This is a genomic window from Burkholderia sp. AU28863 (assembly GCF_002223195.1).
Taxonomy (GTDB): domain Bacteria; phylum Pseudomonadota; class Gammaproteobacteria; order Burkholderiales; family Burkholderiaceae; genus Burkholderia; species Burkholderia sola.
Genome location: NZ_NKFE01000005.1, coordinates 627,143 through 857,828, shown reverse-complemented (window position 1 = coordinate 857,828; position 230,686 = coordinate 627,143). Strand labels below are relative to the sequence as shown.

Annotated in this window: 203 protein-coding genes, 1 tRNA gene and 2 pseudogenes (2 of these 206 cut by a window edge); 82 read left to right on the top strand and 124 right to left on the bottom strand. The window is 67.6% G+C overall.

From position 1 onward, the window contains the following. Positions 1-535, bottom strand: partial view of an acyltransferase gene (locus tag CFB81_RS20370; protein ID WP_089436310.1) — the 5' end (the start) only. The gene continues 617 nt to the left of window position 1, outside the view; only the first 535 of its 1,152 coding nucleotides appear in the window; the start codon lies at positions 533-535; its stop codon lies off the left edge, out of view. Positions 536-866: 331 nt separating this feature from the next. Here CFB81_RS20370 and pip point away from each other — a divergent pair, with 331 nt between their 5' ends. Continuing rightward, the gene (pip, locus tag CFB81_RS20365) at positions 867-1,799 is read left to right on the top strand and encodes a prolyl aminopeptidase (RefSeq protein WP_089436309.1); all 933 of its coding nucleotides are present in this window, start codon (positions 867-869) and stop codon (positions 1,797-1,799) included. Between the two features lie 61 nt (positions 1,800-1,860). On the opposite strand, the gene CFB81_RS20360 is transcribed toward pip, so the two are convergent. The 7 genes from CFB81_RS20360 to CFB81_RS20330 all read right to left on the bottom strand — a co-directional run bounded on the left by CFB81_RS20360 (position 1,861) and on the right by CFB81_RS20330 (position 13,123). Further along, positions 1,861-2,133, bottom strand: a complete 273-nt coding sequence (locus tag CFB81_RS20360; RefSeq protein ID WP_089437079.1) for a hypothetical protein — start codon at positions 2,131-2,133, stop codon at positions 1,861-1,863. 181 nt (positions 2,134-2,314) lie between these two features. Next, on the bottom strand, positions 2,315-3,364 hold the full coding sequence (locus CFB81_RS20355; RefSeq protein WP_069618303.1) for a transglutaminase family protein: 1,050 nt from the start codon (positions 3,362-3,364) through the stop codon (positions 2,315-2,317). Then, positions 3,358-5,964, bottom strand: a complete 2,607-nt coding sequence (locus tag CFB81_RS20350; protein WP_069618647.1) for a circularly permuted type 2 ATP-grasp protein — start codon at positions 5,962-5,964, stop codon at positions 3,358-3,360. Before CFB81_RS20350 ends, CFB81_RS20355 begins: the two co-directional genes overlap by 7 nt. A gap of 214 nt (positions 5,965-6,178) precedes the next feature. Continuing rightward, positions 6,179-9,592 carry a DUF2126 domain-containing protein gene (locus tag CFB81_RS20345; RefSeq protein WP_089436308.1) on the bottom strand — a complete coding sequence of 1,138 codons (3,414 nt, stop codon included), beginning with the start codon at positions 9,590-9,592 and terminating at the stop codon, positions 6,179-6,181. Between the two features lie 93 nt (positions 9,593-9,685). Then, positions 9,686-10,693, bottom strand: a complete 1,008-nt coding sequence (locus CFB81_RS20340) for a transglutaminase family protein (RefSeq protein WP_069618305.1) — start codon at positions 10,691-10,693, stop codon at positions 9,686-9,688. Between the two features lie 8 nt (positions 10,694-10,701). Next, positions 10,702-11,643 carry an alpha-E domain-containing protein gene (locus CFB81_RS20335; protein WP_069618306.1) on the bottom strand — a complete coding sequence of 314 codons (942 nt, stop codon included), beginning with the start codon at positions 11,641-11,643 and terminating at the stop codon, positions 10,702-10,704. A gap of 64 nt (positions 11,644-11,707) precedes the next feature. After that, positions 11,708-13,123, bottom strand: a complete 1,416-nt coding sequence (locus CFB81_RS20330) for a circularly permuted type 2 ATP-grasp protein (protein ID WP_069618307.1) — start codon at positions 13,121-13,123, stop codon at positions 11,708-11,710. 582 nt (positions 13,124-13,705) lie between these two features. Between CFB81_RS20330 and CFB81_RS20320 the strand changes: the two genes are divergently transcribed. From CFB81_RS20320 to CFB81_RS20270, 10 genes are all read left to right on the top strand, one after another. Further along, positions 13,706-14,701 (top strand): LysR substrate-binding domain-containing protein, encoded by a 996-nt coding sequence (locus CFB81_RS20320; RefSeq protein WP_069618308.1) that lies wholly within the window; start codon positions 13,706-13,708, stop codon positions 14,699-14,701. Positions 14,702-15,332: 631 nt separating this feature from the next. Next, positions 15,333-15,758: a hypothetical protein gene (locus CFB81_RS20310; protein WP_069618309.1), complete on the top strand. Its 426-nt coding sequence runs from the start codon at positions 15,333-15,335 to the stop codon at positions 15,756-15,758. 52 nt (positions 15,759-15,810) lie between these two features. Continuing rightward, on the top strand, positions 15,811-16,569 hold the full coding sequence (locus CFB81_RS20305) for a hypothetical protein (protein ID WP_089436306.1): 759 nt from the start codon (positions 15,811-15,813) through the stop codon (positions 16,567-16,569). Between the two features lie 89 nt (positions 16,570-16,658). Next, positions 16,659-19,187 (top strand): poly-beta-1,6 N-acetyl-D-glucosamine export porin PgaA, encoded by a 2,529-nt coding sequence (gene pgaA, locus CFB81_RS20300; RefSeq protein WP_089436305.1) that lies wholly within the window; start codon positions 16,659-16,661, stop codon positions 19,185-19,187. 18 nt (positions 19,188-19,205) lie between these two features. After that, positions 19,206-21,299 carry a poly-beta-1,6-N-acetyl-D-glucosamine N-deacetylase PgaB gene (gene pgaB / locus CFB81_RS20295; RefSeq protein ID WP_089437078.1) on the top strand — a complete coding sequence of 698 codons (2,094 nt, stop codon included), beginning with the start codon at positions 19,206-19,208 and terminating at the stop codon, positions 21,297-21,299. Then, positions 21,296-22,567, top strand: a complete 1,272-nt coding sequence (gene pgaC, locus CFB81_RS20290) for a poly-beta-1,6-N-acetyl-D-glucosamine synthase (RefSeq protein ID WP_069618312.1) — start codon at positions 21,296-21,298, stop codon at positions 22,565-22,567. The genes pgaB and pgaC overlap by 4 nt, the downstream gene beginning before the upstream one ends. Further along, positions 22,545-23,033 (top strand): Biofilm PGA synthesis auxiliary protein PgaD, encoded by a 489-nt coding sequence (locus CFB81_RS20285; RefSeq protein WP_069618313.1) that lies wholly within the window; start codon positions 22,545-22,547, stop codon positions 23,031-23,033. Before pgaC ends, CFB81_RS20285 begins: the two co-directional genes overlap by 23 nt. A gap of 119 nt (positions 23,034-23,152) precedes the next feature. After that, complete coding sequence (gene glmS / locus CFB81_RS20280; protein WP_089436304.1) at positions 23,153-24,976, top strand: glutamine--fructose-6-phosphate transaminase (isomerizing); 1,824 nt, start codon at positions 23,153-23,155, stop codon at positions 24,974-24,976. After that, positions 24,973-26,238, top strand: a complete 1,266-nt coding sequence (locus tag CFB81_RS20275; RefSeq protein ID WP_089436303.1) for a hypothetical protein — start codon at positions 24,973-24,975, stop codon at positions 26,236-26,238. The genes glmS and CFB81_RS20275 overlap by 4 nt, the downstream gene beginning before the upstream one ends. 275 nt (positions 26,239-26,513) lie before the next feature. Then, the gene (locus tag CFB81_RS20270; RefSeq protein WP_089436302.1) at positions 26,514-27,350 is read left to right on the top strand and encodes a cytochrome c; all 837 of its coding nucleotides are present in this window, start codon (positions 26,514-26,516) and stop codon (positions 27,348-27,350) included. Between the two features lie 36 nt (positions 27,351-27,386). Here CFB81_RS20270 and CFB81_RS20265 read toward each other — a convergent pair whose 3' ends face one another. Genes CFB81_RS20265 through CFB81_RS20255 form a run of 3 tightly spaced genes read right to left on the bottom strand, consistent with a single transcriptional unit; the run spans position 27,387 to position 30,354 of the window. Continuing rightward, on the bottom strand, positions 27,387-28,643 hold the full coding sequence (locus tag CFB81_RS20265; RefSeq protein ID WP_089436301.1) for a Zn-dependent hydrolase: 1,257 nt from the start codon (positions 28,641-28,643) through the stop codon (positions 27,387-27,389). Further along, complete coding sequence (locus CFB81_RS20260; protein ID WP_069618318.1) at positions 28,636-29,157, bottom strand: L-2-amino-thiazoline-4-carboxylic acid hydrolase; 522 nt, start codon at positions 29,155-29,157, stop codon at positions 28,636-28,638. Before CFB81_RS20260 ends, CFB81_RS20265 begins: the two co-directional genes overlap by 8 nt. Before the next feature lie 30 nt (positions 29,158-29,187). Next, on the bottom strand, positions 29,188-30,354 hold the full coding sequence (locus CFB81_RS20255) for a branched-chain amino acid ABC transporter substrate-binding protein (RefSeq protein WP_069618319.1): 1,167 nt from the start codon (positions 30,352-30,354) through the stop codon (positions 29,188-29,190). A 177-nt stretch (positions 30,355-30,531) separates the two neighbouring features. On the opposite strand from CFB81_RS20255, the gene CFB81_RS20250 reads away from it, so the two are divergent. From CFB81_RS20250 to ahpF, 5 genes are all read left to right on the top strand, one after another. Then, positions 30,532-31,428, top strand: a complete 897-nt coding sequence (locus CFB81_RS20250) for a LysR substrate-binding domain-containing protein (RefSeq protein WP_069618320.1) — start codon at positions 30,532-30,534, stop codon at positions 31,426-31,428. A gap of 90 nt (positions 31,429-31,518) precedes the next feature. Next, complete coding sequence (locus CFB81_RS20245; protein ID WP_069618321.1) at positions 31,519-31,737, top strand: CopG family transcriptional regulator; 219 nt, start codon at positions 31,519-31,521, stop codon at positions 31,735-31,737. Continuing rightward, the gene (locus tag CFB81_RS20240) at positions 31,731-32,096 is read left to right on the top strand and encodes a type II toxin-antitoxin system VapC family toxin (RefSeq protein ID WP_089436300.1); all 366 of its coding nucleotides are present in this window, start codon (positions 31,731-31,733) and stop codon (positions 32,094-32,096) included. Before CFB81_RS20245 ends, CFB81_RS20240 begins: the two co-directional genes overlap by 7 nt. 230 nt (positions 32,097-32,326) lie before the next feature. Continuing rightward, on the top strand, positions 32,327-32,890 hold the full coding sequence (ahpC, locus tag CFB81_RS20235; protein ID WP_034179823.1) for an alkyl hydroperoxide reductase subunit C: 564 nt from the start codon (positions 32,327-32,329) through the stop codon (positions 32,888-32,890). A gap of 123 nt (positions 32,891-33,013) precedes the next feature. Continuing rightward, the gene (gene ahpF, locus CFB81_RS20230; protein WP_089436299.1) at positions 33,014-34,612 is read left to right on the top strand and encodes an alkyl hydroperoxide reductase subunit F; all 1,599 of its coding nucleotides are present in this window, start codon (positions 33,014-33,016) and stop codon (positions 34,610-34,612) included. Positions 34,613-34,707: 95 nt separating this feature from the next. On the opposite strand, the gene CFB81_RS20225 is transcribed toward ahpF, so the two are convergent. From CFB81_RS20225 to CFB81_RS20195, 7 genes and pseudogenes are all read right to left on the bottom strand, one after another. Continuing rightward, positions 34,708-35,505, bottom strand: a complete 798-nt coding sequence (locus tag CFB81_RS20225; protein WP_089436298.1) for an extensin — start codon at positions 35,503-35,505, stop codon at positions 34,708-34,710. Between the two features lie 159 nt (positions 35,506-35,664). Next, complete coding sequence (gene lpxO, locus CFB81_RS20220; protein WP_069618325.1) at positions 35,665-36,564, bottom strand: lipid A hydroxylase LpxO; 900 nt, start codon at positions 36,562-36,564, stop codon at positions 35,665-35,667. 208 nt (positions 36,565-36,772) lie between these two features. Continuing rightward, positions 36,773-37,327, bottom strand: a complete 555-nt coding sequence (locus tag CFB81_RS20215; protein ID WP_089436297.1) for a carboxymuconolactone decarboxylase family protein — start codon at positions 37,325-37,327, stop codon at positions 36,773-36,775. Between the two features lie 24 nt (positions 37,328-37,351). Beyond that, the gene (locus CFB81_RS20210; protein ID WP_089436296.1) at positions 37,352-38,686 is read right to left on the bottom strand and encodes an aspartate aminotransferase family protein; all 1,335 of its coding nucleotides are present in this window, start codon (positions 38,684-38,686) and stop codon (positions 37,352-37,354) included. 15 nt (positions 38,687-38,701) lie between these two features. Further along, the gene (locus CFB81_RS20205) at positions 38,702-39,751 is read right to left on the bottom strand and encodes a C45 family peptidase (RefSeq protein ID WP_089436295.1); all 1,050 of its coding nucleotides are present in this window, start codon (positions 39,749-39,751) and stop codon (positions 38,702-38,704) included. A 68-nt stretch (positions 39,752-39,819) separates the two neighbouring features. Next, positions 39,820-40,128 (bottom strand): annotated as a pseudogene (locus CFB81_RS20200) (transporter substrate-binding domain-containing protein); the annotation flags it as partial. Positions 40,129-40,531: 403 nt separating this feature from the next. Next, entirely contained in the window at positions 40,532-44,071 is a 3,540-nt protein-coding gene (locus tag CFB81_RS20195; protein WP_089437077.1) for an ABC transporter ATP-binding protein, read from the bottom strand. A 119-nt stretch (positions 44,072-44,190) separates the two neighbouring features. Between CFB81_RS20195 and CFB81_RS20190 the strand changes: the two genes are divergently transcribed. Beyond that, on the top strand, positions 44,191-45,138 hold the full coding sequence (locus tag CFB81_RS20190) for a LysR family transcriptional regulator (RefSeq protein WP_089436294.1): 948 nt from the start codon (positions 44,191-44,193) through the stop codon (positions 45,136-45,138). Positions 45,139-45,183: 45 nt separating this feature from the next. Here CFB81_RS20190 and CFB81_RS20185 read toward each other — a convergent pair whose 3' ends face one another. Beyond that, positions 45,184-45,555: an MAPEG family protein gene (locus tag CFB81_RS20185; RefSeq protein WP_069618331.1), complete on the bottom strand. Its 372-nt coding sequence runs from the start codon at positions 45,553-45,555 to the stop codon at positions 45,184-45,186. Between the two features lie 303 nt (positions 45,556-45,858). On the opposite strand from CFB81_RS20185, the gene alr reads away from it, so the two are divergent. Continuing rightward, positions 45,859-46,980 carry an alanine racemase gene (alr, locus tag CFB81_RS20180; protein WP_069618332.1) on the top strand — a complete coding sequence of 374 codons (1,122 nt, stop codon included), beginning with the start codon at positions 45,859-45,861 and terminating at the stop codon, positions 46,978-46,980. Between the two features lie 210 nt (positions 46,981-47,190). Here alr and CFB81_RS20175 read toward each other — a convergent pair whose 3' ends face one another. Further along, complete coding sequence (locus CFB81_RS20175; RefSeq protein ID WP_069618333.1) at positions 47,191-47,985, bottom strand: enoyl-CoA hydratase; 795 nt, start codon at positions 47,983-47,985, stop codon at positions 47,191-47,193. Positions 47,986-48,168: 183 nt separating this feature from the next. Further along, a complete protein-coding gene (locus CFB81_RS20170; protein WP_089436293.1) occupies positions 48,169-49,599 on the bottom strand; it encodes an MFS transporter in 1,431 nt (476 codons plus the stop codon). Between the two features lie 137 nt (positions 49,600-49,736). Between CFB81_RS20170 and CFB81_RS20165 the strand changes: the two genes are divergently transcribed. Continuing rightward, positions 49,737-50,615: a LysR family transcriptional regulator gene (locus tag CFB81_RS20165; RefSeq protein ID WP_249190217.1), complete on the top strand. Its 879-nt coding sequence runs from the start codon at positions 49,737-49,739 to the stop codon at positions 50,613-50,615. Positions 50,616-50,637: 22 nt separating this feature from the next. Here CFB81_RS20165 and CFB81_RS20160 read toward each other — a convergent pair whose 3' ends face one another. The 6 genes from CFB81_RS20160 to CFB81_RS20135 all read right to left on the bottom strand — a co-directional run bounded on the left by CFB81_RS20160 (position 50,638) and on the right by CFB81_RS20135 (position 56,341). Beyond that, positions 50,638-51,096 (bottom strand): DUF3592 domain-containing protein, encoded by a 459-nt coding sequence (locus tag CFB81_RS20160; RefSeq protein WP_089436292.1) that lies wholly within the window; start codon positions 51,094-51,096, stop codon positions 50,638-50,640. A 145-nt stretch (positions 51,097-51,241) separates the two neighbouring features. Continuing rightward, on the bottom strand, positions 51,242-51,607 hold the full coding sequence (locus tag CFB81_RS20155) for a response regulator (protein ID WP_006486240.1): 366 nt from the start codon (positions 51,605-51,607) through the stop codon (positions 51,242-51,244). Between the two features lie 36 nt (positions 51,608-51,643). After that, positions 51,644-52,603 (bottom strand): chemotaxis protein CheX, encoded by a 960-nt coding sequence (locus CFB81_RS20150; RefSeq protein WP_089436291.1) that lies wholly within the window; start codon positions 52,601-52,603, stop codon positions 51,644-51,646. Between the two features lie 21 nt (positions 52,604-52,624). After that, on the bottom strand, positions 52,625-53,206 hold the full coding sequence (locus CFB81_RS20145) for a hypothetical protein (RefSeq protein ID WP_089436290.1): 582 nt from the start codon (positions 53,204-53,206) through the stop codon (positions 52,625-52,627). After that, positions 53,203-53,931, bottom strand: a complete 729-nt coding sequence (locus CFB81_RS20140; protein WP_089437076.1) for a methyl-accepting chemotaxis protein — start codon at positions 53,929-53,931, stop codon at positions 53,203-53,205. Before CFB81_RS20140 ends, CFB81_RS20145 begins: the two co-directional genes overlap by 4 nt. 22 nt (positions 53,932-53,953) lie before the next feature. Continuing rightward, positions 53,954-56,341, bottom strand: a complete 2,388-nt coding sequence (locus CFB81_RS20135; protein ID WP_089436289.1) for an MCP four helix bundle domain-containing protein — start codon at positions 56,339-56,341, stop codon at positions 53,954-53,956. A 724-nt stretch (positions 56,342-57,065) separates the two neighbouring features. Between CFB81_RS20135 and CFB81_RS20125 the strand changes: the two genes are divergently transcribed. Continuing rightward, positions 57,066-57,749: an alpha/beta hydrolase gene (locus tag CFB81_RS20125; RefSeq protein ID WP_089436288.1), complete on the top strand. Its 684-nt coding sequence runs from the start codon at positions 57,066-57,068 to the stop codon at positions 57,747-57,749. A 76-nt stretch (positions 57,750-57,825) separates the two neighbouring features. Here CFB81_RS20125 and CFB81_RS20120 read toward each other — a convergent pair whose 3' ends face one another. Continuing rightward, positions 57,826-59,331: an amino acid permease gene (locus tag CFB81_RS20120; protein ID WP_069618341.1), complete on the bottom strand. Its 1,506-nt coding sequence runs from the start codon at positions 59,329-59,331 to the stop codon at positions 57,826-57,828. Between the two features lie 76 nt (positions 59,332-59,407). Beyond that, the gene (aspA, locus tag CFB81_RS20115; protein WP_089436287.1) at positions 59,408-60,814 is read right to left on the bottom strand and encodes an aspartate ammonia-lyase; all 1,407 of its coding nucleotides are present in this window, start codon (positions 60,812-60,814) and stop codon (positions 59,408-59,410) included. Positions 60,815-60,956: 142 nt separating this feature from the next. Between aspA and CFB81_RS20110 the strand changes: the two genes are divergently transcribed. Then, positions 60,957-61,931, top strand: a complete 975-nt coding sequence (locus CFB81_RS20110) for a LysR family transcriptional regulator (RefSeq protein ID WP_089436286.1) — start codon at positions 60,957-60,959, stop codon at positions 61,929-61,931. Between the two features lie 95 nt (positions 61,932-62,026). Here the strand turns inward: CFB81_RS20110 and CFB81_RS20105 are convergent, their stop codons facing one another. The 4 genes from CFB81_RS20105 to CFB81_RS20090 form a co-directional block, all read right to left on the bottom strand. Continuing rightward, entirely contained in the window at positions 62,027-63,088 is a 1,062-nt protein-coding gene (locus tag CFB81_RS20105) for an asparaginase (RefSeq protein ID WP_089436285.1), read from the bottom strand. A 158-nt stretch (positions 63,089-63,246) separates the two neighbouring features. Then, on the bottom strand, positions 63,247-64,269 hold the full coding sequence (locus tag CFB81_RS20100; RefSeq protein WP_069618650.1) for a DUF2891 domain-containing protein: 1,023 nt from the start codon (positions 64,267-64,269) through the stop codon (positions 63,247-63,249). A gap of 19 nt (positions 64,270-64,288) precedes the next feature. After that, positions 64,289-65,239, bottom strand: coding sequence for a DUF979 domain-containing protein (locus tag CFB81_RS20095; RefSeq protein WP_069618345.1), 951 nt, complete (start codon positions 65,237-65,239; stop codon positions 64,289-64,291). Continuing rightward, on the bottom strand, positions 65,236-65,925 hold the full coding sequence (locus CFB81_RS20090; protein ID WP_089436284.1) for a DUF969 domain-containing protein: 690 nt from the start codon (positions 65,923-65,925) through the stop codon (positions 65,236-65,238). Before CFB81_RS20090 ends, CFB81_RS20095 begins: the two co-directional genes overlap by 4 nt. Before the next feature lie 279 nt (positions 65,926-66,204). Here CFB81_RS20090 and CFB81_RS20085 point away from each other — a divergent pair, with 279 nt between their 5' ends. Further along, entirely contained in the window at positions 66,205-66,429 is a 225-nt protein-coding gene (locus tag CFB81_RS20085; RefSeq protein WP_050013757.1) for a hypothetical protein, read from the top strand. A gap of 50 nt (positions 66,430-66,479) precedes the next feature. Here the strand turns inward: CFB81_RS20085 and CFB81_RS20080 are convergent, their stop codons facing one another. Next, a complete protein-coding gene (locus CFB81_RS20080) occupies positions 66,480-66,908 on the bottom strand; it encodes a hypothetical protein (protein WP_089436283.1) in 429 nt (142 codons plus the stop codon). 314 nt (positions 66,909-67,222) lie between these two features. Here CFB81_RS20080 and CFB81_RS20075 point away from each other — a divergent pair, with 314 nt between their 5' ends. Then, positions 67,223-68,227: a chemotaxis response regulator protein-glutamate methylesterase gene (locus tag CFB81_RS20075; RefSeq protein WP_069618348.1), complete on the top strand. Its 1,005-nt coding sequence runs from the start codon at positions 67,223-67,225 to the stop codon at positions 68,225-68,227. A gap of 68 nt (positions 68,228-68,295) precedes the next feature. Next, positions 68,296-69,357, top strand: a complete 1,062-nt coding sequence (locus tag CFB81_RS20070) for a diguanylate cyclase (RefSeq protein WP_089436282.1) — start codon at positions 68,296-68,298, stop codon at positions 69,355-69,357. A gap of 28 nt (positions 69,358-69,385) precedes the next feature. Here CFB81_RS20070 and CFB81_RS20065 read toward each other — a convergent pair whose 3' ends face one another. Together CFB81_RS20065 and CFB81_RS20060 are read right to left on the bottom strand one after the other, a co-directional pair. Further along, complete coding sequence (locus CFB81_RS20065; RefSeq protein ID WP_089436281.1) at positions 69,386-71,635, bottom strand: bifunctional diguanylate cyclase/phosphodiesterase; 2,250 nt, start codon at positions 71,633-71,635, stop codon at positions 69,386-69,388. A gap of 271 nt (positions 71,636-71,906) precedes the next feature. Beyond that, the gene (locus CFB81_RS20060; protein WP_069618351.1) at positions 71,907-72,800 is read right to left on the bottom strand and encodes a LysR substrate-binding domain-containing protein; all 894 of its coding nucleotides are present in this window, start codon (positions 72,798-72,800) and stop codon (positions 71,907-71,909) included. Positions 72,801-72,920: 120 nt separating this feature from the next. On the opposite strand from CFB81_RS20060, the gene CFB81_RS20055 reads away from it, so the two are divergent. Continuing rightward, positions 72,921-73,559 carry a hydrolase gene (locus CFB81_RS20055; protein WP_089436280.1) on the top strand — a complete coding sequence of 213 codons (639 nt, stop codon included), beginning with the start codon at positions 72,921-72,923 and terminating at the stop codon, positions 73,557-73,559. 210 nt (positions 73,560-73,769) lie between these two features. Next, positions 73,770-74,492, top strand: a complete 723-nt coding sequence (locus tag CFB81_RS20050) for a haloacid dehalogenase type II (protein ID WP_089436279.1) — start codon at positions 73,770-73,772, stop codon at positions 74,490-74,492. 67 nt (positions 74,493-74,559) lie between these two features. Here the strand turns inward: CFB81_RS20050 and CFB81_RS20045 are convergent, their stop codons facing one another. Both CFB81_RS20045 and CFB81_RS20040 read right to left on the bottom strand, forming a co-directional pair. Continuing rightward, on the bottom strand, positions 74,560-75,351 hold the full coding sequence (locus CFB81_RS20045; RefSeq protein WP_069618354.1) for a uracil permease: 792 nt from the start codon (positions 75,349-75,351) through the stop codon (positions 74,560-74,562). A 93-nt stretch (positions 75,352-75,444) separates the two neighbouring features. Next, positions 75,445-76,404: a LysR family transcriptional regulator gene (locus CFB81_RS20040; RefSeq protein ID WP_089436278.1), complete on the bottom strand. Its 960-nt coding sequence runs from the start codon at positions 76,402-76,404 to the stop codon at positions 75,445-75,447. A 157-nt stretch (positions 76,405-76,561) separates the two neighbouring features. Between CFB81_RS20040 and CFB81_RS20035 the strand changes: the two genes are divergently transcribed. The 3 genes from CFB81_RS20035 (at position 76,562) to mmsB (ending at position 80,433) form a co-directional block, all read left to right on the top strand. After that, positions 76,562-77,881 (top strand): MFS transporter, encoded by a 1,320-nt coding sequence (locus tag CFB81_RS20035; RefSeq protein WP_089436277.1) that lies wholly within the window; start codon positions 76,562-76,564, stop codon positions 77,879-77,881. A gap of 117 nt (positions 77,882-77,998) precedes the next feature. Continuing rightward, positions 77,999-79,525: a CoA-acylating methylmalonate-semialdehyde dehydrogenase gene (locus CFB81_RS20030; RefSeq protein WP_089436276.1), complete on the top strand. Its 1,527-nt coding sequence runs from the start codon at positions 77,999-78,001 to the stop codon at positions 79,523-79,525. A 17-nt stretch (positions 79,526-79,542) separates the two neighbouring features. Beyond that, positions 79,543-80,433, top strand: a complete 891-nt coding sequence (gene mmsB / locus CFB81_RS20025) for a 3-hydroxyisobutyrate dehydrogenase (protein WP_089436275.1) — start codon at positions 79,543-79,545, stop codon at positions 80,431-80,433. A 115-nt stretch (positions 80,434-80,548) separates the two neighbouring features. Here the strand turns inward: mmsB and CFB81_RS20020 are convergent, their stop codons facing one another. Beyond that, positions 80,549-80,881 (bottom strand): hypothetical protein, encoded by a 333-nt coding sequence (locus CFB81_RS20020; RefSeq protein WP_089436274.1) that lies wholly within the window; start codon positions 80,879-80,881, stop codon positions 80,549-80,551. A gap of 507 nt (positions 80,882-81,388) precedes the next feature. Between CFB81_RS20020 and CFB81_RS20010 the strand changes: the two genes are divergently transcribed. Beyond that, entirely contained in the window at positions 81,389-82,150 is a 762-nt protein-coding gene (locus CFB81_RS20010) for a DUF4397 domain-containing protein (RefSeq protein ID WP_069618360.1), read from the top strand. 98 nt (positions 82,151-82,248) lie between these two features. On the opposite strand, the gene CFB81_RS20005 is transcribed toward CFB81_RS20010, so the two are convergent. Continuing rightward, positions 82,249-82,800: a DUF3005 domain-containing protein gene (locus CFB81_RS20005; protein WP_089436273.1), complete on the bottom strand. Its 552-nt coding sequence runs from the start codon at positions 82,798-82,800 to the stop codon at positions 82,249-82,251. A 193-nt stretch (positions 82,801-82,993) separates the two neighbouring features. Further along, positions 82,994-83,242: a hypothetical protein gene (locus CFB81_RS36410; protein WP_175974961.1), complete on the bottom strand. Its 249-nt coding sequence runs from the start codon at positions 83,240-83,242 to the stop codon at positions 82,994-82,996. 233 nt (positions 83,243-83,475) lie between these two features. On the opposite strand from CFB81_RS36410, the gene CFB81_RS19990 reads away from it, so the two are divergent. The 4 genes from CFB81_RS19990 to CFB81_RS19975 all read left to right on the top strand — a co-directional run bounded on the left by CFB81_RS19990 (position 83,476) and on the right by CFB81_RS19975 (position 87,623). After that, positions 83,476-85,026 carry an NCS1 family nucleobase:cation symporter-1 gene (locus CFB81_RS19990; protein ID WP_089436272.1) on the top strand — a complete coding sequence of 517 codons (1,551 nt, stop codon included), beginning with the start codon at positions 83,476-83,478 and terminating at the stop codon, positions 85,024-85,026. Between the two features lie 23 nt (positions 85,027-85,049). Next, positions 85,050-85,778, top strand: a complete 729-nt coding sequence (locus CFB81_RS19985; protein ID WP_069618364.1) for an aspartate/glutamate racemase family protein — start codon at positions 85,050-85,052, stop codon at positions 85,776-85,778. 61 nt (positions 85,779-85,839) lie between these two features. Next, positions 85,840-87,015 carry a LysR family transcriptional regulator gene (locus tag CFB81_RS19980; protein WP_089436271.1) on the top strand — a complete coding sequence of 392 codons (1,176 nt, stop codon included), beginning with the start codon at positions 85,840-85,842 and terminating at the stop codon, positions 87,013-87,015. A 167-nt stretch (positions 87,016-87,182) separates the two neighbouring features. Continuing rightward, a complete protein-coding gene (locus CFB81_RS19975) occupies positions 87,183-87,623 on the top strand; it encodes a DUF1090 family protein (RefSeq protein ID WP_089436270.1) in 441 nt (146 codons plus the stop codon). Between the two features lie 116 nt (positions 87,624-87,739). Here CFB81_RS19975 and CFB81_RS19970 read toward each other — a convergent pair whose 3' ends face one another. Then, a complete protein-coding gene (locus CFB81_RS19970) occupies positions 87,740-89,311 on the bottom strand; it encodes an MFS transporter (RefSeq protein ID WP_089436269.1) in 1,572 nt (523 codons plus the stop codon). Between the two features lie 100 nt (positions 89,312-89,411). On the opposite strand from CFB81_RS19970, the gene CFB81_RS19965 reads away from it, so the two are divergent. Both CFB81_RS19965 and CFB81_RS19960 read left to right on the top strand, forming a co-directional pair. Then, positions 89,412-90,290: a LysR family transcriptional regulator gene (locus CFB81_RS19965; protein WP_069618368.1), complete on the top strand. Its 879-nt coding sequence runs from the start codon at positions 89,412-89,414 to the stop codon at positions 90,288-90,290. Positions 90,291-90,453: 163 nt separating this feature from the next. Then, positions 90,454-91,440: an ABC transporter substrate-binding protein gene (locus CFB81_RS19960; protein WP_089437075.1), complete on the top strand. Its 987-nt coding sequence runs from the start codon at positions 90,454-90,456 to the stop codon at positions 91,438-91,440. A gap of 22 nt (positions 91,441-91,462) precedes the next feature. Here CFB81_RS19960 and CFB81_RS19955 read toward each other — a convergent pair whose 3' ends face one another. Beyond that, a complete protein-coding gene (locus CFB81_RS19955; protein WP_089437074.1) occupies positions 91,463-91,837 on the bottom strand; it encodes a phage protein NinX family protein in 375 nt (124 codons plus the stop codon). Positions 91,838-92,055: 218 nt separating this feature from the next. On the opposite strand from CFB81_RS19955, the gene CFB81_RS19950 reads away from it, so the two are divergent. From CFB81_RS19950 to CFB81_RS19925, 6 genes are all read left to right on the top strand, one after another. Further along, the gene (locus CFB81_RS19950; RefSeq protein WP_089436268.1) at positions 92,056-93,123 is read left to right on the top strand and encodes an ABC transporter substrate-binding protein; all 1,068 of its coding nucleotides are present in this window, start codon (positions 92,056-92,058) and stop codon (positions 93,121-93,123) included. Positions 93,124-93,136: 13 nt separating this feature from the next. Then, a complete protein-coding gene (locus CFB81_RS19945; protein ID WP_089436267.1) occupies positions 93,137-93,979 on the top strand; it encodes an ABC transporter permease in 843 nt (280 codons plus the stop codon). Between the two features lie 24 nt (positions 93,980-94,003). Further along, complete coding sequence (locus CFB81_RS19940; RefSeq protein ID WP_089436266.1) at positions 94,004-94,819, top strand: ABC transporter permease; 816 nt, start codon at positions 94,004-94,006, stop codon at positions 94,817-94,819. 39 nt (positions 94,820-94,858) lie between these two features. Further along, the gene (locus CFB81_RS19935; protein ID WP_069618374.1) at positions 94,859-95,704 is read left to right on the top strand and encodes an ABC transporter ATP-binding protein; all 846 of its coding nucleotides are present in this window, start codon (positions 94,859-94,861) and stop codon (positions 95,702-95,704) included. Between the two features lie 148 nt (positions 95,705-95,852). Continuing rightward, on the top strand, positions 95,853-96,806 hold the full coding sequence (locus tag CFB81_RS19930; RefSeq protein WP_089436265.1) for a TauD/TfdA family dioxygenase: 954 nt from the start codon (positions 95,853-95,855) through the stop codon (positions 96,804-96,806). A 155-nt stretch (positions 96,807-96,961) separates the two neighbouring features. Next, positions 96,962-97,909 (top strand): TauD/TfdA family dioxygenase, encoded by a 948-nt coding sequence (locus tag CFB81_RS19925; RefSeq protein WP_089436264.1) that lies wholly within the window; start codon positions 96,962-96,964, stop codon positions 97,907-97,909. Positions 97,910-97,954: 45 nt separating this feature from the next. On the opposite strand, the gene CFB81_RS19920 is transcribed toward CFB81_RS19925, so the two are convergent. Further along, positions 97,955-99,616, bottom strand: a complete 1,662-nt coding sequence (locus tag CFB81_RS19920) for an ABC transporter substrate-binding protein (protein WP_089436263.1) — start codon at positions 99,614-99,616, stop codon at positions 97,955-97,957. 370 nt (positions 99,617-99,986) lie between these two features. Here CFB81_RS19920 and CFB81_RS19915 point away from each other — a divergent pair, with 370 nt between their 5' ends. Both CFB81_RS19915 and CFB81_RS19910 read left to right on the top strand, forming a co-directional pair. Continuing rightward, the gene (locus tag CFB81_RS19915; protein ID WP_069618378.1) at positions 99,987-100,394 is read left to right on the top strand and encodes a DUF427 domain-containing protein; all 408 of its coding nucleotides are present in this window, start codon (positions 99,987-99,989) and stop codon (positions 100,392-100,394) included. A 503-nt stretch (positions 100,395-100,897) separates the two neighbouring features. Further along, on the top strand, positions 100,898-101,890 hold the full coding sequence (locus tag CFB81_RS19910) for a sulfonate ABC transporter substrate-binding protein (RefSeq protein WP_089436262.1): 993 nt from the start codon (positions 100,898-100,900) through the stop codon (positions 101,888-101,890). Positions 101,891-101,894: 4 nt separating this feature from the next. On the opposite strand, the gene CFB81_RS19905 is transcribed toward CFB81_RS19910, so the two are convergent. Then, a complete protein-coding gene (locus CFB81_RS19905; RefSeq protein ID WP_089436261.1) occupies positions 101,895-102,479 on the bottom strand; it encodes a putative glycolipid-binding domain-containing protein in 585 nt (194 codons plus the stop codon). Between the two features lie 197 nt (positions 102,480-102,676). On the opposite strand from CFB81_RS19905, the gene CFB81_RS19900 reads away from it, so the two are divergent. Continuing rightward, on the top strand, positions 102,677-103,585 hold the full coding sequence (locus tag CFB81_RS19900; RefSeq protein ID WP_089436260.1) for a LysR family transcriptional regulator: 909 nt from the start codon (positions 102,677-102,679) through the stop codon (positions 103,583-103,585). Between the two features lie 4 nt (positions 103,586-103,589). Here the strand turns inward: CFB81_RS19900 and potE are convergent, their stop codons facing one another. Both potE and CFB81_RS19890 read right to left on the bottom strand, forming a co-directional pair. Then, positions 103,590-104,975, bottom strand: coding sequence for a putrescine-ornithine antiporter (gene potE, locus CFB81_RS19895; protein WP_089436259.1), 1,386 nt, complete (start codon positions 104,973-104,975; stop codon positions 103,590-103,592). Positions 104,976-105,045: 70 nt separating this feature from the next. After that, positions 105,046-107,346, bottom strand: a complete 2,301-nt coding sequence (locus CFB81_RS19890) for an Orn/Lys/Arg decarboxylase N-terminal domain-containing protein (RefSeq protein WP_069618383.1) — start codon at positions 107,344-107,346, stop codon at positions 105,046-105,048. A gap of 507 nt (positions 107,347-107,853) precedes the next feature. Here CFB81_RS19890 and CFB81_RS19880 point away from each other — a divergent pair. Further along, complete coding sequence (locus tag CFB81_RS19880; RefSeq protein WP_179236014.1) at positions 107,854-110,034, top strand: ornithine decarboxylase; 2,181 nt, start codon at positions 107,854-107,856, stop codon at positions 110,032-110,034. Positions 110,035-110,096: 62 nt separating this feature from the next. Continuing rightward, complete coding sequence (locus CFB81_RS19875; protein ID WP_089436257.1) at positions 110,097-110,618, top strand: hypothetical protein; 522 nt, start codon at positions 110,097-110,099, stop codon at positions 110,616-110,618. 37 nt (positions 110,619-110,655) lie between these two features. On the opposite strand, the gene CFB81_RS19870 is transcribed toward CFB81_RS19875, so the two are convergent. From CFB81_RS19870 to CFB81_RS19860, 3 genes are all read right to left on the bottom strand, one after another. After that, positions 110,656-111,813, bottom strand: a complete 1,158-nt coding sequence (locus CFB81_RS19870) for an iron-containing alcohol dehydrogenase (protein ID WP_089436256.1) — start codon at positions 111,811-111,813, stop codon at positions 110,656-110,658. Further along, on the bottom strand, positions 111,810-112,145 hold the full coding sequence (locus tag CFB81_RS19865) for a putative quinol monooxygenase (RefSeq protein WP_059582584.1): 336 nt from the start codon (positions 112,143-112,145) through the stop codon (positions 111,810-111,812). Before CFB81_RS19865 ends, CFB81_RS19870 begins: the two co-directional genes overlap by 4 nt. Positions 112,146-112,385: 240 nt before the next feature. After that, positions 112,386-113,105 carry an SDR family oxidoreductase gene (locus CFB81_RS19860; protein ID WP_089436255.1) on the bottom strand — a complete coding sequence of 240 codons (720 nt, stop codon included), beginning with the start codon at positions 113,103-113,105 and terminating at the stop codon, positions 112,386-112,388. 133 nt (positions 113,106-113,238) lie between these two features. Between CFB81_RS19860 and CFB81_RS19855 the strand changes: the two genes are divergently transcribed. The 3 genes from CFB81_RS19855 (at position 113,239) to CFB81_RS19845 (ending at position 116,392) form a co-directional block, all read left to right on the top strand. Then, positions 113,239-114,216, top strand: a complete 978-nt coding sequence (locus CFB81_RS19855) for a LysR substrate-binding domain-containing protein (RefSeq protein ID WP_089436254.1) — start codon at positions 113,239-113,241, stop codon at positions 114,214-114,216. 143 nt (positions 114,217-114,359) lie between these two features. Beyond that, positions 114,360-115,748, top strand: a complete 1,389-nt coding sequence (locus tag CFB81_RS19850; RefSeq protein WP_089436253.1) for a nucleobase:cation symporter-2 family protein — start codon at positions 114,360-114,362, stop codon at positions 115,746-115,748. A 218-nt stretch (positions 115,749-115,966) separates the two neighbouring features. Further along, on the top strand, positions 115,967-116,392 hold the full coding sequence (locus CFB81_RS19845) for an NUDIX hydrolase (protein ID WP_089436252.1): 426 nt from the start codon (positions 115,967-115,969) through the stop codon (positions 116,390-116,392). 61 nt (positions 116,393-116,453) lie between these two features. On the opposite strand, the gene CFB81_RS19840 is transcribed toward CFB81_RS19845, so the two are convergent. The 3 genes from CFB81_RS19840 to CFB81_RS19830 form a co-directional block, all read right to left on the bottom strand. Next, on the bottom strand, positions 116,454-116,666 hold the full coding sequence (locus tag CFB81_RS19840) for a hypothetical protein (RefSeq protein ID WP_069618391.1): 213 nt from the start codon (positions 116,664-116,666) through the stop codon (positions 116,454-116,456). 264 nt (positions 116,667-116,930) lie between these two features. Beyond that, positions 116,931-118,271, bottom strand: a complete 1,341-nt coding sequence (locus CFB81_RS19835) for an APC family permease (protein ID WP_069618392.1) — start codon at positions 118,269-118,271, stop codon at positions 116,931-116,933. Positions 118,272-118,410: 139 nt separating this feature from the next. Further along, positions 118,411-119,256: a carbon-nitrogen hydrolase family protein gene (locus CFB81_RS19830; protein ID WP_069618393.1), complete on the bottom strand. Its 846-nt coding sequence runs from the start codon at positions 119,254-119,256 to the stop codon at positions 118,411-118,413. A gap of 176 nt (positions 119,257-119,432) precedes the next feature. Here CFB81_RS19830 and CFB81_RS19825 point away from each other — a divergent pair, with 176 nt between their 5' ends. Next, positions 119,433-120,251: a response regulator transcription factor gene (locus CFB81_RS19825; protein ID WP_069618394.1), complete on the top strand. Its 819-nt coding sequence runs from the start codon at positions 119,433-119,435 to the stop codon at positions 120,249-120,251. 145 nt (positions 120,252-120,396) lie between these two features. Here CFB81_RS19825 and scpA read toward each other — a convergent pair whose 3' ends face one another. Genes scpA through CFB81_RS19775 form a run of 10 tightly spaced genes read right to left on the bottom strand, consistent with a single transcriptional unit; the run spans position 120,397 to position 130,337 of the window. Then, positions 120,397-122,538 (bottom strand): methylmalonyl-CoA mutase, encoded by a 2,142-nt coding sequence (gene scpA, locus CFB81_RS19820; protein ID WP_089436251.1) that lies wholly within the window; start codon positions 122,536-122,538, stop codon positions 120,397-120,399. After that, a complete protein-coding gene (locus tag CFB81_RS19815; RefSeq protein WP_089437073.1) occupies positions 122,535-123,368 on the bottom strand; it encodes a Pnap_2097 family protein in 834 nt (277 codons plus the stop codon). The genes scpA and CFB81_RS19815 overlap by 4 nt, the downstream gene beginning before the upstream one ends. Positions 123,369-123,373: 5 nt before the next feature. Further along, complete coding sequence (locus CFB81_RS19810) at positions 123,374-124,675, bottom strand: MSMEG_0569 family flavin-dependent oxidoreductase (RefSeq protein ID WP_089436250.1); 1,302 nt, start codon at positions 124,673-124,675, stop codon at positions 123,374-123,376. A gap of 56 nt (positions 124,676-124,731) precedes the next feature. Beyond that, positions 124,732-125,016: an MSMEG_0570 family nitrogen starvation response protein gene (locus tag CFB81_RS19805; protein ID WP_069618397.1), complete on the bottom strand. Its 285-nt coding sequence runs from the start codon at positions 125,014-125,016 to the stop codon at positions 124,732-124,734. Between the two features lie 9 nt (positions 125,017-125,025). Then, positions 125,026-126,210 carry an MSMEG_0565 family glycosyltransferase gene (locus CFB81_RS19800; protein ID WP_089436249.1) on the bottom strand — a complete coding sequence of 395 codons (1,185 nt, stop codon included), beginning with the start codon at positions 126,208-126,210 and terminating at the stop codon, positions 125,026-125,028. Beyond that, positions 126,207-127,190, bottom strand: a complete 984-nt coding sequence (locus tag CFB81_RS19795; RefSeq protein WP_089436248.1) for a sll0787 family AIR synthase-like protein — start codon at positions 127,188-127,190, stop codon at positions 126,207-126,209. The genes CFB81_RS19800 and CFB81_RS19795 overlap by 4 nt, the downstream gene beginning before the upstream one ends. Continuing rightward, on the bottom strand, positions 127,187-127,732 hold the full coding sequence (locus CFB81_RS19790; RefSeq protein ID WP_249190522.1) for an MSMEG_0567/Sll0786 family nitrogen starvation N-acetyltransferase: 546 nt from the start codon (positions 127,730-127,732) through the stop codon (positions 127,187-127,189). The genes CFB81_RS19795 and CFB81_RS19790 overlap by 4 nt, the downstream gene beginning before the upstream one ends. Before the next feature lie 17 nt (positions 127,733-127,749). Then, a complete protein-coding gene (locus tag CFB81_RS19785) occupies positions 127,750-128,820 on the bottom strand; it encodes an MSMEG_0568 family radical SAM protein (RefSeq protein ID WP_069618653.1) in 1,071 nt (356 codons plus the stop codon). Next, a complete protein-coding gene (locus tag CFB81_RS19780; RefSeq protein WP_089436247.1) occupies positions 128,813-129,835 on the bottom strand; it encodes a Nit6803 family nitrilase in 1,023 nt (340 codons plus the stop codon). The genes CFB81_RS19785 and CFB81_RS19780 overlap by 8 nt, the downstream gene beginning before the upstream one ends. A gap of 19 nt (positions 129,836-129,854) precedes the next feature. Beyond that, positions 129,855-130,337, bottom strand: a complete 483-nt coding sequence (locus CFB81_RS19775) for an MSMEG_0572/Sll0783 family nitrogen starvation response protein (RefSeq protein ID WP_046424759.1) — start codon at positions 130,335-130,337, stop codon at positions 129,855-129,857. 30 nt (positions 130,338-130,367) lie between these two features. On the opposite strand from CFB81_RS19775, the gene CFB81_RS36190 reads away from it, so the two are divergent. Both CFB81_RS36190 and CFB81_RS19770 read left to right on the top strand, forming a co-directional pair. Next, positions 130,368-130,670, top strand: coding sequence for a hypothetical protein (locus CFB81_RS36190; protein ID WP_179236012.1), 303 nt, complete (start codon positions 130,368-130,370; stop codon positions 130,668-130,670). 48 nt (positions 130,671-130,718) lie between these two features. Then, positions 130,719-132,110: a PLP-dependent aminotransferase family protein gene (locus CFB81_RS19770; protein WP_069618402.1), complete on the top strand. Its 1,392-nt coding sequence runs from the start codon at positions 130,719-130,721 to the stop codon at positions 132,108-132,110. A 317-nt stretch (positions 132,111-132,427) separates the two neighbouring features. Here CFB81_RS19770 and CFB81_RS19765 read toward each other — a convergent pair whose 3' ends face one another. After that, entirely contained in the window at positions 132,428-133,474 is a 1,047-nt protein-coding gene (locus CFB81_RS19765; protein ID WP_089436246.1) for an AraC family transcriptional regulator, read from the bottom strand. A 58-nt stretch (positions 133,475-133,532) separates the two neighbouring features. Here CFB81_RS19765 and CFB81_RS19760 point away from each other — a divergent pair, with 58 nt between their 5' ends. Both CFB81_RS19760 and CFB81_RS19755 read left to right on the top strand, forming a co-directional pair. Then, the gene (locus CFB81_RS19760; RefSeq protein ID WP_089436245.1) at positions 133,533-134,588 is read left to right on the top strand and encodes an aldehyde reductase; all 1,056 of its coding nucleotides are present in this window, start codon (positions 133,533-133,535) and stop codon (positions 134,586-134,588) included. A 122-nt stretch (positions 134,589-134,710) separates the two neighbouring features. Continuing rightward, positions 134,711-135,187, top strand: coding sequence for a RidA family protein (locus tag CFB81_RS19755; RefSeq protein WP_089436244.1), 477 nt, complete (start codon positions 134,711-134,713; stop codon positions 135,185-135,187). Between the two features lie 68 nt (positions 135,188-135,255). Here the strand turns inward: CFB81_RS19755 and CFB81_RS19750 are convergent, their stop codons facing one another. The 9 genes from CFB81_RS19750 to CFB81_RS19710 all read right to left on the bottom strand — a co-directional run bounded on the left by CFB81_RS19750 (position 135,256) and on the right by CFB81_RS19710 (position 142,217). Next, positions 135,256-135,645 carry an HrpB1 family type III secretion system apparatus protein gene (locus tag CFB81_RS19750; protein WP_069618654.1) on the bottom strand — a complete coding sequence of 130 codons (390 nt, stop codon included), beginning with the start codon at positions 135,643-135,645 and terminating at the stop codon, positions 135,256-135,258. A gap of 75 nt (positions 135,646-135,720) precedes the next feature. Next, positions 135,721-136,527, bottom strand: a complete 807-nt coding sequence (gene sctT, locus CFB81_RS19745) for a type III secretion system export apparatus subunit SctT (protein ID WP_089436243.1) — start codon at positions 136,525-136,527, stop codon at positions 135,721-135,723. A gap of 52 nt (positions 136,528-136,579) precedes the next feature. Continuing rightward, on the bottom strand, positions 136,580-137,065 hold the full coding sequence (locus tag CFB81_RS19740; RefSeq protein ID WP_069618407.1) for a type III secretion system protein: 486 nt from the start codon (positions 137,063-137,065) through the stop codon (positions 136,580-136,582). Between the two features lie 15 nt (positions 137,066-137,080). Further along, positions 137,081-138,472 (bottom strand): type III secretion system ATPase SctN, encoded by a 1,392-nt coding sequence (gene sctN / locus CFB81_RS19735; protein WP_089436242.1) that lies wholly within the window; start codon positions 138,470-138,472, stop codon positions 137,081-137,083. A 51-nt stretch (positions 138,473-138,523) separates the two neighbouring features. Next, positions 138,524-139,525, bottom strand: coding sequence for a type III secretion system stator protein SctL (gene sctL / locus CFB81_RS19730; protein WP_089436241.1), 1,002 nt, complete (start codon positions 139,523-139,525; stop codon positions 138,524-138,526). Then, a complete protein-coding gene (locus CFB81_RS19725; protein ID WP_256976278.1) occupies positions 139,519-140,331 on the bottom strand; it encodes a type III secretion protein HrpB4 in 813 nt (270 codons plus the stop codon). Before CFB81_RS19725 ends, sctL begins: the two co-directional genes overlap by 7 nt. Beyond that, positions 140,328-141,122, bottom strand: a complete 795-nt coding sequence (sctJ, locus tag CFB81_RS19720) for a type III secretion system inner membrane ring lipoprotein SctJ (RefSeq protein ID WP_069618409.1) — start codon at positions 141,120-141,122, stop codon at positions 140,328-140,330. The genes CFB81_RS19725 and sctJ overlap by 4 nt, the downstream gene beginning before the upstream one ends. Positions 141,123-141,178: 56 nt before the next feature. Then, positions 141,179-141,577: a serine kinase gene (locus CFB81_RS19715; RefSeq protein WP_069618410.1), complete on the bottom strand. Its 399-nt coding sequence runs from the start codon at positions 141,575-141,577 to the stop codon at positions 141,179-141,181. A gap of 28 nt (positions 141,578-141,605) precedes the next feature. Beyond that, positions 141,606-142,217: an HrpB1 family type III secretion system apparatus protein gene (locus CFB81_RS19710; RefSeq protein ID WP_256121970.1), complete on the bottom strand. Its 612-nt coding sequence runs from the start codon at positions 142,215-142,217 to the stop codon at positions 141,606-141,608. 334 nt (positions 142,218-142,551) lie between these two features. Here CFB81_RS19710 and sctU point away from each other — a divergent pair, with 334 nt between their 5' ends. From sctU to sctS, 6 genes are all read left to right on the top strand, one after another. After that, the gene (sctU, locus tag CFB81_RS19705) at positions 142,552-143,610 is read left to right on the top strand and encodes a type III secretion system export apparatus subunit SctU (RefSeq protein WP_089436240.1); all 1,059 of its coding nucleotides are present in this window, start codon (positions 142,552-142,554) and stop codon (positions 143,608-143,610) included. A 5-nt stretch (positions 143,611-143,615) separates the two neighbouring features. After that, on the top strand, positions 143,616-145,592 hold the full coding sequence (locus CFB81_RS19700; protein ID WP_089437071.1) for an FHIPEP family type III secretion protein: 1,977 nt from the start codon (positions 143,616-143,618) through the stop codon (positions 145,590-145,592). A gap of 16 nt (positions 145,593-145,608) precedes the next feature. Continuing rightward, positions 145,609-146,553: a type III secretion system protein SctP gene (gene sctP, locus CFB81_RS19695; protein WP_089436239.1), complete on the top strand. Its 945-nt coding sequence runs from the start codon at positions 145,609-145,611 to the stop codon at positions 146,551-146,553. A 76-nt stretch (positions 146,554-146,629) separates the two neighbouring features. Further along, positions 146,630-147,685, top strand: a complete 1,056-nt coding sequence (sctQ, locus tag CFB81_RS19690; RefSeq protein WP_256976277.1) for a type III secretion system cytoplasmic ring protein SctQ — start codon at positions 146,630-146,632, stop codon at positions 147,683-147,685. Then, positions 147,672-148,328, top strand: coding sequence for a type III secretion system export apparatus subunit SctR (sctR, locus tag CFB81_RS19685; protein ID WP_069618416.1), 657 nt, complete (start codon positions 147,672-147,674; stop codon positions 148,326-148,328). Before sctQ ends, sctR begins: the two co-directional genes overlap by 14 nt. A 10-nt stretch (positions 148,329-148,338) precedes the next feature. Beyond that, entirely contained in the window at positions 148,339-148,602 is a 264-nt protein-coding gene (gene sctS, locus CFB81_RS19680; protein WP_027782683.1) for a type III secretion system export apparatus subunit SctS, read from the top strand. Here sctS and CFB81_RS36630 read toward each other — a convergent pair. Continuing rightward, positions 148,572-149,300, bottom strand: a complete 729-nt coding sequence (locus CFB81_RS36630; protein WP_256976275.1) for a hypothetical protein — start codon at positions 149,298-149,300, stop codon at positions 148,572-148,574. The genes sctS and CFB81_RS36630 overlap by 31 nt on opposite strands. Between CFB81_RS36630 and CFB81_RS36625 the strand changes: the two genes are divergently transcribed. The 5 genes from CFB81_RS36625 (at position 149,280) to CFB81_RS19655 (ending at position 152,208) form a co-directional block, all read left to right on the top strand. Beyond that, complete coding sequence (locus CFB81_RS36625; RefSeq protein WP_256976274.1) at positions 149,280-149,807, top strand: hypothetical protein; 528 nt, start codon at positions 149,280-149,282, stop codon at positions 149,805-149,807. The genes CFB81_RS36630 and CFB81_RS36625 overlap by 21 nt on opposite strands. Positions 149,808-149,888: 81 nt before the next feature. Further along, positions 149,889-150,962: an HrpD5 family protein gene (gene hrpD5, locus CFB81_RS19670; protein WP_089436236.1), complete on the top strand. Its 1,074-nt coding sequence runs from the start codon at positions 149,889-149,891 to the stop codon at positions 150,960-150,962. A gap of 23 nt (positions 150,963-150,985) precedes the next feature. Then, on the top strand, positions 150,986-151,246 hold the full coding sequence (locus CFB81_RS19665) for a hypothetical protein (protein WP_011660757.1): 261 nt from the start codon (positions 150,986-150,988) through the stop codon (positions 151,244-151,246). Between the two features lie 173 nt (positions 151,247-151,419). After that, positions 151,420-151,629 (top strand): hypothetical protein, encoded by a 210-nt coding sequence (locus CFB81_RS19660; protein ID WP_006765597.1) that lies wholly within the window; start codon positions 151,420-151,422, stop codon positions 151,627-151,629. 123 nt (positions 151,630-151,752) lie between these two features. Beyond that, positions 151,753-152,208 (top strand): molecular chaperone Tir, encoded by a 456-nt coding sequence (locus tag CFB81_RS19655; RefSeq protein WP_040139485.1) that lies wholly within the window; start codon positions 151,753-151,755, stop codon positions 152,206-152,208. A 135-nt stretch (positions 152,209-152,343) separates the two neighbouring features. Here CFB81_RS19655 and CFB81_RS19650 read toward each other — a convergent pair whose 3' ends face one another. The 4 genes from CFB81_RS19650 to sctC all read right to left on the bottom strand — a co-directional run bounded on the left by CFB81_RS19650 (position 152,344) and on the right by sctC (position 157,654). Next, entirely contained in the window at positions 152,344-153,756 is a 1,413-nt protein-coding gene (locus CFB81_RS19650) for a secretin N-terminal domain-containing protein (RefSeq protein WP_256976272.1), read from the bottom strand. Positions 153,757-153,767: 11 nt separating this feature from the next. After that, positions 153,768-154,553, bottom strand: coding sequence for a response regulator transcription factor (locus CFB81_RS19645; RefSeq protein WP_089436234.1), 786 nt, complete (start codon positions 154,551-154,553; stop codon positions 153,768-153,770). Between the two features lie 88 nt (positions 154,554-154,641). After that, positions 154,642-155,850 (bottom strand): PAS domain-containing sensor histidine kinase, encoded by a 1,209-nt coding sequence (locus CFB81_RS19640; RefSeq protein ID WP_089436233.1) that lies wholly within the window; start codon positions 155,848-155,850, stop codon positions 154,642-154,644. Between the two features lie 40 nt (positions 155,851-155,890). Next, a complete protein-coding gene (gene sctC / locus CFB81_RS19635; protein WP_089436232.1) occupies positions 155,891-157,654 on the bottom strand; it encodes a type III secretion system outer membrane ring subunit SctC in 1,764 nt (587 codons plus the stop codon). A gap of 103 nt (positions 157,655-157,757) precedes the next feature. Here sctC and CFB81_RS19630 point away from each other — a divergent pair, with 103 nt between their 5' ends. Further along, positions 157,758-158,864 carry a type IV pilus twitching motility protein PilT gene (locus CFB81_RS19630; protein WP_371090891.1) on the top strand — a complete coding sequence of 369 codons (1,107 nt, stop codon included), beginning with the start codon at positions 157,758-157,760 and terminating at the stop codon, positions 158,862-158,864. Between the two features lie 106 nt (positions 158,865-158,970). Here CFB81_RS19630 and pilV read toward each other — a convergent pair whose 3' ends face one another. The 10 genes and pseudogenes from pilV to CFB81_RS35620 form a co-directional block, all read right to left on the bottom strand. Then, positions 158,971-160,668, bottom strand: coding sequence for a shufflon system plasmid conjugative transfer pilus tip adhesin PilV (gene pilV, locus CFB81_RS19625; protein ID WP_089436231.1), 1,698 nt, complete (start codon positions 160,666-160,668; stop codon positions 158,971-158,973). Beyond that, a complete protein-coding gene (gene pilM / locus CFB81_RS19620; protein WP_089436230.1) occupies positions 160,661-161,146 on the bottom strand; it encodes a type IV pilus biogenesis protein PilM in 486 nt (161 codons plus the stop codon). Before pilM ends, pilV begins: the two co-directional genes overlap by 8 nt. Before the next feature lie 52 nt (positions 161,147-161,198). After that, positions 161,199-161,753, bottom strand: a complete 555-nt coding sequence (locus CFB81_RS19615) for a type 4 pilus major pilin (protein ID WP_089437070.1) — start codon at positions 161,751-161,753, stop codon at positions 161,199-161,201. Positions 161,754-161,856: 103 nt separating this feature from the next. Continuing rightward, positions 161,857-162,933, bottom strand: a complete 1,077-nt coding sequence (locus tag CFB81_RS19610) for a type II secretion system F family protein (protein WP_069618424.1) — start codon at positions 162,931-162,933, stop codon at positions 161,857-161,859. After that, complete coding sequence (locus CFB81_RS19605) at positions 162,923-164,707, bottom strand: GspE/PulE family protein (protein WP_089436229.1); 1,785 nt, start codon at positions 164,705-164,707, stop codon at positions 162,923-162,925. Before CFB81_RS19605 ends, CFB81_RS19610 begins: the two co-directional genes overlap by 11 nt. 4 nt (positions 164,708-164,711) lie before the next feature. Beyond that, on the bottom strand, positions 164,712-165,275 hold the full coding sequence (pilP, locus tag CFB81_RS19600; RefSeq protein WP_256976271.1) for a type IV pilus biogenesis protein PilP: 564 nt from the start codon (positions 165,273-165,275) through the stop codon (positions 164,712-164,714). A gap of 13 nt (positions 165,276-165,288) precedes the next feature. Continuing rightward, positions 165,289-166,605, bottom strand: coding sequence for a type 4b pilus protein PilO2 (gene pilO2 / locus CFB81_RS19595; RefSeq protein ID WP_089436227.1), 1,317 nt, complete (start codon positions 166,603-166,605; stop codon positions 165,289-165,291). Between the two features lie 25 nt (positions 166,606-166,630). After that, a complete protein-coding gene (locus CFB81_RS19590; protein WP_069618428.1) occupies positions 166,631-168,364 on the bottom strand; it encodes a PilN family type IVB pilus formation outer membrane protein in 1,734 nt (577 codons plus the stop codon). Continuing rightward, complete coding sequence (locus CFB81_RS19585) at positions 168,364-169,572, bottom strand: toxin co-regulated pilus biosynthesis Q family protein (protein ID WP_256976270.1); 1,209 nt, start codon at positions 169,570-169,572, stop codon at positions 168,364-168,366. The genes CFB81_RS19590 and CFB81_RS19585 overlap by 1 nt, the downstream gene beginning before the upstream one ends. 476 nt (positions 169,573-170,048) lie before the next feature. After that, a pseudogene (locus tag CFB81_RS35620) lies at positions 170,049-170,202 on the bottom strand (IS256 family transposase); the annotation flags it as partial. Between the two features lie 403 nt (positions 170,203-170,605). Here CFB81_RS35620 and CFB81_RS19580 point away from each other — a divergent pair. After that, positions 170,606-172,042, top strand: coding sequence for a helix-turn-helix transcriptional regulator (locus CFB81_RS19580; RefSeq protein WP_089436225.1), 1,437 nt, complete (start codon positions 170,606-170,608; stop codon positions 172,040-172,042). Between the two features lie 173 nt (positions 172,043-172,215). After that, positions 172,216-172,683, top strand: a complete 468-nt coding sequence (locus CFB81_RS19575) for a lytic transglycosylase domain-containing protein (RefSeq protein ID WP_069618431.1) — start codon at positions 172,216-172,218, stop codon at positions 172,681-172,683. 203 nt (positions 172,684-172,886) lie between these two features. On the opposite strand, the gene CFB81_RS19570 is transcribed toward CFB81_RS19575, so the two are convergent. Then, positions 172,887-173,441: a hypothetical protein gene (locus tag CFB81_RS19570; RefSeq protein WP_256976269.1), complete on the bottom strand. Its 555-nt coding sequence runs from the start codon at positions 173,439-173,441 to the stop codon at positions 172,887-172,889. Between the two features lie 443 nt (positions 173,442-173,884). On the opposite strand from CFB81_RS19570, the gene CFB81_RS19565 reads away from it, so the two are divergent. Together CFB81_RS19565 and CFB81_RS19560 are read left to right on the top strand one after the other, a co-directional pair. Continuing rightward, positions 173,885-176,185, top strand: coding sequence for a hypothetical protein (locus CFB81_RS19565; RefSeq protein WP_256976268.1), 2,301 nt, complete (start codon positions 173,885-173,887; stop codon positions 176,183-176,185). Between the two features lie 260 nt (positions 176,186-176,445). Beyond that, positions 176,446-177,195: a phage tail tip lysozyme gene (locus CFB81_RS19560; protein WP_089436224.1), complete on the top strand. Its 750-nt coding sequence runs from the start codon at positions 176,446-176,448 to the stop codon at positions 177,193-177,195. Between the two features lie 185 nt (positions 177,196-177,380). Here the strand turns inward: CFB81_RS19560 and CFB81_RS19555 are convergent, their stop codons facing one another. Next, on the bottom strand, positions 177,381-177,740 hold the full coding sequence (locus CFB81_RS19555; RefSeq protein WP_089437067.1) for an HrpB1 family type III secretion system apparatus protein: 360 nt from the start codon (positions 177,738-177,740) through the stop codon (positions 177,381-177,383). Between the two features lie 19 nt (positions 177,741-177,759). Beyond that, positions 177,760-178,065, bottom strand: coding sequence for a hypothetical protein (locus CFB81_RS19550; RefSeq protein ID WP_027782660.1), 306 nt, complete (start codon positions 178,063-178,065; stop codon positions 177,760-177,762). A gap of 283 nt (positions 178,066-178,348) precedes the next feature. Here CFB81_RS19550 and CFB81_RS19545 point away from each other — a divergent pair, with 283 nt between their 5' ends. Then, a complete protein-coding gene (locus tag CFB81_RS19545; protein WP_089436223.1) occupies positions 178,349-180,058 on the top strand; it encodes a hypothetical protein in 1,710 nt (569 codons plus the stop codon). Positions 180,059-180,263: 205 nt separating this feature from the next. After that, positions 180,264-181,118, top strand: coding sequence for a methionyl-tRNA formyltransferase (locus tag CFB81_RS19540; RefSeq protein WP_089436222.1), 855 nt, complete (start codon positions 180,264-180,266; stop codon positions 181,116-181,118). Positions 181,119-181,274: 156 nt separating this feature from the next. Here CFB81_RS19540 and CFB81_RS19535 read toward each other — a convergent pair whose 3' ends face one another. The 9 genes from CFB81_RS19535 to fdnG all read right to left on the bottom strand — a co-directional run bounded on the left by CFB81_RS19535 (position 181,275) and on the right by fdnG (position 192,721). Beyond that, positions 181,275-182,426 (bottom strand): hypothetical protein, encoded by a 1,152-nt coding sequence (locus tag CFB81_RS19535; RefSeq protein WP_089436221.1) that lies wholly within the window; start codon positions 182,424-182,426, stop codon positions 181,275-181,277. Positions 182,427-182,580: 154 nt separating this feature from the next. After that, entirely contained in the window at positions 182,581-183,069 is a 489-nt protein-coding gene (locus CFB81_RS19530) for an HrpB1 family type III secretion system apparatus protein (protein WP_089436220.1), read from the bottom strand. Positions 183,070-183,495: 426 nt separating this feature from the next. Next, a tRNA-Sec gene (locus tag CFB81_RS19525) sits at positions 183,496-183,591 on the bottom strand. 32 nt (positions 183,592-183,623) lie between these two features. Then, positions 183,624-185,549 carry a selenocysteine-specific translation elongation factor gene (selB, locus tag CFB81_RS19520; protein WP_089436219.1) on the bottom strand — a complete coding sequence of 642 codons (1,926 nt, stop codon included), beginning with the start codon at positions 185,547-185,549 and terminating at the stop codon, positions 183,624-183,626. Further along, positions 185,546-186,985 (bottom strand): L-seryl-tRNA(Sec) selenium transferase, encoded by a 1,440-nt coding sequence (gene selA, locus CFB81_RS19515; protein WP_089436218.1) that lies wholly within the window; start codon positions 186,983-186,985, stop codon positions 185,546-185,548. Before selA ends, selB begins: the two co-directional genes overlap by 4 nt. 72 nt (positions 186,986-187,057) lie before the next feature. Beyond that, positions 187,058-187,993: a formate dehydrogenase accessory protein FdhE gene (gene fdhE, locus CFB81_RS19510; RefSeq protein ID WP_179236010.1), complete on the bottom strand. Its 936-nt coding sequence runs from the start codon at positions 187,991-187,993 to the stop codon at positions 187,058-187,060. 108 nt (positions 187,994-188,101) lie between these two features. Next, a complete protein-coding gene (locus CFB81_RS19505) occupies positions 188,102-188,728 on the bottom strand; it encodes a formate dehydrogenase subunit gamma (RefSeq protein WP_027805740.1) in 627 nt (208 codons plus the stop codon). Then, positions 188,725-189,639, bottom strand: coding sequence for a formate dehydrogenase subunit beta (fdxH, locus tag CFB81_RS19500; RefSeq protein WP_059783956.1), 915 nt, complete (start codon positions 189,637-189,639; stop codon positions 188,725-188,727). Before fdxH ends, CFB81_RS19505 begins: the two co-directional genes overlap by 4 nt. Positions 189,640-189,649: 10 nt before the next feature. Then, entirely contained in the window at positions 189,650-192,721 is a 3,072-nt protein-coding gene (gene fdnG / locus CFB81_RS19495; RefSeq protein WP_143328616.1) for a formate dehydrogenase-N subunit alpha, read from the bottom strand. A 154-nt stretch (positions 192,722-192,875) separates the two neighbouring features. Here fdnG and CFB81_RS19485 point away from each other — a divergent pair, with 154 nt between their 5' ends. The 3 genes from CFB81_RS19485 to CFB81_RS19475 all read left to right on the top strand — a co-directional run bounded on the left by CFB81_RS19485 (position 192,876) and on the right by CFB81_RS19475 (position 196,264). Further along, positions 192,876-193,820 (top strand): YihY/virulence factor BrkB family protein, encoded by a 945-nt coding sequence (locus CFB81_RS19485; RefSeq protein ID WP_089436215.1) that lies wholly within the window; start codon positions 192,876-192,878, stop codon positions 193,818-193,820. A gap of 419 nt (positions 193,821-194,239) precedes the next feature. Next, entirely contained in the window at positions 194,240-195,397 is a 1,158-nt protein-coding gene (locus CFB81_RS19480) for a porin (RefSeq protein WP_089436214.1), read from the top strand. A 393-nt stretch (positions 195,398-195,790) separates the two neighbouring features. Further along, the gene (locus tag CFB81_RS19475; RefSeq protein WP_060212508.1) at positions 195,791-196,264 is read left to right on the top strand and encodes a VOC family protein; all 474 of its coding nucleotides are present in this window, start codon (positions 195,791-195,793) and stop codon (positions 196,262-196,264) included. Positions 196,265-196,418: 154 nt separating this feature from the next. On the opposite strand, the gene CFB81_RS19470 is transcribed toward CFB81_RS19475, so the two are convergent. The 3 genes from CFB81_RS19470 to CFB81_RS19465 all read right to left on the bottom strand — a co-directional run bounded on the left by CFB81_RS19470 (position 196,419) and on the right by CFB81_RS19465 (position 197,557). Beyond that, a complete protein-coding gene (locus tag CFB81_RS19470; protein WP_256976266.1) occupies positions 196,419-196,808 on the bottom strand; it encodes an aminoglycoside adenylyltransferase domain-containing protein in 390 nt (129 codons plus the stop codon). After that, positions 196,805-196,957 (bottom strand): hypothetical protein, encoded by a 153-nt coding sequence (locus tag CFB81_RS36620; protein WP_256976265.1) that lies wholly within the window; start codon positions 196,955-196,957, stop codon positions 196,805-196,807. Before CFB81_RS36620 ends, CFB81_RS19470 begins: the two co-directional genes overlap by 4 nt. A 150-nt stretch (positions 196,958-197,107) precedes the next feature. Then, entirely contained in the window at positions 197,108-197,557 is a 450-nt protein-coding gene (locus CFB81_RS19465) for an HU family DNA-binding protein (protein ID WP_011548077.1), read from the bottom strand. A 257-nt stretch (positions 197,558-197,814) separates the two neighbouring features. Here CFB81_RS19465 and CFB81_RS19455 point away from each other — a divergent pair, with 257 nt between their 5' ends. After that, complete coding sequence (locus CFB81_RS19455; protein ID WP_089436213.1) at positions 197,815-198,933, top strand: acyltransferase; 1,119 nt, start codon at positions 197,815-197,817, stop codon at positions 198,931-198,933. 352 nt (positions 198,934-199,285) lie between these two features. Here CFB81_RS19455 and galU read toward each other — a convergent pair whose 3' ends face one another. Both galU and CFB81_RS36185 read right to left on the bottom strand, forming a co-directional pair. Continuing rightward, entirely contained in the window at positions 199,286-200,173 is an 888-nt protein-coding gene (gene galU / locus CFB81_RS19450; protein ID WP_011548079.1) for a UTP--glucose-1-phosphate uridylyltransferase GalU, read from the bottom strand. Positions 200,174-200,403: 230 nt separating this feature from the next. Beyond that, the gene (locus tag CFB81_RS36185; RefSeq protein ID WP_006479318.1) at positions 200,404-200,547 is read right to left on the bottom strand and encodes a hypothetical protein; all 144 of its coding nucleotides are present in this window, start codon (positions 200,545-200,547) and stop codon (positions 200,404-200,406) included. A gap of 217 nt (positions 200,548-200,764) precedes the next feature. Here CFB81_RS36185 and CFB81_RS19445 point away from each other — a divergent pair, with 217 nt between their 5' ends. Beyond that, a complete protein-coding gene (locus CFB81_RS19445) occupies positions 200,765-201,940 on the top strand; it encodes an acyltransferase (RefSeq protein WP_089436212.1) in 1,176 nt (391 codons plus the stop codon). A gap of 399 nt (positions 201,941-202,339) precedes the next feature. Here the strand turns inward: CFB81_RS19445 and CFB81_RS19440 are convergent, their stop codons facing one another. From CFB81_RS19440 to CFB81_RS19430, 3 genes are read right to left on the bottom strand one after another with little or no spacing between them, the layout of a single operon-like run. Further along, positions 202,340-204,799, bottom strand: a complete 2,460-nt coding sequence (locus CFB81_RS19440; protein ID WP_179234924.1) for a glycosyltransferase family 4 protein — start codon at positions 204,797-204,799, stop codon at positions 202,340-202,342. Then, positions 204,796-206,262: a flippase gene (locus CFB81_RS19435; RefSeq protein ID WP_050011262.1), complete on the bottom strand. Its 1,467-nt coding sequence runs from the start codon at positions 206,260-206,262 to the stop codon at positions 204,796-204,798. Before CFB81_RS19435 ends, CFB81_RS19440 begins: the two co-directional genes overlap by 4 nt. Positions 206,263-206,281: 19 nt before the next feature. Next, positions 206,282-208,474, bottom strand: coding sequence for a hypothetical protein (locus tag CFB81_RS19430; protein WP_373452657.1), 2,193 nt, complete (start codon positions 208,472-208,474; stop codon positions 206,282-206,284). Positions 208,475-208,949: 475 nt separating this feature from the next. Here CFB81_RS19430 and CFB81_RS19425 point away from each other — a divergent pair, with 475 nt between their 5' ends. Genes CFB81_RS19425 through CFB81_RS19415 form a run of 3 tightly spaced genes read left to right on the top strand, consistent with a single transcriptional unit; the run spans position 208,950 to position 212,045 of the window. Beyond that, positions 208,950-210,011, top strand: coding sequence for an acyltransferase (locus CFB81_RS19425; protein ID WP_069618447.1), 1,062 nt, complete (start codon positions 208,950-208,952; stop codon positions 210,009-210,011). Positions 210,012-210,046: 35 nt separating this feature from the next. Further along, a complete protein-coding gene (gmd, locus tag CFB81_RS19420) occupies positions 210,047-211,093 on the top strand; it encodes a GDP-mannose 4,6-dehydratase (protein ID WP_050011265.1) in 1,047 nt (348 codons plus the stop codon). Beyond that, positions 211,080-212,045, top strand: a complete 966-nt coding sequence (locus CFB81_RS19415) for an NAD-dependent epimerase/dehydratase family protein (protein WP_089436209.1) — start codon at positions 211,080-211,082, stop codon at positions 212,043-212,045. Before gmd ends, CFB81_RS19415 begins: the two co-directional genes overlap by 14 nt. Before the next feature lie 103 nt (positions 212,046-212,148). On the opposite strand, the gene CFB81_RS19410 is transcribed toward CFB81_RS19415, so the two are convergent. The 12 genes from CFB81_RS19410 to CFB81_RS19355 form a co-directional block, all read right to left on the bottom strand. After that, positions 212,149-213,339, bottom strand: coding sequence for an O-succinylhomoserine sulfhydrylase (locus CFB81_RS19410; protein WP_089437066.1), 1,191 nt, complete (start codon positions 213,337-213,339; stop codon positions 212,149-212,151). Positions 213,340-213,600: 261 nt separating this feature from the next. Beyond that, the gene (purF, locus tag CFB81_RS19405; protein ID WP_069618451.1) at positions 213,601-215,133 is read right to left on the bottom strand and encodes an amidophosphoribosyltransferase; all 1,533 of its coding nucleotides are present in this window, start codon (positions 215,131-215,133) and stop codon (positions 213,601-213,603) included. Between the two features lie 51 nt (positions 215,134-215,184). Continuing rightward, positions 215,185-215,679, bottom strand: a complete 495-nt coding sequence (locus tag CFB81_RS19400; RefSeq protein ID WP_027782633.1) for a CvpA family protein — start codon at positions 215,677-215,679, stop codon at positions 215,185-215,187. A gap of 7 nt (positions 215,680-215,686) precedes the next feature. After that, positions 215,687-216,526: an SPOR domain-containing protein gene (locus CFB81_RS19395; RefSeq protein ID WP_089436208.1), complete on the bottom strand. Its 840-nt coding sequence runs from the start codon at positions 216,524-216,526 to the stop codon at positions 215,687-215,689. Between the two features lie 29 nt (positions 216,527-216,555). Further along, on the bottom strand, positions 216,556-217,866 hold the full coding sequence (gene folC, locus CFB81_RS19390) for a bifunctional tetrahydrofolate synthase/dihydrofolate synthase (protein WP_069618453.1): 1,311 nt from the start codon (positions 217,864-217,866) through the stop codon (positions 216,556-216,558). Between the two features lie 99 nt (positions 217,867-217,965). Then, the gene (accD, locus tag CFB81_RS19385) at positions 217,966-218,838 is read right to left on the bottom strand and encodes an acetyl-CoA carboxylase, carboxyltransferase subunit beta (RefSeq protein ID WP_009691548.1); all 873 of its coding nucleotides are present in this window, start codon (positions 218,836-218,838) and stop codon (positions 217,966-217,968) included. A 64-nt stretch (positions 218,839-218,902) separates the two neighbouring features. Next, positions 218,903-219,718 carry a tryptophan synthase subunit alpha gene (trpA, locus tag CFB81_RS19380; protein WP_089436207.1) on the bottom strand — a complete coding sequence of 272 codons (816 nt, stop codon included), beginning with the start codon at positions 219,716-219,718 and terminating at the stop codon, positions 218,903-218,905. Positions 219,719-219,808: 90 nt separating this feature from the next. Continuing rightward, positions 219,809-220,660: a site-specific DNA-methyltransferase gene (locus tag CFB81_RS19375; RefSeq protein WP_089436206.1), complete on the bottom strand. Its 852-nt coding sequence runs from the start codon at positions 220,658-220,660 to the stop codon at positions 219,809-219,811. 9 nt (positions 220,661-220,669) lie between these two features. Further along, a complete protein-coding gene (gene trpB / locus CFB81_RS19370; protein ID WP_089436205.1) occupies positions 220,670-221,863 on the bottom strand; it encodes a tryptophan synthase subunit beta in 1,194 nt (397 codons plus the stop codon). A 55-nt stretch (positions 221,864-221,918) separates the two neighbouring features. Beyond that, complete coding sequence (locus CFB81_RS19365; protein WP_089436204.1) at positions 221,919-222,620, bottom strand: phosphoribosylanthranilate isomerase; 702 nt, start codon at positions 222,618-222,620, stop codon at positions 221,919-221,921. Beyond that, positions 222,617-223,429 carry a tRNA pseudouridine(38-40) synthase TruA gene (gene truA / locus CFB81_RS19360; RefSeq protein ID WP_179236008.1) on the bottom strand — a complete coding sequence of 271 codons (813 nt, stop codon included), beginning with the start codon at positions 223,427-223,429 and terminating at the stop codon, positions 222,617-222,619. The genes CFB81_RS19365 and truA overlap by 4 nt, the downstream gene beginning before the upstream one ends. After that, entirely contained in the window at positions 223,429-225,546 is a 2,118-nt protein-coding gene (locus CFB81_RS19355; RefSeq protein WP_089436202.1) for a FimV/HubP family polar landmark protein, read from the bottom strand. Before CFB81_RS19355 ends, truA begins: the two co-directional genes overlap by 1 nt. Before the next feature lie 808 nt (positions 225,547-226,354). Here CFB81_RS19355 and flgE point away from each other — a divergent pair. Then, positions 226,355-227,599, top strand: a complete 1,245-nt coding sequence (flgE, locus tag CFB81_RS19350) for a flagellar hook protein FlgE (protein ID WP_089436201.1) — start codon at positions 226,355-226,357, stop codon at positions 227,597-227,599. A 97-nt stretch (positions 227,600-227,696) separates the two neighbouring features. Here the strand turns inward: flgE and asd are convergent, their stop codons facing one another. From asd to leuD, 4 genes are all read right to left on the bottom strand, one after another. Next, positions 227,697-228,818, bottom strand: a complete 1,122-nt coding sequence (gene asd, locus CFB81_RS19345) for an aspartate-semialdehyde dehydrogenase (protein ID WP_069618461.1) — start codon at positions 228,816-228,818, stop codon at positions 227,697-227,699. Between the two features lie 85 nt (positions 228,819-228,903). Beyond that, positions 228,904-229,023 carry a hypothetical protein gene (locus CFB81_RS19340; RefSeq protein WP_006756675.1) on the bottom strand — a complete coding sequence of 40 codons (120 nt, stop codon included), beginning with the start codon at positions 229,021-229,023 and terminating at the stop codon, positions 228,904-228,906. A gap of 120 nt (positions 229,024-229,143) precedes the next feature. Beyond that, entirely contained in the window at positions 229,144-230,211 is a 1,068-nt protein-coding gene (gene leuB / locus CFB81_RS19335) for a 3-isopropylmalate dehydrogenase (protein WP_011548096.1), read from the bottom strand. Positions 230,212-230,288: 77 nt separating this feature from the next. Then, positions 230,289-230,686, bottom strand: partial view of a 3-isopropylmalate dehydratase small subunit gene (gene leuD / locus CFB81_RS19330; protein WP_011548097.1) — the 3' portion only. 253 nt of this gene lie beyond the right edge of the window; the window shows 398 of its 651 coding nt (coding positions 254-651); its start codon lies off the right edge, out of view; the stop codon is at positions 230,289-230,291.

The window sequence follows — 230,686 nt, the reverse complement described above, 5'->3', positions numbered from 1 at the left end:
GCGCGGCCAGCCAGCGCGTGCCGGCGCGGCGGATGCCGAACACGAACAGCAGCGGCCAGAACCAGTAGAACTGCTCCTCGAGCGCGAGCGACCAGAAATGGCCGAGGTACCACGCGCCGTCCGGATGCAGCGCGTTGTCGCCGGTCAGCCCGAACCACGCCGAGTAATTCCACAGGTGCAGCGCCGCATAGAGCCACTGCCGGCGCTCGACGTCGAACCCGCCGGCGAACGCCATGATCGCGACGACCGCGAGATACACGTAGCAGGCAGGCCAGATTCGCAGCGCGCGGCGCACGTAGAACGACGTCAGCGCGATACCGCCCGTGCGCGCGAACTCGGCGCGCAGCACGTTGGTGATCAGGAAACCGCTCAGCACGAAGAAGATCAGCACGCCGAGCCGGCCGTCGGCGATCAGCCGCAACGGCGCGTACCAGCCGGTATAGCCGCCGGGCAGCACATGCTCGGCATGACCGACGACGACCATCGCGACCGCGACGGCGCGCAACCCGGTCAACTGCGTGACGCGATGGTTCATCGGCTGGTTTCCGTTGGCACGGTGAAGGAGCGGGAATGGGCCGGCGTCCAATCGGCCCGCCGACCTGCCGCCGGATTTTGTATGAAAAATATCGGAATGAAATTGCTTCAAAAATCCGCGTGACACATGTCATCGGCGAGGCGACGCCGCGCCACGACGCGCCCACGCCCTGCGCGACGAATGGGCATAATGACAAGCCTTGTCCGGCGGCGGCCGGTCCGATGCCCATGCAACGATTTTTGCGGCGCAGCAACACCCGCAGTCCCGTACCCGCCCGCACACCAGTCCGCGCCTTGTCCGCCTCCTGTCGACCCTCACCCGGAGCCTGCCTGTGTACCCACCGATCGAACCTTACGCCCACGGCCACCTCGACACCGGCGACGGCCACCGTCTCTACTGGGAGCGCTGCGGCAACCCGTCCGGCAAGCCCGCCGTGTTCCTGCACGGCGGCCCCGGCGCCGGCTGCGGCCCCGACCATCGCCGCCTGTTCGATCCCGAGCGCTACGACATCCTGCTGTTCGACCAGCGCGGCTGCGGACGCTCGACGCCGCATGCGAGCCTCGAGAACAACACGACGTGGGATCTGGTCGCCGATATCGAACGCCTGCGCGAGATGGTCGGCGCCGAGCAATGGCTGGTGTTCGGCGGCTCGTGGGGCAGCGCGCTGGCAATCGCGTACGCGGAAACCCACCCCGAACGCGTGAGCGCGCTGGTCGTGCGCGGCATCTTCACGATGCGTCGCGCGGAATTGCTGTGGTACTACCAGGAAGGCGCGTCGTGGCTGTTCCCCGATCACTGGGAAGACTTCCTCGCACCGATTCCGGAAGCGGAGCGCGGCGACCTGATGGCCGCCTACCATCGCCGGCTGACCGGCGATGACGAAGCCGCGAAGCTGGAAGCCGCGCGCGCATGGAGCATCTGGGAAGGCCGCACGATCACGCTGCTGCCCGATCCCGCGCTCGCCGAGCACTTCGCGGACGGGCATTACGCGCTCGCGTTCGCGCGGATCGAAAACCACTACTTCGTGAACAAGGGTTTCGTCGAGGAAGGCCAGTTGCTGCGCGACGCGCATCGCCTCGCCGGCATCCCGGGCGTGATCGTGCAGGGCCGCTACGACATCGCGACGCCGGCACGCACCGCATGGGAGCTGTCGAAGGCGTGGCCGGAGGCGACGTTCGAAATCGTGCCAGGCGCCGGACACGCATACAACGAGCCGGGGATTCTGGAGGCGCTGATCGCGGCGACGGACCGGTTCGCCGCCTGAGCGACGTAATGCGATGCGGCGCGTGTTTCCGTGCCTACCGGCACGTTCATACGCCGCGCGATCAAAGCGCGGCTTCGACGATCGTCCGGCCGCTGATCGCCTGCTCGACGAGCTGTTCGTCGCCGACCTTGCGGATCGCGTCGTCGAGCAGCCCTTCCGGTTCTTCGGTCGCCACCTTCAGCAGGCCCGACAGTCCGCGTGCGTCGAGCACCACCAGCGTCTCCATCGAATCCGCACGGCTCACGAGCACGCGGCGGAATGCCGGGCCCGCGCCGAAGCTCGCACAAAGCTCGATCTTCTCGTTGCCGAGCGTGTAGTCGAAGTGCTTGATCATGGTCTGCCGCCGTTGCATGGAAATGGCGACGCGCGACGGCGCGGCGCCGTGACGTCGACGCACCCGCGCGTGCCGCCGGCGCGCCGGACCGGGGTCCGAGCCGTTCGCCGGCATCACCATGCTAGGCGTGCAGTATTAACGAAGACTTAAACGGCGAATCGCCCGAACGGGCCGCATCGCATTACGGCGCATCGAGCGGCTCGACCGTCACGCCAACCTTCAGCTCCTGATCCGCGCCGCCGCCGCGGATCACGCCACGCAGCGGCGTCACGTCGGCATAATCGCGGCCGACCGACAGCATCACGTAGTCGTCGCCGGGCGCACGATCGTTGGTCGGATCGAGTTGCAGCCAGCCGCCATCCTCAGGCCACGCCGGGTCGTACACGTCGACCCACGCATGCGACGCGTCGGCGCCGATCAACCGCGGCTGTCCGGGCGGCGGCTGCGTGAGCAGGTAGCCGCTGACATAACGCGCGGCGAGCCCGAGCGAGCGCAGCGCGCCGATCATCACGTGCGCGAAATCCTGGCAGACACCCTTGCGCAACCGCAGCGCATCGAGCGCCGACGTCGTGATGTCGGTGCTGTTCGGCGTGTACGCGAAATCGGCATGCACGCGCCGCATCAGGTCCCACGCCGCCTGCACGAGCGGCCGTTGCGGCGTAAAGCTCGCGGCCGCGTACGCGGCGAGTTCGGGATCGCACGCCACGTGCGGCGACGCGAACACGAACTCGCTCGCCGGATCGTAAGGCTGCCCCGCGCGGAACCGCAGGCGGTCGCGCACGGCCTCCCATTCGGTGGCATGCGCGGCGTCCGGGTTCGCGATCGCAGGCGGCGGCGCGCCGCGCGCGCCGAGCGACCACACGGGCGGCGTCACGCGCACGGTGCTGCGGCTGCGCACCAGCAGCGTGTCGTGCGGCAGGTTCAGCGCGAACGACGCGCGTGCATTGCCGAACGCGTCGACTTCGGTACAAACCGATTCCGGTGCGGGTTCGATGTCGAGCGAGAACGACAGCACCTGCTGGCGCGGCGTCGCGAGCGGCTGCAAGCGTGCCTGGTGCTGCGCGGATTCGACACGCGCCGCGTAACGGTATTCGGTGTCGTGCGTGACACGCAGCAACCGGCCCGGCGCGACGGCGGCCGGCGCATCCGTTGCGGCCGGAGCCGCCGGCGGCGCCTGCCGTGCGTTGCCTGAACCGGCCGGTGTTTTCGGTGCGCCCTTCGTCGTCACCATAGCGTCCTGCCCGCCTCGCGCACGTGGCTGAAATAGCGCTCGCCGATCCGGTTCGACAGCTCCCAGACGGCCTTCACCGTCGTGTCGAGCGCGGCGAGCAGCTTGTCGTGCCGGCCGTCTTCGGCGGTTTCGCACAGCTCGTGCAGCGACCACGCGGGTATGTCCGGAACCGTCTCGGCCAGTTCGGACAGCGCATAGCCTTCGCCGCGTTCGACCTTCGTCAGTCGGCCGCGCAGCGCCTGCACGACCCAGCCGAGCGAGCGCGGGTTGTCGGTATCGAGCACGACGAGCGACAGCAGCGGCGCGACGTCGAAGCCCCGCTGGAAGCGCGAGCGGAACGTGATCGTGCTGTCGAACAGTTCGAGCACGAGCTCGAAGCCGTCCTGCCGATGCACGGCGCCTTCGTCGAACGCGAACTTCAGTACGCTGCACAGGAAGTCGAGCCGGTCGATCTGCCGGCCGATCGACAGCAATCGCCAGCCGTCGTCGCGTGTCATGTTGTCGGTCTGCGCACCGGTGATCGCGCCGAGCAGCAGGCCGACGCGTTCCAGCAATTGCAGCGCTTCGTTGCCGATCTGCTCCTCCGCTTCCGGCTGCCCTGCGCTGTCCGCGAACAGCTGGGTCGCGTCGTCGATCAGCCGCCACTGATCGCTCGACAGCCGTTCGCGGATTGCGGCAGCCGCGCCGCGCATGCCGAACAGGCACGACGCGATCCCCGACGTGCGGTCGGCGCCGCGCGTCAGCGACGTCGCCAGCTCATGCTGGAACGCGCGCGGCGCATCGACGGCGTGCGGCGCATCGGCCGCGATCAGCCCGGTGTCGCGGCACAACGTGTCGATCAGTTCCAGATGCGCGGGGCTGTCGACGTCGTCTTCGCCGCGCAGCCGTTCGAGCGCGGCGCGCGCCAGGCGCATCAGGTTGGTCGCCCGCTCGGTGTAGCGGCCGAGCCAGAACAGGTTCTCGGCCGCCCGACTCGCGATCGCGCGCGGCCGTTCGACGAGGTCGTCGGGGCCGAGGTGCGTCTGCAGCAGCGTCGTCGAATCGACGATGCCCTCGGTCATCACCCACGTGTCGACGGTGCTGCCGCCGCGCGGCATCGGCGCATTGAACAGCGTATCGCGCGTGCCGACCCGCGACAGCCCGCCCGGCAGAAGCCGCCAGCGCTGCGCGCCGTCGGCGAGCGCGAACACGCGCAGCAGCAGCGGCTTCGGCACGATGCGCGCGCTGTCGTTGCCGTCGGGCGCGTCGGGCCGCGGCCAGGTCGGCGCCTGCGACAGCGGCAGGTCGGCCTGCACCGTGTAATGTTCGGGCTGCGCGAGAATCCGCGCGCGCCATTCCGCCAGTTGCGCCTGCGTGAGCCGCGCGCCGATCACCGGCTCGAATGCACCGCCTTCCTGCACGTCGGGTGGATAGGATGCCTTCACGATGCCGCGCGCGAGCTGCGGCAGTGCGTCGTCGCATGCGGCCGCCTCGCCGCACCACCACGAATGCACGGCCGGCAGCGTCAGCGTTTCGCCGAGCAGCGCCTCCGCGAGACGCGGCATGAAGCCGAGCATCGCCGGCGACTCGAGGAAGCCCGAGCCCGGCGCGTTCGCGAGCAGCACGTTGCCGGCGCGCACGGCCTGCAACAACCCCGGCACGCCGAGCATCGAATCGGGCCGCAGTTCGAGCGGATCGAGCCACGCATCGTCGACGCGCCGCAGGATGCCGTGCACCGGTTCGAGCCCGCTCAGCGTCTTCAGGAACACGCGGTTGTCGCGCGCGGTCAGGTCCCCGCCTTCGACGAGCGTGAGGCCGAGATAGCGCGCGAGATACGCATGCTCGAAATAGGTCGCGCTGTGCGGCCCCGGCGTCAGCAGCACGATCCGCGAATTCTTCGCGGCGGGGCTGAGCGACTGCATGCTTTGCAGCAGCGCACGGTACGCGGACGCAAGCCGCTGCACGCGCAGCCCGCGAAACCCGCGCGGAAAGAGCCGCGACACGATCAGCCGGTTCTCGAGCAGGTAGCCGAGCCCGGCCGGGCCCTGCGTGTGCTGCGCGACGATCCGCCATTGGCCGTCCGGGCCGCGCGCGAGATCGAACGCGACGACGTGCAGCCACGTGTCGCCCGGCACGCGCGCGCCGCGCATCGCACGCAGATAGCCCGGGTGGCCGGTCACGAGCGCGGGCGGCAGCAGCCCGCGCTCCAGGATCGTCTGCGGCCCGTACAGGTCGACCAGCGTCGCGTTGAGCAGCCGCACGCGCTGCAGCACGCCGCGCTCGATCCCGACCCAGTCCTCGGGCGTGACGATCAGCGGCAGCAGGTCGAGCGACCACGGGCCGACGGCGCCGTCGCCGGCGCGCTGCTCGTGCAACTGGTAGAACAGGCCGTTCTCGCGCATGCGCCGGTGCAGTGCGTCGGCGCGGCGATCGAGGTCGGCCACGCCGTCGCTGCCGATCGACGTGAAGAAGCTGCGCCACGCGGGCGCAAGCGCAGGCGCGTGCAGGCCGGCCGCGCTGCCGCGCAGTTCGTCGTAGCGGCCGGCGGCGGCCGGCGCCGCGAGCGCGGCGGCCAGTTCGGCGGCGTCCGGCTGCGCGCCGGTATCGAAAAGCGTGGGCATCGCGTCGAAGGCGGCGGGATGGTCGAGGTCAATGGGCGGCACGATGTCGTTCCGTCGTCAGGGTGCGGCCGCGCATGCGCGCCGCCATTCAGGCGGCAAGCCGCCGTGCGGAACCGCATTCTGCCCGCATCCTAGCATTCCGGCGGGGCCGCGACCGGCCGGTGCGCCGGGCGGTCGCGAACCGCGCATCGTCGTCCGTCCAGTCATCGATCGATCACGGCCGCCGCAAGTCGAGCGTGAACGGGAATTCACGGCTCGGCGAGGCAGCGGCGACGTCCATCCGCCCCGGCGTGTGCCCGATCTCGACGAAGCGCGCGAGCCGGCGGCTCTCGGCTTCGTACGCATTGACCGGGAACGTCGCGTAGTTGCGCCCGCCTGGATGCGCGACGTGATACCGACAGCCGCCGAGCGAGCGTTGCAGCCACGTATCGACGATGTCGAACGTGAGCGGCGCGTGCACGCCGATGGTCGGATGCAGCGCCGACGGCGGCGACCACGCCTTGTAGCGCACGCCCGCGACGTATTCGCCGACGGTGCCGGTCGGCTGCAGCGGCAACGCGCGGCCGTTGACGGTCACGACGTGCCGGTTGTCGTTCAGCCCCGTCACGCGCACTTCGAGCCGCTCGACCGACGAATCGACGTAGCGCACCGTGCCGCCGGGCGCGCCCTCCTCGCCCATCACGTGCCACGGTTCCAGCGCGCCGCGCAACGACAGTTCCATCCCGTTCACCGCGATCTGCCCGAACAGCGGAAAACGGAATTCGAAGTGCGGCGCGAACCACGCCGGGTCGAACGCGAAACCGGCGTCGCGCAGCTCGGCCAGCACGTCGTCGAAATCCATCTGGAGAAATTCCGGCAGCATGAACCGGTCGTGCAGCGCGGTGCCCCAGCGCGTGAGCGGCGTCGTGTACGGCGCAGCCCAGAAGCGCGCGACCAGCGCACGCAGCAGCAGTTGCTGCACGATGCTCATCCGCGCATGCGGCGGCATCTCGAACGCGCGCAGTTCGAGCAGGCCGAGCCGGCCGGTGGACGAATCGGGCGAATACAGCTTGTCGATGCAGAACTCGCTGCGGTGCGTATTGCCCGTCACGTCGATCAGCAGGTTGCGCAGCACGCGGTCGACGAGCCACGGCGGCATGTCCTGCCCGAACAGCAGCTTGTTGCGCTGGATCTCCGCGAACGCGATGTCGAGCTCGTAGAGCTGGTCGTTGCGTGCCTCGTCGACACGCGGCGCCTGGCTCGTCGGCCCGATGAACAGCCCCGAAAACAGGTACGACAGCGACGGATGGTTGTGCCAGTACGCGATCAGGCTCGCGAGCAGGTCCGGGCGGCGCAGGAACGGGCTGTCGGCCGGCGTCGCGCCGCCGAGCACGAAGTGATTGCCGCCGCCCGTGCCGACGTGCCGACCGTCGACCATGAACTTCTCGCTGCACAACCGCGATTGCCACGCGGCGTCGTACAGGAATTCGGTGTGGTCGACGAGTTCGTCGAAGCTCGCGGCCGGATGGATGTTCACCTCGATCACGCCGGGATCCGGCGTCACCTGCAGCAGCTTCAGCCCGGCGTCGCGCGGCGGCGGATAGCCTTCGAGCACGAGCTTCACGCCGAGTGCATGCGCGGTCAGCTCGATCGCGCCGAGCAGGTCGAGATAATCCTCGAGCGCGGCGAGCGGCGGCATGAACAGGTACAGGATGCCGTTGCGCACTTCGACGCACAGCGCGGTGCGCGTGATCCACGCGGCCGATTCGAAGCGCTCCGGCCGGCGATGCGGGTCCGCGGCGCCCGGCCGGCCGCGCGCGGTCGTGCCGTCGTCGCGCCACTGCATCACGGTCTGCGCGGACGCTTCGCGATGCACGCCCGCCAGATAGCGCGGCGCGTCGGCCGGGCCCGCGTAGCGGGCGCGAATGGCGGCGGCGTCCGGCAGCGCGTCGCGCGGCGCGAACGGATCGCGCTCGACGAGGTACGGATAGTCGGCGCGGGCCGCCCACGGCAGCGAATCGAGCGGCAGCCGATAGCCCATCGGCGAATCGCCGGGCACGAGATACATCCGCTCGTCGCGGAAGAACCACGGGCCCGTCTGCCAGCGCGGGCCGTCGAGGCCCGGCGCGTCATCTACGCGCTTGACCGGCAGCACGTAGCCGACCACGCTGTCGAGCTGCTGCTCGAACACCTTGCGCAGCCGCGCGCGTTCGAGCTCGTCGTCGAGGCGCGCGTCGAACGGATCGACGTTGACGGGCAGCCGGCGCTCGCGCCACAGGTAATACCAGACGTCCTCGTAGCCGGGCTGGATGAATTCGCTGGTCAGGTTCAGCCGCGCGGCGAGTGCATCGATGAAGCGCTTCGCGTCGTCGGTGGTGTGCGATGACGGCTCGCGCTCGTCGGCGAACAGCGACGGATCGTGCCACACGGGCTGGCCGTCCGCGCGCCAGAAGATCGACAACGCCCAGCGCGGCAATTGCTCGCCGGGGTACCACTTGCCCTGCCCGAAATGCAGGAAGCCGCCGTCGCCGTATTCGGCGCGCAGCCGCTGCACGAGTTCGGTCGCGTAGCCGCGCTTGGTCGGGCCAAGCGCATCGGTGTTCCACTCGGCGCCGTCGCGGTCGTCAATCGACACGAAGGTCGGCTCGCCGCCCTGCGTGAGCCGCACGTCGCCGGCGGCCAGCGCGCCGTCGACCCGCGCGCCGAGCGCGAGCACGCCCTCCCACTGCGATTCGGTATACGGCTTCGTCACGCGCGGCGACTCGTACACGCGCGTCACGCTCATCTCGTGCTCGAACGACACCTCGCACTCGTCGATCAGCCCTTCGACCGGCGCGGCGCTCGTCGGCTGCGGCGTGCACGCGAGGGGAATATGCCCTTCCCCGGCGAGCAGGCCCGACGTCGGATCGAAGCCGATCCAGCCGGCGCCCGGCAGATAGACCTCGCACCATGCGTGCAGGTCGGTGAAATCGACCGCGGTGCCGCTCGGGCCGTCGAGCGATTTCACGTCGGGGGTCAGCTGGATCAGGTAGCCCGACACGAAGCGCGCGGCAATGCCGAGATGGCGGCACAGCTGCACGAGCAGCCACGCGCTGTCGCGGCACGAGCCGGACGCGAGTTCGAGCGTCTGCGCGGGCGTCTGCACGCCCGGCTCCATCCGCACCAGGTAACCGATGTCGCGCTGAAGCTGCTGGTTCAGCGCGACGAGAAAGTTCACGGTGCCGGCCGGCGTGCGGTCGACGCCGTCGAGATACGAGCGAAACAGCGGCGCGGCGCTCGTCTGCGGATCGCACGCGAGATACGGTGCGAGCTCGGTCTTCAGCGCGTCGTCATAGCTGAACGGGTATTGCTCCGCGCTCGCTTCGAGAAAGAAGTCGAACGGGTTGTACACCGACATCTCGGCGACGAGATCGATCGTGATCTCGAAGTGCTCGGTGCGCTCCGGAAACACGAGCCGCGCGAGATAGTTCGAGAACGGATCCTGCTGCCAGTTGATGAAGTGCTGCGCGGGCTCGACCGTCATCGAATACGCGAGGATCGGCGTCCGGCAATGCGGCGCGGGCCGCAGTCGCACGACCTGCGGGCCGAGGTTGACGAGCCGGTCGTAGCGATAGCGGGTGGTGTGATGCAGCGCGACGTGGATGGACATGGGAGCTCGGGTCGGGTTGGGCCGGCCGCGCACGCCGCGTCGTTTGCGACGCGGCGGCCCGGCATGGCGGATTCGGCGAAGGCGCGCCGCGGGTCAGACGAGTTCCGGCGTCTGCACGACGCTGATCTCGACGCCGACGGCCGTCGCGCCGAGCCCGGTCACCGGCTGCGCGTCGCGATGGTCGAGGCCGACCGCGATGCGCACGTAGCGTTCGTCCGGGCAACGGTTCATGAACGGGTCGAAGCCGACCCAGCCGAGCCCTTCGACATAGGCCTCGGCCCATGCATGGCCGGCCGGTTGCTGCATCAGCGCCGTGGCTTGCGGCTGCGCGCCGAGCGCCGCGTGCGGCTGCCCCTGGGATTGCGACTGCGATTGCCCTTGCGACTGCGACTGCGCGGCATGCGATGCACCGAGCGCCTGCTGCATCCCGTCGCCGCTCTGCAGCGCGAGCGCTTCCTCGTCCTCGACGTCGACCCCATTCTGCTTTGCATCGGCGATGCGCTGCATCGCACTGTCGGCCAGCACGTAGCCCGAGATGTAGCGCGCGGGGATCTTCAGCACGCGGGCGGCCGCGATGAACGCGTGCGCATGGTCGCGGCTCGTGCCCTCGCCGCTTTGCAGCGCGGTTTCCGCATCGACGGGCGCGTCGGCGGCCAGGTTCGGCGCGTACGCGATGCGGCCGTGCACTTCCGTCATCAGCCAGTGCAAAGCGTCGAGGCCGTGCGGCTCGATCGGCAGCGCCTCGGTGAGCGCGCGCACGGTGTCGCCGGCCTTCGTGAGCGCCGTTTCGCGCTCGAAGATCCACGGCGGCGCATAGCCTTCGGAATTCCCGAGAATGCCCGCGCGGTCCTGCGTCTCGACGACGCCGGCCGCCACGACGACGATCTCGGCCTTCGCGCCGCGATCGTGGCGCACGAGGTCGATCCGGTTGCCGAGCCCGTCGGCGTAAGACAGCGTCGGCTCGACGCCGTCGATCGTGACCTGCCACGCGCGCACCGTCTGCCCGGGGCCGGACTGCGGGCGCAGCCGCAACCGTTGCAGTGCGTGGGTGGCCTGATCGTCGAACTGATAACGCGAAATGTGTCGGATGGCGAGTCGCATGGCAAGTCTCAGTCGAAGTTGTAAGCCTGGGCGATTTCGAGCCCGAGGCTGTTGTTGCGGCCGATGAAGTCGGTCAGGAACTCGTGCAGGCCGCTCTTGAAAATCCGCTCGACCGACGTATCGGACAGCATTTGCAGGATCTTCGTGGCCGTGTCGTGACACGGGTGTGTCACGCCGTAATCCTTCGCGAGCAGGTTCAGGCTGGACACGACGCGCCCGTAGCAATAGCGCAGCGAACGCGGCATGCGGCCGTTCAGGATCAGGTAGTCGGCGATGTTCAGCGGCTTGTACTGCACGTCGTACACCCAGCGATACGAACGATGCGCGGCCACGCAGCGCAGGATCGTCTCCCATTGGTAGTTGTCGAGGATCGTGCCGACGTGCGATACCGACGGCAGCAGCAGGTGGTATTTCACGTCGATGATCCGCGCGGTGTTGTCCGCGCGTTCGACGAATGCCCCGATCTGCGCGAAATCGAAGATCTCGTTGCGCAGCATCGTGCTGTAGAAGCTGCCGAGGATCAGCGCGGTTTCGCGTTTCACCTGGTCGAGCACGGCCGGCAACTCGCTTTCCGGCACCGGCCGCGCGAACGCGCGGCGCAGCGCGAGCCACGCGCCGTTCACGCTTTCCCACGCCTCGCGCGTCAATGCCGTGCGCACCATCCGCGCGTTCGAGCGCGCGGCCTCGATGCACGACAGCACGCTCGACGGGTTGTCGCGGTCGCGCAGCAGGTAGTCGGTCACGGTATCGGCCGCATACGCGTCGTATTTCTGCCGGTAGCCGTCGTCCGCGCCCGAGCTGACGAGCACCGACGACCATTCGGCCGGCGCGTCGGCCGTGCGCGTGAGCGCCATCCGCAGCCCGGCATCGACGATGCGCGCGATGTTCTCCGCGCGCTCGATATAGCGGTACATCCAGTAGAGACCGCTTGCAGTACGTCCCAGAAGCATCTCGTGTCCACTCCGTCTTCGTTCGGTTCGCGCGCCGGCTCCGGCGCGCGCGGTCGTGCCCGGCTCAGTCGGCCAGCACCCAGGTGTCCTTGGTGCCGCCGCCCTGGCTCGAGTTGACGACGAGCGATCCTTCCTGCAGCGCGACGCGCGTGAGCCCGCCCGGCGTGATGCGGATCCGGTCCGACACCAGCACGAACGGCCGCAGGTCGACGTGGCGCGGCGCGAGGCCGGCGTCGGTCAGGATCGGCGTCGTGGACAGCGCGAGCGTCGGTTGCGCGATGTAGTTCGCGGGACGCGCGCGCAGCTTCGCGGAAAACGCGTCGAGTTCGGCCTTCGACGCGCACGGCCCGACCAGCATCCCGTAGCCGCCCGAGCCGTGCACCTCTTTCACGACCAGCTCGTCGAGATGCGCGAGCACGTACTTCAGGCTGTCGGCCTCGCCGCAGCGCCAGGTCGGCACGTTCTCCAGCAGCGCCTTGCGGCCCGTGTAGAACTCGACGATCTCCGGCATGTACGAGTAGATCGCCTTGTCGTCGGCGATGCCGGTGCCGGGCGCATTCGCGATCGTGATGTTGCCCGCGCGGTACACGTCCATGATGCCGGCCACGCCGAGCACCGAATCCGGGCGGAACGTGAGCGGATCGAGGAACGCGTCGTCGACGCGGCGGTACAGCACGTCGATCGGCTGGAAGCCTTCGGTCGTGCGCATCGCGACGCGGCCGTCGATCACCTGCAGGTCGCTGCCCTCGACGAGGTGCACGCCCATTTGATCGGCGAGGAACGAATGCTCGTAGTACGCGGAATTGTGGATGCCGGGCGTGAGCACCGCGATGGTCGGATTGTCGGCGTTGCCGCCCGGCGGGCACACGGCCGCGAGCGACTGGCGCAGCATCTGCGGATAGGTTTCGACCGGACGCACCTTCACCTGCTGGAACAGCTCGGGGAAGAGCTGCATCATCGTCTCGCGGTTTTCCAGCATGTACGACACGCCGGACGGCGTGCGCGCGTTGTCCTCCAGCACGTAGAACGCGTTCTCGCCGGTACGCACGATGTCGACGCCGATGATGTGCGTGTAAACGTTGCCGGGCGGCCGGAAGTCGATCATCTCGGGGATGAACGCCTCGTTGTGCGCGATCAGGTGCTTCGGCACGATGCCCGCGCGCACGATTTCCTGGCGGTGGTAGATGTCGTCGAGGAACGCGTTCAGCGCCATCACGCGCTGCTCGATGCCGAGCGACAGCCGGCTCCATTCCGCCCCCGAGATGATGCGCGGGACGATGTCGAACGGAATCAGCCGCTCGGCGGCCTCCGCGTCGCCGTAGACGGCGAACGTGATGCCTGTCTTGCGGAACACGCCTTCCGCATCGTGGGCCTTCTGGGCGAGGCTCGCAGGATCCTGCGTGTCGAGCCATTGCTTCAGGCGCGCGTAAGGCGCCCTCACCATGTCGCCGGATTGCAGCATTTCATCGAATGGCTTCATCGATCTTCTCTCCATCGATCGTTTTCCCCGGCATTGCGCATGCCGGACCGGCGTACTGAATGCTTTGCAAGGAACGTGCCTTGCTCGATCCCTTCGATATCCCCCTGTTTTGCGCCGCCCAGGCACGCCTGCGCGGCATCGCGCACCATAACGGTGCAACACCGGACGCGACCGGCGCTTGCGGTGCGCCGCGAGCGCGCACGGCCGATGCTGCGCCGCGTCCGACGAACATAGTTCCCCCGCGTGTCACGAATGTGCAATCTGCACTGCACCAAAAACGGCGAGCCGGGCCCCCGGCACGGCCGTGAACGGGTGGGCCGGCACGCACACGGCGCAGCCGACCCTGGGGAAGCGCCGTCCGGGCGGCCGGGACGGTCCGACGCGGTGAACCGTCCGGTTAACCGGTCCGGCCCCTCAACGCTATGCAGCCGTAATCCCGCCGACAACGCCCATGCATATTTCGACTGACACCGATCGAAAAAAAACATCGGCCCGACCGGCGCGATGCGCGGTACGCTAGAACGTTGGTGCAGCAGACGGCGCCGCCTTTCAGGCGCCCGACTATAAAAAGCGAAGATCGAAATGGAAGCAAAGTGGCTGGAAGATTTCCTGAGCCTGGCGGATACCAAGAGTTTTTCCCGGGCCGCGCGTCACCGGCACCTGACGCAGTCGGCGTTCAGCAGACGAATCGCCGCCCTCGAAACCTGGATGGACGCGAAGCTGGTCGACCGGAGCATCAATCCGGTCGCGCTGACGCCCGCCGGCCAGATGTTCCGCGGGCTCGCCGCGGACATCCTGCGCAGCATGTATGCGGCGCGCAATCTCGTGAACGGCTACGACCAGTTCGCGGCGAGCGACCAGGTCGTGCGCTTCGCCGTCGCGCACACGCTCGTCTTCACGCTGTTTCCCGAATGGCTCAAGCAGCTCAATAGCGAGGTCGGCCACGTGACCGCCCGCGTCAATGCGGTAAACGTGCCGGAGGGCGTGCAGCAACTGGTCGAAGGCGAATGCGACCTGCTGCTCGGCTATCACCACCCGCAGTTGCCGATCGTGCTCGATCCGAACCACTTCCCGTTCGTCAGCCTCGGCGTCGAGCGGATCCTGCCCGTGTCGTCGCCCGACGCGCGCGGCAAGCCGGTGTTCCAGCTGCCCGGCACGCCCGATGCGCCGCTGCCGCTGCTCGCGTATTCGTCGGGCGCGTTTCTCGGCAACATCGTCGAGATGCTGCTGCTGAACGCGACCGAGCCGTACGTGCTGCACCGGTGTTTCGAGACGCACATGTCCGAGGCGCTGAAAGGGATGGTCGTGGCCGGGCACGGCATCGGCTGGCTCCCTGAAAGCTGTGTCGCGAAGGAGCTCGCGGACGGCACGCTCGTGTGCGCGGGCACCGGCGACTGGATCACCGAGCTCGAAATTCGCCTGTATCGATCGGCGCGCAAGCGCGGGCTCGCGGCCGAACAGCTGTGGGCCTACATCATGAACCGGCCGCGCACGGCGCTCGACGGTGCGATCGGCACCGAAGAGGCAGTCGCGCCGGCGATGCGCAGCGCGCGGCGAAGCGCAGGCGGCAGCCGCTGACCGCGCATTCGCGCCGTGAACGTCCGCGGCGCGAATGCACGTTGTTTCGATAGAAATCGATAATCCCGCCGGGTTCCATAAAACCCTTGCCGACTTGCAAGCGATCTCGATAAAAGCGCAAACGTTTGCGGTTCATGTCGTATTTTTTACTGTTTTCCGTATTAAGTAAGAATATTCAGCCCGATTTTCCAGACAGAAATACCTTGTTACACAAGTTTCTATTTACCTGTAACTGCCGGAACCATCAAAAACGTCGCACCCTCATTTCGCAATTCGCGGCCTGTATCCTGACCTTCATCGATTCGGCCTGAACACAGGCGCAATACTTTCTTTTATCAGTCGTTATTTTTCGGTACCACAGTCGATACGTCCGACATGATTCAAAGCGTGCTCGATCATCGCTACCGGCGAGCAATTTTCATGTTCGGCAATATCGCCTTTATTCAGTATTAAGAAATCCTCATCAATCCTTCTTTATCCTGTTTAGATAGGATCTTTCACCTCGTCCCATTCGGGCCACACGCGGTTGTTGGTTCAAAAACCATCGTGTATCAATAGCGTGTCGCAAAAAGAACGTTGGCAAATTAGACAGGAATCGATGCGTGTCATTGGTTCCGGATGGGAGATTGCAATGTCACCTTCGCTTCGACAGCGTGCTCGCCCTTTCCTGTGCGTCGCCATCTCCACGCTGTGCATGAACGCCATGGCGCAGACACCGGCGGCCCCGTCGCCGGCGTCCGGGCCGGGGGCGAACCGGTACGTGATTTCGTATATCTGCGGTGACGCGCGGATCGACGGTACCGCGCCGCTTCCGCCTGACGGACGCCCGTACAACCTGGGCGTGTCGTTCGTGGCGGGGAGCACCGGACAGCCGCTCTCCAACGTGCAGGTGCGCCTGCGCCGGCACGGGCGCGTGCTCGTCGAATTCAATGCATCGGGGTCGCGCTGCCTGTTCAGCGTGCCGGATGCGAGCTACCGGGTCGAAGGAACTTATCAGGGAGCAACCCAGTTCGCGATCGTCGAGACGGGCACGCTCACGACGCAGTTGCGATGGTGACGGTCGCGCCGATCGCGTCATTCGTCGAACGTATCGAATCAAGGAGCCTTGAATGCCTCGTGCAGAACGACCGGACGACTCGCCCGCCCGTGAGCCGAAACCCTCGTGGGGTCCGGGAAAGAATGCGGCGCTCAGCGTCGCCGCATTTGCCGCGATCTTCGGCGCCTTCGCGTATGTCGAGCGAGACGCGAGGATCGGCCATGCGAGCGTGACGCACGATATCGCCGGCGTGATCGAAAACGCCGCCGGCAAGTACCGCGAGTTCATCGTGGCGGCAACCGGCGGCGCGTCCGGCGCCGCAGCGCCCGCCGGCGCGACGGCGACGGTCGCGCAGGCCGGGCCGGTTCCGCGGTCTGCCTCGGCGACGCCGGCCCTCTCGGCCGCAGCCGAACCGCCCGTACCGCCGCAAACGACGGCCCGGTCCGACGTGAAACCCATGCGCCCCGCGCATGTGCCGGCGACAAGGCTCGCGGCCGAGCCGCACGCCGCGTCGACCGCCAGGCGCACGGCGCGCCCCGGCGACGCGCACCGGACGTCCCGTTCGCAGGCGCTGGCGCGCACGAGAAAACGCCCCGACCCCGTGCCGAAACAGCAACCGCAATCGTATTTCGCCGGCACGTCGCACATGGAAGCGACCAGCGTCACGCACGATGAGTTGGAAAGCGCCCGCGCGCTGGCCAAGGCACGCTGGTGCGCACAGATCGACGAATGGAGCTGTGTGGAGCAAAACGCGAGTCGTGCGCTCGCCATCGACCCGAAGAACAGCGAATCGCGCGCGCTGCTTGGACAAGCGATCCGCAATCGCCTGTGAACCAGGCGAATGCCGCCGGGCCTCGCCGCCCGGCGACGCACGCCGTCGGGCGTGCAACCGAGGTGAACGTTTCAAAGTGAGGAGACACCGTGGCTAACAATCGTCAACAACAATGCACCACCGTCGTTCCGCCGAGCCGGCGGATCCTCCTGCATGCGCCGCTGCTGTGCCTGCTCGTCGCGTCCGGCCCGGGCCTTGCCGCCGAAGGCGACGCGGAGCCGCAGGTCGCCCAGGGTTACGGTGCGCAGCCCCCTCAAGCGCCGACGCCGATCGCGCAGGCGTCGGATGCGTCGATGCAGATCGCGCAGGAATCTGCCCGGGGATCGAACCCGGCGATGCCGACCACGGTCGTGGTCGACCCCGACGCGCCGCAGCCGAGCGCGCCATCGTCGAATGCGCCGATGCTGCTTGCGCAGGCATTCGACACCGCGCCGCCGGATACGTCGGCGCCGCGCGCGCGGACGCCGGATGCACCGCAGCCGCCCGCCCCAACCGAGACCACCGCACCGCCCACACCGCCGCCTACGCCGACACTCACGGCGCAGGCGTCCGGCACGCCGATGCCGAATTCGCCCACGCCCATGACGCAGCCATCCGGCGCCGAACCACCGTCGTCCCGGCAACCGAATTCACAGTCGCCCGGCGCGCAGCTCCCCGGCGAGCCGATCCAGCGATCGCAAGGGCCCGACGTAGAGACGCCGAATGCGCAAGCGCCGAATCTGCGCACAGCCGACGTCGCGACGGTACGCAACGACGTGTTCGGCCTCGCGGCGAGCGGCGGCGCGGTCAAGGCGCTCGACGAAGCGAAGGCCCGGCCCGATGCGTTCTCCGCCGTCGACATCGCGCAACTCGAAGAACTGTCGATTCGCCAGCAGGTGCGCGGCGGACGCGACAAGTCTCGTTCGATGACGAGTTCGGACCGCTTCGACGGGCTCGACAACGCGCTGCGCGCGGCCGACGACCTCGACAAGCGGATGCCGGCCACACCCGAGTACACGCCGGTCCGCACGGCGCTCGCGGGCGATCGGGTCGTCGCCCTTGCGGCACGCGGCGACATGAAGCCGGCCGTGGCAACGTTCGAGACGATTCCGTCGAACGCGGAGATCTCGATCGACGCGCTGGCGGCCGTCGGCGACGCCTACCTGTACCTGAGCGAGCCGACCAAGGCGAACGCCGTCTACGCGCGTGCGCTGCAGCAGGCGACCGCGTCGCCGACGGACCGCGCGACCCGCGGCTTCCAGTACGGCGCGCGCACGCGTCCGATCGAGCTGCAGGAAGGGCTGTTCTGGTCGTACGTCGACCAGGCACGCGCGCCGCAAGCGAAGCAGGTGCTCGACGACATGGAGAAGTCGCTGCCGCCGGCCAAGCAGGTGACCAACGTCGGTCCGGGAGAAAGCGACTACCTGCGCTACTACCGGCTGCGTGCGCAATACCTGATCTTCACGGGGCACGTCGACCAGGGGATCGCCGCGCTCGAAGAACTCGAGAAGCAGGTGCCGTTCAACGCGGAGATCCGCGCCGCGCACGCCGACGCCGTGTCGGGCCAGTCGCATCCGCGCCAGGCGATCTCGATGTATCGCGCGTCGCTGACCGATCACCCGGACAGCGTCGAAATGCTCGCGGGCCTCGGCCGCGCATCGCTCGTGGCGGACGACTACGCGACCGCGAAGACCGTCGACCAGACCCTCGGCACCACGTTCCCGGACAGCGGCGCCGTGCGCGGCTTCAAGCGCGACTACAACGCGTACCGCAGCCCGGTGTTCACGACCGACCTCAGCTTCGAGCACGGCAACAGCGCACTAGCCAACAACAGCTTCACGTCGGACAGCTATGTGTATTCGCAACCGTTCGGCGACAACTGGCGCGTGTTTTCGCACACGTTCTACGGTTTCGCGCAGACCGACGACGGCAACCTCAGCCGCACGCGCACGGGCATCGGCGGCGACTACCGGCACGGGCCGCTCACGGTGCTGGGCGAAGTCACACGCTCGATGGGCGGGGACGGCCGAACCGGCGGCCGCGGGACGATCGCGTACGCGCTGAACGATTACTGGACGGTCAGCGCGGGGCTCGACACCAACGACAACTCGCTGCCGTGGAAGGCATATGCCGCGCACATCTGGGGCCGCTCCGCCAACGTCGAGGTCGTGTATCGCCAGAACGACCGACGCCAGGTCAGGCTGAGCTACGGCGTGAGCCGCTACAGCGATTCGAACTTCCACCAGGAGATCGCGGCGACCGCCACGCAGCGCGTGTACACGGCCGCGAACCAGCTCGTCAACGTCTCGCTGAATCTCGGTACCGACAGCAACACGCGCCGGGACGCACCCTACTTCAGCCCCGGTCGCGACTACGCGGCCGCCGCGACCGTGATGCATCAGTTGACGCTGTGGAAGAAAGGCGACATGGGGCTGCAACAGCGCGTGTCGGTGTCGGGCGGCGTGTACAACGAACGCGGCTTCGGGACCAGCCCGCTGTGGAGCGCGCGCCTCGAGCACGCGTGGACGTTCAAGCACGACATCACGCTGAGCTACGGCGTCGAGGTCAGCAGTCACGCATACGACGGCCAGCGCGAGCGCTCCGAAACCGGCTTCCTGTCGCTCAACCTGCCGTTCTAGCAAGGAGATCGGGCAATGCTGCAATCCAGACGGACCTTCATGTGCGGATGCCTCGGCACGTTTGCCGCCTGTTCGCTGTTCCCGGGCGTGACCGGCGCCAAGATGATCGATCTGCTGCCGCCGTCCGATCCGGCCGACGGCAAGACGTTTCGCGTGATCTGCATGCACGACGTGCGCGACAACCTGATGGCGTCGTTTTCGTCGCCGACGGCGGTGGTCGATCCGTTCGCGGTCGACACCGGCACGCTCACCGCGATCTTCTCGTGGTTGCAGACCAACAACTACCACACCATCACGGTCAAGCAGATCGAGGCGTCGCGGCACGGCGGCAAGCCGCTGCCGCCGCGCTCGGTGCTGCTCACGTTCGACGACGGCTTCCGCAGCCACTATACGAAAGTGCTGCCGCTGCTGGAGCGCTTCAAGTATCCGGCCGTGATGGGTCTCGTCACCGCATGGATCGACACCCCGCCGGATACGCCGATCCGCATCAGCGACAAAGTTCAGGTGCCGCGCGACTACTTCCTGTCGTGGGACGAGGTGAAAAAGCTCGGGCAGTCGGAATTCGTCGAGCTCGGCTGCCACACGCACAACCTCCATCACGGCGCGATCGCGAATCCGCAAGGCAACGAGTTGCCGGCGACCACGTCGCATCTCTACCTCCAAGACCAGAAACGCTATGAGACCGACGCCGAGTTCCACGCACGCGTGCACGACGACCTGCAGACGTGCGTACGGCAGATCCGCGAACGCACCGGCATCGTCGCACGCTCGATGGTGTGGCCGTACGGCGCGGAAAACCAGCCCGTGCGCCAGATCTCGACGTCGCTCGGCATGGACGTCCAGTTCAGCCTCGACGCCGGCCCGAATACGCCGGACGTGCCGCTCGACCGGCTGAGACGGATCCTGATGATGTACGACGTCGACATCGGCGGATTCGAACGCTCGATGCGCGAACCGGCGTCGAACCGCGGCGACGTCGACGTGCCCGAGCGCACCGTGCAGGTCGACCTCGACCAGGTCTACGATCCCGATCCCGCGCGGCAGGAAGCGAATCTCGGCAAGCTGATCGAGCGCATCTACCGGATGCAGCCGAAATCGGTGTACCTGCAGGCGTATGCGGACCCGAAGGGCACCGGCGTGGCCGAAGCGGTGTATTTCCCGAACCGGCACCTGCCGATGCGTTCCGACCTGTTCTCGCGCGCCGCATGGCAACTCAATACGCGCGCCAACGTGCAGGTGTACGCATGGATGCCGGTGCTCGCGTTCCGGCCGCCGGCCGACAAGCAGCGCGGCCTCGAGGCCGTGAGCGCGTTCGGCGGCGCGCCGGCCCGCGAGAACGGCACGCGCGTGTTCCGGCTGAGCCCGTTCGATCCCGATGCGCGGCTGATGATCCAGCAGATCTACGAGGATCTCAGCAAGCACGCGTCGTTCAGCGGCATCCTGTTCGGCGACGACGCGGCGCTCGACGATTACGAAGACGCGGGCCGGCATGCGCTGCGCACCTATTCGCAATGGGGGCTGCCGGCCGACGTCGACAAGATCCGCGAGAACCCCGACCTGATGAAGCGCTGGACGCGCCAGAAGACGCGCCACCTGATCGACATGACCCGGCAGCTCGAGCAGATCGTGCTGGCCCACCAGAACGTCGGCGACGTGCTGACCGCGCGCAACATCTTCGCGATGCCGGTGCTCAAGCCCGAATCGGAGGCGTGGTATGCGCAGAACTACGACGATTTCCTCGCCGCCTACGACTACGTCGCGCTGATGGCGATGCCGTACATGGAGCAGGCGAAGGACCCGGAAGGCTGGCTGGACCAGCTCGTGAAGGCGGTGCGCATGAAGCAGCGCGGGCTGCAGCGCACCGTGTTCGAACTGCAGTCGTACGACTGGCACGCGCACAAGGACGTGCCCGCCAGCACGCTGCTCGCGCAGATGCGGCGGCTGCGCAGCGAGGGCGCCGTGAATTTCGGCTACTACCCCGACAACTTCCTGAACGGCCAGCCGGAGCTCGACGCGATGCGCGACGTGATGTCGCTGAAGTCGCGCCTCGACCCGACCTCGATCAACGCGCTGATGCAGATGCAGCACGCGCAGGGAACCAAGACGCCATGACCTCCCATAGCCTCATCCAGCGCCTGCAGGATTTCGTCTTCTACTATCCGTTCTTCATGTCGTATCTATGGATGATCGGCGGCGTCGTGCACTACTTCCTGCTCGAGGAAGGCCGCGAGCTGTCGACGCGCACGATCGCGTCGAGCGGCATCCCGAAGGTCTCGATCGTCGTGCCGTGCTTCAACGAAGCCGCGAACGCGCGCAGCGTGATCGCCCATCTGAACGGGATGCAGTATCCGAACTACGACATCATCGCGGTCAACGACGGCAGCAAGGATCGCACCGGCGAGATCCTCAACGAGCTGGCCGTCGAGATCCCGCGGCTGCTCGTGATCCATCACGCGCGCAACGAAGGCAAGGCGGTCGGGCTCACGACCGCGGCCGCGGTATCCAACGCGGAGTACCTGCTGTGCATCGACGGCGACGCGCTGCTCGCGCACGATGCGATCGGCTGGATGCTCGAGCACTTCCTGACCGACCCGGGTGTCGGTGCGGTGACCGGCAACCCGCGCATCCGCACGCGCACGTCGCTGCTCGGCCGCATGCAGGTCGGCGAATTCTCGTCGATCGTCGGGCTGATCAAGCGCACGCAGCAGGTGTACGGCCGCATCTTCACGGTGTCGGGCGTGATCACGATGTTCCGCAAGACCGCGCTCGCCGACGTCGGCTACTGGAGCTCGGACATGCTGACCGAGGACATCGACATCAGCTGGAAACTGCAGTGCCGCGACTGGCGCGTCGTGTACGAGCCGCACGCGCTCAGCTGGATCCTGATGCCCGAGACGATCACGGGGCTCTACCGGCAGCGGCTGCGCTGGTCGAAGGGCGGCATCCAGGTACTGCTCAAGTACGCCGGCACGCTGATGCGGCCGACGCAGATGATGATGTGGCCGCTGTTCGCGGAGTACCTGATCGGCATCGCATGGGCGTACTCGATGTCGTTCATCCTGCTGCTCGCGCTGATCGACGTCGTCTACCCGCTTCCGCCGAACTGGCATGTGTCCGTGGTGCCGCACTGGCACGGGATGCTGCTGGTCGCGACCTGCATCCTGCAGCTGATCGTCGGCAGCATGATCGATCGTCGTTACGACGAAAAACTCCTGATGTACTTCCTTGACACCATCTGGTACCCCGTCGCGTTCTGGCTGATCAGCATGATCACCACCGTCGTCGCCCTGCCCGCCGTCGTACTGCGGGGCCGCGGCAAGCGCGCCGTTTGGGTCAGTCCCGACCGAGGCATTCAACATGAAGAACGCGCCGATTATTGACCTCTCCCTGCGCGCACCGCGCGACATGATCGCCGAACGCGGCAGCATCGTCGGGCCCGTGCTCGTCGCGTGGTTCCGTCTCGTGCGGCCCGCGCTGGTCGGCGGCGTATGGGCATCGATCTGCATCTACACGTATCGCTACCTGTTGCCGTTCAACGAGGCCGAGATGCCGATCGAACAGATCGTGTTCTACGTGACGAGCATCGCACTGATCGCCGGCACGATCGTCATGTGGCTGATCGCGGGGCGCGTCGTGCATCCGTTCGCGTACCGGTTGCGCGTATCGAAGATGATGCGGCGCTCGGCCAGCGTGAAGGTGCGTTCGGTGCCACCGACCGCGTTCGCGAGCGAGCGCCGGCGCGGCGCGCGGCGCACGACGCGCATTCTCGTCGCGTCGCACGATGCGAACGGATCGATTTCGGGCATCGAATGGGTCGCCCATGCCGAGCCGCAGCCCCGCGAATAGCCGGCCGGAGACGTGCCGCGCCGGGCGCGACGCCTGCCGCGCGACGCGGCACCGCTTCTGACATCGCGCTGGCGCGCGTCGCGCGCCAGCCGGAAAACTTCATGGAGACGAGGTGAATCATGTGCGGAATCGTCGGAGCAAGCGGCCTGAACAATCAGGTGCCGCAACTGGTCAATGCGCTGAGCCGGCTCGAATATCGCGGCTACGATTCGTGCGGCATCGCCGTGCAGGGCGACGGCCGCCTGCGCAGCGAACGCACGCTGCGACGCGTGACGGACCTGCAGGATCGCGTGCTGACGCTCGGTCTCGAAGCACAGACCTGCATCGCGCATACGCGCTGGGCGACGCACGGCGCGCCGTCTGAAATGAATGCGCATCCGATCATGTCGGGCGACACGATCGCCGTCGTGCACAACGGGATCATCGAGAACCACGACGCACTGCGCGCCGAACTGAAGCAACGCGGCTACACGTTTCGCGGGCAGACCGACACCGAGGTCATCGCGCACCTGATCCACAGCCTCTATCGCGACGACCTGTTCGACGCGGTGGTGCGCGCCGTCAAGCGGCTGCACGGCGCATACGCGATCGCGGTGCTCGGCGCGCGCGAGCCGCAGCGCCTCGTCGCCGCGCGCGCCGGCTCGCCGCTCGTGATCGGCATCGGCGCCGAGCAGAACTACCTCGCGTCCGACTGCGCGGCGCTCGGCGACCTGACCGACCGCTTCGTGTACCTGGAAGACGGCGACGTCGCGCTGATCACGCCGGAGCGCATCGCCGTGGTCGATGCGGGCGGGCAGGACGCACGGCGCCCGTTGTGCGAAGTGAAGGCGCGCGCGGACGACGCCGCGCTCGGCCCGTACCAGCACTTCATGCAGAAGGAAATCTTCGAGCAGCCGAAGGCGATCGACAGCACGCTCGCCGGCATCGACACGATCTCGCCGTCGCTGTTCGACGCGACGGAAAACACGCGCGCGCTGCTGTCGCGGGTGAAAAGCGTGTTGCTGCTCGGCTGCGGCACCAGCTACTACGCGGGCCTGACCGCGAAATACTGGCTCGAAAGCATCGCGGGCGTGCCCGCCCAGGTCGAGATCGCCAGCGAATTCCGCTACCGCGATACGGTGGCCGATCCGCGCACGCTCGTCGTCGGTATCTCGCAGTCGGGCGAAACAGCCGACACCATCGGCGCGATCGAACAGGCACGCGCGATGGGCCAGGAACTGTCGTTGGCGATCTGCAACGTCGCGACCAGCACGATCGCGCGCAACGCGCCGCTGCGGTTCCTGACGCGGGCCGGCATCGAACTCGGCGTCGCATCGACCAAAGCGTTCACCACGCAGCTCGTCGCGTTGTTCGTGCTGACGCTGACGCTCGCGCAGCTGCGCGGCCGGCTCGATGCCGCGCAAGTCGCGACGCACCTGAAGCAGTTGCGCGCGCTGCCGGACCGCATCGGCCACGCGCTCGCGCTCGAAACGCAGATCATGGGCTGGGCCGCGAAATTCGCGCGCACCGAGAATGCGCTGTTCCTCGGCCGCGGCATCCATTTCCCGATCGCGCTGGAAGGCGCGCTGAAGCTCAAGGAAGTGTCGTACATCCACGCGGAAGGTTATGCGGCCGGCGAGCTGAAGCACGGGCCGCTCGCGCTCGTCACGAGCGCGATGCCGGTCGTCACGATCGCGCCGGACGACCGCCTGTTCCAGAAGCTGAAGTCCAACATGGCCGAGGTGCGTGCGCGCGGCGGCCGGCTCTACGTGCTGGCCGGCAATCAGCTCGAGATCGACGCCGACCGCGACACGCACCTGATCCGCGTGCGCGAATCGGGCGACCTGCTGTCGCCGATCGTCAACGTGATCCCGCTGCAACTGCTCGCGTATCACGTCGGCTGCGCGCGCGGCGCCGACGTCGACAAGCCGCGCAACCTCGCGAAATCGGTGACCGTCGAATGAGGCGGCGAACGCGCCCGGTACAGGCGATCACGCGGCTGGCGGCGACCGTGCTCTGCGGCGCGGGCGGCATCGGCGCGGCGTCGCCGGCCCTCGCCGGCGCGCCGGCCGTGCATACGGTCACCGTGTCGAGCGCCCCGTCGCCGCGGGACACCGGCGACCCGCGGCGCTTCATGCACGGTATCGGCGTGGCCGATGCCGGCGACGGCAAACGCTGGGTATTCTTCAGCAGCTCGGGCATCGTGCCGCGCGGTGCGCTGCGCAGCGGCAACTGGCCGCATGACGTGTACGTCGGCGAATGGCTGCCCGACAAGCGGCGCGCGCTGCGCGTGCGCACGTTCATCAGCCGCCCCGAGGCGCAGGAGCCCGTGTCGATCGCGCAGAATGCGCGCGGCGACATCTTCGTCACGTTCGAGGACGGCTGGAACACGTCGCAGGAAGTCAGCCAGCGCTACGGCGTCTACCGCCGCGACCTGAAGCCGATCAAGCCCTATCCGAACGACGTCGAATCGGGCGGCCATTCGGGGCACGTCGCGACGGTCGGCGACCGCTTCGTCGTGTTCTATTCCGCCGACTGGGTCAACGGCGGCGGGGTCGACAACCTCGGCAGCGGCAACGGCGTCTACCTGAAAACCTACGACGCGGCCGGGCGCGTGCTGAACCATGTCGCGGTCGCGCCGCACCGCCGTGAATGGTGGCCCGTGATCGCGGGCTCGCCGCGCACTGCGCTGCTGGTGTGGCAAAAATTCATCGAAGGCAGCACGGACGCGACGCTCGAATACGCGATGTTCGACCCGGTCACCGCGAAGCTGGACACACTCGGGGCGCTGAACGGCGCGATCCAGTACTACGTGTATTCGGCCGCCTATGTGCCGGAGATCGACCGGTTCATCGTCGTCACGACGACGGCGGACGACCGCGGCGTCGCGATGCTGATCGCACCGGACGGCCGCCGCACGGCGACGCTCGATTGCCTGCCCGCGTCGGTGCGCGAATCGGACCTCGGCGTTTCCGGCACGCACGCGTACGTGCCGACCCGCGACGGCCGGCTGCTGACGCTCGCGCTCGCGCCGGCGGACATCGCGGTGAGCGGCGTGCAGCGTTCGCCGATTCCGTGGGGCTCGACCGGCGTCGCCGGCTTCCCGGCGCGCGGCACGGCGATGCATTTCGTGTCGCTGACGCCGTCGGGAATGCGCGAAGCCGATTTCGAACCGAAGCAGGACACGCCGCTGCCGAAGAACGAAGTAACGTGTTCGAATCATTGACGGCGGGCCGGTAACGCAATGTCGTCGTGAACACGGGCGGGCCGCACGTCGCCCCGTGCGCTTCGTCTTCCGCCGTCCGAACGGTGCGGCGGCAACACCTCGGCAACTCGGCAGTGGGCACGCTGTCGCGGGCCTGTCCGACCACAACGGCCACGCCTTTCCCGTGCCGAATTCGCCAGCGCCGCCCGTACCGGATAGACTGTCGCCCGATTCCTTCCATCGGCCGCGGCGTCCCGCCTCCTGCCGCCGCCGGAACGCCCCTTCCCGGAGAACGAATGCTGAAGCGCCAGTGGTTTTCGCTCGTGCTGCTGACGGTTTGCCTGCTCGGGCAACCCGCGTCGGCCCAGTCCACGCTCGAACTCGACACCGACGGCACGGCCCGCGCCGTCAGCCTCCAGACGCTGCTCGCGCGCGCCGATGCGGCCGACATCCACGTGCCGCGCGACATCGCATACGGCCGGCCGATGACGTTCCGCGCGGTGCCGTTCGCCGCGCTGCTCGGCGACACGCCGCTGCCGGACGACGGTGTGCTCGAAACGCGCGCGGCCGACGGGTTCGCCGCGCAATTGCCGCTCGATCTCGTGCGCCGGCGCGCGCCGGCCGGCGCGACCCCGTGGCTCGCGATCGAGGATCCGGCCCGTCCGTGGCCGAAGCTGCCCGGCAAGCAAGTCAGCGCGGGGCCGTTCTATCTCGTCTGGCTCGGGCCGGACGCGTCGTCGGTGCGCGGCGAGCAGTGGCCGTACCAGATCGTGCGCATCACGATCGAATCGTCACCGCTCGCACGCTGGCCGTCGCTCGCGGTCGATGCCGCATTGCCCGCGAACGATCCGGCCCGCGCGGGCCAGCGGCTGTTCGTCACGCAATGCCTCGCGTGTCATCGCATCGACGGCGCGGGCAGCAGCCACGCCGGCCCCGACCTGAACACGCCGATGAACCCGGTCGACTACTTCCAGCCCGCCGCGCTGCGCCGCTACATCCGCAACCCGGCGTCGGTGCGCGACTGGCCGGGCCGCAGCATGCCGGCGTTTCCGCCCGATCAGCTGAGCGACCGCGAACTCGACCAGATCGTCGCGTATCTCGCGTATAGGGCGCGGCGCAACGCAGCGAAGTAACGCGGGTGCTCCGCTGCCCGGCCGCGCGCGTCGCGCTTACGCTTCCTGTGCGCTCTGCAACACCGCGCGCAACAGCACGTCGGCGCCGGCCGTCGCCCATTCGGGGGTAATCGCTTCGGCCTCGTTGTGGCTCAGCCCGTCGACGCACGGCACGAAGATCATGCCGGTCGGCGCGACCCGCGCGACATAGCATGCGTCATGGCCCGCGCCGGATACGATGTCCATGTGCGACAACCCGAGCGAGCGCGCCGCGTCACGCACCGTGTCGATGCAGCGCGGCGCGAACGGCACCGGCGCATACGTGAAGATCTGCTCGACCTGCGCGCCGAGGCCGGCTTCGTCGGCCACGCGCGCGAGTTCCGCGCGCAGCACCGCGTCCAGTTCGTCGAGTACCGCATCGTCGGGGTGACGGAATTCGACCGTGAAGAAGCAGCCGCCCGGCACCGTGTTGCGCGAATTCGGCCGGGCCTCGATCATCCCGACCGTTGCGCGCGCATCCGGTGCGTAACGGCGGCCGAGCACGTCGATGAACGAGATCATCCGCGCCGCGCCGACCAGCGCGTCGCGACGGAACGCCATCGGTGTCGTACCGGCGTGCGCGTCGACCCCGGCGAGCGTCACCTCGTACCAGCGCTGGCCCTGCCCGGCGGTCACGACGCCGATCGTCTTGCCGGCCCGCTCGAGAATCGCGCCCTGCTCGATGTGCAGTTCATACGCCGCGTGCACCGGATAGCCGCCGACCGGCTCCGTGCCCGCGTAGCCGATCCGCTCGAGCTCCTCGCCGATCGTCCGGCCCGCGCCGTCGGTGCGCGACAGCCCGTATTCGAGCGTATAGACGCCCGAGAACACGCCGGCCGACACCATCGCCGGCGCGAAGCGCGAACCTTCCTCGTTGGTCCAGATCACGACGTCGATCGGGCGCTCGGTCTCGATGCCCGCGTCGTTCAGCGCGCGCACGACTTCGAGCCCGCCGAGCACGCCGTAGATGCCGTCGTAGCGGCCGCCGGTCGGCTGCGAATCGGCGTGCGAGCCCGTCATGACCGGTGCGGCGTCGGGACGGCGACCCGCGCGGCGCGCGAACACGTTGCCCATCCGATCGATGCGCACCGTGCAGCCGGCGTCGCGCGCCCACTGCACGAACAGGTCGCGCGACTCGCGGTCGAGATCGGTCAGCGCGAGGCGGCACACGCCGCCCTTCGGCGTCGCGCCGATCTGCGCCATCCGCTCGAGCGACGCCCACAGGCGGTCGCCGTCGACGCGCGGCACGCTCGCGGTATCGGTAGCGTCACGCATCGCCGTTCTCCGGCGCGCCGTGCAGCGCATAGCGGAAATCGCAGCGCTCGCCGCCCTGCATGATCGTGCTCGTGCGCGTGAGCGCGATGTCCGGCGCATAGCCCTGGATGAAATGGCTGTCGCGCGCGCAACTCAGCAGGTGCCCGATCTCGCCGAGCCCCATCGCGTGATACATCTCCGCATAGCGGCAGCGATGCACGTCGTAGTCGTAGTGCGCGTCGTCCGCGCGCCGCACCTCGACGTCGAGCGCATCGTCCTTCTCCCACAGCACCTGCAGCGCGATGAACGACTTCACGCTCGTGCCGTCCGGCTCCTGCGCGGCGAACGTACGGCCCGCGTCGACGGCCGCGCCGCGCACGGCTTCCGCGATCACGGCCTGCGCGCGCTCGATGCCGAACTCGCGCTTCATGATCTCGTAGATCGGCTTGATGATTTCCGCCTCGATGCGGCGCCGCGCGAGGATTCCGAGGCGCGTGTCCTCGGGTGCGGCGGATGTCGGGTTCGCTTCTGTCATGGGAATCGTCTTGGTTTTGTCGTTTTGGCGTTACTTGGCCGCGGTGCGCGAGCCGCCGAGCACGTCGACGACGGCCCACTTGCCGCCGCGCACCTGGTAGATCGTGAAAGCCGGGTCCTTCAGGTTGCCTTCGGCGTCGAACGCGATGCGCCCGGTCACGCCGGGCCGGTCGATCGCACGAACGGCCGCGACCAGCTTCGCCGGCTGAGTCGTGCCGGCCTTCTGCGCGGCCGCGATCAGCGTGGCGGCCGCGTCGTACGCGAACGGCGCATGCAGTTCGATCGGCGCGTGAAAGCGAGCCTGGTATTGCGTGTCGAACGCGCTGCCGCCCGGCATCCGGTCGAGCGGCAGGCCCGGCTCGAGCGCCGTCACGCCGTCGCCGTCCTTGCCCGCGAGCGACAGGAAGGTCTGGCTCACGAAGCCGCCCGCACCGAGCAGCGGCGCGTTCACGCCGAGCTGGCGCATCCGGCGCGCGATCGGCGCGGCCTGCGCGTCGAGGCCGCCGAAGAACACGAGATCCGCGCGCTTGCCCTTGATCGCGGTCAGCACGCCGCTGAAGTCGGTGGTCTTGTCGTTCACGTATTGGCGATCGACGATCGCGCCGCCGTTCGCCCGCACGCCCTGGATGAACTGGTCGGCCAGCCCCGCGCCGAACGACGTGCGATCGTCGATCACCGCGATGCGCTTCGCCTTCAGCGTCTTCACCGCGTACGCACCGGTGAAGTGGCCGCCCGCATCGTCGTGACCCATGATGCGAAAGGCCGTCGCGTAGCCCTGCTGCGTGTATTGATGGCCGGTGGACGCCGGCGCGATTTGCGGGATGCCCGCATCGCGGTACACGCGCGACGCCGGCACGCTGCAGCCCGTGTTCCAGTGACCGACGACGCCGATCACGTGCTGGTCGACGAGTTGCTGCGCGACCGCGACGGCCGTACGCGGGTCGGACTGGTCGTCGGCCGCGACGAGCTTGTAGACGACCGGCTTGCCGCCGATGGTCGGATGCTTTGCGTTCGCGTCGTCGATCGCGAGTTGCGCGCCGTTCTGCAGATCCTTGCCGATCCGCGCGGACGGGCCGGTGAGCGGCGCGGCGAGACCGATCAGGACGGTCTGCGGCGCGGACTGCGCGAACGCGGGAACGGTGGCGACCAGGGCGGCCGCCGAGAAGGCGAGGCTGACGGAGAGGAAAGCGATTTTCATGTGCGGGATCGGTCGGTTGGATCTAAAACATGAAAAATATTAAATATTCGACATCCCAACCCCAAATATCCAATTGTTGGATGCTTATGCCGTTCTCGACACATTAACGTATCTACATGTAAATACGAAATATTTTTGTTCTGTCGCTTACCCTGACTTTTCGATAAAATTCGATACATGAAAAATATCGAACAATTGCCGCACGATCCGCCGCTGCGCGCGGTGCGTGCGTTCGAAGCGTTTGCGCGTCTCGGGTCGGTCACCGCGGCGGCCGGCGAATTGGACATCACGCCGTCGGCGGTCAGCCATCAGCTGCAACTGCTCGAGGCGTTCATCCAGACACCGCTGACGGTACGCGAAGGCCGGCTGCTCGCGCTCACCGACGAGGGACGCGACTACTACCGCTCGATCAGCGCGGCGTTCTCGGTGTTGCGCAGCGCGACGCGCTTCGTGCGCGACCGTTCGTCGCTGCGCCAGATCACCGTCAGCCTCATTCCGCTGCTCGGCATCGGCTGGTTCATTCCGCGGCTGCACGCGTTCCTCGCCGACAACACCGATGTCGACGTCACGGTGCTGTACGCGCACCACCGCAACTACCGAAGCGATGCGTCGGATCTGTCGATCCGCTTCGGCACCGGCGACTGGCCCGGCTATCGCTGCGAGCGGCTGCTGCCGGGCGCGATGGTGCCGATGTGCAGCCCGTCGTTCCTGAAGCGTCACGGGCCGTTCCGCACGCCGGCCGATCTCGCGCGCGCGCCGCTCGTGCACGACGAGGATCGCAGCACGTGGGTGAACTGGCTGCACGGCGCCGGCGTGCGGCACGTGTCGCACGCGGTGGGGCCGATGTTCGAGGACGGCCAGCTCACGCTGAGCGCCGCCCGCGCGGATCTCGGCGCCGCGTTGCTGCGCGCGCCGCTGGTCCAGCGCGAACTGGCGAACGGCGAGCTCGTGCAACTGTTCGATCACGCGCTCGACGACGGGCGCGACTACTACCTGTGCACGCGCGAGGACGCGGACATGCCGGACGGGGCGCGGCGGCTGGCGGCGTGGTTGCGGAAGATGGCGGGGATTTGAGCGGGCCCCATAGACGCGTCGTCCTGCCGGGAGCCTTGCGTGCTTTCAACTTGGCATATATGATATGCATATCATATATCGGAGGTTGCCATGAGCCGGATTCTGGTCGATCTGTCGGATGGCCAACTCGACGAGTTGGCCGTCATCGTCGAGACTCAACACCGTCCCCGCGCCGCCATCATTCGCGACGCGATCGACGCCTACATTGCCCTGAACAAGCACCGGCTTGCCGACGACGTCTTCGGTCTCTGGAAAGATCGCACGATCGACGGGCTCGCCTATCAAGAGGAATTGCGCTCGGAATGGTAAAAGCCCTTTTCGACACCAACATCCTGATCGATTATCTGGGCGGCGTGGAATCCGCCCGTGCGGAGCTAGGCCGCTACGACTATCGTGCAATCAGCATGATCTCGTGGATGGAAGTCCTCGTCGGCACGTCCGCTAATGACGAGGCACCCATTCGTGCATGGCTCTCGTCGTTCGATGTCATCGCACTCGACAGCACGGTTGCGAATCGCGCCGTGACGATTCGCAAGGACCGCCGCATACGCCTGCCCGACGCGATCGTGTGGGCATCGGCGCAAGTGAACGGTCTGCTGCTCGTATCGCGCAACACGAAGGACTTTCCCGCCACCGACCCCGGCGTTCGCGTGCCGTATCAGATCTAAGCCGGCGTACGCGAGCGCATACGCCTTCCCAGCACATCCCCCCCGACCCGCGTTCATGGCAAGCGGGCGCCACCCACGTCAACGTCCTCCTCCCCGCGCTCGCCAATCAAGGGCCGGAAGCAGATAGAAAATCCCGATGCCGCGGATTGAAACAAGCAATTTCACAAGCTCAGGGTGAACCCGGATACTGGCAACACTCCACTCACCACTGACGAAAAGGAATTGTCCAGATGCCGATCATCAACACCCAAATCAAGCCGTTCAAGGCAACCGCTTACCACAACGGCGAATTCGTGCCCGTCTCGGAAGAGAACTTCAAGGGCAAGTGGTCCGTCGTCGTGTTCTACCCGGCCGACTTCACGTTCGTCTGCCCGACCGAACTGGGCGACCTCGCCGACCGTTACGCGGAATTCCAGAAGCTGGGTGTCGAAATCTACGGCGTGTCGACCGACACGCACTTCACGCACAAGGCATGGCACGACACGTCGGACACGATCGGCAAGATCAAGTACCCGATGATCGGCGACCCGACGCTCACGCTGTCGCGCAACTTCGACGTGCTGATCGAGGAAGAAGGGATGGCGCTGCGCGGCACGTTCGTGATCAATCCGGAAGGCGAGATCAAGCTGTGCGAAATCCACGACAACGGCATCGGCCGCGACGCAGGCGAACTGCTGCGCAAAGTCCAGGCGGCGCAGTACATCGCCGCTCACCCGGGTGAAGTGTGCCCGGCCAAGTGGACGCCGGGTGCGGAAACGCTGACCCCGTCGCTCGACCTGATCGGCAAGATCTAAGGGTCGCAGCGCGCCTCGCACGGGGCGCGCGACACGCATCGCCACGGGCCGCCTCGCGCGGCCCGTGGCCTCCTCCGGCACGACGTGCCCGACCAGAATGATCAATACGGAATCCGAAACGCCATGCTCGACGCCAATCTCAAGAACCAACTCAAAGCGTACCTCGAAAAGATCACGCGCCCGATCGAACTCGTCGCCTCGCTCGACGACAGCGCGAAATCGCAGGAACTGCTGGCGCTGCTGACCGAGATTGCGTCGCTGACGGATCGCGTGACCGTGGCCGAACGCCGCGACGACGCCGAGCGCAAGCCGTCGTTCTCGATCGGCGAGCCCAGCAAGCCGGCCGGCATCCGTTTCGCCGGCATCCCGATGGGCCATGAATTCACGTCGCTCGTGCTCGCGCTGCTGCAGACGGGCGGCCATCCGATCAAGCTCGACGACGACGTGATCGAACAGATTCGCGCGCTCGACGGCGACTACGCGTTCGAAACGTATTTCTCGCTGTCGTGCCAGAACTGCCCGGAAGTCGTGCAGGCGCTGAACGTGATGTCGCTGATCAACCCGCGCATCCGCCACGTCGCGATCGACGGCGCACTGTTCCAGGATGAAGTCGAGTCGCGCCAGATCATGGCCGTGCCGACGATGTTCCTGAACGGCGCATCGTTCGGCCAGGGCCGCAGCAGCGTGAAGGAAATCCTCGCGAAGCTCGACACGGGCGCGAGCGAACGCGCGGCGAAGTCGCTCGAAAACAAGCCGGTGTTCGACACGCTGATCGTCGGCGGCGGCCCGGCAGGCGCCGCCGCGGCGATCTACTCGGCACGCAAGGGCATCGCGACGGGCGTCGTGGCCGAGCGTTTCGGCGGCCAGGTGCTGGACACGATGGCGATCGAGAACTTCGTGTCGGTACAGGAAACCGAAGGGCCGAAGTTCGCGACCGCACTCGAACAGCACGTGAAGCAGTACGACGTCGACATCATGGACGTGCAGCGCGCCGACGCGCTGATTCCGGGCGACGTGCACCAGATCCGCCTCGCGAACGGCGCGGTGCTGAAGGCGAAGACGATCGTCCTCGCGACCGGCGCACGCTGGCGCGAAATCAACGTGCCGGGCGAGCGCGAATACCGCAACCGCGGGGTCGCGTACTGCCCCCACTGCGACGGTCCGCTGTTCAAGGGCAAGCGCGTCGCGGTGGTCGGCGGCGGCAACTCGGGCGTCGAGGCCGCGATCGACCTCGCCGGCATCGTGAAGGAAGTCACGCTGATCGAGTTCGGTGCGCAACTGCGCGCGGATGAAGTGCTGCAGCGCAAGCTGCGCAGCCTGCCGAACGTGACGATCGTCACGCAGGCGCAGACAACCGAGCTGACCGGCGACGGCAGCAAGCTGAACGGGCTCGTGTACAAGGATCTGCGCTCGGGCGACACGCAGCGTATCGAGCTCGAAGGCGTGTTCGTGCAGATCGGCCTCGTGCCGAACACCGAATGGCTGAAAGGCACGGTCGAACTGTCGAAGCATGGCGAGATCGTCGTCGATGCGCGCGGTGCGACGTCGGTGCCGGGCGTGTTCGCGGCCGGCGACGTGACGACGGTGCCGTTCAAGCAGATCGTGATCGCGGTCGGCGAAGGCGCGAAGGCGTCGCTCGGCGCATTCGACCACCTGATCCGGCAAGACGTGGCGCCGGTGGCAACCGCTCAATCGCAAGCCGAGGAAGCGGTCGCAGCCTGACGGACGTCAGCCCGACGACATCAAGGTTTGTCTCTCTTGGCCCCGCATGCTTTGGTCGGCGTGCGGGGCGCTTTTTATGCCGAAGGCGTTCGCGGTTACTTGGTCGCGCCCGGGCTGCCGTCCGCCGGCGCAGGCGCCGTCGACTTGAAACTGCTCGATTGCCTGACCAGCTGCTCGGTCATCGCGGCCGCCACCGGATTCGCGCCGGACGACCCACTTCCGTGCCGGTACGAACCGGTGCTCGCCGGCATCGCAGAAATCGACGACATCGACGGCGGCGGCAACGACGGGTCGAGCTTCGCCGATTCCCTGACGAGCGCGGCGGTCTCCGGCGTTTCGGATTTCGTCGCGGCCGGCGGCGCGGCAGCGGCGTGGCGTTCGAGGCCGTCGCGCTTGCGCGGCGCGCGTTGCGTGACTTGCGCGGGCGGAGCCGACTGAGCGGGTTTCGCGGTCGGGGCTGGTGCCGCCGGGGTCGAATCCTGCGCATCCACCGTCACGACATTGACCTTCGGCGGCGGCGCAGCCGGCTTCGTCACGAGTTGCGGCTTGTCGCTGACGACTGGAATCGCCGGAGCCGGCGCAGGCGCGGCGACGACGCGCGCGGTTGCGGCCGGCGCGGGTGTTGGTGCGGCTGGTGCTGTTGGCACGGCGGGAGGCGGCATGGCAGCCGCCTGTTTCGGTGCTGTCGCAGCAGCCGGTGCCGGCGGCGCGATCGCGCCCTGCACCGCGTGATCGTTGCTCGCGGGCGCCGCGGCAACAGGCGCGGCCGAATCGCCGATGCCGGCGTCTTCGATCGCGCGGTGGTCCGCGCGCAGGAGCATCACGTACGCGGTGCCGGCCGCGGCGACCAGGAGCCCGCCGGCGATCATCATGGTTTTACGGGTACTCGTCATGCTTGCTCACCGACATATCGACGTGAACAAGCCATCATACGCGGCCAATCCGCGTTGATCTCGCACGAATACATTTGGTTGCATTGTTGACGGCGCAAGGCCGTCGACGCCGTGCGCCGCACTATCGTCAGATGAGAAGGAGCCGCCCTCCCTCGCCGGTCAGATGCAGAAGATCGCGACCGCGATCCCGCCGAACAGCAGCCACTTGACGATGTAGTACACGGTGCGATTCCACGCCTTCAGCCGCTTGCCGGCGCGGCGAATCGCATACAGGTACCGGAACGCGCGATTGAGCCCGCCCGTGCGATCGCCCGTTTCGTTCGGCGATGCGGCCGCGCGCATCAGCAGTTGCCCGACCGCATCGTTGACGCGTTGCGCCCAGCGATATTTCATCGGGCGCGCGACGTCGCAGAACAGGATCACGCGATCGTGCACGGTGCGGTTTTCGGCCCAGTGCAGGTACGTCTCGTCGAACATCACGGCGTCGCCGTCGCGCCACGCATACGACTCGCCGTCGACGACGATCCGGCACGCATCGTCGTTCGGCGTATCGAGGCCGAGGTGGTAGCGCAGCGAGCCCGCATACGGATCGCGATGCAGCCCGAGCTTCCCGCCCGGCGGCAACTGCGCGAACATCGCCGCCTTGATCGACGGAATCCGCGACAGGATCTCGACCGAGCGCGGACATAACGCCTGCGCGGACGGATGCGGCGCGTCGTACCACTTCAGGTAGAAACGCTTCCAGCCGTGGCGAAAGAACGAATTGAAGCCGATGTCGTTGTACTCCCCCGACGCCTTGATCCGGCTCGCGTCGCGCAACGCGAGCGCTTCGCGGCGAAACGTGCGCCATTCGCGCTGCAGCACCGCGAGCTCCGGAAAATGATCGGTGTCGAGAAACGGCGTAGTCGGCACCGACGAGAACGCGTACGAAAAGCAGTTCAGCGGTGCGGTAAAGGTCGAGTGGTCGGATAGTTGCCTGAACAACCGGTGCCGCACCTTGCCGCGCCGATGCGTGTACACGACACACGCAATGAACACGATCAACAGGACCCAGCGCATCGATATTTCCCCCGTAAGCCGTTTGCCGGAATTCTAGATACGGGAAAAATTTCTTGCTCTGACGGTGAGGTCGTGTGGTGTATACCTCACAGCGCGGCGCGATAGGCGATCGATCCGTGCCGAAACGCAGAAAAGCCCGTGTATCCGGGCTTTTCCACGCAATCCGCATGCGGGCGCGGCAGGCTACCGATGCACGCGCCTGCGGCGATTATTCCGGAAACGGCAAAGCAGTTTGTCCGTCTGCGCGCATATCGAACGTGTTGAGCGTCATCGCGACGAGCGCGTAATAGCCGAGCAGCGCAACCAGATTCACCACGGTCTCGTGGCCGAAGCGCGCCCGCGCACGTGCGAACGTCGCATCGCTCACGCGGCGCGTATCGTACAGCTCGGTGGCGAACGCATGGATCAGCGCGTCGTCGTCCGCTTCGAATGCGGGCGCGACGCCAAGCCGGATCGCGTCGGCCGTCGCGGCCGGCACGCCGGCCTCGAGCGCGATCGGATGATGGATGTGCCACTCGGCCTGCGAGCGCCAGCGTGCGGCCGTCACGAGAATCGCGAGCTCCGACAGGCGCAGCGGCAGCCCCGTGCGATAGCGGCAGAACGCGCCGAGCTTCTGCGCATGCTGGGCCAGTTCGGGGCTCGCGATCCAGCCGAGAAACGGCCCGTTCAGATTGCCGCGCGGGCCGCTGAGAATATCGGCGAGCACGGCCTTCTGTTCGTCGGTGGCCGACGCGGGATCGAAAGGAGGCAGTCGGTCTGTCATGGTGAGGAATCGGTGAGGTCGGGTTCACGCGCCGGCCGACGCGAGCGCCGCGCCGATCGCGCCGGACAGCCGCTCGACGATCGTGTCGATCTGCTGCGCGGTGCACACGAACGGCGGCGCGATCAGGATGTGATCGCCGTGCACGCCGTCGATCGTACCGCCCATCGGATACACCATCAACCCGCGCTGCATCGCTTCGCGCTTGACCGCCGCATGCAGCTTCAGCGCGGGTTCGAACGTCGCCTTGGTGTCGCGATCGCGCACGAGTTCGACGCCGACGAACAGCCCGCGGCCGCGCACGTCGCCGACATGCGGATGCGCGCCGTAGTGCTCGCGCAACGACGCACGCAGTTGCTCGCCGCGCGCCTTCACGTTGTCGAGCAGCTTGTCTTCCGCAATCACGCGCTGCACTTCGAGCGCGGCCGCGCACGCGGTCGCGTGGCCGAGGTACGTGTGCCCGTGCTGGAAGAAACCGGAGCCGTCGACGATCGTGCGATAGATGCGGTCGCTGACCAGCGTCGCCCCGATCGGCTGGTAGCCCGCGCCGAGCCCCTTCGCGATCGTCAGCAGATCGGGCGCGACGCCGTCTTCGTCGCATGCATACAGGTAACCCGTGCGCCCCATCCCCGACATGATCTCGTCGAGGATCAGCAGCACGCCGTACTTGTCGCATACCGCGCGAATCTTCTTCAGGTACGTGCGCACCGGCGGCACCGCGCCGGCCGTCGCGCCGACCACCGTTTCCGCGACGAACGCCGCGACGTTTTCCGCGCCGAGTTCGACGATCTTCCGTTCGAGCTCGTCGGCCAGACGCTGCGCGTACGCTTCGTCGGTTTCGCCCGCCTGCTGGTCGCGGTACGCATAGCACGGGCTCAGGTGGTGCGCTTCGATCAGCAGCGGCAGGAACGGCTCGCGCCGCCATGCGTTGCCGCCGATCGCGAGCGCGCCGAGCGTATTGCCGTGATAGCTCTGGCGCCGGGCGATGAAATGGCGGCGCTGCGGCTCGCCCTTCTCGACGAAATACTGGCGTGCGAGCTTCAGCGCGGCCTCGATCGCCTCGGAACCGCCCGACACGAAATACACGTGGTCGAGCCCGGCCGGCGCGCCGTCGACGAGCCGGTCGGCCAGTTCCTCCGCCACGTCGGTCGTGAAGAACGATGTATGCGCGTAAGGCAATTGCTGCGCCTGCCGCTTGATCGCGTCAATCACGCGCTGGTTGCTGTGGCCGAGACACGATACGGCCGCGCCGCCGCACGCGTCGATGTAGCGTTTACCGGTCGAATCGATGATCTCGATGCCGTCGCCTGCGACGGCAACGGGCAAGGTGGCGCGCGGGGCGCGATGGAAAACGGTCGTCATGCGTGGCCTCATGGATCAGGACGCGCTGGATGCGTGTCCGGACGGCACGATGCGCGTCGCGAAGCGCTGCGCGCCGTGTTGATGGACGGTGAAGTCGATCGCGGTGTCATGAATCGCGAACACCGCGGTCGCCAGTGTGTTCTCGTCGTCGGGATCGGCCGGATCGTCGCGGTAGATCGGCAGCCCTTCCGGCGCCCGATCGCCGAGCACGCGCAACAGCGCGGCTTCGTCGATCGTGTCGATGCCGGGTGTCAATGCGTCGACGCGGCGCTGGCGGTCAACCGACGACTGCGTGACGATCTGCGCTTCCGCGTCGCACCCCGGATGCACGAGATGATTCGCGTGGCCGGTGAGGCGCGTGACATCGACGACCGAACAGCGCGCGACGCTCGCCTCGATGCTCAGCAGTCGCGCATCGCCGGTCGCACCGATCGTGTGATGAAAGCCGCTCGCGCGCGCATGCGATCGCAGCACGTCGGCCGCCGCGTCGAGCGACGTCGCGTCGAGCACCGCACGCGCGAGGATCATGCGCGGCACGCCCGGCGCCGGCATGCAGATCCGCAGGTTGTTGATCGCCTGCGCGATGCCCGCGCGGTTCGCGGCGAACGTATGGCCCGGCAGCGAGCCGGGGTAGTAGAAACTGATGAAGCCCGGCTTGCCCGCCGGCTGCACGTCGACGAGCAGGCAGCGTTCGCGCAGGTACGGATCACCGTCCTCGTTGTGCGCGATCCAGCGCGTGCCGTTCGCGTCGCGCACGGCCAGCGTCGTGCAACCATCTGGCGCGTTGTGAATCAGTTCGCCGCGGCAATTCCACAGGAAGATGTCCTCGGCCGGCCAGCCGACGCCCGCCGCTATCCCGTCCAGTTCCGCGACGAGATCGGGGTACGCGGCGAGCGCGGCCTGCCGCAGCGCATCGACGAACGGATGGCCGCGCCAGCGGCGCACGGCCTGCCATGCACTGCTCTGCTGCATGTACGTATCGAATACCGGGCGGGCAAGCTCGCCCAGGCGCACGCCGATGTCGAACGGCGTGCCGGCGATGACGGGGGAAAGGGAAAGCGGCATGTCGGAGGGTTCGGTTCCGTTCAGGACACGTGTTTCAGGAATTCCTTCAGGCGCGGCGTCGACGGCCGGTCGATCAGCTCGACCGGATGGCCCTTGATCGTCATCCCGGACAGCGCGACGTCGATGTTCTGCGTCTGCAGCGCCGGGATCAGGCCCGCGAAATCCATCGGCTGGATCGTGTATTTCCAGCCCTGATCCTTCGCGATCTCGGCCCACAGGTCGAGATCGAAGCCGACGTACTTGTCGCCCTGCTTGAACTCGAACGGCATGAACGACGTATCGGTCCCGACGACGAGCGTCTTGGTGTCCGCGTGCGCGAGGCTGGCGCCGAGCGCGGCGACGACCGCGACGGCTTTCAGGAAGGAACGGCGACTCATGGTTTCTCTCCGCATGATTGAGCGATGTAACCGGCCAACGGGCCGGCGGAACGACGACATCAAGCCGCACCGCAACATGCGATGTTGAATTAGACATTAGTGCAACAAGTGTTGTCAATGGCGATACTACGACAACAAAAAAGTCCGCAACAAAAAAATGCGTCGAGACAGGCCCGGGCCGCGCGGTGCGGATAGATCGGAGGAATGCCGGAAAATGGCGGAGCAGAACGCCCCGCGCGAGCGTGGCGCGCCGGTGGATGGCGGTACGGGGAAAGAAGACGGCGCGCCGTGCCGAGATGGCCGTGCGCGCGAAGCCGGCAACCGCCTGCCCGTCTCAACACGTGTTGCGGAATGCGCGCGGAATCGGCGAACGACGGCGCGCCGATTCCCCGTCGTTCACCGTTCACGCCGCGACCCCGCTCGCCTGATGCGACACGAGCCGCGCATACGCGCCGTGCCGCGCGATCAGCTCCGCGTGGCGGCCGGCCTCGATCACCGCGCCCTGCTCGATCACGAGGATCAGGTCGGCGTTGCGCACGGTCGACAGGCGGTGCGCGATGATGATCGACGTGCGCCGCGTCATCAGATCCTCCAGCGCCGCGCGGATCTGCTGCTCGCTGATCGTGTCGAGGTGCGACGTCGCCTCGTCGAGGATCAGCACCGGCGCGTCCTTCAGAAACGCGCGTGCGATCGCCACACGCTGACGCTGGCCGCCCGACAACTGCACGCCGCGCTCGCCGACGCGCGTCGCGAGCCCGTCCGGCAGCCGCGCGACGAAATCGCCGAGCGCCGCGTGGTCGATCGCGCGCCGCACGTCCGCGTCGGACGCGTCGCTCGCGGCGAGCCGGATGTTCGCTTCGAGCGTATCGTTGAACAGGTAGGTATCCTGCGCAACGAGCGCAATGTGCTGCCGCAGATCGTCGAGCCGCAGGTCGCGCAGGTCGACGCCGCCGAGCGTCACGCGGCCCTGCTGCGGATCCCAGAAGCGCAGCAGCAGGCTCGCGATCGTCGACTTGCCGGCTCCCGATGCGCCGACCAGCGCGACCGTGCTGCCGGCCGGCACCTCGAAGCTCACGCGGTCGATCGCGGGCACGCTGCGTCCCGGATACGTGAACGACGCCGCGTCGAACCGCACCGCCGAATTGCCCGGCATCGCGTGCGCGCCGTCCGTCACCGTCACGGGCTCCTTCTCCAGCGCGCGCAAGCGACGCGTCGACGCGATCGTGTCGGCAAGCTGGCGCGCGACCTGGCCGATCTCGGCCACCGGCATGAACGCGGCCACCGCGACCAGTACCAGCAGCGGCAATGACTCGCGCGGGAACCCGCCGCGTGCGCACAACCACGCGCCGAGCGCCGCGACGGCCAGCCCGCCGAGCCCGCTCGCGACTTCCAGCGCGGCGCTTTGCGTCGACAGGTCGTCGAGCAGCTTCGCGCGCTGCCGGCGGTACGCATCGACTTCGGCGACGAAGGCCGCACGTCGGCGCGCGATCGCCTGGAACGCGGTGAGTTCCGCGAGCCCCTGGATCGTTTCGGTCAGATGCGCGCCGAGCTGGCCGAGCGCTTCGCGCGCGCCGGTGCCGAGCCGGTCGACGTCGCGCCGGGCCAGCACGGGCGCGAGCCCGGCCCACAGCAGGAAAGGCAGCAGCACGAGCGCGAGCGGCCACGCGACCGACGCGAGCAACGCCAGCACGCCAGCCGGCACGAGCACCGCGACGAACGCGGGCGCGAGCGTATGCGCGTAGAAATATTCGACGGTCTCGACGTCCTGCGTCGCGAGCGCCACGAGATCGCCGGAACGGCGGCGCAGCAGCCCGGCCGGCGCGAGCCGTTCGAGCGTCGCGAATAGCGCGATGCGCATTTCCGCGAGCAGCCGGTACGCCATGTCGTGCGCGAGCCACGATTCGAGCCAGTGCAGCACGGCCGCGACCGGCGCGATCACAAGTAGCGCGGTCACGAGCCCGGTACCGACGTGACCGGTCGGCACCGCGCCGACCACCCGCGCACCGATCACGCCGACACCGATGAACGCGAGCACGCGGCCGATCCCGAACAGCACGGTCAACACGACCTTGCCCTTCCACGGCCGCACGAAGCGCAGCAGCGTCTGCACCGTCTCCGGCCAGCCGATCGTCGCCGCGTCGTCGTTCAGCGGCCGCACCTGCGGGCCCGACGACGCTCGCGCGCTCGCGCCGACCGCCGCCGTCGTGCCGACGGATTCGGCGACCGCTTCCAGCTGCGGCCCCATCAGCCGGCGATACGGGCCATCGCGCGCGATCAGCGCCGCATGCGTCCCTTCGTCGACGACCTGCCCCTGGTCGAGCACCAGGATGCGATCGGCGCCGATCACGCTGGACAGCCGGTGCGCGAGCACGAGCGTCGTCCGCCCGCGCGTGAGCCGGTCGAGCGCCTGCTGGATCAGCGCTTCGTTTTCCGCATCGACGGAGGACAGCGCCTCGTCGAGCAGCAGGATCGGCGCATCGCGCAGCAGCGCGCGGGCAATCGCGATGCGCTGGCGCTGGCCGCCCGACAGCATCAGCCCGCGTTCGCCGATGCGCGTCGCGTAGCCGTCGGGCAGCGCCGAGATGAAATCGTGCGCATTGGCCGCGCGCGCGGCCGCGATCATGTCCGCGTCGCTCGCGTCCGGGCGGCCGAGCCGCAAGTTGTCGGCGACGCTGCCGTCGAACAACGTCGCATCCTGCGCGACGACCGCGATCATCTCGCGCACCTGGTCGGCATCGAGCGTCCGCACGTCGTGGCCGCCGATCCGGACCGCGCCGCCCTGCGCGTCGTGCTGGCGCAGCAGCAGGCGCACGATGGTCGACTTGCCGGCCCCGCTCGGCCCGACGATCGCGACCGTCTCGCCTTCACGCACCGAGAAACTCAGCGCCGCATGGGCGTCCGCGCGGCGCCCCGGATACGCGAAGCTGACGTCGTCGAACGCGATCTCCGGCCGCAGGCCCGTCACGCGCGGCGCGTCGGCGGCCGGCGCCTGACTGCCCGCGTCGAGCAGCGCATGGATCGCATTCGCCGCCGACTGGCCGATCATCCCCTGATGCAGCACCGCACGCAGGTCGCGCAGCGGCCGGAAGATCTCGCTGCCGGCCATCAGCACGATCAGCAGCGCCTCGAGGCTCATGTCGCCGTGCTGCACACGCCACGCGCCCACCGCGATCGCCGCGGCCGCGCCGAGGCCGGTGCCGAGATCCGTGAACAGCCGCGTCAGCAGCCCGAGCGCGAGCACCCAGAACGTGCTGTCGGACACCGCGCGCGCCTTCGCGGCCAGCTTCGCGCCGAACGCGGTGCTCTGCCCGAACGCCTTCAGCGTCGGCAGGCCCTGCACCGCGTCGAGAAACTCCTCGCCGAACGCCTTGAACGCGGCCGAACGCGCGAGCGCCGCGCGCTTGTCGGCGCGATGCACGAGCTGCGGCAGCGCGAGCGTGACGAGCGCCGCGACCAGCAGGATCGCGGCCGTCGGCACGTCCCACCATGCGAGCACCGCGAAGATCATCAGCGGCGCGCACGCCGCGATCACGAGCTGCGGCAGATAGACGCCGAAGAAGGTCTGCAACTGCTCGACGCCGTCGACGACGGCGAGCATCACGCCGCCCGTGCGTTCGCCGCTGAACCATGCGGGGCCGAGCGCGGCGATCCGGTCGAACAGCCGCGCGCGCAGCGTCGCCTGCACGCGGCCCGCCGTCTGCTGCGCGAGCACCGTGCGGCGATGGTCGAGCCATGCACGCAACAGCACGCAAGCCGCGGTTGCAGCGACGGCCTCGCCGATGCCGCGCGCCGGCGCGCCGGAAAACACCAGCGCCAGCACGCGGCCGAGAAACACGAAGCGCAGGATGCCGACACCCATCGCGAGCAGCCCGAGCGCGACGGCCGCCGCCACCCGCCAGCGCAGTCCCGCCATCATTGCCCATAGTCGTCGGTCGAAATACATGCAGCCCTCCGGTCGGTGTTTCGTTGCGTTTTTCTGGACCGGATCGAGGCTACCCGCGCCGCCCGCGCGCGGCAAAAGATGATTTTTCAACGGGTGTTGAGTCAACTACAATACCCCGCATGTCGCACCTTCCTCCCCTCAGCGCACTGCGTGCTTTCGAGGCGGCCGTCCGCCTCGGCGGATTCGCGCGCGCGGCGGCCGAGCTGAACGTGTCGACCAGCGCGGTCAGCCACCAGATCCGTTCGCTCGAGGAATCGCTCGGCGCCCGGCTGCTCGAACGCAGCACGGGGCTCGGCGGCATCAGCCTCACGCCGGCCGGCGCGCGTCTGCTGCCGGCTGTCGGCGATGCGCTGTCGCGTCTGACCGACGCGTGCGCCGACATTCGCGGCACCGCGCAACGGCTCACCGTGTCCGCCAATGCGCCGTTTTCGTCGATGTGGCTCGCGCGCCGGCTCGCGGAATTCTCGTCGCTGCATCCCGACACCCCGCTGCATGCGGTCGTGCTCGACGACGAGCCGGATTTCGCGCGCAGCAGCGTCGATCTGGCGATCGTGCACGTGCCCGCGCATCGGCTGCGCGCAGACGACGACGTGCTGATACGGGAAACCGTGTTTCCGGTCTGCAGCCCCGAACTGTTTCCGTACGCATCGGAGCACGTATGCCGCTCGCGGCTGCTGCAGGAGATGCACGAGAACAGCCCCGAGATCGACTGGCGCAACTGGGCGGTGCACTTCGGCTTGCCGGACGACTTCGACACGAAGATCGTCCGCTACAGCAGCTTCAGCCAGGTGATCGGCGCGGCCGTCGGCGGCGCGGGCATCGCGCTCGGCCGCGTGCCGCTGATCGAGCCCGAACTGCGCAGCGGGCGCCTGGTGCCGCTGGTGCCGGGCCTCGCGCGCGATGCGTCATGGCGCTTCGTGCTGCGCCGCCATCCGTCGACGCGGCACCGGCTGCTCGATCCGTTGATCGCGTTCCTGCGCAGCGAAGCGGACGCGCCGCCGTTCGTGTCGAAGATCGTTGCGCCCGCATCCAACGACAGTCACGCACGAGGCGCGGGCGGCGCGTGACGGGCCGGCTGCAACGTCGGCTGCGCGTTGCCTGCGGGCGCCCGCTTACGGCGTCGCGAAGAACAGCCCGACGACGCACGCCATTCCGCCGAACCACACGAGCGAACGCAGCGACGCCCAGTTGAGCAGGTACATCAACGCATAGACGACGCGGATCGCGACGAACGCGATCGCGAGCTGGTCGACACGATGCACGTTCGCGCCGTTGTGCCACGCCACCACCAGCGCGACCGCGAACAGCGCGAGCGCTTCCCATGAATTCTGATGCGCGGCCTGCGCGCGTGCGCGCCAGCCTTCGAGCTTCGCGAGGTAATCGCGCGGCGTACGGTTGTCGTAGCCCTTGCGGGCCTTGGCGAGAAACGTCATCGGGAACGGCAACAGCGCCACGATGAACAGGCACAGCTGGGACGTCGTCATCAAAGTCTCCTCCGTTATGCTTACATTGATCAATGACAAGATCGCGAGAGCTTAGCATTGCACCGTGCCGTTCGCGCACGGGTTTTCTAGACGGGAGACTCGGCTGTACAAGGCTTTCCGGACGACCGGCTCGGCCCGCGCGGGCACCAAAATTTCCACCAAATCGCCGACAAATACGTTAATTAAAACTGGTCGAACACCAATAAGATAGCGCTCAACACTGGCTTGACGCGCTCCCGCGCCGGGCCAGCCATTTTCCCCGCACCGCCCTGCGCCGAACGACATCCGACCCGAGCCCTTGCCATGCCCCGTCCCATCGTCGCCCATATCCGCCCCGACGCCGTCCGCCACAACCTCGACTTCATCCGCCGCACCGCCGCGCAATCGCGCGTGTGGGCGGTGATCAAGGCCAATGCGTACGGACACGGCATCGAACGGATCTACCCGGGCCTCGCGGCTGCCGACGGCATCGCGCTGCTCGATCTCGACGAAGCCGTGCGCGTACGCGAACTCGGCTGGGACAAGCCCGTGCTGCTGCTCGAAGGAATCTTCGAGCCGGCCGACGTCGAGCTGGCCGATCGTCATCGACTGACGGTCGCCGTGCACTGCGACGAACAGCTCGACCTGCTGATCGCCGCGAAGCCTCAGCAGCCAATCGATATCCAGTTGAAGATGAATTCCGGCATGAACCGGCTCGGCTACCGGCCGGCCGCGTTCCGCGCCGCGTGGGAGCGCGCGGCCAGCGCGCCGTCGATCGGCAGGATCACGCTGATGATGCATTTCGCGAACGCCGACGAAGGCGAAGTCGACTGGCAGCTCGAACAGTTCGACGCGACCACGGCCGGAATTCCGGGCGAGCGCTCGGTGTCGAATTCGGCGGCCGTGCTGTGGCATCCGCGCGCGCACCGCGACTGGGTGCGGCCCGGCACGATCCTGTACGGCGCATCGCCGACCGGCGCGGCGCGGCATATCGCCGACACGCCGCTGACGGCCGCGATGACGCTGACCAGCAAGATCATCGGCGTGCAGACGCTCGCGCCCGAAGAGACCGTCGGCTACGGCCGCCGCTTCACGGCCGACCGGCCGATGCGGATCGGCGTCGTCGCGTGCGGCTACGCGGACGGCTATCCGCGCCACGCGCCGACCGGCACGCCGATCGCGGTGGACGGCGTGATGACGCGCGTCGTCGGCCGCGTGTCGATGGACATGCTGACCGTCGACCTGACGCCGTGCCCGAACGCGGGCATCGGCTCGAGCGTCGAGCTGTGGGGCGACCAGGTGAAGGTGGACGATGTCGCGGAAGCCAGCGGCACGATCGGCTACGAGCTGATGTGCGCGCTCGCGCGCCGCGTGCCGGTCGTGATCGTGCCGCCCGGCGCGTCGACCGTGCAGCCGGCGCTGCGGACGGGGAGCTACGGACGCTGACCGGCAGGCCCTGCGGCGATACCACGGATGCGACGGTGCGTGACCGTCTCGCCGCGCATGCCGTTCCGCTTGCTTGCGGGCCGCCCTGGCGGCCCGTCTGCTTTGCGGCGAACCGCCTTCGCGCACCGGCGACAACGCGCCACGTCGTAGCGCGTTGCATGCACCGTCGGGAGACAACGCCCTCGCTGCCCGCCCGCTTCCGTCAACGCATCACGAACGCCACGTCGGCTTGCGCTTCTCGAGAAATGCGTCGATCCCCTCGCCCGCATCCTCTTCCATCATGTTGCGCGCCATCACGTCGCCCGCGTACGCATACGCTTCGTCGAGCGGCAACTCGCGCTGACGATAGAACATCTGCTTGCCGACCCGCACCGCGGCGGGGCTCTTCGCGACGATTTCCGCGACCTTGCGCGCGACGGCCGCATCGAGCGCATCCTCGGGCACGGCTTCGTTGACGAGCCCCCACGCGGCGGCCGTCGCCGCATCGACGAAACGGCCGGTCACCAGCATGTCGAACGCGCGCTTGGCCGCGACGTTGCGGCTCAACGCGACGGCAGGCGTCGAGCAGAACAGCCCGACGTTGATGCCCGACACCGCGAAGCGCGCGGTATCGGCAGCGATCGCGAGGTCGCATGCCGCGACCAGCTGGCACCCGGCCGCCGTCGCGATGCCGTGCACGCGCGCGATCACCGGCACCGGCAACGCGCGCATCGCGAGCATCACGCGGCTGCACTGCGCGAACAACGTGCGGTAGTAATCGAGTTCGGGCTTGCCGCGCATCTGGCGCAAGTCGTGGCCCGCGCAGAACGCCTTGCCTTCGGCGGCCAGCACGACGCAGCGCACGTGCGGATCGGCAGCCAGCGTGTCGAATGCATCGTGCAGCGCCGACAGCATCGCTTCGGACAACGCGTTGAACTGCTGCGGGCGATTCAGGCGCAGCGTGACGACGCCGTCGTGCGCGTCGCGCAGCAGGATCGGCTCGGCTGTCTCGTGAATGGGTTCCATGGTGTTCCGTTCAACGGGGTTCGGCAGGATTCGATGCGGCGCGGCCGGACGAAACGCATGTCCGTCCGGTCGCGGCACCGTCACGAAATGGTCCTCCACATTCCGTACGGCGTCCAGCCGCGGTGCCGCACGCCCATGCACGGCGGCTGCCGGCCAGTGCGCAACGACCGTGCCCGTCACGCGTCAACGGCGTGGTTGCGCGGCTTCCGCGCGGCCGGCCGTCCTTGCGGCCAACGCGGCAATCGCATAGGCGACACAGCCGAGCGCCGCGACCGCCCACAGCGCATCGGTCAGATCCGGCAACAGTATCGTCGCGGCGCCTGCGACGGCCACGCCGAGCAGGCTGCCGGCCTGCCGTGCCGCGTTGAGGAACCCGGACGCCACGCCCGCCGCGTCGGCGGGCACCTGTTCGAGCACCGTCGCGATCATCGGCGCGACCGACAGCGCGGTCCCCGTGCCGAAGGCGGCCATGGCCGTCCAGACCACCGGCCACGGCGCATGCAGCGCGAGCGCAAGCGCCATCGCCGGAATGGCCAGCGCCGCCATCGCGAGGCCGTTCGCCATCAGCGTGACCGGACGAACGCGGCCATGCAGTTTTCCCGACAGCAGATTGCCGAGCGACAGACTCAACGCGAACGGCAGCAGCGTCAGCCCGATCTGCCGCGCGCTCATGCCGAAGCGCCCGTGCAGGTACAGGCTCAGCACGAACAGCAACCCGAAGTAGCCGACATAGACGAGGCTGCCCATCAGGTTCATCGCGACGAAGACGCGATTGCGAAACCACGCGAGCGGCACCATCGGATGGCGGGCGCGCCGCTCGACGACGACCAGCACCCCGGCGGCGAGCGCGGCGAGCAACAACGCGGCGCGGACCTCCGCGGCGCCGGCGCCGCGCGTCGGCAATTCGATCACCGCGAAACACAGCGCGCCGAGCGCCGCCGCCCCGACGCACTGGCCGGCCCAGTCGAACTGGCGCACGTCCCGCGCGACCGCGGCGCGAACGAGCGCCGCCGCGCCGGCAAACGCGACCGCGCCGGTCGGCACGTTGATCAGGAACGCGCTGCGCCAGCCGAAATCGTCGACCAGGATGCCGCCCAGCACCGGCCCCACCGCGACCGCGACCGACGCGATGCCGGCCCACACCGCGATTGCCCGCGCGCGCTCGGCCGGCACGTCGAAGGTGCTGCGCACGATCGCGAGCGACGCGGGCAAAAAGAGCGCGGCGCCCATGCCCTGCACGAAACGCGCGGCCACGAGGATCGCCACCGACGACGCGACGCCGCACGCCGCCGATGCGCCGACGAACAGCGCCAACCCGGCAAGGTACACGCGCTTCGCGCCGAACCGGTCGGACAGCGCACCGCCCGCGAGGATCAGCGCGGCGAAGCTGAGCGTATACGCGTCGACGATCCACGCGAGTTCCGCGACCGTCGCGCCGAGGCTCGCGCGCATCGCCGGCAGCGCGACGTTGACGATCGTCGAATCAAGTACCGCCATGAACATGCCGACCGCGACGAGCGCCAGCGTCAGGCGCTGCTCGCGCGCCGTCGCGCGGCTCGGCGCTGCCAGCGCGACGGGAGAAACCGGGACGGAAACGGAACGGCAATCGGCCATGACACCTCCATGCAGATGCCGGAAGTCTAGGACCGGGCGCGCGATGCGGAAAAGTGATAATTTCGCATTTCCCCGATGCAGATCTGCATCACCGTTTCCCGTCCGTCGCCGCCTGCCCGATGACACGATCGATCCGCTTGAACTGGGACAACGCCCGCTTCTTCCTCGCGCTGGCGCGCACCGGCACGCTGCGCGGCGCCGCGGCGCAGCTGAACGTCGACCAGGCGACGGTCGGGCGCCGGATCGCCGCGCTCGAGGACGAACTGTCGGCCCGGCTGTTTCTCCGCACACCGTCCCTCTATGTGCTGACGACCGCGGGCGAAGCGCTGCTCGAACCGGCCGAAACGATGGAGCGCGCGTCGCTCACGATCGAACGCCGCGTAATGGGGCTCGACGAGCAACTGGCCGGGTCCGTGCGCATCGCCACGACCGACTCGCTCGGCAAGCGTTTCGTCGTGCCCGCGATCGCCCGCTTGCGGCGCAGACATGCCGGCATCGACGTCGTGTGCGTGACGTCGGCGCAAATCACCAACCTCACGCGCCGCGAAGCGGATCTCGCGATCCGTACGTTGCGGCCGGAATCGCCGGACCTGATCGCCAGGCGGCTCGGGCATCTCGAAACGGGCATCTATGCATCGCGCCGCTACCTGGCCGAACGGGGCGAACCGCTCGCGGGCAACGCGTTCGACGGGCACGATCTGGTGATGTACCAGCAGCCGGTGGTGCCGGCGATGTGGGATGCGCTGTGCGGCGAACCGACGTCGCGCGGACGCGTGATGTTCCAGACCTCGTCGACGATGATGCTGGTGGAGGCCACGCTGGCGGGGCTCGGCATTGCGGAGCTGCCGTGCTTTCGCGCCGACACCGAGCCGGAACTGGTGCGGCTCATGCCGCAGCGGTGCAATCATTTCGACGTGTGGCTCGTCGCCCATGCCGATCTCTACAAGACCGCGCGCGTGCAGGCGGTGATCGAAGCCGTCGTCGACGAATTCGCGACCGCGGCGGCGGGCCGGTAGCCAGCCTGCAAGCTTCAGGGCGTCAGCGCGCGGCCGCGTTCCGCCCGCTACGCCATGCACGCACGCCCGGCCACAATTGCGCGACGCCGACGGCGAAAAAGACCGCCCCCATCGCGCCGATTGTCAGCACGCCGCCCCAGATCGCGCCGAACGTATTCATCCGTGCGGTCATCTTCGGCGCGTCCGGCGCATAGCGCACCTCGACCGTCGCGCCGTCCTGCACGCTGACGTCGCCGCCCTGCGCATATTCGACCTGCTCGCCCGCGAGCGTCGTAAACGCGATCTCCGGATGATGCGCGCCCGCGTTCAGCTTGACGACACGCCCCGGCACGACGACCGACGTTCGCAGGAATTCCCGCGTCGACTGCGCGTACAGCGCGACGCCGATCAGCATGCATGTGCCGACGATGGTAAAAACGACGCCCTTCGCGATTTGCATGCCCGTGTGCCGCGCAGCGGGTCGCCCGTATTCGGATGCCATCGGTTTCGTTCCGTTTCTGATGTTCGTCAATGCCGGGCGTGCGGCGCACGATGCGCCGCCACGCCGCCCTCGGCATCCGGCAGGATACGGACATCCCGGCGCGCTGTAAATTGCGCGCGCAACCGTTCGACGGCCCGCTGGCGCGTCAGCCCGCGAGCTTCTTCAGCGCGTCGAGCACCGCGTCGCCCTTGAACGGCTTCACGATCCAGCCCTTCACGCCGGCGGCCTTGCCGCGCTCCTTCATCGCCGGGCTGCTTTCGGTCGTCAGCATCACGACGTTGACCGCCGTGTTCGCCAGCTCGCCGCGAATCTTCTCGACCATCGTCAGGCCGTCCATGTTCGGCATGTTCACGTCGCTGATCACGAGGCGCACGCCGGGCGTCGCCTTGAGCTTCGCGAGCCCGTCCTTGCCGTCGACGGCCGTCGCGACGTCGAGCCCGTGATTGCGCAGGAAGCCCGCGACTTCGTCGCGCACCGTGCCCGAATCGTCGACCACCAGAATCTTTGCCATGTCGTATTCCCCTTTCGTCGTTGCCGACTTCAACATTCAAAACAGTTCGAGTTCGCCCGCTTCGACCATCGGCCCGACGTCCTGCACCGATTCGCGGAAATCCTCCGGCGACCAGCTCAGGCTGAACACGAAACGCTGGTCGAGACGGACCGCGCGCCCCGACGCCGGATCGGTCATCCGATACTTGAAACAGAGTTGCGGACAGTCGCCGCCGAACGAGATGAACTTCTGCTTGTGATTGACGACGAGCGGCACCTGCACCGGATGGCGCGCCAGCGCCTCCGCGTCGCCGAGATAGCGGTTCTTGAACGCGCCCCACACGAGGTTGGTCAGCTCGCCGAGCACGCTGTTCACGTCGCGGAAATCCGGCGCGCGGCCGCCGTCGCGCGTGCCGCCGAGCATGTCGAGCAGCGGCTGCTCGCTCGTCTGCAACAGCATGTAGCCGCGACACCATGCGCTTTCGAGCGCGATCAGGCTGAACACCTCGCCGAAGATGATCTGGTCGCGGACGATGCACGGCGTATCGTGCTCGATCGTCATGCCCGGAAACAGGCTGTCGATGCGCGCCTCGGTGATTTCCGAGATGCCGCGCACGAGCGCGTTCGGATAGTCGCGGCTGAACAGGTATTCGTCGATCGCGCGCTCGAGCGGCGTCATGTCGTCGGCGACGTAGGCCGCGCACGCGACACGGGCGAGCGCATCGGGCAGCCCGTCGCGCGACGCGAGCGATTCGCGGCGCAGGATGATCGGCAGCTCGGGCCGCAGCGCGTCGATCTGCGTCGCGATGATCGCGCTCTCGGCCGGCGAGCCGCCGTAATCCTCCGCGAGCAGGATCGCGCCGAGATCGATGTTCGAGCGCAGCACCTTCAGCAGCCGGCTGCGCCGCACGGTCAGGCCGACCAGGTTGTGCGCGTCGCAGAAACGCTTGATCGCATCGGCGTGCACGCGGCTGTCGTCGAGTACGAGCACCTTGCTGACGGGTTGATCTTCGTTCATCCGATGGATTCCTGATGGTCGTCAGAACAGTTCGAGCTCGCCGCCGGTGTCCATCATCGCCGTTTCCGGCACGTGGAAATCGACCGGCGCGTTCGCGCATGCGCACAGCGTCGCGCCGACCCGCACGTCGCCGTCGAGCGTCAGATCGTACGCGGCCACGTAATCGGGCGAGAGCGCGTGCATGAAGTCGAGGCTCGCGCCGCTCAGCAGGTAAGGCGTCGACATCCCGAGATCGGGAAACGGCGCGGTCAGCGCCTGGTTGATCGCGCCGCAACACAGGTTCGCGACTTCCATGAACGCGTCGGTCAGCGGCCGCTGGCTGTTCGCGCCCGCCGCCGCACCGGCGAAATGGCGGCGCGTCGCGTCGTCGTCGCTGAAGCGCAGCGCGAGCAGCAAGCGAAAATGCAGCGCGGAGATCGTCAGCACGACCACATGCTCGACCACTTTCGGCTTCGATCCCGACTTCGCGCGCACGCGATCCGGCGCATCGTGTTCGTGACCGGCGGCCGGCCGGATGTCGCACGTGCCGCCGGCCGCGAGCCGCGTGCGCGCGGCATCGAAGAAGATCCGTTCGAAACCGGCCCTCGCCTGCGCACTGATCACGCCGCCGCCCCTTCGATCCGTGCATGCAGTTGCCCGGCCAGCGTCTCGACGGTCGCGAGCGCGGCCGTGATCATCTTGCCGCCGGCCTGGATGTCCTGGAACGTCGCGGCCGTCACGAGATCGTTGCGGTTCAGGCTGTCGCGATAGCTGTTCGACAGCTCCTGCGAGCGCGCGGCCAGCCCGCGCACTTCGCTCGCGACAATCGAGAAGCCGCGTCCGGCCGTGCCTGCACGCGCGGCCTCGATCGACGCGTTCAGCGACACGATCGACACGTGCGCGACGATCGCCGACAGCTCCTGGTTCTTCGCGCGCATGTCCTGGTTCTGCGTGGTCAGCGAGATCATCTGCTCGTGCCAGCGCTCGAACGTGCCGGCGAGCCCGCGCAAGCGCGCGGCTTCGTCGGCGATCTTCATCGCATGCTGCGCGAGCGCCGCGCGGTCGGCCGACAGCGCCTGCAACGCGTCGCGCTGCGCGCCGTTCGCGGATACCTCCCGCGTCAGCGCCTCCTCCAGCCGCACCTCGCGTTGCGCCCATGCATCGGCCGCTCGCGCATGCGCCGACGCCGCTTCATCGGCGCGTGCGCCGGCGGCGTCGAGCGCACCGCGCAACGCGTGCGCATCGCGCGCCAGCGCCGCCACGAGCCGCTGTCGCATCACGCGAAACACGATCGCCGCCGCGACCGCGACGACCACGCCGCCCGCCAGCGCGGCGGCCATCTGAATCATCCACGCCTGCACGATCACGCCGTCACTCCGCCGCGCCGATATCCACGCCGTGCGCGCGCGGCGCGTGGCCCGCGCCATGCGCGGCACCATCCACCGCGAAACGCGCCGGCAGCGACACGATCGTCTCGAACGCGCGATACGGCGCGCCGACGCGATCGTCGGTGAAGCGTAGCGCGATATCGCCGCCGTCGCGCTTCAGGAAATTGCGCACCGCGTCCATGCCGACGCCGCGCCCCGATACTTCGGTCACCGTCTGCGCGGTCGAGAAGCCCGGCCGGAAGATCAGCTCGGCGACGTCCTCGTCGGACAGCGCCGCTTCGCTCGCGGCATCGATCCAGCCGCGCTCGCGTGCGATGCCGCGAATCCGGTCGAGCGCGAGGCCGCGGCCGTCGTCGCCGAGCACGAACCACAGTTCGCCGCCGCCCACCCCGACCGCGATGTCGATCGTGCCGGACGCCGGCTTGCCGGCCGCGCGCCGCGCGTCGGACGATTCGATCCCGTGGTCGATCGCATTGCGCAGCAGGTGCATGAACACGTTCTTCAGCGTCGCGACGATCTCGCTGCGCACGCGCTGGCCGTGGCTGTCGATGTGCACGACGGGCGCCGGCTTGCCGAGTTCGGCCGCGAGCGACGGCAGCGACTCGATCACGCCGCCGAGCGCGTCGCCGATGCCTTGCGTGCCGAGCTGGCTCAGCATGCGGCGCACCGCATCGCGCGCCGCGTGCCAGTCGGACGCGTTCGCCGGATCGGCGCCGTCGAGCACGCGCAGGCTCTCGCGGATATGCGCGCGCTCGACCATCAGGAAATCGGCGCCATTCGGTGCCGGCTCGCCGCTGCGGCCGAGCGTGACCGCGTTGATCGTCGCGTAGTGATCGATGGCTTCGCGCACGCGCGCCAGATCGTCCATCAGCGCGTCGCGGTTCCATTCGGGGCCGCCGTCCGCGCGGCGCAGCGATTCGTACGCCTGCTCCGCTTCGTGGACGATGTTCGTCAGGTGCTGGAGGCTGTACGTGCGCGCATTGCCCTTGATCGTATGCATGTTGCGGAACAGCGCCGCGACGATCGAGTGATCGACGCGCTCGTGCTGGCGGATCATCCGCTCGTTCTCGCTGAGGAAGCCCTTCGCGCTGTGCACGAAGTCGTGGAACTTGTCCTGGCTGATCGACAGGATCTCGCCGATCATCTCGAGGCGCCGCTGCTGTTCGCCGGCCTGCGCGGTCAGCGCGCGGATCTCGGTCACGTCGCGCACGCACAGCATCAGGCGCACCACGGTGTCGGTCTCGTCGGTGATCGCCGACCAGCTGAGGTCGAGCCACTTCTCGCGGCCGTCCGGCATCCGCTTCGCGACTTCGTTGACGAGCAGATGCTCGTTGAACCCGAAGTTCATGCTGTCCTCGCCGAGGCACGCATGCACGGCCGCATCGACCTGCGAGCGCGCGTCGGCGCCGATCGCCGAATCGTCGAACACGAGCGCCATCAGGTCGCGGCCGGCGATGTCGTTCGTCTCGAAGATGGTTTCGAGGTACGCCGAATATTCCGCATGCACGACGCCGCCTTCGACGACGGTCAGGATGCCCTGCTGCATGTTCTGCAGCATCGCCTGGATATCGGCCGTCTTCTGCTTCAGTTGCGCGGCGTTCTCCTGGATCTTCTTGATCATCCCGTTGAACGCGACGATCGAATGGCCGATTTCGTCCATCCGGCCCACCGGCACGCGGCGCGTGAAATCCTGGCTCGTCGCGATCTCGCTCATCGCCGTCTGCATCCCGATCAGCGGGCGCGTGATCTGGCGATACAGCACGAAGCCGAGCGCGGTCAGCAGCACGATCACCGTGCCGGCGACGCCCGCGATCGCGGTCGCCGTGGTCGCGAGCATCCCGTTCAGCGCGCCGATCGCGTCGTCCTTCTGGCGGTTCTTCTCGACGCGCAGCGTGTCGACGATGCTTTCGAGTTCGTCGCGATACTGCGCGACGTTCGCGAACAGGTAGGCCTGCGCCATCCCGGCCTTGCCGTCCGTCTTCATCTTCACGGTGTCGTCGATCGCCGCGAAATAGTTCGCGGCGCTGTCCTTCGCCTGCGCGACGAGGCCTTCCTGCGCGCGGCCGACCGCCGATTTCGCCTGCGCGTCGAGCGCGGCGCGCAGCGCGGCCTGCTTCGCCGTCAGCTCGTCGCGCGCCTGCGCGGCGGTGTTCGCGTCGGGCGCGTAGACGAGCGTCATCGTCGCGATCTGGATGTTCTTCACGTCGGCGACGAGATCCGCCGACGCAAGCGCGCTCGGCACGATTCCCTGGGTGACCTGACGCACTTCGGACGCGCTCTTGCGCGTCTGGTACACGGCGTAGACGCCGATCGCGGACAGCGCGAAGAACGTCAGGACGACTAGCAGCGTAATGCGATGACGGATGGTCATGAACACGGCTCCCCGCAGCGATCGGGTTTCGATCGCCCTTTGGTCTATTGAAAGAATGTGAGCGCCGAATTATCGGGGATGGTGTATGACTGTCCGATGACCGAAAATCAATCGGCCATTGAGAAAATCGCAATGATCAATTGTAGGGAGAAAAGGCTAAAGTTCTTATTGGACCGGCCGTTAACTGCCAGCCTGGGCGTCCCGTCCGGCTTGCCCGGCGACCTCGGCAAATCGGATCTGGATATTCATTCTTTTATTTCTCGATCCGATAATTCAATCCGGTCGAATACCGGTAAAACGTTTGCGCCTTCGCTTCGCTGCCGCAACGTCAAACGCATCCGCTCTCGTCTGAAATCGCGGGTCGCGACGCGAGCGCGTTTTCAAACTCCGGGTCTATTGGTCCGATCAGAGGTGCCAGCCACGCCGACTGCTCCGGCGCCGGCTCGTTCGCGCTCACTGCGCTGCGACGAGGTTCATGGGAACCGCGAGCGCCGAATCCCGCGTCCTTGGGAAACCGTTCAGCTTTGGCATCGTCGGCTTCAAATCTTTTCGTCGAATTCATCGGATCTCCCAGTGTGTCGGTGGTCGCACCCGATTCTGACAAAAAACTTTCAACCCGGTCAATTCATTCCTGGCGAGAAAGAATCAATCGCAATCCGGCGATTCACCTCACCCCCGGGGCGTTTTAGACTGTCGGATCACTCCCCCCAACCGGACCCACGCGATGACCGACGTCCTGCCGCTGGCCACCGAACCCGAATCCGGCCTTCAATACCGGCTGCGTCCGGCCACCGGCCAACCGGCCGCCCGCCTGTTGCTGCTGCATGGCGTCGGCGGTAACGAGACCAACCTGCTGAACGTGGCCGACACGATCGATCCGCGCATCGAAATCGCGTTCCTGCGGGGGCCGCTCGCATTCGGGCCCAATCAGCATGCATGGTTTCCGGTGCGTTTCGGCCCGAACGGCCCTGAAATCGATGCGGCGCGTGCGGACGAGAGCCGCGTGCAACTGCTCACACTGCTGCATGCGCTCCGCGCGCGGGATAGCGCGGCCCCCGCGTTGCCGACCATGATCGCCGGCTTCAGCCAGGGCGGCATCATGAGCGCGAGCGTGGGCCTGACGTCGCCGGGCGACGTGAGCGCGTTCGCCGTGCTGTGCGGGCGCATCCTGCCGGAAATCGATCCGCTGATCGCGCCGCGCGATGCATTGAGCACGCTGCACGCGCTGGTGATGCACGGCCGCTTCGACGACAAGTTGCCCATCGCGTGGGCCGACACGGCCGACGCGAAGCTGACGGCGCTCGGCGTCGCGCACGACACGCGTCTGTATGCGGCCGGCCACGAGCTGACCGCGGAGATGGCCGGCGATTTCGGCCGATGGGTCGGCGAGCGCGCCGGGTTGAACTGAAGTTGAATTGATGAACCGCAACCGGACGCACCGGGGCGCCGGCCCGCGAACGGACCGGCCCCCCCGGTGCATGACGTCACGCGTTCTGCGCGGGATCCGCAACGGCACGCACGGATGCGGGCATCGCCGCCGCCCGCTCGCGCTCGGCGCCACGTTTCGCCAGCTTCCAGCCGATCACCAGCGCGAGCACGACGACGGGAATCGTCGCGATGGTCCACGTGCCGCCCGGGTAGTCGAACGCCATCAGCACCAGCACGCCGACGAGGAACGCGAGCGTGAGCCACGACGTGAACGGCGCACCGGGCATCCGGAACGACACGGCCTTCATCTCGCCGCGATCGACCGCGCGACGGAACAGGATCTGGCACATCACGATGAAGCCCCACGTCGTGATGATCCCGAGCGACGCCATGTTCAGCACGATCTCGAACGCCTGCGCCGGGACGATATAGTTCAGCGGCACGCCGATCGCGTTGATCGCGACCGTGATCACGATCCCGCCGTACGGCACGCCGCGCGCGTTCATCCGCGACACGAAGCGCGGCGCCGAGCCGCCCATCGCGAGCGAGCGCAGCACGCGGCCCGTCGAATAGAGGCCGGAATTCAGGCTCGACAGCGCGGCCGTCAGCACGACGACGTTCATCACGGTACCGACATACGGCACGCCGAGCTTGCTGAAGAACGTGACGAACGGGCTTTCGTGCGCGCTGTACGCGGTCCACGGCAGCAGCATCGTCAGCAGCACGACCGAGCCGACGTAGAACAGCGCGATGCGCCACATCACGCTGTTGATCGCCTTCGGCAGCACCTTGCGCGCGTCGGCGGTCTCGCCCGCCGCGACGCCGACGAGCTCGATGCTCGCATACGCGAACACGACGCCCTGCACGATCAGCACGGCCGGCAGGATCCCGTGCGGGAAGATCCCGCCGTGATCCGCGACGAGGTGCAGCCCCGTCATCTGCCCGCCCACCGGATGGCCGCTCGCGAGAAACACGGTGCCGACCGCGAGAAACACCGCGAGCGTGCCGACCTTGACGAGCGAGAACCAGAATTCCATCTCGCCGAACACCTTCACGCCGATCATGTTCATCACCGACACGATCCCGAGCGCGCCGAGCGCGAACACCCATTGCGGCACGTCGGTGAACACGGCCCAGTACTTCATGTAGATCGCGACCGCGGTGATGTCGACGATGCCGGTCGTCGCCCAGTTCAGGTAGTACATCCAGCCCGCGACGAACGACGCGCGTTCGCCCATGAACTCCCGTGCGTACGACACGAAGCTGCCGCTGGTCGGCCGGTGCATCACGAGTTCGCCGAGCGCGCGCATGATCAGGAACGCGAACACGCCGCACACGAGATACACGAGCGCGAGCGCGGGCCCCGCGCTTTGCAGGCGACCGCCCGCGCCGAGAAAGAGGCCGGTGCCGATCGCACCGCCCATCGCGATCATCTGCACGTGCCGCGGCTTCAACTGCTTCGCATAGCCGGCTTCGTGCGACGCGAACATCGCATCGGGATCGGCATGCGCGGCATCCGCGCCGCCGGCCGGACCGGCCGGGCGCTCGCTGGGGTGTTTCATCGTGAGTCTCCGTTGTTTGTAGATGTGTCGCGCCCCGCTCCGGGGCGTTTTCGGTACGACCGCGAACCGGCTCGCGTCAGAACGCGCGCGGCCGGATCAGCGCTTCGGGCTGCAGCGCTTCGTCGAGTTGCGCCTCGGTCATCAGTTCGCGCGCCAGCACGACCTGGCGGATCGACTTGCCGGTCGCATGCGCTTCGGCGGCCACGGCGGTCGCGCGCTTGTAGCCGATGTACGGATTCAGCGCGGTCGCGAGCGCGACCGAGCGCTCCATCGTTTCGCGCAACCGTTCCGGATTCGCGGTGATGCCGCTCACGCATCGCTGCGCGAGCGTCGTGCACGCGGCCGTCAGGTGGCTGAAGCTGCGGAACAGCGCGCTCGCGATCACCGGTTCGAACGCGTTGAGCTGAAGCTGGCCGGCCTCGGCCGCGAAGGTGATGGTCACGTCGTTGCCGAACACCTCGAACGCGACCTGGTTGACGACTTCCGGAATCACCGGATTCACCTTGCCGGGCATGATCGACGAGCCGGCCTGCACGGGCGGCAGGTTGATCTCGCCGAAACCCGCGCGCGGGCCGCTCGACAGCAACCGCAGGTCGTTGCAGATCTTCGACAGCTTGACGGCGATCCGCTTGAGCACGCCCGACACCTGGACGAACGCGCCGCAATCCTGCGTCGCCTCGATCAGGTTCGGCGCGGTGCTCAGGTCGAGGCCGGTGATGCGGCGCAGCGCGGCCAGCGCTTTCTCCGCGTATTGCGGATGCGCGGTGATCCCCGTGCCGATCGCGGTCGCGCCGAGGTTGATCTCGCGAATCAGCCAGCCGGCTTCCTGCAGCCGCGCGATGTCTTCCGTCAACATCACCGCGTAGGTCGAGAATTCCTGGCCGAGCGTCATCGGCACCGCGTCCTGCAACTGCGTGCGGCCGAGCTTCAGCAAGCCGGCGAACGCGTCGGCCCGCTCCGCGAATGCATCGCGCAGCCGCGCCATCGCTTCGAGCAGATGCTCGACCGCGAAGCACGTCGCGATCCGGATCGCGGTCGGATAGACGTCGTTGGTGCTCTGCGCGAGATTGACGTGCTCGTTCGGATGCAGGTATTCGTACTGCCCGCGCGCGTGACCCATGATTTCGAGCGCGCGGTTGCAGATCACCTCGTTCGCGTTCATGTTGGTCGACGTGCCGGCGCCGCCCTGGATGACGTCGACGACGAACTGGTCGTGCAGCCGCCCTTCGCGGATCTCGACGCACGCGGCGGCGATCGCATCACGGTACGACCGCGGCAGCAGCCCGAGTTCGCAATTGGCGTCGGCCGCCGCTTCCTTCACGGACGCGAGCGCCATCACGAGGTACGGCAGTGACGCGATAGTGCGGCCCGAAATGTCGAAATTCTCTTTCGCGCGCAGCGTGTGGACGCCGTAATAGGCGGTATCCGGAATGCTTCGTTTGCCTAAAAGATCCGCTTCGACGCGGAAGCCGTTTTCTGCCATCGTGCCCTCCTGAAATGTCTCGTGCCGCTCGCCGGCCGCCGCTTGCCGACGCGACGGGTTCGCATTCTATGCCTTTGCAAAAACAAGCTCCCTTCTGTATTATCGAAAGCGGTTTTGCGTGGGACGCAACAGCGAGAATCGAATGAAAAAAGGCGCGAGAGAAACCGGCATCGATCACCTGGGCGCCATGCGCGCGTTCGTGCGGGTGGTCGAAACGGGGAGTTTTTCGGCGGTCGCGAAGGAGATGCACGTGTCGACGTCGACGGTCGCGCGCAAGGTCACCGCGATCGAGGAGGCGCTCGGCGTCGCGCTGCTGCACCGTTCGACGCACAGCGTGACGCTCACCGAAGCCGGCCATATCTATCTGGAGCGCGCGGTCACGCTGATCGCCGATCTCGACGACACGCTGCGCGTCGTCGCCGAGCTGAATGCGCAGCCGAGCGGCCCGCTGAAGCTCACCGCGCCGGTCGCGTTCGGCCGCCGCCATCTCGCGCCGCTGATCGCGCCGTTTCTCGCGCGCTACCCGACGATCCAGCTCGACGTGCGGCTCACCGACAACCACAACGACCTCGTGGCCGGCGGCTTCGATCTCGACATCCACGAAGGCGAGAACTACCTGGACAACCTGGTCGTCCACCGGCTGTCGCGCAACGACAGCATCCTGTGCGCGACGCCCGGCTACCTCGACCGCTGCGGTCGCCCGGCGACGCCGGACGACCTGAAGCACCACAACTGCTTGCGCTACGTGCACCCGGAAGGCGATCCGCGCTGGGAGCTCGTGCGCGGCGACACGCGGCACAGCGTGCTGCCGGCCGGCAATCTCGTCACCGACCATTCGGAGCTGCTGCTGGAAGCGACCTGCGCGGGGCTCGGCATCGCGGAATTCGAGATCTGGCTGGTGCGCGACCTGCTCGCGGGCGGCCAGCTCGAAGCCGTGCTGCCGCGCTACCGGCTGCAGAACCGGCTGACCGGCGAATTCATCTACATCGCGTATCTGGCGAACCGGCGCAGCTCGGCGAAGCTGCGCGTGCTGAAGGATTTTCTCGTGGAACATCTCGCGCAGATCGGCGAGCTGTCGGATCGGGAGCTGGCGAAGCTTCGCGACGCACGCGCGTAGCGCGCGCCGAGGCGCGGCCCGGATGGCGGGCCGGCGGCATCGGCGCGGCGACCGCGTCAGGGCCTGTTCACGCTAATAACGGGCTTGCGCTGGCCCTAAGCCACCTGCAATTCGAACGGGAACGTCGCGTGCCCGAACTCGACACCCTGCGTGTTCAGCATCGGCGGCCGGTGGAACGCGGACAGTTGCGCGCGCTGCTCGGCCGTGCCGATCTGCAACCGCTCGAGGATTTCGCTGACGACCATATACAGCACGTCGAGATTGCCGTCCTCGATCTTCACCGAGATGCCGAGCGCACCGTCCGCGCCGAGTTGCCGCGTGCGTTCCGACGCGCGCACGCCGATCCCGTAGCACGCATCCGCGCCGAGCTTGCCGACCACCTGCCCGCCAAACGCGCTCATCAGCACCGTGCAATAGCGCCCTTCGCCTGCGACCAGCTCCGGATGGGCGGTCATCGCACGGTGAATGCGCGCCAGCGCGCGCACGCGGTCCGTGAGCGCGCCGCCCGCTTCCACCGCGTCCGCGCCGTCGGCCAGCGACGCGTACAGGCGCGCCAGCCGATCCAGCGAGAACGCGGGCGTCGGCAGGTTGCAGCCGTCGATGCCCCAGTCGACCTCGTCGTCGCGCAGGCCGCATGCATCGGCCACCACGTGCTTCACGCGCACCTGCATCGGGTGGTCGGGCAGATGGTAATCGGCGATCGCGGCGCCGATCGCCTGCGCGCCGGCCAGCATCCCGACATGCTTGCCCGAACAGTTGCTGCACACGCCGGTCGGCGTGTAGTCGCGCTTGATCCATGCCCGGTACACCGCGTCGGACAACGGCGGATGGCCGCCGCAGCGCAGATCCGATTCGTGGGCGGCGACCTTCGCGAGCATCGCGCGCGTGCGTTCGATGTGACGATCCTCGCTGCTGTGCGACGCGCACATCAGCGCGATGTCCGCGTCGTCGAAGCCGAAGCGCTCCGGCGCGCCCGTCTCGATCACCGACAGCGCCTGGGCCGGCTTGGCCGCCGACCGCGCGAGCGTCATCCGGAACGGGTCGCCGAACCGGGCCAGCAGCCGGCCGCGTGCATCGACGACCGCCACATGGGCGATGTGCGTGTTCTCGATCGCCTTCCCGCGGTACGTGACGACCGCTGCGCGTGGGGTGTCCATCCTCTTCTGTCTCCTTGCTCGCGGGCCTGATGCCGGGGCCCGTCCAACCGGTACGGCAGTGTAGCGAGTCGCCGCCGCCGCGCGCCGGTCCTGATATGGAAAGCGGTGTTGCATGGGATGCAAAGGCGGTCGTGCCCCCACGAAAGATTGAGGGTGCGCTACGCGTCCAGCGCGAGCAACGCGAACGTCGCGAGCCAGTGCTCGCCCATGTAGTCGCCGGCCACGTGCGCGAGCGCGCTCGCGAGATGCCTATCGGCCGCGTCGAGCAGCTTCGCGCGCCGCGCATCGCCTTCCGGCAGCGCGCCGGCCAGCGAACGCTGGCACCACGCACGGCTCAGATTCAGCCCGTCGAGGTGCGCGATCTTGCCGTCGCTGCGGTCGCTGACCGTCGCCGGCTCGAACAGCGTCGCCGGCTCGCCGCGCGCGAGGTCGGGCAGGAAGCGCGCGAACCAGCCGTCGAATTCGGCGGCCGGCAGCACGCGCCGCATCAGTTCGGCTTCCATCAGCGCGGGCGACAGGAATTCGTCGCCCGACGGCTCCCACGCCTGGCATGCGACGTCGTTCAGGTGCCAGCGCTTCGCGGTATCGACGATCAGCGCCGCGAGCCCGTCGCGTCGCGTATCGCGCGCGAAATCGAGCGCGAGCGCCAGCGCGAACGCGGTGTTGAAGTGCGTACCGACGCGCAGCGGATAGGTGGCCTTCGGCAGGAAAGTCTCGAAGCGCGACACGAACAGGTCGGCCAGTGGCGCCATCGTCTTCGCCCAGCGCGCGGCCTGCGGCAGCGCACCCTTCAGCGCGAGCCGCTCGAGCTGCGCGACGAGCGCGAGCAGCCATGCCCAGCCGTACGGCCGCTCGAAGCCGCTGTTGTGCGGCCGCGCGAGATACGCGCGCTCGCCGGCGACGTTCGCGTCGGTGAAGTGCGCGTCGACGATCGCGACGATGCGCTCGGCCTCCGGCAATGCCGGGAAGCGTTCGAGCACGCGCAGCACGAGCCAGTAGCCGTGCACGCACGAGTGCCAGTCGTAGCTGCCATAGAAGATCGGGTGCAGCGCGCGCGGCCCCTGCACGTCGTGCGGACCTTCGAGCGCATGCGTGAGCTTGTTCGGATATTCGCGGGTCAGGTGTGCGAGCGCGAGCGACGCGAATTTCGACGCGAGTTCGGGGGTGAGTCGGTCGGTCATGAGGATCTCGTCCATCGAGTCAGAAGCGGAATACGAACGCGTACATCAGCAGCGTGTTCACGGCCAGCAGCAGCACGGCGGTCGGCCACTGCGCCTTGATCACGCCGTTCTTGTCCTTCAGTTCGAGCAGCGCCGCGGGCACGATGTTGAAGTTCGCGGCCATCGGCGTCATCAGCGTACCGCAGAAGCCGCTCAGCATCCCGATCGCGCCCATGATCGCCGGATTGCCGTGGAACTGGTGGACGATCAGCGGCAGGCCGATGCCGGCCGTCATCACCGGGAACGCGGCGAAGCCGTTGCCCATGATCATCGTGAACAGCGCCATGCCCACCGTGTAGGCCGCGACCACCGCGAACGGCGAATCGATCGGCACCCATTCCTTCACGAGCCCCGACACCACGCCGCCGACGCCCGCGACCGCGAATAGCGCGCCGAGCGCCGCAAGCATCTGCGGCAGGATCGCGGCCCAGCCGACCGCGTCCATCGTGTGGCGCGCTTCCTTCAGCGCATGCACGGGCGAATCGCGCAGCATCGCGAGCGCGACGACGAACGCGACGATCGTGCCGAGCACGAGCGAGATCAGCGTCACGCTCTTCGGCTCGACGAACGGCACGAGTTTCAGCGCGAACGTGCCGATCAGCGTGACGAGCGGAATCAGCAGCGCGGGCAGGAACAGCCGGTTGCCGAAGCGCTGCGCGAGCGTCTCGCGCCGCACGGCCGCCGCTTCGCCGGCCTCGTCGGACCGGCCGCGGCCGAGCTTGCCCGAACCGGCGATCAGCGCGAGCGCGATCGCCAGGCAGCCCATGACGAAATGCGGCAGCAGCGCGCCGAACAGGAACGTGATCGCGTAGATGGCCCAGAACGCGAAATTGACGACGCGCCGCGGGTTCGTGCGGTCCGTCAGGTTGAAGTACGCGAACGCGGCGAACATGAGCCCCGCGAGCGTGTACAGCGATTCGAGACCGATCATCGCGCGCCCTCCTGCTTCACCAGGCCGAAGCCGCGCGCGAGCCGGCGGTCGAGCAGCGCGAGGCGCGTGCAGTGGATCAGCAGCGCGGCGATGGCGGTCGGGATCGCCCATACCGACAGGTGCAGCGGCTCGATGGCGATGCCGTTCTGTTCGAGAAAGCCCTTGATCAGCAGGATCGACTGGATCGCGATGAAGATGTCCTCGCCGAAGAACACGGCGACGTTGTCGGCGCCCGACGCATGCGCGCGGATCTGCTGGCGCACCGACTCGGGCAGCTCGCCGTGCCGGCCGACCGCGGCGGCCTCGGCCATCGGCGCGATCAGCGGCCGCACCATCTGCGCGTGGCCGCCGAGCGACGTGAGGCCGAGTGCGGCCGTCGTCTGGCGCAGCACGAAGTACAGCATCAGCACGCGGCCCGTGGTGGCCGCGTGCACGCGCGCGATCATCCGCTTCGCTTGCTCCTTGAGCCCGTTGCGCTCGAGCAGCGCGATCACCGGCAGCGTGAGCCAGATCAGCCCCATGTAGCGGTTCTCGGCGAACGCCTTGCCGAACGCGCTGACGATGTCGACGAGATTCAGCCCGCCCGCCAGCCCCGTCGCGAGCCCGGCGATCGTGACCACCAGCAGCGCATTGAAGCGCAGCGCGAAGCCGATCACGACGATCGGCACCCCAATCAGCACCAGCATTTCCCCTCCTTGTGTCTGGACGCGCGGCACGTCGGCCGCGCGCTGCCGGCCCGGTTTGCATCGGGCTCGGACGGCGAAATCTAACACGAGACTTTATCGATAAAAAGTCGACAATTTGCCGATTCGGGTAAACGTTGAAGCCGCCGGATACCGTGCATGCGGCATGTGTCGGCGGTGTTTCATCGGACGAATCGGGCCGGTCGGCCGGTCGGCGCGCGTGGCGCGGCCGCGGGACGCCGACTACACTGAAAAGCATCGGCAACGTATGGGAGAGCCGCCATGATTGACGTATTCCAGACCATCGGCAGCCGCGCGTTCTCCGCGCATCTGGCGAAGGACGGGATGGTGACGCTGATGGAGCAACGCCATGAAGTCGACCGCGTGACGCTCGCGACCGCCTATGCCGCGCTCGTCGAGGAAGCGGAGCAGGAAGACGACCTGCGCGACGCGACGGTCGAGGGGATGATGCGCGCGCTGATCCAGGGCTACGCGCGCAGCCATTGACGGCGCGGCGGCGGGGCCGCTGCGCGGCCCGATTGCCACGGTACGGTCCGCTACGCGGCCGGCGTGCCCGCGCCCATGCCGAACCACCGGCCCTCGCGCAGTTGTCGGTAATCCGCCTGCGTGAAGATCCTCAGCAGGTTCGCCACCGCGCCGTTGCTGGCGCGATCGCGTTCGGTCATGAACGCTTCGACCGCGTCGCGGCCGGCGAACAGGATCGTGCTGAAATAACGCTCGCGCTCCGCATCGGAGAGGTTCGTCGCGCTCAACTGGTACGGATGGTGAAGCGCCGCGAACAGGAAGTAATAGCGTTCGGCATCGTCGCGCAGCACGCGCACCGCATCGGGTTCGACCGGAAAATCGCGGTAGAACGACGCGTGCCCGCTCTCGATGTAGATCCGGTACAGCAAACAGCCGTCCTGCTCGATCACGATCGGCGCGTACGGGGCGCGTCTGACGAGGACGGTATCGGGCGCGGTCATTCGGTTCTCTCCTTTCTTTTTGTCGATGCCGGCACGGTAACATGCGGACTTTTGCGGCCTGTCCGCACGGGATCGACTGGCCCGCTTGCAGACAATGCGGCATCGCCATGGAGGAAACGCACTGAAACGGCACAATGCGCAAATTTTTCGATTGCCGCCGCCCGCGCCGCATGACAGCATTCGGGCGTCGTCAACCCAAAAGAATGCCGCGCCGTCCGGCCGCCGATGCCGTCCGGCCGCGCCGAACCGGCTGCACCTTCCATGAACCCGGCCCACCTCCAACAACACTACGAACCGACCGGAGAATTCCGCTTGTGAACATCGGCATCGTCAACGACCTCCCGCTTGCCGTCGAGGCGATGCGCCGCGCGATCGCGCGACGGCCCGAGCACCGCGTGCTGTGGGTCGCGACCGACGGCGCGCAGGCCGTCGAACTGTGCGCCGCGCAGCCGCCCGACATCGTGCTGATGGATCTGATCATGCCGAAATTCGACGGGATCGAAGCGACGCGGCGGATCATGCGCTCCGAGCGACCATGCGCGATCCTGATCGTGACGAGTTGCATCGGCGCGAACGCGTGGCGCGTGTTCGAGGCGATGGGCGCCGGCGCGCTCGACGCGGTCGATACGCCGCGGCTCGGCGACGGCGCGGCCGGCGACACGACGACACTGCTGCTCGCGAAGATCGACCAGATCGGCCGCCTGCTCGACGCGCCGGGCGGCACGCGCGTGGCCGGCGCGGCCGCGCGCGGCGGCGTCGGCCCGCTGGTCGCGATCGGCGCATCGGCCGGCGGACCCGGCGCGCTCGCATCGATCCTCGGCAGCCTGCCGGCCGATTTCAATGCACCGATCGTGATCGTGCAGCACGTCGATCGCGCGTTCGCCGAAGGCATGGCGCAATGGCTCGACGGTCAGACCCGGCTCGCCGTGCGCGTCGCGCACGAAGGCGACCGCCCGCAGCCGGGCGTCGCGCTGCTCGCCGCGACCGACGATCACCTGCGCATCACGCGCGCCGGCACGCTCGAATACACGCGGGAACCGGCCGCCACGCCGTATCGTCCGTCGGTCGACGTGTTCTTCAACAGCCTGACCGAGCACTGGCCCGGCCGCGTGATCGGCGTCCTGCTCACCGGGATGGGACGCGACGGCGCGATCGGCCTGAAGGCGCTGCGCATGAAGGGCTACCATACGATCGCGCAGGACGAGGCGACCAGCGCCGTGTACGGGATGCCGAAGGCGGCCGCGACGCTCGGCGCGGCGCGCGCGATCCTGCCGCTCGGGCGCATCGCGGGCGAACTGGCGGCGCTCGCGCGGATCTGAGCCCCGACGATGACCGCGCGCAACGCCCATGCCTGCCCCAGCAACAACCGCAACGACCCGCATCGACCATGACGATTGACCTGACTCGCCCGCCGGGCGGCCCGACCGCGTCGCCCGCCGATGCGCCGGCGATGGTGCTGCTGGTCGACGACCAGACGATCGTCGCGGAAGCCGTGCGGCGCGCGCTCGTCGACGAGGAAGGCATCGACTTCCACTACTGCCCGCGCTCGGACGACGCGATGGCCGCCGCGATCGAGACGCGCCCGACCGTGATCCTGCAGGATCTCGTGATGCCCGGCACCGACGGGCTGAGCCTCGTGCGCGCGTACCGCGCGAATCCGGCGACGCGCGACGTGCCGATCATCGTGTTGTCGACGCAGGAAGAACCGGTGATCAAGAGCGCCGCGTTCGCGTGCGGCGCGAACGATTACCTGGTCAAGCTGCCCGACCGCATCGAGCTCGTCGCGCGCATCCGCTACCACTCGCGCTCGTACATGAACCTGCTGCAGCGCGACGAAGCCTATCGCGCGCTGCGGCAGTCGCAACAGCAATTGCTCGAGGCCAATCTCGAACTGCGGCGCCTCACGCACTCCGACGGCCTGACCGGGCTGTCGAACCGGCGCTATCTCGACGAATACCTGGCCGCCGAGTGGCGGCGCGGCACGCGCGAGCGCAGCGAGCTGTCGCTGCTGATGATCGACGTCGACAACTTCAAGCTGTACAACGACACGTACGGGCACGTGTCCGGCGACAGCGTGCTCAAGCAGATCGCATCGACGATCGAGCGCTGCCTCGGGCAGTCGGGCGATCTCGCCGCCCGCTTCGGCGGCGAGGAATTCGCGGTCGTGATGCCGGCCACGTCGCCGGGCGCCGCGCGGCTGCTCGGCGAGAAGATCCGGCTCGCGGTCGAGGCGCTGCGCGTACGGCACGCGCATTCGTCCACGGGCAGCCAGATCGTGACGATCAGCATCGGCGGCGCGAGCATCGTGCCGGCGCCCGGCCTGCCGACGACCGTGCTGATCGAGGCGGCCGACCGCGCGCTCTATCGCGCGAAGCACGAAGGCAAGAACCGGGTCGAGATCGATCCGTCGCCGACGCCGCCGGGCGGCGGCGGGTTCGGCGCGCGCTGACGCGCCATGTCCGGCGAGCGCGTCGCGCTCACGCGGCGCCGAGCCGGCGCGCGTAGTCGTGCGGATCCAGCGGGCGGCTGAACAGATAGCCCTGCTGCATGTCGCAGCCGATCTGCTGCAGGAACCACGACTGCGCCTGCGTCTCGACGCCTTCGGCCGTGACCTTCATGCCGAGCGAATGCGCCATCGCGACGACCGCCTGCGTGATCGCGACCGAGTCGTGATGATCGGGCACGCCGGACACGAACGAACGGTCGACCTTCAGGTTGTGCAGCGGAAAGCGCTTCAGGTACGCGAGCGACGAATAGCCGGTGCCGAAATCGTCGACCGAGATCCGCACGTTCATGTCCGTGAGCGCTTCGAGCATCGGCAGCACGGTGTCCGTGTCGTTCATCAGCACGCCTTCGGTGATCTCGAGTTCCAGCGCGGACGGGTCGAGCCGCGTTTGCGCGAGACAGCGGGCGACCGATTCGACGAGCCCTTCGTGAAACTGCCGCGGCGACAGGTTGACGGCCAGCATCAGGTCCGGCGCGATCGTGCGGCGCCACTCGGCCGCCTGCCGGCACGCGGTTTCGAGCACCCATTGGCCGATCGCGACGATCAGCCCCGTGTCTTCCGCGACCGGAATGAATTCCGCCGGCGACATCGGCCCGAGCTCGGGGCTCGTCCAGCGCAGCAGCGCTTCGGCGCCGACCGTGCGGCCGGTGCGCGCGTCGACCACGGGCTGATACGCGAGCCGCAGCATGTCCGACGCGAGCGCGCGCCGCAGCGACTGCTCGATCGCGAAGCGGCGCTGCAGCCGCAGGTTGAGCTGCGCGGTGAAGAACGTGAAGTGGTTGCGGCCGTGCTGCTTCGCGTCGTACATCGCCGAATCGGCGTTGCGCATCAGCGTCACGGCGTCGTCGCCGTCGCGCGGCGCGACGCTGATGCCGATCGATACGCCGAGCCAGTATTCGTTGTTCGCGATCGCGAACGGCTTCGCGATCGCGTCGATGACCTCGCGCGCGAGCCCCGCCAGACGCTCGGGATCGTCGCAGTCGTCGACGAGGATCACGAACTCGTCGCCGCCGACGCGCGTGAGCGCGTAGCGGCCGTCCGCGCAGCCCGCGAGCCGCGCCGCGACGCTGCGCAGCAGCGCGTCGCCCGCGTCGTGGCCGGCCGTGTCGTTGACCTTCTTGAAGCCGACCAGATCGATGAACAGGATCGCGACGCGCGCGGGCCCGGCCGCCGCATCGCGCACGCCGAACAGCTCGCGCATGCGGTCGCCGAGCCAGCGGCGGTTGTAGAGGCCCGTCAGCGCGTCGCGGGTCGCCATGTAGCGCAACTGCTGCTGCGCTTCGCGCACGGGGCCGATGTCGTTGAACGACACGAGCACCGAGTCGGCCTGCGTCTCGCCCGGCCTCACGATCGGCACCGCGTTGCCGCGCACCCAGATGATGTCGCCGTCCGCGAGACCGAAGCCGACCGTGTAGTCGAGCATCGGCGTGGCCGTGTCGAGCGCGCGCCGGCTCGGCCAGTCGTACGGGTCGATCGGCGTGCCGTCCTCGCGAAGCTTGCGCAGGATCACCGTGGACAGCCGGCGGCCGACGAGTTCGCCCTTCGCGCGCATCATCCGGTTCGCGCTCGGATTGCTCGCGATCACGACGCCGTCGCGCGACACGACGAGGATGCCCTCGCTCAGGCTGTTGACGACGAGCCGGTGATGTTCCTCGCTGCGCGCGAGCTGCCGCGCGATCCGGTCCTGGTGCACCGCGAGCCCGACGCTGTTGCCGATATCGCGCAACAGCGCCGTTTCCTCGTCGCTTGGGCGGCACGGCCAATGATGATAAACGGCGAACGCGCCGAGCACGGCGCCCGCGTCGTCGAGGAACGGCACCGACCAGCACGCGCGCAAGCCCAGCGGCAACGCGATGGCGCGATAGTCGGCCCAAAGCGGATCGGTTTCGATGTCCTCGACGGTGACCATCCGGCGCTCGTACATCGCGGTGCCGCACGAGCCGGCCGCGGGGCCGATCGTCGCGCCGTCGATCGCCGCGCTGTACTGCGCGGGCAGCGACGGCGCCGCGCCGACGCGCACGTGCACGCCGTCCGTATCGAGCAGCAGGATCGTGCACGACGCGCCGTCGCCGAGCAAAGCCTCGGCACGCCGGCAAACTTCGACCAACAGTTCCGGCAGCGGCGTGTTGCGTGTGATCAGCCTCAGCACGCTCTGCTCGGATGCGAGCACTTCCGCGGCGAGCCCGAGGCTGTAGCGAGAACTTTGCGGTTCGGTATTCAAGTGAATCCTGCCGTCTGTCCGACCGGGTCTGATACGCCCGGTTCGTCATCGATATTTCGTGCCCTGTTCCGCTCCGGGTTTACGCCGATCCCCGGTGCGCCCCGTTTGCGCGCCGAGCGAGGGCGCACCGAAATGTATTTAACACCAATCCGTGACGATCGGCGTGTCTGCTTACATCAGGGGTTTACGCTCGGTTGCCGCGCGGCGTGCGGGCGGCGGCCGGTGCGATGAAAGGTTGCAGCGCCGCACGACGGCGCCGGCGCGCCGCCCGTCAATCCTTCCGGATGTGCTCGGCCAGGAAGTCGATCAGCAGGCGCACGCGCGGCAGCAGCCCGCGCCGCGACGGAAACACCGCGTGCACCACGCCGCCCTTCGGCGCCCATCCGGGCAGCACGTCGACCAGCGTGCCGTTGCGCAGGTCGTCCTCGACGACCATGCACGGCAGTTGCACGATGCCGACGCCATGAATCGCCGCATCGCGCAGCGCGTGCATGTCGTCGGTCACGAAGCGCGGGTGGTGGCGCAATTGCGCATGCTCGCCGTTCGGCCCGATCAGTTGCCACACGTGATGCCGTGCCGGCCCCCAGTCGAGGCTCGGCACGCCGATCAGCTCGGCCGGGTCCGACGGCGCGGCGCGCCCAGCCAGCCACTGCGGCGCCGCCACCAGCCGCTGCGGGCTGTCGGCGAGCACGCGCATCACGAGATCGCTGTCCTCCAGCGGCGGGAAGCGCACGCGCAGCGCCAGGTCGAATCCTTCGCTCAACAGGTCGACGCGGCGATTCGTCGCCTCGAGATGCACGTGCACCTGCGGATGAAGCGCCATGAAACGCGCCACGAGTTCGCTCACGCGGTATTCGAGCAACGCGGTCGGGCAGCTCACGCGCACGATGCCGCGCGGCTGGGCGTGCCGGCGCTCGATCACCTCGCGCGCGGCGTCGGCTTCGACGAGCACGGCGAGACAGCGCTCGTAGAATTCGCGCCCGGTCTCGGTGACCATGAAATGGCGCGTCGTGCGCTGCAGCAGCCGCACGTCGTACCGCGTTTCCAGCGCCGCGATGCGCCGGCTCAACGTCGATTTCGGCACGTCCAGCGCGCGCCCGGCCTGCGTGAACCCGCCGTGTTCGACCACTTTCACGAAATAGTAGAGGTCGTTCAGGTCATCCATGATTGTTCCACCCATAGAACACTGACGGCATTTTAAGGGACTGGAACACCGGTTGTTGCAGGCATAGCATCGTGTTTCGACGTGCCCCTTCACATTCCCGAACTATCTCTGGAGGCAACCATGGCAAGCGAACCGATTCGCGACCCCGCGAACGACCACCTGCTTACCCCGCGGAACGCGGCGTTCATCGTCATCGATTACCAGCCGGTGCAGGTGAATTCCATCGCGTCGATGGACCGCCAACTGCTGATCAACAACATCGTCGGCGCATCGAAGGCGGCGGTTGCGTACGACCTGCCGATCGTCCATTCGACCGTCAACGTGAAGACCGGGCTGAACAAGCCGCCGATCCCGCAACTGCGCGCGGCGCTCGAAGGCTATCCGACCTACGACCGCACGAGCATCAACTCGTGGGAAGACGTCGAGTTCCGCCAGGCCGTCGAGGCGACCGGCCGCAAGAAGCTGATCATGACCGCGCTGTGGACCGAAGCGTGCCTGACCTTCCCGGCGCTCGACGCGCTGAAGGCGGGTTACGAGGTGTACGTGGTCGTCGATGCGGTCGGCGGCACGTCGGTCGCCGCGCACGAAGCCGCGCTGCGCCGCATCGAGCAGGCCGGCGGCCAGATGATCAGCGTCGCGCAGCTGTTCTGCGAATTGCAGCGCGACTGGGCGCGCAGCGCCACCGTGCCGGCGTTCGTGAACCTGTTCATCGAAACCGGCGGCACGGCCGGCATCCAGTTCTCGTACGACAAGAGCTGATCGGCCCGGGGGCGCGGCGGTCGGCGCTGTCCGGCCAGCGCGCGCCCTTGCCCTGCTTCGGGGCGCCGGCGCGACCGGCGCGCGAGTCCCGCATCGCGGCCTCCCCGGCCGCGTTTTCGTATCCGTGATTCAATGTCGATCGAACCGGCGTCGCGCCATCCAGCGGCACGGCGATGTGAACCCTCATCGAACGACTTTCACTGGACCCCCATGACGAACCCTGCCGAAATCAAGGCGCTCGTTTTCGATGTCTTCGGAACGATCGTCGACTGGAGAAGCGGTGTCGCACGCGGCGCTGCCGCCTTCCTGGACCGCCACGCGCCGACACTCGATCCGTTCGCGTTCGCCGATGCGTGGCGCGCCGAATATTCGCCGTCGATGGAAGAAATCCGCAGCGGACGCCGCCGTTACGTGCGGCTCGACGTGCTGCATCGCGAGAACCTCGTCCGTACGCTCGACCGTTTCGGGATCGTCGACGTGCCCGATGCCGACATCGACGCGCTCAATCTCGCGTGGCACCGGCTCGATCCGTGGCCCGATGCCGTCGCCGGGCTGCACCGGCTGAAGCAGCGCTACATCATCGCGCCGCTGTCGAACGGCAATATCCGGCTGATGGTCGACGTCGCGAAGCACGGCGGGCTGCCGTGGGACGCGATTCTCGGCGCCGAGGTTGCGCGCGCGTACAAGCCGTCGCCGGCCGTCTATACCGAAGCGGTCGAGATTCTCGGCCTCGCGCCGGCCGAGCTGTGCCTGGTGGCCGCGCACAACGGCGATCTTGCGGCCGCGCGCCGGCTCGGGCTGTCGACCGCGTTCGTGCTGCGGCCGACCGAGCACGGGCCCGGCCAGACGACCGACCTGCAAGCCGACGATGCGTGGGATTTCGACGTCAGGGACCTGAACGAGCTTGCGGATCGGCTGGGTTGCCCGGGTTGAGTGCCGCGCGGCGCGGCCTGCCCCGCGCTGCGCTCGCGAGGCGCGGTACAGGCATGCCGCGCCTCCGCTACTTCACCACCGCCCGCCATGCGGTTCGCGCATGGACGAGCAGCAACGGCAGCAGCGCCAGCGCGAACAGCAGGCACAGCGCGAGCACCCATACCGGCCATTGCTGCGGATTCCCGTGCACCCAGTAACGGTACGGCACGCTCAGCAACGCGATTTCCATCAGCAGCGCGCCGAGCGGCACGAGCCCGTTCAGCACGGCCGCCACGCCGAAGCGTGCCGCGCCGTCGATCTTCTTCCCGGCCCCGTACGCCGCGATCAGGTACACGAAATACCCGATGATCGCGACCATCACCGTGCCGCCGGCCAGCAGCCCGATACTCCGCACGCTGCGTTCGTGCCACTGACGGGCGCCTTGCGGCAACACGACATCGATCTTCTCGCCGATTTCGGGCACGGCGCCCGAGCGAATGTTGCCCGGCAGCACGATGCGTTCGCCATCCGGCATCGTGGCTTCCAGGATCGACGTGTACTGGATGCATCGATACTTTTCGGTGCGCCCGCGGCTGTCGCGACGCTCGCACGTATCCCACCCGGATTCGTAGGACACGACGGTCGCCTCGTATTTCGGCGACACCGTCAGTGCGTAGAGCTCGTCGCCGATCCAGTACGCGAACGGAAAAAACAGCGACACCAGGCAAAAACATACGAGCCACCAGAACGCGACCGCGCCACCTGAACCGCGCTTGCCGCCCGTCTGTCGGCGCACCATGCGCGACGCGAGCCAGTAGGCGGTCACGCCGAATACGACCACGCACACCACGAAAACCTTGCCCGCATGCGTCAACGCCATTTGCCCTCTCCCCGATAGCCGATCGAATCGCCGCCGGCCGTGTTGTCATCCGGATCGATCGTCGCGTCGCCGTCGCGCCCCGCCCGTCGACCGCTACTCCGGCTCGCCGACGAAACGCAGCGTGCCCGACTCCCCCGACAGCAACGCGCGGTTCGCGTCCGCCGCCGCGCGCAGGTAATCCCACAGCGCGGTCACACGCCGCAGCTTGCGCAGATCCTCGCGGCACGTCAGCCAGAAACACCGCGTGACGACCACGTCGTTCGGCAGCACGGGCACCAGCGCCGGCTGCGTGGCCGCGATGAAGCACGGCAGGATCGCGAGGCCGCCGCCCTGTAGCGCCGCGAAAACCTGCGCGATCACGCTCGTCGTGCGCAAACCCGCCGTCGCGCCGGGCACCGCACGGTCCAGGTACAGCAGTTCGTTGCTGAACGCGAGATCGTCGACGTAGCTGATGAACGCGTGCCGCGCGAGATCGTCCGTGCAGGTAATCGGCGCGTGGTTCGCCAGATAGTCGCGCGTCGCATAGAGCCGCAACTGGTAGTCGCACAGCTTCGTGACCACGTAAGGCCCGCGCTCGGGACGCTCGAGCGTGATCGCGAGATCGGCCTCGCGCTTGGGCAGGTTGACGAAATGCGGCACCGGCAGCAGGTCGACCGTCACGTGCGGATGCGCGGCGCGAAACTGCGCGAGCTGCGGCGCGAGGAAAAAACAGCCGAACCCTTCGGTCGACCCGATCCGCACGTGGCCCGACAGCGCCTCCCCCGTGTTCGCGACCTGGTCGCACGCGGACTGCACGGTCGTCTCCATCGCGTCCGCATACGCAACGAGCCGCTGCCCTTCGGCCGTCAGCGTGAAGCCGCCGGAGCGCGACTTGTCGAACAGCAGCGTGCCCATCGCGGCTTCGAGCGCGCGGATGCGCCGCGCGACGGTCGTGTAGTCGACGCCGAGCCGTTTCGCCGCGCCGCTCGCGCGCTGCGTCCGCGCGACTTCGAGGAAAAAACGCAGGTCGTCCCAGTTCAGGTTGCCGGAAACCGGCTCGGTGGCATGTCGCATCGGCGAGGGAAAAAAACGGGCGTCTCCGGGCCGGCCGTCGATATGCATAAATGCACATCCAACCGGTTTCTTTATCGGTACATCATGAATCTGCGCATAACTATACTCGACCGTGACCTGCGGACCATGAGCCGCGGGCAATAAAACCGGAGACACCATGCAGACCCGATCCACCCTCGATGAGCATGCGACCATCGCGACGCCGGCGCCCGAGCGCACCGCGAAGCATTACCTGCTGGCCGGCTGGGCCAGCATGGCCGGCACCACGATCGAGTGGTACGACTTCTTCCTGTACGGCACGGCCGCCGCGCTCGTGTTCAACCGCATCTTCTTCCCGTCGCTGGACCCGGTCGTCGGCACGCTCGCCGCGTTCGGCACGTTCGCGGTCGGCTTCATCGGGCGGCCGATGGGCGGCATCGTGTTCGGCCACTTCGGCGACCGCATCGGCCGCAAATCGATGCTGATGATCACGCTGCTGCTGATGGGCGTGCCGAGCATGATCATCGGGCTGATCCCGTCGTACGACAGCATCGGCTACTGGGCCGCCGCGCTCTTGATCGCGATGCGCTTCCTGCAGGGGATGGCCGTCGGCGGCGAATGGGGCGGTGCTGTGCTGATGGCCGTCGAGCACGCGCCGAAGGGCCGCAAGGGGCTGTTCGGCAGCCTGCCGCAGACGGGCGTCGGGCTCGGCCTGATCCTGTCGTCGCTGGCGATGGCCGCGGTGGCCGCGCTGCCGGAAGCCGACATGCTGTCGTGGGGCTGGCGCGTGCCGTTCCTCGCGAGCATCGCGCTCGTCGGCCTCGGCTGGTTCATCCGCGCGAAGGTGCCGGAATCGCCCGACTTCGAGAAGGTCCGCAAGCAGGGCAAGGCCGAGAAATCGCCGGTGACGGCCGCGCTGCGCCGCCATCCGCGCGAAGTGCTGACGATCGTCGGCGCGCGCGCCGCCGAGAACACCTGGTTCTACATGGTCGTCACGTTCGCGCTCGCTTACGCGACGCAGCAGCTGCGTCTGCCGAAGGCCGAGATGCTGCACGCGATCACGGCCGGCGCGGCGCTGTCGCTCGTCACGATGCCGCTGTGCGGGCATCTGAGCGACCGCATCGGCCAGCGACGGATGTTCGCGATCGGCCTCGTGCTGATGTGCGCATTCGCCGCGCCGTTCTTCATGATGCTCGGCACGCAGCAGACGTCGACCGCATGGTGGGCGATCGTGCTCGGCCTCGGCGTCGTGTTCCCGATCCTCTATGCGCCGGAATCGCTGCTGTTCGCGCAGCAGTTTCCCGCGGAAATCCGCTACAGCGGCATCTCGCTGTCGGTCCAGCTGGCCGGCGTGATCGGCGGCGGCTTCGCGCCGATGATCGCGACGTCGCTGCTCAAGGCCGGCGGCGGCCAGCCGCACTACGTGATCGCGTACCTCGTCGGCTTCGGCGTGTTCGCGCTCGTGTGTACCGCGTTGATGCGCCCGGCGCGCGCCTGAGCACGCCGGACGGCATTTAATCGGATTCAGTTCGCCCTGCCGCCCGCCGCGCCTGCACGCGCGGCGGACGCAGGCTTCCCTTTGTCCTCGCCACCTCGTTTCCCCGGAGAGAGTTCCATGAACGCCGCAGTTCCCCAGACCACCCTCGCCCTGCCCACCGCCAAGCTGCTGATCGACGGCGCGTTCGTCGACTCGCAAAGCGCCGAATGGGGCGATATCGTGAACCCCGCGACGCAGGAAGTGATCGGCCGCGTGCCGTATGCGACGCTCGACGAGGTCGATGCCGCGATCGCGTCCGCGCAGCGCGCGTTCCAGACCTGGAAGACGACGCCGATCGGCGCGCGGCTGCGCATCATGCTGAAGTTCCAGGATCTCGTGCGCCGCAATCTCGAACGGATCGCGCACACGCTGACGGCCGAACAAGGCAAGACGCTGCCCGATGCGCAGGGCGACATCTTCCGCGGCCTCGAAGTGGTCGAGCACGCGTGTTCGATCGGCACGCTGCAACAAGGCGAATTCGCGGAGAACGTCGCGGGCGGCGTCGACACCTACACGCTGCGCCAGCCGATCGGCGTCTGCGCGGGCATCACGCCGTTCAATTTCCCCGGGATGATTCCGCTGTGGATGTTCCCGATGGCGATCGTCTGCGGCAACACGTTCGTGCTGAAGCCGTCCGAGCAGGACCCGCTGTCGACGATGCAGCTCGTCGAACTCGCGATCGAGGCCGGCGTGCCGCAAGGCGTGCTGAACGTCGTGCACGGCGGCAAGACGGTGGTCGACCGCCTGTGCACGCACCCCGACGTCAAGGCGATCTCGTTCGTCGGCTCGACGCGCGTCGGCACCCACGTGTACAACCTCGGCAGCCAGCACGGCAAGCGCGTGCAGTCGATGATGGGCGCGAAGAACCACGCGGTCGTGCTGCCCGATGCGCACCGCGAGCAGGCGATCAACGCACTCGTCGGCGCGGGCTTCGGCGCGGCCGGCCAGCGCTGCATGGCGACCTCCGTCGTCGTGCTGGTCGGCAACGCGCGCGACTGGCTGCCCGATCTCGTCGAGAAGGCGAAGGCGCTGAAGGTCAACGCGGGCGCCGAAGCCGGCACCGACGTCGGCCCGGTCGTGTCGAAAGCGGCGAAGGCACGCATCGTGTCGCTGATCGACGCCGGCGTGAAGGAAGGCGCGACGCTGCTGCTCGACGGCCGCGACGTGAAGGTGCCCGGCTACGAGCACGGCAACTTCGTCGGCCCGACGATCTTCTCGGGCGTGACGACCGACATGTCGATCTACACGGAAGAAATCTTCGGGCCGGTGGTGGTCGTGATGGAAGCCGACACGCTCGACGACGCGATCGCGCTCGTCAACCGCAACCCGATGGGCAACGGCGTGGGCCTGTTCACGCAGAGCGGCGCGGCGGCGCGCAAGTTCCAGAGCGAGATCGACGTCGGCCAGGTCGGCATCAACATCCCGATTCCGGTGCCGGTGCCGTACTTCAGCTTCACCGGTTCGCGCGGCTCGAAGCTCGGCGATCTGGGCCCGTACGGCAAGCAGGTCGTGCAGTTCTACACGCAGACGAAGACGGTCACCGCGCGCTGGTTCGACGACGACGCGACGGCCGGCGGCGTGAACACGACGATCGCGTTGCGCTGACCCGACGGAGCCCGCACATGGAAATCGCCTTCATCGGACTCGGCAACATGGGCGGCCCGATGGCCGCCAACCTGCTCAAGGCCGGCCACGCGCTGACGGTGTTCGACCTCGACGCGTACGCGGTCGACGCCGCGGTACGCGCCGGCGCGACGGCAGCCGCGTCGCCGCGTGACGCCGCCGCTCGCGGCTCGGTGATCATCACGATGCTGCCGGCCGCGCAGCACGTGCGCGCCGTCTACCTCGGCGACGACGGCGTGCTGGCCGGCGCGCGCGCCGGCGCGACGCTGATCGACTGCAGCACGATCGATCCCGGCACCGTGCGCGCGGTGGCCGACGCCGCCGCGCAACGCGACTGCCCGCTCGCCGACGCGCCCGTGTCGGGCGGCACCGGCGGCGCGCAGGCCGGCACGCTGACCTTCATGGTCGGCGCGAACGCCGCGCTGTTCGAGCGCATCCGCCCGGTGCTGCTCGACATGGGCAAGAACGTCGTGCACTGCGGCGGCACCGGCACCGGGCAGATCGCGAAGATCTGCAACAACCTGCTGCTCGGCATCTCGATGATGGGCGTGGCGGAAGCGATGGCGCTGGGCGCCACGCTCGGCATCGAGCCGGCCGTGCTGGCCGGCATCATCAACACGTCGACCGGCCGCTGCTGGAGTTCGGACGCGTACAACCCGTATCCGGGCGTGAGCGACACGGCGCCGGCCGCGCGCGGCTATGCGGGCGGCTTCGCGGCAAACCTGATGCTGAAGGATCTCGGGCTCGCGACCGAAGCCGCGCGCAGCGCGCATCAGCCGGTCTGGATGGGCTCGCTCGCGCAGCAGCTCTATCAGTCGATGAGCCAGCAGGGGCTCGGCACGCTCGACTTCTCCGCGTGCGTGAAGCTGTACGAGGCGCAGCCGGCCTGACCCGCCCGGCCGACGCCGGACGTGCGCCGACCCGCGACGTGCCGGTACGGCATCGCGGGTCGGTTTGCATGCGGGGGGAGGACAACGCGGGCGGCGCGATCATGCCGCCGGTCGGTCAACCGCGCGGGTTCGACGCCGTCTCGAAGGTCGGATGGCACTCGAACGCGAGTTCGGAGCGCGCGTCGACGCGGCGGCCGGCGGTCAGCGATTCCTGCTTCATGCTCGCGCGCATCCCGCGCTGCGAGCAGTAGTTGGTGGCTTCGCTGACGGCCTTCTCGTGGGCGTCGGCCCACGTCGTCGACACGCCCACCGTGCGCGTCGTCACGGTGAACACGTTCGGGTTCGACGTCGCGGTCACGTCGGAAGCGGTCGAACATGCGGCGAGCAAGCATGCAGTCGCCGCAATGGCCAACCATCGCAAGGTTCGAAAAGAGACTGGAATGGACATGGAGGGCAAGCGCACGCCGGTCGACGTGCATTGAGCAACATAGACGACAGTATGCCTGCTCGATCGCCGGAGATCATGCCCCTTTCGGTGAACACATTGTTTCGAATGGTTAAACGATGGCCGAATCAGGCAAGATTTACAGCCGTCGCCAGCTGTCGTATTCGTCCGGCAAGTCATTTCGTCCGGCGCGACCGTCGATGCACGCCCCCGCCGGGTTCTCGCGCACGCTTCGGCCAGGTGGCGCCACGCCGGCTGGCCCCGGCGCGTAGCGTGCGGATGTGCGTTTTTACAACTGCGCCGATCGCGCAGCCCGCCCCTATCGCGCCCCGCGTCGCGCGCCCCGCCGTCGTTCGCCGGCTTTTTTCCGCGCAGGCACATCGATTGCGTCATTTGCGCGCCCGCCATCCGGCGGACAGCCATCTTCCTTCCAACCGGCGCTGCGCCCCGCGCGATCCTTTGCGCGGCGGTCCCGCATCGCAAGGCAGGTTTCCTGAACGAGAGGACGACATGAAATCAATACGAACGATAGTGGCCCTGTGCTCGGTCATTTCCGTACTCGCAGCGTGCGGCGGCGGCGACGACGCCGGGACCGAACTCGGCATCTCGAAGCCGCAGGCGCGCTTCATCAACGCGGTGCCGGCCGGCCCGAACCTCGACTACTACCTGAATGCGAAGATCGACCAGTCGGGCGTCGCATACAAGGGCGTGACGCGCTATCACGACATCGATTCGGGTACGCAGACCGCGAGCTACGACGTGTCGGGCACGACCGCCACCATCGCGTCCCAATCGTTCAGTGCCGCGAACGGGCATCACTACACGACGATCGCGCTGCCGAGCACGACGTCGCTGATCTCGGTGATCGACGATCCGTACGACAAGGGCCTGCTGTCGGACAAGGCGCGCGTGCGCAGCTTCAACGCATCGCCGAATGCACAGAATGTGGACGTGTACGTCGTGCCGCCCGGCACCGACATCACGACGCAAAGCCCGACGATGGCGGGTGCGGCCTACCAGAACGCCGTGCCGGCGACGACGCAGGATTCGGTCTACCTGAACGGCGGCACCTACCAGGTGATCGTCACGACGGCCGGCAGCAAGTCGCCGATCCTCAGGACCGCGCCGGTCAGCATCGGCAACAACGCGGACTGGCTGCTGCTGACGATTCCGTCCGGCGGCGTCGGCGACGTGACGCCGAACGACATTCACGTGCTCGTCGCGCAGGGCAACAACGCCGATACGTCCGCGCAGGAACTGGGTCCGCAGTAACGCAGCAAGGTCCCGAAACGACACGCGGCGGCCGGTGCGATTGCATCGGCCGCCGCGGGTCGTATACCGGTATCAAGCGTCGGTATCGGCGCCCGCCATCAGTCGTCGGCCCGTTCGAGGCAGATCACGTGCTCGGCGCGCGTGCTGTCGCCATGCTCGATATCGACGTCGCCGACATGGCGCACGCGCCAGCCCGGCCGCGTCGCGATCTGCGGCATGTTGCCGGACGGCCGGCTCTCGATCCCGCCGAGCCCTTCGTCGGGCGTATCGACCGCTTCGTCGAGCGACGCGTTCGAATAGATCACGTTGTCCTGCAGTTCCGACGCGCCGGTGCGCGCCTCCATGCCCTTGCCGTCGACGTCGACCGTGTTGTCGGTCATCGCCATGTTCGCGTTGTCGAGCGTGACGATCCGCCCGGCGGCCCGGCGCACCGGATCGCCGCTGTCGACCGCATGCGCATCGACGTCGATCGCCGGCAGGCCGGTCGGCATTTTCCCGGCGACGGCCTCCGGCGTCAGCGGACGCTGCGCCGCCTGTGCGGCCTGCGTCGCCGCGTCGGGCATGTCGCCGGCCGCCGGCGTCTTCACCGGACTCTTCGCGATCTGTTCCCGCTGCTTTTCCGGGGTAGGGTTCGATTCCGCGTTCTGCATCGCACCTCCTTGCCCGACCCGGCGGACGCCGGCGTCACGCCGTCGTCGCCGGGCCGGAATTCGCTACAACGGTCCTTGCAAATCTTTCATGCGCATCGCCCCACACGTGCGCCGCTCGACACACGTGCCGACGAACGCGGCACTCGGTGAGCGGACGGGCGGCACGCTGGCGCGCCGCCCGCCTGACCGCCCGTCAACCGCCGCCGCTCGCGCCGGCCGGCGCGGAAGCCGCGCCCGGCAGCGTCGTGCCGGCCGCGCCGCTGCTCGGCATGCCCGACGGTGCGGTGGAAGGCGCGGCCGACATGCCGCTCGCTGCGCTCGAATCCGAACTGGCCGCGCCGTTGTCGCCCTTCTTCTGGCAACCCGCGCCTGCCGCCAGGCCCGCGATCAGGATGCCGGCGAAGACGGCTCGCGATACGTGACGAATGGAATATCGCTGCATGACACCTCCGCTGATGTCGATGTGGATGGAACCCGATGACTCGCAATATGCGTGCCGTCGCCGCTCTCCGCGACCGCCCGCCATTGCATTCATTTTTCAAATGACGTCCACCCGAATATTTAATTTCCCATCGCGGTAGCCGCCGCCCATACTCGCGAACAAATCCGACACATAACGTCCACCGGGGCCCGGCCCGCGCTGCGTACGACAGGCGCCGGTGTCGCGCCCCGCACATGGAAGGAGACACCGGCGTGCAACTGGAAGCCATCCACCGCGCGGGCATCGGGCCCGGCGCGAACGACGCATCGCATCGAACCGACACGGCCGCGCGCGATCCCGCGCCGAGCCCGCGGCTGCATAACGCCGATCTCGCGCCGACCCAGGCCGAAGGCCGGACCTGGGGCCGCTACAGCATCTTCGCGCTATGGACCAACGACGTGCACAACATCGCGAACTACTCGTTCGCGATCGGGCTGTTCGCACTCGGGCTGTCGGGCTGGCAGATGCTCGCGTCGCTCGCGATCGGCGCGGTGCTCGTGTACTCGTTCATGAACCTCACCGGCTACATGGGCCAGAAGACCGGCGTGCCGTTCCCGGTGATCAGCCGGATGAGCTTCGGCATCTACGGCGCGCTGCTGCCCGCGCTGATCCGCGCGGTGATCGCGATCGCATGGTTCGGTATCCAGACCTATCTCGCGTCGGTCGTGCTGCGCGTGCTGCTCACCGCGATCTGGCCGGGCCTCGCCGCGTTCGACCGGAATGCGATCTGCGGGCTGTCGTCGCTCGGCTGGATCACGTTCATCGCGATCTGGCTCGTGCAGATCGGCATCCTCACGTACGGGATGGAGATGGTCCGCAAGTACGAGGGGCTCGCCGGCCCGGTGATCCTCGTCACGACGCTGTCGCTCGCCGCATGGATGTTCAGCCGCACCGGCGGCCAGCTCGCGATGTCGATCGGCAAGCCGATGAGCGGCGTGAAGATGTGGACGGAAATCTTCGCGGGCGGCGCGCTGTGGCTCGCGATCTACGGCACGCTGGTGCTCAACTTCTGCGATTTCGCCCGTTCGTCGCCGAGCGCGAAAACGGTGCGCGTCGGCAACTTCTGGGGCCTGCCGGTCAACATCCTCGTGTTCGCGACGATCAGCTTCGTGCTGGCCGGCGCGCAGTTCAAGCTGAACGGCCACATCATCCACAGCCCGACGGAAATCATCGCGACGGTGCCGAACAAGCCGTTCCTCGTGCTCGGCTGCCTCGCCTTCCTGATCGTGACGGTCGCCGTGAACATCATGGCGAACTTCGTCGCGCCGGCCTTCGTGCTGACGAGCCTCGCGCCGCACCGCCTGTCGTTCCGCCGCGCGGGCCTGATCAGCGCGACGATCGCCGTGCTGATCCTGCCGTGGAACCTGTACAACAGCCCGATCGTGATCGTCTATTTCCTGTCCGGCCTCGGCGCGCTGCTCGGCCCGCTGTACGGAATCATCACGGTCGACTACTGGCTCGTGCGCAAGCAGCGCGTGAACGTGCCCGACCTCTATACCGAAGCACCGACCGGCGCCTACTTCTACACGCGCGGCGTGAACCGCAAGGCGCTCGCGGCACTCGTGCCGTCCGCGTTGATCTCGATCGCTCTGGCCGTCGTGCCGGCCTTCAGCGCGATGACGCCGTTCTCGTGGCTGCTCGGCGCGGCGATCGCAGGAAGCGTGTACTGGCTGACGGCCGATCGCAAGCGGCACTACGAAGCGCGCTCGGGCGAACACATCGCGGTCGCCTGCACGCAACACTGACACACACGCATACGGAGTCACCAATGAGAATCCTGGTAGTCAACGTCAACACGACCGGGTCGATCACAGACGCGATCGCCGCGCAAGCGCAGGCCGCGGCGTCGCCCGGCACGGAGATCGTCGGGCTCACGCCGCGCTTCGGCGCGGAGTCGATCGAAGGCAATTTCGAGAGCTACCTCGCGGCGATCGCCGTGATGGATCGCGTGCTGAGCTACGACGAACCGTACGACGCGGTGATCCAGGCCGGGTACGGCGAACACGGCCGCGAAGGGTTGCAGGAACTGCTGACGGTGCCCGTCGTCGACATCACCGAAGCGGCCGCGAGCGTCGCGATGCTGCTCGGCCATCGCTACTCGGTCGTCACGACGCTCGACCGCACGGTGCCGCTGATCGAGGATCGCCTGAAGCTCGCCGGGCTCGATGCGCGCTGCGCGTCGGTGCGGGCGAGCGGCCTCGCGGTGCTGGAACTCGACGAGAACCCGGCCCGCGCGATCGAATCGATCGTCGTCGAGGCGCAGCGCGCGGTGAAGGACGATCGCGCGGAAGTGATCTGCCTCGGCTGCGGCGGGATGGCCGGCCTCGACCGGCAAATCGAGGAATGCACGGGCGTGCCGGTCGTCGACGGCGTGTCGGCCGCGGTCGCGCTCGCCGAGTCGCTGGTGCGCCTGAAGCTGAAGACGTCGAAGGTCCGCACGTACGCGCCGCCGCGCCCGAAGCGGATCGTCGGCTGGCCGGGAACCTTCGCGAAATGACGGGCCGCCGGCCGGCTGCCGGGTGGCGCGCTCGCCCCGTCTCGCCGGGACGCGTATCGGCATGCGGCGCCCGCTAGATCCGGCCGCCCCGCCCCGCGACGCAGGCGACGCCGTGGGCGCGCTCGACGTGCTCGATGCGCGGCTGATGCGCATCCTGCTCGTGCTGCTGACCGAGCGTACCGTGTCGCGTGCGGCCGTGCGCCTGAACATGTCGCAGCCGGCAACGAGCGCCGCGCTCAAGCGGTTGCGCACGCTGCTCGGCGATCCGCTGCTGGTGCGCAGCCGTTACGGGATGGTGCCGACCGAGTTCGGCGCGCGATTGATCGAGCCGCTGCGCAACGCGCTGCGCGTGATCGACTTCATCCGCATCCAGCAGCCGACGTTCGACGCGCGCACGTCGGTGCGCACTTACCGGATCGGCTGCCCCGACTATCTGAACGTGCTGTTCGTGCCGAAGCTCGTCGCGCTGTTCCGCGAGCGTGCGCCGAACGCGCAACTGGTGTTCCATCCGCTCGGCGACGGGTTCGACGACGAGCGCGCGCTGGCCGACGGCGAACTCGACGTCGTGATCGACAACCGCCCCGCACGCCGGTCGCGCTTCCGGCAGGACGACCTCTTCGACGATCGCGTCGTGTGCCTGATGCGCGCGACGCATCCGCTCGCGCGGCGCGGCGCGATGACGGCCGCCGGGTTCGCCGCGGCGCCGCAGCTGTGCCCGACGCCGTCGTGGCTCGAAGCGTCCGGCGCGATCGACCGGCAGCTCGAACGCGTGGGCCTGCAGCGGCGCATCGTCGTCACGCTGCCGCACTTCGAACTCGCCGCGCATGCGCTCGTGCGCAGCGACCTGATCCTCACCACCACGTACCGGCTCGCGCGACACTACGCGAAGCTGCTGCCGCTCGCCGCGGTCGCGCTGCCGGCCGAACCGCCGGACATCGCGTACCGGATGACGTGGAACGAATCGGGCGCGTGCGCGGAAGGCGGTCGATGGCTGCGCGGACTGATCGCGGAAGCGACGCGCGCATGGCTCGACACCGACGCGAGGCTGCCTGCGATCGCGGCGATCGCCGCTTCCGGGGCCGATGCGGACGAGCCGAAAACCACGCCGGCCGTCGCCGATCCGCCCGAGCCTGCCCGACGCACGCGCCACGGACCGGCCACGCATTGTCATGCGTCGCCGCCGACGCGCGTCGCGCAGGCGGCCCGCATTCATCGCATCGCGACGAAGTCGCACTGACCGGCGCCGCACGCGCGGCCGGCATGATCCACCAGGCCGCTGCATGTCAGACCGGTCCTATTTACCCGCGCCGCGCCGACTCGTCAGAATGACGCCTTGAATATGTGCCGGCGGACGTCGCATTGCGAACGTCCGTGTCCGCTTGATCGAATCGAGGAAAAATCCCCATGAAGAACCCGCTCATCGCGCTGGCCGTCCCGGTCGCGCTATTCGCGAGCACTGGCGCATTCGCCGGCACTCAGGACTGCGCGACGCGCATCCGCGCGCTGCACACGCAGATCGACAACGCGAAACGGTTCGGCAACACGCAACAGGCGATGCGCCAGCAGGCCGTGCTTGAACGAATCCAGGCGAACTGCACGGATGGCGGCCAGCTCGCACGCGCCGAACGCAAGCTGACCGACAGGACGCGTGACCTGCGCAACGCGGAAGACGAAGTACGCCACGCCCAGGCGCGCGTCCACGAAGCCGAAGCGCGCGGCGATGCAAAGAAGCTGAACAACGCGCAACGCAAGCTCGCCGACAAGCAGGCGAAGCTGCGCAACGCCACGCGTGACCTGCACGACGCGCAGGTCGATCGCGACGCGCTGAAAGCGCTGACGGATTGAAGGGTTGAAACGCCGCGGCGCGGCGCGGCGCTCGCGTGCGGGTGCGGGTGCGGGCGCGAGCAGCACCGACAGCGACACGCTCGACCCGAACGTCGACAGCAGGACCGTGCACGACGTCACGCGCCTCCGCGCATCGGTTGCGCAAGCAACTTGTATGCAACGACGGCCGAACCGAGCGCCAGCACGCCGCTCACCGTCAACGCATCGGCGAACCCGCTCGCGAACGCGACGGGCGCCGCGTGCGCGAGCGCGCCGGCAGCCGACGGCGGCACGCGGCCGAGCGCCTGCGCGAGGTCGCCGGCCAGCAGGCTCGACATGAACGATGCATCGGCAAACGCGCACAGGCCGGGCGTCGCGGACAGCAGGCTGTCGAGCCGTGCATGCGTACTCGCCGCCAGCACCGCGCCGAGCACGCCGACGGCCGTCACGATCGCCGAGAAGCGCGTCGTCGTGCTGATGCCCGACGCCATGCCCGTGCGATCCGGCGGCACGCACGCCATGATCGCCTTCTGCGTGTCGCCGTTCATGATGCCGGCGCCGCACCCCGTCACGCACATGCCGAGCGCGACGAGCCGGTAGTCGCCGCTGGCCGTCAGCGCCGCGGTCGCGAGGTTGCCGGCGCCGATCAGCGCGAGCCCGCCCGCCAGCACGCCGCCGGACGACACGTGCGCGGCGAGCGCCGCACCGAGCGACGGGCCGGCGATCATCGCGAACGCGAACGGCAGCATGCCGAGCCCCGCATCGATCGCCGACATCCCGAACGCGTTTTGCAGGTACAGCGGCAGGAACGTCATCATCACCTGCGCGCACGCCGCATAACCGAACATCGCGAGCACCGCACCGACGAAGTGCGGCTGGCGGAACAGCGCGAGATCGATCATCGGCCGCGCCTGCCAGCGCTCCGCGCCGACGAATGCCGCCAGCAGCGCGGCCGCGAGCGCGAGCCGGCCAATCGTCGCGCCCGACAGCCAGCCGTGCGACGGCGCGCCGATCAGCGCCGCGATCGCACAGGCGAGCGCCGCGCCGAACAGCAGGCTGCCGGCCGCGTCCACGCGTTTCGCATGCGGATCGTTCGATTCGTCGATCGCGACGCGCGCGCCGGCCACCAGCAGCAGGCAGACTGGCAGGTTCAGCAGGAACACCCAGCGCCATCCGATCCATTGCGTGATCGCACCGCCGACGAGCGGCGCGATCGCCGTCGCGATCCCCATGCACATGCCCCAGATCGCCCACGCACGCGCCCGTTCGCGTCCGTCCGGGAAACGGTTCGCGATCACCGCGAGCGCGGCGGTCAGCAGCAGCGCGGCGCCGCCGCCCTTCACCGCGCGCGCGGCGATCAGCCAGCCGGCCGACGGCGCGATGCCGCAGCCGAGCGACGCGACGAAGAAGAGCGCGAGCCCCGCGAAGAGCATCCGCCTGCGCCCGAAGCGGTCGGCGAGGCCGCCGGCCGGCAGCAGGCACGCGGCGAACGCAGTCATGTACGCGCTCACGACCCATTCGATATCGGCGAAGCTCGCGTGAAAGCCGCGCGCGATGCTCGGCAGCGAGACGGCCACCACGTTCGTGTCGAGCACGATCAGCGCGCAGGTCGCGGACGCGACGGCGAGCGTCGCGGCGGCAGGCAAGTTGCCGCCGGTGCGCGGGGCGGCCGCCGCGCTCGCGCGCGACGCCGGTGAAGACTGGGACATCGGCCACTCCGGAACAGGATGAACGAGCCGTATGCTAGGCTTGGCCGCTATTGCCTGTCATTGACACTTCAAGGCAGTTTCATTGACGAAAATCGCAACCATGAGCCAGCTCGAATTCCGTCACGTGCGCGCATTCCTGAGCGTCGCGCAGCATCTGCACTTCGCGCGCGCGGCCGACGCGCTCGACATGGCGCCGCCCGCGCTCACGCGGCAGATCCAGGAAGCCGAGCGCGTGCTCGGCGTGCGGCTGTTTCACCGGTCGCGCCGCGCGGTCACGCTGAGCGCGGCCGGCGAAGCCTATCTCGCGGAAGCGCGCGCCGCGTTCGACCATCTGCAGCGCGGTCGCGAACTCGCCGCGCTGGCCGAACGCGGCGAGCTCGGCCGGATCGAGATCGGCTATGTGTCATCGGCCGTCTATTCGGGCACGCTGCAGCGCACGGTCGGCGCGTTCCGCACCGCGCATCCGCGCATCGAGCTGAACCTGCGCGAAGTGCCGATGGACGACGTCGCGAACCAGCTCGACGCGGGCCGCCTCGACCTCGCGTACGTGCGCCCGCCGTTGCCGCTGCCCGGCGGCCTGCGGATCGTCACGCTGCAGCGCGACGTGTTCGTCGTGGCCGTGCCGGCCGATTCGCGCCATGCGGCGATGGCGGCGGTGCGCGCGGCGGACCTCGCCGACGCGCACTTCGCGGTGCCCGAACAGGCGCTTGGCACGCTCGAGGTCGCGCGCCGCGGCCGCTTCGCGCCGGTCGTGGCCGCGCGGCCGGGCGGCCTGCTGGCGGTGCTCGCGTGCGTGTCGGTGAACGGCTGCGTCGCGGTGATTCCCGATGCGCTCGCCGCTTGCGTGTCGCTGCCGGGCGTCGTGTACCGGCCGATCGCCGGCAAGCCGATCATGTCGGCGCTCGCGCTTGCGCACCGGCGGTTCGAAAAGGCGCCCGCCGTGCGGGCATTCCTGCGCACGGTTGCGCCGGCCGCGTAAGGCGCTCGCGCCAGGCCCGGGCCATCGGGTCGGCGGCGGCCGCACCGGCGGTCGCCGCGCGAATATGCATTCCACGATTCGATGTTTGTCGGCCGGAAACCGATTCCGTAACCTGCCCGGCAGCCGCGCCGCCCGCGCGCGGATCACCGAGGACACGCCGCCGATGACCCACGCTTTCGCCACCGCGCGCCGCCGCACGCTGCAGCGCCTTGCCGCCCTCGCCGCCGCGCCGCTCGCGGGCGGCCTCGCACTCCCCGCCCGCGCGACCGGCGACGCCCTGTCGGGCGTCACGCTCGTACTCGGCGACCAGGCCGGCGGCCTGCGGGCGCTGGCCGAAGCGGCGCGCGTGCTCGACGGCACGCCGTACCGATTCCGCTGGGCCAACTTCCAGGGCGCCGCGCCGCTGTTCGAAGCGCAGCGCGCTGGCGCGATCGACCTCGCGCCGGCCGGCGACCTGCCCGTCCTGACGGCCGCACTCGGCGATCCGTCGTTGCGAATCGTCGCGACGCGCGTCGGCTCGCCGACGTCGCTCGGCATCGTCGTGCAGCCCGACTCGCCGGTGCGCACGGTGGCCGACCTGAAAGGGCAAACCGTCGTCGTGTCGTCGGCGCGCGGCAGCATCTCGCAATACCAGTTGTACGGCGCGCTGCGCGAACACGGGCTCGCGCCGCGCGACGTCGAGGTGCGCTTCGTGCTGCCGGTCGACGCGTTCGCCGCGTTCGAGGCGAAGCGGATCGGCATCTGGGCCACGTTCGATCCGTACTACGGGCATGCGGTGCGACGCGGCGCGCGCATCGTCCGCGACGGCAGCGGCATCAATTCGGGGCTCGCGTTCCTCACGTCGCCGGTCGAGACGCTCGACGATCGCGGCAAGCGCGCGGCGCTCGCGGACGTGCTCGCACGGCTTGCCCGCGCGGGCCAATGGGCGCTCGCGCACCCGGCCGACTACGCGAGCGTCTATGCGTCGCTCACGCGCCTGCCGACCGACGCGGCCACCGATATCGCGCGCCGGGCCGCGCTCGCGCAACGCAGCCTCGGCGACGCCGACATCGCCGTGCTGCAGCGCGTCGCCGATCGCGCGGCGGCGGACGCGATCCTGCCGCGTCGCGTCGACGTCGCGTCGATCGCCGTCCGGCAGGTGTCCGCCTGAGCGATGCGGCGCGAGGACGTGTTCAGCACGGCCGCGCCATGTCGAGATCCGGCACGTCGTCGCCGAACGTCGACGCGACGAGCGTGCGCATCGCGGCGAACGGCGGCGTCGGCCCCGACTGGTTGAACGTGCAGCGCTCGCCCGCGGCCGGCACGGCGCGGTGCAGCACGGCACGCCACGCGCCACGCCCGCCGTCGCGCTCGAATGCGGCGAACGGCAGCCGCTCGACGATCGGGCCGCCGTCCGCCCAGGACGACGGCGGCGCGAACGACGTCGGGACGCCGCCCGGTTCGCGGATCACCGTGCATCGCGACGTGTCGATGCGCGGGGCGACGAGGTCTTCCGCCATCGCCACCCAGTAATCGCGCGTCGCGCCTGCCAGGTCCTGCACTTGCATGACCGTCTCCGTATGACCGTTGTCTTGAAGGACATCGTAGCCGTTGTCCATGCAGCCGCAAGGACTGCTCGCATGCGTGACAGGGTTTCGTCCCCTGTCGCGCCGCGATAAGCATAGTTCAAATCGTTGCTTGTCCGCCCCGGACACGTCATCGAGAATGATTCGACGGACCGACACCCGGCACCGCCGCCCGAAACGTACTCCTGACCGATCGATTCATGCTCCCACTGCGCCTGCTGCGATCGCTGCTGATCGCGTCCCTCATTGCGTTGCCGGCCGCCGCCGCGCACGCGGACAAACCCGCCACCATCCGCATCGGCGTCGCCCAGCAAGGCGCCGGCGATCCACCGACGTTCGGCGGGTCGAGCGCCGCCACCGTGCAGTTGCAGCAACTCGTCGAAAAGGAATTCGCCGCCGACGGCATCAAGGTGGAATGGCTGTTCTTCAAGGGCGCCGGCCCGGCCGTGAACGAGGCGATCGCCAACAAGGCGCTCGACTTCGCATACCAGGGCGACCTGCCCGCCGTACTCGCGCGCTCGAACGGGATCAAGACGCGCCTGCTGCTCGCCGCGAGCGTGCGCTCGGGTATCAAGATCGCGGTGCCGCCCGACTCCACGATCCGCTCGATCAAGGACCTGAAGGACCGCCGCGTGTCGATCTTCCGCGGCACCAACCTGCAGCTCGTCGCCGACAACGCGCTCGCGAAGAACGGCCTCGGCGAACGCGACCTGCGCGTGATCAACCTCGACGCCGCCAGCTCGCTCGCCGCGCTCGCATCGAAAGGCATCGACGCGTCGGTCGGCGATTACGGGCTCTACAAGCTGCGCGACGCGGGCCTCGCGAAGATCATCTACGAATCGCAGAACGACGGGCCGCAGCTGACGCGCCAGACCCACCTGCTTGTGCTCGACGAGTTCGACCGCGCGCACCCGGACATCGTGCAGCGCGTCGTCACCGCGTTCGTGAAGGGCGCGCAATGGTCGTCCGACGAGGCGAACCGCGATGCGCTGTTCAAGCTCTGGGCAAAGAGCGGCGTGCCGTATTCGTCGTGGCAGGCCGACTATGCGAACCAGCGCCTGAAGGACCGCCTGTCCCCGCTGATCGATCCGTTCGTCGTCGCGCGCTACAAGGCCGTCGCGCAGGATGCGCTGAACCTGAAGCTGATCCGCCAGCCGGTCGACGTCGACGGCTGGTTCGAGCCGAAGTATCTCGACAATGCATTGCGCACGCTGAAACTCGAGCACTACTGGCCGCGCTACGACGCGGCCGGCAAGCCCCTCTCCTGACCGGACCACCCCGATGAGCGACACCGCGTTTTCCGTCCCGTCGACCGAACCGCACACGCTCGCCGTGCCGCCGCGCCGCGCGGCCCCGGTGATACGGCTCGCGTGGCAGCTCGCCCCGTGGGTGCTGCCCGCGCTGCTGTTCGCGCTGTGGAGCGTCGGCAGCGCGCGCGGCTGGATCGCGCCGCAAATCCTGCCGCCGCCCGAACGCGTGGTCGACACGCTGGCCGAGCTCGCGTCGAGCGGCGATCTCGTGCGCCACACGCTGATCAGCCTGCAGCGCGTGCTCGTCGGCTTCGCGGCCGGCACGCTGCTCGGTGTAGCGATCGGCGTCGCACTGGGGCTGTCGCGCACGCTGGAAGCCTACGTGCTGCCGAGCTTCAACGCGCTCGTGCAGATTCCGGTGCTCGGCTGGCTGCCGTTCCTGCTGCTGCTCGTCGGCGTCGGCGAGCCGCTGAAGTACCTGCTGATCGCGCATGCGGCGCTCGTGCCGGTCACGCTGAGCACGTTGCAGGGGTTTCGCCAGGTGCCGCCCGCACTCGACGAAGTCGCGCGCGGGTTCGGCTACACGCGCCGGCAACGCATCGTCCACGTCGTGCTGCCGGCCGCGATTCCGACGCTCGCGACCGGCGTGCGACTGGCGTTCACGAAGTCGTGGCTCGCGCTCGTCGTGGTCGAACTCGTCGCGTCGTCCGAAGGGCTCGGCTACCTGATCGTGTACGGACGGCAACTGTTCCAGCTCGATCTCGTGATGGCGGCCGTGGTCGTGGTCGGCGCGGTCGGCCTGCTGATCAACCGGGCGCTCGACGCACTTGAAGCGCGCCTGCGCCGCGGCGTGCCGTCCGCGTTTCGCGGCTGAAGCGCCCTCGAAGGAGAATCGCCCGTGCCGCATGCCGCCACACCGTCACTCACACCGCCCACCACGACCGCCCGCCGCCTGCATGCGCCCGACTGGCGCGGTTTCATGCTGCCGCTCGCCACGTTTGCGTGCTGGTGGGCCCTCGCTGCCGCGCACGTCGTGAAAAGCGGGCTGTTCGTCGGCCCCGCCGACGTGCTGCACACCGCGTGGGCGCAGGCCACGAGCGGTGCGCTCGGCCGCGCATTGTCGGCGTCGCTCGCGCGCGAAGCATGCGGGTTCGCGATCGGCGCGACGGCCGGGCTCGTGCTCGGCGCCGTGCTCGGGCTGTCGCGCGTCGCCGCGCGGATGGTCGGCCCGAGCTTCGACACGTTCAAGCAGATCTCGCTGTTCGCGTGGATTCCGCTGATTTCCGTGTGGTTCGGCCTCGGCGACGTCGCGAAGATCGTGTTCCTGTCGCTCGCCGCGCTGCTGCCGGTCGCCGCCCATACCTGCGACGGCATTCACGCGGTGCCGCGCACGTATGTCGACGTCGCCCGCGCACTGCGCTACTCGCGGCTTCAGCTGATCCGCTACGTGATCTTCCCGGCCGCGCTGCCGTCGATCTTCACCGGCCTGTATCTCGGCCTGATCTATTCGTGGCTCGCGACGCTCGGCGCCGAGTACCTGCTCGTCGCAGGAAGCGGAATCGGCAACACGCTGATCGACGGCAGCGAGCAGTTCCGGATGGATCTCGTGCTGTTCGGGATCATCGTCGTCGGCGTGACCGGCTGGGCACTGAACGCGACCGCGCGGGCGATCGAGCGCAAGGTGCTGGCGCGGCGCGGCGACCTCGCGCGCTGAGCGCCCTTTCCTTCCGTTTCGCCTCTTCTTCGTACCGCCATGACGACTCTCACCTCCGATTCGCTCGACATCCTCCATGTCGGCAAGCACTACGCGCAACGCGGCGCGGCGCTCGCGGTGCTCGACGACGTATCGCTGCACGTGCGCGCCGGCGAATTCGTCACGATCGTCGGCGCCAGCGGCTGCGGCAAGTCGACGCTGCTGCGGCTCGTCGCCGGGCTCGACACCGATTACACCGGCGAAATCCGCGCTGGCGGCGAACGCGTGCGCGACACGTCGCTGCAGCGCGGCATCGTGTTCCAGGATCACCGGCTGTTCCCGTGGCTGACCGTCGAACAGAACATCGGCGCCGCGCTGCGCAACGCGCCGCTGGACGCCGCCGCGAAACGGCGCGCGATCGCGGAACACATCGCGCTCGTCGGGCTGAACGGCTTCGAGCACGCGTTTCCGAACCAGTTGTCGGGCGGGATGGCGCAGCGCGTCGCGATCGCGCGCGGTCTCGTGAACCGCCCGCGCGTGCTGCTGCTCGACGAGCCGTTCGGCGCGCTCGACGCGCAGACCCGCGCGAAGATGCAGAACGAACTGCTGCGCATCTGGGAACAGGAGCGCATCACGATGCTCCTGGTCACACACGACGTCGACGAAGCCGTCTATCTCGGCGACCGCGTCGTCACGATGGCGCCGCGACCGGGCCGCATCGCGCGCATCGTCGACGTCGCGCTGCCGCGGCCGCGCCGGCGCGATTCGCCGGCATTCGCGCGCTTGCGCGACACGGTGCTCGCCGATTTCGACGATAGCGAACCGCCGGACGACGATGGCTCGGACGGCAAGCGCATCGACGCGGCGCGCCCGCACCGGATCGGCGAATGGCGGCTCGCGTGGTAAGCGCATGCCATCCCGAATCGCTCAGCATCACGACACATATCGTTCATCGCAGCGCGCACGCTAAGGTTGTGACGATTCATCGGTTCCGGTTCCGCGCGGCGCCTGCTTGAATGGAGACTCGACCGACCCGACTCCCAGGAGACTCCCGATGTCCGATGTCCAGCATGCCGTTCACTCGTCTTCGCCTGCTTCGCACGCCGCGCCGCGCACGGCCGCCGTCCCGCTTCAGCTTCGCCAGGTCGCCGGCCGGATCGGCGCCGAGATTGCCGGCGTGCGGCTGTCGGCCACGCTCGACGACGCGACGTTCGACGCGATCAACGCCGCGCTGCTGCGCCACAAGGTGCTGTTCTTCCGCGGCCAGCACCATCTCGACGACACCGCGCAGGAAGCGTTCGCCCGCCGCTTCGGCGACACGGTCGCGCACCCGACCGTGCCGTCCGTCGACGGCAGCGCGGCGCTGCTCGAACTCGATTCCGCGCACGGCGCACGCGCCAATTCGTGGCACACCGACGTGACCTTCGTCGATGCGTACCCGAAGATCTCGATCCTGCGCGCGGTCGTGATCCCGCCGTTCGGCGGCGACACCGTATGGGCCAACACGGCCGCCGCGTACGCGCATCTGCCCGATTCGCTGCGCGCGCTCGCCGACACGCTGTGGGCGCTGCACACGAACGCGTACGACTATGCGTCGACGCACGTGCACGCCGACGATGCGCAACTGAAGCGCTACCGCGAAGTGTTCACGTCGACCGTCTACGAAACCGAGCACCCGGTCGTGCGCGTGCATCCGGAAACCGGCGAACGCACGCTCGTGCTCGGGCACTTCGTGCAGCGGCTCAAGGGGCTGTCGGCGCAGGATTCCGCGCATCTGCTGCAGGTGTTCCACGAGCACGTGACGCGCCTCGAGAACACCGTGCGCTGGAACTGGCAGGAGGGCGACGTTGCGATCTGGGACAACCGCGCGACGCAGCACTACGCGATCAACGACTACGGCGATGCGCGCCGCGTCGTGCGCCGCGCGACCGTTCACGGCGACGTGCCGGTCGGCGTCGACGGCCGCCAGAGCGTCCTGCTGAAAGGGCCGGGCGCCACGCTGCAATAACGTCCGCGTATCCACGTCACGCGGCGGCGCTTTCCCGCGCGCCGCCGCGCCATTCCTTGCAGGACACCCGCCATGGATATCGCCTCACAGGACCGACACTTGCACGCGCAACGATGTCGTCCGTCTTCCCCGTTCACTTCCGCCAGGAGCGTCGCATGAGCGCCCTACTCGAACCCGCCGCCTACCCGGTCGACGTGATTCCGCTGTCCGCCCATATCGGCGCGGAAATCCGCGGCGTCGACCTCACGCAACCGTTGACCACGCCGCAGATCGCGGCGATCCGCGCCGCGCTGCTGAAATGGCGCGTGATCTTCTTCCGCGAACAATTCCTCACGCACGACCAGCATGTCGCGTTCTCCGCGCAGTTCGGCGAGCCGACGGTCGGCCACCCGGTGTTCGGGCACGTCGACGGGCATCCGGCCGTCTATTCGATCGCGAAGCATCGCAAGGCGACGCGCTTCGAAGGCGAGCCGGTGCGCCGACCCTGGACCGGCTGGCACACCGACGTGACGGCGGCCGTGAACCCGCCGTGGGCATCGATCCTGCGCGGCGTGACGATCCCGCCGTACGGCGGCGACACGCACTGGACGAATCTCGTGCGCGCGTACGAAACGCTGTCCGCGCCGCTGCGTGGCTTCGTCGACACGCTGCGCGGCATCCATCGCTTCACGCCGCCGCCCGGCGCGCGCGCGACCGGCGCCTTCGACGACGCGGTCGAGCGCCGCCCGCTCGTGACCGAACATCCGCTCGTGCGCGTGCATCCGGAGACCGGCGAACGCGCGCTGTACGTGAGCCCGAGCTTCCTGAAATCGATCGTCGGGCTGACGCCGCGCGAGAGCCAGGCGCTGCTCGAACTGCTGTGGGAGCACGTGACGCGGCCGGAATTCACGATCCGCTTCAAGTGGGAGCCGCGCAGCATCGCGTTCTGGGACAACCGGGCGACCGCGCATCTCGCGCCCGTCGACATCTTCGATCTCGACTTCGACCGCCAGCTGTATCGCACGACGCTCATCGGCGACGTGCCGGTCGGCCCCGACGGCCGCCCGTCGGTCGCGCTCGAAGGCACGCCGGTCGAAACCGCGGCCGCCGTCGCACTCAACTGATGCGGCAAATGCCGGCGCGTACGAACACGCCGGCCCCCGCTTACATCAATCGAGCCACACGCCGTCGAAGCGGTGCCCGCCGAGCGGCGAGAACGTCAGCCCGTGCACGCGCCTGGAGATCGGCAGCGACACGATCGATGTCGCGATCGGCGTGAACGGCACCTGATCCTTGAACACCACCTGCGCCTGCTCGTACAGCGCCGTGCGCTTCGCGACGTCCCCATTCGAGCGCGCGGCGCTCACGAGTTGCTCGAAGTCCTTGTTGCACCACTTCGCGAGATTGCTGCCGTGCACCGCGTCGCAGCCGAGCAGCGTGCCGAGCCAGTTGTCGGGGTCGCCGTTGTCGCCCGACCAGCCGTACAGGATCGCGTCGTGCTGGCCGTCGTGCTTCGCGCGGCGGTTGTATTCGCCCCATTCGTAGCTGACGATCTTCGCGCGCACGCCGATCTTCGCCCAGTCCTGCTGGATCAGTTGCGCCATCAGCTGCGCGTTCGGGTTGTACGGGCGCTGCACGGGCATCGCCCACAGCGTCAGGTCGAAGCCGTTCGGGAAGCCAGCCTGCGCGAGCAGCGCCTTCGCGGCGGCCGGATCGCGCGGCGCGTCCTTCAGGCGCGGGTTGTACGACCATTGCGCGGGCGGCATCGGGTTCGTCGCGATCGTCGCGTCGCCGTTGAACACGGTCTTGATGATCGCCGTCTTGTCGATCGCGATGTCGAGCGCGCGCCGCACGTCGACGCGATCGAGCGGCGGATGCTGCGTGTTGTACGCGACGAAGCCGACGTTGAAGCCCGTCCCCGAAAACAGCGTCAGCTTCGGGTCGCGCCGCACCGTCTCGAGATCGGCCGGCCGCGGAAACGCCGACACCTGGCACTCGCCGGCCACGAGCTTCTGCAATCGCGCGGCCGGATCGGGCGTGATCGCGAACACGAGGCGCGAGAGCTTCACGTCGTCGGGCTTCCAGTAGTCGGGATTCGCGTCGTAGCGGATCAGCGCGTCCTTCTGGTACGTACGCAGCACGAACGGCCCCGTGCCGACCGGGAACTGGTTGATGTCCGACTCGCGATGGCGCGCGGCGAGCTGGCCCGCATATTCGGCCGACAGCACCGACGCGAACGCCATCGCGAGATTGCGCACGAACACGACATCGGGCGACTTCAGCACGAAGCGCACCGTGTAGTCGTCGACCTTCTCGATGCGCTCGACGTTGTGGTCGAAGCCGAGATCGCTGAAATACGGGAAGCTGACCGGATAGGCCTTGCGGAACGGGTCGTCCGGGTCGAGCATCCGGCGGAACGTGAACACGACGTCGTCGGCCTGGAACGGCCGCGTCGGCGTGAACCACGCGGTGGTCTGGAATTTCACGCCGCGCCGCAAGTGGAACGTGATCGTGCGCTGGTCGGGCGACACGTCCCAGCTCGTCGCAAGCGCCGGTTCGAGATCGAGCGTGCCGCGCTTGAACTGCACGAGCCCGTTGTAGACCGGGTACGTGCTCGCATCGAAATCGGTGCTCGTCGTGTGCTGGCCGGGATCGAAGCCGGCCGGGCTGCCTTCGGTGCAGTACACGAGCGTCTTGCCCGCAGGCGCCGCGAGTGCGTGCGTCGCGGCGCCGGCCAGCAGCAGCGACGCGGCGATGCAGCGGAGCGCGGCAGCGGCAGGCGATACGCCGCTCGAACGGCGCGCGGCTGACGAAACGAAAGGATTCTTCATGGTGGCAAAGGGAAGAAAGAGGTGTCATGCGAATGACGACCGTCGATCTTCGCGCGCCGCCCGCCGATCGCTTACCAATTAATTCCGCGTTGCTTATCGTCGCGGATGCATCCCGCTGCCGCTGCATCGGAACGTCCATGCGAGCGCCGCAGACAGGTTCGCGAACGCCGCCGCGACGCCGCCCGCTCGGCGTCATGACGCAGCGCCATGCGCTCACGGCGGCGGACGTCCCTTCCGGCCCCCTGCAAGTTCCGCCGAATGGGTGCATCGTATCGGTTGGCCAACGCCGGCACCGGTGCGCGGGAATCCGCCGGCGCACGCGTGCCGGCACCGCGCACCCGCGGGTGCGCGCCGTTCCTGGAGGACCCCGATGTCGATCAACCCCGATACGCCCTCTCGTCCCGTGAAGTCGCCGGGCCCCGATCACCCGATCCTGATCGAACCGCACTCGTCGCGCGTGGTCGTGAAAGTCGCCGGGAAGGTCGTCGCCGATACGCGCCATGCGCTGGTGCTGCGCGAGGCCAGCTATCCGGCGGTGCTGTACATTCCGCGCGAGGATGCCGACATGTCGCTGCTCCAACGCACCGACCACGCGACCTACTGCCCGTACAAGGGCGATTGCGCGTACTACTCGATTCCGGCCGGCGGCGAACGCGCGACCAACGCGGTCTGGACGTACGAGCATCCGAATCCGGCCGTCGAGTCGATTCGCGGGCATCTCGCGTTCTATCCCGACCGCGTCGATTCGATCGAGGAAAGCCTGCTCGTCTCCGAGTGAGCACGGCGACGCGCTGCCGCGTCACCGTTCACGTATCGTCCGGCCGCTGATTTGCATATGCGGATTCATTGGTTGGCCGCCGTCCCGCCGGGCCGTATCGTCTCGACACCGGCGCGGGCCGGCCCGTTGCGCGCGTCGCCCGCATCCGGCCCGGTCCTGCGCCGGCCGCGCCGCCTTCGCGTGCGCCCCGTGAACCCGCCAGCAGGACGCCTTAGGGCGTGTTCACGCTAATAACGGGTTTGCGAACGTGCCTTTCCGCCCGCAGTGCAAGGAGTAAGGAGCGCCGTTTGGCCGTGCCAAACAAGCGACGCACGACGCCGCAATGTGGGCGGAAAGGCACGTTCCCCTGTTTGGAAAAATTCATTCGCGGGGCTGGCCCCCAGAAGGGCCGATCGCCGCGTCATGCTCCTCGCGAATACGTCGAGTATTCGCTTCGTCGCAATCCTTGCGCTCGGCCCTTCTGGGGGCCAGCGCAAACCCGTTATTAGCGTGAACACGCCCTAATGAACGACACACCGCACGCAGACCTTGAAACGACCCCGGCGAACCCGCGCCGCCGCCGGTGGCTGCACGGCGCGGCCGCCGGGCTGGCCGGGCTCGCGCTCGGGCCGCTCGCGGCCGTGCCCGCCCGCGCCGCCGACAGCGGCACGCGGCTGCGCGTCGGCTTCCAGAAATACGGCAACTTCGTCGTGCTCAAGGCGCGCGGCACGCTCGAGAAGCGTCTCGCGAGCCAGGGCGTCACCGTGCAATGGCTCGAATTCCCGGCCGGCCCGCAACTGCTCGAAGGGCTGAACGCCGGCGCGATCGACGTCGGCACGGTCGGCGAAACGCCGCCGATCTTCGCGCAGGCCGCCAGCGTCGATTTCGTCTACATCGGCAACGAGCCGCCCGCGCCGCAGGGCGAGGCGATCGTCGTGCTGCCCGATTCGTCGATCCGCACCGTCGCGCAACTGCGCGGCAAGAAGGTCGCGTTCAACAAGGGTTCGAACGTCCACTACCTGCTGGTGAAAGCGCTCGAGCACGCGGGCCTTACGTATGCCGACATCCAGCCGATCTACCTGACGCCCGCCGACGCGCGCGCCGCGTTCGTGCAGCGCAGCGTCGATGCGTGGGTGATCTGGGATCCGTACCTGGCCGCCGCCGAACGGCAGCTCGGCGCGCGCGTGGTCGCGAACGGCGACGGGCTCGTGCGCAACACGCAGTACTACCTCGCGGCGCGCCAGTACGCGGCCGCGCATCCGCAGGTGCTGCGCGCGCTGCTCGACGAGGTCGACGCGGTCGATCGCTGGGCGCGCGACCACGTGCCCGAGGTCGCCGCGCAACTGTCGCCGCTCGTCGGCCTCGACGCGCCGACGCTCGAAGTCGCGCTCAAGCGTGCCGGCTACGGCGTGCAGCCGATCACCGATGCGACGCTCGCGTACCAGCAAGGCATCGCCGACGCGTTCAGCGCGCTGAAGCTGATTCCGGGCAAGCTGTCGGTCGCCAGCGCGCGCTGACGCGTCACGGCGCAGCCGCCCCGCCGATGCGCCGCCATTCGTCGTAGTCGGTGACGAGGCCCGCATCGTCGATCGCGATATCGGCCGCATACGTGCCGCTCTCGTAGCGGTACACGTGCGGCGCGGTGCGCGTATAGCGCTGCTCGCCGCGCACGACGGCGATATCCGGAAAACGCAGCCAAGCGGTGCGAATCTCGGCCGACTCGCCGACGGCGAGCGCCAGCCGGCGGATCGGCAGCGTATTGGTCGACGGACTGAAGCCGAGATCGATGTCGGTCGCGCCCGCGAGCATCGGTGCATCGACACCGTCGATCGTCCACTGCCCTGCAGTGCATGCGATGTCCCATTGCCTTGGCGGCGCCGTGCCGGTCCAATGCGTCACGCGCGCCGAGCGCGTGAGCCAGTCGGCGCCGCACGCGATCGCGTAGTCGATACGAAACGGCGTGCCGCCGATCGCGCCCGCGACCGCACCCGCCAGCGCGATGCCCGTTCGCGACTCGTCGAGCCGGCACCATTCGGCCGCCTGCCACGTCTGCACGTTCTGCCATGCGACGCAATGCGTCCGTCGCACTTCACTCCGTTGCGTCATGTCGCGTCTCCTGTCGGCCGTGCGAAAGAATGCCGATTTTCGCTCACGGTGCCGACGAACGCACGCGGCTTCGGCAGCGTCGTGAGCGCGCCGGCCGATCATCAGTATCGGCCCGGCGCACACCATCGCGTGGACGCCGCTTTGGTACCATCCGTCGATCGGTAAAAATCGAACCGGAAGATACGAGGCGCGACTTCATGGATCTGTTGGCGACGATGCGCATCTACGTGAGAGTCGTGGAGCGCGGCACGATGTCCGGCGCGGCGCGGGATCTCGACATGGGCCAACCGGCCGTCAGCGAACGCATCGAGAAACTCGAAAGGCATCTCGGCACGCGGCTGCTGATGCGCAGTGCGCGCACGCTCGCGTGCACGGAGGAAGGCCGCCTCTTCTACGAACGCAGCAAGGCGCTGCTCGAAGCGGCCGAACTGGCCGTGGCGTCGGTGTCGAGGACGGAGAATGCGCTCGACGGCACGATCCGGCTCGCGGCGCCGCAGTGTTTCGGCGAGGTCGTGCTGCCGGCCGTGCTGATGCAGATCCGCACCGCGTATCCGAAGCTGCACATCGACCTGGTGCTGAACGACGAGATCGTCGATCCGGTTACCGAGGGCGTCGACATTTCGATCCGGGTCGGCCAGCTTCGCGACGGCGGTTTCGTCGCATACGCGCTCGGCGCGGTCGGCCGCGTGCTCGTCGCCGCGCCGTCGTATCTCGAGCGGCACGGCCTGCTCGACACGAAGGCCGATCTCGCGAACCATCCGTTCATCCGCGTGAAAGGCGTATTCGCGAACGAACAGGTGCCGCTGCAGCGCGACGGCGGTGCGGTCGAATACGCGCGCATCCGCACGGTCATGACCGCGAGCCACTGGCGCCCGATGTTCGACACGATCGCGGCGGGCGGCGGCATCGGCGTGGTCCAGCATCCGGCTTGCGCCGACGCGCTCGCGCACGGCCGGCTCGTCCGCCTGCTGCCGCACTACGACGTCCCCGACTTCGCGCTCAACGTGCTGGTACACGCGCAGCGGCCGTTGCCGCCGCGCGTGCGCGCCGTCGTCGATCTGCTGAAACGCGCCCTGCCGCCGCTGCTGGCGCAACGTCCGCGCTAGCAGGTCACGTCTGCAGCGATTTCCCCGGCTCCTTCACGTGCGCGTCGACCTCCATCTGGTAGAAGCGCGCGCTGACGAAGCCGAACAGCGTCCAGCCGAGGAACACGCACAGGCCGCCGAGCATCAGCGCCTGCTCGCCCGAGCTGTAGAGCGCGTAGAAGCTGTACGCGGTCGCGACCATCGCGACCGCGTTCGTCACCAGCGCCTTGCCCGGCGACACCTTCGCGACCTTCTGGATCGTGATCAGCGCGGCCATCGACATCACGTAAGGCACGAGGTTGGTGACGACCGCGAGATCGACGATCTTCTGGAACTGGCTGCTCAGCTCCGGGCTGATCGTCATCAGCGCCAGCGCGACCTGAGCGACCAGCAGGATCACCATGCCGACGATCGGCGTGCCCGTGCGCGTCGCGCGGGCGAACACCGGCAGGAAGTAGCCGACGTCCGCCGAGCTCTTGAACACCTGCGCCACCGTGAATTGCCAGCCGAGCAGCGAGCCGATGCACGCGATCACCATCAACGCGGTGACGATCGTGCCGACGGTCGGCGTGAACATCGTCGCGAACGCGAGGCCGAACGGCGCATTCGACTTCGCGAGGATCGCGTTGGGCACGATCCCGGCGATCACGTTGGTCGACACGATATAGAAGATCGCCGACGCGATCGTGCCGCCGAGCACCGCGATCGGCACGTTGCGCTCGGGATTCTCGACGGCATCCGCGTTCGCGCACGCCGATTCGAGCCCGAGGAACGCCCACAGCGTCACCGCGATCGAGCCGCCGACGGCCGGCCCGAACGGCATGTCGTGCGGATTCCACGCGGCGCCCCAGGTCGCGCCGCTGAACCAGAACCAGCCGATCAGCGACACGACGACGACCGGAATGATCACGCCCCACACCGTCACCGCGCCGATCCGGCCGGTGATGCGCGAGCCGCCGAAGTTCGCGACCGTCGTCAGCACGAGCAGGAAGATCGTCCACAGGCCCGTCTGCAGCGGCGACAGCGTCGCGTCGAACAGCACGGTGCCGTAGCCGACCGCCGTGACGCCGATCGCGACGTTGGCGATCACGAGCGACAGCCCGTACGTGTAGTTCGCCATGTAGTTGCCGGCCTTGCCGAACGCGTATTCCGCGTAGCCGCCCATCCCGCCCGGCTTGCGGCTCAGCATCCCGCAGCGCGCGAACGCATAGGCCAGCGCGAGCGAGCCGCCGGCCGTGACGATCCACGACAGCAACGAGATCGTGCCGACCTGCGCGAGCTTCGCCGGCAGCAGGATGATGCCGGAGCCCATCATGTTGACCGCGGTGAGAATGGTGAGCTGCCAGACGTTCATCCGGTTCTTCGGTGCGGCCGCCGGGGCCGCGTCGGCCAGGTGCGCTGCGTTGTCCATGGTGTTCGATCCTTCGATGTGAGGCCGCCGCGCGGCCGGTCGCCCGTTCGCCGGGTCAGGCTTCGGGGCTTCAGGCCGTCAGGCAGTACACGCGGTACGTGCCGTCCTCGACTTCCACGCCGTGCGTGTCGTGCGCGAAGCCCGGAAAACGCCGGTCGTACGCTTCGAGCGCCTTCAGGTAGCCGAGCACCGGGCCGCCGGCCGGCCCCGCGTTCTCGCCCGGCATCAACAGCGGAATGCCCGGCGGATACGGCACGACGCCGGTGGCCACCGTGCGCCCGGCCAGCTCGTCGAGCGTCACCTGCTCGACGCGGCCCTGCACGAGATGCTCGTACGCGCGCACCGGGCTCATTTCCGGCTTCGGCAGGATCGAGAACGCCTCCGACATCAGGCGCGTCGTGCCGAGCTGCTCCATCGCCGCGAACATCGTGTCGGCCAGATCCTTCAGCCCCATGCCCGCATAGCGCGACCCATGCTCGTTCGCGAGCGACGGAATCGCCATGTCGAGCGGCAGGTTCGCGTCGTAGTCGCGCTTGAAATCGCACAGCGCGCTGACGAGCGAGCCCCACTTGCCCTTCGTGATGCCGATCGAGAACAGGAACAGGATCGTGAAATCGGTCGTCTTCTCGACGACGATCCCGCGCGCATCGAGATACGCGGTGACGACGCTCGCCGGGATGCCGACCGGCATCAGGCCGCCGGCCGGCGCCACGCCCGGCGTGACGATCGACACCTTGATCGGGTCGAGCATGCAGTAGCCGTCCTCGATATTGCCGAAGCCGTGCCATTGCGCGCCGGGGCGCAGCACCCAGCACGCCGGGTCGCTCGCGAGCAGCTCGGGCGGCGCCTCGTGGAACGGCAGCGTGCGGCCCGTGCGCGCCTCGAGCACGGTGTCGGGCTGCCAGCACTCGAAGAACCAGTCGCCCTTCGCGCCGAATTCGCCGTTCATCCGCGCGATCATCTGCCGGAACGCGACGGCCTCCTCGATCGATTCGCGCGTCAGCGCGGCGCCGCCGGGGCCGTCCATCATCGCGGCCGCGACGTCGTTCGACGCGATGATCGCGTAGTTCGGCGACGTCGACGCGTGCATCATGAACGTTTCGTTAAACTGACCATGCGGAATCGGGCTGCGGCCGTCGCGCACGTGGATGTACGACGCCTGTGACAGCGCGGTCAGCAGCTTGTGCGTCGACTGCGTCGCGAATACCGTCGGCCGGTCCTTGTGGTGGTCGCGCGGGTCGCCGTGCATCGCATGGCGGTCGCGGTAGATCGGATTGAAACGCGCGTAGCCGTACCACGCTTCGTCGAAATGCAGCCGGTCGACGCTCGCGCCGAGCAGTTCCTCGACGCGCGTCACGTTGTAGCAAAGGCCGTCGTACGTCGAATTCGTGACGATCGCATGCTTCGGCTGGCGGTCCGCCAGCCCCGCCGCGAGCGGATTCGATGCGATCGCCTCGCGGATCGCCGCTTGCGTGAGGCGCTCCGATGCGATCGGCCCGATGATCCCGTAGCGGTTGCGCGTCGGCACGAGGTAAGTCGGAATGGCGCCCGACATCGTCATCGCATGCTCGGCCGACTTGTGGCAGTTGCGGTCGCACAGCGCGATCTGGTCGCGGCTCACGCTCGCCATCAGGATGATGCGGTTCGACGTCGACGAGCCGTTCGTCACGTGATACGTACGATGCGCGCCGAACACGCGCGCCGCATAGCGTTCGCTTTCGCCGATCGGGCCCGAGTGATCGAGCAGCGAGCCGAGTTCGCCCACCGAGATCGACAGGTCCGAGCGGAACAGCGATTCGCCGAAGTATTCGAAGAACGCGCGGCCGACCGGCGATTTCAGGAAGCCGGTGCCGCCCGTGTGGCCGGGCGTATGCCACGAGTATTCGTAGACGCGCGAGAACTTCGCGAGCGCGCCGAACATCGGCGGCAGCACGGTCGAGCGATAGCGTTCGATCGCCGCGTGGATGCGCCCGCCGATGAAGTCGGCCGTATCCTCGAGCAGCCACACGAAATCGTCGACCTTGCCCATCACCGCGGCCGGCACCGTCGACGCGACGCTGCGATCGGCCAGCAGGAAGATCGGCACGCTGCCGTTGCGTTGACGGATCGCATCGACCACCGCCTCCGACGGCCCGTGGCCGTCCACACCGAGATCCCAGTCGAGCAGCACGCACTGGATCGACGGATCGGAGCGGATCAGCACGATGGCATCGTCGGCGGACGTCGCCGTCAACACGTCGATACCGCGTTGCGCGAGCTCCGCGCTCAGCGTGCGGACCGCACGCCCGGTTGCCGTTTCCTGCGCGATCTCGTCGTCGACCAGTAGCGCGCGCATGCCGAGGCGACGAATGCCGCCAGCGGAAGTGTTCATGTTCTTGCCCTCGCTGTTGCGTTGCTTCGATTGGTATCGTTCGTCTCACGAGCACGCGGACGGCAGGTCACGGGCAGCGGCATGAGACGCTCGCCATTCCGGCTTGATTCGCCATCCAGTTCGGAGCCGACTATGCCATGAACGCCTTTCGATGAAAAGCCGACGATTCGGTGAAACCATCGGCGCATTTCCAATAGGATTTCAACATTGGATCATTTTTATATGCGCCGCAGCACGCCAATTCCTGATCAATTGATCAGGCTCATCCGCCAATGACATTGACGATGCCGGTCGATTGAATTCGCGTGCCTTTGTTGCTACGATCGGCTGCGCCGGGCACTGTCCGATCACGGCCGTGCCGCGCTGCTCAATGCTTCTCGGTGCAGTCCGCATTCGGCGTTCGGCATTCGCGGGAGCATTTCAATCGGCTGCAGCGCGCGTCGTAATCGACGTGACGCGCCGGCGCGAATGCGGCTCCCGTTTCAGGTCATTTACCGGAGAGTTCGCGTGAGCCTGTTGAAAATCGCAGTCGAGCCGGCGCTGATCGGCGCCTTTCTCACCACGCACGAACAGGTCGACGTATTCCAGACCGATTTCACGAATATCGCGGCCATCGTCGTCGGCATCGATGCCGCGGAGAAGGTGCTGAAAACCGTCGAGAGAACCGGCTTCGCGATTCCGTTCTTCGTCGCGGTCGAACCCGACCAGGAAGTGCCGCCGTCGATCCTGCCGAGCGCGAGCGGCGTGATCCCGCTCCGGCAAGGCGGCCGCCATTACCACGGCCGGCAGATTTCCGCCGCGGCCGACATCTACAGCGAGAACCTGCTGCCGCCGTTCTTCAAGGTCATGCGCGACTACGTGCAGCGCGGCTACGTCGAATTCGACTGCCCGGGCCACCAGGGCGGCCAGTTCTTCTCGAACCATCCGCTCGGCCGGATGTTCTTCGATTTCTTCGGCGAGACGCTGTTTCGCTCGGATCTCTGCAACGCGGACGTCCGGCTCGGCGATCTGCTGATTCACGAAGGGCCCGCGCTGGAAGCGCAGCGCAACGCCGCGCGCATCTACAACGCGGATAAAACCTGGTTCGTGCTGAACGGCACGTCGACGTCGAACAAGGTCGTCACGAGCGCGCTGCTCGCGCCCGACGATCTCGTGCTGTTCGACCGCAACAATCACAAGTCGGTGCACCTCGGCGCGCTCGTGCTGTCCGGCGCGCGGCCGGTCTACCTCGAAACCGCGCGCAACGCGTGGGGCCTCATCGGCGGCGTCGACAGCGCGGCGCTCGGCGAAGCGCGCATTCGCGACGCGATCCGCGACGTCGCACCCGAGCGCGCCGACCTGCCGCGCCCGTTCCGGCTCGCGGTGATCCAGCTCGGCACCTACGACGGCACGATCTACAACGCGCGCGAAATCGTCGACCGGATCGGGCATCTGTGCGACTACATCCTGTTCGATTCGGCGTGGGTCGGCTACGAACAGTTCATCCCGATGATGCAGGACTGCTCGCCGCTGATGCTGACGCTCGGGCCCGACGATCCCGGCATCTTCGTCACGCAGTCGGTGCACAAGCAGCAGGCCGGCTTCTCGCAGACATCGCAGATCCACAAGAAGGACAGCCACATCGAAGGGCAGAAGCGCTTCTGCGATCACCGGCGCTTCAACAACGCATACATGATCCACGCGTCGACGAGCCCGTTCTACCCGATGTTCGCGGCGCTCGACGTCAATGCACAGATGCATGCGGGCCCGGCCGGCAGGCGCCTGTGGCGCGACTGCGTCGCACACGGCGTCGATGCGCGCAAGCTGCTGCTGAAAACGTGCCGCCAGATTCGCCCGTTCGTTCCGCAGCAGATCGACGGCCGCCCGTGGGCCGACTACCCGACCGAGCAGATCGTCGACGACCTGCGCTTCTTCCGCTTCCACCCGGCCGACAGGTGGCACGGCTTCGACGGCTATGCGGACGACCAGTATTTCGTCGATCCGTGCAAGCTGCTGCTGACCACGCCCGGCATCGATCGCGATACGCACGAATACGCGCCGTTCGGCGCGCCGGCGCCGATCCTCGCGCGCTACCTGCGCGAGCACGGCGTCGTGCCCGAGAAAGCCGACCTGTATACGATCCTGTTCCTGCTCACGCCGTCGGAAAGTTCCGGCAAGCTGCAGCATCTGGTCGCGCACCTCGCGCAGTTCGAACGTCATCTCGATCAGGACACGCCGCTGCGCGAAGCGATTCCGTCGTTGTGCGACGCCTATCCGGAGCTGTACGGCACGATGCGCCTTCGGCAGCTGTGCCAGCGCATGCACGATTTCTACCGCGGCCACGACATGAAGCATCTGCAGAAACAGATGTTCCGGCGCGCGCAGTTCCCGAAGCAGGCGATGCTGCCGCAGGCCGCGAATACCGAGCTGATCCGCAACAACGTCGAGCTCGTCACGCTCGACCGCATCGAAGGCCGGATCGCGACCGAAGGCGCGCTGCCCTATCCGCCCGGCATCTTCTGCGTGGTGCCCGGCGAAGCGTGGGGCGGCCCTGCACTCGACTACTTCCGTGCGCTCGAAGCCGGGATCAACGCGCTGCCGGGCTTCGAGCCGGAAATCCAGGGTGTGTACCTGCAGACGAAGCCGGACGGCACGAAGCAGGCGTCGGCATACGTGGTCGCAGCCGGCGCCGACGCGTCGCGGGCCTGATCGCGATCCGCCGTGCCCGACCCGCGCGGCGCTGGCGCGCCGCGTGTATCATCGCCGCCATCATGCCCATCCGACCGCTTCGTCCGCTCCTGATCGCCCCGGCGCTCGCCGTCTCCATCGCCGCGCATGCGCAGCAGGTCGGCGTGGTCGCCGACGGCGTCTACTACACGCCGAATACGCATCTCGCGGCAGGCACGTCGCTGCAAGTGCTGCCCGACGACGACCAAGGCGTCGCGCGCTGCTGCGCGATAATCACCGGCCCCGCCGGCAAGCCCGGCAACCAGATTCTCGACAGCCTGCACGACGACCGCGCGATCGCCGCGTACGCCCTGTCGCTGCCGAAGTCGGTGCCGGCGGACACGCGCGGCTTCGGCGTCGTCGGCACCGCGCATTTCGTGCGCCAGGGCGCACACCCGGAAGCCGTGCTCGACGGCGGCTTGCCACTCGCATTCTCGACCTGCACGTCGGCGGAGGGCACGCATTACCTCGGGCGCAAGGTCGGCGCCAACAAGTTGCTCGTGCACCTGTATCAGTACTTCGACGGCGAATTCGAGCCGACCTGCAAGGATCGCGACCTGAAATGAATGAACCCGGCCGGCGGGCAGCATCGTGCCCGCCGTGTCACCACGCCTGCCGGTAGATCTCCAGCGCGTCGGCCTCGGTCACCTCGCGCGGATTGTTCACGAGCAGACGCGTCTGCAGCATCGCGTCCGACGCCATCCTCGGCAGGTCGTCCTCGCCGATACCGACCTCGCGCAGCGTGCGCGGAATCCCCGTCGCGACGATCAGCCGGTCGATCTCGGCGATCAGCGCGTGCGTTTTCGCTTCGTCGCTGCCCGTGGCCGACGGCGCGACGATGGCCGCCAGTTCCGCATACAGCGGCGCGGCGGCCCGCGCATTGAAGCGCAGCACGTGCGGCAGCACCAGCGCATTCGACAACCCGTGCGGCACGTGGAAGATCCCGCCCACCGGATAGGCCAGCGCGTGCACGGCCGCGACCGGCGCATTCGCAAACGCCTGCCCCGCGAACATCGCGCCGACCAGCATCGCTTCGCGCGCGTGCCGGTTCTGCCCGTCGTCGCATGCGGCCAGCAGGTTGCGCGACAGCAGCGTCAGTGCGTGCGTCGCCAGCATGTCCGATACCGGATTCTTCAGACGCGCGGACGTGTATGCCTCGATCGCATGCACCATTGCGTCGATGCCGGTCGCCGCCGTCGCCGCGCGCGGCAGGCCGAGCGTGAGCTCCGCGTCGAGGATCGCGACGTCCGCGAACAGGTGCGGCGACACGACGCCCATCTTGCGCGCCTCGCCGACCGTGACGATCGACACGGCCGTGACCTCGGAGCCGGTGCCGGCCGTGGTCGGCATCTGCACGAGCGGCAGCCGCGCGCTCGCGACCTTGTCGACGCCGTACATGTCGACCAGCGCCTGCTGCCCCGGCGCGAGCACCGCGATCAACTTCGCGACGTCCATCGACGAGCCGCCGCCGAGACCGAGCACGATCTCGGCATCGGCCGCGACGGCCCGCGCGGTCGCTTCGAGCACCACGTGCTCGGGCGGATCGGCGATCACGTCGTCGATCACGGTGACCTGCCAGCCGTGCGCGGCGAGGCTCTCCAGCGCGGGCGCGAGCACGCCGCTGCGATGCAGGAACGCATCGGTGACGACGCACAGCCGCGCGAGCGCCGGAAAGCGTTCGCGCAACAGTGGGCCGAGCCGGCGCGCGGCGCCGAATTCGACGATCTGCGTCGGAACGGTGCGGAATTGAAACGGGTTCATCGGGCGCCTCCCGGGGCCGTCGCCGTGCCGGTGTCCGGCTGCACCATGTAGCGGATCACCTCGCGACGATCGAGCAACGGCATGATCGCGCCGACACCGATCCGCTGGAAATGCGGCGTTTCCCGATGCACGTCGAGGCCGTCGGCCTCGCTGTAACGCTCGAGGATCACGATGTGGTCGGGGTTCTCCGGCGACCGGAAGTATGCGTAGTCGAGGTTTTTCGGCTCGGTGCGCGTGGCCGGCGCGAGTTCGGCCAGCAGTTCGACCACGCGGTCGCCGTTGCCGGGTTTCGCGAAGAAATGCGCGATGACCTGCAGATAGGGTTCGTTCATGCTGCGCTCCATGTTCGACACAAGCCCGTCGCGACGGGAGCGCCCCCCATCCGCCATGAACCGGATGGATTCAAACGCGATGATGCGGCACCGTATCGCTGACGCGTCGTGGCATTGTATTGAATCGGCACGGCCTTCGCAGTGCCGCGACCGGGCCGCGAACAGCAGGCCGAATCGCGCCGCACGCTCACGACGAGCCGGAACAGGGCCGGCCGCCGCCCGCTTGCGCCGCCACCCCGGCTACCAAGGCACCGTCCGCCCCAGATAGTCGAGATATTCGAGCCCGGGCCGCGCCCGCTTCGCCAGCAGCACGTCGACGAGGCTTGGCACGCTCTCCTCGATGGTCAGGCGCGCATCGGGCCCGCCGAGTTCGGTGCGGACCCAGCCGGGCGCCATCAGCGCCAACGCGCGGCGCGTGTCGGCCTGACGCGCCGCGAAGCTGCGCATGAACTGGTTCAGCGCGGCCTTGCTGCCGCGATACACCTCGCGCATCCCCGTGACGTTGTTGGTCACGCTGCCCTGCCCCGACGACATCGCGCCGATCAGCCCGTCGTCGGTCACGAGATCCTGCAGCGTCTCGATCGCGCGCATCGGCGCCAGCGCATTCGTGATCATCACGCGCACGAATTCGTCGGTCGTCACTTCGCCGATCGTTTCATTCGGATCGTTGGTCGTGCCCGCATTCACGAACAGCATGTCGAAGCGCCGGCCCGACAGGCGCTCGCGCAGCGCGGCCAGCTGCGCGGGCTCGCAGATGTCGAGCGTGCCGATCTCGAGCCGGCCGTCGAACCGGTCGGCCAGGTCATGCAGCTTCGTGCGCCCCGCTCCTTCGCGCACGGTACCCGTCACGTTCCAGCCCTTGTTCAGGAATACCTCCGCCATTGCCAGTCCGAGGCCGCGCGACGCCGCGACGAGCAGGAGCGCGGGGGCGTTTCGTCGATTCGATTCAGTCGATTGCATGGTTTTCGCCTTTGCCGTGTTTCGTCATGCGCCCACTATAGGCGCGCACCAAGGCAGGCGCCAGACGCACCCGATGCAATCCATCGTTGCACCAAACGCCATGCCAAACCTCGCAGTGGCGTATCCTGTCCGCATGGAAGACATCGACCTGAACCTCGTCACCGCGCTCGACGTGCTGCTGTCGGAGAGCAGCGTGACCGGCGCCGCGCGCCGGCTGGGCCTGAGCACGTCCGCGATGAGTCGTACGCTCACGCGGCTGCGCATCGCCACCGGCGACCCGCTGCTCGTGCGCGCCGGGCGCAAGCTCGTGCCGACGCCGCACGCCGCCGCGTTGCGCGACCGCGTGCATGCCGTCGCGCACGACGCGCGCGCGGTGCTCCGGCCGGCGACGGCCGACGTCGAGCTGGCGACGCTCACGGCCACGTTCACCATTCGCGCGGCCGCATCGTTCATGGAAATGCTGGCCGGCCCGGTCGTCGCCGCCCTGGCCGACGTCGCGCCGCACGTGCGGATCCGCTTCGTCCCGAAGCTCGACCGCGATCCGCAAGCGCTGCGCGACGGCACGGTCGACCTGGAAATCGGCAAGCGCGGCGACGACGCGCCCGAACTGCACACGCGCATGCTCTTTCACGACTGGCATGTCGCGGTGGCGCGCGCCGGGCATCCGCTGCTCGCCTCGGCCCGGATCACGCCCGCGCGCTATGCGGCCTGCCGCCACGTTATCGCAGCCCAATTGGGCGATTTCGGCGGGCCCGCCGGCGACTCGACCGGCGAGGCCGGCCCGGGCCCCGCCGTGCATGTCGTCGTGCCGGGCTATCCGGACGCGATGCGCGTCGCGGCCAGCACCGACCTGATCGCGCTGGTGCCGCGCTCGAGCCTCGGCAACGCGTGCTCGCCCGGGCTCATCGAAGCGCTCGGGCTGCGCAGCTTCGAAGTCCCGGTCCGCTTGCCGGCGATCCTCGTGTCCGCGCTGTGGCATCCGCGCATGCATGGCGACCCCGTCCATCGCCGTCTGCGCGACACGGTCATCGCCGTGTGCCAGCGCGCGTATCCGGATTCCGGCCCGCCACGCGCCGCGGCGCGCGGCCAGGGAGCCCGCGCGGCCGGCTGACGTCGCGTCGCGGGCTCCCTGGCCGGCCAGCCGCGCGGTCGGCAACGTACCCGCGACGCCCCACTACCGCGGTCCGGCCGGGCGGCGCCGGCAGCCCCTTCGGCTAAAATGCCGCACTTTCCACCTTGTCCGGCCCGCTCGCCATGCAACCCGCCTCCTCCGCCCAATCCGCTTCCCGCGGCGCCGACGCCGCAGACGCGGCCCGCGACCTCGTCTACGGTCCGAACGACCGGCCGGCGCCGATGGTCGCCTTCGTCGCCGCGCTGCAGCACCTGCTCGCGATCATCGTGCCGATCGTCACGCCCGGCCTGCTGATCTGCCAGGCGCTCGGCGTGTCCAGCCGCGATACGACCCTGATCGTGTCGATGTCGCTGGTGATTTCCGGCATCGCGACCTTCGTCCAGTGCAAGCGCTTCGGCCCGCTCGGCGCCGGCCTGCTGATCGTTCAGGGCACGAGCTTCAACTTCGTCGGCCCGCTGATCGCCGGCGGCAGCCTGATGGTCAAGCAGGGCACGCCGGTCGAGACCGTGATGGCCGCGATCTTCGGCGTCGTGATCGCCGGGTCGTTCGTCGAGATGGGCGTGTCGCGCATCCTGCCGTTCGTGAAGCGCCTGATCACGCCGCTCGTCACCGGCATCGTCGTGTTGCTGATCGGCCTCACGCTGATCAAGGTCGGCCTGATCAGCATGGGCGGCGGCTACGGCGCGATGGCCAAGGGCACGTTCGCGAGCGCCGAGAACCTGACGCTGTCGGGCCTCGTGCTCGGCACGATCATCCTGCTGAACCGCGTGCAGGTCGTCTGGGTGCGCAGCACGGCGCTCGTCATCGCGCTCGCGATCGGCTACCTCGCGGCCGCGTTCCTCGGCCGCCTCGATTTCACCGGCATGCACCAGGCCGCGCTGTTCCAGGTGCCGACGCCGCTGCATTTCGGCATCGGCTTCTCGTGGGCGCTGTTCGTGCCGATGCTGATCATCTATCTCGTCACGTCGCTCGAAGCGATCGGCGACGTGACGGCCACCAGCAAGATCTCGAACGAGCCGGTCGAAGGGCCGGTGTGGATGCAGCGGATCAAGGGCGGTGTGCTGGTCAACGGCGCGAACTCGCTGCTGGCCGGCGTCTTCAATACGTTCCCGAGTTCGGTATTCGCGCAGAACAACGGCGTGATCCAGATCACCGGCGTCGCGAGCCGTCACGTCGGCATCTGGATCGCGGGGATGCTCGTCGTGCTCGGCCTGTTCCCGGTCGTCGCCGGCGTGCTGCAGGCCGTGCCGGAGCCCGTGCTCGGCGGTGCGGCGATGGTGATGTTCGGTGCCGTGGCCGCGTCGGGCATCAACATCCTCGCGGGCGTCCACCTCGACCGCCGCGCGCTGCTGATCATCGCGGTGTCGCTCGCGCTCGGCCTCGGCGTGTCGCAGGTACCGGACATTCTGAACAGCCTGCCGCATGCGCTGAAGAACGTGCTGGAATCGGGCGTGGCGACGGGCGGCATCTGCGCCCTCGTGATGAACTGGTTCCTGCCGGAAAGGAAGTAACGGCCAAGCGCGGGGCGAACCGCATGACAACGTGGCGGTCGTGACGGGCCGCGTCGGTCCTCATGCCCAACGGCATCGGGCGTCCGGCGCACGGCCCCGCCACCGGCCCTGCGCTTTCGGCCGGCACGCAACGTGCCGACCGCGCATCGGCGGCAATCAATCGTCAAACCCGGTCAGGGCGCCTTGGCCGATCGATTCTGGCTGGTTAGAATCACCGCATGCCCCAAACCCTCGCGCCCGACAAAGCCCCCGAAACGACTGCCGTTCCGATCAAGGAACGCGCGACCGTCGTCTGCTATCGCAATGCGCGCGTGTTGCTCGTCACGCGTGCGGCATCGCGCTGGGCCCTTCCGGGCGGCACGATCAAGCGCGGGGAAACACCGCTCGAAGCCGCGCATCGCGAACTGGGCGAGGAAACGGGCATGACCGGCCAGGATCTGGTGTACTCGATGCAGTTCACCGGGCTCGCGAAGATCCATCACGTGTTCTTCGCGGAAGTCGGGCCGGACCAGACACCGCAAGCGAGCAACGAGATCGAGAAATGCAAGTGGTTCCCGATCGACAGTATCGACCGTCTGCGCACAAGTCTTCCGACGAAGCGAATCGTCGAACTCGTCTACAACCACGAAATCCGCAAGGCGTAACGCCCGCCCCGAGCCGTCGGCCGGCTCGAGTCGGGTGTCGTGATCAGCGGTGCGCGCTCGCTCAGTGCGAGCGCTTTCTTCGCAGTTCGTGCGTGGAATAGACGACGAGGAAGATGCCCAGCATCGCGACGCCGGACGCCATGAACTCGTTTGCGCTGCCCGAGCTGCGCAGCGCCGCCGGGAAAATACCCAGACTCAATCCTGCACCAGCAAGAAGCAATCCTGCTGCCACGCCCCAGATCGGTCCAGCGGTCTTGTCGATTATGTTTTTCATACGGCACCCGTCTACGGTCGTTACCTGAACGGTATCGGCAACAAGCGCCGCGTCTACCTTCAGTGATTCCACTATAACCGGAAGAAAATCCGCAAGCTTCTGGTGCTTTTCCCGATCAAGTTTCGGCGGCCGCGGCCGCCACGTGCGGCCGGGTCGCGCAACCTGCGGCAGGTCATGGGGTGTGCCCGTCCAGCCCCCGGATCACGTCGTCACTGATCGGCCGCGCTTCGGCGTCGCGCCCGCAGTCGCCCGCCTGCTCGCCGTTCAAATCGCCACTTCCGGCGGTGCCTGGCGAAACAGCCGCGTAATCCAGCACAGATACACGAGCCCGAGCACGAACCATGCGACGCCGAGCACGAGCGCCGCCTTCTCGAGGCTCACGAGCAGCCAGATATCGGACACCGCGCCGATCAACGGAAAAACGAGGCCGCCGAATACTCCGATCCCGCGCTCACCGGGATTGCCCGACAGATACAGCCGGATCACGCACAGATTGACGGCCGTAAAGGCGAGGAATGCGCCGAAGTTGATGAACGACGTCGACGTGGCGACATCCAGCTTCAGCGCGATCAATCCGACGACGCCGGCAAGTGCGATATTGATCGCGGGCGTCTTGAAGCGCGGATGAATGAACCCGAAGATGCGCTTCGGCAGGATTTCGTCGCGGCCCATCGCGTAAAGCAGCCGCCCGACGCTCGCTTGCGCGGAGATGCCCGATGCGAACTGCGCGAGGATCAGGCCCGCGAGGAACACGGTGACGAACAGGTCGCCGCCGATCATCTTCGCGACTTCGAACGCGGCCGAATCCGTATCCTTGAATTCGACGCCGGGATGCGCAAGCTGCATCGTATACGCCGCGATCACGAAAATCGCGCCGCCGATCAGCGCAATCAGCAGGATCGCACGCGGCATGTTCTTTTTCGGATCGATCGTTTCCTCGGTCAACGTCGAGACGGCGTCGAAGCCGAGATACGAATACGCGGCGATCGCGGCGCCTGCCATCGTCGCGCCGAACGGCACGTGCGGCCTGAAGAACGGCTCCGCCATCGCGATGCCGCCGGGGCCCGCCGCAGCCGACGCATAGTGCCAGCACAGTACGACGAACATCGCGACGACCGCCAGTTGCACGACCATCAGCACGATATTGAAGCGCGCGGCCAGTTCGATGCCGACGATGTTCAACCCGCTCGTCAGCACGATGAACGCGACGATCCAGATCCAGGTCGGCACGTGCGGAAATGCCGCGTTCAGGTACGCGGCACCAATCAGCCAGATCACCATCGGCAGGAAGAAATAGTCGAGCAGCGTCGCCCAGCCGATCATGAAGCCGAGGTGCGGGTTGAACGTCCTGCGCGTGTACGTGTAGGCCGAGCCCGCGGCCGGATAGAGCCGCGCGAGCTTGCCGTAGCTGAGCGCGGTAAACGCGATGGCGATCAGCGCGAGCAGATAGGCGAGCGCGGCCGTATCGTCGCTGGCCTTGGCGAGCACGCCGTAGGTCCCGTAGACGATCAGCGGCGCCATATAGGCGAGGCCGAACAACAGCACGGACGGCAGGCCGAGCGTGCGCTTCAGGCGTACCGGTTCGCTGGGTGACGACGCTTGCATGTTATCTCCTGGGCCCTTCTGGGGCCGATGCGAATGCCTGGGTGCCGTGCGGCAGGCATTTCCGGCATGTCGATGGGACGACCGGGCATGTGCGGGCATCGCGCCCTGCTCCATGCATCGGATGGACCGTGGATTCGGGCTACTCGGCGCGGTGACGGCCCGCGTCGATCGTGAGCACGCGACTGCCGCCCACCTGTTCGACAGGCGAGAGACCGAGTGCCACGCGCGCGTCGTGCAGATAGCTGTAATGCTCGCGACTTGCTGCGAGGCGCGTCAGATCGAGGCGCGCCTGAGCGACGGCTTCGTCCCGGCCGAGTTCGATCGTGCTCTCGCCAAACGGATCGACCAGCGTGGACAGGCCCGCGAACGTCAGATCCTCGTCGCCGGTCCCGCAGCGATTCACCATCACCGCGAACATCTGGTTCTCCATCGCACGTGCCGCGATCGCGCGGCGATGGACGGGGCCGAACGGGTCCATGTTGCCGTTGGTGACGATCAGCAGATCGGCGTCGAGCGCAGCGACCGCGCGCGCCGTCTCGGGGAATTCGATGTCGTAGCAGATCAGCAGGCCGACCGTCAGGCCGTTCCAGACGCAGGTCGCGAAGCGGTCGCCTGGCGTGAATACGCCGACATCCGACGCCCACAGGTGGGTCTTGCGATAGCGCAGGACGATGTCGCCCCGCTCGTCGACGAGTACCGTCGTGTTGTAGAACCGTCCGCCATCGCGCTCCGCGAAGCCCACCGCGACGGCAACGCCCTTGCGACGTGCCGCGTCGCGTACCGCCAGCAGCCGCGGGCCGTCGAGCGTCTCGGCGACATCGGCGACGTTCTCCCGCGTCGGGAAACCCGACAGCGTCGTTTCGGGGAACACGATCAGTTTCGTGCCGCCGGCCACGTCGACGCGCTCGATCGTGTCGATCACCTTGCGCGTGTTGTGCGCGACGTGTCCGTCGACGAGCGACAGTTGCGCGAGTTCTACCTGCATGAAGCCATCTCCTTCCAATTGCCTTTCATTGGCATGTCGTATGCGTTGCACGTGTCATGCGACGCGCGTCGAGCGAAGCGGCGAACGGCCCGCCGCCCGTCGAATTGAGGCCGATTATCGGGTTATTATTTTTGACCTGAAATTCCCCGCCAGGGTTACCCTCACCGGAGCACACGATGGACCTCGAATGGCGAGATCTCGCTTTTCATCGGGAGATTGGCTCGGCCATCGACGCCCTCGATGGTCCGCATTTCTGGGCGCGTCTCACGCGCGTACTCGAGCGGCATCTCGATTTCGACAACTGGGTCGCGCTACGCTTCGCGCGCGATGCGGCGCCGCTCGTGCTCGCGGAACAAGCGATGCCGGACGGCAAGATCGACCTGATGTTCCAGGACTATCTGGCCGCGCTCTACCAGCTCGATCCGTTCTATCTCGCCGCGTTCGAAACGCAGGCGTCGGGCTTCTACACGCTCGCCGACGTCGCGCCGGACAACTTCCGGATGACCGAGTATTACCAGCGGTACTTCAAGAAGAACATCGTCGGCGACGAAGTGCATTTCAACGTCGTGATCGATCGCGATCACACGCTGGGCTTCTCGCTCGGCAAGACGAGCAAATACGACGAGCGCGAGATGGCATTGCTGACGCTTTACACACCCTGGGTGCTGTCGTTGATGCAGCAGCGCCTGCGCTTCGAAACGTTCGTCGTGAACGAAACGCCGCGCGCGAGACAACAAGAAGCGCCCGATCCGCACACGCGCTTCGGCATGCTGACCGGAAAGAGCGGACGCGGCGCATTGACGACGCGTGAAACCGAAGTGGCGATGCTGTCGTTGAGCGGCTTCTCCACGCGGGCGATCGGCGAGAAACTGTCGATCTCGTTCGAGACCGTGCGCGCACATAAAAAGCACATCTATGCAAAGCTCGGTGTCGGGTCGCAGTCGGAACTCTTCGCGCTGTTCTACGATCCCGCGAGAGCGGGTGAATCCGCGTGAGGCGAGCGACGGCGTCGCCGCTCGGACATCCGATCGATGGTCATGACGCAATCGCGCGCGGCAGCGAGATCGCGCATTCTCCCGTGTCAGGAAAAGGGCGCTGGTTCGGCGATCGAGAAGAGGCGCCCAATTCCCGCGGACACGCTCAGATCACGCCGTTCGCCGCATGTACACACCGGGCCCGCTCGATACATGCACACAGCGCGTCGACGATCGCGTCGAGCGGTATACCCGGCCCGAACGTCGCCGCGACACCCTTCGCCTTCAGATGGCGCGCATCCGCGACGGGAAAGATGCCGCCCAACACGACCGGAATCTCGGCGCGAAGCAGCGCCAGTTCGTCGAGCAGCCCTTCGACGAGTTCCAGGTGGGCGCCCGACAACGACGAAACGCCCACGATATCCGCGCCATGCGCCTGTGCGGCAGCCGCCACGGCGGCCGGTTGCTGAAACAGCGGCAGGCGAAGGACGTCGAATCCGGCGTCCTCCAGCGCGGCTGCGACCACCGCCGCACCGCGGTCGTGTCCGTCCTGGCCGAGCTTGGCGATCACGATGCGCGGCCGGCGTCCCGCACGTTTCGCCAGCCGGCCGACGCGGCCCGCCGCCGCCCGCCATGCGGCGTCGTCACACCGATGGTCGCCGTAGACGCCCTCGCCGCCCGCATCCACCGCCGCGGCATGCCGCGGCCATACCGATTCCAGCGCGTGCGTACACTCCCCAACGGTCGCACGTGCCCGCATGCAGTCGATCGCCAATGCGAGCAGGTTTCCGCCGCCGTCGCGCGCCGCATCGGCCAGCCGCCGCAACGCCGCCTCCACCCGCACCGGATCGCGCGCGGCCTTGACGGCTGCGATTCGGCGCACCTGCCCCGCACGAACGTGACGACCGTCCATCTCGCGCGCCATGAACGCGTCCGTCGGATCGCTCGCGACGAAACGATTCACGCCGACCACGGTCCGGCGCCCGGAATCGACCTGCGCCTGCGTCTCCGCCGCGGCATGCAGCAAGCGCCGCTTCACCCAGCCGGACGCGATCGCGGCGATCACGCCGCCCTGCGCGTCGATGGCTGCCAGCTCGGCGCGCACGCGCGTCGCGATGCCGTCCGTCAGCGACTCCATCATGTATGAGCCGGCCCACGGATCGACCGTCTCGCACAGTCCCGTTTCATGCTGCAGAATCAGCTGCGTATTGCGCGCGAGGCGCGCCGCCGCCGCGGACGGCAGCGCAAGCGCTTCGTCGTACGCATTCGTGTGCAGCGACTGCGTGCCGCCGAACACCGCGGCCATCGCCTGCGCCGTCACGCGAACGATGTTGTTTTCCGGCTCCTGTGCGGTCAACGACCAGCCCGATGTCTGGCAATGCATGCGTAGCGCACACGCCCGCGGCGAACGCGCGCCGCACGCGTGTGCGATCTCCGCCCACAGCAGACGCGCCGCGCGCAGCTTGGCGATTTCCGTATAGAAATCGCTGCCGACGCCGAAGAAGAAGCTCAGCCGAGCGCAGGCTTCATCCGCGGGCATCCCGCGTGCGGCCAGCGTGCCGACGTACGCCCGCGCATTCGACAGCGTCAACGCGAGTTCGAGCACGGCATCGGCGCCGGCTTCCTGGAAGTGATATCCCGACACCGACAGCGCATTGAAGCGCGGCGCATGCCGCGCCAGCCACAGCGCGACGTCGGCGACGATCCGCATCGACGGCTCCGGCGCGAAGATCCACGTATTGCGGACCATGTACTCCTTCAGGATATCGTTCTGAATCGTCCCGCCGATCCGCCCGGGCGGCACGCCCTGCTCCTCGGCGGCCACGACGAATGCCGCCATGATCGGCAGAACCGCGCCGTTCATCGTCATCGACACGGTCGTGCGGTCGAGCGCGATGCCGTCGAACAGCCGCGCCATGTCCTCGACCGTATCGATCGCGACGCCGGCCACGCCCACATCGGCCCGCGCGTCGGCGCAATCCGAGTCGTAGCCGCGCTGCGTCGCCAGGTCGAATGCCACCGACAGCCCCTGCGCGCCCTGTTCGAGCACCGCGCGAAACGCGAGATTGGAATCCGTCGCGTCCGCGTGCCCCGTGTATTGGCGAATCGTCCATGGGCGATCGGTATACATCGACGCGTACGGCCCGCGCACATAGGGCCACGTGCCGGGCATGCCGCCGAGATGCGCGACGGCTTCGAGATCGCGCTGCGTGTAAAGTTGACGCAGCGGCACCGAGCGCGCGCCTCGATCGTTCCGCGCGACGTGCTCCGCGTCGGCGCCGGGCGCCATGATTGCCGCTTCGTTCATGCCCGGCTCCAGTGCTTTTGCGTAATGACATCGGCAATCTTCATCCCGTCGCTGTCGCGCAGGATTTCGCTCCAGTGCAGCAAGCCGCCCGCATTGGCCCGGGCACGCGCGAAATGCACGGTCAACGCATCGCCGATGTCGAGATTTCCATGAAAGTACAGTTGACGCGCCGCCAGCACCGGTGCGTGCGCGAAGCGGTAATGCTGCCATTCCGCGCGGTCGACGAAGGCCTGGAAGCTGGCGAAGTACAGCAGGTCCGCGCCGTTGAAATCCATGTTCGGGCACGGCAGGAACGACACGCTTGCGCCAACGTCCTCCGTGAAGCCGGCGAGCGCCGGCACGATCGACGCATCCCGCATCCGCAACTTCTTCGCGCACTCCGCCATCGACAGCACATCGGTCGGGACCGGTCCCGTGCGGCCGTCGACGCCGGTCATTCGCGCCTTCACCACCGAGCGGTTGCTGCCAGCGTGTTCGCGCGTCACGAACGTCGACATCATCCGCACGATTCCTGCTTCGTGGTCGCCGTATCGGATCCGCTGCTCGCTGAAATGACGAACCGGGCCGACCCGGCGAAGCGCGACATGCAGCGCGAACGTATCGTTCTCGCGAATCGCGTGACGGCGGTTCATGTCGACGCGCACCGCGACGAACGACGCATAGGCACGCCGCCCGTCGTCGTCGAAGAACTCGGGCGCGTCGCGGCCGCCATGCGCGGCCAGCGCGTCCCAGTGACGCTGCCCGCACTCCTTGAGCAGCCAGTTTTCCGCGAGCCCCGTGTGCGCGAGCTGCGGCATGCCGGCCCGATAGCGGTGGATGGCGGTATGCATCGGCGTCAGGCGGCCAGGCTGTCGGCCGAGCACCGCGCGGCTGTCATCTCGGCCCGGATCTGGTCGACGATATGGGCGGCGTCGCGCGCCACGCCGGAAAATCGCCCCGAACCCCACGTGTATAGCCAGGGCAGGCCGACGAAGTAGAGGCCGGGAACCGGCGTCACGCCGCGCCGGTGCGCGGGATAGCCGCGGCCGTTGAAGACCGGCGCATCCAGCCAGCTGAAATCCGGGGTGAAGCCGATGCACCAGATCACCGATGCGATGCCGCTGGCCGCGAGATCGAGCGCCGTGCGCTCGCCGGCCGGACGCCACACGGGTTCGTAGCGCGTCGCAGGCGGCGCGGCGATCCCGTTCTTCTCGATATGTGCGTCGATGCCGGCATTGATCCGGTTGTACGTATCGTCGGCGCTGTCGAGCCGCGCCGACAGATCCGCGGAGAATCGCAACTGCCCGCCCGCGAAATCCTCCAGCCGGCCGTACAGTTCCATCCCTTCGGCGGCAAAGCGGCGCAGATCGATGTCGCGCCCGCCGTCGCGGCCGGTCACATAGTGGTTGGTGTTGTCGCGCACGCCTTCGCGCAGCGGATGTGCATCGACCGGCATGTCGTAGTACTGCATGTCGGCCAGCCAGTCGACGACGTCCCTGCCCCGATAGAAACGGGCACAGCGAGGCGCATCGCCCACCGCGAGGAACACCTTTCGCCCGGCGAGGTGGAGGTCTTCCGCGATCTGCGCACCCGACTGTCCCGATCCGACCACGAGAACCGGTCCGTCCGGCAAGACGGATGGATTCCGGTACTCCGACGACTGGAGCTGCACGATCGATGCAGGAAGCCGCTCGGCCAGGCGCGGCACGATCGGCCGATGGTAGCCGCCCGATGCAACGACGACCCGATCCGCCGTGTACGTGCCGCGCGACGTGTCGATGCGATAGCGTCCGTGTGCGTCGCGCGTCACATGCTCGACCGCGGTATGTTCCAGCACCGGCGCATCGACGCTGCGGATGAAGCCGTCGAGATACTCGACGATCTCGTCCTTCGTCATGAAGCCGTGCGGATCGGCGCCGCGATACGGATAGCCCGGCAGCGCGCACTGCCAGTTCGGCGTCACCAGACAGAACGCGTCCCAGCGCTGCTTGCGCCACGTGTGCGTTACCGTCTCCTTTTCGAAGACGAGATGATCGATACCTGCCTGCTTCAGGTAGTAGCTGATCGACAGCCCGGCCTGCCCGCCACCGACGACGGCTACGCCGAGATGGGCATCGATATCCGGGAGGCTGGATGAAACAACGGGTTCGCTTGACATGATGTAGTCCTGAATGTGTGTTGAAGACGACAGCGGATGCCTGCGCGCCGGACGCCCTAAACGAGCTCGATGACGGTCACGGTCGCATCGCGCTGCGGCACGAATCGTTCCGCGTGCGCTTCGATTCGCGCCAGCTCGTCCATCGCGGCCGAGCATGCGAACCCGTATTTCTCGCGTACGCGATCGGATGCGATACCCAGTGCGCGCCGCGCGCGCTCGACGAAGTCGTCGAGCGCGTATTGCGTGCCGGGCGTGAAGAACTCCGACACCACGGTCGAAGGCGAATAGCAGTTGGTTTCCGACTGGTCGGGCCAACGAACCCGAAAATGCATGACCGGCATGATGCCTCCTTACTCGGCGGACGATGCTTGCGCGCGCTGCGCCAGCCCGTCCTGGTAAATGTCCAGATGCCTGCGCGCACTCGCGTCCCATGTGAAGCGGTTCAGCAGTGCAGGGACGGCATGGATGAAATCGGGAGCCCGCCGCCCCGAGAGCGCGTCGTGCAGCGCATCCGCAATCGAATCCACATCGGCGGGATCGGCCCACACGCACGCGTGCTCGTCCAGATACTCGGTAAACGGTTCGATTTCGGATACGACGACGGGCTTGCCGCACGCGAGCGCCTCGAGCACGACCAGACCGAATCCCTCGCGGATCGACACCATCGACACCACGTCGGCGCAGTGCATCAGCGCGACCAGCGCCGCATCATCAAGCGGCCCGGTCGGTACGACGGCTTCGTCGACGCCGATCCCGAGCCCGAGCGCGGCGGCGCGCGCAACGAAGCGGCGCGCGTAGGCGTCGTGATCGAGCAGGCTCGCGCCGCCCGCGATCACGAGCCGTGCGTCGGGCATCGTGCCGCGCAGCCGGACAAATGCGTCGAGCAACGCGATCGAGTTCTTCCGCTGCTCGATCCCGCCGATCGCCAGGACGACCGGCGCGCCGTGCAGGCCGAACCGCCGCCGCACCACCTGCATGTCCGCTTGGCTCGCGCGAGCGAACCGGGCGACGTCTACGCCGTTGGGCACCACGCTCGCGTCGACCCCGAACGTCTTGCGCATCGTCGCCGCCCACGCGGCGCTCACGCACAGAACCTGGTCCGCCTCGCGCCATGCTCGTTCCTGCCAGCGTTCGAGCTGCGGGTCGTCGAATACGTCGAGGTGATGCACGGTCCGTACGAATCCGCGTATTGCGCCTGACTGCCGCAGTTCGGCCAGCGCATTGCCCGTGATGCTGTCCTGGGCATGCAGAACGTCGAACCGGCCCGCATCGTGTTCCAGCAACGCGTGCCCCATCGCGGCAATTCGCGCGCGCACCACTTCCACGACGCCGCGCGGACGGCCACCGACATGCGCCAGTACGACGCGGCACGGGACATCGCGGAACATCGCGTCGCCCGGCGCAGCCGGCGCGAACACGGTGACGTCGCTTCCCGCTTCGTGGAGCGCCCTCGCGAGTTCGAGTGCGTGCACGACGCCGCCGCGCGGATTGACCGAGTGGGTCAGCAGCGCGATGCGCAACGTGTCGCCGCTCATCGCACACCTCCGACGCCGGTGATGAACGGCTCGATCCCGAAATCCCACAGCACCGCCGTTTCGCCCGCCTCTTCGACGACGACCTCGCGCGTTGCGTCGATATCGCCGATCACCGCACACGCGAGCCCGCGCGCCGCGAAGCGTTCCGCGATCGCGTCGGCATGCGCCGGCCGCGCCGCCATCAGGAACCCGTAACTCGGAAAGGCCGTCAGCCAGCGATCGAAGTCGACGCCGGGAGGCCGCGGGATCGCGTCGAGCGCGATCCGCGCACCGACGCGCGAGCATTCGACGAGCATCAGCGCCGTACCGAGCACGCCCGCCATCGAGATATCCTTCGCGGCATCGCACAACCCGTCTTCGGCCAACGCCGGCAGAATCTCGAGATCGCCGCGCAGCCTGGCCGGCGGCGCGCCGACCGACGCATTCCAGAACGGATACGGCTCCTCGAATGCGCCGCGCAAGTCGACCGCCATCATCAGGCGATCGCCCGGCCGCGCGCTGAAGCTCGACAGCAGCGCGTACGCCCGGCCCAGGATCGATACGGCCAGTTGCCCCTGCGCGCTGCGTGTGTTGCTGTGACCGCCGACGATCAGCACGCCATACGCCGACGCAGCCGCGGCCATCCCGGCAAGCACCGGCCGCGCGGTGTCGATCCCGTCGCTCCACAATGCGTCCACGACAGCGATCGGCCGCCCGCCCATCGCGTAGATGTCGCTGACATTCGCCATCACGCCGCTATATCCGGCGAACCACGGCATCGACCCGACGAAATCACCGACCATGCCCTCGATCGCAAAGAGCAGATAGCCGTCACCGTCGGGAATCGCCGCACAGTCGTCACCGAGCGCCACCGCGTGGGCGAGATCGCGTTCGCCGTTCGGCAATGCCGCCGCGAGCGATGCGACCACGCCGGAGATGTCGTGCTTGTGCTGGAAGCCGCGGCTGGCACGCAGCGCCGCGATGCGATCCCCGACACTCATGGCCGTCCCTCCGAGCGCAGGACGAAACCCTCGAACGGCGTACCGCACGGCGGATAGTGCGCAAGCTGGGCCTGCATCAGTTGATGGGGGCGGCCAAATAACGTTTCCTCGCCGAGTGCATCCCAGTGAAGCCGACGAAACAGCGGCACGTTCTGCGCTTGCACATGCGCGACGAAGGTGTCGCAACCTTCGGCATGCGCGCTGCTGACGGCCAGCGCGATCAGCATCGAGCCGATCCTGCCCTGTCGGCGGAACGCCGGATGCACCGCGAGCCGCGACCCCATCCAGGCGCCGGGCGCGGTTTCATGAATCCGCACCGTGCCGACCACCTGCTCCGGCAGGCCGGCGCAGCCACTGACCGCGACCAGCAATTGCGCTTGACGATCGATATCGTCGCGATCGTCGCCGACGAAAATCCCCTGCTCGATGCAGAATACGGCCCGGCGCAGCTTGTACGCCTCGTCGATTTCCCACGGAAGCTCCGCCCATTTGATCCGGTACTCGGCAGGCCGGTACGTGTCGCGGCTGTCGGCCAACCCCATCTCTACGCAGTACATGGTCAGGCCTCGTAGGTCGACAGCGACGAGCAGGCGCCGCACTTGCCGCACCCGGCCTTGATGTCGGCGGAACGCATGCCGGCGTCGCGCAACATGGCGCCGAGCGGCGCGAGCACCGCGCGCATGAAGTCCGGCGACGGCGCAGGATGGCTCTCCAGCGGCGTGCCGCTGATCGGAACGAACGGCACGACGAACGGATACACGCCCAGGTCGATCAGTTCGCGCGACATGTCCAGGATCGCCGCCTCGCTGTCCCCCAGCCCCGCGAGGATGTAGGTGCTGACCTGTCCGCGGCCGAACACGGCGACGGCCGCGCGGAATGCCGCCCTGTACCGGGACAACGGCACGCTCGCCTTGCCCGGCATGATCCGTTCGCGCACGGCCGGCGTCACGGCTTCCAGATGCATGCCCAGCGTATCGATCCCGCTTGCCTTCATCCGATCGAACCAGCCGTCGTCGTCGGGCGGCTCGCACTGCGCCTGGATCGGCAGATCGACGGCCGCCTTGATCGCGAACGCGCTTTCGCACAGCACGCGGGCGCCGCGATCCGGCGTCGGCGGCGTGCCGGTCGTCAGGACCATGTGCTTGACGCCGTCGAGCAGCACCGCCGCGCGCGCCACCTCCGCGAGTTGTTCCGGCGTCTTGCGTGCGATCGTCCGGCCGGCGGCCAGCGACTGGCCGATCGAGCAGAACTGGCAGGTCTTGCGCCGGCTCTCGTAGCGAATGCAGGTCTGCAACACCGTGGTCGCCAGCACGTCGGCGCCATGCAGCGTCGCGATGTGCGAATACGGCACGCCCTCCAGCGTCTGCAATGCATAGAAGCGCGGGTTCGACGGAAAGCTGATGCTCGCGATCGGGATGGCGCCGCGCGAGAGCAGGCTGACGCCCGCCGCGTCGGGCTCCGCCGCGACGAACGGCGATTCCCACGCGGTGCTCGTGTGGACCGGCACCATGATGGTCACGCCGTCGACCGTCACGGCCTTGTGATCGGATGGCCCCGCGCCGCCGCGCCGGCTCGCCGCGCCCACCCGAGGGTCCGCGAGGCGCAGCCCGACCGACTGCAGTTCAGTCATCAATTGCCGGCTCTGCACCGACGGTTTCGCGTTCGCGCTCATGGCAGTTTCCCTCGAAGTCGCGTGCGGCCGAAGCGCCGGTCCCCATCGGGGTCACCGTCGTCGCCGGCCGATCGTTGATGGCAAGGCTCAGCAGTTCCGGACGGGCATAGTGGCCGACCGAATCCATCATGCGCTTGCGTTTGGTGATCAGCGACATGTCCATGTCGGCGATCACCATCCCTTCGCCCGAGCGCAACGGCTCGGCCAGATGCTGGCCCTCCGGAGACACGATCGCGGTATTGCAGCCGCCGCGCAGGGCTTTCTGCAGATTCGGATCGCCGGTGATCGACTCGATCTGGGCATCCGTCAGCCAACCGGTCGCATTGACGACGAAGCAGCCCGATTCCAGCGCGTGGTGACGAATCGTGACTTCGATCTGTTCCGCGAAGATCGGGCCCACCAGCGATCCGGGGAACTGGCTGCAGTGAATTTCCTCGTGCTGCGTCATCAGCGCATACCGCGCGAGCGGGTTGTAGTGCTCCCAGCAGGCGAGCGCACCGACCCGTCCGACGCCGGTCTGCGCAACCTTGAGCCCGGCCGCGTCGCCCTGCCCCCAGATCATTCGCTCGTGAAACGTCGGCGTGATCTTGCGGCGCTTCACCGCGAGTCGTCCGTCGACGTCGAAGATCAGCTGCGTGTTATACAGGCTGCCGTGATCGCGCTCGTTCACGCCGAGCACGATCGCCATCCCGTGCAGCCGCGCGCGCTCGGCGACCGCTTGCGTCACGGGGCCGGGCACCGCGACGGCCTGCTCGTAGAGCCGCATGTGATCGGCGCCGGACGCGACCGGCGCCCGCACGAACGAGAAGTACGGGTAGTACGGCACGAACGTTTCGGGGAAGACGATCAGCTGGACGCCCTTGCCGGCGGCCTCGTCGATCGCCGCACAGACCTTGTCGAGCGTCGCGCCGGCGCGTTCCAGATCGGGAGCGATCTGGACGGCTGCCGCACGGACGATGCGTTTGTCGGACATGATGGCACCCGTCGCTCGATCAAACGGTCCAGGTGTGGATGATCAGCGCGTTCTCCTTGCGGTGAAGCAGCTGGATATCCAGCACGTCGAGCGGATTGATCGGCCGGATGCCCTCGATCAGCGACGCTTCGCCGTGCCCGTATAGCGCCTGCAGCGCGAAGCGGCACGCGTAGACCTTCCCACCCTCTTCCATGAACTTGACGAGTTGCTTGTTGAAGTTCAGATGGCCGGGAAATGCCTCGTCGCCGAGCGTCGGAAACCCGCGCTGCAGGCCAAGCGTCACGCCGGGGCCGTAGAGCAGCACCGACGTGTCGAACCCTTTGCGTTGCAGGCGTGTCGCCTGCAGCAGGTTCACGAAGCCGATCGATCCCTCGAACGCAACCGTGTGGAACGTCACGAGCGCCTTCTCGCCCGGTTCCGCCTTGACGTCTTCGAACACTTTTTCCTCGTAATCGACGAGGAAATCTCCTTTCTTGTGCAGAGGCTGATTGACTGCGGGCATGGCACGCTCCGTTTGGAAATGAGTTGAACGATGTTCCCGAACGCTTTCGAATCCGGGCGAACTCATTCACGCAACGCATATGCCAACGGGCTCCAAGCCGATGCGATCACTCTCCAATCATTCAATCGATCAATACCGATGCCGTCGGTCCGATCCTTGCGTGACCGGATCGGTCTCGGACGGAAAACGACGGGCCAGCGCGCCGCCGCGCACCGGACTGATGCAGCAGAAAGCGGCTCGTGCGCATCGAGCGTGCATCGATGCATCGATCCGATACACGATGCGATCAATGCAATCAGCCGGCTGAGAAATACCGATATCGATATTTTTTGATTAATGCGTGATGCTAACGTTTCGATTAACCGTCAAATGGAATCGGGTATGGACTACGCAATCCATCATTGGTCCAAGCGGCTATTGGAAAGCAGGAAACCGGCGTACCTGCTGATCCCCGACCTCATCGAGGAAGATCTCGCCGCGGGCCGTCTGAAGCCACGCGACCGCCTGCCCGGGTTGCGCGATCTCGCCGGTGCGCTGAACCTCAACTACACCACGGTGGCCCGCGCGTATGCGGAAGCGCGTCGACGCGGCCTGCTCGATACGCGCGCGGGAAGCGGCACGTTCGTGCGCGGCCCGACGCGAACGATTCCACTGTCGGGAGGGAGCAGCATCGAGATGTCGATGAACATGCCGCCCGAGCCGCCCGAGATGGCCAGGCGACTACAACAATCGGCGGCGGCATGGATCGATGGCGCCGATCCTTACCAGCTCATGCGATACCAGGATTTCGGCGGCACCCCGGCGGATCGCGCCGCCGGCCGCGCGTGGCTGGCCAATCGCCTGCCGGGCTGCAGTGGCGATACCGTGCTCGTCTGCCCGGGCATCCACAGCGCGCTCGTCGCGCTCGTCTCCACGCTTGCGCGCCGCGGCGACGCAATCTGCCTCGATTCGCTCGCTTACCCGGGCATCAAGGCAATCGCATCGCAGCTGGGCGTACAGTTGCAGCCGCTGCCACGGGACGACGACGGTCCGTTGCCGCACGCATTCGAATCGCTCTGCAAAAGCGGACGACCAGCCGCGCTGTACTGCAACCCTACTCTGCAGAACCCGAGCACGCTCACGATACCGTTCAGACGCCGCGAAGCCCTGGCCGATGTCGCACTGCGCTACAACGTGCCCATCATCGAGGACGACGCGTATGCGATGCTGCCGCAGAGCGCGCCGCCGCCGCTGGCGTTGCTGGCGCCCGAACTGACCTACTACGTGACCGGCATGTCGAAGAACTTCGGCGCCGGGTTGCGCATCGCTTACCTGCTGGCGCCGACGGTGCGTGAAGCGCAGCGTATCGCCGGCGCATTGCGCGCCACCACCGTGATGCCGAGCCCGTTCACGATGCTGCTGTCGACCCAATGGATCAACGACGGCACCGCGAGCGAGATGCTGGCCGCGATTCGATCGGAGGCACATGCACGGCAGGCCATCGCGGGCCGGATTCTCGGCGCATGGCCGTTCGATGCCCACCCCGACGGTTTCCATCTCTGGTTGCCGATTCCGCGCGAGTGCCTATGGACCGCACCGGACCTGGCGCAGCATCTGCGGAGTCGAAGCGTCGCCGCCGTGGCGAGCGCGGCATTTTCGACGGACGGCGACCCGCCGGCGGCGATCCGTATCTGCCTCGGCGGGCCGCAGGACCGTGAGCAGTGCCGCGACGGCCTGGAACTCGTCGCGGATGCACTGACCGACGCGCATCATCTTTACGGTGCCGCGATGTAGCGGCCGGTGCCGCGTCGAAGACAAACGAACGCCCCGGTTCGCCCTCGCGCTCGATCCGCAACCGTCAGAACGTGTGTCGAATGCCGATCCGCGCCGCGGTCTGAAAACTCGTGCTGGACGGCGATCCGAGCGCAGCTTCGATTTGAGCGCCGTGTGCATGATCATGCGCGAGCGCGCCAACGAAATAAACGTCCGTTCGCTTGGAAATGAAGTATTGCGTCACCTGACGGGATCTTTGCGCAAGGCAGGGCAACGCCTGTCTTGAGGGCCGTGAACCACGCATGCCCGCGAGCCGCTCCGCGTATCGATCGAGCATTTCACAGCGGTTCCGATGGAAGCGACTGCAGCGTCGAAGCAGCAGCCTCGACGTCCGCTCGAACGCTAGCGCGCTCACTGCCCACGTCTTCGGAAGCAGTCCGTACGATATGACGATATGCGGTCGGCGAATGGCCGGACCTGCGCTTGAACGCGTTACTGAATGCGCTTTCGGACGAATAACCGAGCGACTGGGCAAGCAGAGCCACTGGAATGTTCTCGTCGCGCAAACGGCGCTCCGCCACGCGCATGCGCCACTCGCCAAGATAGGCCAACGGCGCGACACCGGCGCTCGCCCTGAAGTGAGAAGCGAACGTGGTCCGCGACATCGCACACGCGGCGGCAAGCTCATCCAGATGCCATGAACGTGCGGGATCGCCGTGCATCAGTCGCAATGCGGGGGCGATGCGCGGGTTGCCGAACGCGCGCAGCCATCCCGTCAAGGACGCGGACGTTTTCAGATGTGCACGGAGTATCTGAATGAAGAGCAGCTGGGAAAGCTGGGCCGATACGAGTTGCGCGCCAGGCAGATCGGCCGCGCGCTCTTCCACGAGTTGCTCGAGAAGCCAGCGAACCTTCACGGCCTGCGGCGATACGGCCGGCACGTGAATCCATGGCGGCAGAACGTCCGACAGCAAGCTGCCCGTTACTGGATCGAGCAGTACGTGCCCGCCGATCTGCGCGAAGTCGTCGCCGTCGCCCAGTTTCACCGCCGACCTGCCGGCGCCCGAGAACAACGCCATCGCGTCGACGGGCGGAACGCAAGGATCGCTCGCGAGGACGAAGGACCGCTTTGCCGTCAGCAACCCGACGTCACCACTTCCAAAGCGGATGGGCGTTTCTTCTCCGTCGATAGAAACCCAGCACACGCCCTTCACCACCGCAAAGAACTTGATCTTGTCGGGTGCCGGAAATCGAACGGCCCAAGCGCCGCCGGCGGAAAAGCCTCCCGTCGCCAGCGATTCGGCGCTCGTGAGCCTCAGGATGTCGGAGAAAGGGTCGTCACTCATGATCGTACTGTCGCGCAAGTAAATCGCACTATAGAGCATTAACAAGCCGCCGGCCGGGCCTTAACCTTCCGGTTCCTCGTCCCGGACACTCAACGACATGAACAGCAATACCAGCCTCGAATCGGTTCTCGTAACGGGCGGCAGCGGCTTCATTGCGCAACACTGCATCCTGGCGCTGCTCGATCGCGGCTATCGGGTGCGCACCACCGTTCGCTCGCTCGCACGCGAGACGCAGGTGCGCGCGCAGCTCGAAAGAGGCGGCGCAAAACCCGGCGAGCGCCTGTCATTCGTCGAGGCGGATCTCCTCGCCGACGACGGCTGGCAACAGGCAACTGCCGGCTGCACCTACGTCGTGCACGGCGCGTCGCCCACGCCCACCGGCACGCAGACGAGCGAAGACGATTGGGTCAAGCCTGCCGTGGCAGGCACGCTGCGCGTGCTGCGTGCGGCGCGGGACGCGGGTGTAAAGCGCGTCGTGCTGACCTCCGCTTTCGGGGCGATCTGCGCCGGACACGGGCCAATGAGCCGCCCCTTCGACGAGACCGACTGGAGCAACCTGACGGCCGCCGATGTCTGGCCTTATCAGAAGTCGAAGACGTTGTCGGAACGCGCGGCCTGGGATTTCATTGCGCGAGAAGGACGCGGCATGCAACTGTCCGTGATCAATCCGGTGACGGTTCTCGGGCCTGTGCTCGGCGACGACTATTCGCACTCCATCCGCCTGATCAGGGGCATGCTGAACGGCCAGCCCGGCAATCCGCGCATCAATTCCGGCTTCGTCGACGTGCGCGATCTCGCCGACCTGCATGCGCGCGCCATGACCCACGACGCCGCGAACGGAGAGCGCTTCATTGCCATTGCCGGCGAAAGCATGTGGCTCGCCGAAGTCGCGCAGGTGCTCAAGGCGCGCATGGGGGATGCCGCGCGCCATGTGTCCACCCGGGTGCTGCCCGACTGGCTCGTGCGCATCGGCGCGCTGAAGGATCCCGCGCTGCGAGGATCGCTGCCGCTGCTCGGCCGCAATCTGAACGCCACCAGTCAGAAAGCCATCAGCTTGCTCGGCTGGTCGCCGCGCCCGCGCGAGGACGCCATTGTCGCCACGGCCGAAAGCCTCGTGCACCTCGGGCTGCTGCGCGATGCCGGCCGGCGATAGCATCCGCACAACCACCGCTCCCGCCGCTGCCATTTTGTTCCGGCCTGCCGATCGAGGGCCCTGCGCCCCGAAAGCACCGCCAGCCCGGCGACGGTTTTGCTCACCTCTCCTACGGAGGCTCCATGCCTGACACCACCACCGCCCGTCTTGCCGCACTCGGACTGGTTCTTCCGCCCCCCATCGCACCGCTCGGCTCGTATCGGACCGTATCGATCGCGGGCAACCACGTACACGTGTCGGGCCTCGGGCCGTTCGAGAACGGCAAGCCTGTGACGGGCATCGTCGGAGAAGACATGAGCATCGAGCGCGCTCAAGCCTGCGCACGGCTGACGATGCTGATGATTCTGGCTTGCCTCGACGAACGGTGCGGACTCGATCGCGTCAGGCGTTGCATACGGTTGACCGTGTACGTTCGCGCGTCGGCTTCGTTCACTCGGCATCCGCAGGTGGCGAACGGTGCGAGCGACGTACTGCTGGACCTGTTCGGCACGGACTTGTTGCCTGCCCGCAGCGCGATCGGCGTGCACACGCTGCCCATGGGCATTCCGGTTGAAATCGACAGCGTATTCGAGTTGCACGGCGAAGCAGGCCGTGATTAGTTCGCCCGGTCCCGTCGCGCCGGGCATGGCGTCAGCGTGTCGACGCGAGTTTCAAGGTTCAGTGGAATCTATCCGCGCCCGATCGCGGGCGCGGCGAGCAGCGCCTGGGCGGTGCGCGTGGCCATCGGGTCGTCGGATTTGTACGCCGCCGCGTAGGCATAGGTACGCCACGATGCATCGCCAAGCGCATAAAGACATACGGCCGCGAGCGCCATGCCGCGCGACGACAGCGTGCCATCGCGCTCCACCCGGCGCAATTCGCTCAGCGCCTCGCCCCAGGCGCGTGCACGCACATGCCACCAGGCCAGCACCTCGCGCATTTCGCCGTTCCCGGGACGCAGCACCGCCATCGCGTCGAGCAGGTCCTGGACGTCCGAAAACGTATCCAGCGCCGCACCGGCCCACAGCACGTCCATCATCCCCGTAACGATCGCGTTGTCGCTCAACGTCTCGATCATGTGCTTCTCCAAGCTTTTTCAGCCAATCGCCATCGGCGCACGCATCATTGCGCCCGCTCGCGCATTCAGCGCGTTTCACTTGCCGCCCGCGAGCGCCCTCGCCTCGGCCGCGATGCCCACGAGCGACAGCTGATCGCGTACCTGATCGATGAAAATCGCCGCCATCAAGGCGAGCATCAGAATCGTGAGCGCGCCTTTCACGGGCTGCGCCAGCGACGGCAGATCGAGCTTTTGCGACACCTTCCCGGTAAAGCCGAAGCCGATATCGATCAGCAGCAGCATCAGCATCATCGGCGTGGCCAGCTTCGCCACCGTTTCCATCAGCGAGTCGGTCTTCAGCAACACGAACGATTCGAGTACCGATCCCCCGGCCGGCGTGAGGTTCGCAAGCGGCCACCAGGTATACGATTCGTAGATCGCACCGAGCAGAAACGTCATGCCGCCCAGACACCAGAACGCCGCGATCGCGAACTGGCTCAGCAGCGTGGAAGTCAGCGACGTCTGCTGCCCCTGGCTCGGGTTCTGCATCTGCAGCTGATTGAAACCGGTCAGATCGTCGACGTACGTGCCGACGCTTTCGGCGGCCCAGAACACCGTCGACGCCGCGAAGCCGAGGCCGACGCCGATCAGCGCCTCCTTCAACCCGATGCCCACGAGCATCGTCGCATCCCCCTGCTCGAGCAGGCCGCGTTGCCCGTAGGCGATGAAGCTGCCCCACAGCAGCGCCAGCGCGGTGCGCACGCGGCCTTGCACGACGTTGTCGGACGTCGGCGGAAAAATCATCATCAGGACCATCAATCGTTCGCTGCAAAGGCCGAGCACAATCAGAAACCTGACCAGTTGATGGCTCGATTCGATCGATGCGAAGGTAATCTCGCTCATTTCAGTCGCCTGTCGTCCAATGGATGCGCGGCTTGCGGGCGCGCTTGCCGCTTCAAAACGCCGGGCTGGGCCGGCGGCTCTCCGATGTTTCCTCGTCCTGCGCGTCCTCGATCGCGAGCTCGATTGCCTTGACGAGCGTGTCGCGCCGCTTGCCGTAGATGTCGATGCGGGCACGGTTGCGCAGAATCTCGGTGCGCAGCGCACCGATCTGCGCCTCCTTCGCCGCCAGCGCCTGTCCGGCCTGCGCCGCCCGGGCCTCGAGCATCGCGTGCTGCTCGGCCGCGTGCGAGCGGAATTCGCGCAGCTTCAGATACTCGTCTGCCCGGAACGACACGCTGCCCAGCATCGCGTCGATCTTGCCGTCGTGCGCGGCAAGCTCGGCCGCATGCGCGTGCACCGCCGCGCGGCTTTCCTCCAACGCGTCCGTGAGCGCCTGCAGCTCGCCGCGCAAACCGCCGAGCGCCGCATTGAGCTTGCGATCGAGCTGGCGGCGACGCGAGAGCACGCGCTCGAACGCGGCAACACGGCGGTCTTTCATCGCTCGCCTCCAGTATCAGGACTGCACGATCTCGCCGAGGGCCGCGAGCGTGTCGCTCGGGTCGACGAGCAGATCGGTCGGTTGGCCGAGGAAAGCCCGAATCGCGTCGATCTTTGCAATGGCTTCGTCGGCAAGCGCATCGGTGCCGCTCTGATACTCGCCCACCTGCAGCAGCAATTCGACCTCCTTGTGCTTGGCCATCAGCCGCCGCACGTGTCCCGCCGCCGCCACGTGCTCGCGCGGCACCACCTGCGTCATCACGCGCGACAGACTGCCGAGCACGTCGATCGCCGGATAGCGGTTCTGTGCCGCGATCTCGCGCGAAAGAATCATGTGACCGTCGAGAATGCCCCGTACCTCCTCGGCGATCGGGTCGCCGCCCGATTCGTCCTCGGCCAGCACGGTATAAAGGGCGGTGATCGAGCCGTGCTCCGAGCGTCCCGCGCGCTCCAGCAGCCGCGGCAGCTCCGCGAAGATCGACGGTGGAAAGCCGCGCCGCGTCGGCGGCTCGCCCATCGCCAGGCCGATTTCGCGCTGCGCGCGCGCAAAGCGCGTCAGCGAATCCATCATCAGCAGCACACGCATGCCGCGGTCGCGGAAGTATTCGGCCACCGCCGTTGCCGCATAAGCGGCCTTCGCGCGCTCGATCGACGAGCGGTCCGATGTCGCGCAGACGACGACCGAGCGGGCCATCCCGTCGGGCCCGAGAATGTGCTCGCAGAATTCGCGCACTTCGCGGCCGCGCTCCCCGATCAACGCGATCACGTTGACGTCGCAGCGCGCCCCGCGCGCGAACATGCCCATCAACGTACTCTTGCCGACGCCGGCCGGCGCGAAGATGCCCATGCGCTGCCCCTCGGCCAGCGTCATCATGCCATCGACGACGCGCACGCCCGTCGGCATCGGGGTATCGACGACGGGCCGCGACATCGGATCGGGCGGATCGGCGATGACGGGCTGCCATTCGTCGCATTCGAGCGGCCCCTTGCCGTCGATCGGCTCGCCCAGGCTGTCGATCACGCGGCCGAGCAGGCGGGGGCCGATGCGCAGCGAAAGCGGACGCCGGAGTCCCACCACGCGTGTCGCCCGCGACACGCTGCCGAGCCGGCCGAACGGCGAGAGCAGCGCGACGTCGCGCGAGAAGCCGACTACCTCGGCACGCTGCAGCAAGGCGCCTTCGGGCGAGCGCAGCTCGCATAGCTCGCCGAGCGTCGCGTCGAGCCCCGATACGCGTACGAGCGTGCCGATCACTTCCTGCACCTTGCCGCATGCCGCGGGTTGTGCGCGGGCGCGCAGTTCGCGCTCCATCGCATCCATCAGCGCCGAGAAGCCGCGTACGGCCCGCGGCTGCGCGATGCGCACCCCGCTCGCTTCGTCGGTTCCGAAACCGTCCGCGCTGTCGATCATGGCGCTCCCTTCCTGGTCATGTCTTCTTCCACGTGCGGCGCGAAGGCCGGTTCAGATGGACATCGCGTCGGCATCGGCAAACGCGGCATCGGCCCAGCCCTCGTCGCGCCGGTCGTCCGCCGTGTGCAGGACCGCGGCATCGTCTTGCCAACCTTCTTCGTCCCCGATGTTGCCGTCGCCATCGCCGCCGTCGGCCGCGTGCGCATCCGGGTCCGTCAGGTCGTCGCCAGCTCCGACGGCGGACTCGCCGATCGGCCCCTCGGCGTTGCCCGCGAAACCGGCCTGCGCGTCGACGGTTTGTGCGTCATCCCCGGGCCGCGCAGTCGGCGCATCGCGCCATGGGTCCTCCGCCACGCTTTGCACCGCGCGCGCCAGGGCGTCGCGCATCGCCGCCAGGTGCAACGACAAGCTCGCGTCGATCGCACCCAGGTCGGTTTCGGCGACGCACGCGCCGGGCGCAAGCGTCGCGTCGGCCGCCACGCACAGCCGCACGGAGCGCCCGGCCTCGCGCCACGCCGCGGCCGCTTCGTCGAAGGCCGCGCTGGCCGCGGCCAGATCCGACGGATGAACACGCAGATGAACGGGACTGCCGTCGGCGACGATCCGCTCGACCGTCGCGGCCGCGCGCGCGAAAAGCGCCTTGGGATCCACCGACGCGACGATCTGCTCGACCGCCAGCGTCACGAGCTCGGCCAGCCGGTCCTGCTGCCCGGGCGCGAGCCGGCTGGCCTCGGCATGCGCGGCTGCCGCGCGTGCGTGCCAATCGGTCAGCCCCCGCCGCAATCCGTCGTCGTAGCCGCGCTCGGCCGCTTGCGCGAACTCGCGCATGGCGCGCTCGACGAGTTCGTCCGCGCGGGCGCGGGCTTCGTCGAGCAGCATGCGGGCCTGCGCGCGCGCCGCGTCCAGCGCGTCGTCGCATTGCCGGCGCATCTCGACGTACGCCGCATCGATCTCGACGATCGCCGCGACGCGTTCATGACGCAGGACGTCGCCTTCGACGCCCGCACCGAGGCTCGTGCCTTCGGCCAGCGGATTGCGTAACCAGATCACCATGACCACTCCGGAAACAAGTCGGGCAGTTGCGAGACGATCGAAAGGCTCGGGCTCGGGCCTTCCGAAGACGGTAATGACAGCGGCAACGAAGGGGATGGCAACGCCCCCTCGTCGTCGCGCGCCGGCATGGCCAACCGCATGATCGCGAGCGGGCCGCCCGGCGCCCATCGGCAGTCGCGCTCGAAAAGCCGAAAGCCGAGCCAGGCCAGGACATCGCCATCGGCCGCGTCGAGCGGCACTTGCATGACCGATGCCGCGTGGCGCGCGCGTGCAGCAAGCGAACACGCATCGCCCGCAAGCTCGCGCTCGCGGGCGAAGAGCAGATTGACGCCGCGCGCCCCGATCCAGCCGGTCAACTTCTCGCGACGCGGCCGGTCGATCCAGGCGCGCAATGGCTCCGCCTGCTCGACGAGCGCGCGCAAGCGGAATACGGTCAGACAATCGTGCGCCGGCAGCAACGCAAGCGCCGTTTCCGGCGCGTTGAACGCGGCAAGCGGCGGCACCGGCATGCCCCATTCGTCGAGCAGCGCATCGGCAAGCGCCTCCGCCTGCGCGGGGCTGCATGCGCCGAGCCGGTCCGCACCGGGCACGCGTGCAAGGTACGCCGGATGCATCCAGTCGAACAGCGTACGTCGGCGCCGATGGTAGGCGGCCAGTCTCGCCGCCACGGCCGCCGGCGTCTCGCCGTTCGGGGCGGCAACGCTGTCGGCTGCGGCGTCGTATGCATCGGCGGCGTCGTATGCACTCGTCAAGTGCTCAACCCTGCTTGCCGTGCCGGCCATATGGTCGTTCGGATCGAAGGTCATGCCGGCGCTTTCGCCGCACGCCCCGCCCCGCGCGCGAACCGGCCCGCAAGTCCGCCGCCGCCCTTGAGCAGATTGCCGCGCCAGAGCGCGAAGCCGCCGGCGATCGTCAACAGCAGCACGCCGAGTGCGCCGCCCGCATAGACGACCCAGCCGTCCTGGCGGTGCGGGTGGGCAGGTGGATCGAGCGCATCGGCCGGCACGCTCGTCACGCTGACCTGATCGTAGGTCAGCCCCTCTATGCTGTGCACGACCAGGTTCTTGATCGCCGGCGTCATCCGATCGAGATTCGCGTCGGGCCGGTACTTGATGAAGACCGATGCGGACGACGGCTTGACCGACTGCGCGAGCGGGTCGTTGTTCGGCAGCACGATCTGCACGCGCGCCACGACCACGCCGTCGATCTTCGACAACGTATCGTCGAGTTCCTGCGACAAACCGTAAATGAAGCGCACGCGCTCCTCGGTCGGCGTGGAAACGAGCCCGTCCTTCTTGAACAGCGAGCCGAGGTCGTCGAATTTCTTGCGCGGCAGGCCGCGTGCGCGCAGCACTTCCACGGCATGCACGATCTGCTTTTCGTCGACGCTGACCGACCAGGTCTTGCCGCCATCGGGCGTGCTCTTTTGCGCGTCGACGCCGGACATCAGCAGCGCGGCCGCCATTTCGTTGCAGTCGCTTTCGGTCAGTTGCCCGTAGAGCTCCTGCTTGCAGGCCGCAAGCGACAGCACGAGCGCCGCCACCGCGACGAGCCGCCATGTGGAGGGCAGCCTCGAAGGCACGAGGTTCGGTTTCATCAGTTGCTCCGGCCAGTGTGGGAATCCTCTCTCTTCAGGGAGAGGAGAACGTCAAGTCATTGGTTCTTCATGAGCGTCTGCACGGCGTCCTTGGACGACTGCACGGTCGCCATCTTCACCTGCAGATCGGCGTTCAGGCTTGCGATCTCGAGCTGGATCGTCATGTCGGCGGCGGCAAGGCGTTCCATCGACAGCGCGCTCATGTGCTGAGTCATATAGAGCACGTCGTTCGGCACTTGCCGGTAATAGTCCGCCTGCTCCTCGACTGCTTTCGTCACGAGGTCCGCGCGCTCGGTCGGGTGGACGGCTGCCGCATGGTGGGGCGCCGAAGCCATCATCGCCTGGAATTTGTCGACGAGCGGCTGCGATATCGCGTCCGCATTCGGCGCCGCGGGCGTCGTGCCGGTGACGCGGGCCAGTTCGTACTGGAGTTGCGATGCAGTCGTGATGCTCATTTCGTTTCTCCTGGTAGGGGCAACAGGCTCAGACGCGCATGTACTGCATCGTCAGCAGCATGTCGCTGGATGAGGACGACGGCGTCGCGACCGCTTCGCCGTCTTCGGCGTGCGCGCCGTTCTCGAACGCGAGCGCGGAATCCGGCGCAACGAAGCGGCCCGTGCGCTTCGCGGTCGCGACCGCCTGCTTCAGCTCCTCGCTCGCAAGCAGAACCTTCGCGAGCCGTTCAACCTCTTCGTTGCCGCCCTCCTCCAGCAGGTGTCGGGCCTCGTCCTGCCAACCGAACTCCTGGCGGGCCTTCAGGCACTGCAGCAACATTCCCTTGCTGGCCGGCAGGCACACCGCGCGCTCGACCAGATTGCGAAAGAGCCGTTCGGCCTCGCTCCATTCCGCGCGCACCATATGCAGCCAGCCGTCGAAAAACGCGAATTCGGCGGAATCCGGGCGCAGCAGATGCAGCACGTCGACGAGGTGCTCGAGATCGTCGATGTCGACTTGCTGCGGCGTGCCTGCGCGGGCCAATGCCACCCTGACCAGGTCGACGATCGCGCCGACGACTCCCGATGGGCACTGCGGCCGATCCTTCAGAACGTCCATCCTTTCCCCCAAGGAAATCAGATTCGATCCGATGGGCCGCACCCGATGAGGCGTGGCCTTCCGTTGACGCTAAGTTACGCAACACGACGGGCGCGCCACGTGCCGGGCACGAAGTCGCACAACGAATTGCGAAGCGCCGCATGCGATGCGGCGGCGGTCCGAGCCACTTTCGCGGACGCCTTCGCGCGTGCTCGCCGCCGCGCGGTTTGCCTTGCTCACGTGGCCTGCGCCCGAGCGACGCGCCGTCGCGCCGCCCGCTTCGCAGCCCTTGTCCTTGCTTCGCATCGCCGTCGCGCCGGATACCGCGGCGCCGCTAACGTTGCATCGGGGCGCCCCATCCCGGGTGCGCGCCGGCGACAAGCGAAGGACAGCGGTCATGAGCGACGAGAAAACCGAAGAGCCCACAGACAAGAAGCTGGACAAGGTCCGCGAGGAAGGCCAGGTCGCGAAGAGCACCGACCTCGTCGAAGTCGCGTCGCTCGGCTCGATCGTGCTGGTGCTGACGGCGGGTCAGCACTATCTGGCCGACACGCTGCGCGCGGTCGTCAAGGAAGCGGTCGATTTCACCCACGGCGAGCGCGAGTTGCAGGACCTCTGGCCCATCCTCGTTCATATCGGCCTGCAGGCGCTCGGTCTGCTGTGCGGGATCGCGGCCGTCGCGCTCGTCGCCGCCATCATCGCGCTCGCCCCCCAGACGGGACTCAAGATTTCGCTGAAAGCCGTGATGCCGAAGCTTGCGTCGGTCAGCCCCGGGTCCGGCTTTCAGCGCATCTTCTCGATGAACTCGGCCATCGACCTCGCGAAGATGATCGGCAAGGCCGCGATTCTCGTCGCCGTCATGTGGCAGACGATCAAAAGCGCGATGCCCGTGGTGGCGAGCGCGCTCGATCAGTCCGTACCGCAGTTGATCGGCGTGCTGTGGTCCGTGCTCATGCATGTGGTCGTGGTCGCGCTCGGCGTGTTCGTCGTCATCGGCGCGTTCGACTACAAGCTGCAGAAGTGGCTCTTCATCCGCAAGAACCGGATGTCGAAAGACGAGGTGAAGCGCGAGCACAAGGAGAGCGAAGGCAACCCCGAACTCAAGGGCGAGCGCAAGCGCATGGCCAGGGAGATGTCGCAGGAAGGCCCGAAAGGCGGCGTCGCGCGCGCGAACGTCGTCGTGGTCAACCCGGTTCACTACGCGGTCGCGCTGCGCTACGACCCGGCGGAGTTTCCGCTGCCCGTCGTCCTCGCCAAGGGCGTGGACGAGCAGGCGCTGCGGCTGCGCCAGCAGGCGATGCACGCGCGCGTGCCCATCGTCGCGAACCCGCCCGTCGCGCGCATGCTGCACAAGGTGCCGCTCAATCAGCCGATTCCCGAAGAACTGTTCGAAGTCGTCGCCGCGATTCTTCGCTGGGTGGACGGCCTCGCGCCTCAAACCGCCACCACGGAGTAGTGGACATGTTCAAGACCATGAAACTGCCCGGCATCGGCGAGGCCGGCATCGCCGTCCTGCTGATCGCGATCGTCTCGCTGATGATCCTGCCGCTGCCCCCCGCCATCATCGACGGGCTGCTCGCGATCAACATCACGATCAGCATCACGCTGCTCATGGTGACGATGTATGTGGGCCATATCGCCACGCTCTCGGCGTTCCCGTCCGTGCTGCTCTTCACGACGCTTTTCCGGCTCTCGCTGAATATCGCGTCGACGAAGTCGATCCTGCTGCATGCCGATGCCGGCGAAATCATCGAAAGCTTCGGGCAGCTCGTCGTGGGCGGCAATCTCGTCGTCGGCCTTGTCGTGTTCGTCATCATCTCCGTCGTGCAGTTCATCGTGATCGCCAAGGGCTCGGAGCGCGTCGCCGAAGTGGGGGCACGGTTCACGCTCGATGCGCTGCCCGGCAAACAGATGAGCATCGATGCCGACCTCCGCGCGAACATCCTGACGCCGGACGAAGCCCGCAGGAAACGCGCGAGGCTCGCCATCGAAAGCCAATTGCATGGCGGCATGGACGGCGCGATGAAGTTCGTGAAAGGCGATGCGATCGCCGGCCTCATGATCACGATGATCAACATCGTCGCGGGTATCGCCGTGGGCGTCGCCTATCACGGCATGTCGGCCGGCGAGGCGGCCAACCGCTTCTCGGTCCTCTCGATCGGCGACGCCATGGTCTCGCAGATTCCCTCGCTGCTGATCTCGGTGGCCGCGGGCGTCATGATCACACGCGTGGACGAAGGCGGCGACCATGGAAACTCCTCCCTCGGCGAAGACATCAGGCGCCAGTTCACGAGCAGCTCGCGCGCGCTGTACTTCGCCGCGCTGCTGCTGCTCGGCTTCGCCGCCGTGCCCGGTTTTCCGGCCGCACTCTTCGCGCTGCTCGCCGGGCTGCTCGGCTTCGTCGGCTACCGTCTGCAGAAAAAGCAGGACGGTCCCGCCAAAGGCGCCGGCAAGCCCGTAGGGGCACTGCAGCGCGCCGGCGCCAAGGGCGACGCGCCGTCGATCCTGCCACGCCCGCCGCAGTTCACCTGTCCGCTCGGCGTGCGCCTCGCAGCCGACGTCAGCGCGCGTCTCGCGGCCGATGCCCTTGACCGCGCGTTCGACGCACAGCGCCACGCGCTGCAATCGGAAGTCGGCCTGCCGTTCCCCGGCATCATGATGTGGTCCGACGGCACGCTGCCCGAAGACAGTTACGAAGTGCTCATCTTCGACGTGCCGCAAGGACGCACCACGCTCGCCGAAACGCGCGCGGTACACGCGGCGGCCGACGGCGGCGCAGCGGACGCGCCTGCCGCCGCGGCGACCCCGGAAGCATTGATCGCACGCCACACGATCGACCTGCTGCGGCGCAATGCCCATCTCTTTCTCGGCATCCAGGAAGCACAGTGGATGCTCGATCAGCTCAACGAGGACTACCCGGGCCTCGTCGCGGAGGTACAAAAGGCACTGCCGCTGCAGAAGATGGCGGACGTGCTGCGCCGGCTGCTGGAGGAAGACGTGCCCGTGCGCAATATCCGCAGCATCACCGAAAGCCTGATCGTCTGGGGACCGAAGGAGAAGGACATGCTGATGCTGACCGAGTACATCCGCATGGAGCTCGGCCGGCTCATCGCCTATCGCGCGACGGGTGGCGTGCGGGATTTGCCCGTCGTACTCGTCGACGTTCAGGTCGAGCAACACATCCGGCAGTCGATCAAACAGACCCCCACGGGCAACTTCCTCGCGCTGCCGCCCGACGAAATCGGCCAGCTCGTCGGCAAGATCGCCGACATCGTCGGCGATACGCCGCGGCAGCCGCTGGCGCTCGTCGCGTCGATGGATATCCGGCGCTACATCAAGCGCATGATCGAGGCACGGCTGCCCTGGCTGCCCGTGTATTCGTACCAGGAGCTCGGCGCGCATGTCGATCTCCAGCCCGTCGGCCGCCTGGCGATGTGATCGAGCGAGCCGCGCCATGCACTCCTCCGCCCCTCATCGCGCCCGCGTCATCGCGGCGCCGGCCGCGCACACCGACCCCGCACCCGAGATGCCGGCCGCGCAGTTGAGCCGCCAGGCCGCCCTTTTTCAGCGCCTGCGCGAAGGCACGCGCGCCGGCGCATCGGAAGCGCCCGGCGACGGGCAGCCGTGCGCCGCACCGGCCGAGCCGCCATTCGCCGAGCCAGCCGATCCGCTCTACCCGGTCGCCGGGTTCGCCGCGGACGAACATCGCGACGATGCCGGCAGCGGCGAGCGCGACGACGACGCACAGGCCGGCTCCGGCGACGAACACGACGACGCTGCGGCGCACGCCCGATCGGCAGCCCCGGTGCCCGCTCCGGTACCTGCGACGATTCATCCGCCCATGCATTCGACGATGCGCGTGCCGGTGCATTCGGCCATGCATGGGCTCGTGCATGTGCCGGCATATTCGACGATGCCGGCACCGACGCCGATGCCGGCGCGCGGCGCGGCGCCGCTTTCACCGCAGAGGCCGCCCAACGCCTGGCCATCGGCGGCTGCGCCGGACACGCCGCGCGTACAAGCCGCGCGCGAGCCGCGGCGCCCCGAAGCAGGCGGCCCGCACGCCGTGGTCGCCGTGCAGGCACCGGCGCGCACGGGCCAGGACATGAACCGGTTCGTCGATTCGATCGTCGCCGAGGTGTCGGACTTCTGCGCCAATCCGATCGTGTTCGCAAGCGGCGACTGGCAGATCACGATTCCCATCGATCCGGCGCTGCTGCCAGGCTGCACGTTGAGCCTCGCGCTTTCGCATTTCCAGTTGACGCTTCGCTTCGACACCACCGACGCACGCTCGCGCGAACTAATCTCACAGCATGCGGCGACGTTGCGCACAAGCCTCGAAGAAGTGATGCAAGGCCGCTTCGACGGCGCGCGCAGCGTCGAGATCATCGTCACGTAAAACCCATATGGATACCACACGAACGCTACTGACAGACCACGTTGCGGCGGGCGCCCAAGCGCCGGCGGTAGCCGTTTTGCTCGATCCCGCGCGGCTGCCCGCGCTTGCGGCCGCCACCGCGCGCCAGCATCGGCTCGCCGTCGACGAGCGCCTGAGCGCACTGCTCGCTCACGCGCTCGGCGTCTCGGCCTTCAGCGTCGGCGCGCACGACTTCGTGGCGCCGGAGCGCGCCGCCGTCGTGCGCGTGCGCTGGGGCATGGAGACGGCCGCGGTGCGCATCGACGTCGGACAGCACACGGGGCTCGCGAGCGTCGTCGCGTCGGACGAGCCCGTCAACGAGCGCTTGCGCGATGCCGTGTGCGCGATCCTGCTCGATCCGCTGCGGCGCGCCCTGCAAGCGCTCGGCTTCGACGGCGCGGAAATCGTCTCGCTCGAACGCGCCGCGCGTCAGCCGCCGAGCGCGCCTTGCTGCGCGCTCTCGCTGCGCCTGGGCGATACCCGCTTCGATGCGGTGATCGAGCACATCGACAGCGGCTGGCTCGACGCGCTCGAAACGCTCGTGGCCCGGCAATGCACGCCGTTCGCCACCCACGTCAGCGAGATCGCCGTACCGGGCCGGCTGCGGATCGGCGAGAAAACCATGAACGTGACGACGCTCGATTCGCTGCGCGCGGGGGACGTCATCTTGCGTGCCGTTCCCGAAGCCACCCGCGCGCTCTTCGCGAACGAGCGCTCGTCCGCCCCGATGCAAGTCGTCTGGGGCCGCTACGGGACGCGGCAACTGCGCGCCGTGGCAGACGTCACCCACCATCTGATGACCTTGAGCGAGGACCCCACCATGAGCCATGAGACGCAGTTCAACGCGCCGCTTACCGATTCGATCGACACGCCCGTCGAAATCAGCCAGCTGGACCTGCCGCTGAAGCTCGAGATCGACACGGTTTCGATGCCGGTCGCCCAGCTCTCGGCGCTGCGCGCGGGCTACGTGCTCGAGCTGCCCACCGCGCTGCCCGATGCGCGCGTGCGGCTCGTCACCTACGGGCAGACGATCGGCTTCGGCGAACTCGTGAGCGTCGGCGATCATCTCGGCGTGCGTCTCGTTCAGCTGTCGCGCGGCCATGGTTCAGTTTAGCGATCTCACCGGGCTGCTGATCACCGTCGTCGCGATCAGCCTGATCCCGTTCGTCGCCATGGTCGCGACCTCGTACGCGAAGATCGTCGTCGTGCTCGGACTGTTGCGCAACGCGCTCGGCGTGCAGCAGGTGCCGCCGAACATGGTGCTCAACGGCATCGCGGTCCTCGTCTCCGCTTACGTGATGGCGCCGATCGGCATGCAGGCCATGCAAACCATGCAGACGATGCACCGTACCCCCGGCAGCGACACGTCGCTCGTCGTGCTCGATGCGTTCGATGCGGCAAAGGAGCCGTTTCGCGCCTTTCTGAAGAAGCACGCGCACGAGCGCGAAAAGCGGTTCTTCGTGCGCTCGGCAACCGTGGTCTGGCCGAAGGACATGGCGGCGAAGATCCGTGAGGACGATCTCATCGTCCTTGCCCCGGCCTTCACGCTGACCGAGATGACCGACGCCTTCAAGATCGGCTTTCTGCTGTACATCGCATTCATCGTCGTCGATCTCGTCATCGCCAACGTGCTGATGGCGATGGGCCTGAATCAGGTCCAGCCGACGAACGTCGCGATTCCGTTCAAGCTGCTGCTGTTCGTCGTCATGAGCGGCTGGTCCACATTGATTCACGGTCTTGTCATGACCTATCGCTGAGGCGCGCACCATGGAAACCGATACGCTCGTTCGCATCACCTCGCAGGGCCTGCTGCTCTGCCTGTCCGTCTCGATGCCGGTAGTGGCCGTCGCCGCGCTCTCCGGCCTCGCGATTTCGTTCGTGCAGGCCATCACGTCGATGCAGGACCAAAGCATCTCGTACGCGGTGAAGCTCGTGGCCGTCGTGGCCACCGTGCTCATGATCGGCGCCTGGGGCGCCGCCGCGATCCTGCGCTTCGCCAATCAGATCATCACGCTCGCGGTGCCGTCGTGAATTCGCCGATCCGCAACAACCACGGCCACCACGCCGCCGATCTCGCGCAGCAGGCGCAGGCCGGCGCCGAGCACGTGGGGCAGATGACCCAGGCGCGCGGCTTCACGGGCGTGAAGGTGCAGCACACGAAGATGCAGCGCGCGCGCATGCAGCACAACAAGATGCTCGCCGCCGCTTTCTACCGCGGCAAGCGTTTTGCCGAAGGCATGCACAAGCCGCCGCCCCCTTCCGCGCAAAAGCTGATGCGCCAGCTCGGCCAACGGCCGCGGCCGGCGGGCTCGGCGAAGACGCAGGGCAAAGAGGCATCGGCTCACGAGCGGCCGGACGACCCGCACGCGCTCGAGCCCAGGCACGAGCATGAACACGAACACCCGCACGAGCGCGAACGCAAGCACGAGCAGGGTCAGCAGCAAAAGCACGGACAGCAGCAAAAGCGCGAGCGCGATCAGCAACACGGCGACGGGCAGCAACAGCATCGCAACGGCCATGGGCACGATCGCGGCTCGAATCAGCACGGCGAAGAGCAGGGGCAGCCGCAGCAGGGTGCGCCGCGCGACGGGCAGCCTCGGCGCGACGGCCGTCAGTCCGGCGAAGGCCGCGACAAACCCCGCAAGTTCGCGATCGGCAAGGCGGGCCGGGCCAAGGCCGCCGCGCGCAGCCAGCCGCTCGCGGCCACGATGCAACTGCTCGCGACGCACAAGCTCGGTGCGCCGGACTTGCCGGCCGAACTCGCGGCGGCGTGCGCGAAGGAGGTGCTGCGGCTTGCCGCGCAGATCGAGCTGGGGCCCTTGCTGGCGGTGCCGATGCTGCTCGCGATGCGCTCGCCGATGGCGCTTCGGCGCAATGCTGCCCGGCTTCACGCGCACCGCCATGCGGCACTGATGCAAAGTGCCGCCACCCCGGGCAAGGCCGCCGCGGTGGCGGGGCTTCTCGGCGTATCGCTCGACAACACGCTCGCCCGCCAGAGCGCGGGCATCGAATACTCGTACGACGATCAATCGATCGCGGCCGTGAAGCAACGCATTCTCGACACGCAAGCCGCGCTGCCGGCCGGCGGGGTGCCCGCCGGCGCCGCCGTCACGGGCGGCGCGATCGGTGGTCCAACCGGCGCCGCGCGGCAAGGGACGGCCAAGCCCACGGCCGGCGCTTCGGATAAGACGTTCGAAGTTCGCATGGCGCCGGCTGCGCCACCGGCAAAACCCTAAACTGATTTCGACGGTCAAGGCCCGGCGGCCCGATGCGCGAAGCAGCGAAACGCCGGAGCGGCGACCAGCAAGGGCAACCGCATGACCCACGTCGGATACACGGATACCACGATCATGAAAGCGCTTCGAGTACTGACCGGCACCCACGCCGGAGCCCAGGTCCGGCTCACGAGCGGCACCTACCGGATCGGCGCCACCGAGCACTCGGATGTCTGCATCAGCGACTGGACGGTCGAGGACATCGAGCTTTGCGTGGGCGAGGACGGTGTGGCGCGGATTCGCTCGGCGAACGGCGACGAGGTGCTCGTGGCGGACTTCGTGGCCGTGCCGTTCGGCGACGTCGTGTTTTGCGTGGGCCCCGACGGCGAAGCCTGGCCGCGCGATCTCGATTTGCTGGCGGGCCTCTGGAAGACGGCCGAGCCGCCTGCCGCCGACACCGCGACGGGGGCTGACGCGGATAGCGGCGCGCCGGATCGGGCCCCGGCCCATGCGGACGAACCCGGTGCCGGCCATGCGCCGGCCGATTCGCCCAAGGTGCCCTGGCGCACGGCCGTGCTGGCGCTCGCCTGCACCGCTGCGATCGGCGGCATCGCCGTGGCCGGTGTGATGTTCGCGGGTACGCAGTCGAGCGAAGCGGCGAGCGTGAGGTTCGACGCCGACGCGCTCGCACGGCAGTTGCAGGAGGCCCTGCACCGCGAAGGCCTCGGCGACCTGCAGGCAATGGCACGCAAGGACAGTGTGGCGGTGCGCGGCATCGTGACGAGCACCGACGAAAGCGCGAAGGCGCAGCGGATCATGGACAGCCTCGCGCGCGGCAAGGTGCGGCGCGAATACGACGTCGCGCAGCAAGACGTGGACAACATCCAGCAGTCGCTCGCCGGCACGGGCGCGGCAGTGAGTTACCAAGGCCACGGCATCTTCCGCGTGAGCGGCAGCGTGCAGTCGATGACGACCTTCCGCACGCTGATAGCGGGTATCAGGGCCGACCTCGGCGACAACGTCAAGCGCGTCGACGTCGATGTCAAGGAGGCGCAGGCGCTCACGCCCGATGTCGAGTACACGTCGGTGATCGCCACGGGCGGGCTGCGCTACATCGAGACGCCCGACGGCACGAAGCATCTGTTCGCGAGCAGCAGGGACGAAGCAAACAATTGACCTCGACCACCAAAGGAACCGACATGTACGACGCATTGCTTCCCATCGCGCAGGATCTGAACGCGCTCGATGCCACGCTCTCGGCGCCCGACGGCGCGCAACGGGTCGCGCGCATCGCGGCGGCCTTCGACGAAACCGCGCGCCGGATCAGTACGGCCACGCAGTCCGCGGCCGACGAGCGCGAGCGGCTCGATCTGCAAAAGCTTTATCGCGGGATGATCGCGGCGCGCCGCATCGTGCTCACGCTGCAGGAGCGCCACAGCGCCCGTGGCGCGGCGCTTTGACGGCATCCGCGGCGATACGGAAGACGGTTGAACAGTTTGCAGTTGCAGCATCCGGCTGCGCGTCAGCCGGTCCGGACCGGCGGCCACCACGGCCACGGGCCTTTTACCGAAGCATCAGGCGTCAACCCACAGCAGTGCTTTTTCCATCACTTTCTTGATAAGGGGAATACATCATGTCTTCATCGATCGGAAGCTCGGGCGTCTCGCAAGCCGGTTCGCAAAACGCCGACATGGTCGGCCAGATGCAGGCCATGGCCAACCAGAACAACGCCATGACGATGGCCGCCATGCAGATCAACATGCAGCAGCAGGAAACGTCGGCGCTCGCTTCCGTCGGCAACAACGGCGCGAAGAACATCGCCGACGCCGCGAAGGGCCAGTAAGCCGCTCGCGTTGCCGCAGTCCGTTCGCGCGAGGGGCACGAAGGCGGAAAGCCTGGCTTTCCGGCTACGTGCCCCCGCTTTTTTGCAAGCGGGCCGCCCTATTTTCGCCGGAGATTGCCGCCCATGAGCAGGGAACGTTTCGTCGAGTTGATTCACGAAGTTTGCGCGGTGGTCGGGCTGCCCGACGCCGAGTACGTCGTCGAGACGCAAACGCTCGAGATCGAGGGGTTCGACGTCCATCTCGACCACCACGAGACCGACCCCGATTCGGTCTATGTCAGCTTTCATTACGGCGCCGTCACGCCCGGCCGGTCGCTCGTCGTTTTTCGGCTCATGCTTGAGGCCAACCTGCTCGTCTACGCGCAGGACCAGGCGCAACTGTGCCTCGAATCCGATACGGGCAACGTCGTGCTGCTCGTCCATCTGCCGATGGGCCCGACGATCACCGGCGATTATCTCGCCGATCTCTTCTCGCACTACGCCGAACACGGCCGCTACTGGCAAAACAACATCCTCGAATCGCCGGACGAAATGTTCGAGGGCATCGCCTCGGGCAATTTCATGTGGCTGCGGGCGTAAGCCCGGCGAGCGCAAGCGCGCTTCAGGCAACGGGCGCATCCGCGCGCGCATCGATGCCTGGCCAGCCATCGCATCCGTTCGTACACGGCACGTCGCTTCACGCTCACGCGATCGCGAGCGCCCGCCCGCTCGGCGCTATGCCGCCACGCGCGGGATCAGCAAGACGAGGCGGCGGCGCGTGCCCCCGTCTCCCGCATCGCCGGAACCGGTATCGTCCGCGCGACGCGCGACATCGCCTCCGTGCCCCGCCGGCCCCTCGATGACGAGGCACTCGCCCGGCGCCAGGCTTTCGTCGACCGCCCGATAGCCGCGCGCATCGCGGCGGCGTCCCAGTTCCACGCGCAAGCCGATACGCGGCATCGACGCGGCGCCTTCGACCGTCGGTGCAATCGAGAGCCAGAGGTCGCGGGCACCGTCATCGGGCAGGTCATCCTCGTCACGGCGTGCGAGGCGTGCCTCGTGGCGGTCGATGACGGCCGGCGAGCGGTCGTGCGTGAGCGCCGTTTGCGACACCTCGATTTCGGCGCGGCCGCTCCTGGCCAATGCCTTGAGCTGCGCGATCAGCGCGCGGCCGCCGTCGGGCGCGACACCTGCATCGCGGTGCTCGCGCACGTCCGCCGTCGCCTGCTCCGCGCCTGCCCCGTCGGCCATGGCCGGCGGCAGCGCGGGCCGCAACGCGTCGAGCGCGTCGCCATCGACATCCACCACCCACGTTTGGACCGATACGAGCTGCGCACGCACGTCCAGGCTGGCGACGAGCGCGCCGTCGGCGTCGATGCGCTCGGCCCGATCGCGTATCAGGATGGAATTCGTGGTCGCATCCGCTTCGATCACCGGCAACGCCGCATCGAACTCGACGATCCGCGGTGCATCGGAGACGGCGGTCCCGCTCGCAACGGCCGGGCGCTCGAAACGGCGCCGCAAGAGCGTGGCCACACCGGGCACGACGAGCGTGCGGCCATCGACCACGCGCGTTTCGTCGGCGGCATTCGCGGCACTCAGGCGAAACACCCGCACGGACAAACGCACGCGCGCTCGCGCGTCGCGTTCGAAGCGCTCGGCCGCGGCACGAATACGCTCCACGTAGGTCGCCGGCCCGTGCACGTTCACAGTTTGCGCGGCGGCGTCCACCGCCAGCGGGAAGTGCGTATCGGCAAGACCTGCCTGCTCGAGCGACGCACGCAGCGCATTCGCCGAAAGGAAGTGAGGCCGGATGGCGATATGCGCCTGCTCGTTCGCGGGCGACACATGCAGGACCGCACCGTCGTAGTACCAGACGAATCCGTACGAACGGCTCATGACATCGAGAAAGCGCTGCGGCGGCATCGCGAAACGGCCGCTCACGACGCCCTCCACTTGACCGTCGATGCGCAGCGCAACGTGCTGCCCCGCCGCGAAGGCATTCAGGACCTCCGCGAGGCCCGCGCCGTTCGTCGCGTAGACGAAACGGGCGCCGGAGCCGCCGGCCCACGCCATGCTCGCCGCCTGCGCATGCACGGTGGCCGCGCAGACGAAGGCAGCGACGGCGCCGCGCGCGAGCGCTCGCATTCGTGCCGCGTTCATGCGGCGCCTTCCGGCGACGCACCGGCGCCCGACGCAGCGGCGCCCGACGCATCGGCGCCCGACTGATCCCTATCCGGCTTGAGGGTCAAGCGGTAACCCGTCGCATAGACCGATTGCACGGTCCAGCCGACGCCGGCCGCCTTCAGGCTCGCACGCAGGCGGCTCACGTACATGTCGACGGAGCGGCTTTGCACGGCCGCATCCCAGCCCCAGACCACGCTCATCAGATCCTGCCTCAGCACGACGGCGCCCGTGTGCCGAGCGAGATGCCAGAGAATGTCGAACTCCTTGGTGCCGAGCTTGTGCGCCACGCCCGCCACCACGAGCGAGCGCGCCTGCTGATCGAGCACGCATTCGTCGTCGACGAACATCTTTCGGCCCTGCACGTTCATCGGCGCGAAGCGGCGCAGCAGGGCGCGCATGCGCGCGAGCAGCACCTGCCTGTCGTAGGGCTTCACGAGATAGTCGTCGGCACCCGCATCGAGTATGCGCACGATGTCGGACTCCGCCGAGTGCACGGTCTGAAAAATCACGGGCATGATCGATTGCGAGCGGCTGCGGATCTTTTGCAGCAGCTTGTCGCCGGACACGCCCGGCAGATCCCAGTCGAGAATCGCGAGATCGGCCCACTGCTCCGACAGAAATTGCTGCGCGTCGAGCCCGCTGTGAAAAGCGTCGACGTGGTAGCCCTCGCTCTTGAGCCAAGAATGGATGAGCGCGTGATGCGCGACGTCGTCCTCGACGAACAGAATGCGTACGGGTTTGCCTGCAAGCGATTTCATGTGAACTCTTGGTTCTGACGGCCGCGCGGGAGTCGGCGCCCGGCCCGCGCAACGCGTGTCAAACGAATACGGGCCGCGCGCTGGCGCCTCACTCGCGGCGCGCCGCGCGCAACGCGCGGTCGGCATCGACAAGCGATGTCGCGTGCGGCTTCGCGGCGACAGGATTCAGGCAAGGCAGACGCAGCACGAACATGGTACCGCCTTGTCCGTTGAGCTCGGCGTAAAGTGCGCCGCCGTGCATGCCGACGATCTGCACGGCGAGCTTGAGCCCGAGACCGAAGCCCGTTGCCGTCCGCTTGCCGAGCTTCTCGAAGTCGGTCAGCCGATCGCCCTCGACGAGACCCGGCAGCCCGCCCGCGCGATCGTCGACGACCACCTCGGCGAAACCGTCGGCCTGCCGGATCGACACCGTCACCGCCTCGCCGCGCGGCGACGCGCGAACGGCATTGTCGATGACGTTCTGGACGGCGCGCGCCACGAAGTTGCGCATGCCGCTCACCCAGAGCGGCGCGCTGTCGGGCAGCCACAAGTGTAGCGCGACGCCGCAATAGACGGCGGTGACCTCCAGCTGCGAGATGATCTGGCGCAGCGTCGCGCGCAGATCGAACCGTTTGAAGTCGCGCGCCTGCAAATGCTCGGTCACCGACGAGAAGATGAACTGCTCGCCGAGCGAGAGCACGTACTGCGCGAGCGAGGTGATCTGCTGCATGCCGCCGCAGCGCTCGAACGCCTCCGGGTCGCTCGCATCGAGCTGCGTGAGCGCGCTGATCGAATTGAGCGGCGAGCGCAGATCGTGCAGCAAGAAGCGCAGCGACATGGCTCGCTCGTCGAGCGAGCGCGCGAACGGCGTCACGTCTGTCACGGCGATGACGGATTCGCCCGCCCCCGCACCGGCGCACGCACCGGCGGGGCCCGCCTGAATCCAGAAGGTCGAATCGTCCACGCGTACCTCGCGGCCCGCTTCGAGATCGCGCAGCCGCGGCACGTCCGTCATCTCGAAGCGCTCGCTCAGCGCCACGCTGAAATCGACGCCCGCGGGCAGCGTCATCGCCAGCATCTCGAGCGCACGCGCGTTCGCGTGAACGACCGCGCCCGCGCGATCGAGCACGATCACCCCGCACGGCAGCCCGCGCAGCGTGCCGCGCAGGCGGCGCGCGTCGTCGTCGGACAGGCGGCGATCGGCGGCGCCCTCGCCGCATGCGTCGGCGGGCAAGCCCGATGGGGTGGGCCGCGGCTCGGGCTGCTCCCCGGGCGGCACGCCGGGCAGCGAATGCGGCTGAGTATGGGATTCGTTCACATGGCCTCCTGCATTCCCCGGTGCGGGCGGTTGCGGTGAATCACGGCGAGATGACGCGCGGCGACAGCAGGAAGAGCCGCTCCATGTGACTCTTCTGGCGGTTGTCGGTCCTGAAGAGCGCGCCGATCAACGGAATCTTCGAGAGCCCGGGCACCCCGGTCACGCCCATCGTCGCACTGTCCGCGCGATAGCCGGCGATGAGCAGCGCCTGCCCCTCCTCGATGAACGCCTGCGTGTTGATCGTGCTGTTCTGGATCACCGGCAGGTTACTGACCGTCTGATCGGTGAGCTGGCCGTCCTGAATCGCCACGTCGAGCTTGATGCGCGTGCGCCCGTCCTCCTCCACGACCATCGGCAGCACACGCAGCGAGATGCCCGTCGACACGCTGTAGAGATCGCCCGACGTGTATCCCGACACCGGCACGAAAAACTGCGTCTGGTTGTCCATCACGGCCTCGATGTTGTTGAGCGTGACGACCTTCGGGCTCGCGTCGATCTTGGCGGCCTTCGTCTGCTGCAGCGCCGAGATGCGCGCCATCAGATAGCGGCCGGCGTCGCCGAGCACGGCGGCCACCGATGCGCCCACGGGCGTCGCCGCCGCGAGCATATTGCCCGCCAGCGCCGTCTGGCCGAAGTTCTGCGAGAGCGTGCCGTTGTAGGTGCTCTGCGCGAGCGTGCCGGTACCGGTCTGCACGTCGACGTGGCTGTTGTGCGCGGTCCAGTCGACGCCGAGCTGATGCAGCGCGTCGTCGTCGATCTCGATGATGTGCGCCTCGATCTCGATCAGTTGCGGTTTGACGTCGAGGCGATCGATCAGTTTGCCGTACTGATCCATCCGGTCGGCCGTATCGCGAATCACGACGGAGTTCGTGCGCTGGTCCGCGACGATGACCGGCAGTTGATCGTCGCTCGCCGGCGCCGTGCTCGTGTTCTGCGGCGGCGGCGGCTCGCCCACCGCCGCCGCCACGGCCGGCGAAGGCTGCCCGGTGAGCCCGGCGAACATGCCCTTGCCGGCCGCGCCCGACGGCACCGGCGGCGGAATGTACGGGCCGTTGTACGCATTGCCGTTCACGTCGTTGATCGGCGTGGTGCGCTTCACGCCGCTCGCCGCGCGGCCGCCCTCGCCGCGCTTGTCGGCGGCCTTGGCCGTGCCCGGGTGGTAGATGCCGTTGAGCACGGCCACCACGCCCTGCAGCGTGACCTGCTGGCCGTCGATGGGCACCGTGCGGTCGTGCGCCCACGCGTGATAGAGCGGAAAGACGCGTACCTGCGTGCCGCTTCGATGCGCCGCGTTGTTGTCGAGCCGCGAAGCCACGTTCGTCACCATCTGCACGTAGCGAGGCGGCCCGCTCACGAGCGCCGTGCCCTGCGCGCTGTCGTAGACGATCGGAAAGCGCTCGTCGGCGATGCGCAGGCGGTCGAGTGCGTTGCGCAGCGCGCCCGTATCGGCGGAATCGAGCTTCACGAGCGTGCTCTGCAGTTCGGCGGCCGTCGTGATGTCGAGCACTTCGCCGTCGTAGTACCACACGAAGCCGAACGACGCCGCGAGCGTATCGAGAAAGCGCCGCGGCGGCAGATGGAACTTGCCGCTCACGGTGCCGCTCACATCGGCGGCGATGCGCGTCGGGACGCCCTGGCTCGCGCCGAAGTCGCGCAGCACATCCTTGATGTCCTTGCCCTGCGCTTCGTAATCGACGATCGACGACTTCCAGCGCACGGCCGCCGCCTCGGCAACGGGGGCGGTCGCCCCGAATGCGAGCGCGGCGGCGAGGGCCACGGTGCCCAGTCGGCGAGCCCAGTTCATGACGCGCCGCCCGCGATGAAACGTACGCACCGCCGCCGGGTGCTTCTCCGACACATCGACAAAATTTTCATGTAAGTTCCGACTATCTTTCATAGGAAGGGCACTGACGATGAACGCTCCGAGTCACGAACGTCGCGACCTGACGCGCGAGATTCTCGAATTGATCGACCTGCGGCAGACTTTCACCGACATCCATATCGAGCAGGACCGGCCGATCATGATCAAGGCGCCGCGCGGCTGGCTCGCCGTCGGCGAGGAGCCCGTGCTGCACGACGAAATGCTGCCCACGCTGGCCTCGATCGAACCCGACTGGGAGGCGCAGCTTCAGCACGGCGCGATCGATCGCCCGTTCGTGCTCACGCGCTGCCGCCTTCGCTGCAACATCTACCGCACCAATGGCGGCCGCAAGCTCGTCATCTCGATCCGGCGCCTGCCGCTGCAGCCGCTCGCGCTCGACAAGCTCGGCCTGCCCGCGTACGTGCGCTCGATGATCGACAGCGCCAAGGGGCTGATCCTCGTGACGGGCCCGACCGGCTCGGGAAAGACGACGACGATCGCGTCGCTGCTCGAGCACATCAACCGCACGCGCAACAGCCACATCGTCACGATCGAGGAGCCGATCGAATACGAACTCGAGGGCCGCACGTCGATCGTCTCGCAGCGGCAAGTGCCCACCGACACACCGAGCTTCTCGGCCGGCCTGCGCGAGGCGCTGCGGCAAAAACCCGACGTCATCATGGTGGGCGAGGTGCGCGACCCCGAGACGGCGGAGACGGCGCTGCAGGCCGGCGAATCGGGCCACCTCGTGCTCGCGACGATGCACACGGGCAGCGCGATCGGCACGCTCACGCGACTGCTGTCGTTCTTTCCGGCCGAGCAGCGCGAGCGCTATGCGGCCGCGCTCGCGAACTGCCTCATCGGCGTGATCTGCCAATGCCTCGTGCCGACGGAGGACGGCGAGAACTTCGTGCTCGCGAGCGAACTGCTCTTCAACAACAATCAGCAGATCAGCGGCCTGCTGACCGATCCGGGCAAGCTGCCGTACCTTGCCGAGTTCATGAAGCGCAAGGAAGACAACATGTCGCGCATGCTCAACGATCACCTCTTCAGCCTCGTATCGAAGCAGCAATGCCTGCCGCGCGACGTGCTGCGCGCGACCTACAACCGGCTCGAGCTGCACGAAATGCTGCAGACGCTCGCGCCGCACTGAGCCCGCGCGACGGCGGCGCCGGCGCAATGGCGCCGCTTTCGCCGGTCGCGCCGTGCGTGACGATGCTGCGAAGGTGTGCGGTATGGATAGGCTCACGGTCGGGCGCTCAGTAGTAGGAGTTGATCGTCCAGCCCGCCGCGACGGGCGTGTTCCAGACCGTCTGGCCGGACTCCCCGCAAAAGCTGCTGATCCACGGCGTCGTGATACCGGCGTACGTCGCCCAGTTGGTCGTCACGACGATCGTGTAGGTGCCGGGCGTGCCCGCCTGGGACAGCGCGTTGTTGATCCCGCCCGAATCGTCCTGAAGCGTCGGCGTCTGGCTCTCCGTATGCCCGAGGTTGCGGTTGCCGCCGTCGGTGATGTCGATGCTCTGCGAGAGCTGCCCCCGGTTGCCGGTGGGGCCGTTGCACATGCCGTCGTTCAGGTGCGCCCACGTGGACGCGACGATGATCCCCGGCTTGGTGAGGTTGACGGTCGTCCTGAACGTATACGAGTACGTCCCGTTGCTGCCGTTGTACGAATAGGCGCCCGACTGGAAGTTCGTCGCCGGCTGGCCCGTGCAGGCCGAGTAATCGCCCGCGCCGTTCGGGTTGGCCATCACGAGCTGACAGCCCGTGAGCGATGACGCCGGCTCGATTTCGCTTTGCGTTTGCCACCTGCCGCCGCGGCACGACAGCACGCGCCCGTTCGCATCGGTGGAGACGAGCGTCGTGCTCGCCGACGCGGGGGCGATGGCCGAATTCTGCGGCGCGGGCGGGCATGGGTCGCCGACGTCGTGCGCGTTGCCGAGCGCGAGATTGCCCGCTTCGTCCACCGCCAGTGCCTGCCATGTGGCGCCGTTGTACGCATAGGCCCGATTCGTCGCGGCGATGAGCCGCACGTCGCCCCGATGCGCGGCAACGCCCGCGAGCGCCGCTTCGTCGTCCACCGGTTCGCGCCAGTGATAGGCCGCCTGCGGCACCCAGAGGTTCTGCGCTCCATCGCAATTCAGGACGTTGCCCGAAGCGTCGGCCGCAATGGCGCCGGGCTGCGTGCAGGCGGCATAGTCGATCTGCCGAGCGAGCACGATCGGCACTTGCATCGTGTTCGCCTGCGGATTGCCCGGCACGGCCACGCGGTACAGATAGTCGACGTTCTGCGCCTGCGTGCCGTCGTAGAAAATGAGGCTCGCGAGATGGCCCGTGCCCGTTTTCTTGTTTGTGCAGGATGTATTCGCCGGGTTGGGCGTATCGATCTTCCAGGTGCCGAAGGCGCCGATGGCCGCGCCGATCGCATTGTTCGTCGCCTGGATCGATCCGCCGCCCGGGCCGGCGTTCGCCGCGATGTAGCCGAGTTCGGGATCGGGAATGGTCCGGCCGCCCTCCGTGACGAGCAGCGCCTGCAACGCCACCGGGCTGGCGCCGCCCGGGGCCGCGTAGACGAGCAGGCACGGCGCCTGACCGTAGGGATTCGTGCCGCTCAACGCATTCGGAAGGTAGGTCGACAGCTGATACGTCGAGCCGGTCATTTTCGCGATCACCGGCGAGGTGGTCGTGGCCTGGGCCGCGAGCGCCGTGTAGTTTTGCCGAATGAGCCGCGTGGCAGCCGCCGTCAGCTGCGACTGATAAAGCGCGGCCTGCTGCGCACGCGTATCGTCGAGCGACGAGTTCGTGAGCGCGACGAGGCCCGCCATCATCAATGCGGCAAGTGCAAGCACGGCCAGCATCTCCACCATCGTGAAGCCGGACATGCGGCGAGCCGGCCGCGCGCGCGGGCCGGCGCGCTGCTTGCCGGTGCGGGCAAGGGTACGGGTGCGCTCAGTCATACGCTTGCGCCATCCATACCGGCATGCCGTTCGGGATCGCGTTCGCCAGGGCGGCCGGCAGCGGCACCGCCGGGTTGCCGGGGGACACGAGGTTGGCGCCGAGCGCCACGCCGGCCAGCGCCGAGCCCTGCGCAATCTGCTCGATGCCGTCGACCGCGGCCGCGGCTGCCGCCGACGCCGACGCCGCATAGACCACGACCAGGCTGCCCGCATAGCCGGCATTGGGCCGGACGTAGTTCCGCCACATCGGATCGGGAACGGTCGCCCCGAGGTAAGGCGCGAGGCTCGCCGCCGGCACGCTGCCGGCGAACGACGGGTTGGCGCGCGCGTAGGCCACCACGGCCTGCCGGTAGGCGCTCATGTTCGCCGCGAGCGCCATCGCCGACGGCGCGAGCGGTGCCGGCGCCGCCTCGGCGCCGAGTAGCGCATAGGCACCGGTCAGCATCGCGAAGGCGGCGACGATCCAGATCAGGAACATGGCGGGCGGCTCGTGGCGTCAATCGGGGCGAAGGCCGATACTCGGGCCTCGATCAGGCGGAGGTCCAGATGATGTCCTTCGCACCGCCGGCACAAGCCGCCTGCGCGGCGGCGGGCGTGACCGGCACGATTTGCGCCGCACCGCCGATCGAGACGGCCGTCCAGGTTCCGCCGGCAGATGCCGCGTTGATGCATACGTCCGTCGGCACGGAATCGAATTCGATCGTGAATGTACCGGTGCCAGTGCCCGTAACGGTTACTGCGCCACCCCACGCATCGGTGACTGTATTTGCCGCGGTGTCGATGACGAGCGTCGTCGGGATGATGCCGGCGGCAATGGCGACGGTCGTCGCCAGCCCGTTGTAGCCGTTGGTCTGCCCCATATACAGCTTCTTGACGCCGGTCTGGATGGCCGTCACCTGCTCGGCCGTCTGATTCGACGAAGCACTGCCGAATGCGCCGCGCAGCAGCGCAATGGCGCCGATGACGACGATGGCGGCGATCCCGAGATAGGCGATCGCTTCGAGCAGGGTGGCGCCACGCTGCATGCGCCGCGACCCACGGCTGCCCACCCGGGCGCGAATCGATGCGACGGTCTTGACCTTCATGTTGCTCTCCTTGGTTTCCTCAATCGGCACTCGACAAACACGTGCCCTCTCCTTTCAACACCCGTTCGTTTGCACTGCGCCTGCACGCCATTACACGGCAGGCTCAATGCAGACTCCGAGCCAAAGCCGCAATTTCCTGCTGAATTCCGAAGAAGCCGCTGATGAGCCACGACAGCACGAGCGCGAGCACGACGATCGCCGCGCCGTTGACCACGCGCATCTGCGCCTCGATCGTCTCCACGCCGTCGGTCATCCATTCGTTGGCGATCGCGTGCAGCGCCTCGGCGAAGCCCTTGTATTCGGCATACACACACAGATCGTCGACGATCTCCTCCGAAGGAAACCGGTAGCCGGCGTTCTTCATCGCCTCGCCGACGTTGAGCCCCGACTTCACGCCGAAGAGCATGTCGTCGATTCGCCGCCTGAGCCACGGCTTCGCATCGGTGGCCAGCCGCGCGAGCGAGCGTTCGACCGTGAAGCCCGCCGCCTGCAGCGACGAAAACGCGACGAGAAAACCGCAGCCCGTAATGAGCCGATAGATCGAGTAAGGCGGGTAGCGGTCGAGCCAGACCCGCACGTTGCCGGACCAGCGCGGCATCGAGTAGAAGAGCGCCGCGACGAGGATCGCGAGCACCACGAGGCAATAGATCATGCCGCCCTGCACGAACCGGGACAGCTCGTAGAGCGACTTCGCCACGCCGTGCCAGCGCTCCGGGCTCACGATCGACGCGAAGCGGGGAATCACGAGCTGGCCGAAGAGGTACACGTACCCGATCGTCATCGCCACGATCACGCACGGGTAGGTCAACCCGCCGACGATGGCCGTGCGGATCCGGCGGCTGTACTGCACGACGTTGCACACGTTCAGCAGCGCGGCCTCGAGGCGCCCCGACTGCTCGCCGGCCATGACGATCATCTGCTCGGTATGCGGCACCCACCACGCCATTGCCTCGGCCAGCATGCCGCCGTTTTGCACGACGCTGCGCCAGTCCGCGAGCGTCAATGCCAGCGGCTCGTTCGGCTTGCGGCCCTCGTGCGACGCACGCAACTCGAGCTCCTCGAGAATCTTGAGCAACGGCAAACCGTTCGCGAGCATTTTCGCGATCTTGCGATAGAGCCGCAGGCGTGCCTGCGTCGTAAGTTGCAGGCGCGCCCAGCGCCGGTTGAGCTCAAGTGCCATAGCCGCTTCCGAGCGGCTGCGGCCGCCCCCCGCTGCCCGGCATGAACGGGCCGACCACGCGCTCCGCCATGCGCGGATCGACGAGGCCCGCCGCCACTTTTTCGAGCGCATGCTGCGCGACCGTCTGCCCCGCGAGCTCGCTAAGCCAGTACGCCTGCGCATCGGGCTTGCGCCCGGCGCGCAGCAATTCGCAAAACGTCGCGTCGGTGCGCACGACCTCGGCCACCACGGTCCGGCCGACCGTGCCGTTCTTGCAATGCGGGCAACCGGGCCCGGCCACGCGCACCGCGTCGAACCGCGCGCCGACGGCCCGCTTCACGCGCGCGACGAGCCCCATGTCGAGCTGCGCCATCGACTCGGCCAGCGGGCGCGAGCAGTGCGGACACAGCAGCTTGACGAGCCGCTGGCTGATGAGCCCCGTGACGAGCGATTCGTCCGTCACCATCGCGATCGGCAAGCCGAGATCGACGAGCCGGTCCACGATCGCGAGCGCGCCGTTCGCGTGCACCGTCGTCCACACCTGATGGCCCGTCATCGCGGCGCGCAACGCGCTTTGCGCCGATGCACGATCGCGCACCTCGCCGATCATGATCGTATCGGGATCGAGCCGCATCGCATTCGCGATCGCGGCGGCGAACGCGAGCGAGCGCGCCTCTTCCGTCGGCGCGTTGACGACGGGCGTCTGCACGGCGCCCTCGATCGGGTACTCCACCGGGTCTTCCACGGTGATGACGTGGATCGAGCCGGCCATCTCGCGCAATTGCTTCGTCAGCACGCGCTGCAACGTCGTCGATTTGCCCGAGCCGGTCGGGCCGCTGATGATGTTCATGCCGTGCGGCTGCTGCGCGAGCAGCTCGAACGCGTTCGCCTGCGCCACCGTGAAGCCGAGCTCGGTCAGGGCCGTCGCCTCGCCCGCATCGTTGTAGAGCAGCCGCAGCACCATGACGCTGCCGACGCTCGTGGGCGCCGTCGCGATCCGCACGCCGAAAAGCCGGTCCGGCAGCTTGTCGCGGTCGCCGATGGCCGCGTCCTGGCGCTCGTTCGGCTTGTACGTGTTGTCCGATACGCTCGACATCGCCGCATAAAGCGTGGCGAGCAGCCGCTCGCCGTACTCGCGCGTCTGCTCCGACATGCGCACGAGTTCGTTGTGGACGCGAAAAAGAATCTCCGTGCTGAAGCGGTTCACACGGATATGGATATCCGAGGCCCGCGCGTCGCACGCTCGTGTGATCAGGTTCTTCGCGACGACCTGCATCTGCGTGTGATCGATGCGCTCGGCACTGCCGTCGCGGCGCGGGCCCTGATAGCTGCGCCTGATCGCATCGAGCGCCACGAGCCGCGTCGTATAGCGGCAATTGAGCCGTTCGAGCCTCGCGCAGTACGACAGCACGAACGGATTCATTTCGTGCCCTTCGGCAACGAGCAGCGTGCCGTCGTCGAGCAGACAGAGAAACTTGCGCTCCTCGTCGCTCGCGGCGAACTCGCCGCTGTCGGAAAGCGGGCGCGCCACTGCGGCGAGCGGCAGCGCCTGCGCCGGCGGCTGGCCTTGCGACGCCGTTTGCGCGGGCTGCACCGAAGCGGCGGCTGCAGCGGCCACGGCGCTCAGCACCGGCTCGCGTGGCCGCGCAACGGGCGCGAGAGCCGGCGCGGCTGGGGCCGTGGGCTGAACCTGCGTAACAGACGGATCGGTTTCGATCGGTTTCACGGCGCGCGAGAGAATCAGCGGCGTCACGCTGTTGGGCGTCTTGCCCGGAGGTGTCGGAGACGAACTCATGGCGTCACCTCGCAGACATCGGCAAGGCAGGCAGCGTCGGCACCGGCGGCACGCCGGGCGAGCCTGTCGACGCCACGTTGCGCGCGGGCTGCTGCCGCGCGCTCGCGGAGACGGTCAGCGTCGTGCGCCGTCCGTCTTGCGATGCGAGGACGATCGCGCCCGGGCGAATGGCCGCCACGCGCATGCCGTTGGGCAGCGTATCGCCCGGCCCGACGTCGAACTCCGCGCCGTCGCTCGTCGCCACCGTTGCGCCGAGCTTCTTGCCGAGCCCTTGTGTCGCCACCAGCGACACGTCCGAATACGAGGAGACGGTACTGCCCATCCGGTGCAGCGCTTCTTGCCGCTCCGCCACCTGCGCCTGCGCATCGAGCTTCTTCAGCTGTGCCTTGAGGATCATCGTTTCCTCCTGTAGCCGCATCAGTTCGTTGGCTGCCTGCACGGCGGCCGGCGTCGGAACGACGTTCATGCGCGGCGCCGCTTCAGCGGGCGCGGCGGCCGTGGCAGCTGCGGCGCTGGTCTCGCCGAACGCGGCCAACGGCCACGCCCAGCAGCAGGCGAGCACCAGCACAGTCAATGCATCGTCATTTCTCATAGAGCACTCCGTCGAGCGTCCACTGCCCGGATTTGTATGAAAGCGTCTCGACGCGCACGCCCGGCTCGTCGAGGTACCTGATGAGGCTGTCGGGCCGCACGTCGCCCAGTTGCGCCGACATGCGCCAGGTCTGCCAGCTCGGCGCCGGGGGCGGGCCGCCGCCCGGATGCAGCCGGTCCAGCGTTTGCGCAGCGAGGCTGCGCTGCGGCGCGCTTGCCGGCTGCAGCGTGAACGTCAGGCCGATGCCCAGCAACTGGAAGGCGGAAAGCATGCGCAAGCGCACGCCGCGCACGCCATCGAGCACTTCGTCTCCCCCCACGGGCAATGCCAGCGGCTCCACGTAGCTCGCATGCTCGCCGTTGCCGTCGATCGTCGCGCGCGGCTCCGCCGCCATCAGCATCGCCACGTTCGATCCGCCCCGCGACCAGCTGTAGCTGACGTTCGAGGCCCGGCAAACGTAGTCGTCGAGTTCCCAGCCGCCCGGCGCGATGTGCGTGAAGTGATCGAGGCACGCGCGAACGAATGCATCGGGCCGCGGCTCGCCGGCCCACGGGTGCGCGGCTTCGGGCGGTGCCGCGGGCTTGGGCGGATGCAGCGCGAGCTCCGCGCGCATCCGCTCGAACGCCTGCTGCCGCTCGAGTTCCATGCGGTGGCGCCGGTACGCGACGATGCCGGCCGCAACCGCGGCCGCCACCACGATCGCAACGGCGGCCAGCAGCACCTCGCGCCGCGGCGCGCGCCGCGAGACACGCGACAGGTTGAGCCAGCGCGGCAAATGCGGCTTGCCGCCCCGGCGCGGGATCATGTCCTCGATGCGACGTGCGTAGAAGTTGTGGAACCCCTGCACTTCCAGCTGCGGATCGCCGATGACGACGTTCCAGCCGCCGAGGCTGTAATCGCTGTGCAGCCGCTCGAACACTTCTTCGCTGGAGCCGATCCAGTCGCCGTTCGGCAGGAACGCGCCGTCGCGCACCGCGAAGTAGGCCCAGCGCCCGTCGGGCAGATGGAACGCACCGAGCCAGTTGGGCGCCGGCTGCTGGCGCCCGTCGTAAAACGCGCCTTCGGCCGCGATCGTCTTCGACACGAGCGCGCCGAGCGACGGCAAGCCCAGTTGCGCGCCCTCGCGCGTGCTCGCGAAACCGGCGCCCGCGAAGGTGCGGTCGATACGCAGCACCATCGCATCGAAATTCAGGCGCGCGGCGAGTTCCACGGCCTCCGCGCGCAGCGCGTGCCGGCGCGAGAGCGATTGCCAGAAAAGGCCGCATATGAAACGCTGGCGGCCGATCTGGATGACTTGCGTCGCCATGACGGATCCTGTGCCCGAGCGCGCGTCAAGCGCCGTTGATCGCGATCGGCGAGAGCAGGATGACGATCACCTCGCGCGTGCCGGAGGCGTTGAACCCGCCCATCGCGTAGTTCGACGGATGGCCGACGCCTTGCCGGTTATCCAGATCGGTGATGCCCTCGTAGCCGCTGATGACGAGCGTCTGCCCCGACTTCACGGCGATGCGCTGCAGGAAGTTGCGCGTATCGACGGTCGGCAGCTGGATCTGCTGGTTCGCCGGCCCGAACGGCGCAAGGTTCACGAGCGACGAAATGTTGCTGTAGAACTGCATCATGATCGTGCCGTCGTCGAGGATGTGCGGCAGCACCGTGAGGTTGAAGCCGGTCGTGATCGTGCCCGGCGTGAGCGACGTCTGGCTGCCGATGTTGACGGTGTTGGTCGTCGAGATCTGCGCGAGATAGCCTTGCTGCTCGGCCACCTGCACGGGAACGGGCTGATCGTTGAGCGTGGTGATCGAGGCCGAGGTCTTGCGGTGCACCGTGCCCTGCGTCGAAAGCGCATCGATGATGGCCGTCGTGCTCGAGGCGCGGCTCGACGGCGTGATCACCGTGGCCGAGAGCTCGCTCGGGTTCTGGATCATGCTCGTGAACGCGGTGGTGATGCCGAACTGCGTGCCGAGCGCCTGATAGACCGCGTGCCAGTTGATGCCGTAGCTGTCCTGCGCGGAAAGCGTGACCGAGAGCACCGTCACGTTGACGAGCACCTGCCGCGCGAGCACGCGGTTTTGCTGCTCCATGAACTCGCCCACGCGCTCGAGCACATCGGGCGTGTCGGTGACCGAGATCGAGCCCGTGGCTGGCGAGGTGATGACCGAGCCTACCGGAGAGAGCATCGCCTTGATCGCCGTCTGCAAGCCGTTGTACACGGAGAGCTGCGCGTTCATCGTGATATTCGCGGTGTTGTCCGACGACACCGACGGCGAACCGGACGTCCCGCCGCCTCCACCGCCGATGCCCGCGCCACCGGCGCCCGATCCGCCCGCGGCCCCCGCGTTGTTGCTCGACGCGCCGCCGCTGTTGCTCGCCCCGCTCACGACGTTCGTATCCAGCTTCGAGTCGCCCGGAATGGCGACGACCTGATAGACGCGCGTGGCCGTGTAGAAGAAGACGATCGCGCCGTCCTCGTACTTCCAATAGACGCCGAAGCGAGCCGACGCCGTGTCGAGCAGCCCGCGCAGCGTGCCGCCCGAATACGCGATGCGCACGGGCGAGGATACACCCGGCACGCGCGCGGCCACCGTCGCGGCGCTCGTGCTGGGCGCGGGCCCCTGCAGCAGGCCGGGGGGCAGCGGCGGCACGCCGGGATAGGCTCCGGCGCCGCCCATATCGACCGCGGCCTGCGTCGCGCGCGCGGCCGCTTCGCTCGTGCCCGGCGCGACCTTGGCCGGCAGGTGCGCGAGACGCGAAATGCGATCGGCGAACATGCGCAGCGAATCGACCGTGCCGTCGAAGCTCGCCGGCTCGTCGAAGAGCTTCGGCAGCGTCGATTTCGTCGCGATCTTGATCGTCTTGCCCGAAAGCCAGAGTTCGTCCTTGACGATGACGTCGTCACTGCCCGGCGCCGCGCGGTTGTCGCCGTTCGACAGCTTGCCGAGCAATTGCCCCGCACGCGCGGTATCGGCCTGCGAGCTGCGCTCGATCTTGTCCAGGAGACCCGTGCACCCCGCAAGCAGCGAGAGGCTCGCGGCGAGGATGACGAAAGGACGGCAGAGGACGCTCATCAACTTGCTCCTTTGGGAACGACGCGCATGACGCGATTGCGCTGGTACAAGACCACCTGAATCGGCACCTGCGAGCCGGCGAGCGCATTGGTCACCTGACGCAGCGCTTCGGCGAGCGTGCCGTGTATCGTGGCCGTCGCGTCGACCTGAAAATCGGTCGGTACGTCCCAAATGAATTGCCAGCCGGCTTCGCTCGCCCAGCGCGCGAGCGCATTGCGCACGGAGCCGTCCGACAGGCGCATCTGCCACTCCGTGCGCTCGGGCGCCGCCGCGGGTACGAACGCCGGCGGCGCGGCGGGCGCCGCCGATGGCGCCGGCGAGTCCGGGCGGAACGCCAGTTGCGTGGCGGCGAGCAGCGGGGGCTCTATCGCGTCCCGCTTTGCGGGCGCGGGTACCTGCGCTCGAGGCGGTGCTGAAACACGTGCCGGTACCGATGCCGGCATGGCCGGCCCGGCTGCCGGTGCGGGCGACATCACCAGAGCGGGTGCGGGTGCGGGTGCGGGTGCGGGTGCGGGTGCGGGTGCGGGTGCGGGTGCGGGTGCGGGTGCCGGTGCCGGTGCCGGTGCAGACGCCGGCACGGGCGGGACCGCCAGTGCTGCCGCCGGTGTGCGAGCCGATGCCGGTGTGGCGGGCATCGACGTCGAAACGCGCGCCTGCGCCACGGTTTGCGCCCGTGCAATGGCGGGTCCCGCCGCGGGAGCCGTCGCCGCCGCGCCCGTGGGCAAGGTGGAAGACGCATTCGTGGCGGCACTGTTCATGCGCGACGCCGCGCCGGCCGCCGGCGCGGAAGGCTGCGGCACGTCAACGTTTGCGCGCCGCGCATGCGCAGTCACCGTGAGCAGACGCATATCCGTATCGATGCGCGCCTGCAGCGCAGGATCGACCGACAGCACCTCGCCAAGCGCTTGCACGACCGACGAGCCGGCGCGCCAGCTCACGGGCGCGTCGGCCCATGCGCCCGCGTTCGGCACATTGATGCTGTAACTCGTCGGCATGATCTGCTCGAGCGCGCGCAGCAGCGGAACGCCGTGGCCGCCCGTGCGCACGGCGCCGCCCAGGCGCTGCCCGCCGTCGACGATGACTTGCTGATCCGAAGCGTGCGCGACCGCGCAGGCGAACCAGACGCCGCACAGCAGCGCCCGAATTGCCGGCGGCATCGCCGCTATCCAGACATTCGCCCTCGCCCGGTTCCACCTCTTGTCGCTCATGCACCTCGGATGCACCGGAAGCTCTATTTTTTTTGTTGCCACGTTCTTTTCAATCTGCTTGAACCATGCCGATAGCCGCCCTAAAAGCAGTACCGAAAGGCGTCAGGAATTCGAAAGAAATTATGTAAGAAAACATTAACGACGCGTAAGGATAGCACTACAGCTCATTGGGTGTTTACGGCAAAGTACACCGCACCTTTAAGTAAAAAATAATCCTGGAAAATCACTCTTTCTCGGCCGGCATGGATGATACAGGCGCTGGCGCGAGAACGTCGTCCTCACGCCACAAGCCCCGCCCAGCAAGGCGCTGCGGCAGTCGCCACATTTTTTTGACGTTTCGACGCGAATCGCGGAATGGCCGCCCGTGGAAATATGCCAGATACAATAATGTGCTACGGCGCCGTTCGCGGGCGTGCCGACAATTGGGTGCCCGTTCAGGAGGTATCCGGAATTCCGTGTGTGACGCGGATTGAGATTCAGACTCCAATGTTTAATCGTTCCGGATAAACAAGCGCGAACTGCTTCATGCCGCTCTTCCAATCGTGCCGGGAACCGGTCCGCTGTGGCCAAGACGCCAAGACTGTTACGCAGCGCCAGCCAGATCAGTTTGAGCGCGACCTCGTTCGACGGATCCTGACTCGCAAGGCGTCGAGGAACACGACCGGGTACATCGGCTCGAGCGGCCTGCCGGCTCGGCGTCGCCCCTTCCCGTAGTTCAGGTGGTGGATCAGTTCGCCGCCCACCGCGCGTTCGAAGACATCAAGAGCCGGACAAGCTCGCCGTGCGCCGCGCCAGACAGCGCACGGCGGCGGCAAACGTAACAAATCATCAAAGAACCGCGACGCAGGCCTCCCGCGCGTGCGTGGAGATCCACCGCGGCACCGCCCTCTCCGGCCAATGCCGATGCCAAACCGAAGGTAACAAACCATCACAAACACGCGCCTAAATCGGCCCGCGATGAAAACATGCGCTCACGGCTTCACGAATCGTTTCACGCCGCTTAACGCATCGCTCATCGAGTCAGGAGCACGACATGTTCTCAACGATCTACTTCGCCGCCGCCTCGGCCCTCGCTTTCGACGACACCCCTGCGGACGTCGCCTCGAAAATGCTCCAGGGCCAGTTTCTCGACGCTGTCCGCCACGCCGCACGCCATGCCGATACCGACACGGCGCAAGCTCAGCCCGGCTACGCACTGCTGCAAGTCTGCGCCGATCTCGAGCTGATGCTCGGCCGCCATGAAGAAGCGGAGGAAACGTATCGCCGCGCGCAAAAAGCCATTCGCGCCCATCGCGACGATCTCCGTATCGCGTCGTGCCGCAATACCGGCTGGCAAGCCTTGTTCCGCAACCAGTTCAACGTCGCGCTCAGTTGCTTCAAGCGCGTCGGCGAGGAAAAGGCGGCCACGCCGCGCCAACGGCTCGACAGCCTCGTCGGTGCGACACTCGTTTCGTTTCATCTGGGCCTGATCCAGGCGGCGTGCCATCGCCTCGGCGAACTGGCCGCGCTGGCGGCAGCGCATGGCGATCGCCGCTGGAGCTACCTCGTGGAGGCGCTGCGGCGGGACCTCTTCGCGCAGCACGAACTGCACGGTGCCGAGCGACTCGCCGACCACATCTACTGGCGCTCGGCTATCGCGGAATTCGAGCCGAGCGAGGCACCGGTACCCGGCTCGCAGCCCGCCGGGACCGTGCTGCCGCTGCTGGCCGAACGACTCTCGCACCTGGACCGGCTCGTTTCGCTGGCCGACGGCCGGACGAGCGCGGGCGAAACGCTCAAGCAATACGTGAGCTGGAGCCGCCAGGCCGGCCTCAACGATTACCACCGCAGCCTGTGCCTCGAAATCACGCTGGCCGCGATCGCCGGCCACGCGACGCCGTTGGCCGAAGCGATGCTCGATGCGTCCGGCGCGGCGAACTCGCAAGGCAGCCAGCATGCGCGCTGGTACCTCGACTATCTCTACTGCCGCGCGAAGATCATGCAGCAGCAGATGCGCACGCAGGAATTCGCGCAGTTCTACGGCCGCTACGCGCTCGCCTCGATTCAGCACGTGCGCGCGGACAGCATGTCGATGCCCGCCGCCGCGGCCGATCACATGCAGGCATCGCGTACGGCGCAGCGCTCCGACGACGTGAGCGCCCGCCTGCCGGCGAAATACCGCCGCGCCTATCGCTACCTGATGGACAACCTCGACCAAAAGGACCTTTCGGTGCGCGAAGTGGCATCGCATGTGGGCGTGACCGAGCGCGCGATGCAGGCAGCGTTCAAGAACCACCTCGGGCTGTCACCGAGCGAGCTGATCCGGCGCCAGCGGATGGAGCGCATTCGCGGCGATCTGCTCGACGACGGCGCACCGGCCACGCGCGTGCTCGACGTCGCGAACAAGTGGGGCGTGCGCCATCGTTCGACGCTGGTCAACGGCTACCGGCGCGTGTTCCAGGAAGCGCCCTCGGAGACGATGGGCCGCTGAGGGCAGCGTGTGCGGCGCCAAAGCGCCTGCACCACCGATCGGTAACACGGCCGGCCCGCGGCTTTTTTCCGCCCACGCCGTCCGACGAAACGCGCACGCGTGGGTCGGACGGCGTTTTCATTCGCACGTCGGTGCGAAGCGATTCCCGCACCGCTTCTCTTACCAGATGATCCATGAAGCGACTATTCACACCCAAGCCAGCGCTCGCGCTGGCGCTTGCCGTTCTGTCCGTACGCCCCGCCGAAGTGCGCGCGCAGACCGCCGACTGCTTTGCGGCGGCCGCGGCCTATCAACATGTGAGCCCCGTCGTGCTGCGCGCGATTGCGTGGCAGGAATCGCATGGCAACGCGAACGCGCTCCATCGCAACCGGAACGGTTCGACCGATTACGGCATGATGCAGATCAACTCGATTCACCTTCCGCTGCTGTCGCGCTACGGCGTCTCGGCGGACGACCTCATGAACCCATGCTCGAGCGTCTACGTGGCTGCGTGGCACCTGCACAAGATGATGGTCAAGTACGGGAATACCTGGGAGGCGATCGGCGCCTACCATTCGGAGACACCTGCCGAGCGCGACCGCTACGCGCGTTCGGTGGAACGCATCGTCGAGCGCATGAAGCTGGCGGATGACGGGCAGTAGGACGTGCGCGGGCAGCCGGGGAGACCCGGCTGCCCGCGCACGTCATCAAGAGAGAAAGCGACGTTGCATGAGGAAGTCGTCCCGTATGGCAAGCGCCAAGGCAAGCGCGAAGCGGAACGAAGCAGGAACGAGGCAGGCAGGAAGCGTGGACGAACCGGGGCGTTCGCGAGCCGCGCGCGAAAAGCCGCGGCCCGCCGTAGCCGTTACTGCCCCTTGGCGGCGTTCGAAATGTTGCTGGCGCCCTTGTTACCCACCGACGCCAGCGCCGACGTGAGCTCCTGCGACTGCTGGTTGACCGCGGCCGCCAGCGTGTTCGCGTTGTTGAGCCGCGTCATCTCGTTTTGCTGCTTCATGAAGTCGTTTTGCATCGCGGCCATTTGCGTCACGGGATCCCCCGCGCCGAGGGCCGATGGACGCACGATGTCACCCGCCGCATGCATTGCGGTGGACGCGACGCCGGGCGGCAGAAAGTGACTGCCGGCATGAAGCGCCGAACTCAGCACCTGTGCGCCGACGTTCCCCGCGCGCCCCGGCAGGCTGGCAAAGTTGCGGGGCGGCGCAGACGGAGCCGGCGGCGCGCCGGCGGCCCCCTTGAAGTTGGACAGCCCGTCCAGTTGGCCTTTGCTGCGCGCGGGCGCCTGCTTTTGCGCGCCGTCGGCCGCACCGTTCTTCGTCCCCTTCTCGAACTCCGCGACACGGGACTGGACGAGCCCCGGCCGAATACCTAAGTTGTTCATGGCGAACTCCTTGAGTGACATGACGATTTCCGTCGCCGGCAACATCGCTCGATGTCGGTGCGGCACGGTCCCCGCATCCCACTCACGCGGAGCGATATCGAGGAATGCAAGCGCAAGCTTATGCGCCACGGCATTGCGCCACGCAAGCGACGCGACGCGGCGAGCGAAATTGCGAAGCGCGCATGCGGCACATGCGATGAAATACGCAAAAGGGATCCGAAGCCGCGGCGCCCGCGCCGGCATCGACGTGCGTTTTTTTGCACGCCACTTCGGAATCGGCAGGCTGCCATCGTTATGTCGTTTTACCTTTCCAACACGAGAACCCACGTTCGCAAAGCGCGAAGACGGAATCGGCGGGCAAAGGCGCGCCGACCGCCTGGACGCGATGAAGCAGCGCGCAAGTCCATCAAGGCCTTTGTCGCGAGGCGACGTCGAACGATCGAAATCAACTGAAAGGAAACGTCATGACGATCAGCACCAGCACGCAAGTACGGTCATCATCGCTCGACCTCCCGCGCAACGACACGCAGCCCGCGCCGGCCCCGCGCCAACGAAGCGCATCGATGACCGGCCCGCGCCCCTCCGGCGGCGCATTGCTCGGCGCGTTGAGCAATGCACCCGCCTTTCCGGCGCACACCGGCACCGATGCACCGGCGCCGGCGAGCCCGCTTTCGACGACATCGCAACCGGCCGGGACGGCGCAGCCCCCATCGCCGCCGCTGGCGGCACCGTTGCCGGTCAGGCGCAACTCGCTGCCGCCGCGCGCATCATCGTCGTCAGGCTCCGCGATCGGCCGCCACGGTGAAGGCTCACGGTCGCTGCCCGGTTCGGGCAAGCTGGGCGCTCAACGTACGGCTCTCGGAGACGAGACGGTGCCGGTGCTCGACTTGTCGGCGGGCGGGCAGTCGAACGAAGAATTGCCCGTACACGAGGAACCGCCGCCACACACGCCTGCATCGCAGGAAAGTGCGGCGCCCGTTGGACATCAGGAGCCGGTGGAAACGGAAGCTGCCGGCAAGCAACCGGCCACGTCGCGTTCGGGTAGCCCGCTGCCGCACGAGAAGGAAACCACGGGGGTGACAACCGCGACGACGAACGAGGCCGAATCGAAACCCGAAACGTCCCGCTCGAGCAGCCCGCTATCGCTCGATAAGGGGGTGAACCCGGCGTTGCTCCACCGCGCCGCATCGGACGCTTCCTCATCCGCTCCGTCCAGCCCCGCCCTCGATCGACACAACGCTGCGCTGGGGAAAGCTGTTTCCGAGCCCCCCGAAGACAAACCCGTGCCGGAAAAAAGCACTTTCACGATGCCTTCCCTCGCGAAGGCGTCATCGTCGCGCCTACCCGAGACACCTTCGGTGCCCGAGGAGCACGACACGACGTCCCGGAGCCCTCTCTCCCCGAATCCGGCCAGCTTCTCGGCGCCTCACCGCGTCGCGCACGACATCGAAATTCAGGATCCCGAAATCCAGCCCGAGGCAACCGTTCCGAGCTCGTCGTCCCGGGTAGCGCCGGAAACCCGTACGCTGGCCGCCGCCGGGACATCGGTGCCCGCGGAGATCTCGGCGGTCGCGGAACCCGAAGACGTACGTCCGGCATCGGCCGCCGAGATGAGCAGCCACCTGTCGGCCGCGCTGTCCCGGCCGGGGCAAATCCGGTCGTTCATCTCGAACGTCGGCGACATGCTGACTCGGAACCCCTACGGCGCCGCGCAACCGCTCAAAGGGTGGACGGCCAACCTCGTCAACGCGTTCAGTCATGAATTCGTCGCAACCGGCGGCGCCACGCTCTTCCGCGAGTTGTGCTCGATGGCAACCGAAGCCGTCCTCGACAAGACCGGCGCCGGGCCCGAAACACGCGGCGTCATCACGGCCTCGCTGTTCACTGCGGCGGCGATGGGCAACCTGGTCGCGATGTTGCACAAGTATCACACCGGCACCGCGGACAAGAAGACCTACGCGGGCCACGGTGCGCAGCTCATCGCGCTGATCACGACGATGGGCCTCGCGGCCCATGCCGGCAAGAACGACGAGGGCAACGGGCATCTTGGGCAACTCGCCGGCATGCTGCCGAGCGCGATCAAATCGTACGCCTACCTGGCGCGCGACGTGATCAACGTGTTCCGCCCGCTCGAAGGCAATCACGACGCAGGCTACGAGCGCCCCGTCAGAGGTCAGGCACTCAACGGCATTCCGTATTTCGGAAACCAGCTCGCGGTGAACACCGCGCAGGGCAGCTCGCAATGGTCGGCCACGTCCTACGTCGACAGCCTCATTCACCACACGAAGAGCAACGCAGCGATCAAAGGCCTGTTCGGCTATTCGGCAGCGAATGCCGCCGGCGAGGGGCTGGATGCGATCGGGGGACGCGTGGCCTCGGAAATCTCGACGCACGGCTTCACGGGCAAGGCGCTCGATGAACTGAAGACGCTGCGCCTGAGCTGGGGCAAGATCGACACCTCCGAAACCAGCACGGCCAGGCAGCTCGGGGACAAGGCAGCCGGCGCGGGAATCGCGCGTCTCAGCCTGTTCCTCTCCCTCTATGCCGCCACCGCCGTGGTCAATCACGCCGTGGAGGGTAGAAGCGATTGGTCCGCCGGCCACAAGAGCTTCACGGAAAACGCGTTGGGCGCACTGCTCATCATCGCGGGATGCCTGCCGTTTGCCGCGAGCACGTCGAGCCCGTCGAACCGGTCGAACGAGGGGCGAACGGCCGACGCCGACAACGCGGTGGAACTGGGCATGATGCGTCGCACGACCGCCTGAGCACGCGAGCCGCGCCGAGCAAGCGAAACGACGAAGGTTCGCGCAGGCGGCCGCATCAGTGGCGCGGCGGCTCGCCTGCCGCAAGCCGCTTGCATCGACATCGCGGCCGCCACTCGGTTCGGCGGTTCGGCAATCCGGCGACGGCTTCGCATCCGTCAAGGCGCTGTAAGCACCGGGCAATAAATTAGGTTTCGCAGGCGGCCGCTATCGGCCCTCCATCAGCAACTGATGAATACCGTCATTCTCACGCGGAGAAAATCATGTCCACCACGGCAGTGCAAGGCTATAACGCCGGCTATCTGAACGGCATCGACGATGTCGGCGGCATCGGCGGCACGAACGAATCGCAGCTCGCACAACTGCTCGAATTGCTCATCGAAGAAATCAAGCAGATTCTCGATCCCTCCAGCCAGAATTCAGGCGATGCGGGTGGTGTGGGCGGCATCGGCGGCGGTACGCCTTCGTATTCCCCGCCGCCCGCCTATGCCGGCGGCGGCGGCGCCGCGCCGGCCGGCGTGAGTGGCGGCGGCCACGGCAACACGCTGCCCAATGTATCGGGCGGGGACGCCGCGCACGCCATCGCACAGGACCTCAAATCGCGCTACGGCCTGACCGACGCGCAGGTCGCCGGCGTGCTCGGCAACCTGCAGCAGGAAAGCGGGCTGCAAGGCAACGTCAATCAAGGCGGAGCGACAGGCGCGCCCTCCGGCAACTTCGCGGACGACAACGCCAACGGTTGGGGTCTTGCGCAATGGGGCGGCACACGCAAACAAGGCGAAATCAACTATGCGAAGGAGCACGGGCTCGACCCGGGCAGCCTCGAAGCCAACATCGGCTTCATGAATCAGGAACTCGACACGACGTACAGCAAGACGATCACCGACATCAAGCAGACGACGACGGCGGACCAGGCGGCACTGGTCTGGGACAAGGACTACGAACAGGCCACCGATCCGCAAATGGAAAACCGCAACAAGTACGCCGAGCAATTCCTCGCGCAAGGTCTCTGAACGCGAACGCGTCCGCCCCCCGGGGCGTTTGAAGCCCGCACGATCCCGCCCGATGTCCGGGCGGGATTTTTTTGCGCGGCATGTTCCGCCGCGCGAAAACACGCCGCGCGTCGGCAACTACCAGGATTCGGGGGAAACGACTCGATGGGCTCGCCGAGCGGGGCCGAAGGCCCCGGGAACGGCCATCAGTCTCTTTCGAGCAGGCGCCGCATGGCAAGGCGCACGTAGGGATCGGTACTGTCCTCGTGTGCCGTCGCATAGCCATGCCACGACGGATCATCGAGGACTTTCAGGCAGATTGCCTTCAGTTCGGGCGCGCGATCGTCGGGCAATCCGTTCACGATCTGCCACGCTTCGTGTGGGCGCCCGCGCACCAATGCGATCGTCACGGCAAAGACGTGCACCTCGCGCGTTTCGGGGTAGACATCGTGCATGCGCGCCAGCAGCGCCTCGGCCTCGTCCAGCTCGTTGGCCTCGATATGCTCGATGATCGCCTGCGCGATGGCCGGCGCTTCGGCCGGCAGTTCGGTAAGAAGCTCCATCATGCTCGTCACCGTCCGTGCGTCAGGCGGCGCCCGTGCCCGAGGTCAGCGTTCGCACCGCCTCCTTGCCGCCCGCCAATGCGAGCGCGGTAGCGGCGCCCTCCGGCGTCAGGTTTTCCGCGAGCGCCGTGCCGCCCTCGAGCGCCTCGAGCCCACCCTTCGCAATGGCCCCCGCCCCCGCAAGGGCTTCCTTCGGGTTGCCGCTCAGCAGCCCCTTGCCGAACGTCGCCGCGCCGTGCAGCGCGTTGCCGACACCATGAAGAACATCCCCTGCAGCCTTGGTGACATCCCCCACTACGCTCTTCACAATATTGCCGATGAAGCTCATTCGTTTTCTCCTTGATCGTGAACGAAACGCGCGTTCGATGAAACGCGCGAAGCCGAACCGCATGAAGGCGGCCCTCGTTCCAATCTAATGAATGCGGATGCGAAAGCGTTCGCGCGCGCGAAGCCGCACCGCGAAAGCCGAATGCGCGACACCCGCGAGACGGCTCGGCGGTATGCCGCCGCGAACCTGCTTCGCCAATCCGAACGACGCTTCGCGCGGTTCACGGGAGTGTCATGACCGGCTCGCACAGTGCAGTCCATCTTGTCTCCTGGTCGAGAACATCATGGCGCCCCCACCCAAGATCGAGCCCCGGTCGCATGCGATCAAATCCGCCTCCCTCGCCCGTACGCCGAGCGACCCCGGCCCCTCCACGGGCGCGAAACCCGTGCCGGTGCCGACCCGGCGCGCGAGTGCCGGCGCGCTCATCGAGGAACTCGGCAGCCTCGGCAAGCGCCCGCGCGCGGAAAGTCCGCCCGCCGCACCCGCTGCGCCCAAGCCCGCGGCGGCTATCGCGCCGCAGAAGCCCGGTGTGGACGACATCGGCGCATTCGTGCCGGGTGCCGGCGGCAAAGGCCGGCGCTTCGCCGATTTCGCGCACGCGATGGGCGTCAACCGCAAAGGCATGACGTTGACGGCCTTCGCCGCCAAGCGGCCCGCGAAAGACGGCCTGAACGGCGTGTCGACGGCGGCGCACGGACAGTTCGGCTACGACGCGGCGCCCGCCACCGACCTCGTGAACGCGCTGGCCTCGGGCTCGAACGCCGCCGCCGCGCATTCGATCCATAGCCGTTACGAAAACAAGGTCAAGGCGATGCTCGCCGCCGACGTCGAACGCTTCGAGCATCCCGAAAAACGCCCTCCGGGCGCGCCGATGTCCAACCAGGTCGACAATCTCCTGCTGACGAAAAACAGCAACGGAGAATGGCAATACGACAAAGGGAAGCTCTCGCGCATGGCGCGAGACGACGCGCACCCGCTCACGCAGCATGCCCGCGACGTACTGACCGCCATGAGCATCGCGGAGAACAAGGGCAAGCAACGTAACGGCGCGCTCTACCAGTCGGTCACGTCCGCCATCGGTCTGACCGCAAGCGGGCTGCTCGTAGGCGGCTCGCATGGCGCGCTGGCACCGCTCGCGGCATCCGGGCACCTGACCAACGCAGTCAAGGAAGCGCTCGATTTGAAGAAGCCGTTTGTCGAAGGACGGCAAAACCTGCGCAATGCGAAGGCCGCCACGATTCAACGCTACGTCGACACGGTATTAGCCCCGCACGACTACACCGGCCAGACGCAGGACGAGCGCCTGCGCGCGGCGCTGCAAACGAGCCGCGCGAAGATCGACGATCTGCGCGCCATGGAGGCGCGGCCGGAGGACGAAGGCCTGCCTGCGGACTTGCGCAGCCCGCAGGCGCAGGCCGGTGTCTATGCGTCGCTCTATGACGATGCACGCCGCTATGCCAACAGCACGACGTCGTTCGGCAAGCGCTTGATCTCGGGCATGCACGCCGAAGACAAGGCGAAGGTACACAAGGACGCCGAGCGCGACATCGTGGTCAAGCACATTCTGTCGATGGTCACGAAGAGCATCGGGCGCCTCGATCCAGTCTCGCTTGCGGCGCTCGCGGGCGCCGACATGGCAGTCGATGCATCAGGCGCGCAGCGCGCCAGGCAGGCGCTCGCGATCGTGGGCAACCATCCGCGCGCGAGCCGCAATCAGGATCTGATCGCCGCGCACACGCTGCTGACAGACAGCGGCATTCCGAAGGGCGAAGCGGCGCTGCTGCTTTCGCAGCTTGCCCGCGCGCGGCGCGAAAAACCGCAAGAGGCGCCGGCGCCGCGCGATACATCGGCCTCCAGCCCGGGCGCCGCACCGCTGACCGAAAGCGAGCGGCTCAAGCAGATCGCCAACATCATCGGACAGCCCGGCCTCACGGCAACCGCCGCCAAGACGGCGGAGGACGCCATCAAGAAAAACCTCGGGCTGAGGTCTTGACGCGCGGCGCGGCGTAGGGCGCAATAGCGACGCCGTCGCCGCGGCGCGCAGTCGGCGATTGATTTGCCGGTTCGCGGCACTCGACGAAACTTCGGAATGCGCAGGTTGTCCTCCGCCGTGCGCGCTTACCGTGAAGCGGGGTGGCCGTCGGCCGTCATCGCCGCCCATGCCGCCATGACCTTCAATGCGAAAGGGAGAACCGATCATGCGATTCGCGTTCGCCGGCTTCGATCGCTGGCGTGTCGTCTTCGACGCGTTCGTGGCCGCCGGCTGGGAGCCTGTGGCGCTCTACTCGATTCCGGTCGACAACCGGCTCGACTTCAATAGCGAGCTCGTCGAGCGCGCGGACAAGCTGCGCATTCCGGTGCAGCTGTCACGCATCGACGAAGACGATCTGCGCTGGCTCGCCGAACGGCAATGCGAGGCACTGATCGTGGCCGGCTACAACTGGAAGATTCCGGCGTGGCAGCCCTATCTGCGCCATGCGGCGAACTTCCATCCGTCGCCGCTGCCCGACGGGCGCGGCCCGTACCCGGCCATGCGCGCCATCCTCGAGGGGCGGCGCGAATGGGGCATCAGTTGCCATCGAATCGATGCCGATTTCGATACCGGGGACATCATCGATTCCGAATACTTTCCGCTCGATGCCGACGAATGGCACGAGACGCTGCAGTTGAAGCTGCTGATGGCCGCCCGTCGGCTGGCCACGCGCGTGGCCGGCGACTTCGATCGGCTCTGGAACGAACGGCGTCCGCAAGGTGCGGGCAGCTACTGGCCGCGCCTTGCCGATGCCGAGCGCACGATCGATTTCGCGCGGCCCGTGGCCGAGGTGATGCGCGTCGTGCGGGCCTGCGGGAACGTCGAATCGATCGCGCCGCTCTTCGGCACGACCGTCCACGTGCGGCGCGCCACCGCCTGGCAGGAAGCACACACGTACGCGCCCGGGCAGATCGTGCATCAGTACCGGCGCTGGGTCGTGGTCGCCGCGCAGGACGGCTTCGTCGCCTTGCTCGAATGGAGCCCGCTGAACGCGTCCCTTCGTCAGCAGATGGCGGGCTGAATCGGGACATCGGTTGCGCCGGTAAACAACGATGCGGCCGTGCTGCGGTGTTTCGCAGCACGGCCGCCGATTGTCGCCGGTTGTCGCTTCCTGCAGCCCCCGATCGGCGGCCGCTCGGGTCGCCGATCGGGATGATCGCCGGAACGGCCGGCGACGTTACTTCGTGCTGACGCCGGCGATCGTACCCGTGTGAATGCCGGTGATGTTCTCGAAAGCGACCGCGGCGCGCGTCTTGCCCGGCGTCAGCACGTTCGCGCCGCCCAGCGCATCCGAAAGCGCCTTGCTCGCGTCGTGGCTGATCTTGCCACCGCCATGCGCGTTCGCCGTCTGCTGCAGTTGTGCGCCGATCGCCGCCGCATCCGACTGGCTCAGCTTGCCCGACTTCACCGCGTTGGCGAGCGTCTTCGCCGCGGCATTGCCGTCGCCGTGCGACAACGCGCTTTCCATGGCCTGGAAGTCGGCGCCATCCTGCGCGTTGAAATTGGCCAGCGCCTTGCCTTCGTCGGCCATCTGCAGCGGCTTGCCGTCCTTCAAGAGATCGCCCGTACCGGGTGTGAAGCCTGCCGTCGCGCCCGTTGTCGGCAAGCCGCCCGTCGTCGGCAGCGTACTGGTGTTCGCCGGAAAACCGCCCGTGCCGGGCAAGCCGCCGGTCGTCCCCGGCTGCGCCGCCGCGCCGCCCGCGCCGCCCGCGCCACCCGTTGCGTTGCCCGCCGCGCCGAGTCCACCTTGAGCCGCCCATTGGAAATTGCCGACAGCGGACTTGCCGTCGGCGCCCGCCACGTCGTGCGTCTCGATCTGCTGGTAGGCACCCGGGTTCGCGAGCATGGTCTGCGCCGCTTGCTGCACCGTGGGCGGCGTGCCGCCGTCGGCGTTCGTCGCGAGTTTGTACATCGTGTTCGGGTCCGACGCGCTCATGCCATGCTGCCCCATGTACGAGGCCAGCACGCCCGCCGCGTTTTGCACCGTCATCCCCCCGGTGCCGCCCGGCATGGCGCCTGCGCCGCCCCCCATGCCGCCGGGCGTCGCCCCCACACCGCCGGGCGTGGCGCCCATACCGCCGGGCATTGCGCCCGCGGCGCCACCGGGCATGCCACCGGGCATGCCGCCGGCGCCGCCCGCACCGCCCGGCATGCCGCCGGCCTGCCCGTTCTGCCCGCTCTGCATCTGCTTGAGCAACTGGCTGATGAGGCCGATGAGATCCTTGAGCACGTCCTGCGTCGAGCCCGTCGACGCACCGTTGGTCAGCCGTTGCAGGTAGCTCGCCGGATCGGTGGGGTAGGTGGTCATATTCGGAACGTTCAGATTCATGATGTTTCCTTCCTGTCGGGTAAGTGTTTGCGTGACCGTCGGTACTACGAGGCAAAGTCAGTCTAGGTTGCTGTCGCTGCTACAAGCGCACCGATGCGAAGGCTGCAATTGAAATGCGAATCGCCCGGTGCGCGGAAAACGTGAAAACGGATGCTCATGCGCGGACCCACGTCATCGACGCGGAGAATCCGCTGTTGTCGGCCGGCACGCCGTGCGTGCTCGCCGGTGCGTCGGCGGACGCAGGCGCTTGAACGCCGATGTCGAGCTTTGCGGCACGCTCGAGCAGACGCGCGCCGATCTTCGCGCCCTCGATGCTTTCGCGCTGGTCGGCCGCGCTGAGCGCATAGCTGTGCCACAGCGGGTCTTCGAGGCCGAACAGACACACCGCCATCAATGCGGCATGAAGCCCCGAGCGCTTCGCTTCGGTGTCGTCGTCTTCGAGCACGCGGCGCGCGTCGCCCCATGCCTGGCGCCGGACGTAGCGCCACGCGGCGACCGTCCCCGCCCCGGGCCACCTGGGCCAAAGCACGCGGATCGCTTCGAGGAGATCCTCGAAGTCGGCTTCGTCGTCGAGCTGCGAAGCCGTCCACAGCACCTTGGTTAGGCCGCCGGCAATCTCATCCCTGCATCCTGTGTAAGTCACGATGTCCTCGTCTGCTGGAGTGCTGCAATCAAAAAGCGCACGGCGGCGCCGCGCACGGCCGTGCCGTGCTTGCTGCCGGCTCGTGCGGTGGACGTCCCCTGGCGGTTAGTCTCTTGTATCGGGTCGGCTTTCGCCGACGCGATGCGAACGGAACGATCGGGATGCGAAGAGAGAGCGGAGAAGAAAACCGACCGCAGCGATGAGATCGATCGGTGCGATAAGCCGGATCGCTCGCTGGGTATCGAAAGGCGGGGATTTGCTCGATGGTCGGTGCCGAAGAAGGTCCGCCATCAGTCGACGCGCTCCCGGCCATCGGCCAGGCTGCCCGTCGAATCGCCCCGGGGAAGCCACGAATACACCGCCCCCCAAATCGCTTCAAAATCAGCGGTCTGCGGGCCGGTTACGGAATACGCGGGAAGCCATGACTGGCGGAAGGCAGCAGGAGTCGAACCTACCCGGGAGTGTCTGACACCCCCAACTGGATTTGAAGTCCAGCCGTACCACCGGATACGAATGCCTTCCGTGGGAAAAAGAAACCGAAGAACGACGAGCGCCTACGCCTGAATACCCATCCAACCGCTGTCAGGCCGCAGGTAGTGAAGATCGCGGTGGAAGCGAGTATACCCAACCCGATCGAAGAACTCGAGAATCTGGATCGCACGCTTGCGACCGAGCCCCGTCGCGTCGCGGAACGTCGCCGCATCGAGCCCGCCGCCGCGCGACGGCGCGAGATGCGCGACCAGTTCCGCGAGTTCGCGCGCGACGTCCGCATGATAGAACAGGTCGCGCACGACCTGCTGCACGTCGCCGCGCCGTGCGAGCTTGCGCAGCAGCGCGCGCACCGCGTCCTCGGCCGTGCCCGTGTCGCGCGCCAGGTCGCGCACCCACGGCGGGTCGAAGCGCCCCGCGTGAATCAGCGGCAGCAGTTGCCGCGCCAGCGCTTCCTCGCGCGGATCGAGGCTCACCGAATGCGACGGCAGATGCAGCCACGGCCCGCTGCGCACGACTTCGCCGCCGGACACCAGCGCGTCGACGAGCGCGCGCCACAGCGCCTCGCCGACGAGCGGCGCGGCCATCCGCCGCAGGCGTGCGGCGTCGAGCCCCTGCTCGTCCGGCATGCGCTCGTGATACGCGCGCAGCGTCTCGATCGCCCGCGTCTGCAATGCCCGCCAGTGCGCATGCGAAATCACGGCCCCTTCGTTCGACGCGGCGTCGCGTTGCCCGATCGCCAGCGCATCGTCCGGCAACGCCAGCACATTCGGCGCGAACCCCGTCAGATGCGTGAGCGTCGCGCGCGCAATGCCGAGCGGCGCCTGCGCGAGCAGCGCATCGACGCGCCCTTCGTCGAGCCACGCCGCGAGCGCATCGAGCCACGCGCGACGCGCGGGCGTGCGGCGCTTGCGAGCCGGCCCGAACGGATCGAGCACCCGGCCGCCGCCGACGGTGCGCGTCGCCTGCGGATTGCGGACGATGAAGCGGTCGCCCGGCAGCGCGAACACCGGCTCGTCGAATACCAGTTGCACGCGCATCCGCTGGCCGGCCGCGAGCGTGTCGCCGTCGAGCAGCGCGACGTGCGCCACGCGATGCAGCGTACCGAGATGCACATGCAGCGGCGCCCAGTGGGTCAGCGTCAGCCCGGCGTCCGCGAGCAACGTCAGCTCCACGTCCAGGCGCGGCGACGTCGCGACGAGCCGCGCGTCGGCGACGGTGTCGCCCCGCTCGACGTCGGCCTTATCGACGCCGGCCAGGTTCAGCGCGCAACGCTCGCCCGCGCGGCCGGCCTCGACCGGCCGGTTCTGCGCATGGATGCTGCGCACGCGGGCCGCGCCGCCCGTGCACACGATCGCGAGCGTGTCGCCCGTCGCGACGCGGCCCGCGAACGCGGTACCCGTCACGACGGTGCCCTGCCCGGCAAGCGTAAACACGCGATCGACCGCGAGCCGGAACAGCCCGTCGTCGCGACGCGCGCGCCACGCGATCGCCGCGTCGGCGAGGTGCTGCTTCAACGCGGTGACGCCCGGATCGTCGGTCTCGGTCGCACGCGTTTCGAAGATCGGCACGCCGGCCAGCGTCGAGTCGTGCAGCCACGCGGCGATCTCGTCGCGGACCTCGGCGACGCGCGCGGCATCGACGCGATCGCATTTCGTCAGCGCGACGGCGCCATGCGTGACGCCGAGCAATTGCAGGATCGCGAGATGCTCGCGCGTCTGCGGCATCACGCCGTCGTCGGCGGCAATCACGAGCAGCGCGAAGTCGATCCCGCACGCGCCGGCCGCCATCGTGTGAATCAGCTTCTCGTGGCCCGGCACGTCGATCAGGCCAAGCACGTCGCCGTTGTCGAGCGGCGTATACGCATAGCCGAGCTCGATCGAGATGCCGCGCGCCTTCTCTTCCTTCAGGCGATCGGTGTCGACGCCCGTCAGCGCACGCACGAGCGTGGTCTTGCCGTGGTCGATGTGCCCCGCGGTCCCGACGATCATGCGGCGGGCCCCGCGAGCGGCACGCATTGCGCGACGAACGCCGCTTCGTCGGCCGCTTCGAGGCAGCGCAGGTCGAGCCGCAGCGCGTTGTCGGCGATGCGGCCGATCACCGGCCGCGGCCATTCGCGCAGCCGCTTCTCGAGCTGCGCGAGCGCACGGCCGCTGCGCTTGCCGTCCGCCGAGCGCACCACGAGCCCGGCGCTAGGCAACTGGTCGACCGGCAGCGCGCCGCTGCCGATCTGGCTGAACATCGGCTCGACGGTCACGTCGAAACCGCTGCCGAACGCAGCCTGCAACGCCGGGCGCACGCGTTCGGCCGCGTCGGCGATCTCGCGCTGCGGGCGCGTCAGCAGACGCAGCGTCGTGAGCCGGTCGCGCAGGAATTCGGGCGACTGATACAGGCGCAGCACCGGTTCGAGCGCCGCGAGCGTCAGCTTGCCGACGCGCAGCGCACGCTTGAGCGGATGCTTCTTGATCTTCGCGATGAGCGCGCGATCGCCGACGATCAGGCCGGCCTGCGGGCCGCCGAGCAGCTTGTCGCCACTGAACGTGACAACGTTTGCGCCGGCGGCGACGGTTTCCTGCACGGTCGTCTCGTGCGGCAGACCCCATCGAGACAGGTCGGCCAGCGTGCCGCTGCCGAGATCGACGGCGACCGGCACGCCGTGCTCGCGCGCGAGCGGCGCGAGTTCGGCGAGCGTCGCCTCCTTCGTGAAGCCGCTGATCGCATAGTTGCTGCAGTGCACCTTCATCAGCAGCGCCGTGCGCGGGCCGATCGCGTCCGCATAGTCGCGCAGATGCGTGCGGTTGGTCGTGCCGACCTCGCGCAGCTTCGCACCGGCGCGACTCATGATGTCGGGAATACGGAATGCCCCGCCGATCTCGACCAGCTCGCCGCGCGATACGACGACTTCCCGCTTCGTCGCGAGCGCGGACAGCGTCAGCAGCACGGCCGCCGCGTTGTTGTTGACGACGGTCGCGGCTTCCGCGCCCGTCAGTTCGCACAGCAGAGCGTCGATCAGGTCGTCGCGATCGCCGCGGCGGCCGGTGGCGAGATCGAATTCGAGGTTGACGGGCCGCGTAAGCACGTCGACCACGGCACGCACCGCGTCGTCGGGCAGCAGCGCGCGCCCGAGGTTCGTGTGCAGCACGGTGCCGGTCAGGTTGAACACGGCCCGCACCGCGCCGGCGCTCTGCGCGGCCAACGTATGCGCGACGGCAGCGGCGATGCGCGGCTCGTCGAGCGGCTCGGCCGCGGCGGGGTCATGCTGCGCGGCCGTGCGCCAGCGCTCCAGTTCCGCGCGCACGGCGTTCAGCACGCGCGTGCGGCCGTAGTCGGCGACGAGCGGCTGCAGCGGCGCCGACGACAGCACGCGCTCGACCGACGGCACACGCGCCAGCACGGCATTCAATTCGTTCACACCCGGTTCGGTCACGTCGTTATCGCTCCAGTCTCATGCTTCGCAGTCGGCCGGGCCGACGCTCGCGCACCGTCCCGGCCCGTACCGTCAGTCCGCTTCCCGCGACACGTCCGGCCACAGCAGCGGGTTCGGCGAACTGCGCTGGTAGCCGGCCTCGTTCATCAGCAGGTCGAGCGTGAGGCTCGCGAGATCGTCCGCCAGCGGCTCGAACTCGTAGTCCTTCTCCTGATAGCCGATCTTGCGATAGGTCTTGCATTCGTCGCACGATTCGGCCTTGACGGCTTCGCTGCCGCCTTCGATCCCGTGATACGCGATGCCCTTCGTCGAATCGCAGTGCGAGCACTTGGTACGCACCATGTGCCACTCGGTCGTGCACAGCCCGCACTGCAGGAAACGGTAGCCCTGATACTGGCCGCCGACGCGCACGACGCTCGCGACCGGATGCGTGCCGCACACCGGGCACAGCCCCGGCTGATCGAGATACGGAACGTCGGTCGGCGTCACCCGGCTCGCGAGGTCCGTCCACACGACCTGCAGCGCGGCCATCAGGAACGGCGCGGTGGCCGGGTCGACTTCGGCGAAGCGCAGCGCGAGGATCGCGTCGGCCTGCGCGTCGAGCTCGGCGGGCGCCATCAGACGCAGCCGGTCGAGCAGCTTCGCGAGCGGCGGATTGACGAGCCCGGCGCTTTCGACGCGGTCGAGCAGTTCATACAGCACGGCGCGCCAGCGCGAATCGCGCTCGCCGTCGAGCGCCGGCACGGGCGGCATCGAATGTTCCTGCGCGCGTGCGATCGCTTCCTTCGACGGCAGCGGCAGCTCCAGCGTCTGCAGCGTCGCGTGCTGCGCATCGGCGACGGTGGCCATCAACCGCAGGTAGCCGCTGATCGGGTTCAGGTCGGCAAGCTTGCGCAGCCGCGCGGCGCGCGCCGCGAACGCGGTCGTGCGATCCGGCAGACGAAAGCGCGGAATGGCCGAATGATCGAGTGCCGAGATCTCGGTCGGCTCCAGAATGCGTTGTGTCACGACAATGTCTTCCAAAAAACTAAGCGCCGACGAATCGGCGCTTTCGGGCGATTCCGATGGTTGGCGGAGCAGCACGCCGCAATCGGCGTACCGCCCCGCTCCGGTGCGTTACTTCACGCTTTCACGGAACCACTTCGGGTGATGCTTGCGGGCCCAACCCAGCGTGACGGTGCCGCGCACCATCGCGCCGATCGAACCCTTCACCCACAACGCCGCGTAAATGTGCACGATGATGCTCGCGATCAGCACGAAGGCCGCCACGGCATGCACGACAGCGGCCGCGCGGATCACCCCGATCGGGAAGTAGAACGAGAAGTAGCGCCGCCAGATCACGATTCCCGACAGCAGGAGCAGCAGCAGGCACGCCACCAGCGTGAAGAATAGCAGCTTCTGCCCGGCGTTATAGCGCCCGACCGGCGGCAGCTTGTCTTCCTGGTTGGTCAGCACGTCGCCGATCTGCTTGAGCCACTGCCGGTCGTCCGCGTCGAGCGCATTGTGGTGCCAGAAGCGCACCACGAGAATCGCGAACGACACGAACATCACGAGGCCGACGAACGGATGCAGGATCCGCGTCCACTGGCCGCCGCCGAACAGCGCGGTCAGCCAGAACATCGACGGATGAAACAGCGCGAGCCCGGACAACGCGAGCAACACGAACGTGATCGCGGTGATCCAGTGGTTCGTGCGCTCGTTCGGCGTGTAGCGGACGATCAGGTTGGGGTCGTCGTGGTTCATTTCGCGTCCTCCTTGATGCGTCGCGCCTCGTCGCGGGCGGCGGCTTCCTCGTCGTCGGTGACCTCGTTCGGACCGACCCGCGTGTAGTGGAAGAACCCGGCCAGCGCGGTCAGCGCGAGGCCGGCTACCGCCAGCGGTTTCGCGATGCCCTTCCACAGCTTCACCATCGGGCTGATCGACGGGTTGTCGGGCAGCCCGTGGTACAGCGACGGTTTGTCCGCGTGGTGCAGCACGTACATCACGTGCGTGCCGCCCACACCTTGCGGGTCGTACAGCCCCGCATGCTCGAAGCCGCGCTCCTTCAGGTCCTCGATCCGCTCGGCCGCGTGCTGCTTCATGTCCTCCTTGGTGCCGAACACGATCGCGCCCGTCGGGCAGGTCTTCACGCAAGCCGGCTCCTGGCCGACCGCGACGCGGTCGGAGCAGAGCGTGCACTTGTACGCGCGATGATCCTTCTTCGAGATCCGCGGCACGTTGAACGGGCAACCGGTCACGCAGTAGCCGCAACCGATGCAGTTCTCCTCGTGGAAATCGACGATCCCGTTGTTGTACTGCACGATTGCGCCCGGCGACGGACACGCCTTCAGGCAGCCCGGATCCTCGCAGTGCATGCAGCCGTCCTTGCGGATCAGCCACTCGAGGTCGCCGGCCGGGTTCTCGTATTCGGAGAACCGCATGACCGTCCACGAATGCTCGGTCAGGTCGGCCGGGTTGTCGTACACGCCGACGTTGGTGCCGACCTCGTCGCGCAGGTCGTTCCATTCCATGCACGCCGTCTGGCATGCCTTGCAGCCGATGCACTTCGATACGTCGATCAGCTTCGCGACGCTCCCGGTCACCGGTTCGCGCACCGTGGGCGGTGGCGTCGTGGTGGCCGAGACCCGCTTGATATCCAGCGATTGCAATGCCATCTCTTCCCCCTTACGCCTTTTCGACCTTCACCAGGAACGACTTGAATTCCGGTGTATAGGAGTTGCCGTCGCCCACGGACGGAGTCAGGGTGTTGGCGAGATAGCCGGGCTTCGTCAGGCCCTTGAAGCCCCAGTGCAACGGGACGCCGACCGTCTGGACCTTCTTGCCGTCGACCGTCAGCGGCTTGATCCGCTTCGTGACGAGGGCGACCGCGATGATGTAGCCGCGCTTGGACGACACCTTCACGCGCTCGCCATGCGCGACGCCGACTTCCTTCGCGAGGTCTTCGCCGATCTCGACGAATTGCTCGGGCTGGATGATCGAGTTCAGCCGCGCATGCTTGGTCCAGTAGTGGAAATGCTCGGTCAGCCGGTACGTGGTGGCCACGTGCGGGAAGTCCGCCACCTTGCCGAACGACGCACGGTCGTCCGGGAACACGCGGGCAGCCGGGTTGTTCAGCGCCAGCGGGTTGTTCGGATGCAGCGGGTTCGCCGCGAGCGGCGTCTCGAACGGCTCGTAGTGCTCGGGGAACGGGCCTTCGTTCATTCCCGCGCGGGCGAAGAAGCGCGCGACGCCTTCCGGGTTCATGATGAACGGACCCATCCCGTTTTCGGGTGGTTCGTCCGCCTTGAAGTCCGGCACGTCGGCGCCCTTCCACGCGCTGCCGTTCCAGCCGATCAGCTTGCGGGTCGGGTCGAACGGCTTGCCGGCGACGTCGCACGACGCGCGGTTGTACAGGATCCGCCGGTTCGCGGGCCACGCCCACGCCCAGTTCAGCGTCTGGCCGATGCCGGTCGGGTCCGAGTTGTCGCGCCGCCCCATCTGGTTGCCGGCCTGCGTCCACGCGCCGCAGAAGATCCAGCAGCCGCTCGCGGTCGTGCCGTCGTCCTTCAGTTGCGCGAACGCGGCGAGCTGCTCGCCCTTCTTCACGAGCGTCTTGGCCGGGTCCTTCGGATCGGGCAGATCGGCGAGCGCCTTCCCGTTGAACTCCATCGCCAGTTCTTCGGGCGTCGGGCTTTCCGGGTTCGCGTACGGCCAGGTCAGGTTCACGATCGGGTCCGGGTACTTGCCGCCGTCCTTCTGGTACAGCTTGCGCATGCGCAGGAACAGCCCCGACATGATCTCGAGGTCGCTCCTCGCTTCGCCCGGCGGCTCCGCGCCCTTCCAGTGCCACTGCAGCACGCGGCTCGAACTGACGAGCGAACCGTTTTCCTCCGCGAAGCAGGTGGTCGGCAGGCGGAACACCTCGGTCTGGATCTTCGACGCATCGACGTCGTTGTAGTCGCCGTGATGCTTCCAGAACTCGGACGTCTCGGTCGCGAGCGGATCCATGATCACGAGCCACTTCAGTTTCGCGAGGCCCGCCGCCGTCTTCACCTTCGACGGCGCCGCCGCGAGCGGATTGAAGCCCTGGCAGATGTAGCCGTTCATCTTGCCGGCATTCATCAGCTCGATCGCCTGCAGCAGGTCGTACTGCTTGTCCAGCTTCGGCAGGTAGTCGTACGCCCAGTTGTTCTCGGCGGTGGCCGCGTCGCCCCACCACGATTTCATGAAGCTGACGTGGAATGCCTTGTAGTTCTTCCAGTAGCTGAGCTGGTTCGGCCGCAGCGGTTGCTGCACGCGCTTCTTGATGTATGCGTCGAAGTCCTGCTCGGCCTGCATCGGCAGCGTCATGTAGCCCGGCAGCAGGTTCGACATCAGCCCGAGATCGGTCAACCCCTGGATGTTCGAGTGACCGCGCAGCGCGTTCATCCCGCCGCCGGCGATGCCGATGTTGCCGAGCAGCAGCTGCACCATCGCGCCGGTGCGGATGATCTGCGCGCCGATCGAGTGGTGCGTCCAGCCGAGCGCGTACAGCACCGTGCCGGCGCGGCCGGGAACGGCCGTGGTCGCGAGCATCTCGCACACCTTCAGGAATTTGTCCTTCGGCGTGCCGCAGACCTGCTGGACCATCTCCGCCGTATAGCGCGCGTAGTGCTGCTTCAGCAGGTTGTAGACGCAGCGCGGATGCTGCAGCGTCGGGTCGACCTTGACGAAACCGTCGTCGCCGCGCTCGTAGTCCCAGCTCGATTTGTCCGGGTACGCGTGTTTCTCCGCGTCGTAACCGGAATAGATGCCGTCGTTGAACGCGAAATCCTCGCGCACGATGAACGAGAAGTCCGTGTAGTTCTTCACGTACTCATGCTGGATCTTGTCGTTCGTCAGCAGATAATTGATGACGCCGCCCAGGAAGACGATGTCGGTGCCGGTACGGATCGGCGCGTAGTAATCGGCCACCGAGGCCGTACGCGTGAAGCGCGGGTCGACGACGATCAGCCGCGCCTTGCGGTGCGCCTTCGCCTCCGTTACCCACTTGAAACCGCACGGATGGGCCTCGGCTGCATTGCCGCCCATCACGAGAATCACGTCCGCGTTCTTGATGTCGACCCAATGGTTCGTCATCGCTCCACGGCCAAACGTCGGGGCAAGACCTGCCACCGTCGGGCCATGTCAGACACGCGCCTGATTGTCGAATGCGAGCATCCCGAGACTGCGGATGGTCTTGTGCGTCAGGTAGCCGACCTCGTTGCTGCCCGCCGACGCGGCCAGCATGCCGGTCGTGAGCCAGCGGTTGACCTTCGCGCCGTCTTCGGCCGTCTCGACGAAGTTCGCGTCGCGGTCGGCCTTCATCAGCTTCGCGATGCGGTCGAGCGCGTCGTTCCACGAGATGGGTTCCCACTTGTCCGAGCCGGGCGCACGATACTCGGGGTGCGTCAGGCGGTTCGGGCTGTGGATGAAGTCGATCAGGCTCGCGCCCTTCGGGCACAGCGTGCCGCGATTGACCGGGTGGTCGGGATCGCCTTCGATATGGATGATGCTCGGCTGCGCGTTCTTCGCGCCGTCTCCGAGGCTGTACATCAGGATGCCGCAACCTACTGAACAGTAAGGACAGGTGTTGCGCGTTTCGACGGTGCGCGCCAGTTTGTACTGTCGGACTTCGGCCAGCGCTTCGGACGGAGAAAAGCCCATCAGGGCAAGACTCGATCCGGCAAGCGACGTGGCGGTCACCTTCAGGAACTGGCGCCGGGACATTTGTAGCATGGCGGTCTCGGCGTTATTGTGGGGTGGGGTACGACTGAAAGGAATTATAGACAGTTCAGGCAACTCTGATCGAATCCTCGGATCAATACCGATTTGTCCGACCAACCCGCGACCAACCCGCGATGATCCGCGTTCCGCGCGCAACCGAACCGTCATGAAACGACAGATCACTTCCGAAGCAACCCGTCTCGCCCAGCAGCAGGCCAACTGGGCCCTCACCGCGTTCAAGCGCTTCTCGTCCGACCGCTGCTCCGCGATGGCCGCGGGCATCGCGTTTTTCTCCGCGTTCTCGCTCGCGCCGACCCTCGTGATGGTGATCGCGGTGGCCGGCTGGTTCTACGGCGACGACGCCGCGCGCGGCCAGGTGTTCGAACAGGCGCACCAGCTGATCGGGGACGACGCGGCGGCCAGCATCCAGACGATCGTGCAGAACGCGCACCGCGCGGGCCAACGCGGCGGCCTCGCCACGCTGATCTCGTTCGCCGCGCTCGCGATCGGCGCGTCGGCCACGTTCGCGTCGCTCAGCGCGGCGCTCAGCGTGATCTGGCCGGCCACCGAAAGCCGCTGGTCGAGCATGCTCGGCCTCGTGCGCGTGCGGCTGATCTCGTTCGGGCTCGTGCTGGGCGTCGCATTCCTGCTGATCGTGTCGCTCGTGCTCGACACCGCGATCACCTTCGTCGGCACATGGCTGCTCGGCGATTCGCCGTACGTGGTCGTCACGAACCTCATCCAGTTCTTCGTCGGCATCGCGGTGCTCGCGGCCGCGTTCGCGTCGCTGATGAAATTCCTGCCCGATGCACGCGTCGCATGGCGCGACGCCGCGATCGGCGGCATCGTGTCCGCGATCCTGTTCTCCGGCGGCAAGAAGCTGTTCGCGCTGTATCTCGCGCATGCGGGCACCGCGAGTGCGTTCGGCGCGGCCGGATCGTTCGCGGTCCTGCTGATGTGGCTGTACTTCTCCGCGATCGTGCTGCTGCTCGGCGCGGAATTCGCGGCGGCCCGCGGCGACGCGCATCGGCCGGCCGAGCACCCGGCGCCGGCCGCGTCCGTTCAGGCGGTTCAACCCGGTCACGCCGACGATCGCCCGCGCGACGACTGATTCACCCGCCCTCTGCAAGCGGCCGCGCATCGGTCTCGCGCGCGCCCGACACACGCCTCTCCCCTTTGCAACCCCGTCGTCCCGCCGCGCATGCGCGCGGCGTCGACGCATGCGTTGCACGCCGACATGCACACACCTGCAACGGCAAACGTTTGCACACCCTCGTTTCGTTGCTGCAACGGCCTAAAACAACGGATCTGCGGTCATGGGCATCAACTATTGAAACAATCGCGGCGCAGCAATTGTCAACTGTTTCATAAACAGGAACAGTTGCTGATGTGCTTGATCTATATGGACTTTTTCCCGCTGTTACCTTTTCGAGACACTTTATTTTTTGAGCTTTCTTGCGTGTATGGCACTGAGCTATTCTCCAATCCGCAACAAATAACGATGAATCACTTGCGTGGAGAAACTCAACGATGAAGAAACTTGCTCTCTCGACCCTCTCGCTCGCCCTGCTGGGCGCCGCTGGTGCTGCTCAGGCTCAGTCGAGCGTGACGCTGTACGGCGTGATCGACACGTCGATTGCCTACGTTCACGGCAATGACGGCACGGGCAATAACATGTGGCAGATGCTGTCGGGCAACCTGCAAGGCAGCCGTTGGGGCCTGAAGGGTGCGGAAGATCTGGGCGGTGGCCTGAAGGCAATCTTCCAGATTGAAAACGGCTTCAACCCGGGCACGGGCAAGCTGAGCGCATCGAACACGATTTTCAACCGCCAGGCTTACGTCGGCCTGGAAAGCAGCCAGTACGGCACGCTGACGCTGGGCCGCCAGTACGACCCGGTGGTTGACCTGGTCCAAGCAGTCACGGCTGACAACTACTTTGGCAGCTTCTTCGCAACGCCGGGCGACGTCGACAACAACGACAACAGCCTGCGCGTCAGCAACGCGATCAAGTACACTTCGCCGGTTTGGGGCGGCTTCCAGTTCGAAGGCCTGTACGGTCTGAGCGGTGTCGCTGGCAAGCCGGGTTCGGGTCAGACGTGGTCGGTCGCAGCCGCTTACAACAACGGCCCGATTGGTGTTGCAGCTGGCTACTTCTACGCAAACAACCCGACGCCGGCAGCAGGCGCGCGCACCAATTGGACGTCGACGACGGCCGACAACATCGTCGACGGCCCGATCAACTCGGGTTACGTGACGGCGAAGTCGATCGGCATCGCACAAGTCGCAGGCCAGTACGCAATCGGCCCGGTCACGCTCGGCCTCGGCTACAGCAACGCACAGTACAAGCCGGACGCATCGTCGGGCTTCGGTTCGACCGAGAAGTACAATACGGGCCGCGCGTTCGTGACGTACCAGGTCACGCCGCCGCTGCTGCTGGGTCTGGGCTACTCGTACACGAAGGCGAGCGGCGACACGGACGCGAAGTACCATCAGGTTTCGCTGGGCGCGGATTACTCGCTGTCGAAGCGCACGGACGTCTACCTGGTCGGCGCATACCAGCACGCAAGCGGCACGCAACGCGTCGACGCGAATACGACGCAAGCTGCGCAAGCGTCGATCGGCTCGTACGGCTACGCCGGCACGAAGTCCCAGGAAATGGTCGCACTCGGCCTGCGTCACAAGTTCTAAAAACGAAGTATCCGGTGTGCATGGCGTCTCCGACGCCTTGCCGCCGACCTGGAAAGCCAGCCCCGGTTTCGGCCGCGGCTGGCTTTTTTTCGTCCGCCTCCGGCAGATAGAGCCAACCTCGCCTGCAGCGCCTCCGCGGCGAAGCCGGGGACCGACACAGGTCGGCGCGCCGGGAGCGGCGCCTGGCGGCTGCAATGCACCCGCAACCCCGTTTCCGATGGCCGGAGAGGTCGCCGTTTCTCCGTTGAGCGCCTATCATCCGCACAGCCGGCGCTGCCCGGTGCGACCGACGCAGGATTTGTTTGCGCCATGTGTCGATTTCGGCGGGCGTCGTCCGTCGTATCGATGGCGACATACGGTTTGCCCCGCACCCATACAGACAGGAGACTCGTCATGACGATTCAGAAGATCACGCCTTTTCTCTGGTATTCGACGGAAGCCGAAGAAGCCGCGGCCTTCTATGCCGGCATCTTTCCGGACTCGCGCATCGTGCGCGTCACGGCGGTGCCTGGCACCGACGGCACGCGGATGGTCGAATTCGAGCTCTTCGGGCAGCCATTTTTTGCGATGAGCCACCCGCGCACGGAGACGTTCAATCACGCGATATCGCTGCTCGTCAGCTGCGCGGACCAGGCGGAACTCGACCGCTACTGGAGCGCCCTGCTCGACAACGGCGGCACGGCCGACGGCTGCGGCTGGCTGAGGGATCGCTACGGCGTGTCATGGCAGATCGTTCCGGAAGCGCTCATCCCGATGATGGCCGACCGCGACACGGTCAAGGCGGGACGCGTGGCCGCCGCGATGATGCAGATGACGAAGTTCGACGACGCCGCGCTGAAGGCCGCCTTTGCGGGCACCGCGAGCTGACGACAGGCGTCCGGCTGCGCATGCGTGATGCCGCGCCGGATCGCCGTCTGCACGCACCCGGCTCGACGGGTTGCGCATGCAGCCGGCTCGAACGGGTTCGCCATCCGCGGCAGGCGGCCCGTATGCCGTTAACGTGGCTCGTCGGCGGCCGCTGCTACGCCGACAGCATCGACTCGATCGCGCGCCGCGCGTAGCCGATGAATTCGGCCAGCGGCTCGCCCGCCACGATCGCCGCGCCCGCTTCGCCATCGAGACAGGCAGCACGCGCAACCGCTACGACCGGCCGGTGCGCGTCCGGCAAGCGCGCCAGCACGCACGTCGCGGCGCCACCCTTCGGCGCGATCCTGCCGGTCGCGGTGCTGTACCCGATGCGTGAGAGCGCGAGCACGATGTTGCATTCGTCGCCGCGCCAGTCCGGTTCGGCCTTCCACTGCGCAACGGTCGCGAGCAGCGCGGCGACGAAGTCGCGTGCGGGCGCCGGCTCGAACAGCACGTCGGCGGGCGGACCGATCAGCGCGACACTGTGCTGTCGCGCCTTCGTCAACAGGATGGCCAGATCGTGACGACCAGCGGCGGCTCGACGATGCCGGCCTCCAGATCGCCGCGCAGCCACTCGCCGAACTGCAACTCGCGTCGCGCCGGATGACGCCACGGCACCAGGTCGTCCGGGGAACCCTCGCCTCCGGCTAACACGTCCCCTTGCCGGGTGTGTAGGGGACTTTCACCCCGCAGCGAGTGCGCCCTGCCGGGCGCACCAATAAAAATCCCCGCACGCTTTCGCGTACGGGGATTTCGGGACATCGCAACGGCTGCCGACATGCATTCGGCAGTCGTTGCGCGGCATTACGCTGCCGCGTCCTTCAGCTTCTTCAGCGCACGTGCCTTCACGCGCACGCTGGCCGGCTTCGCCGGGAACCAACGCTCTTCGCCCGTGAACGGATCCTTGCCGAAGCGCTTCTTCTTCGCCGGCACGACTTGTGCCGTGATCTTCAGCAGGCCCGGCAGCGTGAACTCGCCTGCGCCCTTCTTGTGAACCGAGCCCAGCACGACGTTCTCGAGTGCGACGAGCACTGCCTTGACCGCCTTCACTTCGACAGCTGCGCGCTCAGCGATGTGCGTTGCGAGCGATGCCTTCGTGAACTTGTCCTTCAGCGGCGTCGGAGCAGCCGGTGCTGCCTTTGCGACAGCCTTCTTGGCCACTACTTTCTTCGCGGGCGCAGCCTTTTTGGCAGCCACTTTCTTGGTCGCCGGTGCGGCAGCCTTCTTGGCCACCTTTTTTGCGGAAGTCGCCATGTTTCTCCTACCAGGTGTGGTCGTTGGATACACGAAGCGTGCAACGCGCGCGCTTCAACGCCGGATTCTACAAGCGCCTTGACGCTTCGTGCAGTACTTTTATGCGTTTTCACGGGGTTTCCCGCAGGTTTTGTTGCGCGCGACCGACTTCATCGACGCTCGAACGTGAAAAAACGCCTTCACGTATACGTCCGAACGCGAATTACGTTCGATATTTGCGCACCTATACTGGGCGTGCTCAATGCCCGGATGCCTCCATGCGCGAAGTCAGATACGTCAAAGGACTCGACGGCCTGCGAGCCCTCGCCGTCATCCTCGTTTTCCTGTCCCACAAGGGCCATGTCCTTGCCGTCGACGTCGGCAAGCTTGGCGTGTGGACGTTTTTCCTCATCAGCGGATTCCTGATCGTCGGCGAGTTGCATCGCAACCGCCAGGCGGTCGAGCGCGGCGCCATGACGCGTCGCCACGCGCTCGCGCTGTTCCTCGCGAAGCGCGCGCTGCGGATCTTCCCCGTCTACTACCTGCTGCTCGCCGCGCTCGCGATCGCGCACGCGCTGTTCTATCAGCGCGGCGTCAACCTCGGGCTCGCATGGCACGCGGTGTTCCTGTCGAATTACTGGATCGGCGTCGTCAAGGACGGCTGGCCGGGCTCCACGTCGCACTTCTGGAGCCTCGCCGTTGAACAGCAGTTCTATCTGATCGCCCCGCTCGTGCTGCTCGCGGTGCCCGCCGCGCGACACGTCGCGCTCGGCATCGCGGCCGTCGCGCTGTGCGCGCTCGCGCATCTCGCGCTCTATCTGTCCGACGCGTCGCCGGTGCTGATCTACGCGTTTTCCCCGTGGAATTTCGCGTTGATCGCGCTCGGCGGCGTCGGCGCGATGGCGCTCGCCGATCGCGGCGCGGCCGCCGCGCGCCGCGTGCCGCCCGGCTGGCTCGGTGCGGCCGGCGTCGCCTTCTTCCTCGTGCTGCCTGCCTGCACCGCATTGCCCGATGCAGTCGCGGGGCTCGCGGATCTCGGCCTGTCGGTGTCGCTCGGCGCGCTGATGCTGTGGATCGTCAGCGCGCCCGAGCATCCCGCCGTCGCGCTGCTCGACTGGGCGCCGCTCGCGTATCTCGGCACGATCAGCTACGGCTTCTACCTGTTCCACAACCTGATTCCGGCGCGCTTCGGCGCGCTGCCCGCGTCGTTCGCGCACGTGCCGATGCCGGAAATCGTCCGCGACGCGCTGCCGGAAATGCTGCAATTCACGCTCGCCGTGCTGCTCGCGCACCTGTCCTGGCGTTATCTCGAAAAGCGGCTGCTCGACTTCAAGAAGCCGATCGCCGCGATGCTGGCCCGGCACTTCGCCGCGCAGCCGAGCGCGTCGCCGCGCTGAGCGGTGCGCGGCGCGAACCGGATCGGAACGCGTCGATACCGGTGATGCCCGGCGGCATGGCAGTCGATGCCACGTCATCGCGCGACACCCGAGCGCGCGTCGTGCAACCCGCGCAACCCATCCACCGATCCGGTCACGCGACGAATGCTTCGGCACCGGTGTCACGCGCGAAGTCCCGCCTCATCGGCATACTTCCCGCGTCGCGCGGCGCCGCCCTCCACACATTCGAAGTGCGACATCCGGACGTCGCGCACCACGTCCGGACGCCCGCCAACAACAAAAAAGCCCCGGCGCGCGAGCGGCCGGGGCCAACGGAACAACCACCACCTGAAACGACGGAGCGCGCGGCCGCTTAAGCGACGGCAGCCAGCGCGGGCAAGCAGGTACGCAGGTACGCCTCGAATTCGCGGCTCACTTCCGGATGCTGGAGCGCGAGCTCGACGGTTGCCTTCAGATAACCGATCTTGCTGCCGCAGTCGAAACGCGTGCCGTAGTAGCGATACGCGAGCACCTGTTCGTTCGCGAGCAGCGACTGGACGGCGTCGGTGAGCTGCAGTTCGCCGCCCGCGCCCGGCTTGAGCTTGCGCAGATGATCGAAGATCGTCGGCATGAACACGTAGCGGCCGACCACGCCGAGGTTCGACGGCGCATCCTCGGGCGCCGGCTTCTCGATGATGCCCGACAGCTTGATGATGTCCTCTTCCCACTCCCGGCCTTCGACGACGCCATACGAGCGGCTATCTTCGCGCGGGATCGTCTCGACGCCGATCACCGAGCTGTGATAGTGGTCGAACACGTCGACGAGCTGCTTGAGCACTGGCTGTTCGCCGTGCAGCAGGTCGTCGGCGAGGATCACCGCGAACGGCTCGCCGTGCACGAGCTTCTCCGCGCACAGCACCGCATGGCCGAGGCCGAGCGCTTCCGGCTGGCGCACGTAGAAGCAGTTGACGTGGCTCGGCTTGATGCCGCGCACGAGCTCCAGCAGCTTTTCCTTGCCGCGCGCCTCGAGCTCGGCCTCGATCTCGTACGACTTGTCGAAATGATCCTCGATCGCGCGCTTGCTGCGCCCGGTGACGAAGATCATTTCGGTGATACCGGCGTTGATCGCCTCCTCGACCGCGTACTGGATCAGCGGCTTGTCGACGACGGGCAACATTTCCTTCGGGCTCGCCTTCGTTGCCGGGAGGAACCGCGTGCCGAGACCGGCAACGGGGAACACGGCCTTGGTGACTTTCAACATGTTCGCATCCTGATAGCGTTGACTGCGCCGCGTCGACCTGCGACCCGGCGCGATTGTGTTCCGAACGGCATATCGAGAATCGACGGCACTGCCAATTCCGCTCCGCTCATTTTCGATATGAACTGATTGCCCAATTATTCCGGAAAAAATATAATCGCCTCAACCCGGTCGATATTTCCGAACCGATTGCCGGAGCAGAAACAAATTACCGATTTTCCGGATACAAATTCTTACGATTCGAATTCCTCGATATAGGGCACGCCGCCCCGCTCGAGGCCCGGGCGGATCGGTTCGTTCTTCAGCGCCTCGCGGTACGCCGACAGCACGGCCATGACCAGCAGTACTGCAGCGCTCGCGATCCAATGCATGTCCATCTTGCCGCTCCTTGCATCAATCAACTGGAGCTTCAAACTATCAGAAAAAAATCGGCAAATAATTCGCACCCGCCGCGGAACCGCTTTCGGGCCGCGATAAATCCATGATGTGGAATACCGATATTTGCAGGCGAGATTTTTTTATTCATTGACCGAATTCTTGCGCATTACGATTGGATGAAACTTCCCGTCCATCCGTCGCAAGGAATCGAATCGCATGCAAGCTTTCAGCGGATCGTCTCTGGCCGCGCCGCCCGTCGCCGACCACAAGGAACACGTGATCGACGCGATGCGCGGCTTCGCGGCGCTGCTCGTCGCCTATTTCCACTGCCGCCAGGTCGTCTGGGTCGGCATGCAGAGCTTCCATCAGGCTTACGGTCATGCACTGAGCCCGGGCGCGATCGCCGGCTACCTGACCTTCCCGTTCGCGTGGGGCTCGGCCGGCGTCCCGATCTTCTTCGTGATCAGCGGCTACTGCATCCACCGCAACGCGGCGCTCAAGCTCGCGGCCAATCCCGCGTACCGGCTCGACGCGCCGAACTTCTGGGTGCGCCGCTTCGCGCGCATCTACCCGGTGCTGCTCGCCGCACTGCTGTTCACGCTCGCGCTCGATGCGGTCAGTCTGCAGATCGAGCCCGTCAGCCACAAGATCCGCGACGTCGGCCTCGTCGCGTTCCTCGTGAACCTGTTCTCGCTGCAGGGCGTCGCCGGCCACACGTACGGGTCGAACGGCGCGTTGTGGACACTGTCGCTCGAAGTGCAGTTCTACGCGATCTACCCGCTGCTGTTCGCGCTGCGCCGGCGCATCGGCATGCCGGCCGTCGTGGCCGCGGTCGCGCTCGTCAACGTCGCGTCGGCGTGGCTGCTCGAACGGCACGACCTGCAGTTCTTCACGTCGTACTGGCTGTCCTGGACGATCGGCGCATGGATCGCCGACGTGCGCGCGCAGCAGTCGCGCGGCACGGCCGTCGTGCCGTCGCGCGCGTGGTACGTCGCGGCCGCCGTGCTGCTGGCCGCCGGCTGCGGCGCATTCCATTTCGGGCAGTACGGCGCGTTCCAGCTGTGGTCGGCCGGCTTCGCATGCTTCCTGTACCGCGCGCTCGCCCGGCCGCCGCGCGCGACGCCGCCGCTGCGCGTGCTGAGCTGGTTCGGCGACTTCAGCTACTCGCTGTATCTCGTCCACCTGCCGCTGTTCGTGTGCCTCGGCTCGGTGCTGTTCCACTCCGAACTGCAACTGTCGATCTGGCCGTCGTTCGCGTTCATGGCCGTCGCGGTTCCGGTCGCGTACCTGTTCTACCGGATGTTCGAACGGCCGGCGATGGTGTGGTCGGCCAGCTTCAAGCCGGCCCGCACGGCCCGCGTCGTCGCGTCGACGCCCGAACAGGCCGCCTGACGCGGGCCGGACGGCTCGATCAGCCGTCCGGTTCCGGAGCCCCCGCGCGGCGCGTCGCTGCGCGGGGGCTTTTTCATTGCCGGCACGCGGTTGCAGGCCGGGTCGACAACGAGTGGGCAGCCTGCCGCCCTCGGACGGCGCCACGGCCCGCACGGGCCCCTTCCGCGCGGTTGCCGAAGCACGAGTGCGACGGTGTCGGCTGCTCGCTTCACGTTCCTGACGGCCCGATCCTGTTCCAGATGACGCTCGGCCACGCTCGCGCCCGACCCGGACCCGGGGCGCAAACCAGCCCGTCCGTCCCAACCAGACGCGTCGCCCGCTGAAAAGCGAAGCCCCCACGCAGCGCAACGCCGCATGGGGACCCGTTTTCCGCCATTTCCCGCCAGCTCCCGCCGGCCGCTACTTCTTCGCGCTCGCCGCCTTGGCGGCCTTGGCCGTATCCGCGAGGATCTTCTCGACCCGCTCCACGTAGGTTTCAGTCCCGAACCGGCGCACCGCGGTCGCGCGACCGCTCGCGACGAGCCGCTCGCGCAACGCGCGGTCGCGCTTGAGCGTCGCCAGCGCATCGGCCAGCGCGGCCGCGTCGCCCGGCTCGCAGAGCAGTCCGTTGTCGCCGTCCTCGATGATCTCGACGACGCCGCCCGCGCGCGCCGCGACGACCGGCCGGCGCGCGAGCATCCCCTCGACGATCACGCGCCCGAACGGCTCCGGCGTGATCGACGTGTGCGCAACGACGTCGACCGCCGTCATGCAGGCGGCCACGTCGCGCTGGAACCCGAGGAAATGCACGCGCTCGTCCATCGCATGCTGCGCGACGTATTCGTGCAGTTGCGCCGCATAGTCGTCCTCGCCGAACAGCGGCGCGCCGACCAGCACCACGTGCATGTCGGGATGCCGCGCGGCGGCCTCCAGCAGCACGTGCTGCCCCTTCCAGCGCGCGAGACGGCTGAACGAGCCGACCAGCCATGCGTCCGCGGGCAACCCGAGGCGCGCGCGCAGCGCGGCCTGGCTCACGCCGTCCAGCGCATCGAACGGTTCGGCCGAAATCCCGTTGAACACGACGTCGACGTGCTGCGGCGTAAAGCCGGTCAGCGCGCGGAACGCCTGCGCGGATGCGTCGGAGTTCGCGATCACGCGCGTGACGCCGAACCGCGCGCAGTACTTGATCGCCTGCAACTGCTTGCCGCCGAAATGGTCGGTGCTGACGATGTCGCGCAAATGCCAGACGACCGGCTTGCGCGCCAGCCGCCCGGCAAGCGCGGCGACCACCATCGCGCGCTGCGTGTTCGCGTAGATCACCTCGGCGCGGCGCGCGCGCCGGGCGACGTCGCGCACCAGCCGCACGAGCTGCTTCACCGCGCCGAACGACACGCCGCCCTGCTTGCGCACGCCCGCGAGCGCGCCCTGCTCGACCACGTCGACGCGCGCGCCGATCTCGTCGAGCGCCGCGCGAAACGGACCGTCGTCGAACAGCAGCACGTCGGCGTTCGCGCGCATGTGCTTCATGATCTCGAGCAGCGACAGCTCGGCGCCGCCGAGCACGCCGCTCTGGTCGAGCACGAGCGTCGCCGGGCCGCGCGCGACCGGCAGCGGGGCCGCCGTGCCGCGCTGCGCGGTCGAGCCAGGCAGCGCTTGCTCCACGTAGTCGAGGAAGCGCCGCCGGAACGTGTCGGCGGAAAACCGCTCCGCATTCGCGCGGCACGCGTCAGGCGTGAAGCGCTGCGGCGCGCGCTCGAAATCGTCGACGGCCGCGACGATCGCGTGCGGCGTCTGTTCGTCGAAGAAAAGGCCGGTCGGGTTCAGGTTCGACTGCGGGTCCAGCACGGTCTCGAGCGCGCCGCCCTTGCCGTACGCGATGACCGGCGTGCCGCACGCCTGCGCCTCGACGACCGAGATCCCGAAATCCTCCTCGGCCGCGAACACGAACGCCTTCGCGCGCCGCATCCGGTCGTGCAGCACCGCGAACGGCTGGTAGCCCATAATCTCGACGTTCGGGCCGGCCTTCGCGCGAATCTTCTGCATCTCGGGGCCGTCGCCGATCACGACGAGCTTGCGCTCGGGCGTGCGCGAAAACGCTTCGACGATCAGGTCGATCTTCTTGTACGGCACCATCCGCGACGCGGTCAGGTAGAAATCCTCCTTCGCCGCGTTGAGCGAGAACGCGTCGACGTCGACCGGCGGAAAGATCACCGCCGCGTCGCGGTGGTAGACCTTCTTGATGCGCCGTGCGATGAACGCGGAGTTCGCGACGAAGCCGTCCACCGCGTTCGCGGTGCGCGTGTCCCAGTTGCGGATGTAATGGAGAATCATCCGCGCGAGCAGCGATTTCGGCCCGTGCGTGAGATTCGACTGTTCCAGATACTGGTGCTGCAGGTCCCACGCATAGCGGATCGGCGAATGCACGTAGCTGATGTGCACCTGGTCCGGGCCGGTCAGCACGCCCTTCGCGACCGCGTGGCTGCTCGAGATCACGAGGTCGTACTCGGACACGTCGAGCTGCTCGATCGCGAGCGGCATCAGCGGCAGGTAGCTGCGGTACTTGGTGCGGGCGAACGGCAGCTTCTGGATGAACGACGTCGTCACCGGCTTGCCGCGCACGAACGCGCGATCGTCGAGGAAATCGACGAGGCTGAACAGGTCCGCGTCGGGAAAGCACGCGACGATCTGTTCGAGCACGCGCTCCGCGCCCGCGTAGGTGACGAGCCAGTCGTGGACGATCGCCACGCGCAGCGCACGCGCCGGCTGTCGCGCGCCGGCGCGCTCGGCTGGGTGCAGCGCGGCGGCGTCGCCGGCGTGGACCACGACGGCATCGGCCGTGGCGAGATTCAGGACGGCGTGTTCCGCCAGATCGCGATTCATGCAGTTCTCCTCGCATTGAGACGGACAAACAGGTCGCGCACGAGTGCGCGCAATCCCGGCGTCATCGTGAGCGACCACGCGACGTTCAGCACCAGCACGACCGCGCACATGCCGATCGACTGGACCAGCCCCGGCCATGCCTGCGCCAGGAACAGACTCGCCAGCAGAAACGCGAGGTGCGCGAGCATGTCGAGTACGATCGCGCGCATCCGGATCGCCGACAGGTACAGCAGCACGCCGTAGTCGACGAGCGCGCGCGCCGCGACGACCACCGCCGCGCCGATCAGCCCGAAGTGATGAATGCCGAACCACAGGCCGCCGACGAAGAACGGCATCTCGACGAGCCCGGCGAATGCCGCGCGGGCCGGGTTGACCTGCGACTGGATCAGAATGCGCGTGACGCTCGCCTGGCCGACGAGCCACACGCTGATCACCAGCACGCGCCCGACGGGCGCCGAATGCGCGGCGAGATCGGCGCCGACCCACAGCGTGAGGAACGGTGCGAGCGCGAAGATCGCGACGATGCCGACCGGCGTGAATACGCCGTTCAGGAATTCGAGCGACTGGCGCGCGAGCGTATCCGCGTGATCGCGGCCGACCGCCGACAGGCGCGGGAACAGCGTGCGCACCAACGCGTTCGGCAGCATGTTCAGCCGCGTGACGAGGTTCTGCGGCACCGTGTAGTACGTGACGAACTTCGCGCCCATGCCGGCGCCGAGCATCACGCGGTCGAGCGTGTCGGCGATCATGCTCGTCGTGCTCGCGATCAGCATCCAGCCGCCGAAGTTGAACAGCCCCTTCGCGGTGCCCCACTGCGGCGGATCGATGCGGCGGATCCCGAGCACCTTGATGCTGGCCTGACCGAGCATCACCGCCGCGATCAGCCGCGCGACGACCGCCGCGGCGAGCACCGTCTGCAGGTTCGGCGCGATCCACCACGCGGCGCCGAGCGGCAGCAGCTGGAACAGGAACGTGCCGATCGTCTGGTTCGTGTTGAACACGCCAAACCGTTCGGCGCCGTTGATCGCGCCGGCGAACACCCACGACACGTTCGCGAGCGGAATCGCGAGCGCGAGCCACGGCAGCGCCAGATACACCTCGTGCTGCATCGCCGCCGACACCTTCGTGAAATACGCGGTGTAGACGAACGCGCCGAAATAGATCAGCAGGCCGCCGACGATGCCGGTGCCGAGATTCAGCCAGAACGCGCTCCAGAACACGCGCGCGCTTTCGTCGGCGTTGCCGCTCGCGAGCGCCTTCGAGATGTGGTTCTGCGCGGCCATGCTCATTCCGAGATCGAGGATCCCGAAATAGCCGATCAGCGTCCACACGAGGCTGACGACGCCGTAGCGTTCGACGCCCAGCGCGTGGATATACGCGGGCACCGTCACCAGCGACACGAAGGTCGGCAGGATCAGCCCGATGAAGTTGATCGAAACGTTCTTGAGTATGCCTTTGTCCATGCTTTAGCCCAGGGGCCCGTTACGGTTTCCAGCGGTACATGAGCACCTTGCCGCGCGCGTCTTCCTCGACGAACACCAGGTACTCGCCGTTCTCGCGCCGGAACGCGCTGATGCCGAACGGCACGTCGACCCAGCCCGACGCCTTGCCGACCTCCGCGCCCGGGCTCATCACGCCGACTTCCTTGCCGGTTTCCTTGTCGTACACGTGGATCTTGCCGACCGGCTCCACGGTGAAGATGTAGCGGCCTTCGACCGTGATCCCGATCAGGTCGAGGATCGGCTTCGCGTCGAGCTGCCACGGGAGCGCGACCTGGTAGCGCACCACCGGCGAGCCGCTCGACCATTTGTCGAAGCGCACCAGCACGCGGCCGACTTCCTTGTTGATGCCGGGCTGCGGCGGCGCGTCGGCCGTATAGCCCGTCACGTACAGCGTGTCCGTCTGCGGCTCGTAGATCGCGCGGCGCAGCTGCGTGAACGGCTGCGGCATCGGATAGGTCGTGACCTTGTCGTACGAGTAGATCGGGTTGCCGGCCTTGTCGATGCCGCCATAGCCGAAACGATGAATCCCTCGCACGTCGCTCGTGCGCCAGATGTCGCCCTTCGTGTCGACCCACCAGCCCCAACCGCCCGCCTTTGCCTTGCCCGTCGTGTTGATCTCGGACTCGTCGGCATCGATCCGACCGTTGCCGTTCGCGTCGCGCCACAGCCAGTCGCCGCCCGGCGGCTTGTTCGGCACCTTGTCGACCGGCCGCGCGCGGCCCGCGATCAGGCCCGACGGAATCGCGACCTCGCCGTCGCGCTTCGCGTCGAAACGGTAGATCTTCAGGTGATCGGCGTACATGTCGGTCAGGTACAGGAACGTGCGCCCGTCGACGCGCCGCGCGATCGGCATGCCCGGATACTGGTCGGTGTGGAACACCGGGTCGTCCGGATACTTGAAGCGGTTCGACAGGAAGCCGACGTATTTCCAGTCCTGGCCCGGCGGCTTCGACAAGTCGAGCTCGAAGCGCTTGTTGCCCGTGTACACGCTGTTCGGCCGCGCGGGGTCGAGCCACGCGCCGTCGACGAACAGCAGCCCCTGCACCTGCCAGCGCAGCTTGCCGTCCGGCGTGTAGCTTTCCAGCACCGCGCCGAGCCCCGCGCCGATCGTGTCGTGGCGCGGCCCGATCCCGTTCATCGACACATAGATGTTGCCCGCGCGGTCGACGCCGACGCCCGTCAGCCCGTTGAAACGCTGCGGCCCCGGCCGGCCCGGCACCGGGCCCGCGAAGATGCCGCCGCGCTCGCCGAGCGTGCCCGACGGCGCATAGCCCTTGCCGCCTTTCGAGAAGATCAGGATCTGCTGGCGCGGCCCGTTGTCCGCGACGAGCACGCGCCCTTTCGCGTCGACCGCCACGTCCACCGCATCGGTGCCCTCCGGCAGCACCGGCGCGTCGTCGAGCTTGCGGCCGTCGGGCCGCACGTGCACGAGATGCGCGGGGCCGCCCAGCGTATCGGTCAGCAGCCACAGCGTGCCGTCGCCCGCCAGCGCGATGCGGCCCGGCTCGTGCGCGTTCCACGTGCCCTTCTGCTGCATCGTCTCCGCGTCGTACACGTCCACCACGTCGCGCGACGGATTGGTCGCGAACAGCGTCTTGTCGTCGGCCGCGAGGCCGCCCACTTCCGCCTTCGCCTCACCCACTTCCGAGCGCGCGGGCGCCGGCACCTCGTTCATCATCATGAAGCTCGCGGCCATCCGTGCGCGGCCGGTATCGGCGCGCCCGCCCGGCGCGACCTGCGGCGCCGCGCGAAACGGCGCGGGCTGCTTCATGTCGCCGATCGTGCGCCGCGAGATGCCGAACCATTGCTTGCCCTTGTCCGGCCAGATGCCGGGCGACTGCAGGTGGCCGCGCTCGTTGCCGACGCCGATCGCGACATACGCGTACTTGCCGTTCACCGCGATCGCGCTGCCGCCGAGGTTACCCCAGCCGTGCGTGCCGCCCGCGAAGCCGAGCATCTTCCCGTCCTGGTAGACGCTCGCCTCGGCGCCGCTCTCGTCCCACGGCGCATTCGTATACACCTTGCCCTCCGGCGTCACCGCGATCGCGCGAATGTCGATCTGCGTCCACGTGCCGTCGCCATAGCCGAACGTGTTGCCGATCCACGACGTCGTCGCGGGCAACACCGTTTCGGCCGGCACGGCGCTCGTCAGCAGTGCCGCGCATACCGTCATGCCAACCAGAATCAGACGTCGCAATGCACTTCTCCAGACTCGATGTCGATGCAACAGCGACCGGCGCCGCCTCGGATCGCCCGCGGCGGCGCGCTGTCGCTAAATGGGTTTCAAACGTCGCGATGCAGGTTACAAGCAAAAATAATCACAAGAAATTTGGAAATATTTGGGGATGTTTCCGCGTGAAATATCGAACCGGAACAGCGAGTAAATGACCGCGGAAAACGGCAATAACGACCGCCCCTCCCGCGCCATCACGTAGAAAATTCCGCCCCGGGCCGCCTGTCATGCCTGTCCGGGAGCAAACCTTTCACCTCGCGATCGTAATAATCGGCATTTGCCTGTTTGTCGTCAGATAAATGGCACGCGTTTTTTTACCGATTTCTTTTCCCTAGAATCGATTTCGATTCCATATTTCATTTAAAGGCATGCAATACGTACACGCATCGGATGCGGGTCGTGAAGGAGCCGCGCGATGACGGCCCTGTCGCGCCCCGCCGACCTCGCCCCGCAACATGGCCGCATCGTGCAGCTCGACGGGTTGCGCGCGATCGCGGTGGGCGCCGTATTCCTGCAACACGCGCTGAAGGCGCCGCTGTGGATGGGCGTCGATCTGTTCTTCGTGCTGAGCGGCCTGCTGATCACCGGCATCCTGCTCGATCGCAAGGCGCGCGGACAGTCGTACTTCAGCCACTTCTACGCGCGCCGCGTACGCCGCATCCTGCCGCCGTACGTGCTGTTGCTGGTGGTGTCGACGCTGCTGTTCGGCGCGAGCTGGCTGCCGCACTGGCCGTGGTTCGCGTTCTTCTCGACCAATATCGGGCTGTCGCTCGGCAGCATCGGCCATGACAGCCTGAACGTGCTGTGGTCGCTCGCGGTCGAGGAGCAGTTCTACATCTTCTGGCCGTTCGTCGTGCTGTGGTGCTCGGAGCGCGCGCTGCTGTGGGTCGCCGCCGCGCTGATCGTCGCGGCGCCGGTGCTGCGCGCGATCGCGACGCCGTGGTTCGATTCGTTCTGGCCGATCTACTACCTGACGCCGTTCCGGATGGACCTGCTCGCGGCCGGCGCGTTGCTCGCGATCGTCCTGCGCCGCGACCGGCGGGCGCTGGAGCCGTTCTATCCGCTCGCGATCGTCGGCGCGCTCGTGTCGCTCGCGATCCTCGGCTGGCTGCACCTGTCGTTCCCGCGCTTTCGCGCCGCGAACACGCCGCTGTCGAATGCGGCGCTCTACAGCATCTCGCTGCTGCTATGCACGTCGATCGTCGTGATCGCGCTGCGCGGCCGCGGCCTCGTGCAGCGCGTGCTGACGAACCCGATGCTCGTCTACGTCGGCACCGTCAGCTACACCGTCTACCTGATTCACCTGAGCGTGCTGTACGCGCTGTGGCCGCTGCACCTGAACCGCTTCGTCACGGCCGCGCTCGCGCTCGCGATCACGCTCGCGTACGCGACCCTGAGCTGGTACGGCTTCGAACGACGCCTGACGCGCGGGCCTGCGCGCCGCGCGGTGCCGACCGCCGCCGGCACGACCGCCTGACTTTCATCATCCATCGCTTCTACCAGGACAACGCCATGAGCCAAACGCGTAAGAAGGCCATCATCACCGGAATTTCGGGGCAAGACGGTGCGTACCTGACCAAACTGCTGCTCGACAAGGGCTACGAGGTCACCGGCACCTACCGCCGCACCAGCTCGGTGAATTTCTGGCGCATCGCCGAGCTGGGTGTCGACACGCACCCGAACCTGACGCTCGTCGAACACGACCTGACCGACGCGGGCTCGAGCCTGCGCCTGCTCGAACGCACGCAGCCGGACGAGCTGTACAACCTGGCCGCGCAAAGCTTCGTCGGCGTGTCGTTCGACCAGCCGGCGACGACCGCCGAAGTAACCGGCATCGGCCCGCTGAACCTGCTCGAGGCAATTCGCGTCGTCAGCCCGAAGACGCGCTTCTACCAGGCGTCGACGTCCGAGATGTTCGGCAAGGTGCAGGCGATCCCGCAAACGGAAACCACCGCGTTCTATCCGCGCAGCCCGTACGGCGTCGCGAAGCTGTACGCGCACTGGATGACCGTGAACTACCGCGAATCGTATGGCCTGTTCGGCAGCAGCGGCATCCTGTTCAACCACGAATCGCCGCTGCGCGGCCGCGAATTCGTCACGCGCAAGATCACCGACACGATCGCGAAGATCAAGCTCGGCAAGGCGACCAAGCTCGAGCTCGGCAATCTCGACGCGAAGCGCGACTGGGGCTTCGCGCTCGAATACGTCGAAGGCATGTGGCGCATGCTGCAGGCCGACGAACCCGACACCTACGTGCTGGCGACCAACCGCACCGAAACCGTGCGCGACTTCGTGCGGATGGCGTTCGCGGCGGCCGGCTACCAGCTCGAATGGACCGGCAAGGGCGAGCAGGAACGCGGCCTCGACGCATCGACCGGCAACGTGCTCGTCGAAGTGAACCCGAAGTTCTATCGCCCGGCCGAAGTCGACCTGCTGATCGGCTGCGCGGACAAGGCGAAAAGCAAACTGGGCTGGGCACCCAAGACGACGCTCGAACAACTTTGCCAGATGATGGTCGAAGCGGATTTGACGCGGAACCAACACCATGACACGTTCTGAAACCGGGCGTCCGTCGCGCCGTGCGTTCGTCACGGGCCTGACGGGCTTCACCGGTCGCTACATGGCCGAACGCCTGCAGGCGGCCGGCTATGACGTCTGGGGCACGGTCGCGCCCGGCACGCCGCCCCCCGCCGATCCGGCGTTCGCACACTGCACGCTGCTGCCCGTCGACCTGCTCGACGCGGATGCCATGCGCGCGGCCGCGGCCGACGCACGACCCGACGCGGTCGTGCATCTCGCCGCGCGTGCGCATGTCGCCGACGACGAGCCGTCGTCCACCTACGCGGTCAACATCGTCGGCACGCGCAACGTGCTGGCGGCGCTGGCCGGCCTCGACCGCCGTCCGTCGGCAGTGCTGCTGGCCAGCAGCGCGAACATCTACGGCAACTCGACGGCCGGCGTGCTCGACGAAACCGTCGCGCCCGCGCCGGCGAACGACTACGCGGTCAGCAAGCTCGCGATGGAATATGCGGCGAAGCTATGGTCCGACCGGCTGCCGATCGTGATCGCGCGGCCGTTCAACTACACGGGTGTCGGCCAGAGCGATGCGTATCTGCTGCCGAAGCTCGTCGCGCACTATGCGAGCAACGCGCCGCGGATCTCGCTCGGCAACCTCGACGTGAGCCGCGATTTTTCCGACGTGCGCGACGTGACGGCCGCCTATCTGAAGCTGGTCGAAGCCGCGCCGGCCGGCGAGACGTTCAACGTCTGCTCGGAGCGCGCGTATTCGCTGAAGGAAGTGCTGGCGATGCTGTCGCGGATCGCCGGCTACGTGATCGACGTGACGATCGATCCGCGCTTCGTGCGGCACAACGAAGTGAAAAGCCTGAGCGGGTCGCGCGACAAGCTGCGCCGCGCGGTGGGCGAATTACCGGTCACGCCGCTCGACGAAACGCTGCGCTGGATGGTGGACGCGATGCGTGCCGCACCGTCCGCGCACGCCGCCGGCTGAACGACGGCACAACAGGCGCGCGACGGCATGCGCCGAAACGACAACGGGCCGCTCTCTCGAGCGGCCCGTTTCATTGATGCCGAGCGAAAACCGGCGGTATCGCTCAGCCGTCCAGGCCGTGCGCCAGATCGTTGCGAATGTCGGCTGCATGCTCGAGGCCGACCGCCAGGCGAATCAGCCCCTCGGTGATCCCCGCCGCCGCCCGCGCTTCCGGCGTGATGCGGCCGTGCGTCGTCGTGGCCGGATGCGTGATCGTCGTGCGCGTGTCGCCGAGATTGCCGGTGATCGACACCAGCTTCGTGCCGTCGATCACGCGCCATGCGTTCGCGCGTTGCTGCTCGGGCGTGTCGCCCTTCAGCTCGAACGACACGATCGCGCCGCCCGCCTTCTGCTGGCGCTTCGCGAGTTCATGCTGCGGATGCGATTCGAGCCCCGGATAGAACACGCGCGCCACCGCCGGATGCGAGTCGAGCCAGCGCGCGATCTCCAGCGCGTTCGCCGATTGCTTCTCGACGCGCAGCGACAGCGTCTCCATCCCCTTCAGCAGCACCCACGCGTTGAAGGCCGACAGCGTCGGGCCCGCGCTGCGCACGAACGGGAACACCTTGCCCATGATGAATTCCTTCGAGCCGACCAGCGCGCCACCGAGCACGCGGCCTTGCCCGTCGAGGAATTTCGTCGCCGAATGCATCACGACGTCCGCGCCGAGCTTCAGCGGCTGCTGCAGCACCGGGCTGCAGAAACAGTTGTCGACGACGAACAGCGCATTCGCCGCCTTCGCGATCTTGCCGATCGCCTCGATGTCCGCGAGTTCGGTCAGCGGGTTCGACGGCGTCTCGAGGAAGAACATCTTCGTTTCCGGCCGCACGGCTTCCTGCCATGCGTTCAGGTCGGTCGGGTCGACGAAGGTCGTCGTGATCCCGAACTTGCTGAAGATCTGCGAGAACATCCCGAGCGTCGAGCCGAACAGGCTGCGCGAGCTGACGAGGTGATCGCCCGCCTGCAGCGCGGACATCACGACCGACATGATCGCGGCCATGCCCGACGCCGTCGCGATGCAGGCCTCGCCGCCCTCGAGCGCCGCGAGACGCTCCTGGAACATGGTGACCGTCGGATTCGTGAAGCGCGAATAGGTGAAATAGTCTTCCGAATTCGCGAAGCGCTCGGCCGCGTCGGCCGCGCTCGAGAAGCAGAAGCTCGACGTGAGGAACAGCGCTTCCGAATGCTCGTTGAAGTCGCTGCGCAGCGTGCCCGCGCGCACCGCGAGCGTGTCGAAGTTGAGGGAGTCGTCCATGTTCCGTTTTCCGTATTCGATGGCCGCGCCGACGGTCGTGCACAAGGCGCGGACCCGGTCAAAACCGAGGCCAAAAAAACAAAAAGCCCGCTATGCGTCGGCATCAGCGGGCTTCGGTGCGGTACGACAGCGATCGACTCGGGCCGGCTGCCGCCGGCCTTCGCTTTAGCTGTTTTGGGAAGTTGCCCCGCGTCCGCAAGCTGATATCAAATCGACGCAAGGCCACATCCTATCACGCCTCGATAAAAGCGTGCGCCGGCGTTACTCGACCGACAGCTGCAGGTTCATCTGCGAACGCTCGGTGTCGCCGGCCGTGTCGCGATCGGCCTGCGACGCCGGCGTGAGGCGCGCGCGCTCGATCGCATCGAGGTACTCGGGCGTCACGGCGCCGGTGATGTAGTTGCCGTCGAAACACGACGCCTCGAAGCGCTCGAGCTTCGGGTTGATGTCGCGCACCGCGCGGCGCAGATCGTCGACGTCCTGATAGATCAAATGATCGGCGCCGATGATCTTCGCGACTTCCTCGTCGGTGCGGCCGTGCGCGACAAGCTCGCCACGCGTCGGCATGTCGATGCCGTACACGTTCGGGAACTTCACGGGCGGCGCCGCCGACGCGAAGATCACCGACTTCGCGCCCGCATCGCGCGCCATCTGCACGATTTCGTGCGAGGTCGTGCCGCGCACGATCGAATCGTCGACGATCAGCACGTGCTTGTCCTTGAATTCGATGCTCATCGCGTTGAGCTTCTGGCGCACCGACTTCTTGCGCACCGCCTGCCCCGGCATGATGAAGGTGCGGCCGACGTAGCGGTTCTTGAAGAAGCCTTCGCGATACTCGACGCCGAGCTTCGCGGCGACCTGCATCGCGGCCGGGCGCGACGAATCGGGAATCGGCATCACGACGTCGATCGGCACGTTCGGCAGTTCGCGCTTGATCTTCTCGGCGAGATAGTCGCCCATGCGCAGGCGCACGTTGTAGACCGGCACGCCGTCGAGGCACGAATCCGGACGGGCCAGATACACGTATTCGAACATGCACGGATTCAGCGTCGGGTTCTCCGCGCACTGCTGGCTGTGGAAGTTGCCGGCCTTGTCGATGAAGACCGCTTCGCCCGGCTCCAGGTCACGCACGAATTCGAAACCGATGCCTTCGACCGCCACCGACTCCGACGCGACCATCCATTCGGTGCCGTGTTCGGTTTCGAGCTTGCCGATGCAGAGCGGGCGGATGCCGAACGGGTCGCGGAACGCGAGCAGGCCGTAGCCGGCGATCAGCGACACGATCGCGTACGACCCCTGCAGGCGGCGATGCACGCCCGAGACCGCCTTGAACACCGACGCCGGATCGAGCTCGAGGCCCGTGGTCGACAGTTGCAGCTCGTGCGCGAACACGTTGAGCAGCACTTCGCTGTCGGAATTGGTGTTGATGTGCCGGCGGTCGATCCGGAACATCTCGTCCTTCAGCTGCATCCAGTTCGTCAGGTTGCCGTTGTGCGCAAGGATGATCCCGAACGGCGCGTTCACGTAGAACGGCTGCGCCTCGGCCTCGCTCGACGCCGAACCGGCCGTCGGGTAGCGCACCTGGCCGATGCCGTAGGTGCCGGGCAGGCTGCGCATGTTGCGCGTGCGGAACACGTCGCGCACCATGCCGTTCGCCTTGTACATGTGGAAATTGCTGCCGTCCGCCGTCGCGATGCCCGCCGCGTCCTGACCGCGATGCTGCAGCAGCAGCAGGCTGTCATAGATCAGCTGATTGACAGGGGATTGGGAGATAACGCCTACGATGCCGCACATGGCATGTCCTTCAGAATGACAAAATCGGTTCCGTCCTGCCCGGCCGCGTCGTCACACGCGTACGTACTGGGCCATGCCGTCGGGCAGGAGCTGCTTCAGCTCGTGCACGCCCTGCTCGGCAAAAGGACGCAAGAGCGCATTGCGCCAGAAATCCTGTTTGGGCAGTTCGGTCAGCCCGGCCGCCGCGACCAGCAGCACCACCAGCACACAGCCGCGGACGAGCCCGAACATCATGCCCAGCGAGCGGTCGACGCCGCCCAGGCCACTCGCCTGCGCGATCCGCGACAGCAGCGCGTTCGCCACGCCGGCGACCAGCACGACGCCGATCACGAGCAACGCGAAGGCGATCACCCACTGCGTCAGCGCGCCGCCCGGCCAGTTCGCCGGAATGTATGGCACGACCAGCCCGACGTAGCGGCCCGCGATCACGATCGCCGCGATCCAGCCGATCAGCCCGAAAATCTCGGATACGAAGCCGCGCCACGCGCCGCGCAGCGCCGACAACACGATCACCGCCAATACAGCGTAGTCGAAAGCCGTCAGCATCGTGGCATTACTGCGTCAGACCGGCTTCGCGCACCTTCGCGATCGCGGCGGAGGCCGCCGAGCGATCCGCGAACGGGCCGGCACGCAACAGTGTAGCCGTGCTGCCGTCTGCCTGCTTGCGATGCTCGACATATGCGGGCACGCCCGCCGATTTCAACTTGGTCGCCCACGAACGGGCCGTCGCGTCGTCCTTGAACGACCCGAGCTGCACCGCGAAGCGCGCACCGGCCGGCGACGCCGGCGACGATGCGTCGCCGCTGTCCGGGCTCGCGGCGCCGTCGTTCGCGACGGTTGCGGGCGCAGGTTTCGGCGCGGCCGGCTTCGGCGCGGGCGCGGCAGCCGGCTTCGGCGCGGGCTTCGGCGGCGTCACGCTCGCGGTGGTGGTCGGTTCGGGTTTCGCGACCGGCTTGGCCGCATCCTTCGGCGCGGGCGCCGGTGCGGCCGCAACGGCCGTGTCGGAGGCCGGCGGTTCGTCGTGCGCGACGCCTGCCTGCACGTCGGACACATCGTCGTCGCGCGGCGCGACTGCCTGGTGCGCGGGCCGGTTCGGGATGTCGATCGCGATGTCGTCGGTGACCGGCTTCGGGTGCGAATCGAGCACCATCGGCAGCACGATCACCGCAGCCACGACGAGCGCGATCGCGCCGACGAGGCGACGGCGCGCGCGTTGCTTTTCTGGAAGGGTCGGATCGAGCAGCAGTGCATCCGATTCCGGACGCTCGGTACGGCGCGAGCGTCGCTCGACGCGTTCAGTGCGCTCCGTGCGCACGTTCCGGGAGGCCCCGGTGCGACCGCCGCGCCGCGGGGGCGCGTCGTCGTCTTTCTTGCCGAACGAGAAAATTCCCATGAATGGCTGAGTCCGAAACTGCCCGTCAGTCAGTGTTGCTGCGATTTACGGTAGGCCAGCACGCCGGCAACCGTATGGAAACTGCCGAAAACCACGATTCTATCATTCTCGGATGCTCTTTTTAGTGCATCGCGAAACGCTTCCGCGGGCGACGCGTAGCGCGTCACGCTCGAATCGGGTCCGTCCTCCACGCCGGCCTTGCGCAGCGCGGCTTCGAGCTGCTCCGCCGAGGCCGCGCGCGGCAGCGGCAGGTCGGTCACGCACCAGTGGTCGATCTCGCCCTTCAGGTGCTGCAGCACGCCGTCGATGTCCTTGTCGTGCATCGCGCCGAACACCGCGTACGTGTACGGGAAGAAGCCCATGTTGCCGAGGTTCTGCTCGAGCACGGCCGATGCATGCGGGTTGTGCGCGACGTCGAGCACGATCGCCGGCTTGCCGGGCAACACCTGGAAGCGCCCCGGCAGCTCGACGTTCGCCAGCCCGAGCCGGATGTCCTGCGCGGACACCGGCAGCATCGGGCGCAGCGCCTCGAGCGCCGCGAGCGCGGCCGACGCATTGATCAGCTGATTCGCGCCGCGCAGCGCCGGATACGCGAGCGCCGGATAGCGCTTCTCGCGGCCGAGGTAGCTCCATTGCTGGCGTTCGGCACCCGCCTGCGCCTCGTAGCGGAAATCGCGGCCGACGAGCCACAGGTCGGCGCCGATCGCTTCGGCGTGGTCGATCAGCGTCTGCGGCGCGGCCGGATCGCCGCAGATCGCCGGCTTGCCCGCGCGGAAGATCCCGGCCTTCTCGAACGCGATCTTCTCGCGCGTATCGCCGAGGTACTCGGTGTGGTCGATGTCGATGCTCGTGACGATCGCGCAATCGGTATCGATGATGTTCACCGCGTCGAGCCGGCCGCCGAGGCCGACTTCGAGGATCACCGCGTCGAGCCCGCGCGATGCGAACAGATGCAGGATCGCGAGCGTCGTGAACTCGAAATACGTGAGCGAGACCGGTTCCGGCAGCGACGTGCGCGCGGCTTCGACGGCCTCGAAGTGCGGCAGCAGTTCGTCGTCGGTCACGTTCTGCCCGTTCACGCGCGCGCGCTCGTTGAATTCGAGCAGGTGCGGCGACGTGTGGCAGCCGACCTTGTAGCCCGCGCGCACGAGGATCGTCTCCAGGAACGCGCAGGTCGAGCCCTTGCCGTTCGTGCCGCCGACGGTGATCACCGGGCACGCGAATTCGAGCTGCAGCGCCGCCTTGACCTGCCCGATGCGGGTCAGGCCCATGTCGATGCCGACCGGGTGCGCGCGTTCGAGATGCGAAAGCCACGCGTCGAGAGTGGGAAAAGTGCTCATCGGATCAAATCTGGATCGGTACCGCCACTACGCCAAAAAACGAAGCGCGCCGCCTGACGCTGAAGCCAGGCGACGCGCGGAGTCACAACCTTGCGCCGGTCAGGCCAGCGCGTCGGCCGGCTGTCGCTGCAGCAGCGCGAGCAACTGCGCGATCTCGTCGCGCATCTTGCGACGGTCGACGATCATGTCGATCGCGCCCGTCTTCAGCAGGAATTCCGCGCGCTGGAAGCCTTCCGGCAGCTTCTCGCGGACCGTCTGCTCGATCACGCGCGGGCCGGCGAAGCCGATCAGCGCCTTCGGCTCGGCGATCACGACGTCGCCGAGGAACGCGAAGCTCGCCGACACGCCGCCCATCGTCGGGTCGGTCAGCACCGAGATGAACGGCAGCTTCGCTTCGGCCAGCTTGGTCAGCATCGCGGTGGTCTTGGCCATCTGCATCAGCGACAGCAGGCTTTCCTGCATCCGTGCGCCGCCCGATGCGGTGAAGCAGATGAACGGCACATGCTGCTCCAGCGCGTTCTGCGCACCGCGCGCGAAGCGCTCGCCGACGACCGAGCCCATCGAGCCGCCCATGAACGAGAACTCGAAGCACGCGGCGACGACGGGCAGCGTGTGGATCGCGCCGCCCATCACGACCATCGCGTCGGTCTCGCCGGTTTCGTCCATTGCTTCCTTCAGACGATCGGGGTACTTGCGGCTGTCCTTGAACTTCAGCGAGTCGACCGGGACGATTTCCTGACCGATTTCATAGCGGCCTTCCGGATCGAGCAGCCCGTCGAGGCGCTCGCGTGCGCCGATGCGCATGTGGTGATCGCACTTCGGGCACACGTGCAGGTTCGCGTCCACGTCGTTGCGATAGAGAACGGCCTCGCAGGACGGGCACTTGACCCACAGGCCTTCCGGAATGCCCTTGCGGCTTTTCGGGTCGGTCTGCTTGATCTTCGGCGGCAACAGTTTGTCGAGCCAGCTCATCGTATGGTTTCCTGTTCCGTGGCGGGGCGGGCCGACCGGCCCGTTCCCGCTTCCTGTGTTGTGTTTATCGCGCCGTGTTGCCGGCACCGTCCAGGGCGGCGCGCAGCTCGGCGATGAACGACTTCAGCGCGGCGGCGGCACCTTCCGGCGCAGCGCTCTCGAGCAGTTGCACGAGACGGCTGCCGATCACGACGGCGTCCGACACTTCGGCCACCGCGCGCGCCGTTTCGGCGTCGCGGATGCCGAAGCCGACACCCACCGGAACCGGCACGCGCGACTTGATGGCCGGGATTTTACCCGCAATGCTCGAAACATCCAGATTTCCGGCGCCGGTCACGCCCTTCAGCGACACGTAATACACGTAGCCGCTCGCGATCTTGCCGACGTCGGCGATGCGTTCGTCGGTCGACGTGGGCGCGAGCAGGAAGATCGGATCGATCTGCGCGGCCCGCATTTTTTCCGCAAACATGCCCGCCTCTTCCGGCGGGTAGTCGACCACCAGCACGCCGTCGACGCCGGCGGCGTGCGCTTCGGCCGCGAACGCATCGACACCCATCCGTTCGATCGGGTTCGCATAGCCCATCAGCACGACGGGCGTTTTGGGATCGGTCTCGCGAAACCGCTTCACGTCGGCGAGCACGCTCTTCAACGTGACGCCGCGCGCGAGCGCGCGCTCCGACGAGCGCTGGATCACGGGGCCGTCGGCCATCGGGTCCGAGAACGGCACGCCGAGTTCGATCACGTCCGCGCCGCCGGCGGCGAGCGCGTGCATGAATTCGACGGTTTTCGCGGGATCGGGGTCGCCGGCCGTGATGAACGGGATCAGGCCCTTACGGCCTTGTTCGGCGAGTGCGGCGAAGGTCTGCTGAATACGGGACATGGCAATTTTTTCCTATGTCGATCGGAGTGAGCGCTTCAGCGCTTGCTCCGATCCCATACAAAGTAGCATTCGGCGATGCGGCGGCGCGATTCACGCGCACGCCGGCGCGGCGAGCGCGCTCACGCGCTCGTGCGCGATCGCACAATAGCTTTCGTTGATCTCATAGCCGACGAAGTCGCGCCCCTGCCGTGCGCAGGCCACCGCGGTCGTGCCGCTGCCCATGAACGGATCGAGCACGCGGCCGCCCGGCGGGCAGCTCGCGAGCACCATCCGCTCGATGATTTCCAGCGGCTTCTGGGTCGGATGATCGACGCGCTCCGCGTGCTGCCGATGCAGGCGCGAGACCGACCAGACGTCCTTCGGGTTGTAGCCCATCTCCAGCCACTTGCTGCCTTCGAACAGCTTGCGCGAGCGGGCCTTCTTCGTATCGGCGTCGTACGGGATGCGGACCGGATCGAGATCGAAGTAATACGCTTTCGAAACCGCGAAAAAGCCGATGTTGTCGTGCACCGACGTGAAACGGCGCGTCGTGCCGCCCATGCTCGGCACGCGCCGGTCCCAGATGATCTCGTTGACCATCGTGAGCTGCGTCTTCAGGAAACTGAAGATTTCCGGCGCGTACTGCCACGTGCAGAAGATGTACATCGACCCGCTCGGCTTCAGCTTCGGAATCGCGAGTTCGAGCCACGCGCGCGTCCACGCGAGGAAATCGTCGCCCGAACGCTTGTCCGAATCGTTGCCGTAGTCCTTGCCGAGCCCGTACGGCGGATCGGCGACGATCAGGTCGATCGACGCATCCGGCAGGTACGCGGCGTGGGTCAGGAAATCGCGGTTGTGCAGCTCGATACCGGACGGCAGCGCGCGCGGCACCGCAGCGGCGGGCTGAACCGCCTCCGCGTCGCTCGCGGCGCCGCCGCCCGGCTCTTCGATCAGGTCACGCATCGGTCGGGGTCAGAGCTCGATGCCCGATCGCTCGGCGACCGTGTGCATGTCCTTGTCGCCGCGACCCGACAGGTTGACGAGCAGGATCTTGTCCTTCGGCAACGTCGGCGCGAGCTTCACGCCATATGCGATCGCGTGGCTCGACTCGAGCGCGGGGATGATCCCCTCGATCCGGCAGCAGTCGTGGAACGCCTTCAACGCTTCGTCGTCGGTGATCGGCACGTACTGCGCGCGGCCGCTGTCCTTCAGCCATGCGTGCTCGGGGCCGACGCCCGGGTAGTCGAGTCCCGCCGATACCGAATGCGTCTCGATGATCTGGCCGTTGTCGTCCTGCAGCAGGTACGTGCGGTTGCCGTGCAGCACGCCCGGGCTGCCGGCGATCAGCGAGGCCGCGTGATGGCCCGTGTCGAGGCCGTCGCCGGCCGCTTCGACGCCGATCAGCTGCACCGACGCATCGTCGATGTACGGATAGAAAATGCCCATCGCGTTCGACCCGCCGCCGACGCACGCGATCACCGCGTCCGGCTGGCGGCCGGCGAGTTCCGGCATCTGCACCTTGCACTCGTCGCCGATCACGCGCTGGAAGTCGCGCACCATCATCGGGTACGGGTGCGGGCCCGCGACCGTGCCGATGATGTAGAACGTGCTTTCGATGTTCGTGACCCAGTCGCGCATCGCTTCGTTCAGCGCGTCCTTCAGCGTGCGCGAACCCGATTCGACCGGCACGACCGTAGCGCCCAGCAGCTTCATCCGGTAGACGTTCGCGGCCTGCCGGCGCACGTCCTCCGAACCCATGTAGACGACGCACTCCATCCCGAAGCGCGCGCAGATCGTCGCGGTCGCGACGCCGTGCTGGCCGGCGCCCGTTTCCGCGATCACGCGCTTCTTGCCCATGCGCTTCGCGAGCAGCGCCTGGCCGATCACGTTGTTGATCTTGTGCGCGCCCGTGTGGTTCAGGTCTTCGCGCTTCAGGTAGATCTGCGCGCCGCCGAGCATCTCGCTCCAGCGCTGCGCGTGATAGATCGGCGACGGGCGGCCGACGAAATACTTCAGCTCGCGCTCGAATTCGGCAACGAAGTCGGGATCGTTCTGGAACTTTTCATACGCCGCGCGCAGTTCGTCCAGCGCGTGAATCAGCGTCTCGGCGACGAACACGCCGCCATACGGGCCGAAGTGGCCGCGATCGTCAGGAAGGTTGTACATGGTGTCTCTCTCGATCGGTCGGTGCGCCCCGCTTGTCAGGCCGCACCGGCTTGCATCACCCGGCGTCCGCTTCGCGCACCGCGCGCACGAACGCCGCCATCCGGGCGTGATCCTTCACGCCCTTCGCGCCCTCCACTTCGATGCCACTCGAGACATCGACAGCAAACGGACGCAGCTGGCGGATCGCATCACCGACGTTTTGCGCGTTCAAGCCACCACTCAAAACGGCCCGACGCGCGAGCTCTGCGGGAATAAGAGACCAATCGAAGACCTTGCCGCTACCGCCGTAATCCGGCACCAAGGTGTCGAACAGGAGGCCGCGCGCTTTCGAATAATGAAGAGCCGATTCTACCAAATCGGCACGCTGCGTCGAGGGGCCGACGCGCACCGCGCGCAACCACGGCAGCCGTGCCGCGCGGCCGAGCGCGTCGCACTGCGCCGGCGTCTCGTCGCCATGGAGCTGCAGCATCGTGAGCGGCACGTCGCGCACGACGGCCTCGATCTCGGCTTCGGTCGCATTCACGAACAGCCCGACCACCGACACGAACGGCGGCGCGAGGCTCGCCAGCTCGGCCGCCTGTGCGATCGTCACCGCGCGCGGGCTCTTCGGGTAGAACACGAGGCCGATCGCATCGGCGCCGAGCGCGGCCGCATGCAGCACGTCCTCGGGGCGCGACAGCCCGCACAGCTTGATGCGCGTGCGCGGCGGCAGGCCGGCCGCGGCGGAAGTCGAAGAAGACACGGCGTGCTCCGTCATGGTTGTGGGTCCAGATCCGCCCAGACGCTGCTCCACGGCACGCTGCCGAGCTGCGCGGGCGGGACGGCGAATTCCGTCGGGTAGCCGACGTGGGCGAGGTACAGCCCGTCGGCCATGAACGTCGGGGCCGCGAGGTTGCGGTCACGGCCGGCCAGCACGTCGGCGAGCCAGTCGGCCGGATAGCGGCCCCGCCCGACCGCGACGAGGCAGCCCATCAGGTTGCGCACCATGTGATGCAGGAACGCGTTCGCGCGGAAGCGGAAATGGATGAAATGCCCCACCCGCCGCACGTCGATCTGATACAGGTGTTTGACCGGCGTCTTCGACTGGCATTCCGACGACCGGAACGACGAAAAATCGTGCTCGCCGATCAGATGCGCGGCGGCAACGCGCATCGCATCGTCGTCGAGGGGCGTATGGATCCAGCCCGCGCGCCCGGCCAGCATCGGCGAACGCACCGGGTGCACGTACAGCGCGTAGTAATAGGTGCGCTCGAACGCCGAGAAGCGCGCATGGAACGTGTCCGGCATCGGCTTCGCCCACTGCACCGACACGGTCGGCGGCAGGAACGCGTTAGTGCCGCGCACCCACGAGAACACCTCGCGCTCGAGGTCCGTGTCGAAATGCACGACCTGCCCGAGCCCGTGCACGCCGGTATCGGTCCGCCCGGCCACCGTCGTGTGCAGCGGCACCCGCGCGAACTCGGCCAGCGCATGTTCGAGCCGGTCCTGCACGGTCTTGCCGTGCGGCTGCGCCTGCCAGCCGCAGAACGCCGCGCCGTCGTACTGGATGCCCAGCGCGATCCGCATCACGCCTCGTCCGCCAGTTTCGCGAGCAACGCGCGGGCGTCGTCGCGCGTCGCGGCGTCGTTCGCGTCGATCACTTCCTGCAGCAGCGTCCGCGCGCCGGCCAGATCGCCCAGTTCGACGTATTCGGTCGCGAGGTCGAGCTTGTTGCGGGCGATGCGCGCGAGCTCGTCCGCGGTGAGCGCAGGCAGCGCGGCGCCCGGCGTGGACGGCAGGTCGAGATCGAAGTCGAGCTTCAGCGCGCCGAACTGCGCGCCGCCGAGCGGCGGCAGCGACGACGTCGCAGGCGGGCTGCCGGCCTGGCCGGCCGGCGTCGCCGCGTCCGGATCCCAGTCGAACTCGTCGTCCTGGTCGGCCGGATGTTCCGCCGTCGTTTCAGCCGAACCCACCGGCGGGTGTTGGGCGGATTGACCGTTAGTTGCAATTTCTTCGACGTCGGACTGCGGTGTGCGCGCAGACGGTTCCTCCGCCGTCGACGACGGCTCATCCGCCGTCCGCGGCGGCAACGGCATGTCGAGACTGTTGAGCGCGCTGATCGCGTTCTGCATCAGTGCTGCATGCTGGGCTTCGGCGCTCGAAGGCGCGGCAGGTGCGACGGTCGGCTCGGCCGGCTTGTCGGTGGCAGAGGGTTCTTCCGCCGGTTCTGCTTCGTGCGAAGCCTCGGCCGGAACCGGAGTCGCGTCGTTCGTGGCCGGCGCGACAGTATCAGCAGGCGGCAATTCGGGCGACTCGACGCGCGGCGCCGTCATTTCCGGCGCGGGCGACGTATCCGCTGCGGGCGGCTCGATCGTCTCCGCCGCGGCGGCAGTCGCCGCGACCAGATTCATGTCGGACGCGGCATCGCGTGCGATCGGCATCTCGGGCGTGATCGGCAGTTCGCGCTCGACGGACGGCGCGGCTTTCGCTTCTCCCGCCGCGTCGCCGCCTGCTGCGGCCACAGTCGCAGCAGCACCCGCCTCATCCGCGCGGCGCCCCTTCCGGCGCTTGCGCCATACGAAACCGGCAGCGAGCACGATCACGGCAGCGCCGGCCGCGGCGGCCGGGCGCCAGTCCATCTGTTCGGTACGACGTGCCGGGGTCGCGACGGGTGCGACCGATTGCACGGAAGCCGATGCCGATTGCGGCGCACTGGCTGCCGCACCCGACGCGGCTTCGTCCGCCGTCGATGCGGCGGCCGATGCACCCGCGTCATTCGCGGCCGCACGCGGCGCGGCAGGCGCCGGAGCAGGCGCGATGCCGGTCGTCGCCGGCTTGCCGATGCCGTGCTTCTGCAACTCCATCAGCACACGGTTCTTCAACGCGAGCAATTGCTGCAGGCTCGACGGCCGCGGCTGCGACGCACCCGCGGCGGGCGCTGCGCCGGCCGGCTCGCGCACGCCGGAAACCGGGTTGCCCGGCACCGACTGCGCCGTGGCCTCGCTCGCGGACGACGGCGCCGCCTGGATCGCACCGCTCCATACATGCGGACCGCTCGCACCGCCCGTGGGCGCCGCCGGCTGCGTGCTGTCGACAGACGACGCGCCATGGGCGGCGGACGCCCCGCTCGAAGCCGAAGCACCGACCGAAGCCGACGCCCCCGCCGCCGTCGCGGCACTCGCGCCGCTCACCGGAGCCGCATGCACGGCCGGCGCCACCGGCGCGGGTTGCACGGCCGAACCGGGATGCGGCGCGGATGCGCCGTACTGCGCGATCGCCGACCCGCCCGATGCGACGACGGGCGCGGACGCGGCTGCCGTACCGGACGCGGCGGATGCACCGGCCGGCGCGAGCGCCACGCCGGTTGCGTCGAGCGCGGGCACCGTCAGCGTCGCGCCGACCTTCAAACGACTCGCGTCGCGCTTCATGAACGCCTGCGGATTGGCGTCGAATAGCGCGCGAGCGGCGCGCGCGAGCACGGCCGGATCGTGCGATTGCGTGGCCGCTTTCGCGATGTCGTTCAACGACTGGCCCGGCTGGACCGTCACGGTAAGCGGTGCGGCGGCGCCGACAGCGGATGCCGGCAGATCGCCGACGCCGACTGCCCACACCGATGCGGCTGCGCCGAGCGCCAGGATCGCCAGCGCGCCACGCACGGCGCGCGACAGACGGGACTGGCGCGGAAACAAGGAAATTCGGGACATCGTTGGCTCTATCGCCGCGCACGGGCGCGGCTCGGATTCGCGGTTGGAAGCGTCAATAAAGTGCTGCAGAAATGCAAAAGCGTCGCGCGGAACGCGACGCTTTCGGCGGGTCTGTGCGTCGTAACCGCGTAGTTTACTTCACACGATCGGGTTCCGGCCGAATTCGTCGCCGACAGCTGTCACGGGGCCCGAGCGGGCGCTCGTATCGCGGGGGTCCGCCTGCCCGCAGCCGATGCATCCGATCGGCCAAACGAACCTGCATGCCGCAGTTGAAAGCCGGCGGCGGCGGCCGCTCGCCCCGCTCGAATGACGCGGCTTTCTGGCGCTCAGCGGGCGTCGGCGCAGGATCACGGCGCCAGAATCGCAAGCACTCCGTCAACAATCCATCCCGCCCGCCGTTAATGAATTAATAGCCGGAAAATCAAAACGCATGCTGACCGGCCACCCATTCCGCTCCAATTGATTCCAATTCCCCGATAAGAAGGCAATATCCCTCTCTTATCAGAGAAATGAAAATCCACATCACCAAAGCCCCACCCCGTAAGGCTTTGACCGCCTGTCGCTCGCTTCATTGCTCATACAAAAGCCATTATTTCTGCATCAATTCAATTACATTACACAAAATTACACAGACCCTGTAACTGCCGTCGATACGATCGCCTTCAAACACGAATCGGCACATTTCGACGTCGCGCTCGCCCATGCCGGAAAGACGGGAGCGCGCGACCGGGCTGATGCCGTGAAGTACCGGAGGGCCATCGCGCAGTCGCACGACTGCATCACTCACCAGCTCGTTACGGGGACGAACATGGGCTATCAACAGGGTTTGAGCGGGTTGGCCGGCGCGTCGAGCAATCTCGACGTCATCGGCAACAACATCGCGAACGCAAACACGGTCGGCTTCAAGCAGGGGCGTGCAAACTTCGCCGACATGTACGCGAATTCGGTCGCGACGTGGGTCAACACGCAGATCGGCATCGGGACGCGGCTCGCGTCGGTGCAGCAGCATTTCAGCCAGGGAACGATCAATTCGACGAAGTCGTCGCTCGACGTCGCGATCAACGGCAACGGCTTCTTCCAGATGTCGAGCAACGGCGTGACCACGTACTCGCGCGACGGCACGTTCCACCGCGACAGGAACGGCGCGATCGTCGACGCGCAAGGCCGCAACCTGATGGGTTATGCGGCAGGCGCCGGCGGCGTGATCAACACCGCGCAGACCGTGCCGCTGCAGGCGCCGACCAGCAACATCGCGCCGCGCGCGACGAACAGGATCACCGGCCAGTTCAACCTGAACGCGCAGGACAAGGTGCCGGCCAAGACGCCGTTCAACGCGACCGACAACACGACGTACAACTACAACACATCGATCCAGGTCTACGACTCGCTCGGCGGTTCGCAACCGGTCAACATGTACTTCGTGAAGTCGGCGGCCGGCACGTGGCACGCCTACGCGGGCGCGCAGGGCCAGACGCCGACGAATCTCGGCACCGTCACGTTCGACGCATCGGGCCGGATCAGCTCGACGACGTCGGCCGCGACCGGCCAGCCGACCCCGAGCCTGGGCCAGTTCGCGTTCTCGATCCCGAATACGACGGGCGGCGCGAATCCGCAGAACCTGACGCTCGACCTGGGCGGCACGACCCAGTATGGCGGCAAGGACGGCGTGAACAACCTCGGGCAGGACGGCTTCGCGAGCGGTACGCTGACGACGTTCTCGATCGGCACCGACGGCAAGCTGACCGGCAATTACTCGAACGGCCAGAGCGCGGTGCTCGGCCTGATCGCGCTCGCGAACTTCAACAACCCGAACGGGCTCGTGAACATCGGCGGCAACCAGTATGCGGAAACGGCCGCGTCGGGCGTGCCGCAGATCTCCGCACCGGGCAGTACGAATCACGGCACGCTGCAGGGCAGCGCACTGGAAAACTCGAACGTCAACCTGACGACCGAGCTCGTGAACCTGATCACGGCGCAGCGCAATTACCAGGCGAATGCGCAAACGATCAAGACCCAGCAGGCCGTCGACCAGACGCTGCTGAACCTGCGCTGAACCACATGAAAAACGCGCCGCGCCAGCCCTGAATCTCAAGGCCGACGCGGCGCGTCGTATCGTGCGGCCCGGCCCGCGGGCCGGACAGCCGGCGTGCTTACTTGTCGAGCAGGATGCGCAGCATGCGGCGCAGCGGCTCGGCCGCGCCCCACAGCAGCTGATCGCCGACCGTGAACGCCGACAGGTATTCGCCGCCCATCGCGAGCTTGCGCAGGCGGCCGACCGGCACCGTCAGCGTGCCGGTGATCTTCGCTGGCGACAGGTCGCGCATCGACGCTTCACGCTCGTTCGGCACGACCTTCACCCAGTCGTTCGCCGACGCGAGGATGCCGTTGATCTCGTCGAGCGGCACGTCCTTCTTCAGCTTGATCGTCAACGCCTGCGAGTGGCAGCGCATCGCGCCGATCCGCACGCACAGGCCGTCGACCGGGATCGAACCCGGCTCGCCCATCGCCGGCTTGCCGAGGATCTTGTTGGTTTCCGCGCCGCCCTTCCACTCTTCCTTCGACATCCCGTTGCCGAGATCCTTGTCGATCCACGGAATCAGCGAGCCGGCGAGCGGCACGCCGAAGTGGCTCGTCGGCATCGCGTCGCTGTTCATCGCGGCCAGCACGCGGCGGTCGATGTCGAGGATCGCGGAAGCCGGATCGGCGAGCTGTTCCTGCACCGCGCCGTTCAGCGTGCCCATTTGCGACAGCAGCTCGCGCATGTTCTGCGCGCCCGCGCCCGATGCGGCCTGGTAGGTCATCGCGGTGATCCAGTCGACGAGGTTCTCGCGGAACAGGCCGCCGAGCGCCATCAGCATCAGGCTGACCGTGCAGTTGCCGCCGATGAAGTTCTTCGTGCCCTTGACGAGCGCGTCCTTGATCACGTCGAGGTTGACCGGATCGAGGATGATGACCGCGTCGTCCTGCATCCGCAGCGACGATGCCGCGTCGATCCAGTAGCCGTTCCAGCCGGCCGCGCGCAGCTTCGGGAACACGTCGTTCGTGTAGTCGCCGCCCTGGCACGTGATGATCACGTCGCACTTCTTCAGCTCGTCGACGTTGGTCGCGTCCTTGAGCGTAGTCTCGTTTTTCGCGAACGACGGCGCCTTGCCGCCCGTGTTGCTGGTGCTGAAGAACACCGGTTCGATCAGGTCGAAATCGCCCTCTTCCTGCATGCGCTGCATCAGGACGCTGCCGACCATGCCGCGCCAACCTACGAGACCTACGTTCATGACTAACCCTTTGCTTTGAATGGAGCTTCCCCGCCATTTCCGTCCCCGCGTGACCGCGCGGGGAAACAGGCGGGCACGACGGCGATCAGCGTTTAATGATCGTTTTCGTGGTAATGGTTTTCGTGATGACGATGGCGCGCGCACCCGCACGGGCAGTGTTGCCGTGGAGTTTCAGGACCGGGGAGATCAGGGAAATCAGCGCCATCGTTCGAGTCTACACAAAGCCGGTGGCCCGCACAACGGCCAACCGTGCGCGAACCGGCCGATTTTTCCGGCCCGTTCGCGCCCTTTTCCACATTAATTACCGCACTTCATTGCGACGCGCTTACAGCGCGGCGACCACCGCATCGCCCATCGCGGCCGTGCCGACCTGCTTGCAGCCCGGCGTCGCGATGTCGCCGGTGCGGTAGCCCTGTTCGAGCACCGTTTTCACCGCGCGCTCGATGCGATCGGCCTGCTCGGCGCGATTCAGCGAGTAGCGCAGCAGCATCGCGGCCGACAGGATCGTCGCGAGCGGGTTCGCGATGCCCTTGCCCGCGATGTCCGGCGCCGAACCGTGCGACGGCTCGTACAGGCCCTTGTTGTGCTTGTCGAGCGACGCCGACGGCAGCATGCCGATCGAGCCCGTCAGCATCGACGCTTCGTCCGACAGGATGTCGCCGAACATGTTGCCGGTGACGATCACGTCGAACTGCTTCGGCGCCTTCGCGAGCTGCATCGCCGCGTTGTCGACGTACATGTGCGACAGCTCGACGTCCGCGTACTCCTTCGATACGTCGATCATGATGTCGCGCCAGAACTGCGACGTCTCCAGCACGTTCGACTTGTCGACCGACAGCAGCTTCTTCGCGCGCTTTTGCGCGGCCTGGAACGCGACGTGCGCGATGCGGCGCACTTCCGGCTCCGAATAGCGCATCGTGTCGAAGCCTTCGCGCTCGCCGGCGAACGGGCCGTCCGGCGCCGCGCGCACGCCGCGCGGCTGGCCGAAGTAGATGTCGCCGTTCAGTTCGCGCACGATCAGGATGTCGAGGCCCGCGACCAGCTCCGGCTTCAACGGCGATGCATCGACGAGTTGCGGATAGCAGATCGCCGGACGGAAATTCGCGAACAGCTCGAGGTGCTTGCGCAGCCCGAGGATCGCCTGCTCGGGGCGCAGCGCGCGTTCCAGCGAGTCGTACTTCCAGTCGCCGACCGCGCCGAACAGGATCGCATCGGCCTGCTTCGCGAGCGCCAGCGTCGCGTCGGGCAGCGGATGGCCGCTCGCCTCGTAGCCCGCGCCGCCGACCGGCGCCTGTTCGAGTTCGAACTTCTCGTCGAGTGCGTTCAGCACCTTCACCGCTTCATTGACGATTTCCGGACCGATGCCGTCGCCGGGCAGCACTGCAATCTTCATGCGAAATTCCTGACTGGGTAGAGTGTGATGGAGGCAGGCCGGCGAGCGCGCAAAGCGCGCCCGCCCCGAAGGCGATGTCAGCCGACCAGCTTGGTGTTGAGCCAAGGCTGCTTCACGAGCCGCTCTGCCTCGAACTGGCGAATCTTGTCCGCGTGGCGCAGCGTGAGGCCGATGTCGTCGAAACCGTTCAGCAGGCAGTACTTGCGAAACGCGGCGATCTCGAACGGATACTCGCGGCCGTCGCCCGCGCGCACGACCTGCGCGTCGAGATCGATCGTCAGTTGAAAGCCGTTGAACGCGACCGTCTCGTTGAACAGGTGATCGACCTGCTGCTCGGTCAGCACGATCGGCAGCAGACCGTTCTTGTAGCAGTTGTTGAAGAAGATGTCCGCGAAGCTCGGCGCGATGATCGCGCGGAAGCCGTATTGCTGCAGCGCCCACGGCGCGTGCTCGCGCGAGCTGCCGCAGCCGAAGT

Bases quoted from the DNA above. Each gene is read 5' to 3' on its own strand.
- mmsB (WP_089436275.1), top strand. From the start codon at position 79,543: ATGGAAATCGCCTTCATCGGACTCGGCAACATGGGCGGCCCGATGGCC.
- flgE (WP_089436201.1), top strand. From the start codon at position 226,355: ATGGGCTATCAACAGGGTTTGAGCGGGTTGGCCGGCGCGTCGAGCAAT.
- CFB81_RS19540 (WP_089436222.1), top strand. From the start codon at position 180,264: ATGCGATTCGCGTTCGCCGGCTTCGATCGCTGGCGTGTCGTCTTCGAC.
- CFB81_RS19365 (WP_089436204.1), bottom strand. From the start codon at position 222,620: ATGACGGAGCACGCCGTGTCTTCTTCGACTTCCGCCGCGGCCGGCCTG.
- CFB81_RS19605 (WP_089436229.1), bottom strand. From the start codon at position 164,707: ATGAGTTCGTCTCCGACACCTCCGGGCAAGACGCCCAACAGCGTGACG.
- lpxO (WP_069618325.1), bottom strand. From the start codon at position 36,564: ATGCGCTGGGTCCTGTTGATCGTGTTCATTGCGTGTGTCGTGTACACG.
- CFB81_RS19965 (WP_069618368.1), top strand. From the start codon at position 89,412: ATGAGCCAGCTCGAATTCCGTCACGTGCGCGCATTCCTGAGCGTCGCG.
- CFB81_RS20005 (WP_089436273.1), bottom strand. From the start codon at position 82,800: ATGCAGAACGCGGAATCGAACCCTACCCCGGAAAAGCAGCGGGAACAG.
- CFB81_RS20170 (WP_089436293.1), bottom strand. From the start codon at position 49,599: ATGGCCGATTGCCGTTCCGTTTCCGTCCCGGTTTCTCCCGTCGCGCTG.
- pilM (WP_089436230.1), bottom strand. From the start codon at position 161,146: ATGTTCCTGATCTGGATCGTCGCCGCCTTCGCGATGCTGACCGGTGCC.
- CFB81_RS19945 (WP_089436267.1), top strand. From the start codon at position 93,137: ATGAGCGACACCGCGTTTTCCGTCCCGTCGACCGAACCGCACACGCTC.
- CFB81_RS20055 (WP_089436280.1), top strand. From the start codon at position 72,921: ATGGCAAGCGAACCGATTCGCGACCCCGCGAACGACCACCTGCTTACC.
- CFB81_RS19590 (WP_069618428.1), bottom strand. From the start codon at position 168,364: ATGAGCGTCCTCTGCCGTCCTTTCGTCATCCTCGCCGCGAGCCTCTCG.
- folC (WP_069618453.1), bottom strand. From the start codon at position 217,866: ATGAGCACTTTTCCCACTCTCGACGCGTGGCTTTCGCATCTCGAACGC.
- CFB81_RS20225 (WP_089436298.1), bottom strand. From the start codon at position 35,505: ATGACGAGTACCCGTAAAACCATGATGATCGCCGGCGGGCTCCTGGTC.
- CFB81_RS20040 (WP_089436278.1), bottom strand. From the start codon at position 76,404: ATGCGACATGCCACCGAGCCGGTTTCCGGCAACCTGAACTGGGACGAC.
- CFB81_RS19810 (WP_089436250.1), bottom strand. From the start codon at position 124,675: ATGTCAAGCGAACCCGTTGTTTCATCCAGCCTCCCGGATATCGATGCC.
- CFB81_RS20335 (WP_069618306.1), bottom strand. From the start codon at position 11,643: ATGCTTCTGGGACGTACTGCAAGCGGTCTCTACTGGATGTACCGCTAT.
- CFB81_RS20095 (WP_069618345.1), bottom strand. From the start codon at position 65,239: ATGATCGGTCTCGAATCGCTGTACACGCTCGCGGGGCTCATGTTCGCC.
- CFB81_RS19845 (WP_089436252.1), top strand. From the start codon at position 115,967: ATGCCCCAAACCCTCGCGCCCGACAAAGCCCCCGAAACGACTGCCGTT.
- CFB81_RS20100 (WP_069618650.1), bottom strand. From the start codon at position 64,269: ATGACCGACCGACTCACCCCCGAACTCGCGTCGAAATTCGCGTCGCTC.
- sctL (WP_089436241.1), bottom strand. From the start codon at position 139,525: ATGGTGATCTGGTTACGCAATCCGCTGGCCGAAGGCACGAGCCTCGGT.
- CFB81_RS19780 (WP_089436247.1), bottom strand. From the start codon at position 129,835: ATGTCCGACAAACGCATCGTCCGTGCGGCAGCCGTCCAGATCGCTCCC.
- scpA (WP_089436251.1), bottom strand. From the start codon at position 122,538: ATGAACGAAGCGGCAATCATGGCGCCCGGCGCCGACGCGGAGCACGTC.
- CFB81_RS19805 (WP_069618397.1), bottom strand. From the start codon at position 125,016: ATGCCGGTCATGCATTTTCGGGTTCGTTGGCCCGACCAGTCGGAAACC.
- CFB81_RS19920 (WP_089436263.1), bottom strand. From the start codon at position 99,616: ATGAAGAATCCTTTCGTTTCGTCAGCCGCGCGCCGTTCGAGCGGCGTA.
- hrpD5 (WP_089436236.1), top strand. From the start codon at position 149,889: ATGACCCACGTCGGATACACGGATACCACGATCATGAAAGCGCTTCGA.
- CFB81_RS20275 (WP_089436303.1), top strand. From the start codon at position 24,973: ATGAGGCGGCGAACGCGCCCGGTACAGGCGATCACGCGGCTGGCGGCG.
- CFB81_RS19340 (WP_006756675.1), bottom strand. From the start codon at position 229,023: ATGGCGCTGATTTCCCTGATCTCCCCGGTCCTGAAACTCCACGGCAAC.
- CFB81_RS19715 (WP_069618410.1), bottom strand. From the start codon at position 141,577: ATGAGCATCACGACTGCATCGCAACTCCAGTACGAACTGGCCCGCGTC.
- CFB81_RS20330 (WP_069618307.1), bottom strand. From the start codon at position 13,123: ATGAAGCCATTCGATGAAATGCTGCAATCCGGCGACATGGTGAGGGCG.
- CFB81_RS19980 (WP_089436271.1), top strand. From the start codon at position 85,840: ATGCGGCGCCCGCTAGATCCGGCCGCCCCGCCCCGCGACGCAGGCGAC.
- CFB81_RS20035 (WP_089436277.1), top strand. From the start codon at position 76,562: ATGCAGACCCGATCCACCCTCGATGAGCATGCGACCATCGCGACGCCG.
- CFB81_RS20240 (WP_089436300.1), top strand. From the start codon at position 31,731: ATGGTAAAAGCCCTTTTCGACACCAACATCCTGATCGATTATCTGGGC.
- CFB81_RS19975 (WP_089436270.1), top strand. From the start codon at position 87,183: ATGAAGAACCCGCTCATCGCGCTGGCCGTCCCGGTCGCGCTATTCGCG.
- CFB81_RS19760 (WP_089436245.1), top strand. From the start codon at position 133,533: ATGAACAGCAATACCAGCCTCGAATCGGTTCTCGTAACGGGCGGCAGC.
- CFB81_RS19565 (WP_256976268.1), top strand. From the start codon at position 173,885: ATGACGATCAGCACCAGCACGCAAGTACGGTCATCATCGCTCGACCTC.
- CFB81_RS20160 (WP_089436292.1), bottom strand. From the start codon at position 51,096: ATGGCATCCGAATACGGGCGACCCGCTGCGCGGCACACGGGCATGCAA.
- CFB81_RS19900 (WP_089436260.1), top strand. From the start codon at position 102,677: ATGGATCTGTTGGCGACGATGCGCATCTACGTGAGAGTCGTGGAGCGC.
- CFB81_RS19555 (WP_089437067.1), bottom strand. From the start codon at position 177,740: ATGATGGAGCTTCTTACCGAACTGCCGGCCGAAGCGCCGGCCATCGCG.
- accD (WP_009691548.1), bottom strand. From the start codon at position 218,838: ATGAGCTGGCTCGACAAACTGTTGCCGCCGAAGATCAAGCAGACCGAC.
- CFB81_RS19960 (WP_089437075.1), top strand. From the start codon at position 90,454: ATGACCCACGCTTTCGCCACCGCGCGCCGCCGCACGCTGCAGCGCCTT.
- CFB81_RS19700 (WP_089437071.1), top strand. From the start codon at position 143,616: ATGTTCAAGACCATGAAACTGCCCGGCATCGGCGAGGCCGGCATCGCC.
- CFB81_RS19585 (WP_256976270.1), bottom strand. From the start codon at position 169,572: ATGAGCGACAAGAGGTGGAACCGGGCGAGGGCGAATGTCTGGATAGCG.
- CFB81_RS20265 (WP_089436301.1), bottom strand. From the start codon at position 28,643: ATGCGTGACGCTACCGATACCGCGAGCGTGCCGCGCGTCGACGGCGAC.
- CFB81_RS20085 (WP_050013757.1), top strand. From the start codon at position 66,205: ATGATTGACGTATTCCAGACCATCGGCAGCCGCGCGTTCTCCGCGCAT.
- CFB81_RS19615 (WP_089437070.1), bottom strand. From the start codon at position 161,753: ATGAAGGTCAAGACCGTCGCATCGATTCGCGCCCGGGTGGGCAGCCGT.
- CFB81_RS19650 (WP_256976272.1), bottom strand. From the start codon at position 153,756: ATGCGAGCGCTCGCGCGCGGCGCCGTCGCTGCCTTCGTCTGCGCGGCC.
- CFB81_RS19550 (WP_027782660.1), bottom strand. From the start codon at position 178,065: ATGAGCTTCATCGGCAATATTGTGAAGAGCGTAGTGGGGGATGTCACC.
- CFB81_RS19835 (WP_069618392.1), bottom strand. From the start codon at position 118,271: ATGCAAGCGTCGTCACCCAGCGAACCGGTACGCCTGAAGCGCACGCTC.
- sctU (WP_089436240.1), top strand. From the start codon at position 142,552: ATGAGCGACGAGAAAACCGAAGAGCCCACAGACAAGAAGCTGGACAAG.
- trpA (WP_089436207.1), bottom strand. From the start codon at position 219,718: ATGTCCCGTATTCAGCAGACCTTCGCCGCACTCGCCGAACAAGGCCGT.
- CFB81_RS19375 (WP_089436206.1), bottom strand. From the start codon at position 220,660: ATGCGTGACCTGATCGAAGAGCCGGGCGGCGGCGCCGCGAGCGACGCG.
- CFB81_RS36410 (WP_175974961.1), bottom strand. From the start codon at position 83,242: ATGCAGCGATATTCCATTCGTCACGTATCGCGAGCCGTCTTCGCCGGC.
- CFB81_RS20080 (WP_089436283.1), bottom strand. From the start codon at position 66,908: ATGACCGCGCCCGATACCGTCCTCGTCAGACGCGCCCCGTACGCGCCG.
- CFB81_RS19395 (WP_089436208.1), bottom strand. From the start codon at position 216,526: ATGGGAATTTTCTCGTTCGGCAAGAAAGACGACGACGCGCCCCCGCGG.
- CFB81_RS19430 (WP_373452657.1), bottom strand. From the start codon at position 208,474: ATGACGGTATGCGCGGCACTGCTGACGAGCGCCGTGCCGGCCGAAACG.
- pilO2 (WP_089436227.1), bottom strand. From the start codon at position 166,605: ATGGCGACGCAAGTCATCCAGATCGGCCGCCAGCGTTTCATATGCGGC.
- CFB81_RS19610 (WP_069618424.1), bottom strand. From the start codon at position 162,933: ATGGCACTTGAGCTCAACCGGCGCTGGGCGCGCCTGCAACTTACGACG.
- CFB81_RS19935 (WP_069618374.1), top strand. From the start codon at position 94,859: ATGACGACTCTCACCTCCGATTCGCTCGACATCCTCCATGTCGGCAAG.
- CFB81_RS19950 (WP_089436268.1), top strand. From the start codon at position 92,056: ATGCTCCCACTGCGCCTGCTGCGATCGCTGCTGATCGCGTCCCTCATT.
- CFB81_RS20110 (WP_089436286.1), top strand. From the start codon at position 60,957: ATGAAAAAAGGCGCGAGAGAAACCGGCATCGATCACCTGGGCGCCATG.
- CFB81_RS20195 (WP_089437077.1), bottom strand. From the start codon at position 44,071: ATGTATTTCGACCGACGACTATGGGCAATGATGGCGGGACTGCGCTGG.
- CFB81_RS19790 (WP_249190522.1), bottom strand. From the start codon at position 127,732: ATGGGGTTGGCCGACAGCCGCGACACGTACCGGCCTGCCGAGTACCGG.
- CFB81_RS19545 (WP_089436223.1), top strand. From the start codon at position 178,349: ATGGCGCCCCCACCCAAGATCGAGCCCCGGTCGCATGCGATCAAATCC.
- CFB81_RS19815 (WP_089437073.1), bottom strand. From the start codon at position 123,368: ATGCATACCGCCATCCACCGCTATCGGGCCGGCATGCCGCAGCTCGCG.
- CFB81_RS19830 (WP_069618393.1), bottom strand. From the start codon at position 119,256: ATGCAGGTAGAACTCGCGCAACTGTCGCTCGTCGACGGACACGTCGCG.
- CFB81_RS20305 (WP_089436306.1), top strand. From the start codon at position 15,811: ATGCCTCGTGCAGAACGACCGGACGACTCGCCCGCCCGTGAGCCGAAA.
- CFB81_RS19440 (WP_179234924.1), bottom strand. From the start codon at position 204,799: ATGAATCGCGATCTGGCGGAACACGCCGTCCTGAATCTCGCCACGGCC.
- CFB81_RS20070 (WP_089436282.1), top strand. From the start codon at position 68,296: ATGACGATTGACCTGACTCGCCCGCCGGGCGGCCCGACCGCGTCGCCC.
- CFB81_RS19955 (WP_089437074.1), bottom strand. From the start codon at position 91,837: ATGCAAGTGCAGGACCTGGCAGGCGCGACGCGCGATTACTGGGTGGCG.
- CFB81_RS19665 (WP_011660757.1), top strand. From the start codon at position 150,986: ATGTACGACGCATTGCTTCCCATCGCGCAGGATCTGAACGCGCTCGAT.
- CFB81_RS19455 (WP_089436213.1), top strand. From the start codon at position 197,815: ATGCGCGAAGTCAGATACGTCAAAGGACTCGACGGCCTGCGAGCCCTC.
- CFB81_RS20060 (WP_069618351.1), bottom strand. From the start codon at position 72,800: ATGGATGACCTGAACGACCTCTACTATTTCGTGAAAGTGGTCGAACAC.
- sctJ (WP_069618409.1), bottom strand. From the start codon at position 141,122: ATGAAACCGAACCTCGTGCCTTCGAGGCTGCCCTCCACATGGCGGCTC.
- CFB81_RS19400 (WP_027782633.1), bottom strand. From the start codon at position 215,679: ATGCTGACGGCTTTCGACTACGCTGTATTGGCGGTGATCGTGTTGTCG.
- CFB81_RS19970 (WP_089436269.1), bottom strand. From the start codon at position 89,311: ATGTCCCAGTCTTCACCGGCGTCGCGCGCGAGCGCGGCGGCCGCCCCG.
- leuB (WP_011548096.1), bottom strand. From the start codon at position 230,211: ATGAAGATTGCAGTGCTGCCCGGCGACGGCATCGGTCCGGAAATCGTC.
- CFB81_RS20045 (WP_069618354.1), bottom strand. From the start codon at position 75,351: ATGGCGTTGACGCATGCGGGCAAGGTTTTCGTGGTGTGCGTGGTCGTA.
- pgaC (WP_069618312.1), top strand. From the start codon at position 21,296: ATGACCTCCCATAGCCTCATCCAGCGCCTGCAGGATTTCGTCTTCTAC.
- CFB81_RS20120 (WP_069618341.1), bottom strand. From the start codon at position 59,331: ATGAAACACCCCAGCGAGCGCCCGGCCGGTCCGGCCGGCGGCGCGGAT.
- CFB81_RS19475 (WP_060212508.1), top strand. From the start codon at position 195,791: ATGACGATTCAGAAGATCACGCCTTTTCTCTGGTATTCGACGGAAGCC.
- CFB81_RS20190 (WP_089436294.1), top strand. From the start codon at position 44,191: ATGTCGCACCTTCCTCCCCTCAGCGCACTGCGTGCTTTCGAGGCGGCC.
- CFB81_RS19580 (WP_089436225.1), top strand. From the start codon at position 170,606: ATGTTCTCAACGATCTACTTCGCCGCCGCCTCGGCCCTCGCTTTCGAC.
- CFB81_RS19855 (WP_089436254.1), top strand. From the start codon at position 113,239: ATGGAAGACATCGACCTGAACCTCGTCACCGCGCTCGACGTGCTGCTG.
- CFB81_RS20245 (WP_069618321.1), top strand. From the start codon at position 31,519: ATGAGCCGGATTCTGGTCGATCTGTCGGATGGCCAACTCGACGAGTTG.
- ahpF (WP_089436299.1), top strand. From the start codon at position 33,014: ATGCTCGACGCCAATCTCAAGAACCAACTCAAAGCGTACCTCGAAAAG.
- CFB81_RS19910 (WP_089436262.1), top strand. From the start codon at position 100,898: ATGAACGACACACCGCACGCAGACCTTGAAACGACCCCGGCGAACCCG.
- galU (WP_011548079.1), bottom strand. From the start codon at position 200,173: ATGTTGAAAGTCACCAAGGCCGTGTTCCCCGTTGCCGGTCTCGGCACG.
- CFB81_RS19465 (WP_011548077.1), bottom strand. From the start codon at position 197,557: ATGGCGACTTCCGCAAAAAAGGTGGCCAAGAAGGCTGCCGCACCGGCG.
- CFB81_RS20285 (WP_069618313.1), top strand. From the start codon at position 22,545: ATGAAGAACGCGCCGATTATTGACCTCTCCCTGCGCGCACCGCGCGAC.
- asd (WP_069618461.1), bottom strand. From the start codon at position 228,818: ATGAACGTAGGTCTCGTAGGTTGGCGCGGCATGGTCGGCAGCGTCCTG.
- CFB81_RS19890 (WP_069618383.1), bottom strand. From the start codon at position 107,346: ATGAACACTTCCGCTGGCGGCATTCGTCGCCTCGGCATGCGCGCGCTA.
- CFB81_RS19985 (WP_069618364.1), top strand. From the start codon at position 85,050: ATGAGAATCCTGGTAGTCAACGTCAACACGACCGGGTCGATCACAGAC.
- glmS (WP_089436304.1), top strand. From the start codon at position 23,153: ATGTGCGGAATCGTCGGAGCAAGCGGCCTGAACAATCAGGTGCCGCAA.
- CFB81_RS20210 (WP_089436296.1), bottom strand. From the start codon at position 38,686: ATGACGACCGTTTTCCATCGCGCCCCGCGCGCCACCTTGCCCGTTGCC.
- CFB81_RS20270 (WP_089436302.1), top strand. From the start codon at position 26,514: ATGCTGAAGCGCCAGTGGTTTTCGCTCGTGCTGCTGACGGTTTGCCTG.
- CFB81_RS20140 (WP_089437076.1), bottom strand. From the start codon at position 53,931: ATGATTCAGATGGCCGCCGCGCTGGCGGGCGGCGTGGTCGTCGCGGTC.
- CFB81_RS20155 (WP_006486240.1), bottom strand. From the start codon at position 51,607: ATGGCAAAGATTCTGGTGGTCGACGATTCGGGCACGGTGCGCGACGAA.
- alr (WP_069618332.1), top strand. From the start codon at position 45,859: ATGCCCCGTCCCATCGTCGCCCATATCCGCCCCGACGCCGTCCGCCAC.
- CFB81_RS20310 (WP_069618309.1), top strand. From the start codon at position 15,333: ATGTCACCTTCGCTTCGACAGCGTGCTCGCCCTTTCCTGTGCGTCGCC.
- CFB81_RS36625 (WP_256976274.1), top strand. From the start codon at position 149,280: ATGCAACTGCTCGCGACGCACAAGCTCGGTGCGCCGGACTTGCCGGCC.
- selB (WP_089436219.1), bottom strand. From the start codon at position 185,549: ATGATCGTCGGGACCGCGGGGCACATCGACCACGGCAAGACCACGCTC.
- CFB81_RS19870 (WP_089436256.1), bottom strand. From the start codon at position 111,813: ATGAACCCGTTTCAATTCCGCACCGTTCCGACGCAGATCGTCGAATTC.
- CFB81_RS20205 (WP_089436295.1), bottom strand. From the start codon at position 39,751: ATGCCGCTTTCCCTTTCCCCCGTCATCGCCGGCACGCCGTTCGACATC.
- CFB81_RS36185 (WP_006479318.1), bottom strand. From the start codon at position 200,547: ATGGACATGCATTGGATCGCGAGCGCTGCAGTACTGCTGGTCATGGCC.
- CFB81_RS19740 (WP_069618407.1), bottom strand. From the start codon at position 137,065: ATGAAAGACCGCCGTGTTGCCGCGTTCGAGCGCGTGCTCTCGCGTCGC.
- CFB81_RS19905 (WP_089436261.1), bottom strand. From the start codon at position 102,479: ATGACGCAACGGAGTGAAGTGCGACGGACGCATTGCGTCGCATGGCAG.
- CFB81_RS20345 (WP_089436308.1), bottom strand. From the start codon at position 9,592: ATGTCCATCCACGTCGCGCTGCATCACACCACCCGCTATCGCTACGAC.
- CFB81_RS19485 (WP_089436215.1), top strand. From the start codon at position 192,876: ATGAAACGACAGATCACTTCCGAAGCAACCCGTCTCGCCCAGCAGCAG.
- CFB81_RS20050 (WP_089436279.1), top strand. From the start codon at position 73,770: ATGACGAACCCTGCCGAAATCAAGGCGCTCGTTTTCGATGTCTTCGGA.
- trpB (WP_089436205.1), bottom strand. From the start codon at position 221,863: ATGTACAACCTTCCTGACGATCGCGGCCACTTCGGCCCGTATGGCGGC.
- CFB81_RS19410 (WP_089437066.1), bottom strand. From the start codon at position 213,339: ATGGACGACTCCCTCAACTTCGACACGCTCGCGGTGCGCGCGGGCACG.
- fdxH (WP_059783956.1), bottom strand. From the start codon at position 189,639: ATGGCATTGCAATCGCTGGATATCAAGCGGGTCTCGGCCACCACGACG.
- CFB81_RS20030 (WP_089436276.1), top strand. From the start codon at position 77,999: ATGAACGCCGCAGTTCCCCAGACCACCCTCGCCCTGCCCACCGCCAAG.
- CFB81_RS20320 (WP_069618308.1), top strand. From the start codon at position 13,706: ATGGAAGCAAAGTGGCTGGAAGATTTCCTGAGCCTGGCGGATACCAAG.
- CFB81_RS19570 (WP_256976269.1), bottom strand. From the start codon at position 173,441: ATGTCACTCAAGGAGTTCGCCATGAACAACTTAGGTATTCGGCCGGGG.
- ahpC (WP_034179823.1), top strand. From the start codon at position 32,327: ATGCCGATCATCAACACCCAAATCAAGCCGTTCAAGGCAACCGCTTAC.
- CFB81_RS20255 (WP_069618319.1), bottom strand. From the start codon at position 30,354: ATGAAAATCGCTTTCCTCTCCGTCAGCCTCGCCTTCTCGGCGGCCGCC.
- CFB81_RS19725 (WP_256976278.1), bottom strand. From the start codon at position 140,331: ATGACCTTCGATCCGAACGACCATATGGCCGGCACGGCAAGCAGGGTT.
- CFB81_RS19660 (WP_006765597.1), top strand. From the start codon at position 151,420: ATGTCTTCATCGATCGGAAGCTCGGGCGTCTCGCAAGCCGGTTCGCAA.
- CFB81_RS19800 (WP_089436249.1), bottom strand. From the start codon at position 126,210: ATGAGCGGCGACACGTTGCGCATCGCGCTGCTGACCCACTCGGTCAAT.
- CFB81_RS20215 (WP_089436297.1), bottom strand. From the start codon at position 37,327: ATGACAGACCGACTGCCTCCTTTCGATCCCGCGTCGGCCACCGACGAA.
- CFB81_RS19480 (WP_089436214.1), top strand. From the start codon at position 194,240: ATGAAGAAACTTGCTCTCTCGACCCTCTCGCTCGCCCTGCTGGGCGCC.
- CFB81_RS20175 (WP_069618333.1), bottom strand. From the start codon at position 47,985: ATGGAACCCATTCACGAGACAGCCGAGCCGATCCTGCTGCGCGACGCG.
- CFB81_RS19825 (WP_069618394.1), top strand. From the start codon at position 119,433: ATGGACCTCGAATGGCGAGATCTCGCTTTTCATCGGGAGATTGGCTCG.
- CFB81_RS19425 (WP_069618447.1), top strand. From the start codon at position 208,950: ATGACGGCCCTGTCGCGCCCCGCCGACCTCGCCCCGCAACATGGCCGC.
- CFB81_RS19850 (WP_089436253.1), top strand. From the start codon at position 114,360: ATGCAACCCGCCTCCTCCGCCCAATCCGCTTCCCGCGGCGCCGACGCC.
- CFB81_RS19535 (WP_089436221.1), bottom strand. From the start codon at position 182,426: ATGAATCTGAACGTTCCGAATATGACCACCTACCCCACCGATCCGGCG.
- CFB81_RS19765 (WP_089436246.1), bottom strand. From the start codon at position 133,474: ATGCTCTATAGTGCGATTTACTTGCGCGACAGTACGATCATGAGTGAC.
- potE (WP_089436259.1), bottom strand. From the start codon at position 104,975: ATGGACAACGCAGCGCACCTGGCCGACGCGGCCCCGGCGGCCGCACCG.
- CFB81_RS19575 (WP_069618431.1), top strand. From the start codon at position 172,216: ATGAAGCGACTATTCACACCCAAGCCAGCGCTCGCGCTGGCGCTTGCC.
- CFB81_RS19560 (WP_089436224.1), top strand. From the start codon at position 176,446: ATGTCCACCACGGCAGTGCAAGGCTATAACGCCGGCTATCTGAACGGC.
- CFB81_RS19990 (WP_089436272.1), top strand. From the start codon at position 83,476: ATGGAAGGAGACACCGGCGTGCAACTGGAAGCCATCCACCGCGCGGGC.
- sctT (WP_089436243.1), bottom strand. From the start codon at position 136,527: ATGAGCGAGATTACCTTCGCATCGATCGAATCGAGCCATCAACTGGTC.
- CFB81_RS20090 (WP_089436284.1), bottom strand. From the start codon at position 65,925: ATGCTGGTGCTGATTGGGGTGCCGATCGTCGTGATCGGCTTCGCGCTG.
- CFB81_RS20105 (WP_089436285.1), bottom strand. From the start codon at position 63,088: ATGGACACCCCACGCGCAGCGGTCGTCACGTACCGCGGGAAGGCGATC.
- CFB81_RS19925 (WP_089436264.1), top strand. From the start codon at position 96,962: ATGAGCGCCCTACTCGAACCCGCCGCCTACCCGGTCGACGTGATTCCG.
- CFB81_RS19445 (WP_089436212.1), top strand. From the start codon at position 200,765: ATGCAAGCTTTCAGCGGATCGTCTCTGGCCGCGCCGCCCGTCGCCGAC.
- aspA (WP_089436287.1), bottom strand. From the start codon at position 60,814: ATGGCAGAAAACGGCTTCCGCGTCGAAGCGGATCTTTTAGGCAAACGA.
- sctR (WP_069618416.1), top strand. From the start codon at position 147,672: ATGGTTCAGTTTAGCGATCTCACCGGGCTGCTGATCACCGTCGTCGCG.
- truA (WP_179236008.1), bottom strand. From the start codon at position 223,429: ATGCGGATCGCGCTGGGCATCCAGTACGACGGCGCGGCGTTCTGCGGC.
- CFB81_RS19930 (WP_089436265.1), top strand. From the start codon at position 95,853: ATGTCCGATGTCCAGCATGCCGTTCACTCGTCTTCGCCTGCTTCGCAC.
- CFB81_RS20340 (WP_069618305.1), bottom strand. From the start codon at position 10,693: ATGCGACTCGCCATCCGACACATTTCGCGTTATCAGTTCGACGATCAG.
- CFB81_RS20355 (WP_069618303.1), bottom strand. From the start codon at position 3,364: ATGGTGACGACGAAGGGCGCACCGAAAACACCGGCCGGTTCAGGCAAC.
- CFB81_RS19785 (WP_069618653.1), bottom strand. From the start codon at position 128,820: ATGACTGAACTGCAGTCGGTCGGGCTGCGCCTCGCGGACCCTCGGGTG.
- sctS (WP_027782683.1), top strand. From the start codon at position 148,339: ATGGAAACCGATACGCTCGTTCGCATCACCTCGCAGGGCCTGCTGCTC.
- CFB81_RS20185 (WP_069618331.1), bottom strand. From the start codon at position 45,555: ATGACGACGTCCCAGCTGTGCCTGTTCATCGTGGCGCTGTTGCCGTTC.
- sctN (WP_089436242.1), bottom strand. From the start codon at position 138,472: ATGATCGACAGCGCGGACGGTTTCGGAACCGACGAAGCGAGCGGGGTG.
- CFB81_RS20150 (WP_089436291.1), bottom strand. From the start codon at position 52,603: ATGAACGAAGATCAACCCGTCAGCAAGGTGCTCGTACTCGACGACAGC.
- CFB81_RS20020 (WP_089436274.1), bottom strand. From the start codon at position 80,881: ATGTCCATTCCAGTCTCTTTTCGAACCTTGCGATGGTTGGCCATTGCG.
- sctC (WP_089436232.1), bottom strand. From the start codon at position 157,654: ATGAACTGGGCTCGCCGACTGGGCACCGTGGCCCTCGCCGCCGCGCTC.
- CFB81_RS19775 (WP_046424759.1), bottom strand. From the start codon at position 130,337: ATGCCCGCAGTCAATCAGCCTCTGCACAAGAAAGGAGATTTCCTCGTC.
- CFB81_RS19355 (WP_089436202.1), bottom strand. From the start codon at position 225,546: ATGTCCCGAATTTCCTTGTTTCCGCGCCAGTCCCGTCTGTCGCGCGCC.
- CFB81_RS19435 (WP_050011262.1), bottom strand. From the start codon at position 206,262: ATGGACAAAGGCATACTCAAGAACGTTTCGATCAACTTCATCGGGCTG.
- CFB81_RS20125 (WP_089436288.1), top strand. From the start codon at position 57,066: ATGACCGACGTCCTGCCGCTGGCCACCGAACCCGAATCCGGCCTTCAA.
- CFB81_RS19505 (WP_027805740.1), bottom strand. From the start codon at position 188,728: ATGAACCACGACGACCCCAACCTGATCGTCCGCTACACGCCGAACGAG.
- CFB81_RS19840 (WP_069618391.1), bottom strand. From the start codon at position 116,666: ATGAAAAACATAATCGACAAGACCGCTGGACCGATCTGGGGCGTGGCA.
- purF (WP_069618451.1), bottom strand. From the start codon at position 215,133: ATGTGCGGCATCGTAGGCGTTATCTCCCAATCCCCTGTCAATCAGCTG.
- CFB81_RS19795 (WP_089436248.1), bottom strand. From the start codon at position 127,190: ATGAGTGTCGGGGATCGCATCGCGGCGCTGCGTGCCAGCCGCGGCTTC.
- CFB81_RS19915 (WP_069618378.1), top strand. From the start codon at position 99,987: ATGTCGATCAACCCCGATACGCCCTCTCGTCCCGTGAAGTCGCCGGGC.
- CFB81_RS20250 (WP_069618320.1), top strand. From the start codon at position 30,532: ATGAAAAATATCGAACAATTGCCGCACGATCCGCCGCTGCGCGCGGTG.
- CFB81_RS19645 (WP_089436234.1), bottom strand. From the start codon at position 154,553: ATGAAATCGCTTGCAGGCAAACCCGTACGCATTCTGTTCGTCGAGGAC.
- CFB81_RS20260 (WP_069618318.1), bottom strand. From the start codon at position 29,157: ATGACAGAAGCGAACCCGACATCCGCCGCACCCGAGGACACGCGCCTC.
- gmd (WP_050011265.1), top strand. From the start codon at position 210,047: ATGAGCCAAACGCGTAAGAAGGCCATCATCACCGGAATTTCGGGGCAA.
- CFB81_RS19755 (WP_089436244.1), top strand. From the start codon at position 134,711: ATGCCTGACACCACCACCGCCCGTCTTGCCGCACTCGGACTGGTTCTT.
- CFB81_RS19655 (WP_040139485.1), top strand. From the start codon at position 151,753: ATGAGCAGGGAACGTTTCGTCGAGTTGATTCACGAAGTTTGCGCGGTG.
- CFB81_RS19415 (WP_089436209.1), top strand. From the start codon at position 211,080: ATGACACGTTCTGAAACCGGGCGTCCGTCGCGCCGTGCGTTCGTCACG.
- CFB81_RS20350 (WP_069618647.1), bottom strand. From the start codon at position 5,964: ATGCCCACGCTTTTCGATACCGGCGCGCAGCCGGACGCCGCCGAACTG.
- CFB81_RS20010 (WP_069618360.1), top strand. From the start codon at position 81,389: ATGAAATCAATACGAACGATAGTGGCCCTGTGCTCGGTCATTTCCGTA.
- CFB81_RS19865 (WP_059582584.1), bottom strand. From the start codon at position 112,145: ATGAACGAACCCTATCTGCAGGTCATCGCGCATTTCTTCGCGAAACCC.
- CFB81_RS19860 (WP_089436255.1), bottom strand. From the start codon at position 113,105: ATGCAATCGACTGAATCGAATCGACGAAACGCCCCCGCGCTCCTGCTC.
- pilV (WP_089436231.1), bottom strand. From the start codon at position 160,668: ATGACTGAGCGCACCCGTACCCTTGCCCGCACCGGCAAGCAGCGCGCC.
- CFB81_RS19875 (WP_089436257.1), top strand. From the start codon at position 110,097: ATGCCCATCCGACCGCTTCGTCCGCTCCTGATCGCCCCGGCGCTCGCC.
- CFB81_RS20360 (WP_089437079.1), bottom strand. From the start codon at position 2,133: ATGATCAAGCACTTCGACTACACGCTCGGCAACGAGAAGATCGAGCTT.
- CFB81_RS19770 (WP_069618402.1), top strand. From the start codon at position 130,719: ATGGACTACGCAATCCATCATTGGTCCAAGCGGCTATTGGAAAGCAGG.
- sctP (WP_089436239.1), top strand. From the start codon at position 145,609: ATGCACTCCTCCGCCCCTCATCGCGCCCGCGTCATCGCGGCGCCGGCC.
- CFB81_RS36190 (WP_179236012.1), top strand. From the start codon at position 130,368: ATGTTCCCGAACGCTTTCGAATCCGGGCGAACTCATTCACGCAACGCA.
- CFB81_RS20135 (WP_089436289.1), bottom strand. From the start codon at position 56,341: ATGACCATCCGTCATCGCATTACGCTGCTAGTCGTCCTGACGTTCTTC.
- CFB81_RS19750 (WP_069618654.1), bottom strand. From the start codon at position 135,645: ATGATCGAGACGTTGAGCGACAACGCGATCGTTACGGGGATGATGGAC.